Genomic DNA, 212,868 nt, shown 5'->3' with positions numbered 1-212,868 from the left:
CGAACAACCACGACGATCCGACGAACGAACCTGGATTCTACATCCGCAAAGGACACGTCCACTAACCAAAAATGGAAGTCTAAAACACCACGTTTAGTTCCTATAGCCCCACGTTTAGTTCCTATAGCCCAGGAACGACGACCTGACACGAACCGGCAACTACCCCAGCGTAACCAGTTCGCGAGAGGAACGATCCGACGCGGCGACGCGCTGTCGCTGCGCGGGCACGAGCCGGGAAGAAAAACGAAACCCCGGGCGAACCCGGGGTTGATGGGGTGGATAACGCGGCTCGAACGCGCGACCTTCTGAACCACAATCAGATGCTCTACCGGCTGAGCTATATCCACCATGTGGTGTCGAACCGAGGTGAACCTCGTTTCGCACAACAGTCAAAGACTATACACGATGTTCAGGACGTACGCTTCCCGGCGCGTCGTTTTTCCTGCAATCACAGAAATACACGACACAGACCCTGGGAACTTCCGGCGTGCCGCAGCCGCCTGGGCACTCCGCGCTGCAAAGTCCTGGCGTGCGATGCCCATTCACAACACCTTCGACGAAAACACCCGTCCAAACGACACTGCAACGCAACGCACCACACCGCCCTGCCGTCTCGAGTCCTAACGCGCCGCACCCCTTCCACCGCCATCGATGACACGACCACGACGCGCCAACACCACCACACGCCACCGCAACGCACCAACACACCTCGCACCACCATGAACCACCCCGCAGAAGTGGAACGACCGTGGCCGAACAGCACCGCATGCGCGATGCCACTCGACCACGGTCGCGAATGACACCCCAAGCCGGGCAAGAGGAGTGCAGTGTATTGGACCCGGCTTAGGGCAGGCTTGATTGGGGTTACTCGGCGGTCACATCGTGCGCCATCTCGGCGAAGGCGTTGATGTAGGCGTCGCACGCGGCGTCGTCGTGAGCCACAGACAACGTCCATTCCTCCTCACGTCCCGGAGTCATGAACACGCCGCGGTTGGCCGCATACAGCCAGCAAAGCTGGTTCAAGTCGGTGCGCTGGCCCTGCTTGAAGGTCACATAGTCCACGATCTTGTGCGGAGAGAAGGTGACACAGCCCTTGGCACCGAAACCGATGGAGTATCCCGGGAAGTCATACTTCTTGATGACTTCGGTGCAGCCTTCCATCAGGCGGTTGTTCAGATGATCGAACAGCTTGTAGGCTTCCGGAGTGAGCACCTTCTCGAGATTGGCACGGGCTGCCGCCACACACAGCGGGTTGCCGGAGTAGGTGCCGACCTGGTAGACTTCGCCGGATTCGACAACGCTCATCACCTCGTCGGTGCCGCCGATGGCGCCCATCGGCAGGCCACCGGAAATCGCCTTGGCCATGGTGACCATGTCCGGGGTCACGCCGAACAGCTTGGTGGCACCGCCAGGTCCAATGGTCAGTCCGGTCTTTACCTCATCGAAAATCAGCACGATGCCGTGACGCTTGGTGATTTCGCGCACCTTCTCGAGGTAGCCCGGCTCCGGAGGCACGATGGACATATTCATCAGGCAGGCTTCCATGATGAGACAGGCAGGAGCCTCGTCATCGGTTTCCATCTCCCGGATGCGGGCCTCAAGCGCGTCAGCGTCGTTGAACGGAACCGGCACAGTCAGCGGAATCAGGGACTTCGGGATGCCGGCGCCGTATGGAATCTTCTTCAAGTGGTTCTTATCGCCGATGTTCTCGTAATCGCCGACGATAGAGATCATCACCGCGTCATGGTGACCGTGGTAGGAACCGAAGATCTTCATGATATGGTCGCGGTGCGTGTAGGCGCGAGCGATGCGGATTGCGTCCATTGTGGCCTCGGAACCGGAGTTGGTGAAACGCCACTTCGGCAGGCCGAACCGCTGGGTCAGTTCGTCAGCGACAACAAAATCATCTTCATCAGGAAGCGCGAAATGCGTGCCCTTCGGGAAACGCTCAGCGATGGCCTTGCCGATTTCCGGGTTGCCGTGGCCCTGCACCATGGCGCCGTAGCCGTTGTGGAAATCGTAGTATTCGTTGCCGTCCACATCCCACAGCTTGGAACCGCTGCCGTGATCGACGTAGATCGGCCACGGATCGCGCAGCTGGTAGGAGGAGGCGACGCCGTTGCACAGATGCTTGCGGGCTTCGTTATACATCTCGCGGGATTTGCCGAGTTTGGCGTTGAGTTTCTCACCCTCCTTGGCGGTGAGTTCCTTGATCCTGGCTTCACTGATGCTTGCCGTCATGTCGAATCCTTTCCTTCGGTAGTCTTGTGATGCGATTTTCGTTGCGTTCTATCGACTTGACTACGAATTTCGTACATTCATAGGTAAAACCCGCATTATTTCGTTGGGATTTCTGATTCCGGAACTGTTTTTCCGCTCGTAACAATTCGTCAACATGGATGTTCGCTTTCGAGGGGCGATTCGCAGCCGCGGTGAGCATCGTGTCGGGCTCGTCCAGATTGCGACCGATGGGAGATTTGGGGATTGCCGGGAATACCAAGGATTTATGAGCCCCGATGCCGCGATCGACAATCAGCACCGGCGGTGTGAGCGAATCCTCACACGGACCGGCGGACAGACCATCCACGAAGCGATCGGGGGCGGGAAAGTGTCCGTCATGTGAGCGAATCCTCACATAACCACCCTCAAACCGTCCCCCCCCCACACACAACATCCGACCCAACCAACAAGTCACCGTGCGAGCCAATCCTCACACATCGACGGATATGCAACCTCCGGGACTGCAACCCGGACACATCAACCGCCTCCATGTGAGTCAATCCTCACACGATGACAGGCATGACGCCGGGTGGCGCGGAAGGCGGCACCACTGTCATCACACGCCAACCCGCCATTGCGCAATCGACACACCCCGCATCACGAACGAGCCCAAAGCCCAGTCAAGCACGCTCAGTCCAGTACTCCCCAAACACAACTATGGGTCATCCGGAGGTTTCCCCGGATGGCCCGATTGCCCCGCAACCGCGCAAGACGCACAGCCGCACCCGACGCGCGGCAGGGGCGTTATGTTTGGGAGCGCACCCGTGCCCCCGCCGCACAGCCGCACGCGCATCACTGCTTGAAGTTCTCGAACAGCTGCGTGTAGTTGTCGTTGATGGCGTTCGAGCATGCCTTCTCAGTCACCGCATGCTTGAGCTCATCCGCGCTCGGCACGATCGTGTTGGACGACCGCATCTCGCTCGGCAGCAACGCATCGCCGCCCTTGAGCACAGACCCTGCGCCCGCGGATTCATCAATCGCTTCCTTGTTTTTCGGATCCAGCATGTAGTTGATGAAGGTCTTGGCTTGGTCGATGTTCTGCGCCCCCGCAGCGATTGCCATATTGTCCACGAACTGGGTGGTGCCGTCGGACGGGTAGACGAATTCGAGATCCTTATTCGACTGCTGCGCCTGGTAGGCGTCGTAACTCCAGATCATACCGATGACCTGCTCACCGGAAGCCAGACGATCCGCCACACCTTCCGAGCTGACGACGCCAACCTTTGACCGGTAGGACTGCAGCAGATCGTTCGCGTTCTGATAGGCGCGCGCATCGGTGGTGCACTGCTCGGAACCGACAGCGCGCAATGCCGCGTTGGTCACCTCGATGGAATCGTTGAGCAGCTGCGACTTGCCGTACTTCGATGGCAGCGCGAAGAACTCCTTCCAACTGGTCGGCGCCGCGGACTTGGGGATTTTCTTGGTGTTGACCATGAATCCGGTGTAGCCCACCACATACGGTGCCGAATATTCGAGCTTGGGATCGTAGTACGGCGAGGAGAACTCCTTGGAGACATTCTTGCCGTTGGGCAGCTTGGACACATCGAATTTCACGAGCATATGCTCCTTGATGAGCTGGTAGACCATGTAGTCACTCGGTATCACGATGTCATAGCCGGACCCGCCTGTGGACTGCAACTTGGCTTCCAGCGCCTCGTTGCTTTCGAAAGTGTCCACGGTAAGCTTGATGCCGGTTTCCTTCTCGAATTTCTTGATGACATCATCCGGCATGTACCCTGCCCACGTGTAGATATGCAACTCGCCGCCGTGCGCCTCGTGGTACGCCCCGTTGGCGACGACATCAGTTGTGCGCGCGGAATCCGAGATACCGCCTGAGCATGCGGCAGACGACAGCAGGCCTGCGACAGCGAGCGCCATGCACGCCATGCGACGGAACGTCCTGCCCACGTGGCCACGACCGTGCCTGCTGCCACAGCCGCGCCCGCTCTCACGGTAGTCGGAATATGAATGATTGGAAGGGATAACAGCTGATGAGGTGCGCATATCGGCTCCTTTCTTCGATATGACGGCTGCATTCTGGCGTACGCCGTCGTTCAGTCGTCCTTGCGGTTGGTCAGGACCGAGGAGATGACGGTCACGATGACAGCGAGCAGGAGCAGAAGCGTGGCGACGACGTTGATGCTCGGGTTCACGCCCTTGCGGATAAGCGAGAAGATGTAGATCGGCAGTGTCGTCGTGCCTGCGGATGTCAGGAAGTTCGAGATCATGAAGTCATCCATCGAAATCACGAATGCCATAAGCGCGCCGGAGACGATGGCCGGGGCCAGCAGCGGCAGGGTGACGCGGCGGACCGTGGTGATTGGCGACGCGCCGAGATCCACTGCGGCTTCGAAACACGAGGTGTCGATGGTCTGCAACCGCGCGCGCAACGGCATCACCACGAACGGGATGCAGAAGGTGGTGTGCGCGAGAATCAGTGGCAGCAATCCCGGCTTCAGACCGATCATACGGATGAAGCCCATGGTGGCGACGCCGAGCACGACCTCTGGGATAATCAACGACGCGTTGATCAGCCAGCCGGCGAGCGCCGAACCCGCCTGTGACATCTGGTCTGCGGCGAGGATGAACAGCACACCGATGACCGTGGACAGAACCATCGCGATGACGGCGACTTCGAGCGAGGTCAGGGTTGCCGAGATGATTGCCGGATCGTGGAACACCGTACCGTACCAGGAGAAGGAGAACCCTTTCCACAGCAGCGCTTGACGACCGCCGTTGAAGGAGAACATCACAACCATGAGCATCGGCAGATACAGGAACAGAATGACAAGCACGCTGATGAACGCGACGCCGGGGAAGGTTTTCAGCCGGTTTCGCCCGGAACGCCGAGTGCTCAGCGCCCGGTCGGGCTGCTTGTCTTCGAGCCATTGCGGCATCTGGGCGGACGCGTGTTCGCCACGTTCGTCGATGGTCCGTTCGACGATGGCGCCGAATTCCGCCGCGGTGCCGTAATCCATGTGGACGACCGGAGCGGTTTCGCCGTCGTGTGCCCCGGCGGCCGTGCGGATATCCGCTGCTTGCCCGGTATGCTTGATTTCCTTGTTGCTGCTAGTCATTGCACTCACCTCGTTCTGTTCATACCGCCATGCCGGCGTCACGCGCCGCTTTGCCGCCGCCGATGCTTGCCGCGACACCGCACAGCAACGTGATCAGCAGGATCACCGTGGACAATGCCGCGCCGAACGGCCAGTTGCGCGCTTCGGAGAACTGGGATGCGATCAGGTTGCCGAGCATGAGGACACGCCCGCCGCCAAGCAGCACGGGCTGCACGTAGGACCCGAAGGCCGGGATGAAGCACAACGCAATGGCTGAGGTGACGCCTGGTTTCGCGGCGCGCAGGATGATCCGCCGCATTACGGTGAGTTTGCGAGCGCCCAGGTCGTATGCGGCTTCGACCAGACAGAAGTCGAACCCGGACAGCGCCGAATACATCGGCATGATCGCGAACGGCAGGAAGGTGAATATCAAGCCGATTAGCGAGGCCCCCGACGTGTACAGCAGCTGTTTACTGCCTACGCCGATGAATTTCAAGAAGCCGTTGATCGGGCCGTTTTCGTTGAGGATGAGCATCCACGCGTAGGTACGGACGATGAGGTTCGTCCAGAACGGGATGTTGATCAGCAGCACCAGCAGGCGCTGGGTTGACGGCTTGCGTAACGACATCCACAGGGCGATAAAGAAGGACAGCACGATGCATATGAACGTGGTGATGAGCGCCTGCCACAACGAGGTGCCGAACACCTTGAGATACCGCGGGTCGAAGGAGGTGCGGCCCAGGAAATCGGTGGTGAACAGCAGCTTCTTGTAAGCGTTCGTGGAGAACTTGTAGACCACGCCGCCACCGACATCCGGCTGGCTCATGAAGGAGAACGCGACGATGACGCATATCGGGCCGAGTGTGAACAGCAGTCCGACGATAACGGCGGGAATCGAATACCAGTGCGAGAGCATGCCGGGCTTGATGCTGCCCGAGGCGGCGAACAGGGTGCGGCGGCGACGGGAAGTCGTCGCCCCACCGTTTTGCGAAGGCGCAGAAATCGGCGGCTTGCTGCCGTCCAAAGCGGAAGAGGTTTCGCTCATCGTTCCACCACCCTCATATGGTCGGGGCTGACCGTCACACCGACCTTTGCACCGATTGTGAGCAGTTCGGAGTCAAATGGCGGGTTGACGCGGATCTGCACGGGCGTGCCGTCGGCGAGACGGACATGGCAGCGGATGTCGGAGCCCATATAGGTCACGGTTTCCACGCTCGCCTGCAGACCGCCGTCCTTCGCCGCGCCAAGCGTAATGCGCTCGGGGCGGACGGCAGCGCTCACGGCCGCTCCCCTGCCATACTCGCTCAAGTCTTGTGTCACGGGGAAGATCTTGCCTTCGACCTCAACCGAGCCGGCATCATGCACAGTGGCGTCGAGGAAGTTGATATCGCCGATGAAGTCGGCGACGAACCGGTTGGCCGGCTTGTCGTAGATTTCCTCCGGGGTGCCAACCTGCTCGGGCTTGCCCTTGGAGAACACGGCGATATGGTCGGCCATCGACAGGGCTTCCTCCTGGTCGTGCGTGACGAAAATGAAGATGATGCCGGTCTCTCGCTGCAGACGCTTCAATTCGACTTGCATCTGACGACGCAACTTGAAATCAAGCGCGGACAGGGATTCATCAAGCAGCAGCACCTTCGGGCTTTTCGCGAGCGACCGGGCGAGCGCGACACGCTGCTGCTGGCCGCCGGACAGCTGGCTGGGCAGACGCTTGCCGATTTCGCTCAGATGTACCAGATCGAGCATCTCCTGCGTCTTGCGCTTGATGTAGTCCTTCGGCTTCTTTTCCATTTCCAAGCCGAAAGCGATGTTCTGTTCCACCGTCATATTGGGGAACAATGCGTAACTTTGGAATACGGTGTTGACCGGACGCTCGTATGGCGGCATCTCGTCGATGCGTTGGTCGCCCAAGTAGATTTCGCCGGCATCCAGGGTTTCCAGACCGCCGATGGACCGCAGCAGTGTCGTCTTGCCGCAACCGGAGGGGCCGAGCAGCACGAAGAATTCGCCGGCTTCGATGTTCAGGCTCACGTCGTCGATGGCGTGGACCAATTTGCCTTCCGCCGACCGGAAGGTCTTGCGGGCGCGGTTGATGGTCAGGCCGCTTTCTCTCAGTTCCACGTCCTTGTCGCGGCCGATGCGGACGCCGGTATCATCCGGCTGATGCGATTGGGCCGCAGATGATGACAGGACCGCATCCTGGACAGGTGATTGTGTCGTGGTCATCGCTCCTCCTTGGTAATTCGTCCGGTCATCCTGCGGCGCCTGTCCGCGGGACGCGTCACGTTCGTGTGTGGCTTGCGAGAACTTCGAGTTCGATAGCGTGCGTGGCTTGGTCTCTGCTGTTTTCGTTGTGATTCATCAAAGGTTGCGATGATTTCCGTTGCGTAAACGCAATATTGCGACTAAAAAAGCGGCGTAACGCGAAATTTTCCCCAAGGTCTCGCATCGTGAACAATGACCTGCTGTGATGGTCGTATGAGAGTTCAACATGACATGCGCGAGCCGTTCACGGCGGAGACACACGAGACACCGGACAATGAGAGCAGCGCCGAGCAGCGCCGATCGCCGTCGCTACTTGACGAGACCAACAAGGCCATCATCCGCGAATTGCAGAAAAACGGACGCAAACCTTACGGGGCGATCGGCAAGGTCGTCGGCCTGTCCGAAGCCGCCGTGCGCGGGCGTGTGCAGCGGTTAGTCGAGACGGGAATCATCCAAATCGTCGCCGTCACGGACCCGGTCCAGCTCGGCTACCGCAGGCAGGCCATGATCGGAGTGAACACGAGCGGGGATTTGGACGCGCTCGCCGACCAGTTACGCGCAACCGACGGCATCGACTACATTGTCGCAGCGGCGGGGCGTTTTGACATGCTACTGGAGGTCTTCACCGCTGACGATGACGACCTGCTCGACCTGGTGATGCGCATCCGCAGGATCCCAGGCGTCGACCACACAGAAGTATTCACGTATTTGCGGCTTATCGAGCAACGGTACGATTACGGCGTGCGGTAATTGCGACGGCCAGACAGTGCGGGTGCGCAAAACGCGCTGAACGCGGATGAGATATCGGATGCACGGACGTACGGATGTACAGGACGGGCTGGACGCGCAAGACAGCAATCGTGTGATATCAGCCTTTCTCGGGGTTCCTGTATTCGGGCCATTGCAGGATACGCCAGAACAATCCGCGCAACTTGGCGACGTTGACAGCGTTTCGGCCGAGTATTGCACACCCAAGACCCGGCGACCCCGAGTTATCCTTGCATCTGGCTGAGGGCGGAATCAACCACACCACTCAGCGTCCAGCATGTGAGACATGTAACCACATTGTGGAATTTCTGGGCCGATTCCAGTGCGACAAAGGCGACGTAAACCGGATTCTAATCGGCGAAACGGAATTATCGGGGTATCTTGCGTTTGCCGATACCCTTGGGCGGCAACAACATCAGCAGCACATGCAACAGACGGCTCTGGACGTACCAGAAATAGTGATGGCCGGTCGCCCAGAATGTGGCGACCGGCCATCATGCCGATACCGGGCCGATACCAGACGAACCGCCCTTGATTCAGCGCGCGGCTTCGGTGACGAGCTTGTAGTTCGCGAACTCGCGGATGCCGAGCGGGCCCATTTCGCGGCCGAATCCGGAGTTCTTCACACCGCCGAACGGCAATTCCGCCGAATCGGCGCCGGATTCGTTGATATAGGTCATGCCGGATTCCAGACGGTCCGCGAAGCGCAACCCCTGCTCGCTGTCGGTGGTGAACACGTAGGAGCCGAGACCGTACGGCGAATCGTTGGCGACCGCAATGGCCTCATCCTCGCCGGACACCCGGTAGAACTGGGCGACCGGCCCGAAGAACTCCGTGCGTCGTGCGGCGGACCCTTCGGGAATATCGGTCAGAATAGTCGCCGGATAGTAGGCGCCATCATGTTCGGTGCCGCCTAGCACCACCTTCGCCCCGTCATCGATCGCGGCCTGCACCTGGGCGGCGAGACCGTCGGCGGCGGACACAGAGCACAGAGGCGCGAGCTTGCGTTCCTTGGACACCTTGATAAACCGCTTCAAGAATTCGTCGTACAGCGAGTCGATGATGATGAACCGCTTGGCGCCGTTGCAGATCTGGCCGCTATTCTCGTACCGGGCGTTCGCGCCGGCCTCGACCGCGGCATCCAAATCGTCGGTGCTCATGACGATGAACGCGTCATTGCCGCCCAGTTCGCACACGACCTTCTTCAAGGCGGCGCCGGCCTCCTGGGCGATCGCCTTGCCAGCACGCTCGGAACCGGTCAGGGATACGCCACGGACGCGCGGGTCGGCGATGACCTTGGCGATCTGCTCGTTGGTGGCGTACACGTTGATGAACGCGCCCTTCGGGAAGCCCGCCTCCAGGAAGATCCGCTCCATCGCGGCCGACGACTTGGGGCACAGGGAGGCGTGCTTGAGAATGATGGTGTTGCCGAGCATGAGGTTCGGACCAGCGAACCGGGCCACCTGATAGTACGGGTAATTCCACGGCATCACGCCGACCAGCGGGCCGATTGGCAGGTGTCGGATGAACGCCGTGCCAGCCGCAGCGCGCTTGATTGGCTCGTCGGCAAGGAATTCAGCGGCGTGATCGGCATAATATTCAAGGATTTCCGCCGAGAATTCCACCTCGACAAGCGCCTCGCCCATGGTCTTGCCCATCTCGTGGTTGATGATCGTGGCAAGCTCCTGCTGCTGGTCGCGATAGGCGGCCACCGCCTTGCGCATCAGCGCCGCGCGCTGTTCGATGGTCGTGGTCCTACCCCACGTGCGATAGGCGTCATCGGCTGCGTCCACCGCCGCGGCGACTTGCTCGTCGGTGAAGGTTTCAAAGCTTTCCTCGACCTGTCCGGTCGCGGGATTGGTCACTGCATATCTGCTCATCGTGTCGCCTTTCGTTGTCGCAACTTACGCCATGCGCAGCCGATTGATGACATCCGTGCGATATACGTTGAATATCAACGGTTCAGCTGCGTTTTTCTTTACGTTTGGCGGCATGGTATGCGATTTTCGTATCATCGGCGTTACCGCAACATTGCGAAATGCAATCAGCGGACTGAATGACACGATTCCGAGCATGATGTCATACCCGCGCTCCCGTAGCGCGTCTGACAGAAGCGGTCAGGGTGTGGCGGGCGCAACGCTCCCACGCCCCGACCGCATGAAACCGTCCGAACCGGCAATGCGCCGGCTACGGCGGATTCATCGTTCACAACCTGCCATCGAAGTCGGCGATCGCTTCGCGTTCCATCGCGACGAACTTACGCACGCATGATGCAATCGAATACTCCTCACGCGTGTGCTCGGCATAGACGGCACCCCAACGGCTCAACTCATCAGGATGGTCGATCCACCAGTCGATACGTTGGGCGAGCATGGCCGAGTCTTGGGCTTCGAACAGCGAATGGTCATTGAGCGCGAACTGTCCGGCGGCGCTCTGCGTGGACCGCGCAATCACCGGAACCAAGCCGGAGGCCATCCCTTCAAGCACGCTTAACGATTCAATATCCACGATAGAGGGGTGAACCAGCAGATCACATGAACGCAGCAGTTCCGGCATCTGTGCGTTGTCATGGAATCCGATCGACCAACGGCCCGGCAGCAACTTCCCTGCCATCCGCCGCAGCTCATGTTGCAACGGCCCGGTGCCGCAGATCGTCAATTCGATATCCTCGGCATGCCGGCTCAACGCGACCGCCCGAATCAGCGTCACATGGTCCTTCTCGCTGGCCAGACGCCCCGAAGCGACGATTCTGAACGGTCTTGGCGACGGCGAACCGGGTTCACGCTGCTGTTTGGCGGTGAATCTGGGCGAATAGCCGTTGGAGATCACATGCAGTCGCTGCCGGTAGCCATGCGCCCGCAACTGCGCGGCGATCATATGCGAGGGCGTGTGGATATGCCAGATATGCCGGTACAGCATGCGGTTGAACAGCCAGTAGATGAACGCCGAAGCGCCGGGGATATACCGCAGCGGCCCCGCCGAATACAGGACGTTCTCCGGCTGCAAGTGGAATCCGGCAGTTGCGGGGATGCCCATCTCATGTGCGGTCCGCACCGCCATGCGGCCGTATTTGAACGGCAGGTACACGTGGACCACATCCGCGCCCTCAAACGCCTTGCGGAACATCGCCCGGTCAGGCTGTGCGAATTGCATCTGCTGTTTCGCCGCGATCCAAGAGACCAACGGGATGTGACGCACGCGAATCGGATACTCAGGCGAACCAATACCGACCAGACGGACCGTATGGCCTTGCCGGCGAAGCTCCTTGGCATACTGCAACGCCGAATTCGACGTGCCGTTGCCCTCATTGCCCGCGGTGTCGACGACCAGCGCGATGACCAGCGGGCGGCCGGCATCCTCGGTGCTGCCAGCCGCCACAGAAAACTCCTGATTCTTCATGCTCATACCGGTATCGTAAGCCTCAAGCCCCACGAAGCCGGAATGCCACGCCGATTACCGTACCGTGACAGTCAGCGCATCGGCGACGCGTCCGGCCTTGGCGCGGGCGTCATCGGCGCTGTCCCCGATGGCGAGTGCCACGGCCATGCGACGATGCCCGTGGACTTCCGGTTTGTTGAAAATCCGCAGGTTGGTGTCCGGCTCGGCGAGCGCCTGTGGCACATTCGAGAAAATCGCTCGGCCGTCGCCTTCGACGACGATGGCATGGCTCGCGCCAACCTGCCCGTCGCCGAGCGCCAAATCGACATGCTCCTGGCTGACCGGAATACCGAGAACCGCCCGCGCGTGGAGCGCGAATTCGCTCAGCCGTTGGGAAATCATGGTCACCATGCCGGTGTCGTGCGGACGCGGGGAGACCTCATTGAACAGCACCGAACCGTCGGTGAGGACGAACAGTTCGACACCGAACACGCCCCAGCCGCGCTCGCCATGCTCGTGCGCGTCGGCGACCAGCCCTTCGACACAACGGCGTGCCAGGTCTTTCGCGATTCTCAAGGTGTCCGGGTTGACAGCCGCCGGCTGCCAGGATTCGCGGTAATCGCCGCTTTCCTGACGCTGCCCGATCGGAGTGCAGGTGACGACACCCGCGGACGAGCTGACGGTCAGCACGGTCAGCTCATAATCAAGTGGTGCGAGCGCTTCGACGATAACGCGGGAAATGCCGCCTTCGCCCGCCGCACGACGACCGACCTGCGCCTCATGCCAGGCGGCGTCGATGGCATCCGGGGTGCGTACAACAGACTGGCCGTGACCGGAAGAGCTCATAATCGGCTTGACGACGCACGGGTAACCTATGGTTTGCGCGCCAGCACGCAGTTCCTCGAGCGACCCGGCGAAACGATAGGGTGTGGTCGGCAGCCCAAGTTTCTCGTGGGCGAGCACGCGCAGGCGCTCGCGGTCCATGCAGATGGCGGCGATGCCGGCGCTCGGCACGACTTGCACGCCTTTTGCGGCGACGGCATCCAGTTCGGACGTGGCGATCGCTTCGACTTCAGGGATGACGATATCCGGCTTGATTTCGGCGAACAGGGCGTCCAGCTGCTCAGGATTGGCCATATCGAGGACACGGTATTCGTGGGCGACCTGCTGTGCCGGGGCGCCTTCGTAGCTGTCGGCGGCGCACACCCACGCGCCCAGGCGCATGAGTTCGATGGCGATTTCGCGGCCAAGCTCACCGGAGCCAAGCAGCAGAACCTTGGTGCGCGCGGCGTCGGCAGATCGGTCGAGCGGGGTACCAAGCCGCGGATCGGCTGGCGTCGCGACGGAGGCTGATTGTGATGCACTGGACTGGCTTGCGTTGACTGTGGCTTCGGCGTAATCACTCATACCCGTCATCTTGCCATCGGGGGTTGTCAGAACTGTTGCCGACGGTGTTGCCCGGCTCCGAATCGAACCCGTTTGCCGCCGCGCCGATACCGGATAGGCAACCAGGCGATTCGGGCGATACCGCCCCCACGCCGTGCCGCCCGATGTAGCCGGCGCTTGGTATCCTGTCCACCGTATATACCCCCAATCCATCTCGTGCTTACGAGGAAGGCGAGTCATGCAGAAACTGGAAAAGCTCTATGAGGGCAAGGCCAAAAAAATGTATGCGACCGACGATCCCGACGTTCTGTGGGTCGAATACATGAACCAGGCGACGGCCGGCAACGGCGCGAAGAAGGCGCAGATCGCCGGTAAGGGCAACCTGAACAACCACATCACCTCCGTGATTTTCGAACTGCTCAAGGCTCGCGGCATCGACAGCCACTTCATCAAGCGCCTGTCCGACACCGAACAGCTGGTGCGCAAGATGACCATGTACCCGCTGGAAATCATCATGCGCAACACCGCCGCCGGCTCCTTCGCCAAGCGGTACGGCGTCAAGGAAGGCACGCCGCTGAAGAAGCCGATCCTCGAATTCTGTCTGAAGTCCGATGAACTGGGCGACCCGTTCATCAACGATGACGGCATCGTCGCCCTCGGCTTGGCTTCCGAGGAAGAGCTCGCCGAGATCTCCCGTCAGGCGCGCGCCGTCAACGAAGCGCTCAAGGACATCTTCTCCAAGATCGACGTGCAGCTCGTCGATTTCAAGATCGAGGAAGGCAAAACCTCCGACGGCACGATTCTGCTGGCCGACGAGATCACACCCGACACCTGCCGTCTGTGGGATTTGAAGGATCACAGCGGCAAGATCGAGCATCTTGACAAGGATCTGTTCCGCCGCGATCTGGGCAACATCATCCCCGCATACGAGGAGATTTACAGCCGTCTCAAGCAGCTCGCCGATTCCGAAGGCGTCAAGGACGCCGAGTGAGCCCGGGCCCGCACCGGTTTTCCGATGCGGGCCACATTTTTCGGATGCGCCGCGCAAGGCGAACACACCCACGCGACCACCTGCATCACCCAGACAACCGCCATACCAACAACAGAAGGAATACCGTGGTTTTTCGCGTTTATGTCGAGAAGAAGCCGGGCTTTGACGTCGAGGCCAGGCAACTGGAAAACGAGCTGAAGACGATTCTCGGGATTAAGGGGCTTACCGGTCTGCGTATCGTCAACCGGTACGACGTCGAAGGCATCAGCCGTGAGCTGTTCGATCAGGCCACCACAACCGTGTTCAGCGAACCGCAGGTGGATAACGCCAGCGAGGAGATGCCCGATTTTGGCGACAGCGCGGTGTTCGCCGTCGAGTTCCTGCCCGGGCAGTTCGATCAGCGTGCCGATTCGGCCAGCGAATGCATCCAGCTGATCAGCCAAGGCGAGCGCCCGACTGTGCGCAGCGCCAAGGTCTACGCGTTGGAGGGCAATCTGGACGAGCAGGCCGTCGAGCAGATCAAACAGTACGTAATCAACCCGGTCGAAGCCCGCGAAGCCTCCCTCGAACCGAAGAGCACCCTCAAGGTGCAGGTCGCCAAGCCAGCGAAGGTCGAGGTGGTCGCCGGATTCGACAAGCTGGATGACGAAGGCCTCCAGCGGTTCATCGACGAGCGCGGTCTCGCGATGGATCTGGCGGATGCGAAGGTGTGCCAGGAGCATTTCCGCGGCGAACACCGCGAACCGACCATCACCGAGATCAAGGTAATCGACACTTACTGGTCCGACCACTGCCGCCACACCACCTTCGGCACACAGCTTGACGAGGTGGATATCGATGACAATGTGGTCAAGGCCGCATTCGACAAGTACATGGCCATGCGCCATGAGCTCGGGCGCGACGGCAAGCCGGTGTGCCTCATGGATATGGGCACGATCGGCGCCAAGTGGCTCAAGAAGAACGGTATCCTCAAGAACCTCGACGAATCTGAGGAAATCAACGCCTGCACCGTCAAGGTGAAGGTCGATGTGAACGGCGAGGACCAGGACTGGCTGTTCCTGTTCAAGAACGAAACCCATAACCACCCGACCGAAATCGAGCCGTTCGGCGGCGCTGCCACCTGCATCGGCGGATGCATCCGCGACCCGCTGTCGGGCCGTTCCTACGTATATCAGGCGATGCGCGTGACCGGCGCCGGCGACCCGCGTGTCCCAGTTTCTGAAACGCTCAAGGGCAAGCTCCCCCAGCGCAAGATCGTCACCACCGCGGCCGCCGGATACTCCTCGTACGGCAATCAGATCGGTCTGGCGACCGGTCAGGTCGACGAGATTTACCATCCGGGCTATGTGGCCAAGCGCATGGAAGTCGGCGCAGTTGTGGGTGCGACCCCGGCCGACCATGTCCGCCGTGAAACCCCGACCCCCGGAGACAAGATCATCCTGCTGGGCGGGCGTACCGGCCGTGACGGCATCGGCGGCGCAACCGGCGCCTCGAAGGCGCACGATGAGGAAAGCCTTGAAAAAGATGGCGCAGAAGTGCAGAAGGGCAACGCCCCCGTCGAACGCAAGCTCCAGCGTCTGTTCCGCCGCAAGGACGCCTGCCGTCTGATCAAGCGCTGCAACGATTTCGGTGCGGGCGGTGTGTCCGTGGCAACCGGCGAGATCGCCGACGGCCTGACCATCAACCTTGATCTGGTGCCCAAGAAGTACGAAGGCCTGGACGGCACCGAACTGGCGATTTCCGAATCCCAGGAACGCATGGCCGTCGACGTGGCCGCCGATGACGTGGACGAGTTCCTCGGCTATGCGCGCGAGGAAAACCTCGAAGCCACCGTTATCGCCACTGTCACCGAAGAGAAGGTCATGCGCATGACCTGGCAGGGTGACACCATCGTGAACCTGAGCCGCGCCTTCCTCGCCTCCAACGGCGCGCCGAAGCATCAGACCGTGCACGTCGAGCAGGGCGGCTCCTACACCACCCCGTGGCGTGAGGGCTCGCTCAAGGACCGGATGCACGCGCTGGTCACCGATATCAACGTGGCCTCCAACAAAGGCTTGTCTGAACGCTTTGACTCCACAATCGGCGCCGCCACTGTGCTCATGCCGTTCGGCGGCAAGCGCCAGCTGACCCCGACCATGGCCATGGTCGCCAAGCTCCCGGTGTTCGGCGAAACCACCACCGCGTCCGCGATGGCATGGGGCTTCAACCCGTACATCATGGAGAAGAATCAGTTCACCGGCGCCTACCTGTCGGTGGTCGAGTCCCTTGCCAAGCTCGTGTCCGCCGGCTTCCGCCGCGAAGACGCCTACTTGAGCTTCCAAGAGTATTTCGGCAAGCTGCGTGACGTGCCGGAACGCTGGGGCAAGCCCGCCGCGGCGGTGCTGGGCGCCCTGATGGCGCAGGTCGATCTCGGTGTCGGCGCTATCGGCGGCAAGGATTCGATGAGCGGCAGCTTCGAGGATCTCGACGTGCCGCCGACGCTTATCTCCTTCGCTGTGGCCGTCGGCAACATGCATCGCGCGACCTCCCCCGAGTTCAAGAAGGCCGGTCACCGCATTGTGCGCATCGCCCCGCGGTATGCGGTCGACGGGCTCACCCCCGACAAGGACGGCCTGCTTGAGGCAATGGACGTGGTCGAATCGCTCACCGAATTCCATGATGCGCTCGCCGTGTCCACCCCGGGCTATGGCGCCAGCGCCGAAGCGCTGTTCAAGATGACGCTCGGCAATCGCATCGGCGTCAAGCTCGCCGACACCATCGCCGTGGACGACCTGTTCACCCCGGCCTATGGCTCGTTCCTCGTTGAACTTGATGACAATGCGAAGCTGCCAGCGGTGTCCAACCGCGTCGAAATCGGCGTAATCGGCGAGACGACCGACGCGTACGAATTCGTCGCCGGCGGCGAGCGCCTCGATCTCGACCAGGTGCAGGAAGACTGGGAATCCGCAATGGAAGGCGTCTTCCCGTACCGCTCCAAAGGCGAGGAACGCGGCAGCGTCACGGAAACCGAGGAATTCCACGCCCCGAAGAAGACCGTATACATGGGCTCTCCCGTCGCCAAGCCGCATGTGGTGATTCCGGTGTTCCCGGGCAACAACTGCGAGTACGATTCCGCGGCGGCATTCGTGCGCGCAGGCGCCGATGTGAGCACGCTCATCGTGAACAACCTCACTCCGCAGGCGGTCGCCGAATCCACGCAGGCGCTGGTCGACGAGATCCGCCGCAGCCAGATCGTCATGATCCCTGGCGGTTTCTCTGGCGGCGACGAGCCTGACGGGTCGGCGAAGTTCATCACCGCGTTCTTCCGCGCCCCAGCCGTCACCGACGCCGTGCGCGACCTGCTCAAGAACCGCGACGGTTTGATGCTTGGCATCTGCAACGGCTTCCAGGCGCTCATCAAGCTTGGCCTCGTGCCGTACGGCGACATCGTGCCGATGACCGACGCCTGCCCGACGCTGACCTTCAACACAATCGGCCGACATCAGAGCCGTCTGGCGCGTACGCGTGTGGCTTCCGACCTGTCCCCGTGGCTGGCGGAAAGCGCGGTCGGCGACGTGCACACCATCGCGATTTCGCACGGCGAGGGCCGGTTCGTGGCTTCCGACGAGGTGCTCGCCAAGCTCAAGGCCAACGGCCAAATCGCCACGCAGTATGTGGACGCCGACGGCGTGCCCGGCATGGATCTGGACGTCAATCCGAACGGCTCGATGCTCGCCATCGAAGGCATCACCAGCCCGGACGGCCGCGTGTTCGGCAAGATGGGTCATTCCGAACGGTACACGGACGGCACCTTCGTCAATGTGCCCGGCGACAAGCTCCAGCCGCTGTTCACCAGCGGTGTGAAGTATTTCACCGCGTGAGTCGCGACCCATAATAGGGAAGGCCCCGGCTGTTTACCGCAGCCGGGGCCTTCCCTATATCGGCCCTTCTCTTGGATGATCACGCGCGTCTGTGCGATACCGCCATACGCCACTTCGCTTTCCATCCCTCGTTCTTCTGGACCGAGCAGGTCAGATCCAACGCCACGCCGGCATGCAGCAGATCGTGCGCAGTGGCATACCACGAGCCAGCGTCGCTGGACGACGGAATCGCGGCATGACAGGCAGCGAACTGACCTTGGGAAATGCGCAACACCACACCGGCGCCGGTGACCGGATCATAGCCTTTCACCTCATAGTCACGCGACGAGAACAAGCCGTGCTGTCCACTGGTCAGCCGGGTGGGCACGAACTGCACCTCATGCCGGGCGAGCAGCGGCGGGACATCGCGTGAAGCAAGTCCCACGGCCACGAGTGCGATCACCAGCACCACCATCGCACGGGTCATGGCCGAAGCCGCCGCACTGTGATACCGCGAATCCTTGTGCTGCCTGACCAACGTCACTACCGCCAGCATCGCCGCCGGAATGCCGATGCCGTCGACGAATACCAGCCATCCCAGATAGTGCACGAGCATATTGTCAGCGAACTGTGCCGCAACGGCCACCCCCAGCAGCAGCGGCGTACAGCACGCCAGCGCGATGACCGCCGGCTAGATCGCACGGCGTTCCGGCGTGCGGGCGTGCGTATGGGCATCATCACCGGAAAGCGCAGATACCACGTGGTCCGGTACGGTACCGACACCGGACATTGACAAATCGTCGACATCGGGACGACCTGCTGGCGGAGCGCCGGAAGCCCCCGGAATTTCAGCAGCGGCGGGCATCGGGGACGACGATTGCAGCATACACAGCAGCGTTGTAGCAGCGGCCACGGCTCGCCCTCCTTGACCAGGGGTACCGTATTGTCACCTTGACACCATGGGCAGATCCACGTCACCGACCGGTCGGTGGACTCGCATCAAGACGCGGCTACCGCGTAGCGGAGCACCTTCCTGCCGCGTTCCGCACGGCGCTCATCACGCAAATGCGCCCAGTCGATGAGTATCGCGAACCCGTTGGCATGCAACAGCGATCGTGCCAGACCGCTCTGGCTTATCGCTCCTTCGGCAAACGCAACGACTGCTGTGACCGCTACAACCATGTCAAGCACATACAGGAACGCAATGCACCAGCGTTGGACGGCGAGCCTCCTTGCATGCCGTTCGTTGCGACGACGAATCTCACGCTGCCGGGGGTCTTCCATGCCATCGTCTCGCCCGTGCGGGGACGCATCCTGCTGCCACGGTCCCATACCATGCTCCATCCAGCTCTTGCAGCCCTGCGGCATACAATTCCATCGACGCTCGACTTCGAGCCTTTCCCTCCATGGAAACGCATTGAGCATCAGCCATCCGACAGGGCGATTATCATGAACAACGATAACGGGTCGCCGCGCCCTGAACACGCGGACGCGACGAAATCCGCCCGCACATGTCTCATTACAAGGAGCGTCGCATGTCCACCAACCAGCCGAACCCCGGCCTGCCACCATACCCGAACCAGTCGGCCTATCAAGGCCAGTCCGCGTACGCGAGCCAGCCGGCACCCGATATGCCGCCGCTGCCCGGCCAGACAGCCAACGCAAGCCAAGGCCAGTACACGAATCAGGCCCCATACACCACGCAAACTCCCTGCCCGGCCCCGCAACCGTACGCGCCGGCATACCAGGGACACCCGCAGTACCAGCCGGCACCCGTACAGTCGAGCGGCACTACCGATCTCGGCGGGTGGATTGTGACGCTGATCCTGTCTGCCATCCCCATCGTCGGGTTCATCCTGCTGATCTGCTGGGCTGCCGGCATGGGCGGCGAGCAGCACCAGGACCGTCGCAACTGGGCGCTCGCGCAAATCATCATCGGTGTCGCGGCCGCCATCATCACAATCATCATCATCGCGGCCACCGGTTTCTCGTTCAGCCAGATACTGAACGAAAGCTGACCCATAAGGTATGCCGGAGATGCCGGCAATCACGGCAGCTGCCAGCCACAACAACGATGAGGGGCGCCACGCATATGCAGCGTGGCGCCCCTCATCGTCTTGCGCGTCATCTCACATGGTAACCATGGCAACGCGGCCACACGGTATCAGCGACCGTGCGATACCGGCCTCCGCATTACTTGCGGTCGCCGTAGCCTTCCGGATGGCTCGAATGCCAAGCCCATGCGGAGGCGATGATCTTATCGATGTTGTCGAACTGCGGCTTCCAGCCGAGCACGTTGCGGGCCTTGTCGGAGGCAGCGATCAGCGTGTCCGGGTCGCCGGGGCGACGCGGGGCCATCTCGGCGGGGATTTCCTTGCCGGTCACCCTGCGGGCGGCCTCAAGAATCTGCAGGTTCGAGAAGCCGGTGGACGAACCGAGGTTGAACGCCGTGGATTCGTTGCCTTCACGCAGGTACTTGACCGCGAGGATGTGCGCGTCCGCAAGATCGTACGGATGCACGTAATCACGCACGTTAGTGCCGTCAGGCGTGTTGTAATCATTGCCGAAGATCTTGAGCACGTCGCGCTTGCCCTGAGCCACCTGCAGCACAATCGGCAGCAGATGCGTCTCCGGGTTGTGGTCTTCGCCGATCGAGCCGTCGGGCTTGGCGCCGGCGACGTTGAAGTAACGCAGCGCAACGAACTTGATGCCATAGGCGAGGTCGGACCAGTGCATGATCTTCTCCATCATGAGTTTGCTCTCGCCATACGGGTTGATCGGCTTCTGCGGATCGGTCTCGCGAATCGGCATCTTCTCAGGGATGCCATAGGTGGCTGCGGTCGAGGAGAAGACGATGTTCTTGACGCCCACTTCGTTCATTACCTCAAGCAGCTTGACCATGCCTGCGGTGTTGTTGTCGAAATACTTGAGTGGCTTCTTCATCGACTCCGCGACCAGAGAGTACGCGGCGAAATGGATGACCGCGTCGACATCCGGATTTTCCTTGAACACGGTACGCATGAAATCCTGATCGGCGATGTCGCCCTGATAGAACTTCGCCGCCGGATTGACGGCTGCACGATGGCCAGTGACCAGGCTGTCAACGACCACGACCTTCTCATCCGTGGTGTTGATCAGACGGTCGACCATATGAGAGCCGATATAGCCGGCTCCGCCGAGGACCAATACTGCCATAGTTGCTCCTTGTACATCATTTACGCAACCCGCGTATGCGGGCAACCAACCACCAGTGTACGCCGTAAGCCCTACTCCGGGGCGGCGCACACGGCCGATGTTGCAATCCGGGCGGTATCGCACACGGGCGATGTCAACATCCCGGCGCTGTGCGACACGCGAGTCGCACAGCGGGCCGATAGGTAGCGGCGACGGCGGTGTCATGGGCACATCGCCACCATCGTGCGACTGTTCCGTCGCATGGCAGGCAGATACCAGCCATCTCCCGCAGCGAGCCGCCCCAACCCCGCCGCTGAATACGCGACGACCCTGACGCCGCGATGTAGCCGGCGGTTGATATGTTGGTTACTAGCGAATCCCCCGTTTCCACGGTTTTGGAAGGAGCTTTGGCTTGTCAGCTGAACTCGAAGACATCCACGAAGAGTGCGGTATTTTCGGTGTCTGGGGTCACCCGGACGCCGCCCGCCTCACCTATTTCGGTCTGCACGCGTTGCAACACCGCGGCCAGGAAGGCGCCGGCATCGTCTCGAACGACGACGGCCATCTGATCGGGCATCGCGGGCTCGGCCTGCTCACCCAGGTGTTCTCCGACGAGCACGAAATCGAACGACTCAAAGGAGACAAGGCCATCGGCCACGTGCGTTACGCGACATCCGGCTCCGGATCGGTGGACAACATCCAGCCGTTCCTGTTCCGCTTCCATGATGGCGACGTCGCGCTCGGCCACAACGGCAACCTCACCAATTGCGTGAGCCTGCGCCGCAAACTGGAGGACGAAGGCGCAATCTTCCACTCCAATTCCGACACCGAGGTGCTGATGCACCTCATCCGCCGTTCGAACGCCCCCACGTTCATGGACAAGCTCAAGGAAGCGCTCAACAAGGTGCACGGCGGTTTCGCCTACCTGCTCATGACCGAGCATGCGATGATCGGCGCGCTCGACCCGAACGGCTTCCGTCCGCTGTCACTGGGACGCATGAAGAACGGCGCGTATGTGCTGGCGTCCGAAACCTGCGCGCTGGATATTGTCGGTGCGGAGTTCGTGCGCGACATCGGCCCGGGTGAAATCATCGTTGTGGACGATGATGGCTATCACATGGACCGCTACACGACCAATACGCAGCTGGCCATCTGCTCCATGGAGTACATCTACTTCGCGCGCCCGGATTCCAACATTTACGGCGTCAATGTACATTCTGCCCGCAAGCGTATGGGCGCGATCCTCGCCAAGGAATCCCCCGCCCCCGCCGACATGGTCATCGCCGTGCCGAACTCCTCGCTGTCCGCGGCATCTGGCTTCTCCGAGACCAGCGGCCTGCCCAACGAGATGGGGCTGATCAAGAACCAGTACGTGGCGCGAACCTTCATTCAGCCTACGCAGGAACTGCGCGAACAGGGCGTTCGCATGAAGCTGTCCGCCGTACGCGGCGTCGTCAAGGGCAAGAGCGTCGCGGTGATCGACGATTCCATCGTCCGCGGCACCACGTCACGTCGCATCGTGCAGCTGCTGCGCGAAGCCGGTGCCCGCGAAGTGCATATGCGCATCTCCTCACCACCGCTGAAATACCCGTGCTTCTACGGCATCGACATCCAGACGACCAAGGAGCTGATTGCCGCGAAGAAATCCGTCGAGGAAATCCGAGAGTATATCGGCGCCGATTCGTTGGCATTCCTGTCGTTGGATGGTCTGGTTGAGGCCATTGGCCTGCACGCAGACGCCCCGTATGGCGGGTTGTGTGTCGCCTACTTCAACGGCGACTATCCGACCGCGCTCGACGATTACGAGGAGCCGTTCCTCAAGTCGCTGACCCCCGAGGACCGCGTGAGAATCGCCAAGTTCGCGCACGACAAGAGCCACTATCAGGGCAACGAGTTCAGCGCGGATATCGACACGCTCCAAGCGCAAGTGGCGAAAGCCTGACATGATGCCGCTGCAATCTTTCGCAGATGCAGCGGCATACTCATGCCCGCGCCGACTGCACCACCCGCCCACACGCGGCGTGCAGTCCCAACCTAACAGCCTATAAAACCCATAAAGTCAATAAAGCCAATACCTCACAAAACAATCGATACGAATACAAGCAAATCCAAGAAAGGTAAGTCATGCCAGAAGCGTATGAGAAGGCAGGAGTCAGTGTCGAAGCCGGCTACGAGGTAGTCAAGCGCATCAAATCGCACGTGGCCCGCACGAACCGTCCCGGCGTGGTCGGCGGCATCGGAGGCTTCGGTGGCCTGTTTGATCTCGCCTCCCTCGGCTACCGCGAACCGGTGCTGATTTCCGGCACCGACGGCGTGGGCACCAAGCTCATGGTCGCCAAGATGGCGAACAAGCACGATAAGATCGGCATCGACTGCGTGGCCATGTGTGTCAACGACATTGCAGCCCAAGGCGCCGAACCGCTGTTCTTCCTCGACTACATCGCGTGCGGCAAGAACGACCCGGCGCTGCTCGAACAGGTCGTCTCCGGCGTGGCCGACGGTTGCGTACAGTCCGAATGCGCCCTCATCGGCGGCGAAACCGCCGAAATGCCCGGCATGTATGACCCGGACGAGTATGATCTTGCCGGTTTCGCCGTCGGTGTCGCAGAAAAGTCCGATATCGTCGACGGGTCGACCATCACCGAAGGCGACACGCTGATTGGTTTGCCGTCCACCGGCGTGCACTCCAACGGGTTCTCGCTCGTGCGCAAGGCTCTGTTCGAGCAGGCCGGCTACACGGTGGGCACCACGCTCGACGAGCTCGGCGGCAAAACCGTGGGCGAAGTGCTGCTCACCCCGACCAAGATCTATGTCAAGGCGCTCAAGCCGCTGTTCGCCGAGCATCTCATCAAGGGCGTCGCCCACATCACCGGCGGCGGGTTCATCGAGAACATTCCGCGCATGATCCCCGACGGCCTCGCGGCGAGCATCAATCTGGATTCCTTCCCCGTCCCGCCGATCTTCGACGTCATCGAACGTGCGGGCGACGTGGATCATATGGAGATGTTCAACATCTTCAACATGGGCATCGGCATGGTGCTCGCCGTGGACTCCTCCAAGGCGCAGGTCACGCTCGACCTGCTCAAGGCCAATGGTGAGACGGCGTATGAGATCGGCTCCATCGTCGCCAAGACCGGCAACGACGTCGAACTTCACTGAAAACCAGCGTCAGAACGAAAGGAACGCGCAAGATGGGAATGAAGGTTCTGGTCATCGGTTCAGGCGCACGCGAACATGCAATCGCGCACGCGCTGCTCAGCGGTCCAAGCGTGAGCGAAGTGACGGTCGCCCCGGGAAATCCGGGCATGCGGCTCGACGGCATCAATACCACGCAGCTTGACCCGTCCAATCACGCCGCCCTCATCGACTTCGTCAAGGACAATCAGGTCGATTGGGTGTTCGTCGGTCCGGAAGTGCCGCTGATCCAAGGCATTGTCGACGATTTCGAGGCGAACGGTATCAAGGCGTTCGGTCCAAACAAGGCGGCCGCCCAAATCGAAGGATCCAAGGATTTCGCCAAGCAGCTCATGGAGCGTCATGGCATCCCGACCGCGAAATACCGCACCTTTGACGAGCTCGCCACGGCCGAAGCGTATGTGCGCGACCACGGCGCCCCGATCGTGGTCAAGGCCGACGGGCTCGCCGCAGGCAAGGGCGTGACGGTCGCCATGGATCTGGACACCGCCCTCAAAGCGCTGGAGGATATCTTCGTAGATCACCGTTTCGGCGCTGCAGGGGCGAAGGTGGTTATCGAGGATTACCTCGAAGGCCAGGAATTCTCACTGATGAGCTTCGTGAACGGCACCGAGTTCTGGCCAATGCCGATTTCGCAGGACCACAAGCGCGCCTTCGACGGCGACAAGGGGCCGAACACGGGCGGCATGGGCGCGTACAGCCCTGTACCTCAAATCAGCCAGGACGTGGTCGACACGGCGATCGAGACGATTGTTCGCCCGACGGTTCAAGCGATGGCCGATGAGGGTACGCCATTCACCGGTATTCTGTACGCCGGACTGATCGCTACCGCGGACGGCCCGAAAGTCATCGAATTCAACGCGCGATTCGGCGACCCGGAAACCGAAGTGGTGCTCCCCCGCCTGACCTCCGACTTCGGCGAAGGCATCAACGCGATTCTCAACAACAAGACCCCGACCTTCACTTGGGAGGATGACAACAAGACGACGCTCGGTGTGGTGCTCGCCTCGAACGGCTACCCGACCAACGTGATCAAGGGCGCGGCAATCCCCGAAATCCCGGTCGATGAATCCAGCCACGTGTATTACGCGGGTGTCGCCACGGACGCCGACGGCAAGCTGGTCGCCAACTCCGGGCGCGTCCTGCTGCTGGAGACCACGGCAGACGATATCCGTGCCGCGCAGGACAAGATCTACGGTGTGCTCGACACGCTTGACACCACCGGCATGTTCTACCGCCACGATATCGGAGCCAAGGCCCTGAACGCCTGAACAGCTGAACGCGCAACCTGTCACGCGGACCACGATGAAGGCCCTCGCACCGGAATGTTCCGGTGCGAGGGCCTTCATCGTGGTCTACGGATTACCTGCTGATCATCCGAGGGTCATGAAGCCGAGGGGCTTGAGATATCCCTTGCCGGCGGTGATATCGTACTGGATCAGCTTGTAGTCCTCCAACAGCTGCTTGGTCTCGCTGCTGAAATCGGATTCGGCCATCGGGTTACCCTTCGAATCCAAGTAGATATCCTGGCCTTCGGGGATGCGGTCCCAGCCTTGGATCTTGTTGGCCACCGGCGGTTCCATCGCCGCGATCTTCTCATGCATGAGCGTCAGGAACGCGATATACGGCGACACCTTCGCATCCATGTGTTCTGCGGTCTGCGCAATGAAGAAGTTCGGCGAGGAATACTCACTGTTGCTCACCTTGGTTCCTTGCGTGCCCGAGGCCTTGTTCGACCAGATGAAATAGTCGGTCTCGTGCAACGCGATGGAATTATCGGAATCCTTGCTCGCAGTCGAATAGATACCGGGCAGGTGATCGCCGTAGAAGACCACGGTGACCGGCTTGTCCAGCTTGTTCAGCTTGTCGAGGAACTCCTTGGTCGCCTTGTCGGTCAGGCTCACGCCCTTGGCGTAGGTTTCGATGGATTCGGTCTCCGTCTTGCCGAGCCGGCTATCGGGATCGGTCGATTTCACCTTGTACTGGTTGTTGGAATACCAGTTCTTGTACGGCATGTGGTTCTGCATGGTGATGATCTGCACGAACTGGTTGCTGTCCGTCGCGGAAATCGCCTCATACGCACTCTTGTAGGTCGATTTGTCGCTCACATACGGCGATTTGCCGATCTTGTTCTGGTATTTGATGATGTCGGAGCCTTCAAGCGCATAGAAATGCGAGAAGCCGAACTTCTTGTAGTTCGTCGCACGCGAATACATGGACGGCTCATAGGGGTGGAAGGCGATGGAGTTCGCCGACGACCCCCACAGCTGGTTGATGGTCGGCGTCCACTTTTCACTGGGCACCAGCTGTTGGTACGGGCTGGTCAGCGAGGAACTGAAGTTCGCCATGCTCAAACCGGTGAGTCCCATGTATTCAAGGTTCGCCGTACCGCCGCCATAGCCGCTGGACAGCATCTGTCCGCTGGTGGTGTGTCGTTTGATTGAACGAATGTTCGGCATGGTGTCCTCGTTGAGTTTGATGCCGGGGACGCGCGAAGGGTCGGAGAAGGATTCCGACAGGATGTACACGACTGTGCTGTCGGTGAGATTGTTGGAACGGCTTACGTTGATGGTTTTCGCCTCGGCGGCGTATTTCGCCGCGATCTTCTTCATCGTCGCTTCGTTGTAGTTCTTTGGCTCTTCCATGACGTCCGGGTTCATCTGGCGCAGGAACGAGGTTACGACGCCATTACGCTGCGCATCATAGACCGAATCCCACATGGATGGGGTGTCACCGAGCCATGAAGAGAAGTTGCGAGCCCACGAGCCCACGGTGCCGGCCTGGGCGGTGTACAGCCCCAAGAACATCACCGGCAGCACGATGAGCAGGATGCGGGTAATCGCCCCGAGGGAGGCTTCACGCGCCGAGCCGCCGCCTCGGATCATGCTGCCGTGGCGCCCGTCGATATGGCTGAGGAACACGAACAGCGCAATGAACACGACGATGCCGATGACGACGCCGGCAATCAGGCCTGTCGATCCGGTGGGAATGAAGCTGACGATATCGCCTGTATTCGACTGCAGGAAGTTCATGTCAGACGGCAGAATCGCTTCATACCGTGATTCGACCTTGAAATGGTCCGCCACGGCGATGACCGAGGCGAGCGCGAGCACGATCGGCGATGCGACCCAGATCCGGTTGGTGAGCATGAGCAGCGCAAGGTAGAACAGGCCGACCAGGATGAGATTGAGTACGAAGACGAAGTTCAGGTTCGTGAACATCTTGCCGACGATGCTCCACGCGCCTAAGAGCGGGCTGGAGAGCTTTACGCGTGTGCTGTTTTCCGTGACGCCCGTCTGCATGATGAGCACCGCGGCCATATCGACCACGATGAACACCACGGCGTATAGCCAGTTCGCGAAGGCCTTGCGCGTTTTTCCGTTCTTGTCGCGTGGGCCGCCATTGAGCAGGTTGTCGTGGCTGGTGGTCGCGATCTTGAGTTCTTCGATCGGTGGCGTATCCGGTGTTGCCGCGGTGTTGTCCGTGTCACCGCCCGTCATACCGGTCGTATCGTGTGGTGTTGTGCTTGTGGCGAAATCATGGTCATCGTTGGTACGAGTCATGTGGCCTTTCCTTATCTCGCCCCGGATGCGTCGTGCGCGTCGGGGTGCCGTCTGGATGCAAACGACGGTCCCGTTGGACCAACTTAGGACATTGTCCACGGTAGAAGCGACAAAACGCGCGCCCTACCAGCTTTTGTACAGGCTTCAACGAGCCGTCCCGGGGGTCATCCTCACGAATGATTGCACTTTGCAGGAAGCGTTATTATCGTAGCGGTGTTCCAGCCAAACCAACCCCGGAAAGGAAGCAGTTGCGGTGAAATCACTCATCAATATTCATCTGCTCAACGGCTGGTTTCCTTCTACCCTCTTCGCATTGACGGCGCTAAGCGCCCTGTTGGTCGTCATCCTGCCTCCAGCGCACCATGGAACGTCACGACGACGGCTGCCGGCACGGCTGTGTGAACTCATTGCCGGCTTGGCAGGATTCTGTGTCAGCGGACTGGTCGTCTGGCTGTTGTCCGATGTCTTTCTTGTTTTTGGCGTGAGCCTTGGATGGATGGTGATGCTCATCATCGACATCGGTATCGGCGCGGCCACATTCGCCGTATGTGCGGCTGTGGGCTCCCGTGGATTGAGACGCGCGACTGCCTGCGTGATGGCGGTGCTGTCCCTCATCAGTTGCGCTGTGCGCGTAGACATGGTGTACGGCGAGTACACCACGCTCGGTTCGCTGTTCGGCGTGGCCGCGTTCAAGGAGGTGTCGTCCTCCCATATCAGTGGCAAGGCGTCGATGAGCGTCAAGGAATGGCAGCGGCTCGCCAAGCGAGGCACGTTGCCGTCGATGCCTGAGGCGGGCGAAATCAGGACCGTCGATATTCCGGCGACCGCCTCGCATTTCAAGGCGCGCAACGCGGACGTCTACCTGCCGCCAGCCGCGCTGAGCCGCAAACCGCCGGCACTGCCTGTGATGGTGATGCTCGCCGGTCAGCCGGGAAGCCCCGACCGCTTCTTCAATGCAAGCGGCATCGCGACGACGCTCAACGACTACGCGGCGAAGCATCATGGACTGGCGCCGATCGTCGTCTCCCCCGATCAGAACGGCGCCGCAACACAGAACTCCCTGTGTGCGGACACTCCAGTCTACGGCAAGGCCGAAACCTACCTGACCGTGGATGTGACCAAGTGGATCCGCAGGACCTTGCCGGTTTCGACATCCCCGAACGACTGGCTGATCGGTGGGTTCTCGCAGGGCGGAACGTGCAGCACCCAGCTCGGGCCGGCGCATCCAGAACTCTACGGGCATATCTACGCAGCGGACGGCGAGCTCGCCCCGACCTACCACGACCGCGAGGCCACCATCACGCGGTATTTCAACGGTGACGCGAAGCTGTACCAGAGGCATGTGCCGACCGAAATCATCAAACGCAATGCCCCGTCGATGCAAACCCTATTCAGCATCGCCGGCGAATGGGACACGAAATCGCAGCGCAATGCGGCGATTATCGCCAAAGCGGCGAAACGCGCCGGCATGACCGTCCATCTGGCTACGGCGAAAGGGTCGGGGCATGACTGGCATACGGTGAATACCGGGCTTGCCGCGGTCATCGACCGGTTCTGCGCACAAAGCGGCATCGGTACAGACCGACGCGAGCTGAGCACCTACCCGAATCTTCAGATGCTCACGGTGGATGGCTGAGCGCGGCGGCGGACGCCGCGAACAAACCCACGAACCATCGGCAGCTGATACCAATCAGCATGGAACAACCCAATCGGAAATAATCCAAGAACTAACAACCCAAGAACTAACAACCCAAGACAAGCGACCACTATGACCCAAGCACAGCAACACACACCACAAACCAAGCCGGCACCGCATCAAACCGGCTGGAACGCACTCAACATCGACGCCCGCGACTGGTGGGCGAGCCATTGGGCTGGACCGGTCGCGGCCATCGCGCTCGTCGTGCTCAATATTTCGGTATGGGTCTGGCAGTTCGCTCACCATGCCATCCGCCGTCCGCAAGACATGACCATGCTGCGCATGTTCGGCAACCATCTGCACCAGGGGCAACACGATACCACCGGGCAATTCCTCAACCTGTTGTCGTCCATGGTGCTTGTGCGGGGACCGTTCGCACTCGTGCTCTATACGTTCGCGGTTCTGCTGATCGTCTCGGCGGCGCAAGCAGCGCTCGGTGTCGCCCGAACGCTGGCCACATCGCTGCTGGGGGCAATCGCCGGATCGGCGTTGGGACTCGGATTATGCGTCATCATCACGAACCTGTGGGATGCCGAATCATGGTATGCCGTGCAACGTCTGCCGTTCTCGCTGTCCCCGCTGACCCTGTTCATTGGCGCTCTCATGGCTGCCAGCGCGTTCGAATCACTGCTGTGGAAGCGACGCATCCGCCTGATCGGCTACGCCTTCGTGCTTGCAGGACTGCTGTTCAGCGGCAATCCGGGCGATTACTGTACGCTTGCCGCCGCACTGGTCGGGCAGGCCGCAGGAGCGCTTATGGCCCGCCGTCGGGGCCACGCCCAGCCTTCGGCACGCGAGCAATGGTGGCATGGCACTGATTATGAGGTACGCCGGCTGATCGCCGCCATCCAGCTGATTTTCGCGTTCGGTCCGATCCTCGCCCTCGTGTCCAGCTCGCATGACGGTCCGCTGTCCACCTTCGGATTCTTCCTGTCCGGGCTCGTCGGCGACGAGGATCTTGCCGGCGTATGCGCCGACAATATGCGTGCGAGCAGCTGCGTGGCGATGGCGAAGCATTACCATTTCGCAATGACCGGCATATGGACTCGTACCATCCTGTTGGTGGTCGCCTTGTCCATCCTCGCGTGGGGCCTGTATCGCGGCCGCCGGCTCGCCGCGCACGTGAGCATCGTGCTCAACGGTCTGACCGTAGCCCTCTCGCTCATCTATTGCGTGGTGTTCCCGCTGCTCGACAGCACCATGATGCCGATTGACGCCGAGCTGTGGATCGCCCTGCTGCAACTGTTGGTCGCCACCGCGCTGCCGTCGCTGGTGTTGCTCGTGGCGATTGTCGTGAATATGGATCATTTCTCGGTGTTGACCGCGCGTTCACGCATCCGTCGGGGTGTGGGAACCATCGGCATGACGCTTGTGGTCACCGCTGGCGGATTCCTGACCTTTGGCATGCTCGACCGCGATGCGTACACTCCGCATGCCACTTTCGGCATGCTGCTGCGTGACCTGCCGCACCGGTATCTGCCGATGGGCTTGATTGGGGCGAGCCGGTTGCACATGCATTCGACCACGATGATATCGATGGTGATCAATCAGCTGCCCGGACTGGTGTTCTGGATTGTGGTGCTCGTGGTGTTCCTGCTATGGTTCCGCGACTCCGTGGCGTTGAACGCTGCAGACCGCGAGCGCGCCAGCACACTGGTGGAACGCGGCGGCGAATCGATGAGTTTCATGACCACATGGGAGGACAATCATTATTGGTTCTCCCCGAGCGGCCGTTCGGCGATCGCCTACCGTGTAAGCCATGGTGTGGCGCTGACCGTGACCGGCCCGTTCGGCGACCCTGGTGAATTCGATACATCGCTGCGCGAGTTCATGCGCTTCTGCGAGCGTAACTCGTGGTCCCCGGCCTTCTACGCGGTGCATGACAACGCTCGCGAAACCTTGGAATCGTTGGGCTGCTCGTCCATCCAGGTGGGTACGGAGATGCTGGTCATCCCCAGCACCTGGCAGACACGCGGCAAGAAGTGGCAGGATATACGCACGGCCATCAACAAGGCGCGTCGCAGCGGCTTGACTGACGTACTCACCACGTTCAACGAGGCGCCGTGGGAGGTGCGCGAGCAGATTATCGGCATTTCCGAGCAGTGGGCTGAACTCAAGTCGCTGCCGGAAATGAAGTTCACGCTCGGCGGTATCGAGGAGCTGCGCGATCCGCGGGTCATGCTGCTGTATGCGATCGACGCCGACGGCGTGGTGCAGGGCGCGACCAGCTGGCTGCCGACCTACCGCGACGGCAAAGTCATCGGTTGGACGCTTGATTTCATGCGGCACCGCACGGACAGCCCGAACGGGATTATGGAGTTTCTCATCGCCCGTATGGCCGAGCGCTTGCATGAGCAGTGCGTCGAGGAGCCTGATCAGGCGCCGCAGTTCATGAGCCTGTCGGCCGCTCCGCTTGCCGGTATCGGCGACAATACTGCCGATCCTGAGGATATCGCGGTAATCGAGCATGTGCTGCAGATTGTGGCCGATACGCTTGAACCTGCGTACGGGTTCAAGTCCTTGTATTTCTTCAAGCGCAAGTTCCAGCCGACGCCTTCGCCGATCTACGTGTGCTATCCGGATGCGGCCGCGCTGCCGCGCATCGGGCTTGCCGTACTATCCGCGTATTTGCCGGGACTCAAGCCCTCGCAGATCCCGGATATGCTCAAGTCGCTGCGTCCCGCGCCGAAAGCCAAGGGACATGGGCACCAGTGAGATTTGGAATTTCCGCTTCTGCCGACGCTGAGGTCCCCGTCAGCGTCGGCAGAAGATATCGTTCTGTTTCTGCCGACACTGAATGGCTTGTCAGCATCGGTAGAATCTTCTGCCGATGTTGGGGCGCTTGTGAGCGTCGTCACAACCTTCTGCCGACACTCAGTGGCTTGTCAGCGTCGGTAGAAGGTTTGAGATCTGCTTCCACCGAAGCCGGAAGAGCGGTCGACGGACTAACGCCGGCGGTATCTGGCTGTCGTGCGATTGATTAATCACACTCAATGGAGATTCGCGAGGTTTGGCTGTCCCCGCACGACGCTATCTGCATGATGTGCGACTGCCCAATCGCATGCCGCACAGATACGAGGGGATTGGATAGTCCCAGTCACCGCCATCCCGCCGCCGTGCGACTCACCAATCACACCACGGCGAGATACCGCCGACTCCCCCGCAATCGGCACGGCTATCCCGTCGGCATGCGACAGCCCAATCGCACCCACAGCAAGATGGACAACATTGATTTGGCATCACATGATACGAGTGTTGATGCATCCGATTTGCAACGTGCAAGTACGACATCTGTCGAAAGCATTACCGATTTGAATCGGTTCAGATTCCGGATTCCTTGACATGCCGGAAGTTGACATCGACTCTCCAGAGACACGCCGTTCCATGAAATTCCTCTACAAGTACATTTGCATTTACTTTGTGTTCACATGACACTCACATACCGATTTCTCAGGTTTCCCTCAGCGTGTTATCCTGTGAATGTAGCTACACCGATGCACATACAGTCACAGGGGTTCAGTGACTGTCATGGTGATTCCCGCTTCCGCGGCATCATCCCCTCGAACAACAACAATCTAATGTTTTCGGAGGTATTCATCATGAAAGCAACAATTATCAAGACAATCTCAACATCAGCCACTCTTGCTATTGCTTCGACAAGACCGATGCCGCAGACCACGCAACTTGCTTTGGCTGATACGGATTCCGACAATTACGCATCATGAAGTGCAGCGCTCAAGCTGCTCGAGCGCTGCACTTCAACGTATGATACAAGGAGACATGATGAGAAGGGTTGTACGTAGCGTTGTGGCAGTAGCCGCAGTATTGGCAATGATGAGCTGCGCCGGGTGCGGATCGAAGAAAGAATCCCAGGACGCCGATGTCCCTGAGAATGTCTCCGAAGCGACAGTGAGTGTCGTGATCCCCCACCCCGAGCCCTACACCGCATCAGACATTCTTTCCGTGCAATGCATGCGCGAACGGGGGTTCAACATGCCCACAAATCTGTCGTATACCAGCAGTGCAGCAACGACATCCTATGCCGACGTCGGCGGAGTGTTCACCTCACTCGACCAGGCGACAGCGACCGGGTACCCGCAGGTAACAGTCAAAACCAACAGTACGAACACTATCAACGGATACCAGGCCTCGCTCTCGAAATCAGAGCAGGAGCGATTCGAACAGGAATACAACGGTTCAATAGACGACACCGATGCCCAGAAGGAAATCAGCACCGCATGCTCCGTCCAGGCTTTGCGGTGGGTCTACGGATCGTGGAAAAACTACGCAAACCTCGCCGATATCGGCAATGAGTGGAGTTCCAAACGCAGCGAGTCAACACTGCAACAGAAGGAAGTCCAAGACGCTATCGACACATACACCCAGTGCATGGCCAAAGCGGGATACAAGGTCGACGGGCTACGCGCCTATAAAATCGCTGGAAAAGAATTCGGAAGATACCGGTCTATTGGCAGCAAACCCAATGCGAAGGAACAAGCGCTTGCGACACAGGACTTCCGATGCCAGGATGAAGCCGGAATCATCCCTGCAGTACGCAAGGCCATGAATCATGTCTCCGGCCGCTGGATGGTGGAAAACGAAGCGCGCATCCTTGAGCTCAACGATGTCCTGCAGGAAACGATGGAACGCGCCAACAGCGTCATCAACGGCGACAAAGACTATGCGACCGTGAAAGCGGAAACCAATGGCACATTCCGCGTGACCGGCAAATAGCCGACCAACAATACCGGAAACACCACAAGCAATCAGACAATCCGAACGGCACCACAGCCCAGACCACGCGAGCGCGACCATCATGACCACATCGAGTGACATACCACAAGACCAGATCGCAACCACCACTCACAAGCGCAAGAACAAAGCACTACCGGGATTTGCCACGATACTCCTGGCGGTGCTGCTCGTCGCGGCGCTGATTGCCGGAACGTCAGTACTCACGCTCGGCGTGTACACCATGCGTCAACAGCAGCAGACATCGCCGGAAATCGTCGCAACGACAACGATTTCCGGCGCGCCCGTAACCAATACGGTATCCGCTACACTCACCGCGGTCGCATCTCACACGCAGACGGTGACGGCGCAAGGAACCGTCACTCGCGACGGAGTCAAAGCCGATGGACAGGACCTGCCAGAAGGCACCGTGCTCGCCGTAATCGACGAGCACCCAATCGTCGCACTGCAAGGCAATGTCCCGGCATGGCGGAGCATCGCCCCAGGTTCTTCCGGCGCCGATGTCTCGCAATTGCAGGATGCGCTGCGCAGGCTGGGATACTCCATCTGGGATACGGCGGGAACATACGGGCAAAGCACCGCAGCCGCTTGGTATCATTTTCTTTCCGCCCATGGGTACCAGCCGACGGACGCCGAAGGCAACACCGTAGCGGGCGACGCCATCGCCAATACCGGTGTACCGAAGAACACCGTGGTCTTTGCACCGCTGTTTCCGCTTCGCGCGGCGAACCAATGCGGGAGCGCCGGGCAAACCGCCACCGGCACCATCTGCACAATCACTTCAAGCGAACGAACGTGGCAGCTTTCCATCGCCGCAGGCATACTGGAATCACCAAAAGACCCGATCGGCAAGCATGCCTTCAATCAGGATTCCTCGATTACGGGAACCGTCGGCGAGCAGATTGGCGATACCGCCAACATGAATGCCACTTCGACCACCGGTGACGGAACCGCAAGCGATGACGCGAATCAAAGCGGCGACACCAGTCAACAAAGCCCCACGCAAGACGATGCAGGCGACCAGGCATCGCAGACGCTGACGTACGGCTTCACCCTCGATGACGGCAAGAGCATTCCCGTAACAGCGACCAGCGCCGATATAACGGTCACCATCGCCACCAGCGCCAAGGATACGCTCAGCGTCGATGCCGTCGCCATCCGGGGAAGCGGCAAGAAGCTGTGGTTGGAAGCGAAAAACGGCACACACATCTCCATCACCACAGATTACTGCTACGCGGGCAGATGCTCGTTCACATCGAACGCGTCGAAAGCCAAAGCCGGGACGGTCGTAACGCTGCCGAAGCAGGATGGCGCAGCATGAACGCAGACAACGGCATCATGAATATCGGCGCAGACACCGGTGCAGGAGACAATATTGGCAGCGACACGAGCACGCCCCGGCAAGCCGCACCACTCATCGCCATGACCGGCATCAACCAATGGTTCCCACCCAACACCCAGGCGTTGGACAATGTCACGTTGAGCATCAGCGCAGGCCAATCCGTGGCGATCACCGGGCCGTCAGGCTCGGGAAAGTCGACATTGCTCGCCATCATGGGACTTCTCGCGACCCCGGAATCGGGATCCTACCTTTTCGACGGCGTTGAAACGACCACGGCAAGCAAGCGGCAGCTGGCCGCATTGCGGCGAAACAGCATCGGCTACGTCTTCCAGTCCTTCCACCTGATCGAATACCTGACGGTTCGGGAGAATATCCTCAATGCGTTGGCAATCAAGTCGGTTCGCGGCAGACAGGCCGCAAGCCGGGCACGGGAATTGCTTGACCAGGTCGGGCTCGGCCATAGGATCGACGATTACCCCACCACGCTGTCGGGCGGCGAATGTCAGCGCGCCGCCATCGCCAGGGCAATCGCTGTGCATCCCAAGCTGTTGCTGTGCGACGAGCCGACCGGCAATCTTGATTCGAAGAACTCAGCGGGGATCGTCACACTGCTGACACAACTGCTGACACCGCAATCAGCGCTTGTCATCGTCACCCATGATCCGCATATCGCGCAACAATGCCACCGGCAGATCACCATCATCGACGGACATGCCAAGGAAGGCGGATATTACGACAATGACGGCAGGAACGACAACGTTGTCGCCGACGCCGATATCAACCCCGATACCGATGACATTGCCAGCTTCGATTCCGACTTCCACGCCCGAGACAAGGAGAAGCCATGACACCGACAAACGTCATCACCCGTGCGCTCCTCGCCCTGGGCAGGCGTCGCGAACGCTCCATTGCCACCATTCTGGCGATTGTCGTCTGTTCTGCCACCCTCGTCGCATTGCTCGGCATTTCGGAAAGCTCCGCAGCGCAAACCGCGCGACGCTTCGAAAAGCTCCAAGGATCCAGCATCACCGCAACCATCAACAGCGCCAATGCTTGGGAATACAGCGAACAGGACATGCTCCACCGGCTCAAGCCAGCAACGGCGATCACCAGCGCGGGCACACTCATCAACGATGCCGCAAGCCAGCTGACCGTAAAATCACCGCAATGGCATACCACTGTCACCACTTCGGCCGTGATAGGCACGCCGCAAGGTGTGGAAGCAATCGGCGGGAAAAGTATCGCCGGACGTTTGCCTACGGATATCGACGCCGATGTCTTCACCGCCGCGCTCGGCAAAAGGGTCGCCAAAGAGCTGGGTATCAGCATGGAACAACGCACACCGACCATCACCATCAACGGCGTATCCGTAGGCGTGACTGGCATCGTCGCCGACAAGTCGAACGGGGCGAGCCTGTCCGCATCCATATTCCTGTCGCCACGCACGGCAAAACAGCTGGGACTACGCCCACAGAACCGGACCATCATCTGCAACGCCGCTTCCGCGGATATCACCGCGGTCGCTGCAGTGCTCCCCCGGATGCTCAACCCGTCCAATCCGCAAAGCGTAACGGTCAAAGCCCCCGGCAACCCTGCCACTTTGCGGGCTAGCTTACTAGCCGACGCGCACAACACCAGCACCATCATCGCCGCGGTACTGGCGGTGGTTACCGCGTTCGGCATCGTCAACACCATGCAAATGGCAATCACCGAAAGACGACGGGAAATCGGCATCAATCTGGCGCTCGGTATGCCGGCGTGGAAAGAATCGATGCAGTTCCTGTGTGAGGCAATCATCCTTGGCGGAATCGGCGCGTCCGGCGGCATGCTGATCGGAGCGGTGATTGCAGCAGTGACAGCCGCCGCGCGGTCGTGGGTGTTTCTGCTGCCTTCAACCGTTCTGCTTGTCGCCCCGCTCGGCATAGTGACCGGGGCGATCGCCGGGATCATTCCCGCGTGGAGGGCAGCGAGAATCGACCCGGCGATGCTGCTGCGGTCGTCGTGAACGGGTGCGAAGGGCGTGGCCTCGTGAACGAAGCCGGGAAATCGCCTGTTTTGGGTGTCTGATGCCGGCTCAGGCCTTCCCGGCTGTTGCGAACGATGCGACCAGCGCGGTCATCCAATCGGTCAGCGTGCTGTATTGCTTGGGCATCTGCTCGGTGAGCTTGACTTGGTGTACTCCGTCGTGCTGTGCAGATGCAATCAGCTGCTTGGTTGTGGCGTTGGATTCCTGGGTATTGACCACCAGCAACGCCACCGAACCTGTCTGGAGTAGCTTGCTGAATGCAGTGACATCTCCGGAGGCGGGTTCGCTTTCATTGGCGACCGCCTGCGCGTATCCGGCCGGGGTGGCATCCACCAAACCCAAATCTTGAGCCAGATAAGCCGCCACGGACTCGGTGGCTGCGTACTTCTTGCCGTTGAGCCGGCGCTTGGCTTTGGCGATGGCGGATTCCAACGTGTTCTCCTTGTTTTGCCACGCGTCAAGCCGCTTGCTGTACTCCTTGGCGTGGGCGGCGTCACGCTGCTCGTAGGCCGCGGCGATCGCTTTGGCCGTCGCGGTGCGAACGGCTGCGGAGAACCATACGTGCGGGTTGTCGCCGTCGTGTTTGCCGCCGCTTTCGGCCGCGTTCACGACCTGCGCTTTCGTGGATGCTGCGGCTTTTGTTGCCCAGCTGTCGTATCCTGCGCCGTTGACGATGATGACGTCGGCCTTGGAGAAGGCTGCGATGTCGGCGCTGGTCGGCTCGTAATCGTGTGCTTCGACCGCGGTGCTGTTGATGATGTTGGTCACGTTGACGCGGGAACCGCCGATCTGACTGGCGACTGAACCCCACTGGTTGATGCTGGCGACCACGTGAAGCGAACCTGACGTATTGGACGCGGTCGTGTTCGCTGACCCACACGCCCCCATCGCGACAATCAATCCCGCCGCTGCGATACATACCGTCGCCTGTGCAATACGTCGATACTTCCTGATTCCCGTCATATCTGCTCCTGATGCTCTCTTGGTGATGCGATGCGACGGATTGCCGCATCATCTGACGACACCAGATTATCGTTAATGATAATTATTATCAATTACAGCGTGTCGAGACCCTGTCTGCCTACGCTGACAACCCCCGCAGCGTACGCACAACCTTCCACCGACACTGACACGGCGGTGAGCGTCGGCAGAAACAGAACCCCAACCCTCTACCGACACTGACCGACACCTCAACGTCGGCAGAAACAGACCGCCGACACTGACAACATGCTCAGCGTCGGCGGAAATGGAGGACGGGGCCTACCGGCGTTCGGCGGCGGAGTCGCTGACCGACTGTGTGGCACGCTTATGCTGGCAATCAGAGCACAGGCCGAAAATCTCCAAAGTATGCGAATTGATTTTGAAGCCATGGGAACGGGCGATCTGGCGCATCCACTCCATATCCGGCGGCTCGATTTCGATGGTTTTCCCACAACCGCTGCAAATCAAATGATGATGATGCGAATCATCGTCGCAGATACGGAACATCTGCTGCCCATCCAGTCGCACAGTGTCCACCGCACCGGATTCGGCAAGCGAATTGAGCTGCCGATACACCGTGGCAAGCCCGACGGACGCCCCGGAATCAGTGAGCCTGCGATGCAGTTCCTGCGCCGAGACAAAACCCTCGCACCCTCGCAACTGCTGCAATAACGCGTCCTTCTGCCGCGTATGCCGCGCAACACCATGCTCACTCATATTCACGCCCTCTCATAACCGGACATCACAACCATCACGAACGAACTGCACCGCGATAGTACAACCAACCCGCACCCGGGGCAAGCCCGGTACGCCGACGGCCGGCATATCGTCTCCAGTATGCCGGCCATCGAACAGTGCTTGATACACAATCACGCGCAATCAGCGTACATCAGCCCGATTCAGCGCAAATCGTCCCAGCATCCCGTCGCTTCGAGCGCCTCGACAGCTGCCCGGGTGTCATCGCACAGCACGGTGATATGCCCCATCTTGCGGTTCTCACGCACTTCGGCCTTGCCGTAATCATGCAAATGCCATTCAGGATGTTCGGGGATGAGCGCGCGTGTCGGCGCGACATGCTGGCCGAGCACATTGACCATGACAGCCGGGCTGAGCAGTCGCGGCTTGGGCAGCGGCCAGCCGGCAATCCCGCGGATATGCTCGTTGAACTGGCTCTCCGAGCACGCCTCGATGGTGTAATGCCCGGAATTATGCGGGCGCGGCGCCAACTCATTGACGATCACATGGTCGTCCCTCGTGACGAACAACTCAATCGCGAGAATGCCGGAGAGTTCAAAGCCCTTGGCCAGCCTGACAGCCAACTCATGTGCCTCGCGCTCCACTTCCGGCGAGACGGCCGCCGGGGCGATCGTCATATGCAGGATGTTGTTGCGATGCTCGTTGCGCACCATCGGGAACGTCACGTAGTCTTGCCCGTTGCCGGCCACCAGAATCGAGGCTTCGAACGCGAAATCGACGAAACCTTCCAAGATCGACGGCGGGAACATGCCCTCACGCTGCGCACGCTCTCGCACCGCAGCGAAATCGTCCGGCCCGTGCAGCACGGTCTGACCGTGGCCGTCATAGCCGCCGGTACGGGTTTTGAGCACCGACGGATAACCGATCTCATCAAGGGCCGAGCCGAGCTGCTCGATGCTGTCGACCTGCCGCCACGGGGCCGTCGCCGTACCATGCTCGTTGATGAAGGTCTTCTCATGGACGCGGTCCTGGGTCACGCGCAACAGATCAGTACCCTGCGGGATGGCCACCAGGTCGCGCACATCATCCAGCGCATCCGCATCAACGTTCTCGAACTCGTAGGTGAGCACATCACTGCGTTCGGCCAGCTCACGAATCGCGGCGACATCGTCATATGCGGCGGTCACCTGGAAATCGGCCACCTGGGCGGTCGGACAGTTCGGCGTCGGATCGAGCACGCCGATACGGAAACCCATCTGGCGTGCGGACAGGGCCATCATGCGGCCCAGCTGACCGCCACCGACGATGCCGATTGTCGAACCCGGTTCCAGATACTTGATACGGCCGTTGGTTTCCTCAGACAAGCTCGGCATTGGACTGTGCCACCTTCTCCTTGAGGCTTTCGCGATATGCCTTGAGTTCGTCGGCCAGACGCCCATCGGTGATGCTCAGGATGCTCACCGCAAGCAGGCCGGCGTTCGTAGCACCGGAATTGCCGACCGCCGTGGTGGCGACCGGGATGCCACCGGGCATCTGCACGATGGACAGCAGGGAATCCCAGCCAGACAGTGCATGCGAGCGCACCGGCACGCCGATGACCGGCAACGTGGTCTGCGCGGCGACCATACCAGGCAGATGGGCTGCCCCGCCGGCGCCGGCGATGATAACCTTGATACCCTTGTCACGCGCGGAATGCGCGAAATCAGCCATGAGCTCAGGCGTACGGTGGGCGGAAATCACCTGCTTCATGTACGGCACCTTGAACTGGTCAAGCATTTCACAGGCGTGCTTCATGGTCTCCCAATCGCTCGCCGAACCCATAATCACAGCAACTTGCGGCGTTTCTTCAGCCATTCCTACCTCCAGATCGGACAGAGTGGACGCATGGAACCACTCTACGCAACGGCTTCGAAAAACAGCTGTGCACAACCTGAATATACGGCAGAGATATGCGGCACGGATGCGCAGTACGGATATGCCGCGAAATCATCGTGCACGCGATTTACGAAGAAACTGGGGGTATTTTCCCCGCACTCAATCATCACGCCACGCGTAGTCTACAATCTCACATTTGGGACAAACGGAAGGAGCAAGCGTATGGTTGGCGGTTTTCTGGAGCATATTTCGAGCCCCGCCGACGTGAAAGCGCTTGATTCCAAGGATCTGCCGGCCCTGTGCCAGGAAATCCGCACGACGCTGGTGCGGTACGGCAAACTGCACGGTGGGCATATCGGCTCGAACCTCGGCATGGTGGAGGCGACTGTGGCCTTGCACCGCGTGTTCGATTCGCCGCTCGACAAAATCGTCTTCGACGTCTCCCACCAAAGCTACGTGCACAAGATGCTCACCGGGCGTGCGCCGGCCTATATGGACGAACGGCTGTTCGGCACGGTGACCGGGTTCACGAACCCCGAGGAAAGCAAGCATGACATGTTCGTGCTCGGTCACACCGGAACTTCGATTTCGCTGGCGTGCGGGCTCGCGAAAACCCGCGATCTCATGGGCGGGCTTGACGGCACAAGCGGCACGCGCAATGTGATTGCCGTCATCGGCGACGGGTCGCTGAGCAGCGCCATCGCGTTCGAAGGGCTCAACAACGCGGCCGAGCAGGGCACGAATATGATCATCGTCGTCAACGACAACGAGATGTCCATCGCCGAGGATTTCGGCGGCATGTACGGGCAGCTCGCCCGGCTGCGCGCATCCGGCGGCACCTCGCAGCCCAATATTTTCAACGCTTTCGGCCTTGATTACCGGTATGTCGAGGACGGCAACGATGTGGCCGCGCTCGTGGAGGCGTTCAGCCAGGTCAAGGATATCGACCACCCGATCGTCATCCACATCCATACCGCCAAAGGGCTGGGGCTTGACGCCGAGGATGCTGCCGCCGGCGTAAAGGAAGGCCGCTGTGAGGCCAACCACTGGCAGGACCCGCTCGCAGCCCAAGGCAATCCTCTCGGTGCACGCAAGCACTACGGGCAGCTGGCGATGGCACGGCTGGAACAGCGGTTCGCCAGCGAGCCGGGGCTCGTGGTCATCTCCCCTGCCACCCCGGGGTCGAACGGCATCACACGTGAGTTCCGCGAGCGGGCGGGCAGCCATTACGTGGATACCGGCATCACCGAGGAGCATGCGGTCGCGTTCGCCTCGGGTATCGCGAAAGCCGGCGGCACACCGGTGCTCGCAACCAGCGCGACCTTCTTCCAGCGCACCTTCGACCAGTTGCAACAGGAATTGTCGCTCAACGGGACACCGGTGACGCTTCTGGTGTTCGGCGCAGGCATTTCCGGCGCCGACAACACGCATTCCGGAGCCTTCGACATCCCGATGTTCGCGAATATCCCCGACCTGACATATCTGACGCCGACAAGCGGGGACGCATTCCTGTCGATGCTTGACTGGTCGACCACATCGCGCGAGCATGGGGCGGTCGCAATCCGCGTGCCAGGCGAGCCGATTCTTGCCGCCGAACGGGACGCTGAGGGCGACGGCGTTGCGTATCCGCGATATCGCGGTGCCGTAACGGCAGCGAATGCGGGCAGCAAGGATGCCAACGCCGACACGCCGTTCGCCCGGTACCGGGTGACCCGACAGGGCGCGGATGTCGCGATCCTCGGTTTGGGCAACATGTATCCGCTCGCCGAACGTATCGCAGCGGATTTGGCAGAATCTCGCGATGGCGGAGTGGCGACAATCGACGCGACCGTCATCGACCCGCAGCAGTGCACCAGCCTTGACACCGCGTGCCTTGAGGCGTTGCGCAAGCGTCATTCGCTGGTCGTCACGCTCGAGGATGCACAGCTGTCCGGCGGTTGGGGCGAGCAAGTGACCGCGTATTACGCGAACCAGGATGCCCTGAACTCTGCGGATGGTAACAAGTGTATGCGCGTGCTGAACTTCGGGGCCGCCAAGGAATTCACCGACCGCGTGCCCGCGCAGGACCTATACAAGCGGTACAGCCTGACCGCACCGCAGGTTGAACAGGCCATCCGCTCCGCGTTGCGGCAGCATCTTTGCGAGTAGCGTCTTTTCGGATTGCCATGACAACCCGGATTGTACCGGCCTACTGATTCGATTTGATGGCGTCGAGAGCGGGCACGCGCACCGCCTTGTTCGCCGGTCCGAACCCGGAAATCAGGCTGATAAGCGTGGCGAAGGCGATGGCGAACACGTACAGCCACCATGGGATCACCGAGACCCGCGCCGCTTCGTCGGCGGTCCCGTTGCCAAGAATCGCCCACTGCAGGTGTTCCGCGCTGACGCCTCCATAGCGGATAAGGTTGATGGCCAAGGAAATCAGCGCACTCACCAGACAGCCGATCACCCCGCCGATGACGCCGATCGCGCCGGCTTCCACGAGGAACATCGCACGGATGTCATGGACCGTGCAGCCGAGCGCTTTCATAATACCGATTTCACGCACCCGTTCGGTGACGGACATGACCATGGTGTTGGCGATGCCGATGGCGGCGACCACCAGCGCGACCGCACCGATACCGCCCAAAATCAGCTGAATCGAGCGGGTCTGCTCCTTGAGCGAGTCGAGCATGTCCCGGCTCGAGGATGTGGTGAACCCCATCGTCCTGATCTGGGATTCGACGTCCGCGACATGGTCGATGTCCTGCACGCGCACGAGCGCCGAATCAAACGCCAGCGAGCTCGTCGTCGCACCTGACTGGATTTTCGCGACAAGGTCCTTCAACGTGGCGATGTCCATGAGCAGACCGGATGATGTGGCTTGCCCCTTGCCATAATCTTCCTTGAGCAGTCCGGAAACCTGGATTTGTGTGCCGGAACCGGAAGCCGATGCCGTTTCCGTCGTGGTGGCGGTGGACGATGACGACGTGCTTCCGGAATCGTCGGAGGGTGCGGCAGCCACGGTGATTTTGGTCGTAAGGATATTGAAGAACGGGTCCTGTACGTCCGACTTGTCCCGGCAGCCGTTGGTGCGCTCCTCAGCGGTGCAGGATTCGGCGACATTCATCGGGGCCACCCGGTAGTTGTCGCCTTCAGGGCGCAAACTATCTGCGAAATCGTATGCCGTGTACTGTCCGGCAAGCACCTCGCCTTGTCGCTCCGGTTTGTGCCCGGAGACCAGCTTGTACCCCATGGCGTCGAACTGGGCCATGTCGATGGCCTCGATCGATCCGGCATCACTGGTGTACCGGTTGGCGGGGCCTGCGGTCAGTCTCGCCGACGGGTAGGTGATATGGCCGGTGGCTGCGGCGACGTACTGCAACGAGCGGAAATCCTTGACGGCCTTGTCGTCGAGCCGCGCAGTCGTCGTTCCGGAGCTGTCAGCCATCCCCATAGGACCGGCAGCCTGCATGCCGCCGGTGCTGTTCGTACCGGTGACGGTGATGATGGTCAAATCGCCCATCGAGGTGAGCATCTGCTTGTTCTGTTCGTCGATGCCGCTGCCGAGCGAGACCATGGTGACGATGGAGCAGCAGCCTACCACCACACCGAGCACGGTGAGTATGGTGCGTGATTTGCGGCGGAACAGGTTCTGCCGACACAGGTGCACAAGGTCGGAGAATCTCATGAGCGCTCCCCCGGCTGCGGGGCGATCACCTCAGTGGGAGCCTGTCGGTCGGTATCATCCGCGGCAGGGGTATCGGAGGCGTGCCCCTGCGCTTCCGGCGTGTCGCCGCCGTTCTGGTCATCCTGCCAGTCATCCCACTGTTCGTCCATCGCTGAACGCTTCTTCTTGCGGTGACGCTTCACGAGCACCACAATCACGACAATCGCTACAATCGCAACGGCCGCGACCGTGGGCAGCAGCCAGACAGGTGTGCCCGGCTGTTCGTCCTGTACGTCCGCCGCAGTGTCGTCCATGGCGGGAGTGGGTTCGGCGACCGTGAGTTTGACCGGGAATTCCTTGGTTTTCTGCTGACCGTCGGAATCTTCATACGTAACAGTGATTTTCGCGTCCAAATCCCCGCTGTCCGTGGGTGTGAACGCATAGGCGATGGTTCCACTGCCGCCGGAGGCGACGTTGCCAAGATACTGTGTCTTTGACACGGTATCGAAGCCCTTGCCGTCCATGGTGGCTTCGACGTTCGAGATATCGCCTTTGCCTTTGTTCACATAGGCGAGGGTAATGGTGCTTTCCTGGCCGTTCTGCGCGTCATCCGGAATGACGGGGTCGTTGATTTGGAAGCGGTCGGGCTGGCTGACCGGCACGGAGATCTTCTCGTCCACGCTGTTGGAGCTGCGCTGGCCGGCATCCACGTATTCGTAACGGAAGCTGACGACCACTGCCTGTGCACCGCTTTTCGCGTCGATCAGGGCCTGCATTGGCACGGTCTGGCTTTGTGTGGCGCCCGCGGCCAACTGGGGCACGTAGAAGGTGTTCGTGCCGCCGGCGATGGTCAGCCCGTCACCGCCGTCCACGCTGATAACCATATTCTGGACGGCCACCGACCCCTTGTTCTGGAAGGAGAATCCGAGGTCGAACTTGCCACCTGCCGAAACGGAACCGTCACCGTAGGTGAAATTCGTGATGATGACATTCGGCACCGGACCAGCGATGGGGGCTGCGCTCTGCCCGGAATCACCGGCGGACTGGTCGGTGTCGTCAACGGGTGTGGCATGCCGGGTGCCGGCATCCCCGGCGACGATAGTATCGGCTGCCGCCGCGGCGGCTTGTCCGGACGCCATCGCGCAGACGGGTGCAGACACGCAGGCCACAATCAGGGCGGCGATCGCGATGAGCGTGATAATCGGCTTGACGGCGATAGTTCGGGGACGGTTCATGGTGGTCTTTCTCTCTGGTTTTCGAAAAGCTTGCTGTTGAGGAATGTTGCTGCGCAATTGACGTGGGACCGCCCGGTTGCGTGAGTTATCAGGCTATCTGTCCTGCTCGGTGTCATGGACGATACACCCGTCCAACAAGGTGACGATGCGATCCGCATAGGCGGCCATATGGTCGTCATGCGTGACCAGCACGATGGTCTGGCCATTCTCGCGGGCGAAATCGCGAATCATATCCATAATGTCGACTTTCGTCTTCGAATCAAGATTGCCAGTCGGCTCGTCGGCAAACACGACCTGCGGGCGGGTGACGAACGCGCGGGCGATACCAACACGCTGCTGCTGGCCGCCGGACATCTGCGAGGGGTAATGGTTCAGACGTTTGCCGAGCCCGACGCGTCTGAGCATCGCCCGCGCCCGGGCTTCGCGCTCCTCGCGTGGCACCCCGCGGAACATGAGCGGCATCGCGACGTTTTCGACGGCGTTGAGTCCAGGGAGCAGATTGTAGGACTGGAAAACGAAACCGATGTGCTTCTGCCTGAATTCGGCGAGTTCGCGCTCGTCGAGCCGCGAGACAACGATGCCACCGATCCGCACTCCTCCGCGCGTCGGGTGTTCCATACCGGCGAGCTGGTTGAGCAGCGTGGATTTGCCTGAACCGGATTCACCGTAGATGCAGCAGATCTGGCCGCGCGCGATATCGAGGTTGATCCGGTCGAGGGCGATGACGCGCTCGGTGCCCATGACGTATTCCTTGCGCAGGTTGCGTACTTCGATCATCGGGCGTTCTGAGGCGGGATGCGTGCCGTTGTGCCGCTTGGGCTGAAGAGCCGGGGGCGCTAGCGCGACTGATGTATCCGGCACTGCCGGTGCAGCCGATGCAGTCGGCGCATCCGAAGCATCCGTTTTGGCCGTAGGTGGCGACGCGAGCCAAGCCATAGGCGTCCCTTCTCATCTCTCGGCACCTCAACACAGCGGTACCGCATTCATGAATTCGAGTATTCATCAGAGTATATGCCGAAAAATCGCCATACGCCACCTTTGACATGCCGGTGATACGCCGCACGATGCCAGTGAACACGCACCCCCTACATTATTCGTCAGGCGAGGAGGGTTGTTGCAGTCGCACAGTGGTCGGCAGGCGCACGTCCCTATGGCTGCTATAATGGCACACGTTGTCTTACGGCCCCGTAGCTCAGTTGGATAGAGCAGGAAACTTCTAATTTCAAGGTCGTCGGTTCGAATCCGACCGGGGTCACTTTTCCATCAAGGTCGTCACGGCCGTTTCGTTGCACCAACCGTCATCGCGGTCTCACACGCAACCACCCCACGCAACGCAGCTATCCCACGTATTCACTTCCCAAACTGTCTACGCTCAGACGGCTGTGAGCGTAGACAGTTTGGGAAGGGTGCGCGCAGGTCAGTCGACGATCCACGACAGGCCGACCAGCACCACAAGGAACAGCACGTTGACCGCGCTGTACACGGCAAGGTAGCGGCCTTTTCTGTCCGGGTAGCACCGGGTCACGTTCTTGTACGAGACCAAGGACGCCATCGAGGCGATCAGCGTGCCCATGCCGCCCAGGTTCGTGCCGATGATCAGATGCGTCCAATCATCGCAGAAGCCCGACAGCAGAATCGTCGTCGGCACATTGCTCATGATCTGGCTGGAAACGACCGCCACTTCAAGCGGATGACCGCCCACCAAGGACGCCGCCAGCGAGTAGAACGCCGGCACGCGCTTCATATTGCCGATGAAAATGAAGAACATGATGAAGGTCAGCGGCAGCCCCCAATCGACCTTCCGGAACGCCTTGCGATCGGCGAACAGGAACACGCCGAACACCACGACGCACATCACCCAGATCGGCACCAGGTCGCTCACCACCAGCAGGCACAGCAGGAACAATGCCGCATACACCCACACGCGCCAGCCGCCATGGCCGGCACCATAGCCGGTCAAGCGGATTTCGTCAGGCTGCGGCTGGTCTGGCTGCGGAGCAAGCACCCCGCGTTCGATATCCTCCCCGTCAAGATCGGCGAACCGGCTTACTTTCTTGCCGCCGAACGCCACCGAAATCACCAAAATCAGCAATACCGCAGCAACAAACGAATACGGGGCCATGATGCCGAGGAACTTTCCGGTCGGCATGCCTGACAACGCTTTGAGATACAGGTTATGCGCATTACCCACCGGGGTGAGCATGCTGCCGACATTCGCCCCCACGGTCATCAGCGTCGCCACCAGCACGGCCGACGCCTCCATACCCGCCATCGTGAGCACGGAAATCGCGAACGGGATGAAGGTGACCAGCGCGACATCATTGGTGATGAGCATCGAGGAAAAATACGTCAGCGACACCAGTACCAGCACCACACCGCGCTGGGTGCGCACCATGCGCAGCAGACGCGAGCCGACCATGCGGAACACGCCGATGCGCTGGAATCCGCACACCACCAGCATCAGACACACCAGCTGGGCGATCGTCTTGGTATGCACATAGCTGCGATACTCGGCATCCGGGGGCACCACGAAACAGGATATGATTGCAAGGACCGTAGCGACGATGAGAATCGTCTCACTCTTGACCACTTCAAGCAACCAACGTCGCATCCAGTCCTCCGTGAATTTGAGTTGAACCCTAGGTGAATTCAACATGCCGCACCCGCGACATGCCCAATCTTAGCGGGGAAATCCGGCAGGCTGAAGCCAAAGACGGCGTGTTCGCGCGGATTGCTCCGACCATCGTCGAAAATGTCGGCGGCAAATACGCCAGTATTGCCGAAATGCCGCCAATCGCGCGCCCGAACGAAGCCGACCGGTCGGTAGAGAACGACGCGGAGGACGGCACGCGTCACGCGCGTGTCACAACGTCACCGTCACCATCGTGACCGAATACGCTGGCAACCCCAACGCGAACCTTACCGGCGGCCCGGCCATCGCGAATGTATCCTCACGACGTTCCGCCACCCTATGGGATACGCCCTCGTCCCCAAGCACATTGCGCGCCTCAGGAGCCGCGCACAGACGCACCACATGCAACCGGCACGAATCGCGGCGCGGACGGGCGCCCAACGATCGCAAGCCGAAGGAGATATCGAGCGTGACATCAATGCGATCGCCACCCGTATTGACCAGCTTGATGAATCTGGTCGATTCGTCGCCGGTGGCGCTTACGAACAGCCGGCTCCCTACCGCTTTACCGGCACGGGTATGCCCGGCATCCCCCAGTTCGCATTGGTAGGCCATCGGGCCGATATGCGTGGCGAACAGCTGCTCCACTTCGGCGTTGAGCGTGGGCATCACCGTGCGCGCGTCGAATTCGATGAGGTTCTGCATCCACCCCTTGCCCGGCACGCGTGCGAGCAGCGGCGCATACGACGTCATGCGCACCACGTCGCTGTTGCGCTCGCACCCCGTGAGGAACGCCGCCTCACCGAGCGCGGATGCCCATGTGTTGGCATGCGCGTTGTCCTGCTTGCGCCCTGCGAGATAGCCGTTCGCCGAATACTCACCGACCATGACGCCGACGGAATCACGTGGATAGCCGTCATAGCGGCGGGCTTGCGAGGCGAACCATTCGGGCGTGTGGTACGAATGCTCGTCCACGATGATTCTGCTGCCGGCAAGCGGCGGATCACACGCCAACAGCATCTCGCCACGCCCTGCAGCGATATCACGCGCATGATTCCACGCCCGGCGCATGGACAGACGGTACGGGAAGAGCCCGGCGCTCATCACGCACAATATCGACGGATAGCGTTCGTGAATCGCCTTGGCGATGGCATCGAAGCGTTCCATATACCCTTGGCCGTAATTCTCATTGCCGATGCCGATCATATCGAGGCCGAACGGTGCCGGATGGCCCATATCGCGACGAACCCGCGCCCACTGGCTGGCATCTGGATCGCCGTTGGCGAATTCGATGAGATCGAGATAATCCTGAACAACCACGTCACGGAAATACTCGCTGTCCACAGGAATGGACTGCGGGTCTCGGTACGGCGACTGGCAGGTCATGCCCGCGAACAAAGTCGGCAGCGGCTTGGCGCCCAAATCCTCGCACAGGCAGAAATACTCGTAGAAGCCGATCTGGTAGCTTTGCGAATAGCTTGAGCCGTCCGGCATGCGGAAGGCCCACATATTGTATTGCTGACGACGCGCATACAAGGCGCCGACTGTGTCTTTCCAACGGTACTCGTTGCCCGGCGTGACGCCTTCGGTGATGCAGCCGCCGGGGAACCGCAGGAACGCGGGTTTGAGCGCCGCGATGGCTTCGACCAGGTCGCGGCGGAACCTGCCATACCGCCATTTGGGGTCGCCCGCGCCCCACGTGTCCGAGTCCATCAGGACGACACAGTCGAGATCGATGACGGTGTCCGACACGGGGATTGCAATATCGCCTGATCCAGTGGTTGACGAGACGGCTTGCGCATTGGTCGGCGCGGCGCTGGATCGAACCGCTGGCGCAGGTCTCGGTGCAACACCCGATTGACCATCCGCAGTGTCCGGAACCATGCCGGAGAGTCCGGCGGAGTACCCGTGTGCGCGATACCCGCGCGTATCGCCGGCATTCCCCTCACCGGGATTTCCCCCATCGCCGGCGGACGCGCAGTCCCCCGCGCGATCTTCCCCCGCAATCAAGCCGATATGCAGCTTGCCCAAGCCCGAAGCCAAGCCCGACAGCGTACAGGTCAGATGAACCCATCCGTTGATGCAATCGGCATCATCCGGGTCGCATGACCCTGCAGCGGCGGCGCTGGACAAGTCATTGCCCGGGGCGCTGCACGACAATGTCACGCAGTCGGTCAGTGCCACCCCGGAAGCGTTGACAACACTCACCGCAAGCGTCATAACCCCGGCGACCGAACGCGCGTAGACGCTGAAATCGTAGCGATGCCCCTGGCTGATGGCAATCGCGCACTCCCCGGCATGCTTTCCGTCGCCGTTGTACCCGAGGTTTTCAATATCCGCGCCACGCCGCCCCGCAGGCAGGGTCACACGCACGTATCTGCTGTTGGGGTGCAGCGGAGGCGCCGGGCAGGATGTTTCAATACGTTGCCCGTGCTCGCCGCGCGTCTGGGTGCCGTAACTCGTCGCCGAAACCCCATGGAACTGCCAGAAACGCAACGGATCGGCCTGAGTGCGCCACCGGTCCGTTCCGCGGGCGCGCATGCTGTGGTGTTTGAGATAGACGCCATCGAAGCTGTAATTATTGACCACGTTCGCATTCAGGCCGCCATCGACCGACATGTTGATGTCCTCAAGAAACGCGCCATACAGCCGGTCGCTGACCGGATGCGAAGCTGAACCCACCATTACCGTGACCATGATTCCTATCGTAGGCGAAACGAGACGATTTTCCCGGTAGCGCAGGGCGGATGTTGCATGTGCGTGTCGCATGCGGCACCACGCTGTTCGAGGAGCAATGCGCAGCGGCAGACAGGATGGATTATGACGCTCTTGCCGGTTTCCTGTGCCCGAGCAGATACATACGTGCAGGAATCCGGAGATGCGCGAGTACTGAGCCATCGCCCCACGCCGAGCCACGCCGATCTGGTCGGCCCATCCCCCGTACGGCTCGACGGAGTTGAACCGACAACACTGTGCGGGAATCTCAATATCTCGCTGATTTGGCCATCGAACGCGAGATATTCAGAACCCGTTCTCAATATCTCGCGAAATGGATTCATCATAATCACGCGCATTCAAAATCGCCGTGCCCAACGTCTCGACATCGACCAGACCATGCGGTATCCTCACACTCCCCGCGGGGATACACGCCATCGGCACATCCGTACCCCCGGTTCCAGGACGCAGTTGAACACCACGAAATCGCCACGCAGACCACCCCGGCCGAGCTCGCGGCAGCCCGCTCCCAGGCGCGCGCCGCGTACGACGCGCTCGACACCCCCATGCAACAGGAACAGGAGTAGGATACCAGCCAACAGGGGCAGCGACGACAACGCCACGGCAACACAAAAAGGCGGCCCCTTCATACACCAACCCAAGGGACATCATCCGCCCGCCTGTCCACACCAGCATACCCGCACAACAACCGCCGCAGATGGCTTCTGCACAAGGTGTCGCACACGCCGTACCGGAACGTCACCGCCTCCAGCAGCAGATCATCATCATGGATTGTGCAACCGTTTGCAGCCGAAACCCCGCATCTGCTGCAACAAGCGCCCTCAACGCCGTCCGCAGGCGATGTCGGACATCATGCGGATCTGGCGGTAGTAGCGCTCCTCGCTCAGGCCGTCGACCGTCGGGGTGTTGCGCATCGTGACCCCGTCGAGCCCGCCGGCGTGTGCAACATCCGCCAGCACGGACCGATGCCATGCGACATCGAGCAGCGGCGCCGCCCGACGACAGCCCATCGCGTACATCGCACATACCAGCGCGTGACCGCCCCAGTTTGACGTGCCGGAGACAATCAGCTCGTCCGCGGGAACCATGCAGGCGATACGCTCGCCATGCTCGACGACATCCTCTATGACGATGGAATCAAGCCTGCCCATGCCGATCTCATTGCCGCCGTCGCCGATACCGATCACATGCAATCCCAGCCTGGTGAGTCGGCTGAGCGGGGCGGTCCACCGGTCGATGTCAAGCCCCCGCATATTGCGCGGGTTTCCGTCACGCGCCGGCCCGACGCGCTCAATGTAGATGATGGTGTCGATGCCATGATGATCGACAAGTCCGCGCATCGCGTCAATCCACTGGTCGAAGTGTTGCGCATCCGTAGGCGCGATGGCCACATGGTCTTCGGGCAGTCGCGACGAGGCCCCTGCGCGGATGACCGGCTCGCACGGCTCATCGCTGACCAACCAGGCATCCGAACCGATGGCCCGTAGCGCCTCACACAGCTCGACCGCCCCGGCGGGACCATCCGATTCGGCGGCCGGCCGCTCGGCCTGCGGAATGTAGAACCCGGTGACGACCATGGCCTTGTGGCCGCCGGATTTAAGCCACCGGGCGGCATGGAACAGGTCGCCACGCGCGAAGGTCATCATGGTTTCGCTGCCCCGGCCCGCATCCGCCGCAGCGGCATTCTGGATGTGCGCGACGCGCGGTTTCCACCGCCAGCTTGCGATGCGGGCGGCAGGGCCAATCCCGCCATGGTGCGCCGCACTGCCACGGCCGGTATGGAACGTATCCGATTGCCGATTGGCATGTCCTGCTTGGTTGTATTGCATCGTTTCCGTCATATCCACTCCTCTCCTATCGGCGCCCGGCCGGTCAAATCGGCCGAACGCCGTATGTCACGCCTGTCTCGCCTGTCTCGCTTATCTGTCTCATGTCTTGTCTCACGATTCGATATGTCCCAGCACGCTTCCGGATCTCACGCTGTCGCCCGGCTGCGCGGCGATATGGACCACACCACCGATCGTGGCTGCAACCTGGATTTCCATCTTCATGGCTTCCAGCACGACGACCGGCGTGCCCGCGCCGACTTCAGCGCCGTCATCGACCAGCCAGCGCGCCACCGTGCCGGTGATCGAGGCGAGGATATCCCCGGCGTCATGCGCGGCCGTCTCCCCCACGCCGCCATCGTGCGATGTTCCATCACCGGCCGCCCCCGCCGCCCCGAGCGACGAGACCAGACCGGCCGGCAAGCCGACTTCCACACGGCGGCCATCCCATTCAATCCATGTACGATGCAACCCGGTATCTGCGTCATCGAAACGTGCCGACATCCCATCAGGCTTGAGCTGTTCGGGGTCAAGCCGCTTGAGCAGCACCTCCTCAATCCACCGCGTGTAGATGCGGAACCCGTGTTCCGCCGTGAAATCAGGGTCGGCGAGCACCGCCCGGTCGAAGGGTACGACCGTGGGCACACCGTCGATGCGCAGTTCGGCGAGCGCCCGCCGCGCCCGTTGTATACATTCCTCGCGCGTGGTGGCGTGCACGATGAGTTTGGCGAGCATGGAATCGAAATGGTCAGAGACAATCGAACCGGTTTGCACGCCGGTATCGAAGCGTATGCCCGGCCCGCTGGGCGCCCTCAGCGCAGTGATACGCCCGGGGAATGGCGCGAATCCGAGCGACGGGTCTTCCGCATTGAGACGAAATTCCATCGCATGCCCGTCATGCGCCGGTTTGAGTCCGGCGATCGACGCGCCCGCGGCGATACGCAGCTGCCAGGCCACCAGGTCGATGCCGCTGGTCATTTCGGTGACCGGGTGTTCGACTTGGATACGCGTGTTGACTTCCATGAACGAGAGCGTGCCGTCCGGGGCCACGAGGAATTCCACGGTTCCAGCACCCACGTACCCGACTTCGGAGCAGATCGCCACGGCCGCATCTTCAAGCCGTTGCATGATGCTGCTAGGCAGGAAGGGCGCCGGAGCCTCCTCGATAAGCTTCTGGTTGCGCCGCTGGAGCGAGCAGTCCCTGGTACCGACAGCGATGACCCCGCCATACGTGTCGCCGAGCACCTGAATTTCGACGTGACGCGGGTGGTCGAGGAACCGTTCGATGAAACACTCCCCGTTGCCGAACGCGACTTCGGCCTCGTGGACGGCGGATTCAAAGGCGGGTTCGACATCGGCGAGGTCGCGCACGACTTTCATGCCGCGACCTCCCCCGCCGTGCACCGCTTTGATGACAATCGGCAGACCGTGTTGGCGCGCGAATGCGGCGGCTTCCTGCGCGTCCTTGACCGGTTGCGTGGTGCCCGGGGCCATGGGTGCGCCGACTTTCGCGGCGACGGCACGCGCTTCGACTTTGTCTCCGAGCATGCGGATGGTCTGCGGTGATGGGCCGATCCATGTCAACCCGGCATCCTGGACCGCCTGCGCGAAATCAGCGTTCTCTGATAGGAATCCGTACCCCGGATGAACAGCATCCGCACGTCCGCTTGCCGCCACCTTGAGCAATGCCGGGATGTTCAAGTAGGTTTCCGCCGGCGTCACCCCATGCAGGGGGATGGCCTCATCGGCAAGCTGGACGAACAGCGCGTCGGCGTCATCGTCCGCGTAGACGGCGACCGCCTCCAGACCCAGATCATGGCAGGCGTGGATGATCCGTACGGCGATTTCCCCGCGATTGGCGACCAGAATGCGCTTCATCGGGACTCCTTTCCATCGTGTTCATCGGGATGGGATATGTCTTGGCCTCCCGATGCCGCCATTGCGCTCTCCCCGGCTTTGCGAAACCGGATGAACGCGCCCGGCGGCAGTTGCGCCGCCAACGCGAGCGCATCAAGCGTGAGTACGGCGATCACCGGGTAGCCGCCGGTGACCGGCTGGTCGCGCAGGAACAGCACGGGCTGCCCGCTTCCGGGCACTTCAAGCGAGCCGGGGACCATGCCTTCGCTGGGCAGTTCCCGCGTATCTTCGCGTTCCAGGGGCTGCGGGCCGTTGAGCCTCAGCCCGGTCCGGTTGGATTGTGCGGTGACCTGCCACGTGGTGCCGAAGAGCGTGCCGATGGCGGCAGGCGTGAACCAGTCGTCATGCGGGCCAAGCATGACATCGAGCCAGACTGGATGATCGGCGCCGCCGATCGCCTCCGGACCGGCATGGTGCATGATGCCGGTTGGCAGGCGCCCGTTCCATTCACACGGCCGCCCTACGCTTCGTGACGGATCGGGGGTTCCGGCGATGAGCGTGTCGCCTGCGGCCAAAGGAGCCGGTCCGATGCCGGACATGGTGTCCCGCGAAGCGCTGCCGAGCGTCATCGGGGCTTTGAACCCGCCTCGAATGGCGAGATAATCCCGCAAGCCGGCGCGCGGCACGCCAATGGTCAGGGTTTCACCGTCGTGGAGGATAATGGCTTCCTGCCGGTGCAGGCTTTGCCAGATAGTCATGCGACCCGGATCAGCACCAGACGCGGCCTTTCCGGCGATACACAAATCGACCGGGGCTCCCGTAACGGCGACCACCACATTCCCTATCGCGGTGAACGCGGCATCGCCGGCGGTCAGTTCGATGGCGAGCGCACCGGGCGGATTGCCGACAAGCATATTGGCCAGGCGGTAGGCGGGCATATCGCACGCCCCCGACCCGGCGACGCCCATAGCCGAGGCGTGCCGGCCTTCATCTTCGAACAGGGCAAGCAGGCCGGAGCGGTCCGCACGTAAGCCGTGGACGTGTGTCGTTGAATCTGAACCGCTACCGGAGTTCCCGGCATGCGCCCGGATATCGCGGTCCGTCGGCGTCCGGCGTTGGCGCGCAATATCAGTCATGATTGCCTGATCGCGCTCGGCGTGGAACGTCACACGGTCGCCGGGCATGATGGCGGCAGGCGGGTCGGCGTGCACATCCCACATCGGCATGGCCGTGTGCCCAATCAGCTGCCATCCGCCCGAGCTTTCGCGCGGGTAGACACCGCTGAACCGCCCGGCGAGTCCGACCGCGCCTGAGGGCACGACCAACCGTGGTGTCGTGCGGCGCGGTACGTCGAAAATCGGGTCCCCGTCCACCAAATATGTGAATCCGGGGGCGAATCCGCCAAATGCGGCCGTCCACGGGGTGCCGGCATGCCGGGCGACCACCTCGTCGGCGCTGATACCAAGCAGCTGCGCCACGGCCTCAAGATCCTCGCCGTCGTAGATGACGGGCACGGTCACCGTCCGATGCTCTTGAGCCTCATCGGGCGTATCAGACAGCGTCATAATCGCTTCGGCGAGCGAAGCTGGACGAATCTTGCGCGGATCGAATCGCACCAGCACGGTCTGTGCGGCTGGAACCAATTCCGTAACCGCCGCGAGCGGTCGTGTCGGCGCGGGCGAAGCGACGGATTCCCCTGCCGACGCGTTTGCCGAAACGGCATCCTCCATCGCCGCGTTCAGTGCATGATACAAACCGAGCGCATGGCGCAAATCACCGGTTTCCACGAGCAGCGCGTCCTGCCCCGCCGGCAATATCCGTCTCATGATTTCGCGGCTTTCGTGGACACTGATGACGACGAGCCGTCACCTGCCGCAAACGACCGTACTTCAATCCCGGCATGTTCCAACGCTTTGCGCACCACTGTCGCCATGGCAACCGCCCCCGGCGAATCGCCGTGCACGCACACCGAATCCGCATGCAGTCGGACAATGCTGCCGTCAATCGCCGTCGCCGTACCGTCCTCGACCATGCGCAGCACCCGTGCGGCCACCCGTTCCGGGTCGGTGATGACCGCGCCCGGCTCGCGCCGCGAGACCAGATGACCGTCCGGGGTGTAGGCGCGGTCGGCAAACGCCTCACGGAACACGCGCAGCCCCGCCCCCTCGGCAAGCCGGCCGACCACCGAACCGGGCAGGGTGAGCAGAGACAGCGACGAGTCCACGGCTTTCATTGCCTCGACCACAGCCTTGGCATGCCGCTCGTCAACCGCGATCCGGTTGTAGAGCGCTCCATGTGGCTTCACATATCGCACCCGCGCACCCGACGCAGCGGCTATTCCTTCCAATGCGCCAATCTGGTAGATGACATCGGCGGTCAAATCCGCTGGCGTTTCATCGACATACCGCCGGCCGAACCCGGCAAGATCGCGGTATGCCACATGCGCACCAATCGTCACGCCGTGCGCCGCCGCGTAGCCGACCGTGCGCAGCATTCCAGCCGGGTCGCCCGCATGGAAGCCGCACGCCACATTCGCGCTCGACACCACGCCGAGCAGCGCCGTATCGTCGCCGAGCGCCCACCGGCCGAAGCTCTCGCCCATATCGCTGTTGAGGTCTATTCCCGTCATTGTCGTTCCCCACTCCCGCTGTTTTCTGCTTTTCGATATCTCATATCTTCCGCATCGCACTCCATCGGTATTGATGCATTTGCGCCGACGCAAGTCACACCATGAAACTGCGGTCGGGAATATCCGTGAGGAACATGTGCCCAGGCGCGTGCGTGATCGCGAACGACGGTTTCGACGCCATCACCGCCGCCTGCGGGGTCACGCCACACGCCCAGAACACGGGGATGTCACCGTCCTCCATAGTCGGCGGGTCCCCATAATCGGGGTGCTGCAAATCCGTAATCCCTATGCCTTCGGGCTCGCCCACCCACACGGGCGCCCCGTGAACGCTCGGATAGTAGCCAAAGATCCGCACGGCGTCCGCGATCCGGTCCGGTTGGATGCCGCGCATCGACACCACCATCGTCGAACTGAACCGTCCCGCAGGTTTGCAGGCGATTGACGTGTCATACATCGGCACGTTACGTCCCGCCTCGATATGATGCACCGGAATACCCGCCTCCATGAGCGGGAATTCGAAAGTGAAACTGCATCCAATCAGGAAGGTGACCAGATCATCATGCCGCGCCCAGATATCGGTGATGTCACTGCATGTGTCCACCAGCTCGCCGTGCTCCCAGACGCGGTACAGCGGGATATCCGTACGGATGTCGCTTCCGTCGGCAATCGAGGGCTTGGGATTGCCGGGATCAAGGACTTCAAGAATCGGGCAGGGCTTGGGGTTGCGTTGGGTGAACAGCAGAAAATCGAACGCGTATTCACGCGGCAACGCGATCATATTCGCCTGGGCGAAACCGCGGGCGATGCCGCAGGTCGGGCGCACCACGCCGCGTCGGAACGCCTCACGCGCCTCTTGTGGCGCCGTATTCGCACCCAACGCGGGCGCAATACCTTGCGTATTGTGTTCAACCGGCGCAACGCCGGACATCAACGAACCCATAGGAACCTCCCTTTCGTCCACACGCTAAGTTCGGCGCGTTAAACCCTGATTTCACACAACAACGAGGAAGATCACCAACCTGTGACCGGCGGATTACGGGCATGCCCCGCCCGTGCGATCCGTGAAATACGCGCGGAATAACGTGAGGCTCGTTCAACGACGCGGTGGCTCAGCCACGACGCGTCCGGCCGCGGGGTACACCGGCGGCAGGGCCGCGAGACCGCCAAGGCCATCACGGCAAGCAAACACGAGAGGAGTCATTCCATGAGCGCAGTCGTACTCGGGGTAGGAAACGCATCGGTATTGTTCAAGGGGCTGGATATCAGCGGCGGAGACGCGGTCACCATCATTGACGCGCATGATGATTGCGCTTCGGCCTTTGATTTGAGCGTATTGCGCGGCGACGGGATCTTCGAGGCGACCACGGTCTACGACGGATTCCCCGTATCCTTGGAAAACCATCTCAAACGGCTCGCCCATTCCGCCGCACTGGTGGATATGCCTGAACCTGATGTCGACGCGTTCACCGACGCCTGCCAAGGGGTGATCGACGCCTACGACGGGGCCGAAGAAGCGCCGATGCTCCGCATTCTCGTCTCGCGCGGGCTTGACCCGACCACCGGTATCGGGGTAGAGGCGAAACGTTCAGGCAACGGGCCGTTGCCGCCGAGCGTGTGGATATTCCTTGACGGAGAAGGCGACGGGCACAGCATCGAGCCGATCACCATGGCGACGCTCACCCGCGGATACCCGTCGGATATCACGGCGAAAGCGCCGTGGCTGCTCAATGGCGCCAAAACCCTGAGTTATGCGGTCAATCAGGCGATGCACCGGGAATGCGACCGGCGCGGGGTCGGCGACGCGGTCACCACCACAACCGACGGGTATACGTTGGAATGTCCCAACAGCAGCATCGTCGCACGATACGGGGATACGTACGTCACACCAGACCCACGCATCGGCATCCTGAACGGCACGTCGCAACGCGAACTGTTCGCGTGGGCGCTTGAGGAAGGCAAGCGGACCGCCTACCGCAAACTGCCGGTCGAAGAGCTGCGGGATGCGGATGCGTTGTATATGACGCACGGCGGCTGGGTGGTTCCGGTCAAGGAGCTGGACGGCAAGACGTATGCGGTGGACATGGACGAGATACGTGCGATGAACGAGGCCATCCACGGCGGGCGCACGCATGACGACGCGCTGACAATCGGGCCAAGCGGGGAATACGACGCGTAAGGAGGGTCGTTCTGCCCCGGGGCTTACCCGACCGTGTTGTTGTACACCTGCGCTTGCAAATCCTTGCGCGCGGTTTCAAGCGTGGTGATGCTGCCGAGCAGCGCGATCTTCTCCTCGCCGTCCGGCAGCTGGGCCATACGGCGTCTGGCCGCGCCGATTCTGCGCATGTAACCGATATCAAGCAAACGGGCCAACAGTTCGGACGCGTACTGGCGCTCCCCTTGGGTCGGCTCCCGCAGCTGGACGTCGGCGACGCCGGGCGCTCCGGCGGCACCGACGCCTTGTCCGTCACCCGCGCCAGGTGCCGACTGTTGGTTCGGCGGGGTCGGCAACGGCAACGGCATCACGGCAAGCTCGTCAATCACCGATTGGAGCATCGGACCGCCTGCCTTGGTCAGATTGTGCATCCACAAACCTTGCGGGGTGTCATCCGTCGGTAATCCGCCGGCAGCCGCAATCGCCTGGAACAGCGTGCGGAACACCGGGGTCATGAAATTCGCCAGAGTCAACTGGGCAAACCATTCGCGGTCGATCGCACGCGGAATCTGGATGAGCGTCGCCATGAACTGTTGCTCGCAGATGAACACCGCGTCGTCGATGTGGAAATACGTCTGGTTGGCGGCATCACGATGCTCAAGCTCCCGCCTGCGAGCCGGATTCGCGTACGGGTCATCGCGGTCAGCACGCTCCTCGATACGCACCTGCTGGCGTCGGCGGGGCGCGTAGGCGTCCTCGTCGCGCACGTTGTACTGCCGTCTGGCCTGTCTGACCTCGCGCTGCATGATATCAAGGTCGATGCCGATGCGCCGGGTCGCTTTGCGCGTGTACAAGTCAAGCAGCGAGCGGTCGCGGATCTGCGCAATCAGTGGTGCGGCTGCCTTGACCGCCCCCATCTGCCCGGTGACATACTGGGTGTCGAAGCGGTCGATTGCCGTGTCGATGACGAAATCGTAGAGCGGACGGGCGCTGTCGATCAGTGCACGCACCGCCTCGTTGCCGCGCTGGATTCGCAGATCACACGGATCGAGATTGTCGTCGGCCACGGCGACGAAGGTCTGCGACAGGAATGAAGAATCCAACCCGAACGCGTGCAGCGCTGCCTTTTGTCCTGCCGCGTCGCCGTCGAACGTAAAGACGACACGCGAACTGAGCGACTGCCCTTCGACCTTAAGCGGCCCGACCAGCTGGACGGCGCCCAGCGAATCGTCCGCAATCAGACGACGGATGATTTTCGCGTGTTCCGCGCCGAACGCGGTGCCGCATGTGGCGACCGCCGTGTCGATACCCGCCAAATGGCAGGCCATGACATCCGTGTACCCCTCGACAATCACCGCCTGGCGGTGCTTCACAATCGATGATTTCGCCAGGTCAATGCCGTAAAGCACCTGCGTTTTGCGGTACAGCTGCGTATCCGGCGTATTGATGTACTTCGCCGCGATAGTGTCGTCATCATACAGTTTGCGCGCGCCGAAGCCGAGCGTACGCCCAGTCGAATCGCGGATCGGCCATGTGGCCCGGCCTCGAAAATAGTCGTAGATGCCATGCTGGCCGCGACGGGCGAGTCCGGCATCCAGCATCTCCTGCTGCGTGAAGCCTTTGTCTGCCAAATGCCGCACGAGATTGTCCCAGCCTTGCGGGGCGTAGCCGCAGCCGAAGCGCTCGCAATCGGCCTGGCTGAAATTGCGTCCGCCGAGCAGTTTGCGTGCGGCGAGCGCCTCCTTGCTCATGATCTGCGAGGTGAAGAAGCGTTGGGCTTCCTCGTTCGCTTCAAGCAGACGCGCGCGTTTCGACCCGGCGTGCTCGCCTTGGCGTGAGCCTTGGTCGTAATGCAGTTCGATGTGGTATTTGTCGGCGAGCAGTTCGACCGCCTCGCGGAAGTCGATGTTCTCCTGATGCTCCACGAAGCCGAAAACGTCGCCGCCCAGACCGCAGCCAAAGCAGTGCCAGACGCCTAGGGACGGTCGGACGTTGAAACTCGGGGTTTTCTCGTCATGGAAGGGGCACAGGCCGACATAGGTGCCGGTGCCCGAAGGCTTGAGCGTGACGGACGCGGATACGATATCGTACAGGTCCGCGGCGGCGCGCACCTTCTCAACGTCTTCTTTCTTAATCATCCCGGGCATAGGTTCCATGCTAGCCTGAGGGCTGTTCAGTGGCGTGCGCCGCCAGAGAACAGCGTGCCATGCGACCGCGATGTCGCACCGCAGACAGATACCGCCGGCGCCGGCAGGCCGCCGCGACACCGCGTGTCCGAGTCGGCGCTCAGCACAGAATCGAATGCAAGGTCGCCGCCGACCCGTCCGTCAGGCTGGCCACCTGGTCAATTGCCACGCGCAACCGTTCGTCATCATTCGACGCCTGCCGCCAGTCATCGAGGAACACCGTCTCCAGAGCGTCGCTCGGCCTCGGCGAGTCAGCCATAAGCACATCCACCAAATCGGTGACAATTCGCTGCTCTTGCTCATGGAACGGCTCACGTTCGCGGGGAGCCATGACGAAATACACAGACATCCCCTTAAGCGCCAGAATCTCATAGCGTGTCCGGTCAGGCACCACCACATGCGCCGCATACCGGGTCAACGGCCCGGTACCATATCGCTGCCGTGTGGCCGATTCCACCGATCCGGCGAAACGACCGATCAACGCGCTGGTCATGTTCTTCAACTGCGCCAACGCCTGCCGGGAACCATCGAAACGACCCGGCAGAAGTTGTCCGTCACGCAGCCGGAGCACCGCCGCCAGCAGAAGGTCCGGGTCCCACTGCCGCCCATACCATGCGCGCGCCGATTCGACCACCCGGTCGACAATCCGGTTGTCCTCGAGCGCCACCGGATTCAGTGTGCCGGTCGCAATCGCATCCTCAATATCATGCACGCTATAGGCGATGTCGTCGGATAGGTCCATCACCTGGCATTCCATCGGCGTACTGGCCTCGGGCGCCCCCTGCTTGAGCCAATGGAACACCGGCTCATCGTCTGGGTAGACGCCGAATTTCACGCTACGCTCCCCTTTGGGGTGAGCAGCCGCCTCGCGAAGCGTCCACGGGTATTTCACCGCGGCGTCCAATGCAGCGCGCGTCAGATTGACCCCGGCGGACCGCCCGTCGGGAAGGAATATCTTCGGCTCCAGTCGCGTCAGCAATCGCAAGGTCTGCGCGTTACCTTCGAATCCACCGATGTCCTTGGCGATTGCCGCCAACGCGCGTTCACCGTTGTGTCCGAATGGTGGATGCCCTAGGTCGTGTGCGAGGCACGCGCAATCGACAACGTCGGGATCGCAGCCGAGCAGAGCGCCGACTTGCCGGCCGATTTGCGCGACTTCGAGCGTATGTGTCAATCGCGTGCGCGCAAAATCGTCGGTTCCTGCGACCAGAATCTGGCTTTTACCGCCCAGCCTGCGCAGCGCGGACGAATGAATCAGTCTCGCCCGGTCGCGCTGGAACGCCGTGCGCGACGGGGATTTCGGCGGTTCAGGCGCCCAACGCTCTTCGTCCGCCGCGCAATACCCTTCAGTGGTGAGTACACGTTCGCTGTCGGCTGTAGTCGTCATATCTGCCCTTTCCCGTCTCCCCGTCGCGCATCCCAGCGCTAACATTCCAGACGCATACCGCCGATTACGGTTCGGCAATCCGCCGCAGGCAGCGCGCCGACCAGCGGTCAATAGCCGCGGCAGCCGCCGACGCAACCGACGACAACCCGCCGCCGAAGCACTCAAACAGTCAAGCAATCAAGTACTCAAGCGGTCGAGCGGGGCGGCCCGACAGGCGTCGCACGCCACGCCACCCGAAACCGCCTCGCTTCCCGCTTTGGTCTCGATTACAGGATGCTCGCCGGATCGAGTTTCGCCAAATCCTCAGGGGGCAGCACCTCGGGCGCGTGCAGATACAGGCGCGGGATGCGGTTGCGCAGGCAAGTGAAGATCTCGTAGCTGATGGTGTCCGCCGCGCGTGCCCAGTCGTCCGCGGTCGGTTCAGCGTAGTCCTCTCCCCTGCCCGGGCCGAACAGTTCAACGGTATCGCCCTCATGGACGCCCATTTCCGCCGCGCTGCCGTGCAGGTCGAGGATGAACTGGTCCATGCACACACGCCCGGAGACGCGCAACAGCTTCGGTCCCTGTTCGGTCATGACCCGCACCGGGCCGCCGAGCTTGGTGATGTGTTTGGCGCCTTGCATGTCGAATCCGGATGCGGAACGGTGAATGCCGTCAGCGTATCCGACCGGCACGATCGCGGTGCTCGTGGCCTGCGGCGTCAGATAAGTGCGGCCGTAGGAGATGCCGTGGCCTGATTCCACGTCCTTGACCGTGCCAAGCTGCGCCTGCAAAGTCATGGCTGGCTTCAAACGGTAGGTCTGCGGCGTGCCCATCGCCGGATCGGGCTCATAGCCGTACAGGCCGACGCCCGGCCGGGTGAGTTCGAAATGGATCTGCGGGCGGTCGAGCGTGGCCGCGGTATTGGCCAGATGTCTGATTTTCGGCGCGATTCCAGCTGCTCGCATCCGCTGAGTGAACTCGTTGAAGGTGGCGACCTGCTGGTCGGTCGCGTCGACGAATTCCGGAACATCCGGCGAATCGGCGACCGCCAGATGGCTCCACTGGCCGATGATATCGAGCACGCCTGCCTTGGCAAGCGGCACCAGCTTATCGAGCGCCGCGCCGAAGCCCTGCGGAGTGAAACCGTTGCGGCCGAACCCGGAATCGACCTTCACATGGACGCGCGCAGGACGCCCCACCTTGCGTGCGGCCGCGGCGAGCGCGTCGATGCCAGCGAGAGAGCCGACAGAGATGTCGATATCGTTGACGATCAGCTCATCGAACGGGACCTGCGTGCCGTTGTACACCCAGGTGAGAATGTGGCAACGGTCCGGGCCGATTCCGGCCTTGCGCAGCAGCAGCGCCTCATGCGATTGCGCGGTGCCGAGCCATGTGGCGCCTCCTGCGAGCGCGGCGAGGGCGGACGGAATCAACCCGTGCCCGTACGCGTCCGCCTTGACAACGCCCATCACCGCGGTGCCGGACTGGGGGCCGCCGACCACGGACACCAAATGCCGCATATTGTCGCGCATCGCCGCGAGGTCGACGATCGCCTGCGCCGGATATTGACGCAACGCGGCCTGATAATTCGCCTCGCCCTGCGCTGAGGAAAACTGCCATGCTGGTACTGCACTCAAAGTCATGCTCCCATTGTTGCGCAGGGAGGTAACATTCGCCGCACGCGTTTCCTCCCCGGCGGTTCCTTGTCCACATCGTGGAACCCTTCGCGTCATCGCCCCGGCGCGTCGGGCGCGACGGTTATAAAAGAGAAGGCAATGCGAATCATGGGGAATTCTGTTTCCCCGCCCCGATTCCGGATCATTCGTCGCGGCGCCTGTCCCGTCGCGTTATCGGAAGAGAATTCATGAACCTGCTACGTAAGAAATCCGTCGAAAGCATGGTCGCGCAGGCCACGCCACTCAAACGGACGTTGAAAACCTTCGATTTGACGATGCTCGGCATCGGCGCGATTATCGGCACCGGTATCTTCGTGCTCACCGGCAAGGGAGCGCTGACCGCCGGCCCGGCATTGTGTGTGTCCTTCCTGCTGGCCGCGGTATGCTGCGGGTTCGCCGGCCTGTGCTACGCAGAATTCGCATCGATGGTGCCAGTCAGCGGTTCCGCCTACTCGTACGCGTATGTGGCGTTCGGCGAAATCATCGCCTTCATGATCGGTTGGGATCTGATTCTTGAATACGCACTCCAGGCGGCGACCGTCTCCGCCGGATGGAGCGGGTATTTCAACAAGCTCTTGGAAGGCTTCGGCATCCACCTGCCGGTCGAACTGACCGCGGCATACGGCACCACGCCGGGGGTCACAACCTATTTCAACCTGCCCGGATTCATTGTCGTGCTGCTGATCACGTGGGTGCTGTCCATCGGTATCAACCAGACGAAGCGAACGAACGACATCATGGTGATGATCAAACTCGCAATCATCGTGCTGTTCATCGTATGCACGGTGTGGTATGTCAACCCGGCGAACTGGAAACCGTTCTCCCCGTACGGCTGGTACACCTTCCAGCCGGGTTCGACCAAGCCGATGGGCATCATTCCGGCGGCTTCGATTGTGTTCTTCAGTTTCATCGGCTTTGACGCAGTGTCCTCGTCCGCGGAGGAAACGGTCGAACCGAACAAGACCCTGCCGCGCGGCATCCTGTATTCGCTGATCATCTCGACCGTGCTGTACGTCATCATGACGCTTATCATGACGGGCATCGTCAAATACCCTGAATTCGCGAAGTTTGTGGATGCCCCGGTCGCCGGTGTGATTCTCGCCACCGGGCTCAACTGGCTCGCCTTCGTTGTCAATCTGGGCGCGCTGATCGGCATGACCACGGTGATGCTCGTCCAGCTGTACGGTCAGTCGCGCATCTGCTATGCGATGAGCCGCGACGGCCTGTTCCCTAAGTTCTTCGGCGAGGTCAACAAGAAGTTCCACACGCCGTTCAAGGGCACATGGTTCTTCGGCATTCTCACGGCGATCGCCGGCGGATTCATCAATATCAACATCCTGTTCGAACTGGTGAATATCGGCACGCTGTCCGCATTCATCATCGTGTCGGCGGGCGTGCTGTGGATGCGCAAGACCCAGCCGGACGCCCATCGCGGCTTCCGCGCCCCTGGTGTTCCGGTCACGCCGATCCTGGCGATTGTGTTCTGCTGCGTCCTGATCGCCGGCCTCAATTGGGAGACTTGGGTGCGGTTCGTGGTCTGGTTCGCACTCGGTTTGATCGTGTATTTCGCGTACGGCCGCAAGCACTCGAAGCTCGGTGTGGCGGAAGGCGGCGTTTCGGCGGCGCAGTCCGGTATTGCCGGTGGCAATCAGGCTGGCGACAACGCCGATGCCCCCGACAGCTTGGTGTCCTTCGAATCCTAAGACCCTGCGGTATTGCAAATTGCGCTGAATTCAGCGCCACCCCAGATACCGTTATGCCGCCGGTTGCTTCTCCGCAATCGGCGGCATTGTATTATCGCCTACCGGCCAGCATTCAGCCGTTCACCATTCGTGGCGCTGGTAGGCGATCCGCGTGGTGTCGGTCGGCCGGTCGATGAGCTGGATCAGCCCACACCGCGTGAACCCACAGGTTTCAAGAACGTGCTGCATGGCTTTGTTGTTCGGATGGGTGTCCGCCCGGACGTTGCCGTACTGTTTGAGCGCCCATTCCAGGCATTCCCGCGCCGCATGGCGGATCAGACCGGACGAAGCGATGCGGTGGATGGTCACGTAGGCGTCATCGTCAAGCCACTGCCCGTCGATGGTCTGATAGGTCGGGTCTTCGCCCGTACAAGCCGCAAATTGCGCGAGAATCCGCTCATTGGCGCCGCTTCCGTCAACCAACAGGATGCTGCGATGACGCATGATATCATCCTGCACGACTTCCGGTTTCGGGAAGGTATGCCCCCATTGGGTGGGGTTCCCGTTGCGGGCCATCAGCTCACGGGCGCGCTCGTAGTTCTGCTCCATCACCGGAAAATCGCGCATGGTGGCGTGCCGGAATCGCCGTGCAACCATATTGTCTGTCTCCTAGCCGTAGATAAAACCTGCTCAACCCTACCACGGCATATAACACGGCATCTGTGACGTGGCGCACGCAACGCACAGCAAACGAATCCAACATCCCCAGCCGAGATCGCAACGGCGGGATGTGTCACCGCTTGATGACACATCCCGCCGTTATCTCACGCGAATGCCGATAAGCATACCGGCACGCAACACCTCCGCTCAGACCACCTTGCGTTCGAACGGATCAGAGCTGATGCCCTTCGCCAGGATGTCCTTGCACCATTCCTTGGCAGTGAACAGGCTGTGGTCGCGGTAGTTGCCGCAGCTTTCGATTGTGGTCGCCGGCACATCGTCCCAAGTTGCCTTGTAAGCGATGAATTCCAAGGATTCCTTGAGCGCACGCGCAACATCCTCCGTGCTGTGCGTGCCCCAGGTCAGCAGATGGAATCCGGTACGGCAGCCGAACGGCGAGCAGTCGATATACCCCGGGATGCGTTCGCGCAGCAGCACCGCGATGGTGTGCTCGATGGTGTGCAGGCCGGCGGTCGGAATGGCGTTCTCGTTGGGCTGGACCAGCCGTAGGTCGTAATTCGAGATCACATCGCCGTTCGGGCCGGTTTCGGTGTCGATGTAGCGCACGTACGGCGCCTTCACCTTCGTGTGGTCAAGCTGGAAGCTTTCGACAACCGGCTTGTCGTCCTGCGTGGGCTTGGATTCATCGCTCATAGTACCTCCTCGATGCCGGGGTGGCCCGCGTTGCACACGCGGACCACCCGCTTTCGATGCCTAGTCTAGCCCGCCCGGATGTATGCCGCCGCGGGCGAGAGCGTATAGGGCATAGGAAAAAGCTATGCCCGGCTAGCGTGGCGCGGGCGCATGCGCTTCGGCGGCGGATTTTGCTGGCAGCAGCCGGCTCGACGAAAGGCGCTGCGCTGCTCAAACCGGTCAGAAGATGTCCACGTGCAGTGATGGGGCCTTCCAACGACGGCCTTTCAGCTCGGTGTCCAGCGCTTCGAGCGTCCCGTCGGCGACAGCCTTGTCGTACCGCTCGATCATCGAGGTCGCGTTCTCCTCTTCCTCGACCTGCTCTTTGACGAACCAGTCGAGGAACTTCGCGCTGTCTGTGTCCCCGGCCGCCTCTGCGGCATCGTGGAGCGTATGAATCAGCCCGGTGACATACTGTTCATGAGCGAGCGCGAAGTGCAGCGGATCGTCATCGTCTGTAATGGTTTTGTCGGGTTTGGCGATCGGCAGCAGCTCAATGGTTTCGCCGCACTTGAGCATCCATGCGCGCATAAGCATCGCATGGTCGCGTTCCTCCTGCACCTGCACGTCGTACCAGTTGCCGAAGCCGTGCAGGCCACGATTGTGATAATAATCCGCGAAATCCATATACAGATAGGCGGAATAGAGCTCCTTATTGAACTGGTCGTTGAGCAGTTCCCTGAGATGACGGTCCATCATGTCAGCCTCCTTGCTTTTCGGGCGTGCGTTGGGCCCCGGTCGTGCGTACGTGCAGGCGGAATGGCGCAATGGCGCAATGGCCATATTCCGCGGCACCCGCCGGTACCGGTGTCGTCTTCGCCGTCGCTATCGTCTTCAATGACGACACGGTCCATGCTATCGCCGCCGAGCCGCAGGGTGTGGGAGGCTCGCCGGCGTGTCACGGCCGATTTTGCGCGATCGCCTCCATGAACTTCGCACCATACTGGCGCAGCTTGCTCTTCCCCACCCCGCTGACTTCAAGGAATTCCTGATCATTGGAAGGTTTGAGCCGAACCATGTCACGCAACGAACGGTCGGAGAACACGATATACGGCGGCTTGCCGATTTCCTGCGCGATGCTGCGGCGCAAGGCGCGCAACCGTTGGAACAGCTGTTCGTCCGCCTCGGTGAATTCCGCGGCATCCTGCGCTTGCATGGCCGTAGCGCCCTGGCCGAGCGCGCCGCCAGTCGCACCCGCAGCACGCGAACGCCCACTCGTTTGCCGTTGGATACGCTTGATTTCGTAATGAAAATCAGGGGCGACTGTCTGCGCTGCGAGCGGCCCGAATTGGACGATGGGCAACCGGCCTTCGGTGATCGCGAGGAAACCGTCAACGCTCATCTGGTTGAGCACATCGCGGATCCGCGCTTCGGGGACACTGCCCAGCACGCCGTAGCTCGGCACCTTATCGAGGCCGCGATTGAGCAAATCCTGGGCCTTGGAACCACGCAGGACCGCCACGATCTTGCCCATGCCGTAGCTCTGCCCCAAATCGTGGACGCACCGGCTGATCGCCCGCGCGGTGTCCGTAACGTCGAGCGTCTCGAAATTGCCTTCGCAGTTCGAGCAGTTCCCGCATTTTGCGGTCGGGCCCTCCGGCTGAGCCGGACCGTTGGACGCAATCAAGTTTGCCGGCCCCTGCTCGGTTTCGGGGTCGGCGAAATACCTGACCATATAGTCATGCAGGCAGTGCGTGGTGCGGCAGTAGCCAATCATCCCATCCAACAGACGACGTTTCGAGGCACGGACGATTTGCTGCTCCTCAGGGTCGAGGCGCTCGTTGTCACCGTTCAAGTCAAGCAGACGCCGGCGGGTGACGATATCGCTGTCATTCCACAGGAGCGTGCACCGACTGGGTTCGCCGTCACGCCCGGCGCGACCGGCCTCTTGATAGTATGCTTCGATGCTTTCGGGCATATTGTGGTGAATCACATAACGCACGTCGGATTTGTCGATGCCCATACCGAACGCGTTCGTGGCAACAACAACCGGCACGCGGTCGGTGACGAAATCCCGCTGAGTGCGCGACCGGTCTTCCGGCGCCATGCCCCCATGGTAGGCGGCGGCAATCGGGCCGTCCGGCAAGCCTGCTGGGGCCTCCGCGTCGCCATGTGTTCCGGATGCCGCCATGAGGCTTGGAACCGCATGGTTGAGCGCGGCTGCCACCGCTTCGGTCTCCTTGCGAGTGGCACAGTACACGATGCCGGATTCTCCGGGGTGCGTCGCCACGTATTGCGCAATCCATGCGGTTTTGCGTTTGGTTTCCATCCGGATGACGTCGAAATAGAGGTTTGGACGGTCGAATCCAGTGACGGTAATCAGCGGGTTGCGCAGGTGAATCAGCGAAACGATGTCGCGACGCACTTTGCCTGTTGCGGTCGCGGTGAACGCGGCGACAATCGGCCTAACCGGAAGCGCGTCAATGAACTCGCCGATACCCAGATATGAGGAGCGGAAATCCTGCCCCCACTGCGAAACGCAATGTGCCTCGTCCACCGTGACCAGCGAGATGCGCGTGTGTACGGCAAAATCGCGGAATCGCCCGGTTTCCAAACGTTCCGGGGCAACATACAGCATGCGAATCTTGCCTTGGGCAGCTTGGGTGAGCACGGCGTCCTGCTCGTCAGGGCTTTGCGTGGTGTTGACGTACGCCGCGAGAATGCCCGCGTCTTGGAGCGCATCCACTTGGTCGCGCATCAGGGATATCAGCGGGGAGATGACAATGGTCAGACCCGGCAGCAAGGTGGCGGGGATCTGGTAGCAGATGGATTTGCCCGCGCCGGTGGGCATGACGCCGAGTACGTCACGGCCTTGAAGGATTGCGGTGACGAGTCCGGTTTGACCGGGACGGAACGAATCGTAGCCAAAATACTGTTTCAGCGCGGTGAGCGCCGGCGCCGGTGCAGGCGTTTCGATTCCCGTGTCCCCGCGAGAGTTGTCCATCATTCTCGACACGCCTGTCGAAGCTGCCATACCCGTCGCGCGCGTGATGCCCATCGCCGAATTCCCTGCCGTCATATCCCCCGAGTCTATCCTGCGCGGCGGAACTGGCGACTTTTCTGCCCGTCGTGCGCCACGCAGCCGCACCGCGGGCAGATAGCCGGCTTCAAGCCACCGACCGACAACCACCGGCGTCCCCCCCCCCCCACGACGGCAACAAAGAACGACCGGCAAGCAACAACGATGGGCGTCCGGAGCGCCATCATCGCTCCGGACGCCCATCATCACGTCCCCTGACGGATGCCGGCGCCCAAGTATCCGGCATCCATCCAGCTTCTTCTTATCTTCTCTTCCGGTCAGGCCTGCTCAAGCGCCTGATCGAGGTCGGCAATCAAATCATCCGCATCCTCAATGCCCACAGACAGACGCACCAAGTTCGCCGGAACCTCAAGCGTCGTCCCGGACACCGAGGCGTGGGTCATGGCCGCCGGCAGCTCGATCAGGGATTCCACGCCGCCGAGCGATTCGGCGAGCGTGAAGATCTTCGTGGCCGCGGCGAACCGCTTGGCCGCCTCGAGCCCGCCCTTGAACTGGACGGAAACCATGCCGCCGAAGCCGCCGTGCATCTGGCGTGCGGCGATTTCATGGCCCGGATGCGATTCGAGGCCCGGGTACCACACGCGCTCGATCTGCGGCTTGTCTTCGAACCATTCGGCGATTTTGAGCGCGTTGCGGCTATGCTGCTTGACACGCAGATCCAAGGTCTTCAAGCCCCGGATGTCCAGCCAGGAGTCGAACGGCGAAGGCACAGCGCCCGCGGAATTCTGCAGGAATGCGACCTTGTCGCGGATCTCCTCGTCGTTGAGCACGACCGCGCCGCCGACCACGTCGGAATGGCCGCCGATGTACTTGGTCGTCGAGTAGACCACCACGTCGGCGCCATCATCGAGCGGATGCTGCAGCACCGGGGATGCGAAGGTGTTGTCCACCGCGACCTTCGTGCCGTGCGCGTGCGCGACCGCGGCGGTCGCCGCAATATCGGTGATGTTGAGCAGCGGGTTGCTCGGCGTCTCCACCCAGATCCACTCGTAATGCTTGGATTCGAGGGCCGCGCTCACCGCCGCGGTGTCGGTGATGTCGACCACGTCAAGGTTCACGCCCCACGGCACGAACACCTTGGACAGCAGGCGGTAAGTGCCGCCGTACACGTCGTTGCCGAGCAAGACGCTGTCGCCGGGCTTCAAGGTGGAGCGTAGCAGCACGTCAATCGCGGCGAGGCCGGATGAGAAGGCGAGCGCATACTTGGCGCCTTCGATGGCGGCCAGCTGTGCGTCGAAGGAATCACGTGTCGGGTTGATCGAGCGGCTGTAATCGTAGCCGTTGCGCAGACCGCCGACACCGTCCTGCTTGAAGGTCGAGGTCATGTAGATTGGCGTGACGACGGCGCCGGTGATCGGGTCAGGCTCCTGGCCGGCGTGGATGGCGCGCGTGGCGAGCTTGGTGGCGGCGAAATCCTTGGCGGACTGTTCGAATGATGCGACGGACATGATTGTTGTTCCTTTCGGTTGTGGTTATGAGCCTAGATGGTTGTGCGGGGTTTGTCCCGCGTGTCGGTATCGGTTTTGGTGATGACGGGTTGATATCGGATGTAGGGTTGATTGTCGGACCGCTGATGTGCGGGCGAAATCAAGCTGAATCAATCGTGTGGAATCACGCGAGCGGAATCACAGGTATTGCTCGGCGATGGACGGGCTGCTGGTACGGTCGACAACGTCGCCGTAGCCGTTGGCTCGCATCCAGTCGTCGTTGAAAATCTTCTCCAAATAGCTGCGTCCGGAATCCGGCAGCAGCACGACGACCAGCTGATGTTCGTCCAGATTGTTCTCACGCGCGTATTTGAGTGCTCCGGCGACCGCCATGCCGGAGGAACCGCCGACCAGCAGGCCTTCCTCCTTGGCCAGGCGGCGGGTCATCTCGAAGGCCTCGGCGTCGGTGACCTGCTTGATGTCGTCGGTGATGTTGCGATCGAAGGCCTCTGGGTAGAAGTCCTCGCCAACACCCTCGATATTGTACTGGTGGACGTCATTCGGGTTGGAGTAGATGGAGCCTTCCGGATCGGCACCAATGACCTTGACGGCCCCGTGGGAGACTTCCTTGAGGTAGCGGCCGGTGCCGGAAATCGTACCTCCCGTGCCGATGCCGGCGACAAAATGCGTGACCTTGTGGTCAGTCGCTTCCCAGATTTCCGGGCCGGTGGTCTCATAGTGACTGCGCGGGCCATTCGGGTTGCTGTACTGATTCGGCTTGAACGCGCCGGGGATGGCGGCGGCGAGTCGGTCGGACACGTTGTAGTAAGAACGCGGGTCGTCCGGCTCGACGTTGGTGGGGGTGACGACGACTTCGGCGCCATACGCCCGCAACACTGCGCGCTTGGACTCGGACACCTTGTCCGGCACGACGAAAATCGTGCGATAGCCGCGCTGCTGGGCGACCAAGGCGAGGCCGACACCCGTGTTGCCGCTGGTCGGTTCCACGATCACACCACCCGGCTTGAGTTGACCGGATTCCTCCGCAGCGGTGATGATGCGCTCGGCAATGCGGTCCTTGGATGAGCCGCCCGGGTTGAAATACTCGACTTTGACGACGATGTCCGCTTTCACGCCATCAGTGACGTGGTGCAGACGGACAAGAGGGGTGTTGCCGATGAGGTCGGTGAGTGAATCGTGGATGGTCATGATGTCTCGTTTCTGTGCTTGGGCTTTGTGTCTTGCTTTGTGATGGGCTGACCGATGGATGGGTCGGCGGTGTGGTGCCTGGCCATCGGTTGAGTGCACAAGAAACGATTCCGGCAAGACGTGATATCGGTTGTTCCGACCACATCGATTCGGGTAACTGCCCGGCAAATCGCCGGTTCATCGTGATTGCGTCACAATCCAGCGTAGACGATGTTCATGATGGTTATTCATCTTGCTGTAATCGTGTGCAGATCCGCATGCCCTTCCATGTGGTCTGCCGGAATCCTATCTCAAGTTGTGCGTTGTCAACCGCTCGCCAAGGGGCGTCGGTTAGCGACAACAACAACATGAGAAATACGTCATGGCTCTTACCGTAGCACGCCCCCTGACAACGGCGTATCACAGCATCTCATATCGTGAGACGGCTTTTCGATTGCCCGGAACTTGCAACGAGACGCTTTTGCCTTGTCTCGAGGTTCATCCACCCTCGGCCGGCGTGGGCCCCGACCCGCTTCGGCAACCGCTTTACCGCCGCGATTTTCGTCAACCCCGCGTGTCCCTGAGATACAGTGGAGTCATGCACAGCACCGCCACCGATCGCACGGGCGCCCCGACGTTCGCAAGCGACACCGCCGCAACAACAACCATCAAGCGCGCCAGGTCGCACACCCGGCACCGCATTCTCCGCATTCTTCGCCCGGATTGGCTGCCATTCGCGATTGTGTGGGCCCTCGCCTCGGTCATCATCGTGCTGCTCACCATATCGACCCACCCTGTTGACGCCACATACCAGTTGCATTACGCCGACGGAACCTTCCTCGTGGATCGGGCGCAGTATCAGCGGCTCGCTGACGCGTTCCTCCACGGCAGAACATGGCTTGACGTCCATGTGCCCGACTGGCTCGCGGCCATGGACAATCCATACGACGCGCAGGTCAGAGGTGCGGAGGGCACGGCGAGCGGCGACCCATCGCTGTGGGATTGGGCGTTCTATCACGGCCGCTATTACTGCTATTTCGGGCCACTCCCGGCAATCGTGCTGTTCGCCCCATACAAAGCACTGACCGGAATGGATCTGTCGACCGCCGCCGCGTGCGCAATCCTGGCAATCGCCGCTTGCGCATCACTGATCTTCCTGGTGCAGACCTTGTGGAAACGGTTCTGGAAGGGGACGCCACGCTGGTTCGTCGTGCTGGCGTGCACCGCAATCATTGCGGCATCGGGACTGTCCTATCTCGTCCTCGTCCCGTGGTTCTACTCGATTCCGATCCTCGCCTCGCTGGCTCTCGCACCCACGGGAATCGCGCTGTGGGCACGGTCCGCTGACGATATCGGCTCGGTTCCCCGAACCGGGATGGTCGCTGCGGGATCGCTACTCGTCGCACTCACCATGATGTGCAGACCGACATTTATTCTGACAGCGGTCTTCGGTCTTATCTTGCTATGGCCGCAAATCAGGTCGCGCGAAATGCTTGCCGTTCGGTCACGACACGCGATTCAAGCCAGTCTTGCGGCAATCGTGCCGTTCCTTCTCGTCGGTGGCGTCATGATGTGGTACAACGCCGCCCGATTTGGCAATCCGCTTGATTTCGGAGCCGTATACAATCTGACCGGCTTCGATATGACGCAACGCCACATCAGTCTGAAAGCCCGGCTGTTCGGTGCGGCTCTGCTGCTGTTCGCCCCGATCAGATTTACCCGCGAGTTCCCGTTCACCGCGGATGTTTTCGCCGCTGATGCCGCGAATCCTTGGGCGTTTCTGATCCATAACAGAGACGTCATCGCGGAGCCGACGGTGGGAGGTATCGTCGCGTTGTCGCCGATCTGCTTGCTCGCACTGCCAGCGGTCATATGGTTCATCGTCTCACGCTTTTCACGCGGCATGGATGACTCGAGTGGCATGGTCAGCTCGCACAAGCGGACGGAAGAAGTCGGAACGACGGAGGTGTCGTCAGGGACGCAATCAAGAATGCCGTCGGCAGTATCGCTGGAAAAGTCGCACGAAATGACGCGAGGAATGTCAAGGTCATGCGCAATTGGCATCACGTGCCTGTTGCTTGTCGGTGTCATCGTGTGTATCGATGTTTCTATCGGCGTCAACGCGCGATATATGTGCGATATGGCGTGGCTGGCGGTCATCGGCACCGTGTGTCTGCTGATGCCAGCGGAAGCGGCAAGTCGAATGAAGGGGCACCGCTGGCTGACCGTCACGATTGTAGTCTTCCTTGCGCTTGGGCTCGCGCTGCAAGCGCTTTGGCTGATGACAACCGGGCGGTTCGAAGCTTGGAATGTCTCGAATCCGGCGCTATACGCGTGGCTGCAGGGAGTGTTCACGCACTGATCGCGTCTGCCGCCGCGGGTGTTACTCCGATCTGCACGCGAACCGGCCCATAGGAATCCGACAAGCTGGTAGCGCTCCACAGTCGCTTACTGCAATCTGTTCGCGGCCAGTCTCCATTGGAATGGCTGCGAACGAGATTCGGCGCCTATTTCCTCATCCATCAGACGATAGGCGTTAGGCGATAGGCAACAGGCGTTAAGCACAGTCAACCAATAATGGACAGCATCATCAGCCCGCATCCTCTGTCTCATCTCTTTGATTGTGAGCCGCCACTCACAATCAAAGAGCTTCCACTCAACAGCCACACCTGCAACGACCAACCCTCACGCTGATTGTGAGCGACCACTCACAACGAACAACTCGGTCAGACCATCCAGACCGCGCATGCCCAGACCCATCTTCCAATTGTGAGTCGCCACTCACAACCAAAGAACTTTCACGCACCACCGCGCCCACGATGGACAATCGCTCATGCTGATTGTGAGCGACCACTCACAACGACGCATCAACGTCTGCGGATTCGCATCGGAACGCCGCACTCTCTCTCGTTGGCTATGTGAGTCGCCACTCACAACTAGTTCGAGCGCAGAGCGACCGACGCATGCTTCCACACGAACAGCGCGTTGATTGTGAGCCACCACTCACAACGAAGAACTCCAGTCGCGACAATCATACCGACCTCGCCTAAACCACCAACCAATTGTGAGCCGTCACTCACAACCAGTGGTTGAACGGCGGAAACCCCGAACTCCGCCACACGAGTTGTCTGCCGATTGTGAGCACCGACTCACAATCAATGCGCGCAGCCACGCTGTATCCGCCCCAGCCGCATTGCCAACTCATCGATTGTGAGCAGCCACTCACAACCAACGGAGGTTGACTTACCAGTTGCACCCGCAATGACCAGCCCTCACGTTGGTTGTGAGTCGCCACTCACAACGAAACAAGAGAATCCGCGAATCGGCCTCAAATCGTAAACACTTGACCGCTGATTGTGAGTCATCACTCACAATCAATAGGTAATATCGCACGGCAACCAACAACAGCGCAGGGCGGTCGACACACATTGCCGCACGAACGACTCATTGATTGTGAGTCATCACTCACAACGAAGTGGCATTTACCCACCAGATGTATCTGCTCCAACCGATCGCCGTAGTTGGTTGTGAGTCGCCACTCACAATCAACTACAGTGCGGGGCGGCCGTTGCACATCACCGCCCGAACGACTCATTGATTGTGAGCGACCACTCACAATCAAGTACGGGGCGAGGGATGTCGCTACACCGCCAACACCAACACCAACACCAGAACCAGAACCAACGCATCGAAATGCTCTCGCAACACTGCCGGCACGCGTGCGTCTAAGGTGGAAGCATGAGCGAAACATCAACATCAGCCGCAGCCGACATCCAGCCAATCATCGAAACACAGCCCGAACGCACCGATCTGCCGCTGGCCGTCATGCCGGTGGTCGTTGCCTCCATGATCCCGTATTTCAAGGAGAACATCAGCCTGTTGCACGACGTGATCCGTCTGCGCATGTACGGCGATTTCACACTCGACGAAAACACCATCGTCAGCCGCTGCCAAGACGCCGACGCCGTGATGATCATCGGATTCCATGTCACCGATTCGATCTTCAACCGGCTGACCGAAAGCGCCCACGTACGTTGCTTCGCATTCGGCGGCACAGGTGTCGCGAGCTACATCAACCTACAGGCTGCCCGAGAGCGCGGCGTGCGTGTGTGCAACGTCGTGCGCTACGGCGATCATGCGGTCGCCGAGCACGCGTTCGCACTGCTGATGGAGCTCGCCCGGCACGTCGGCGATCTCAACCGCCAAGTGCATGCCGGCAGCTGGGAAGGCGCCGACGGTTACGCTTTGCATGGCAAGACGGTCGGATTGGTGGGATTCGGCGGCATCGGCCAGGTGTTCGCCCGCATGCTCCAAGGGTTCGGCATGAACGTACTCGTGTGGAATTCACATCTTGATCAGGACGCGGTCGCGCGACTCGGAGTCACACCGGTCGACGATATGGGCGATATGTTCGAGCGCTCCGACATCATCTCCCTGCACATGCCGCTGCTCGCCGCCACCAAAGGCATCGTCACCGCGCAATCGCTGGAGCACATCAAGCCCGGGACGCTGTTCATCAACACCGCACGCGCCGAGGTCATCGAACAAGGTGCGCTTGCCAAGCGTCTCGCCCGCGGGGATGTGAAGGCCGCGTTGGATGTGTTCGAGCATGAGCCGCTTCCCCAAGACGACCCGCTGCGCCAGGTGCCGGGCATCATTATGACCCCGCATGTCGCTTGGCGCAACGAGGAAGCGTATCGCAACTTGACTCGTCAGGTCTTCCAATCGGTCGCCGCGTTCGCGACCGGAAGCGATTTCAACGCCGTCGTCAAATAGTCCACATCGTCATTCCGCGATCGGCTCGCGACTACCGTGCTCCCTTTCTGCTTCTGCCGACGCTGAGAAACCGGTCAGTGTCTGAAGAAGGTTGGACATCTGCTTCTACCGACACTCACCCGCGCCTCAACGTCGGTAGAAGGTCACGCTCCAGTTTCTGCCGACGCTCACGGCCCGCTCAGCGTCGGTAGAAGCAGAAATGACGGGAAACGACTTGCTGGATATGGGTTGTCGGGCGGTACCACCACGATGACAGCCACCATACGGCGGCAGCCACTACACATCTCCACTCGACGATGACTATGCGCGGGCGACACCATCCAGCGACGACCACAACTGACGCCGATCACCATGCTGCGGCGTCGATGAGCTGCTTCGTGTAGGCGGATTGCGGATGCGTGAGCAGGTCGCTGGTGGCGGCGGTCTCCTCGATTCGCCCGTCATGCAGCACGACAATCCGGTCGGCAATATGCTGCACAACTCCCAGGTCGTGGGACACGATGACCATCGCGGTCCGAGGCCGTTTCCTCCGGATTTCCGCCAATGCGTCCAGAATCTGGACACGCCCTGAGACGTCGACCGCGCTCATCGGCTCGTCAGCAAGCACGATTCGCGGTTCGGCGACTATCGCCCGCGCGATGGCGACCCGCTGCGCCTGCCCGCCTGACATATCGACCGGATACCGTCCGATGAACTCATCTGGATCAAGCCCGACCATCCCCAACGCCCGGCGTACCGCACCGGCGATATCGTCCGATGCCGCTCGCCTCCCAGCGTCGCCCGCTCTATGCCCGGCTTGTCTTGCAATCAGTCCTTCCGCAATCGATTCCCCGGCCGTCCAGCGCGGGTCGAGTGACGTGAACGGATTTTGGAACACCAGCCCCGATTCGTTTCTCAGCCGTAGCATGCCCAGCGAACGCACTCCGCTCAAGGCAACGCCTCGATACGTAACCGTGCCCGAATCGGCCTGCTCCAAGCCGAATGCAATGCGGGTCAGCGTGGTTTTTCCGGACCCCGACCCGCCGATCACCGCCAGACACTCCCCTTCGGCGACATCCATATCCACGTTGAACAGCACCTGGGTCCGTCGCGAACGGGAGCCGAAGGACTTGTCGACCCCCCGCACGGACAGCAGCGGTTCCTTCTTGTCTGACGCGACATCGCGCCCGTCGGGAACGATGACTTCTGCCGGTACGGTGTTCCTGCTTTTCTCACCCATGTTGACGCTCCCGATTCGTATCCATACGCGCAGTGCCGTCCATATCCACGCCTGCACCCACACCCGTGTCCAGTGTCAGCAGCTTCGCGGCACGCACCAACGCGCGTGTCGCCGGTTCCCCAGGATTACGCAGCAGATCTTCAGTTCCCCCCGTCTCGACCACACGCCCGCCGTCGATGACGACGCATCGCGTAGTCGCCCGTGACAGCACCGCGAAATCATGGGTGATGAACAGCATCGATGCACCGGCCGATTCGACCAACGAAACGAGCAGATCGATGATGGAACGCTGCACAATCGCGTCAAGCGCAGTGGTCGGCTCATCAGCGATAATCAGCCGCGGCGAGGTAATCAACGCCGTGGCGATGCCGACACGCTGCTGTTGGCCGCCGGAGAGCTCATGCGGGTAGGCGCCCGCGAGTCTTTGCGGCAGGCCGACCCGTTCCAGCATGGTCATCGCTCGGTCGTGCCGCTCATCTGCGTCCAAATCATAATGCAGGCGCAGCGGCAGACAGACCTGTTGCTCAACGGTCAGCACCGGATTGAGCGCCGCTCCGGGGTTCTGGAACACAAGCCCAACGTATCGACCGCGCAAATCGGCAAGTTCCGCATCATCCATGGTGTCGACCCGCTTGCCGCCAATGTTCAAGCTGCCGTCCACGCGCGCGGTTCGAGGCAACAAGCCGGTCACCGCTTTGACCAGCATGGATTTGCCTGACCCGGATGCCCCAATCAGCCCAACGCGTTCACCGGCGTCGACATGCAAAGACACCCGCTTCAATACAGCATGCCCGCCGATGGTCACATTCAGATCGCGGACATCAAGGATTGTGGGGCGCGCGCTACCGGCGGCGTTCGTCGCACGGCTCACGTCGGCATGACCAACACCGGCATGACCCGCATCGGCAGCACCGCCCGCACCGGTGCCATCGACCCCGGCAGCATTCGCCGTCATGCCGCCCATATTCGGCTCACTCGCATCCAGATTGTTCATGATTCCGCCTCCTCGCCTCGATCTGCCGGCCCTGAACGTCCGACCTCCACCCGACGCAGCTCAGGATTGGCCAACGGGTCCGCGCAATCGCGAATCGCATCCCCCAGCAGATACAGCGCGGTCACCACGAGTGTGACTACCAAGCCCGGCCACAGCACCGTCAGCGGATACACGCTGATCAGCCGCACCGACGTGGTCAGCGAATGCCCCCAACTCGGCACGCCCGACGGCACACCGACACCCAGATAGGTCAACCCCGCCTCGGCCAGAATCGAAGTCCCCGCGCTCATCGACAGCTGCACGGCAAGCACCGGGAAGGTCGAGGGCACGATATGCCGCACGAACACACGCCACGGGCCGACACCGCTCGCCCTGGCCGCCTCCACGTATGCGCTCCGGGCTGCCAAAGCCGCCGTCGGCCTCAGTATTCGCGCCATATTCAGCCCGTACGTGATACCGCACGCCGCGACGACCACCGCAATTGACGTGCCGAAGGGAACGGCGAACAGCAGGGCGAGCAGCACCGTCGGAATCGCGATCAGCGCGTCCACGACCACTACGCTTGCCGAGGCGAGCATCCGGCGGGTCGATACCATCGCGGCGGTGAGCGCGAGTCCAATCGCCGCGGACACCAGTACGGTCAGCACGGCAACCGCCAAATCCGTGCGTGAGCCGGCCATCAGCCAGCTGAGCACATCCGCGCCCACGCCATCCGTACCGAGCAGATGGGCAGCGGACGGCGACGCCCACGCATCGTCGCCATCGGTATGCAGCAGCGGGTAGGGCGTCCACACAAGCGACACCGCGGACACGACCAGCCACAACGCCATGACAATCAGCGCAAACCGCCCACCCGTCCGGCCCCACATGCCGCGCAGGATAATCCCTTGTCTGACATGCAACGGTAATCTGCCGTAGAAGCCGCCGCGGGACGGGTGTCTCACAGGCCCGACATGCCGCGAACCCGCGGTATTGGCAGGATGTCCGACATCGGCGGGAAGCCTAGTTGCACCCGGATGCTCTGCATCGCCCGAAAGCTCAGAAAGCCTTGTATCAGCCGAGTGAACGATTGTCTCGGATTGCCCCGACGATGTCGGACGCCCAGTTTCCTGCGAGCGCCCACGACGATTACGTGATGAAGCCATATCTTCCCTCACCCCCGTTCCTCGGATTGCCCGCCCAACCGCGGGTCAAGCGCATGATGAAGCATATCGACCAGCACGCCGAGCAGCAGGAAGAATGCGGCGAGCAGGAACAGTTCGCTTTGCACGGCGACCAGATCACGATTGCCGACATCGCCGATCAGCATGGCGCCCAATCCGGGAAGATTGAACAGACTTTCAACAACCATGACGCCGGTGACCATCTGTGCGAAAGTCAACCCCGCCACCGACACCAGCTGCGCGGCAGACAACCGCAATCCCACGCCGAGCATCGCCTGTCGACGCGTCATCCCACACGCCATGGCCATCGCCACGGCGTCGCTGTCCTCCATCGATATCAGACAGGCGCGCGTATAGCGCATGATTGCGGCCCCCGCCACCAATCCGGTCGCGATGGCGGGCAGAATCAACGATGCGAGAGCCGCTACCGGGTTGCGCCAGCCGGCATCGGGGAATCCCTGCGACGGCAGGATGCCGACAAGTCCGACCCCGCGGCCGAACAGCATGATGAGCAGCAGCCCGCCCCACAACGCCGGCACCGCACCACCGACGATGGCGAGGATATGCAACACGCCACGCACCCGCGAATTCGCGGCAAGCACCGCCTGGCAGCCAAGTGGAACGCCTACGCCAAGGGCGACGATCAGGCTCAATACAATCAGTGGCATGGTGATGGCCGCATGTGACCCGACCTGTGAGGAGACCGAGCGTCCGCTGATTGCAGACACCCCCATATTCCCGCGCATCAGACCCGACAACCAATCCGCATATTGCTGCGGGTACGAACGGTCCAGCCCCATCTGCGAGCGCAACGCAGCCACGCGCGCAGGCGTGGCGTTCGTGCCCGCCATGACGGACGCCACGTCACCCGGCAGAATCCGCAACGTGACAAACACCAGCAGCGACAGACCGAGCAGGGCGGCTACGAACAGCACCAGCCGACGAATCAGATATCTCATTGCCTTGATGCTCCTTGTCTGTGACTCTTGCCGCGTATCACCGCGTCCTGCCAGATGTTGCCGCGTTGTCTTGCCGTATATCGTGCCGCGTATCGCCGCCTGCTGCCAGTCAGCAGTCTGCTGCCAAACCGTATCGCAGCCGTTGCGCCGCTACGCTCTACGCTGTGCCGGCGTGTACGTGACCTTCCACAACGGCAGCACACTCTGGGTCAGCCGGGAAGGGAACCCGGTGACCCCTTTGGCCTGTGCGACGCTCACCCGGTAGGCGAACAGCCAGTCGGCGGGTGCATCCTCGCTGACAATCCTCGCCGCCTGCTTGAGATAGCTTGCGCTGTCCTCGTCGTCCGTTGCAGCGAGCGCCTTGGCGTACAGCGCCTGCACCTGCGGATTGTCGTAATGGTAGTAGTAGTCGGGCTGCGTCCACTTGTAGAAGTCGTGGCTTTCCGCATGGTCGACGAGCGAGAGGTCGTAATCGCCGTTGGTGTGCACGTCCTGGAGCCATGTGGAGAATTCCACGCTGTTGATGCTCAAATCGATGCCGATGCGGCTCAATTGGCTGCGCAGCTGCTCACCAAGCTCGGAACCGTAGATACTCGTCGCGTAGGTGAGCGTCAGCTTGAGCGGGTGACTGGTGGAATACCCTGCCTGTTGCAAGAGGCTCTTGGCTTTGGTGGGATCGTATGGATACAGGCCGGTCAAGTCCTCGTAGCCGGGGTCAACGGACGGGATCGGCCCGCCGAGCGCCGCATCCACTCCCCCGCGCGAGGCGATGATCTCCTTGTGGTTAATCGCATAGCGGATCGCCTGCCGTATGCGTTTGTCGGAGGTTTTCACACCCGTGCAGTTGAACGCGAGCACGAATTTGTCGCTGCCGTCGTTCGCCTTGATGGTGTATTTCCCACTGCTCTTGAGCTTGCCGGTCATATTCGCGTTGACCGGGGACAGGACTTGCACGTCCCCGCTGGTCAGCGCGTTGAGCGCCGCGTTGTCGTCCGGCAGGAAGCGCACGGTGACGGTGGTTGTGCGGGCCTTGTGCGCACTGCCCCAATACTTCGGGTTCGCTTGCAGGACAAGCTTGCTGCTGGAATCAAACGACTTAACCATGTACGGCCCGGAGCCGACCGCCGTGGTTTTCGCGTCATACCGCGCGTCTTTGTCGAAGACCAGGCCGGGCCGGCCGGAGAGGTACCACAGCATATTCGCGTCGGGACGGCTCAGCGTGAGTTTCACGGTGGTTGCGTCCGGGGCACTGGCTTGCTTGAGGTTCTCGACCTGGTCGCTGTTGTAGTAGTGCTTGGATTTGAGCTGGTTGATGGACCATGCGACATCGGTGGCGTCGAGTGTGTCGCCGTTGGAGAAGTTCATATGCTCGTTGAGCTTGAAGGTGTAGGTCAGCCCGTCGTTGCTGATGGTCCAGCTTTTCGCGAGACCGGGTTCGACTTCGTTGTTCGAGTTGCGTGAGACGAGCGCTTCGTAAACGTTGCCGATGAGCAGCTGTTCGAGTGCGGAACCGGATTGGTTGCGGATGTCGAGGCTCACGGGCGCGAGTTTGATGCCGATGGCGATGCTGTCTGATTGTGCCGGCGCTGCTGCCTTGCGCGAGTGTGAGTTCACGATGGCGATGCATGCGACAAGCGCGACAATCACCAAGGCGGCGACCACCCAGATGATTGGGCGATGCCCGTCATGCCTCTTCTTGCGTTGCTTCGCATGCGCGTTCAGACTAGCGTCGGTGCTCGCGTTGGTATCAGCGTTCGCGCCAGTATTGGCGCGGGTGTCTTCCGTCGCATGCGGCGGCTGGGTTGTGGTGTCTGGTTCGGTTGCGTCGGATGTACCGTACGCACCATTGGACTTGGCCATGGTTGCTCCTCTGTTCGGCCGTTGGGCCTGCTTATGTTGAGTCGGTTGGCCACCCATGCGGGTCGACCACCTCGCATCATGATACGCGTGCAGGCGGATTGTCTGGCGTCACCCCCGGCCCGATTGCCGCTCCAGCCCTCCGCCTGCGCGCACATCAAAGCCAAACCGGCGAATTCAGCGGGTGTTGCGCGCGTAAATCGATGCCAGTCCTTTGAAAATCAAATCGGGGTCATATACGTCGATCAGATCGGTATCGTCCTTGAACATGCGTCCGAGCCCGCCGGTGGCGATGACGCGAAACTCCCCGTCAATCTCCTGCTGGAACTGTCGGATGGTGCGTTCGATGCCACCGAGGAAGTTGTAGTAGAGCCCCGCCTGCATCGCGTCCTTCGTGTTCTTCGCGAGAATCGACTTGGGCCGTGTAATCTCGACTTCCGGCAACTGGGCGGTTTCGTTCCACAGGGCCGCCGCCGCGGTGCGGATGCCGGTGGTGATCAGCCCGCTGCGGATGCTGCCCTTACTATCCACGTAGTTGAAGGTCGTGGCCGTCCCGAAATCCGCGACAAGCGCCGGCCCGCCGTAGGTGAAATACGCGCCCACGCAGTCGGCGAGGCAATCGGCGCCCATGGTTTTGGGATTGTCCATGACCACGTTGATGCCCGTTTTGATGCCCGGACCGACAATCATCGGGTCGATGCCGAGGAATTTCACGATGCTCGCACGGAAGGAATACATGACTTTCGGCACGACAGACACGATAATCACGTCCTGCACATCGCTCGGGCTGTACCCACTCATCGCGAGGAATTCGGTGATCATGAGCCCGTATTCGTCCGACGTGTGGTTGGCTTTTGTGGTGATCCGGTAGGTGCCCCTCATCTGCTCCTTGCGGTCCCCATCGAGGAAGCCGAGCACGATATTCGTATTGCCGATGTCTACTGCCAACAGCATGGGTGTCCTTTCATCCGCGTTTTCGTAATTGCCCTCATGATCCGGATTCTTTACAAACCTCCGGCTGTCGATTCGCTCTAATCCGTCAGACGTTCCTGCCGCATCCGGGCAAGCCTGCCAAGAATGACAGCCGCAAGGTCGCGCTTGTCCATCAGTGGCTGCGGTTCTGCGTGGATTTTCGACCCGTCCTCGCCCTTAGTGGCATTCTTGTCAGTATCCGGCGTGAGGATCACCACCCGGTTCGTATCGTGCGCGAAACCGGCCCCCGGTTCGTTGAGGTCGTTGGCGACGAGCATGTCGCAATGCTTGCGTTCCAGCTTGGATTGCGCGTTGGCGAGCAGGTCCTGCGTCTCCATCGCGAACCCGCAGACGAGCTGCGAGCCGTCCGGGCGTTTGTGCTCGCCCGCCCAAGCGAGGATGTCCGGGTTCTGTACCAGCGTGATCGGCGGCATGACTTCCCCGGTTTTCTTGATTTTCTGCTCGCTGCGATGCTCCGGGCGGAAATCGCCGACCGCGGCGGCCATGATGGTGATATCCGCCTGCGCGAAGTGGCCATGCACCGCGTCAAACATCTCCTGCGCGGTCTGTACATGGACAGTGTGCACGCCGTCCGGCTCGTCAAGCGAAACCGGCCCGGATACGAGCGTGACCTCGGCTCCCATGGCCTGCGCCGCCTGGGCGAGCGCATACCCCATTTTCCCAGTCGAATGGTTGGTCAGGTACCGTACCGGGTCGAGCGGCTCCTGGGTGGGGCCGGCAGTGACCAGCACGTGTAATCCAGCCAATTCGTCGTTCGCAGGCTGGTCGGTCTCCGTCTTCGTGCCGCATCTGCTGGCGGCCGCACTCTCGGCGGCCTGTTCAACGGCATCCTCGATGTCCTCCAAATCGGCGAGCTTGCCTTTGCCGGTGTCCTGGCAGGCGAGCCGTCCGGTTGCCGGTTCGACGATCGTCCACCCGAATTCACGGCATGCGGCGATATTGCGCTGGGTGACGGGATTGTTGTACATGCGCGTGTTCATCGCCGGGCACAGGATTTTGGGACCCTCATATGCCAACACCATCGAAGTGAGATAATCGTCGGCGATGCCGTGCGCGATTTTGGCGATGATATCGGCGGTCGCGGGCGCAATCACCAGCACGTCCGCCCATTTCGCGTCATCGATATGGCTGATGCCAAGCCGCTGCGCATCCAATGCATCCTGGGAATCCGCGGTATCGGGGAACATTGCCGTGCGTACCGGCGTGTGAGCGAGGGACGCGAACGAAAGCGGGGTGACGAACCGTTGCGCGGCCGCGGTCATGGCGACCCGCGTCTCATACCCGCATTTGCCCCAATCACTGACCAGTTGGCATGCTTTGAACGCCGCGATGCTGCCGGTGACACCGAGCATGATATGGGTTGAAGCCATACGACCTCCCAAACGCCGCGCTGTTGCGGCGGTCTGTACTGTCGCTGCGGCTGTCGCCGTCAGCGCTGCCGCCAGTATAGGCCGCGCAGCCGACGTGCCGCAGCGAATACCGGTTTCTACATCATCTGCATCACTGGATGGTGAAGCCCTGATTGACCCCGTACTCCTGAATGTCGTTCTGCCAACTGGCGAGCGCCCCTGCGAGCGAAACCTTCGGCCCCGGATCGTCCGGCACAGTCACGGGATTGCCGTCGTCGTCGGTCATGCCCGCCTCGAAACGCTTTTTGGCGACGATCCGCCGCTGGTTGGCGGACTCCCACTTGTAGGCCTTGCCCATGGTCGCGCGGAAATCGCTGCGCGCATACACTTCGAACGGCAGATACTGGTATCCGGAGGACACGTTCTCCGCCGCCTGCGCGAGCACCTTATTGAACTGTTGGCCGCCGAAATACGGGATCTGGATGCCGCGCGAGTCGCGGATGGTCGTCTTTTCAAGGAAAGTCTTGGATTCCAATGTGGAAGTATCTGCGGGGAACGCTCCTCCGTCAACGCGTGTGGCAATACCTTCGGCATCATGGCACACATATTCGATGAAGCGGTATGCGGCTTCGGGTTTGCGCGTCGTGTTGAGCATCGTCAACGCGGACCCGCCAATTTCAGCGTTGGCTGTGCTACCGTGAACGGTCGGGATAGTGCCGACCCGCCATTGTCCTGCAGCTCCGGGCACATCGGACAACAGCATGGAGGGCATCCACGCGCCCGACAGCACCGAGGCGACGGTTCCGTTGCCCAGTGCGTTCTTCCACCCTGTGGACCATGTGGTCAGACGGGTATTGATCAGCCCTTCATCCATCATTTTCTGCCAGTATTCGATGAAGGTTTTCGTGCCCGTGTCATCTTTGAGGTTCACCGTGACGGTTTTGCCGTCGGAGGAGGTCCGGTACGGTCTGCCGCCGGCAAGCCAGATCATCGCGTTGAAGAAGCTTGCGTCCCCGGCGTCCGCGGCGATATACACCCCGATTTTCTTGAGTTTCTTGGCCGCCCGGTAATAATCCTTCCACGTGTGGATGGTTGTCGGGTCAACCCCGGCCTGTCTGAACACGCTATCGTTGTAGAAGAACGCCATCGGGCCCGAATCCATGGGCAGGCCATAGATACGGCCGCCAAGCTGCACCGAGGACCATGTGCCGGTCGTGTAGAAGTTCGCGTAGCCTTGCGCGCGGTCGGTCAAATCACGCAATTGGCCACTGACCGCATACTGTGGCAGCGCAAAATATTCAATCTGCGCGACATCCGGCAGCCCGTACCCGTCCTGGATCGCCGTATTGAGGTTCTCGTAGCCGCTCGTGTTCTTCACGATGACATGAACGTCAGGGTTCGCGGCCTCGAAGGACTGGGCGAGCTTGTCCATGCTCGGCTCCCATGACCATACGGTGATGACGGTGCGCGTGTCCTGCACCGCGCATGCGGCGACCGTGAGCAGCATGCATACGGACATGACGGCGGACAACGCCTTCGCGATAAGGTGCCGTCCGTGGGATGGTCGTGTCATGCTGCTCCTTGATTTTCCGTATATGTTCGCTGGTGCCCGCCGTCAACCCATGCTGACGATGACGCCGTTCGGGGCGATGGTCGCCGTTCCGTCGCCATGGTCTTCGGCGAGAGATGCGACGATGGTACGCCCTTCGATATCCACTGCGACCGGATGGTGCGTACGGTTGAACTGGAACGTGAACCGCGGCGCCTCATGTTCGCCGTCGCCGCGCCCCTCACGCACCACGCGCAGAATGTCGCCGGAACCTTGCCATGCCGGTACGCTCACGTCCATGGCCTCGAACATGGACGGCAGGCTTGCGGCAAGCCCGTCAGCGCCCAATCGGCAACCGACGTAGGCGGCACGCCCCTCACCATATGTGTTGACCGTGATGGCGGGGACACCGTTCATACCGGTCCACGAATCGGCTTGGTAGGTGGCAAGTATACGCGCGGAATCCGCGGTCGAGGTGATGACTTCCGCGATGTCGTGTGCCACGGTGCCATTGCTCAGGTCGAGGTGATCAAGCACGCCATCGTCATCACCCATCGGGGCGAATTCCTCGGAACGCACGCCGACAACATCGCGGATGGCCCCCGGATAGCCGCCAAGCCACACGTGGTCGCGTTCGTCGCTGATACCAGTGTAGTAGGTGGCGAACAGCTTGCCGCCTGCCGCGACATAATCACGCACGCGCCGCGCATCATTTTCGCCCAGCAGGTACACGCTCGGCAGAACGACCATCTCGTAGCGATCCCAATCGCCCGCCAGCGGCACCACATCGGCGGTCAGCCCCTGATCAGCCAACGCGGTGAACCAGTCGAGCGGTTCCGTCCAATGCCGTACCTGCTGGGTGGGTGTCGCCGTATGCTCGGTGGCCCATTCACTCGCGTAATCGTAGACGACGGCAATCCGTGCCTGGCTCAGTGTGGTGCCGGGCAATCCCGCCTGCGAGAGCGTGTCCAGGTCATTGCCGAGCGCGCAGACGTCACGATAGACCTGGCTGTTCCGTCCCGCGTGAGGCACCATGCCGCTGTGGAATTTCTCAGCTCCCGCTTGGGATTGACGCCACTGGAAGAAGCAGATGGCGTCCGCGCCCATGGCCAGATGCGCCATCGCGTCACGTTCCAACTGCCCGGGTTCCTTGCGGTAATTGATGCCACGCCAGTTGACGGCGCTGGTGGAATGTTCCATGAGGAACCAAGGCTGTTTGCGGCTGATGCCGTCAACCAGCGAGGACGAGTAGGCCAGCTCGTCAAGATGCCGGCTTCCGGCGGTGAAATAGTGGTCGTTGGACACGAAATCGACTTCATGGCCCCAATCGTCATAATCGAGTGCGTTGCCGGGCGCGCTGACCATGAAGTTTGTGGTCAAGGGGATATTCGGGGTAATTTCGGCGAGCGCGTCACGCTCCGCCTTGAAGAACTCCTTGAGCGCATCGGAGCAGAACCGCTTGAAATCAAGCAGTTTGCCCGGGTTCATGAAATTGCCTTCCCCGATGTACCGCGGCGGGATGATCTGGGAGAAATCGGTCATGCGCTGAGACCAGAAGTAGGTGCCCCACGCGTCGTTGACCGCTTCGATATCCCCATAGCGCTCCTTGCACCAGCGCTGGAAGGCGCGCATGGCGTCATCCGAATAGTCGAAACGGTTGTGGCACCCGTATTCATTGCTCACATGCCAAGCCACGACGGCCGGGTTGTCCCGGTAATGCTGTGCCATGGCACGGCACAGCCGCAAGGCGTACTCGCGGAAAATCGGGCTGGTGGGACGCCAATGCTGTCTGGCTCCCGGCCAGCAGGCGTCGCCGCGCTCGTCCTTCCACAGCACTTCCGGGTGCTTCTGCGTCAGCCACAGCGGCGGGCTGGCGGTCGCGGATGCAAGGTCGACGGCGATGCCGGCATGGTACAGCTTGTCGATGATCCGGTCGAGCCACCCGAAATCGTAGACGTCTTCCTCGGGTTCTATCGCACTCCATGCGAAAATACCAAGGGACACGATATTGACCCCGGCCTGGTTCATGAGTTCGATATCCTCATCCCAGACGGATTCCGGCCATTGTTCGGGATTGTAGTCTCCGCCGTACCAGATACGCCGGGCCGCATTGTCCAGCGGTCTTGGCCAACGGTGTGTTCTACGTGCTGTCATGGCGCTCCAACTGTATATGTTCGGTTACCGATGTTTACCATACCATCGACGGTTGTGTTTTTCCTGACGGCGCTTCCCCGGCGCCGTCCGGATGCGCTCGACACCGGCACAGGCACAGTTCAGCGGGCGTATCGCACCACCGACCCGCGTTCAATCAGCTCGCCGGGAATCACGGTTTTCACGTTCACTGGCACGTTCTCACCTTCGCACTGCTTGCGGATCATGGTGAACGCCTCATGCCCGATGGTGTCGAAGCGCATGCGCATGGTCGTCAGGTCGAGTTGGGGGACGATACCTCTGAGCGAATCATCCACACCGACGATGCTGACATCCTCGGGCACGCGACGGCCGCCATCCTTCAAACCCAGGATCGCGCCATACGCCATCTGGTCGTTCGCCGCGTACACGGCTGTGCATTCGGGGTCATGGGCCAGCTCGAATCCGGCACGATACCCGCTGTCCGCCCCCCAGTCACCAATCAGGGCTTGCGGTACGGCGATGCCATGGCGATTAAGTTGGTCGCTCCACCCTTGCAGTCTGCTGCGCGCCGCACGCGACTGCATCGGCCCGGCGATATGATGCACGGTGCTGTGCCCTTGTTCCAACAGATAATCGACAATGCTCGTGGAGCACCCGTACTGGTCGGCGTCAACGGTCGGGCAATGTGCGGCAGCCCCTTCGCATACGAGGACGACCGGCATCTCCTTCGGCGGGACGAACGTGTCGAAATCCGGCACGTCCTGCTGCAACACGATGATGATCCCGTCAACCGGCAGTTGTGCCATACGCTCGACAGCCGCTTGGAGCGAGCGTTCCCGGCCGGCACCCATCGTGCGCACCGTGACGGCGTAGCCTTCGTCCACCGCAGCCGCGACGATGCCGTCAAGAATGCGGGAATCGCCGTAATCATACAGGCTGAACACCACGACGCCGATATCGTTGAACCGGCCGTATTTGAGCGCACGTGCGGCATAGTTGGGACGATAGCCGAGCTTGTCCATCGCTTCCTCGACGCGCACTCGGGTTTCGTCACGCACACTCTTGCTCCCGTTGGTGACGCGGGAGACCGTTTGGGGCGAAACGCCGGCTTCCCTTGCAACATCCTGCATAGAGACAGTCAGGTTCCGGTTCATTGTTCGCCCCTTGATAGCTGTTGATACGGTGCCAAGTATAGGCGATGCCCGTACGTCGGATACCCACTGCGTCTCACCTATGCCGAGGCGGTCAAGCGCCTGGAAAACCGGCCTTTCTTGCGGTGCTTGAACTTAACTGCTTCAGTTGCGATTAGCCGATTCGCGGCCGTACACCATCCGCCGGTGTGATATCTACAACATTCCAAGACCATTCGGCCGTATTCATCACCGTTGCAACGGAACCGACGACACGAACGCCATATCCCGTCCGCTGACCGGATCAGTGAACTCGAGCCGTCGCGCGACCAGCTGCAAGGGCGTACTGAAATCATCCGGCCCATAAGGTTTGAGCGTCGGATAGAACGGGTCGCCCATGATCGGCAGGCCGATTGAGCTCATGTGGACGCGCAGCTGGTGGGTTTTGCCGGTCACGGGGTGTAAAACGTACCGGCGGGTGCCGGCGGGCAGCGCCGTGGCGTCTGGAGTGTCGTCGGTCATGCCGCATGCGTCGGGCAGGTCTATGATCGTCCGCGCGTTCGGCTCCCCCGGTACCTCGAAGGCTTGCAGACGACCGCGGTCCTTGACGATATGCGAGCATCGCTTGAGGGGAAACACAGCCGGGGCTTGCAACCGTGTGACCGTACCGGTCCGCGGACGCGCGATCGGCGCCGCCGGGGCCAGGCATTCGTAGGTCTTGCGCACCTCATGGTTCTGGAACAACATCTGGTAGGCGCCACGACAGGCCGGGTCACGCACGAAGACCACGATGCCGGCGGTCAGCCGGTCCAGCCGGTGCGCCGGCGTGATCTGCGGTTCTCCGTAGTGCTCGCGCAGTCTGATGAGCGCGGACTGTCGATACCACATGCCGCGCGGCGTGGTCGGCACGAAATGCGGCTTGTCGATGACGATGATCCGCTCATCCTCGTACAGTACGCGGCACCGGAACGGGATTTCAGGCTCATTGGTCACCCAGCGGTGACGCCTGGCTTGCGGCGTATACCGTCTGTCTTCACCGGAGTCGGATTGCGCGTCGGAACGCCCATCAGGCAGTGAAGCCATGCTGGACGCCCCGGCGCTGCGAGTCGCCGCGGGTATGTGCGACATCACTCGACGGTCACGGATTTCGCGAGATTACGCGGCTTGTCAACGTCATAGCCCTTGAGCTGCGCCATATCCATCGCGAATAGCTGCAATGGCACCACGTCCACGAGCGGGCTGAGCAGCGTGGGACATACCGGCCGCCAGAAGACGACATCCGCGTACTGTTCGACATCCGGGTCACCCAGTTCTGCAACAGCGATGGTGTACGCGCCACGCGCCTTGACTTCCTCGATGCCGGAAATCACCTTGTTGTGCAGAATGTTGCGCCCGCGTGCCGACGGTACGATCACGACGACCGGCTCGCCCGCGTCCACCAGCGCGATCGGGCCGTGTTTGAGCTCGCCCGCGGCGAAGCCCTCGGTGAAGGTGTAGGCGATTTCCTTGAGTTTCAGCGCGCCTTCCAGCGCGACCGGGTAGCCCACATGACGGCCGAGGAACAGGAAGGAATGCGCGTTAACCATCTGCTTGGCGGCCTGCTCGACATTGCCCGCCTGGTTGTCCAGCACCCACTGGATTTTTTCGGGCATGCCCTTGAGCTGTTCCAGGATGTGCCTGATCTCGTCGCGGTACATCGTGCCCTTCACCTGCGCCAGATACAAGCCCAGCAGATAGGCGGCGACGATCTGCGCGACGAAGGCCTTGGTGGAGGCGACCGCAATCTCCGGGCCCGCGTGCGTGTAGAGCACGGCGTCGGATTCGCGTGGGATGCTCGCGCCTTGCGTGTTGCAAATCGCCAGCACGCGCGACCCCTGTTCACGGGCGTGGCGCAAGGCCATCAGCGTGTCCATGGTCTCGCCGGACTGCGAAATCGCGACGACCAGCGTGCGCGGGGTCAGAATCGGGTCGCGGTAACGGAATTCATGCGCGAGCTCGACTTCGACCGGAATGCGCACCCAATGCTCGATCGCGTACTTGGCGACCATGCCCGCGTAGCTTGCCGTGCCGCATGCCACGACGATGATTTTGTCAATCTGGCGGAACACGTCCAGCCCGATATGCACTTCGTCGAGCACGATATCGCCCTGCTCGTCGAAGCGGCCGAGCAGCGTATTGGCCACCGCTTCGGGATCCTCATGGATCTCCTTGTCCATGAAGGACGGCCAGCCGCCTTTTTCCGCCGCGGACGCGTCCCAATCCACGGTGAATCGCTTGGTGTCGTCCACCGGATTGCCATTGAAGTCGGTGACGGTCACGCTCGTACCGCTGATGCATACCGCCTGGTCCTGCCCGATTTCCATGGCGTTCTTCGTGTAGGCGACGAATGCGGCGACGTCGGATCCGAGGAAGTTCTCGCCCTCGCCGAGCCCGACGACCAGCGGAGAATCATGGCGCGCGCCGACGACGATATCCGGCTGACGGCAGTCGACGGCAAGGATGGTGAACGCACCCGTCAGCATACGCGCGACGCGACGGAGCGCTTTGAACAGGTCCGGCTTGCCGGTTTCCTTGATGATGATGTTGGCGACCTTGCCGAGCAGCTTCGCGGCGACTTCGGTATCGGTGCCGGAGGAGAACACGTAGCCTTCGGATTGCAGGTCCATTTTCAGCTGTGATGCGTTTTCGATGATGCCATTGTGGATGATGGCGATTTTCCCGTCCGCGCTCACATGCGGATGCGCGTTGGTGTCGCTGGGCTCGCCGTTCGTGGCCCACCGCGTATGTCCGATGCCGACCGTTGCGTCCGGAAGAGGCGAACGCTTGAGGTCGGCTTTGAGATTGTCCAGGCGACCTGCCTTCTTGCGAACGGCTACGAGATTCATGCCAGGTGCGGCAAGTGCGACGCCCGCGGAATCATATCCACGGTATTCCAGCCTGCCCAGGCCTTGCATGCATACTTCCAATGGTTTGCCACATGCGGTCATGCCGCCTGCATATCCTACGATTCCGCACATAGCACACCAGTGTATCGGACGATTGTGTCAAGCGCCGAAGGCGAAAGTCACTTTCACATAACCGGCCAATCGGCGCTCAGGCAACTTCATCACGAATTGGTTTGGCATTGATCGTACAGTTTCGCTTTCGCGGCATCATACCCTGGGGCGGATTCGTCGAAGTATTTGCCGAATACGTCCTTGTCCTTGGTTTCGTCACTGACGATCGCCTTGTAATCCTCCACGGTCATGGATTGTTCGGCGAGCCCGTTCTTCTTCAGGCATTGCAGCAACGGGACCGCAGGATCCTCGTTCTTGGGGTTGCTTTTCATGCTGTCGTGCAGAATGCTCATATTCGTGAAGTCATTGTCCTCGTCGCATTGCGCGACTACGGCATCGCCGTCGGACTGGCTCATTCCAGCGGGATACGTGGTCTGCATGCCGCCTTGCGAGTCGAAAGTGACATCAACGCCTTGCTGTTTCGCGCAATCGCTGAAATGCTCGCTGAGTTCGTTGAACTCTTCGTCGGTGATTTTGCTGTCCTTCAGTATCTTCTTGGTCAGGGACTGGTATGCATCATCGTAGGTGCGTCTGATTTGTTGCGCGTAGTATCCGGTGAAGACGGTGCCGTCCTTCGCTGTGGCACTGCTCGATGCACTTGTCGCTGTGCCAGCGGACGGAGCGGTGGTACGTTTTCCTCCCCCACAGCCCGAAAGCAGTGTCAGACAGCAAGCCATGGCGCACACCATGGCCGTCACTGCGGCGTGACGGTTCCCCCTAGTGTTGGTCTTTTTCATGATTTTCATTTCTCGAAGTGGTGATTCTTTCGTTTCGCAGAGTCGGAAGGCGGGCTTGTGCCGTGAGCCCCGCGACACAAGCCCGCCTTCGCGGTTATACATTATTTGGATTGATTGTTGTTATCGGGATGCTCATGGGTGTATACGTAGCGAGACAGATCGTTGATCTTGTACCCGTCGTAACGTTCCATGCATTGCTTCGCAATCTTGTTCATCCTCTTCGCATTCTCACCATGGTAAGGATGCGGCATCCTTGTGCTTTCCGTCCAATCGATGTCGACGAAATCGTTTTCGCTTTGAGCTTGGGCATTGACACAATCCATTACCTTGTCTTGAATCGCATCAAGATCCTTCTCACTGATTTTGCCATCCTCGATGAGTCTCCGGGCGAAACCAGTCTGAAGGCTGTTGTACGTGTCTGCGAATTTTCGAGCGTATGGACCTTTGAACACATGTCCATTCTCGGCCTTCGCAGTGCTTTGCGATGGGTCTGGGGTCGCATTCTGATGTCCCGAGCCGCAGGCGATGCACAAGAGGCATGCCACGATGACGCCGAAAATCAAAAACACATTTCGAATACGAGCAACGGTATGAGTCAACATCCCGGACCAATCACTAATACGCATACCAATGCCCTTGCATCATTGTCATCATTCTCATCGTTGAAACCCCTTTTCTACCTTGTGCCTCGTAGGCGACGCCTCGTTGACATCACGATTGCATTGTTTCTCGCTTCACCACACGATGCAAATCCTTGTCATTGAAATTGCTACAAACCCCTGCTCACGGTCATCGATTCTTAAAATATCTGAACAGGTCACGTTCGCGAGTGACCAGCATCGCAAGCGTGACACCGGCCAACACACCCGCAAGGGCCGCCGCTGGAACTCTGGAAAGAATACCAACAAGCGTCGGTGAGGCAATGATGATCCCCGTATCCATATGGGTAATCGCCCAGATCGTCAATGGCAGTGTCACCAGTATCGCCGAACAGCACCAGACCAACGCCTCGAGCAGCATCTGCAGCCAGAGCGCGGTCTTGGGTTCGCCACAATGCATAGCGGATGCAAGTTCGAGCCGCCTGACACGGACAACGGCGAATCCGATGAAGAACGCAATGACCAGCATCACGAGTGGAGCCAGTGCAGTCTGCCTCTCCCGGAACGCCTTGACGGCATCCAGCTGTGAGCCTTGCGTCGCATTCAATTGGCTGATCGTTGGCTGCTGCGAAGCATCCGAAGGCCATGAGGAGACCGTGGATTGCAACAACGCCTGCAGGGCATCCGGAACCGGCCAGGTCTTCACCACGCACTGGTCGAAATCGTTTGCATCAACCGGAACCTGGCTGAGCGCCACGTATTCGTAATTCGTTGACCTGCCATCATCTGGATACTGGAATACACCGGCGATTCGAACGCTACCGCCGGCATGCAATGCCAGCTGACTTCCGGCGGCAGCGTTCACAGACTGTGCCGCTTGCGAGGAGAGCCAAATGCCATCGTAATCCCGAGTACTCAACCCTACAGTGCCGGAACGGGTCGAAGAAGCAAAGACACCAAGCGCCCCGGTCGTGGCATCAAGCGAAGGAATGCCCGCTGAAGGCAGAATGGCGGAAATGACCTTATCGTTCTTCGAGCGAAGTGCACCCGAGGCAAGCACCCCGTCCACACTGGACAACCGTTCGCATGCTTCACCGCTAATCCTGCCTTTGAACTCGATGACGTACGTCGACGCGCCCGATGCGATATACCGGTCAACCTGCTGCGCTATTGACCGAATGCTGAACAGGTCGGCAGCAGACAACCCGCCGACCAACGCGGCGAGAATCAACATAAGCATGAACGCATGCGAGGTTCCGGACACGATATCCCGCCATGCTTCGTCCACGACACCACGCAGACGCATACGCCCTGTCGCAGCCGTATCCCGGTCAATGGCAGGCGCAACGGTATCTTGTTCCCGGCTCACTGGTAGTCCCTCAAATCGATGATGTCCGTGCACGCGTCGCGGGTGCGCGGATCATGTGTGGCGACCACGACAATCGCCCCTGATATCGACAACCCGTGCAAGGTTCGGTTCACGCTCGCCGCAGTCGCCAAATCAAGTTGTGCTGTCGGCTCATCCACAAGAAGCAGTCCCGCGTGGGAGGCGACCGCGCGCGCAAGCATCAGCCGCTGAGCCTCGCCACCGGACAGGTCACGGAACTGTTTGGCGGCAAGATGGTCAAGCCCGAACACGCGTAACAGTGCCAAAGCGTGCTCTTCGGCTTCGTTCCTGCGTTCCCCGCGAGAAATATAGGGCAGTGCCACATGGTCGATGACCTTCCTACGCGCTACTCCATGAGGATTCTGCAATACCCAGCACACCCGACCGCATGAGACGCGTATGACCTTGCCCTGCGCTGGCTGCTGCCAGCCTGCGACAATGGACAATAGCGTGGATTTGCCCGAGCCGGAAGGACCGACCAGCGCATAAACGCGCCGGGGATACAGCGTCATGGTGATATGCCTGAACAGCCAGTCGTCCCCGTCGAAGCTGTGCCCGACATCGTCGAGCTTGACATGGGCAGACTGCTCATCACCGGAATTGTCCTGAACTGTACTGGTTCCCGCCAATCCTGCAACCGCGGGTCGTATGGACTCGAGCCGGTCTTGCCCGCTCATCGGCACGCCTTGCCTGTGCTGGCGGGAACATCGACGGAAGTCAGGGATGCGCCGGATTGCACGCCGACCATCGATTTGCCAAGCTGGGAGGCGACCACATGGACGGCGACCGGCTTGCCGCGCGAAACCACGCATGCCGAATCCGCAGAGACATCGTACATCGCCGCCGGCGGCACCGAGACCACGTTCAGCGCTTTGGCGAGCTTCCAGCGATATGTAACGTTGATGGTGTTCGGAGCGGTGTCTTGTCCCGTGTCGCTTTGGGCCCCTCCGGTATCGGAAGCCTGCCCGGAGGCTGTCGGCTGTTGGGCGGCACGGTATTCGTTGCTCGCACCGATGGCTGAGAGCAGGGAGGCGTCAGTGCTGTCTGCTGTCTGATCGGTGATGGTGAACGTCGCACCGTTGACTTCCATGACCCGATCACCTTGCACCATCGAGGAATCATTGCGTCGGAACGTCGCACGGACCGGTTGGCTGGTAGTCGTCAGCACATCGGCTCCCTGCTCGACCTGCCCGCCATATCGGGCTTGGCACTCCTTGACAGTCACCTGCTGTTGGGGCAACCATGCGAACAACGACGTATCGATGCTCCACTGGCGCTCTTGCGTGGTTCCCTGCGTCCCGGCGGTTGTGGCAAGCGCATTGAAAGCTTTCACCGTATCCCACGTCATCACGTCCGAATCCGGAGCCGCATATCCGAGCCGTCTGAGCTCCGCATTGAGCGCCGCGATATCACCGCCCTTCATGCCACTGGTCATCGTCCGATACGGTGGTGTTCTCAGATACAGGGCGAATTGGAGTTGTCCGTCAATGGCAATGAACGCGGAGCCTGATTCGATGTTGCTTCCGGCCGCGCACTGTCTCAACTCCGTAACCACTCCCCCAACCGGAGCGGCTACGGAACCGGATTCACTGCGTTCCACCGTGACGGTGACGGAACGCTCGTCATCATATGGTTCCGATTGCACGGCAAGTGTGCCCGCGCGCGTAGTCGACTCGAACGCGGCGGGTTCGGGTTCACGGGTGAGCAGGAACCCGCCGCACACGCCGGCCGCCAGCATGACGAGCGCAAGCAGGACAGTCACGGAGACGGACACAGTGTTGCGGCCAGCGTTCCGGTTTCCACCGGTTTTCTGGTGATGCAGCCGCATTCTGTGCTCCTTCGTGCAGAATCGAAACGTTGTCATTATCGGCGCGGAGGAATCCGCAGGCAAATCCTTGTCGTGCAAATACCTACACGGTCGCGATACTGGCACTCGCGCCAAACATGGCTTTGCGGCACGATTACCCGTTTTTCGTTGACTTTCCGCCGATACAGCGCCTCATCTCCCAAGCAAATCATGATTGCGCGTCTCACATATTGGCGCTGTTTTTGGAATATCCTGCGGAACGGTTTCCGTGAAACCCATTGTTGACGCCAATCCGGCGGCACCGACACAGAGCTATGCTGGTGTATGAATACCGTATTCGAACAAGCACGGAGCCAGGCACCACCATGAGCCAACAGCAGACACCATCCGCGACCGGCAGCGACCAGACGACGGGCACCGTGCAGGTCGTGCTCGTCGACAACGACATCCTGGCGCTGAAGATGCTGCGCGAGATCATGTCCGCGTGGCCGCGCGTCGCCATCACCTGGACCGAATATAACGGCTCGGACGCCTTCGACCACTACCGACAATGCGAATCCGGCATCCGCGATCTGCCGGACCTGTTCATCACCGACATCTCGATGCGCGGCCTGTCGGGCGTCGATATGAGCCGAGCCATCCGCTACACCAACGGCACGATGCCGATACTCGGCATCACTTCATACGAGCCGACCCAGTTCTACCATGATGCCGCCGACGCCGGCATGCAGGCGGTTATCGGCAAGAACGAGCTGTCGGCCCTCAAAAGCATCATCATGGAGGTCGCGGACACCGGCGCTCTCGCCGTCCGACCGCCCTTCGAGGCACCGGGGCGGGCGCATCTGCGCATCCGGCAGGAAGGCCTGCCGTACATCCTCTCGCTGAGTCAGCAGGAAAAGCAGGTGCTCACCATGTGTTCGCACGGATATAGCAACGCCGATATCGCGCAGGTGCTCGACGTTAGCCCGTCGACCATCAACACCTACATCACACGCGCGTCGCGCAAGATGGGCGTGGCCAGCAAACGGGAGGCGGTGGCGTTATGGACGAAAACCATCGGACTGTAATCAGCAACACCATCACAACCGTCATTCCGCAACGATTGCGCCACCATAAACTGCACGTCGCCCTTTGCTTGGTGACCACGATACTCATGATTGCAGTGCTGGCGTTCTTCCCTGCGAAGACCCCGGTGCAATGGGTGGCTTGTATCATCGCCTGCTGCTGCCCGCTGGGCATCGCCTTCGCACCGGTACCGATGTCCATCGTCTCATTCGCCGTGGTACTACTGCTGATGTTCACTCCCGGAATATCACTCTCGGATGCCGGTTCGATCATTCATATGCTTACGCCGCTGGCCATAGGTACGCTCGCGTATTCGACACCCACCCGATGGTCAATCTGGAGTCTTGTCGCTTCGATCGTCACCTTGCTGCTGGCTTTCGACCCCCGCGAAGCGCTCTCGCAGGGGGACGCGCTCTCCTTCTTCGTGCTGCTCGCCTTGTACATCGTCACGTATGTGATGTGCGCGTCCATCCGCACCATCGCCATCGACGATCGGCAACGGCACCGCGACGCCGAGCTGGAGCTGTTGCAAACACAGCAGGCACATCAGCGGGAAGTCACCAGATTCGCGCAAATGACCCATGACGCGGTCACGGCAAGCCTGTCGAGTATATTCCTGCTCGCGCAACAGCATATTGACACGTTGGACACGGCCGGCAAGACGGCGGATGCGTCAGACGAGGATTGGCGGACCGTCCGGCAGCTCAGCGAGAGCGCCCTTGCCAGTATCCGCTCGGTCATCAGGACCATGAACGCCTCGGACGAACGCCCTGAGGATCATCTGGATGGCGCTTTACACAACCTTCCGCTACCGCAGCGCATCGGCATCGCGATCGAGCAGGGGCAGCATCTGCTGGCCCCGCACCATATGCATGTCGATGTGCATACGTCAGGGCAGATATCATCTCCCGCCTGCACACGGTCAGGCGACGAGGCGGTGACCCTCATCGGGGAGATCTTCACGAATCTGCTGCGGCACGCGTCCCCTGACAGCGCGCCCATGCTCACCATCAGCTACGATGACGACAACATGTCACTCATGCAGACGAACGCGCTGACACCAAAGTGCACACGTGGTAGCGGCACAGACCAGCAGTCGCCAAAAGTTGCCCAGGCTTCGGCCAGCCATGACGGCGCTCTGCCACAATCCCAAAGTGGATTGGTGCTCCACCGCGGCATCATCGAATCGCTGGGCGGCGAGCTGCGATTCAACAGCGAGGACGAGACGTGGACGCTCTACGCGCGCATCCCGTTGCACCCGCAAGACCACGGTTACGTGAATGCTCAATCGCCGCTGCAACACGCCAACTGAGTACTCACGTTTCGTTCCATGAACCCGTTTTGTTCAGCAAGTTTCCGAGCATACGACGCTCAGCGCCCGCAGCCCCGCCCCTTGTGCTAGCTGACTTGCGTCAGACCATGCACCATGGAAACCACTTGGGGCATTCGCCCAACAAGACGCCAACGCTCACGGAAACCGACGACAAAAACGCATCATCGCACCGGCTATCAGTGATTCTTGTAGACAGACCGCAAACGCCAACGATAATCGCAAGGTACATCGCCAATGCGGCACAACCACCATGACGCCATGCATCATTGCAATAAATCATTCGCATACCGTTTTCCTTCGCGACAACCCGTGTCACAGCACGTGCTGCAGGAAATCCTTGAAACGCGGCTCGCTCGGATGGTCGATGATCTCGGGACCGCCATGCTCAACCACCACACCGCCATCCATGAACACCACCTGGTCGGCGACCTCACGGGCGAACCCGATCTCATGAGTGACCACGATCATGGTCATGCCCTCGTCGGCAAGCTGACGCATGACGCTCAGCACCTCGCCTACCAATTCGGGGTCAAGCGCGGATGTCGGCTCGTCGAACAGCATGATCTCGGGCTTCATCGCGAGCGCTCGTGCGATGGCGACACGCTGCTGCTGGCCGCCGGACAACTGAGACGGGTAATAGTCAAGCCGCTGCCCAAGCCCCACACGCTGCAATTCGGCAACCGCTAGCTCACGCGCTTCACTCTTGCCCATATGCTTCACATGGACGGGCGCTTCCATGACATTCTCCAGCGCCGTCATATGCGGGAACAGGTTGAACCGCTGGAAGACCATACCCAGTTTGGATCGCTGTGCCGCAATCTCCTTATCGTTCAGGGTCTGGAGCACTTCCTGGCCCTTATGTTCGACTTTCTTGAAGCCAATCATCTCGCCGTCCACGCGGATTTCGCCGCCGGTCAAGGTCTCCAGCTGGTTAATCAGCCGCAGGAAGGTCGACTTGCCCGAGCCGGACGGACCGAGAATCACCGTCACAGTGCCCGGCATGACGGTCATGTCGATGCCTTTGAGCACGTGGAGGTGTCCAAAAGCCTTGTGCACACCGATCGCCTCGACCGCCGGCGTGGTGTGTTGCGTCGCCGACTCGTCGTGTTGCTGCGAAGAGGTCTGCTGCGGAAACGCGGTATCGGTTGCTGTCTGGTCACTCATGTCTGTTTCCTCCCTCACGCTCACGCGTTGAGCCCGATCATCTTCACATTGTTGCCGCGGGCGATGCGGTCTTTCTTCGTCTCACTGACGGCGACCGGGCCGTCCAGCTGCTGATCGCCATTATCTTCGGCCACGATGGATCGGGCTTCGAAGCCCTTGCCGAAATGCTTTTCGAGACGGGACTGGATGACCATGAGGATGGAAGTAATCAGCAGGTACCAGATGCAGGCGACCAGAAGCAACGGAATCGGCTTGTAGATGCGGTTCGCAATGGCGTTGGTGGCGAACTGGAGTTCCAGCGTGAACGGCACGGCGAGTACCAACGACGTGGTCTTGAGCATGCCGATGGTCTCATTGCCGGTCGGCGGGATGATGATGCGCATAGCTTGCGGCAGGATGATGCGCCGCATAATCAACGAGCGTTTCATGCCGAGCGCCTTCGCCGCTTCGGTTTGCCCCGGGTCCACGGCTTCAAGACCGGCACGTACGATTTCGGACAAGTAGGCCGCCTCGTTGAGCGCGAGTCCAATCCACGCCGCGTTGAACGCGGTGATGATCGTGGACGAGTCGATGCTCCAGAAGGTCACCGACGTGAACGGGATGCCGAGCGACAGCTTGGGCACCAGCACGGAGAACAGGCCCCAGAACACGAGCTGCGTGTACACAGGTGTGCCGCGGAAGAACCAGATGAAGAACCAGCTGACCCCGCGCAGCACCGGGTTGATGGACTTGCGCATAATCGCCAGAATCACCGACAGGATGATTGCGACGACCATGGAAATCACCGTGAGCAGCAGGGTATAACCGATGCCTTCGAGCACGTTCTCGTTGAACAAATACTTCCAGACGATATTCCACTCGAACCGCGGGTTGGTGACCAGCCCCTGCACGAGCATCGCCGCAAGCAGCGCCACAATCACAGCGGCGACCACTGGGCCGGTACGCTTCACGGGCAACGCGTGGATGCGGTCGGGTATGTCCAGACCTTCGCCGTCGACTTGTTTCTTCGCCATGGTTTGCGCCATCTCCTGTTGTCAGTTCGTTGCCCAGTTCACACCATCAGCGTGAACACCTTGTGAACTTTATTGTCGCCACGCCCTGCGACACAGTCAAGATAATGTCCGTATCCCAATATCACAAATCAGTGCCGCGCGCCACATGGTCAGGCTGTTGCATCAGTCACGATTGATTCCCCAACGATGATTCCCCAACGAGTGTGCCCGTCGGCTATGCGGCTTACGTCGCATGACCGACGGGCGTATCAGCATGTCTCTTCCGCCGATGTCAACTGACACCAACTGACGCCCACTGATACCAGCTGGTCAGCTCAGATCGGTCGGGTTGATCTCCGCCTTGTCCAAAGCGCCGGACTGCACGCCCCAGTGCTTCAAGATCTTCATGTATGTGCCGTCGTCCATAAGCTTCTGCACGGCCTTCTGCACGGCCTTGGTGGTCTGGTCGTCGTTCTTCGCGATGGCGATGCCCTGCTTGACCGAGCCCTCGTCCTTGCCGAGCGCCTGAAGCTGGCCGTCGGTCTGGGAAATCGCATAACCCGCGACCGGGGAATCCGCATAGAAGACATCAGCCTTGCCGGTCACCACATTGGTTGCCGCATCGGTCTGCAGCTTGCTGGAGAGCACTTCGAGGGGCTTCTTGCCGTCGGTCTTGCACTGCTTGGCCGCCTTGTTGGCGTCCTCCTCCTCGACTGTACCGGTCTGCACGGCGATCTTCTTGCTGCACAGGTCAGAGGTATCAACCTTCTGCGGGTTGCCCTTCTTGACCACCCATGTGGCGCCAGCCTTGTAGTAGCTGACGAAGTTGACCGCGTCCATACGCTCCTTGGTGATGGTCAGCGAGGTGATGCCAAGATCGTACTTGCTACCCACCGACGGAACGATCGAATCGAAGGAGGCGGAGACAATCTGAGTGTCCAGGCCGAACACCTTGCCCAGCGCGTTGGACAGGTCGACGTCGTAGCCGACCGGAGTCTTGCCGTCTTCCTTAAGGAATTCAGCCGGAGCATACGTGAGCTCCATGCCGACGGTGAGCTTGCCGTCCTTGGTCACCGAATCAGGCAGCATGGCGGCGATGGATGCGTCCTTCTTGATGCCGGAGACATCGTAACCGGCCGTGGACGAACTCGACGAAGAACCGGAGCCGGACGTCGCTTCATCCTTCGTGCCGCATGCGGCGGCACCGAGCAACATGGCGGCGCTCAGCGTGCAGGCGAGCGCGGTCTTGAAAGCCTTGAATGACATATGTTCCTCTCTTCATGCATGCGGTCAGGCTGTCTGCCATTCCAACATGCATATCTATGCATTGATTCGCATAATATACTATGCCGCAGACTGCGGCACGAAAAAGACACGCCGGTCGTGTCGGGACGCAACAGGCGTCATCCGCGACACGACCGGCATACCATGGATACTCTGCGGGCGCGTAGGCAACACGCACGGACGAGACGCGCAGCTCAGTCCTCGACCTTGGGGTTGATCTCCGCCTTGGTCACGGCACCGCCCTCGGCACCCCAATGCTTGAGGATCTTCCTGTACGTGCCGTCATCCATGAGCTTCTGCAGGGCCTTCTGCACCGCCTCGTCGGTGGCGGAATCACCCTTCTTGATGGCTGCGCCCTCCGGGGCGACACCCTCATCTTCACCGAGCGTGGCAAGCTGGTCGCCGGTCTGCGAGATCGCATAGCCGGCAACCGGGGTATCCGCATAGAACGCGACCGCCTTGCCGGTCACCACATTCGTCGTCACATCGGTCTGCAACTTGCTCGAAAGCACGTCCACCGGCTGCTTGCCATTCGCCTTGCACTGCTTGGAAATCTCGGCGACCGACTCCTCCTGCGTGGTACCGGTCTGCACGGCAATCTTCTTGCCGCACAGGTCCGAAGTATCCACCTTCTCAGGGTTACCCTTCTTGGTCACCCACGTGGAACCCGCCTTGTAGAACGTTACGAAATCAACGGAATCAAGACGCTCATTCGTCACCGTGAACGACGACACGCCGATATCGTACTTGCTGCCGACCGACGGAATGATCGAATCGAAATTCGCGGTCACCGGGTCCGCCTTCAAACCGAAGATATTCGCTATCGCTTTGACGATGTCAACGTCATATCCGACCGGAGTCTTGCCGTCCTCCGCGAGGAACTCGGCCGGCGCGTATGACGTATCCATGCCGACGGTGAGCTTGCCGTCCTTGGTCACCGAATCAGGCAGCAACGCCGCAATCGAGGCATCCTTCTTCACACCGGAGACATCGTAACCGGCCGTGGACGAACTCGACGAAGAACCGGAACCGGACTTCGTATCCGACGCATCGCTCGTACCGCATGCAGCAGCGCCGGCGAGCATGGCAACACAGCAGGCGGCGGCAGCGAAACGTTTCAGCATGCTTGCGGTTTGGCTTCCAGCGTGGCGAAAATAAGACATGGTTGACATGACTGACATGGCTGAACCCTCTCTCTGTTCCGGACGCGAGAGCCTAGCGGCCGCGCCCGTCGGCGTGGGCACCCGGGCGGATGCCCCGTCCTCGCCGATAGCCGCAGAATAAGCCCGCCATGCTACGGCGACGTTACACTTCACCGTAACCGTGCAGTGTGGGCTTGTAACGAGGAGTCTCGATATGCGGGCACGATTGTGGACGACGGTGTCACGATTCCGCAGCAAGACAGCCAACATTGAATGCCCACGCCATCAACCATCTTCTCAGACCAGCGAAACAATAACGCTCAGATCACCTGCTTGTTCTTGTAGCGCATGATGCGCAACGCCTCGCGCTTGTCCTGCTCCTCACGCAAAGCCTGACGCTTGTCGTACTCCTTCTTGCCTCGTGCGAGCGCGATTTCCGCTTTGACCCTGCCGTCCTTGAAATACAGGCTCAGCGGAATGATCGTATAGCCTTTTGCCTGGGTCTGACGCTGCAGCTTCTCAATCTGCGCAGCATGCAGCAGCAATTTACGCTTGCGCTTCGGGGCGTGATTGTTCCACGTGCCGTTGAGATATTCCGGGATATTTGCGGCCTCAAGCCACATCTCGCCGCGCCTGTCAATACTGACGAATGCTTCAGCGAGCGACGCGCGCCCCTCGCGCAGAGACTTGACCTCGGTACCCGTGAGCACCAGTCCAGCCTCGTACGTGTCCTCGATGCTATAGTCGTGCCGCGCCTTGCGGTTCTGCGCAATCATCACAGTCCCCTGTTCTTTCGCCATTCCGTCCTCGTTCCTCATGTCCCTGGGGCACGCTCTCGTCTTGGATGCCCCGATGATGTGCGGGATCGTCGCGTCGTCCATCACCCTACGATGAGCGAGAACGTATGCGGTGCCCGCCACGCTGCCTGTCGAACCAACCATTGTACACGAAGTCGCACACGCCCGTATAGAGTCCGGCATCTGTGTCCGTCCCGCCGCTCAGCGCACCTCTTTCCATGCACCACCTTTCTCTGCTGCTTCTCCCCTGCACCATCTTCCGATCCTCTTCTCCAACCGAAACAGTCGATTGATTGTGAGTCACCACTACCCACCGGCGGCGACCCCTTATCGTCGCATACCCTTTGCGCCCATCATCCAACCGATTGTGAGTCCCCACCCACAACCAGCAACTATCCGAACCGCCCAACAGTAACCGGGCTATCCCCAAACCGCTGATTGTGAGTCGCCACTCACAATCAGCTACATACTCCTGATCCCGCAAACCCCTCACCCACCATCAACCCACCGATTGTGAGCCGCCACTCACAATCAGCAGCGGTTCCATGCCACATATTCGTTACCGACAATTTCCTGCTGAGACCTAGTGAGTCCCCACTCACAATCAACGACAATAGGACTGCAGATCTCTCTCACAAGACAGTTCCGGCATTGACTGTGTGTCCCACTCACAACCAGCAATGGCGGGATACACGCATCTCTTCGTAATTGCCGCACTACATCACAGATTGTGAGCCGCCGCTCACAATCAATGGCAAAACAACCGCCGACATCCACCACCCGACATCTGATCAACAATCGTTGTGAGCCGCCAGTCACAACCAGCCGCCAGCATCGCATCAGTCTCTTATGCCACCGCAGAAAAAACGTCGATTGCGAGTCGCCACTCACAACGGGTGATTTTCTGCGTCAATCACATGTCTATCTCTCGATTTCACAAATCAAGCTCAGAGTCACCACTCACAATCGTGAGCCATGGCTCCATCAACTTCCACCACGATTACCATCATCAATCGATTCAACAACAAGATTGTGAGTCATCACTCACAATCAAACGGCCGTGACCGCGTCGGCGTCCCTATTCACGCACTCCACTATTTTGATTGTGAGTCGCCGCTCACAAACAATGATGCAACGAGTGCGGATGACAGTAGATACAACGCGCAATCGTCCAAGGTTGTGAACGGCGACTCACAATCAGCCGAACAATGGCAGGAAATCTTCTCCGGGACAGTTTCATTCGCCTTGTTTGTGAGCAGTCACTCACAAACATCAGTAACCGGAGATGATCTTGTCAAGAACAACCGCCCAGGTCTGCTCAGGTTGTGAGCAGTCACTCACAATCAACGCGAAGAGGACAACAATCGTGGGACGTTTCACGATTCCACAGTTTGATTGCGAGTCGCCACTCACAATCAACGCGAACGATTTCTCTTCTTCTCTTCTCTTCCGTCCTTCCCTCCTACCTCGCCGGAAACCGCACACAGCCGCGCCATCGACTCCGCGTATAGGAATGGCGGGAGTGCGTCGCATCAAGCAACACGCTCCCGCCATTTTGAGAGGGCGAAAGACCCAGCCCGTCAGCCAAAGGACGGCTCAGCAGTCCAGTGGTTCAGCCCAGCGGTTCGGATCAGTAATGAATGTACTGATAGCTCCCGGCGTTCGAAATCGTCTCATACGCGGGGAATGTCGCGAACCCGGTGCCGCCTTCGGAAACCAGCACCGAACCATCAGAGTTCACGCGCTCGACTACGGCGACATGGCCGTACGCCGCATTCGCATACCAACGTGTCACACGCTGCCCGCGAGCGAATACCATCACCGCTCCGACATGTGGCGTGTTGTTCACCAAATATCCCAGCGAACGCGCGGTACCCGCCCAGTCGGCACCGTTGCCCATATACGAACCCACCGGCAGGCTCAACTGCGAACGGCGAATATACGCCCACAGGGTGCAGTTCCGCGCCGGATAAGTGTTGCCGTTGCCGATGTTGCCTGTGCGATGCCCGTAGCAGAATGAAGAGCCGGCAGGGCAACTTCCCGGCACGCCATAATTCATACCGGAGGCGCCGGAACCGCCCGAACTACCTGAATTATTTGAATTATGCGAAGTATTCGACGAATTCGAATTGCTCGGAGCACTCGGTCTTGACGCAGTCGAGCCGCTTGGTCCCTTGGAACTGGAACCCGACGAAGGCTTCTTGCCGGTATACTGCGCACCGCCGTTGGAAGGTGATGCCTGCTGATTTGAATAGTTGCTGGACCAGGAAGTGATCTCCGACTCCATCGCGACGATCTCGGCGGCCTCCTTCGCCGACTGCGAAGTCAGCTGGCTCTTCTGGCTTTCCAACGAGGCACGCTCGGCATTGCCCTGAGCCAACAAATCATTCAGCTCGGACTGCTTGGCCTGAGCAGTTTCCACGGCTTTCTGAGCCGCGGCAGATTGCGCATCGGCCTTCTGCTTGAGCGTGGTGATTTCATCCTCGATTGCCGCAAGCCGCTGCTCGCGGTTCTTCGCGGTGCTCAGCTGCGTCGCGGCGTCGCTTGCAGCATTGCTTTCGGTGCGGGTGACTGTGGCGTCGGCCTGCATCTTGTTGACGAAATCCTCGGTCGTGGTGGAATTGGTCACCACATTCATCACTTCCGAGGCGGTGGTGCCATGGAAGCTTTCACGCGCCATCTGGGCGACCGCTTCCTTCGCATCGTCATAGTTCGCGCCGGTCTGCTTGATTTGTTCCTGCAAGCTGGCCTTGTCTTGTTGCGCGGCCTCGAGTCGCTCCTGTGCGGCCTGCGCCTGGGATTGCGCCTGTTCCGCGCTGTTCTGCGCGTCTTCCAACGCCTGCTGCGCGGCGGGGATCTGGTTCTGGTTCAAATCGTTGAGTTGGAGGATCTGATTCGCCAACTGCGCGCTGACACCCGCCAGTTTGGCTTTGAGATCACTCTGGCTTTGGAGCTTTGCCTTGTACTGCTGCATCGTAACCGCCTGCGCCGGCTGCGGCGGCGCGATCATGTTCGCAGTGCCTGCGACGATAAAAGTGAGCGATGCGATCAGTGCGCCCACAATGGCGTCGATCTTTTTCGTGCGCTTCATATCACAGCCTTTCTTGTGGTGTATCGCACATTGTACATAACGATGCTCAATGGTCAATGGGAATACCCCCGTCGCGTATCTGCCATCGACGTGTATACCTGGAGCATCTCAATACCAAAATTCAAGACGAGCTTGAACGACGCTGCGGCGGCAAGAATGGCGCTGACCGCCGACCGAGACGAGTTCTCTCGGCATTCGGACATGCCTGCACATCCCATAGGCACCGCGCACTTTCCTTACACTTTGAGGTAGCGTCGCAACGACACAGCGGACGAAAGCGCGGACAACACCATCGCGCCGATGACGAGTGCCGGCGCCGCAAGCCATACGGTTTTCTGCGTGATGAACGGCATCCACTGAACGGTTTGCGCGATTCCATCGGTGATGAAAATCTGTACAATTCCACTCAATGCGCCGACCGCCAGCAGTGAGCCGATCATGGATGCTGTCATACCCTCAAGAATGAACGGCAGACGAATCGTCCAGTTCGACGCGCCAACCAGCCGCATGATCTCGGTCTCGTTCTTTCTCGATGCGGCGCTCATCCGGATCGTTGTACCAGTAAGCAGCACCGCGACCACAATCATGACACCTGCGAGGACCACCGTCACCACCGTCGCCTTGTTCAGCACATTGAACACCGGATCGAAGATCTGCCGCTGATCCTGGACTTCCTCGACCCCACTCACCCCCGAGAGCACTTCCGAAACCTGCTGGTATTTGGTCGGGTCGGTGAGTTTGAGCCGCAACGAAGCCTGCATATCCGCCGCAGTCAGCGTCCTGCCTTGATATATGCCGTTCGGATACTGCTTGAGGAAGGTGTTCTTATAGAACTCTTCACGGCTGACATACGTGACTTTGGACACGACGGAACCAAGTTCGTCTTGAATTTTGTTCTCGATATCAACAATTTCATTGTCGGTCGGCGCTTTCCCGCTCGAGCAGTTCGCTGACTGGCTCGTGCCATCAGGGCAAAGCCAGACCACGACCTCTACTTTGTCGTACCAGTCGCCTTTGGCCTTAGTGATCTGCGCCTGCATCAGCACGGAGGCGCCGATGAACAGGAAGGAGATGAACGTGACCAGCATGACGGAAAGAATCATCGGCACATTACGCCGCAAGCTTGTCCATGTCTCAGAAAGAATGAACCGTAACCTCATGACTGTTGACTTTCCTTCCCGTCCGTATCGCTCGTGTCCGGTGTGTCGCTCGTGTCTTGCACTTCTGGTGTCTCTTGCACCCGTTGCGCAGCCGCTTCGCCATCAACGGCGGGCGGCATCGGCGGGGCAGGAGGCGACGGCGGAGCGGGAGGCGCCACCCTGCTGTCGTCTGCACCACCCTGTTGCGGTTGTGCAGCCCGCTCATCCGAAGGCTGGCCTTCGTGACTGTGCAGCTCGGATGTCTCAACATTGGTGCCGTGCCGCTTGGCATACGCTTCCTCATGCTCGCGCTTCGCGGCGATATCCTCTGCACTCAGACCCTTGCCCCAGGTCATCGTGGTTTCCACAGACTGGAAGACCTCGCCATACCGACCGGTGCGCCCGGAATGAACCGAATGGGCGAGTCGGGCGATACCCTCATCGCCGTTCTCCGAAGCCATCAGTGATTGGGCGACACCAAGCGTCGCCGAAACCTGCTGTGTCGCGGAACGCTGAGGACGGAACTTCGCATCAGGATCGTCGGCGCCGGCTCCGACTGCTTTGGCGTCAGGGGTTCCATCCTGCCGTCCGGACACCCCGTCCTGGGCCTCAGACGTCCGCACCGCGTTCGCGTTTGAAGCTTTCGATTCGACATCACGGTCAGGGAAATACAAGGCTGAATCATATGAACCATGCTGCTCGTCGCGCACAATCTTGCCGTTGTGCAACTCGACGACTCGTTTGCGCATCGAATTGACGATTTCCTCGTTATGCGTGGCCATCACGATGGTCGTGCCGGTGCGGTTGATCGCATCAAGGACTTCCATGATGCCGAGTGACGTCGTCGGATCCAAGTTGCCGGTAGGCTCGTCGGCAAGCAGGATCTGCGGATGATTCACATACGCACGCGCGATAGCCACGCGCTGCTGCTCGCCGCCGGACAGCTCATGCGGATAGTTCCTCTCCTTGCCGGAAAGCCCGACCGTCTGAAGCACCTTGGGCACCAACGTCCTGATGGTTGAGCGGCTCGTGCCAATCACCTCAAGCGCGAACGCGACATTCTGCCAGACCGTCTTGTTGTTCAACAGCTTGTAATCCTGGAACACGAAGCCGATGGAACGGCGGTACTGCGGGACCTGCCGATTCGTCAAACGACGCAGGTCATTGCCCGCGACGCGAATCTCCCCGTCGGTCGCCTCCTCCTCACGCAACAGCAGGCTCAGCAACGTCGTTTTGCCGGAACCTGACGCGCCCACAAGAAACACGAAATCGCCACGGTCGATATGCAGCGTGATGTCATCCAGTGCCGGCCGTGTGCCTTTCGGATAAATCTTTGTAACATCATCAAGCGTTATCAGCGACATGATTCCCGTCTTCCGTGTCGATTACCGGACGTGTGCCCCGAATCCTTGCCCCGAGGCGGATACGAGGCAGCACGTTCTCAAGTGTTACCAAGTGTTGAATTCAGTTGTTGTCTCAAGGCTTGTGCCGACTTAGGCTTGGGCAGCTTCCTCGGCGGCCTGCTTGCGCTGGTCATGACGCCAACGGATGCCTGCCTCGATGAAGCCATCAATATCACCATCGAACACTGCCTGAGTCTGCGAAGTCTCATAGCCGGTACGCAAATCCTTGACCATCTGGTACGGATGCAGCACGTAGGAACGCATCTGGTCTCCCCAGCTGGCCTTGATATCGCCGGCGAGCTCCTTCTTCTTCTTGGCTTCCTCTTCGTGGCGCAGCACCAGCAGGCGGGATTGGAGCACCGCCATGGCGGCCGCACGATTCTGAATCTGGCTGCGTTCATCCTGCATAGAAACCACGAGGCCGGTGGGCAAGTGGGTGATGCGCACCGCGGAATACGTGGTGTTCACGCCTTGGCCGCCAGGACCCGACGCCTGGAAGGTGTCGACACGGATATCGGAGTCCGGAATATCGATGTGATCGGTGGATTCCACGAGCGGAATCACCTCGACCGCGGCGAAGGATGTCTGACGACGGCCCTGATTGTCAAACGGCGAAATGCGCACCAGACGATGTGTGCCGCCCTCGACCGAAAGCCGGCCATACGCGTACGGGGCATCGACTTGGAATGTGGCGGATTTGATGCCGGCTTCCTCGGCGTAGGACGTGTCCATCATCTTCGTCTTGAAATTATGCCGTTCCGCCCAACGCAGGTACATGCGCAGCAGCATCTGGGCGAAATCAGCGGCATCGACGCCACCGGCACCAGAACGAATGGTGACCACGGCGGAACGTGCATCGTACTCGCCGTCCATGAGGGTCTGGACTTCCATGTCGACGAGGTCCTGATCGAGCTGTTTGAGATTGTTGACGGCTTCGTCCATGGAATCCTTGTCGTCTTCCTCGGAACCGAGCTCGTACAGGGTCTCGACGTCGTCAATGCGCCGTTGGGCGTCCTTGAGGCGCTTCAGCTGGGATTGCGCTGCCGAGAGCTTGCTGGTAACTTGCTGAGCGTGTTCTTGGTCATCCCACAGGCCGGGCGCGCTCGCCTCTACCTCGAGATCCTTGATTGACGAGGCAAGGGCGTCCATATCGATGGCCTTGGCGATCATGTCAAATTTCGCCTTGGTCTCGTTCAAATCTTGCGTAAAGTCATAGTCTGCCACGTTTATCCACCTTACAGGCACAGGCGGAAATCGTCCGCCGACCCGCCCGAACGTTCACACCCTTTGCTGATTGTGAGCCGGCGCTCACAACTCAACTCCGAAATCACGTACCGCATCCGATACGCGTGGCTCCCCTGCCCTGATTGCGAGTCAGCACTCACAATTTTCTGTGATCCCACTCCCATTGGGCCACGAGCTGGTCTTCCTCCGATCTGATTGTGAGTCAGCACTCACAAATATCTGGGCGTCAAGCGCAACCTCCCCCGCTATCATGCGGCAAGCGCGATCTTTCCCCATCTGATTGTGAGTCGACAAACACAACCGAAGCTCCAGGCTCCCCTACGGTCGCCAATCATCACGGCCCCTGCGCCTGATTGTGAGCCAGCGCTCGCAACCCGCCAAGCTATGTCAACGATGCCAGCTCTCACCAGTCACCGTCAGTCGTCAGCAGCCAGCAGTTAGCAGCGACTAGCCACCTATCGACAATCACCAGTTACCAGTCATCGGTCGGTTTCAGCTACCAGTTGGGACATACAAACGAACAGTTGCGAGTGACAACTCACAATCAGACGGGAGAGACCATATCAGTCGCCGGCAATTGCTCATTCGCGTGCGCAAGGCGAGTCAGCGCTCACAATCATCGTCAGAGCAAACAGCGATACCTTCATCACCCAAGATCATTGTGGGTGATTGTGAGCGGACATTCACAATCAAGTGGGATGCACGGACTGGTGACGACGTATTCGGACTTGTTGCCGCATGATTGAGAGCCACCACTCACAATCAAGGGAGCAGAGTCAAGAAGCCGGTCAAGCCAGTCAAGTCACACAACCAGTCAAGCCGCATTGCCAGTCGAACGAAACCACCGGTCAGGCCAAACCGCCGGTCAGGCCAAACCACCGGTCAGGCCAAACCACCGGTCAGTTATGTCCTAGAAGTTGGTGTATGAAGCCCTGTTCCTTGCGGGCGTTGAAAGGAATCACCGCCTAGTATCGCCATTGATGGATAAGTGAAATTGATGGCGGGAAAGACCAGCCGATGACCGTAAAGCATACGTTAGCATCATTGGACGATGAACAGGCGCGAGACTTGCTGTTGCAAGTCGCGCGCGGGCAGGAGGAGTGCGTTACCGGCTCTCGCGGATGCTGGAGCCGATGCTGGACACGTTTATGGGCGCGGAGGCCGACGAGGCGTGCGGCGCAGCGTACATGACGCGCGGCGAGGTCGGCGGAAACCGGCGCAACACGGATGGCTACGAAACTACAGCGACGTCGAATCGCAAGAATCCCAGGAACAGATCTCTGACACAGTCACGGTTTGCGTCACGCTCGTAACCACGCCGGGAAAATCGCGACAACCTCGGCAACGGCACACCGCCCCGGAGGACATGATTCCGTCCGGGCACAATCGGATTCCAAAACGTTACACGCAACGACGACACCTACGGCGCAACCGAGAAGCAAAGGGACATCATCGATTTTCGACCGCAACACAGCAAAAACGCCCACGCGATTATTGCGAAGCCGCGCCCCATTGCGCGCTTCCTACCGGACCGACGTCAATCCAGCCACAAATTTGGCACACATTGTGCAATCATCAGACGTGTCAAATATCGCCATGACATCAGTGACCTTCCCCACCACCGGTCCATGAATCCAACGCGCGTCTTGCGTGCGACACCGAGTGCGGAATCGAAGTCAATGTCGCTGACAACCGCCGGCAACCGTCACTAAACCGTCAGTTTTCCCCCAACGATCAGGCATCAGCACTGCCATCGCCCAACCACAACCAAATTGTCCACACTACACAATTAACACACCATCAACCGTGCGCATCAGCCTTCTCGGTCATAGAATCATCAGCCTCTTTATCTATCCGCAGCAAACGAGAAGCCAATCGTCGCAATGGAATCGGCCCTGTCACGGCATGTTTCCTCCCCGACCGGCGTTCCAGGCGCGAGGCCACACTTACAGCGAGCGCGCGCCGTTCAACATCACTGCGCATATCATTCCAGGTGACATTCACGCACATCCAGCCAGCATCCTCGAGCAACGTACGACGGCGAACATCCTCCTCCCAATTGCTCGCATGCTGTTTACCGTCGTATTCCACAGCGACTTTGCACTCCGAATATGCAAGGTCGAGGAAGAATCGCCGTCGTCCGCCCACGTTCGCCTGCCCGGTGTCGTTCCTGATATCGACGTGCGGATTGACTTGCGGCATCGGCAAGCCATAGGACAGCAACATCAACCGCAATTCACTTTCTCGGACAGAATCAGTGTTCTCCCTCATCAGCACCATGGCTCTGCGAGAATTCACAGTGCCCGCCGGCATTCTTCGCTTGGCTTTTCGAATCTGCTCATGCGTCGCATGGCACAAATCGCGAAAATCACGCAACGTCATCCACCGTTGATCGCTATCCCTGCGCATGAACGCATCGCCCAGCAACACCAACGATTCCAGCCTCGAACGACGCGCGTACATCAGCCACGTCGTATCCGGCGCGACGCACGTAATACCCTCAAGATGCACCAGCCGCGTGGGATAGCTCCAATACACGCAGCGGACGCCCGCGATCCGTCTGCGAGTTTTCTGCGAATCCGCGACCACGACCAACTCGTCATGATTCAATTCATTCGGCACATCGATGCACAGCAATTTCAATGCGGTGCTCAGCGCAAAAATCAGCGGGGAAGCGGCGCGCGCCTGAAGTTCACGACAACGGATCAGCGTCTCAGCTTGGATACGTAACAGACGGACCTGAGTCGTTTCGGTGCGACGGCCATTCGCCTGCGTCATCAGCCCCGATCTTCGATGTTCAACGGTGTTCATGTTCATACGGTCGACGCTAGCTTGTCGCGCTTTCCGTCGGAAGCTGGAACGGACAATGTGGTCAGAAGATGAAGTTATCCACAGTAAGGTCGTTTCCTGATCCTCGCAGGCGGGCGGCGGCAGCGGCAGCGGGCAGTGTGGCATCCATCGGTATCCATTCCCGATATCCGCCTCGCAAGGGTCTGATATCTGTCTCAGGTATGCGCCCAGCATCCATCGAGTTTTCGCTAATGGTCTGCCAGGGATCCGACGGTCTCCGGCATGCGTCCGTTGTGAGCCGGGACTCACAACAAAACAGGTTGACGATGGCTGTCCCCGCACTGACGCATAAGAACACAACTGATTGTGAGCGCCCACTCACAACCAACGACAAGAGCGGCAATAACCAACCACCGAGCGACAGGCTAGTATCGTTGATTGCGAGTCACCACTCGCAACCAACGATCACGGCGACAACAATCGACAGCCTGATAGATTCCACATCGTTGGTTGCGAACTGCCACTCACAACCAACGATATTGACACACAGAACAGCCGCAGAACGGGTCCGCTGTGTCCATATTGTGAGTCCCCACTCACAACCAACGATAAGGACACCAACAACCAACGGACAGCACTCCACACCATCGATTGCGAACCACCACTCACAACCGACAGCATGAACGAGCAGAACCGCAGCAGAACGGGACCCAACACACCCACATTGTGAGCGGCCACTCACAACCAACAACAGGGCGCCCCAAACGACTACAGATGCAACCGCTCCACTTACTGATTGTGAGCCACCACTCACAACCAACAATCAGGACGGCACCATCAACCGCCAAACACCACCACGACAAACACCGCTCGGCCAGATGCCGCCCAGCCCACGCCACTGCCGCAACGCAACTCGCGCACCGGAATCCGCCTGTCGATAACCCGCGAACCGTAATATACTCGCCAGTAAGCGCACCATGGATAACGCGCACCTTCAGGACATCGCAAACCTCTAGGACATTGGCGCCCCAAAGCGTCAGAAAGCAGGAGAATATCATGGCAGACCAACGCACCGCATGGGGATGGGGACTGGCAAGCATCGACGCCGCCGGCACCACGCTCGACGTGTGGTATCCGAAACTTACCCTCGGCCCCGCTCCATCACCAGCCGACCGCCCGGCACACGGGTTCGACGCTCTCGTCCGCGAACAAGCCGACGCACGCGGGGTACGACGCATCCCGATCTTCACCGTAAGCGATTTGGACGCAGCCCCCACGGATGCTGCCGATGCCTATCTGCGTCTACACCTGTTGAGTATGCGCCTGGCAAAGCCGAACACCATCAATCTTGACGGCATCTTCGGAGTGCTCACGAACGTCGTCTGGACAAACTACGGCCCATTCGCCATCGAAGATTTCGCTCTGCGCAAGATGGATGTGCAGGCCGCCGCAGCACACGCCGCCAACGGCGCCCCCAGTGCCAACGTCGAAGTCATGCTCGTCGACAAGATGCCGCGTATGGTCGACTATGTGGTCCCGACCGGCGTGCGCATCGGCAACGCCGACCGTGTGCGCCTCGGCGCCTACCTGTCGGAGGGCACGACAGTCATGCACGAGGGCTTCGTAAACTTCAACGCTGGCACGCTCGGCGTTTCCATGGTTGAAGGCCGCATTTCGCAGGGCGTAGTCGTGGGCAACGGCTCGGATATCGGCGGCGGCGCATCGATTATGGGAACGCTGTCAGGCGGCGGCAAGTTGCGCAATTCCATCGGCGAGCATTCGCTGCTCGGAGCCAACGCCGGCATCGGCATCTCCCTGGGCGATAACTGCGTGGTCGAAGCGGGACTGTACGTGACCGCCGGCACCAAGGTGACCGTCTACGACAAGGCGAAAGTCGCGGCCGGCGAACCGCTCGACGTTGTCAAGGGTTCGGACTTGAGCGGCAAGAACAACATCCTGTTCATCCGCAATTCGGTCAGCGGCCGCATCGAGGCGCGTTACCGCAAGGTCGGCATCGCGCTCAACGAGAAGCTGCACAAGAACTGACGAATATCTCGAAAAATGCGGGGCAGATGAATGGTATAATCTGTATTACCTTTCGTTTGCCCCGTTTTCTGATGCGACCGTCGGCGAACGTCAAGCCATCTGCAGTGATGCGGATGCCGAGCGTTATCAACGGTCGGTCTCACACGCAATCGTGAGAAACATGAGAAAGAAGTAGTGTCATGCACATTGTCAGCATGGTCCTCGTGACCTTGGTATCTCTTGAATTCATGTACATCTTCTATTTGGAGACCATCGCGACTACATCGTCCTCAACGGAGCGCGTGTTCGGCATGACGCACGAGGAACTGTCGCGCAGTTCTGTGACAACGCTGTTCCGCAACCAAGGGGTGTATAACCTGCTGATTGGTGTCCTGTTGCTGATCGCGCTGTTCGCATACCACTCGCAGGCAGCGGTCGCATGGCTCTTGGGATACATCATCGCCGTCGCCGCATATGGCAGTTATACCAGCAGTCCGTGGATTATTCTGAAGCAGGGCGGACTCGCGATCGTCGCTTTGGTATTCACGCTCGTTTTTGGAGTATGAGAGGCGGATTCCGCGTATTGTCTCTGATGATGCGCTATTGATTCCAACGGGCTCGGGCAGGTTGGGACTCAGATTGGGTGAAACCGCGCGTCTTGGGTTCTAGTCGACTGGAGTCCGAACCGGCAGAGCCCAAGGCAGGGTTAGACTCGCACGGCTAGGTCTCGGATAATCGAGATCTTGATGAATCGGAACATTCACCGACCGGGGATTAATCAACCGCAAGCTTGGCGAATTCAAACCCATCAAGGTCATTTGCCCTTCTCCCATGTTGGTTGTGAGTGGTGGCTCACAACACACGCTGGCAAACGCCACGCATTTGAGAGGCACTGACCGCACCTCTATTCTGGTTGTGAGTCGTCACTCACAATCGACAACACGAATAGAAAAGCGGCTACTGAAGGACGCTGTCTAACCCCTTGGTTGTGAGTCCTCGCTCACAACCAAGAATCAGGACATCAGCAATCTACCGTCTGACGGGATTCCATATCGTTGGTTGTGAGCCACGACTCACAACCAACGATATGGACACCAAGAACCCCTGCCGAAGAACATGCCTCCACTGGCAGTTGTGAGCCACGACTCACAACCAATGTGAGGATGAGCGCATAGGGCGGCACTGCACAGATGCGGGCGACCACACGACACGGGTGATCATGACAGGGCAATCGCGACGTACGAGGGCTGGGCGAAGTGCAATCCAACCCGGTCAAACACTAACGGACGCTGCGATACAGGTTGTGCGGTGCCCGTCATCGGCACGGTCAACGGGAATCTACCCCGCCATAGGAAGACTGCGCCCGTCAGTGTTTCTACGTTGCTGACACGATTGCGCCAGGACGAAGATACCAGAGACAAGCAATCCCACTTCCCCAGACCATCGGTATTCTCAGCCCTTCGACACCATCTGTGAGACCATCGGCACCCTCGGCACCAGAAACGCCGTCATCGGACTTACCATCGGCCAACCACCGGCACCAGCAACGTCATCGACCAACGTGATCGGTCAACGTCGTCAGCTAACGAACCGGCACCATCAACGCGCCGTCAGCCAAAGTCGTCGGCCAACGCACCAGCATCAGCAACGCCGTCAGCCATCACATCATCAGCGCCATCAGCGTCAAAGACCATCGATGCCACTGGTACGCTCAAGCCTTCGGCACTATCCGATCCGAAACGCCGCCAACGGAGCCAACCAAGTCAACGCCATCGACACAAGTCAGCGCTGATCCATCGGAACGTAATCGCGCTTCGCCTCACCCGTATACACCTGGCGCGGCCGGCCAATCTTGGTCATCGGGTCGTCCAGCATTTCGCGGTACTGCGCAATCCAGCCAGGGATGCGGCCGAGCGCGAACAGCGTCGTGAACATGGCCGGGTCGAAACCAATCGCGCGGTAAATTAACCCGGTGTAGAAGTCGACGTTCGGGTACAGATGTCGAGAGACGAAATACTCGTCGTTCAACGCGATCTGCTCAAGTTCCGTAGCCACGTCGAACAGCGCGCGCTCATCCTTCGGAAGCTTCAACGTCGCTTCATGCTCCACGATTTTCGTCAGATACGACTTTGCGATGGCCGCGCGCGGGTCGTACGACTTGTACACGCGATGGCCGAGCCCGGCGATGCGCTTGCCGTTGTCCTTGGACCATTCGATGAATTCCTTGACGGTCTTGCCCGAATCGCGGATGGCTTTGAGCTGACGCAGCACCGCCTCGTTCGCACCGCCATGCAACGGACCGGACAGCGCGTTGACACCCGCGGCGACCGCGGAATACAGGTTCGCATGCGCGCTGCCCGCAATTCGCACCACGGAGGTCGAGCAATTCTGTTCATGGTCGGCATGGATGATGAGCAGACGGCCGAGCGCGTGCACATACAGCTGGTCGGATTCGAACGGCTCGTATGGCACGGCAAAGCACATGCGCAGGAAATCGTCGACATAGCCGCGAGAGACGTCCGGATAGAGCATGGGCTCATCGCGACGGCGACGGAAGATGTAGCTGACGATGGTCCGCGCCTTCGCCATGATGATTTCGGCCGCTTCGTCAAGCTGATCGGAATCGTTGACATCCGTGGTGTCAGGGTAGAATGCGGCGAGCGCGTTGATGGCGGAGGCGAGCACGCTCATCGGGTGCGAAGTGCGCGGGAACGACCCCATGAAGGTGCGGAAATCCTCGCCGACCATGGTGCGATGGTTGATGTCGGAGCAGAACTTTTCGTATTGCCGGCGGGTGGGCAGTTCGCCGTGACGCAGCAGCCAGGCGACTTCAAGGAAATCAGACTTTTCGCACAGCTGCTCAATCGGGTAGCCTCGGTAGCGCAGAATCGAGTTGTTGCCGTCGATGAACGTGATTTTTGATTCACATTGCGCGGTCGTCAGGAAACCGGGGTCAAGCGTGACCCACCCGTCGTTGCGCAAATTGGACACAACGATGCCGTCCGGACCCGAGGTCGCTTTGACCAGCGGCAGATCGTACTGTTCGGAATCGATCTTCAACTCGGCTGTCGCCATCAGCTCCCCTTTCTGTTGGATACGTGCGCACCCGCCAATCGGCATCGTTCAAGCTGTCTTGAATGGTTCGGACGCCTCGAACGTCTCAAACGCCGACAACACAATGCTACCGATAACGCAACGGCGGTCACATAAGCGCGCGCTGGAGTGTGTTCATCATAACAGACCACGCCAAGACCATGCTCGCGCTGTCTTGTACAACGGTCACTTTCTCATCGCAATCGCCGCGGGGTTTCAGCAAAACGCGCTGATTTCACGGTTTGCTCCGACCATGAGAATTTCACAGATTCTGTGGATTGGGGCGTAAGGCGAGGGCGGTGAATAACCGAATTACCCTTGAGAATTCCGCAAATCCGGCGAATTGCAATATTGCGATGGACACCATGCAGCGATGAAACACCGCAGGGGCGGGACGTCGCGAACGGCCCACCCCTGTCAGTCAATCAGCGATGCGCAGACATGCGTAGCGTAGCCTAGCGTTGCGTTGACACCGTTTCGGCTTTGCGTCGGCCTTGCACAGACCCTACGCCAACCTTACGCAGACGACCTTGCGCCGCATCGCTGCAACCTTGTATCACTCGTCACGAGCGGTGAGAATCACCGGACCGTTCTCGGTGATGGCGATGGTGTGCTCGGTGTGCGCGCCGCGCGAACCATCGGCGGAACGCAGCGTCCAGCCGTCCTTCGGATCCTGGTAGATCTCGTCGGTGGTCTTCATGAACCACGGTTCGATCGCGATGACCAGCCCCGGGCGCAGCTTGTAGCCGTGATGCGCTTTGCCATCGTTGGCGACGTGCGGATCGCCGTGCATGATATGACCCACGCCGTGGCCGCCGAACTCGAGGTTCACGGTGTAGCCCTGCTCGTGCGCAACATCGCCGATGGCTGCAGAGATATCACCGAGACGGTTGCCCGGCTGAGCTTGCGCGATGCCGGCGGCGAGCGCATCCTCAGTGCATTTGATCAGGCGCAAGTCCTCGGGATCCTTGTTCTTGCCGACCACAAAGCTGATGGCGGAGTCACCGACCCACCCGTCGACGCTTATCGCCAGGTCGAGGCTGACCAGATCGCCGTCTTTCAGGTCATAATCATAAGGGACGCCATGCAGCACGGCATCGTTGACAGAAATGCAGATGTAATGCTTGAACGGGCCAGTGCCGAAGTCCGGGGCGTAATCCACGTAGCAGGATTCTGCACCCTTACGGCTTTCGATGCGGCGGCGGACGTAATCGTCGATGTCAAGCAGATTGGTTCCCACGCCGGTCTGGGCGCGCAGTTCCTTGAGAATGCTGCCGACAAAATGGCCGGCAGGCTTCATTGCTTCGATTTCCTGAGGTGTTTTCAGTTCGATCATAATTGCAACCCTACTTCGTACGGCTTACAAAGCAAACCGTTGCCTTGACGCCAGACGGCGAACCGTTGGCAGGAATGCAACGGGCCGCCTGTCAGTTGCGACAGGCGGCCCGCTCGTTCCGATGACTGTTCTTCAGCTACGTTCAGCGCTTGCTGGGTTTGCCGAAGGTGAACGCACGCACGATTGCACTGACACCGAGCACAATGAGCGTGATGCCGCCGAAAATCATCAGCGTCAACGCCGACGGCCCCGGCCAGAACAGGATTGCGATGCCCGCGATAATCGAAATGATCGCGTAGAAGATCGCCCATCCCTGCTTCGGCAGCATCCAGGACTCGGTCAGTGCCATAATGCCTTCAATGATCCAGCAGATGCCAACGGTCAAGGTGATGACGATAAGCAGGGTCTGCGCGGACAACGCCGTGTACTTGAACATGATGACGCCGCCAATGGTCAGCAGCAGGCCGACGATGATATCAAGCACACGCCATCCGGCGGGCAGACCGAGTTCGACAATGGCGCTGACGATACGCACCACGCCGGCGACAACGAAGAATACGCCCAGCGCGATGGCCGCGACGACCAGGGTCTTGCCCGGCCATACCAGCAACGCGACACCGAGGATGACGGCGACGATGCCAATCAGCCCATAGGCTCCGCGGATGGTGTTCTTCGCACGCTGCGGCAGCATCTCCTCGACCAGACGGAACGGGTTGAACGAATACTGGTTCCCGTCGTCGGATTCAGGATTCTGGCCCGCATTCGGGTTGGGGTTGTTGGCATACGGTCCATAAGGATTCTGATTCATATTCTGATCAGTCATGACTACTCCTTTCCTTACAGGCACCGGATTTTGCCTACATTTCGTATTGTATTCGTGCACGATGGTCTTGTGGGGCAACGACATGCGCAGTATTGTCCGGTTTCTTGCGCTCGTGCCCGCGCTCTGGGTGCCAGCTGCTCCACCCGCCCAGTACCGCCGACGGAACAATGCCGGATTGTCACCGAATCTGGCTAGGGTGAAGCTATGAGCAACGCTTTGGTTTCCGGCCTTGACCCGGCCTCTTTCTCCTCCGTTATCAAGCCCGCCGACGACCTGTTCCGTTACGTGAACGGGCCTTGGATCGACACCTATCGTCTTCCCGATGACCGTTCCCGCTATGGCTCCTTCGACAAGCTCGCAGAGAACGCCGAAAGCCAGATTCGCGACATCCTTGAGGATGACGATTGCCCCGCGACGAAGTCCCGTGCCCTCTACCACGCGTTCTGCGACACCGATGCCGTGGACGCCGCTGGCATTGAGCCGATTCGCCCCGATCTTGATGCCATCGACCATGCCGCGGATAAGACCGCGCTCACCCGCGTGCTCGGCTCATTGAACCCGACCGGGGGACCGGACCTGTTCGCGATGGCGATATATGGCGACCCGGGAGACCCCGAGCATAACATCGTACACATCGAACAGGCGGGCATCGGCTTGCCGGATGAGGCGTACTACCGCGAGGATCATTACGCCCCGGTTCGCGAACAGTATGTGGCGATGGTCGCCAAGCAACTGCGCCAGGCCGGGTACGGCGACGAGCTGGAATCCGAAGAACAGGCAAAGCGCTTCCTTGAGGTTGAGACCGCCATCGCTTCGCACCATTGGGACAACGTGGCCACAAGAGATTCGCAGAAAACCTACAATCCCACTGACTACGCGGCATTGAGCGAGTCGCTGGAGCATTTCGGCCTATCCGATTGGGTGGACGCATGGCAGACGGCATACGACGCGACGACGGCAGGCAAGGCACAACCGCTTGATTTCAAGACGATTGTGCAACATACGATCGTACATGAACCGAGCTTCCTGTCCGGGCTTGACGTATTCTGGGCGGCAAGCGACTTGGATGACCTCAAGCTGTGGGCACGCGTCCACACCATCATCGGATGGGCGGGCATGCTCAGCCAGGAGTTCGACGAGACGAATTTCGCGTTCTATGGCAAGGTGCTCTCCGGAGCCAAACAGCAGCGTGACCGGTGGAAGCGTGGCGTTTCGCTGGTCAACGGCGTGTGCGGTGAGGACGTCGGGCGCGAATACGTCAAACGTCACTTCCCCGAAAGCTCCAAGCAGCGCATGGAACAGCTCGTCGGGAATCTGATTGACGCCTACCGCGTGTCCATCAGTACCAGCGACTGGCTGAGCGAAGCGACCAAGGGCAAGGCGCTGGAAAAGCTCTCAAAGTTCACCGCGAAAATCGGGTATACCAGTCATTGGCGTGACTACGCCGCCCTTGACGTACGCGATGACGCCGGACTTGTGGACAATATGCGTGCCGCGTCCCTGTACGAGAACGGGTATCAACTGTCCAAGGCCGGCAAGCCTGTGGACCGTGATGAGTGGCTGATGAATCCGCAGACGGTCAACGCCTATTATGAGCCGTCACTGAATGTCATCGTGTTCCCGGCAGCAATTCTGCAGCCTCCTTTCTTCAATCCCGAAGCCGATGACGCAGCGAACTACGGTGGTATCGGTGCCGTCATCGGCCATGAAATCGGCCATGGCTTCGATGACCAGGGCAGCCAGTACGACGGCGACGGCAAACTCAACAACTGGTGGACCGACGAGGACCGTGAGCACTTCGAGCAGCGGACCAAGGCGCTCATCGAGCAGTACAACAGTTTCGTGCCGAGCCAGCTCGTCGAGAAGTACGCCGACGAGCCGGACAAAGCCCCACACGTCAACGGCGCGCTGACCATTGGTGAGAACATCGGCGACCTGGGCGGCGTGAATATCGCGCTCAAGGCATACGCCTTCGCCCTCGACGCCGCTGCCGGCAAACCGGAGGACGGCTCCACCGACGCCATCAAGGCAGCACTCGATACCGCGCCCGTCATCGACGGTTTCACAGGGCTTCAGCGTTTCTTCCTGAGCTACGCCTCGATTTGGCGGACCAAGCAGCGCGACGAACTCGCTGAGCAGTACCTGCAGATCGACCCCCACTCCCCCGCAGAATTCCGCACCAATGGCATCGTGCGCAATGTCGATTTGTTCTACACGGCGTTCAACGTGCAGCCCGAGGACGCGATGTGGCTCGACCCCGACAAGCGGGTACGCATCTGGTGATGCCACCTGTGTGCCGATAGGGCGCACGATTGCAGCCGCCGGACCATGCACCGCCGCCATATTCCGTCGTGTCGCGGATATGACCAGCCGGCAGTATTCCTCCCCACCACGTGGCCACGAAGACTCCTACATGTCTTCGTGGCCATTCTTGTTTGCCTGATTTCAAGCCGTCCCTGGTCAAAATACCTCCTCAGGAGGGTTCTCATCATCTTCGGGCGTGGGATATGTTTCATCCTCAGCCGCTTGGGACTGTTGCGGCTCAGCGAATGGATCGCGCGGAAGACCCCCTTGGTTTTGCCCGGCGGAGGCTTCCGGAGGCACGGCTCCCTGATTAGGCGCACCTGACATGGAAGCCTGCTGCATTTGCGGTTGTCCCTGCGGCTGCTGCTGTTCCTGCGGTTGCGTCGACGTCCCAGGCGCCGGTACCCCGGACGCAAATCCTGATTTCTGCTTGGTGAACTGCGATACCCCAAGTCCAAGATCATGGCCGATGGAAGCCGCTTCGATGACCGTTCTGGAATGGGTTTCGCCATCACGCTCCCACTGCTCGTTCGCCAACGTGCCCGACACAATAATCGGATCGCCTTTATGCACGCTCGTCAGCACATTGCGCGCCAACGCGCGGAACGCCTTGACCGTAATCCATATGGTCGGGCGGTCCCTCCATTCCTTTGCGGAGTTGTCAAAATAGCGGCGAGTACACCCGATCCTGAACGAACAGGCGGGCACATCCTTGCCGAAATTGACCGGGTCGGAACCGGCGTATCCATTGATGGTTATCAGACCTTGCTGCACCATTGCTTTCCCCCTCATGATTGCGAATCCATGACTGCGATATGTGGACTGCAGCCGCGACGGGGACACGTCCTACCACACAACTGGAGATTGGAGCGAGGAGAGAAGCCTGTCGTATTGCAGGATGTCACCGTCGCGTCTGCGGTACTATTCATTCTTCCGGATGGCATGGGTACTGCGCCAGCCAATCGGAAAATGTGGTCAAAAGATGTGTTCAACTAGCGAAATCCGCAGAATATCAAGGAAAAGTGAGAAACGGCGGAATGTGGATAACTCACGATACCGGTGTTGCTTCGCGTCCGTCGATGTGTTACGAGTCATAAGGACAGCCGGTTTGAACGAGAACGTCGACTGGGAATGCCTTCGGCGTCGCTGCTCGCAACCAGGTTGAGATACCACACACCCCCAGCAACATTGGCAAGGTCCCACCGTTCCACCGTAACCGGTTTAGGTAGTGGCGCCAGCAGCCTAACGCGCACATGTCGTCGGCGTAATGAGGTTTTCAGGAAAGTCGCTCGGCTGGAAGCCGCCGAGAACAGTCGTTCAGGCGAGGACGCCGATTTGACAAACCCAGCGAATCCAATGAATTTCACAAATCCCGTACGAATCCCGCAGCTCCCGCAAATCGCACGAATCCTGCGAATCCGGTAAATCCCCGGCGCCCACACGCAGTGGCGGGCGCACCTTACTCAGATGACGCCCGCCACAGGTTGAATCATGTCTGCGCGCACACGCACGGAACACGAATCACATCATGCCGTACTCTTGCCGTACGTTGTCTGTGCGATACCCGGCCTCTACTTGCCAAGCAATGCGGCAAGACGATCGGCGATGGTCTGCGCAGCCGCATCGACGGCGACAGCCTCGGAGTTCGAACCGTCACGGTCGCGGACCTCGATTGTGCCGTTGTTGACCGTGTCACGGCCGACGACAGCGACCAGCGGCACACCAATCAGCTCGGCATCCTTGAACTTGACGCCCGGGGAGACCTTCTTGCGGTCGTCGTACAGCACCTCGATACCGCGCGCTTCAAGTTCGGCGACCAGCTTTTCGGCGGCGTCGAAGGCCTCGGCGTTCTTGCCGGTGGCGAGGACATGCACCTGGGCCGGGGCGATGACCGCAGGCCAGGCCAGACCCTTGTCGTCATGATGGGTTTCGGCGACGCACGCGAGCACACGGCTGACGCCGATACCGTAGCAGCCCATCCACACCGGGACGGCTTTGCCGTTCTGATCGAGGACCTTCAGGCCAAGCGCGTTGGAATACTTGAGACCAAGTTGGAAGACCTGACCGATTTCCACGCCGCGTTCGAAGCTCAGCGGGCCGGAACCATCCGGGCTCATATCGCCATGGCGGACCTCGACGGCCTCGACAGTGCCGTCGGCGGTGAAATCACGGCCGTACACGAGGTTGTAGTAGTCGACTTCATGTTCGTCGGCGCCGGTGAACCACGCGGAACCGTGGGCGATATGCGCGTCGACGAAATAGCGGATCGGGTGCTCGACACCGCGCGCCGCAGCCTGCGGGCCAAGGGCCATCGGGCCGATATAGCCGCGGACCAGCTCCGGATGTGCCTTCAAGTCATCCTCGGTCGCTTCCTCAATCTCGGCGGGGGTGAACTGGGCTTCCAGACGCTTCATATCGACAACGCGATCGCCGGGCACACCGACAACCACGAGTTCGCGCCACGGCTTATCATGGTCGGCATCCTCAGGGTGTTTGACGGCGATGACCACATTCTTTAGGATGTCACTCGCCTGCCACTGACGGCCGTCGCTGCGCGGATGGTCCTCATTGGCGCGCGCGACCATATTGTCAATGCTCATCGCATCAGGGGTTGGGACCTTTTCGGCGGCAGGAGTGTCGGAATAATCCTCGACCGGCGGTTCCGGCGTAGTCAGCGCTTCGACGTTCCAAGCCTTGCCGGACGGGGCAAGTGCGAAGGTGTCCTCGCCAATCGGCATCGGGGCAAGGAACTCCTCGGACGCAGATCCGCCCATTGGGCCGGACATGGCGAACACCGGGACATACTTCAAATCAAGACGGGTGAAGATGCGCTCGTAGGCGCCGCGCTCGTCCATATAGGCCTTGCGCATGCCTTCCTCGTCGACCGTGAAGGAGTAGGCGTCCTTCATGATGAACTCGCGGCCGCGAATCAGACCGGCGCGCGGGCGGAACTCGTCACGGTACTTGGTCTGGATCTGGTACAGCGTCACCGGCAGGTCTTTGTATGAGGAGTACATGTCCTTGACCAGCAGGGTGAACATCTCTTCGTGCGTCGGAGCCAGCAGGTAATCCGCACCATGACGGTCCTTCAGACGGAAGATGTTCTCGCCGTACTCTTCCCAGCGATGGGTCGCCTCATAGGGCTCGCGAGGCAGCAGAGCCGGGAAATGCACTTCCTGGGCGCCGATGCCGTTGATTTCCTCACGGATGATTCCTTCGATCTTGTCGAGAACGCGCAAACCGAGCGGCAGCCACGTCCAGATGCCGGGAGCGGCTTTGCGGATGTACCCGGCGCGTTGCAGCAGTTTTGCGGAATCGACGTCCGCATCGGCGGGATCCTCGCGCAGCGTGCGCAGGAACAGCGTAGACATACGAAGTGCTTTGGAACTCATGAATCCCAAGGTATTCGCGTTATGGGACATTATGGTCGGCAAGGCTTCGGCAGATACGAAGCGATCCGAGACGGTGCAGTGGCTGATAACGTCATGGGCGCCACTGCCGGGCGTCACCGTATTCCATGACCGCCGAGGGAATGCCCCAGGACGATGCCCCAGCCTGAGCACGATGCCCCCAAGCGCCGGTGTCTATGGCCTCGCGCTTGAGACATGCCCGATGCAGCCTGCGCACAGCAACCGTCGCCGATACAGGGATGCCGCGTACCCGCGGCATCAGGGACGGGTTCGTGTTCATCCGCGGTGTTCTGCGGCGATCTGCGGTACGACAGCCATGCGCCCACCGCGAGAGATACCACAATCCGGAATCGGGAATCTGGTTCGGGAATCCAGTCAAGCGGCCTGTACGCCGTTCGGCCCGCTTGCTGATTGACCGTCTGCCGGCGCCCCCGCCGACGACGAGGCGCATGAGCGCCGTATCCGAACCGCCGTCTTCCCGTTAACCTCCGATCGATCGAATTCGGTGAATCAACCGACATCAACCAATTGGTTGGTATATCAACGATGATTACGTTCGCATTAAAAAACGACACGCGTAAAACGTTTCACGCTTGCCGTTAAACGTTTAATGTCCTATCGTGAGATACGCAAACGGAAAACGACACAGACGTCAGCAGCAAGCAATACGAACAACACATTCCATACCAGCCTGCGCCGCTGCACCCCAGCCGATTTCCGTAGCACCACAAACAACAAGTAAAGTCGAAGGACAGAGAAATGGCACGAAGAAGTGTACGGATGGCCATCGCGGCCATCGCAACGGCATCCATGCTCATCCCGCTCGCCGCATGCGGCGGAAGCGGCAAGGCGACCACCGATGCCAACGGCAAACCGATCGTCACCATCCAAGTCAGGCGCAACGTCACCGACAACCCGATGAAGAAGACCCAATTCTCCAAGGATCTTGAAGCCGCCTGCGATTGCACGATCAACTGGCAGGAAATCAGCGATAACGCATGGGGCCAGCAGAAGTCCGCCAAGATGGCTGCCGGCGACTTCCCTGACATCGGCCTGGCGTTGTACGACTCCACCGACGTCACCAAGTATTCCTCGCAGTTCGAGGACATGTCCAAGGACCTGTCCAAGCTGCCGAACGTCAAGAAGTTCTTCAAGGCGCAGCCCGATGCCAAGAAGTTCGCAGAAGACAACGGCCACCTGTATCTGCTCCCCTCCGACCGTGGCAAGGGCTACCGCGTCTCCGCCACGCATATGTTCATCAACAAGACCTGGCTTGACAAGCTCGGCCTGCCAGTCCCGACCACTTGGGGCGAGCTGAAGACCACGCTTGAGGCCTTCAAGACCAAGGATCCGAACGGCAACGGCAAGGCCGATGAGGTCCCGATGAACATCCGCGGCTTGGGCTTCGGTCTGTGGAGCCCGCTGACGCTGATGAACTCCACCGGCCTGACCACGAGCTTCATGGGCGCCTCCGCATCCAGCCAAGGCTACTATGTCAAGAACGGCAAGGTCGCCAGCTACCTGACCTCCAATGAGCTCAAGGACACCATCAGCTACCTGCACTCACTGATGGCCGAAGGACTTATCCCGAAGGACGCGCTGACCCGCGACGCCTCCAAGTACAACTCGCAGACCATCAGCGACGGCAAGACCGCCATCAGCGGTGTCACCTTCGGCTGGTCCAATTACTCGGAGTTCGGTGACAAGCTCGCCGATCAGTACATCACCCTCCCTCCGCTTAAGCAGAAGGCCTCCGACCCGGACTCCCAGGTCAAGTGGGATTACTCGCAGCCGGCAGCTGAATACGCCTACGTGCTCAGCCTCAACCCGAAGACCGCGAACAAGGATGCAGCGCTCAAGCTCATCAACGCGATGTACAGCGAAAAGCTCTCCGTCTCCGGCTTCTACGGCTCCATCCCGGATATCGTGACCGACAACGGCAACCACACCTACACCATCGACAAGGCCAAGGCCTACGCCGAGTACCCGGACACCCGCGCCGTCGCACTCCAGGATCGCTTCGCCGGCTGGATTCCCGATAACGTGACGATCGTCAACGACACCAACGCCGAGCAGGTCACCGCCAGCGACCAGGCCGTGCGTGAAACCATCAAGAAGAACGTCGACCCGGTCAAGGACGTCATCCCGATCTGGGTGCACCCGGACAGCGAAGACATGGACACCCTGTCGAACAACAACACCGCGATCTTCAACTACACCGACAACCAGCTGGCCAAGTGGGTGCAGAAGGGCGGCATCGACAGCGAGTGGAGCGACTACCTCAAGAAAGTCAAGGAACCGACACTCGGCCTCGACACCAACATCAAGATCTGGCAGAAGTACTACGACAAGCAGGCCTGACGCCACATCCTGACAATCACGAATAACTGAACCGGCAACGCGCCTTGGGTGTACCGCACAACGCGCTAACACCCAAGGCGGAGACCACGACACCACTTACCCTTGAATCCTTGAACAGTGGAGGGGTCGCTCCCCTCCACCCCTCCTCTTTTTCCCATGCCGATGATCGCATACCAGGCTCCAGACAGTAGCCAACGCACTTCACCGGCCCGGTGAACACATAGAACAACCAACCATTGGAGCTAACATGGCTACGCAATCTCTCAGCGCAACGCCTGCCGCGCCTGCACAGGACAGCCGGCGGCCATCCAGCGTTGCATCAGGCACCACAAAGAAGCCCAATATTTTCAAACGAATCGCTCAGCATTTCCGTCGCTATTGGGAACTGTGGCTGCTCAGCGCCCCCGCACTCATCTTCGTGGCGATCTTCGCCTACGTGCCGATGTGGGGCATTCAGCTCGCCTTCCGCAAGTTCGACCCGGACAAAGGCCTGACCGGCGGCGATTGGGTTGGATTCTACTACTTCAACCAGTTCTTCCACTCCCCGCTGTTCGGCGAAATCATGACCAACACCATCCGCATCAGCCTGTGGACCCTGGTCATGGGCTTCATCTTCCCAATCATCCTCGCACTGCTCATCAACCAGATTCACTCCACCAAGGTCAAGGGCTTCGTCCAGACCGTCACCTACATGCCGCACTTCATCTCCGTCGTGGTCATCGTCTCGATGCTCAACATCTTCCTGACCCCCGGCAGCGGCATCATCGGCCGTTTCCTCGGCCCTGAAAGCGTCATGGGCAACCCGAAGGCGATCACTTCCGTCTACTGGATTTCTGAAGTCTGGCAGCATTGCGGATGGAACTCCATCATCTATCTCGCCGCACTCGCCGGCGTGGACACGTCCCTGTATGAAGCGGCCAAAATCGATGGCGCAGGACGCTGGCAGCTGATCCGCACCGTTGATATCCCCGCGATCATGCCGACCGCAGGCATCCTGCTCATCCTGAGCATGGGCAGCGTCTTGAACGTCGGCTTCGACAAGATCTTCCTGATGCAGAACTCGCTGAACCTGCCCGCCACCGAGGTCATCTCGACCTACACCTACAAAATCGGTATTCTCAACAGCCAGTTCTCGTATTCCACCGCAATCGGCCTGTTCAATACGGTCGTCAACTTCGTCTTCTTGATCACGGCGAACGCGATCTCCAAGAAGATCTCTGAAACCAGCATTTTCTAGGAGTCAACCATGTCGACAACAACAGTTACGCCAGCCCCGAAAACCTCGGGCGATGAAATCCCTTGGAACAAACACCAGCACCAGCATCTGACCCCAGGCGACTGGGTGACCTCGATCATCATCTACGGGCTCATCGCTCTGGCGGTGATCGCGGTCCTGTACCCGCTCTGGTTCGTGGTCATCGCGTCCTTCTCCAACCCGAACAAGGTCGCCGCCGGCGACGTGTTCCTCCTGCCGAAAGGCGTCACCTTCGTCGGCTACGCCAAAGTGTTCGCGAACGCCCGCATCTGGCACGGCTACCTCAACACCATCATCTACTCGGTGGTCGGCACCGCGGTGAACCTCGCGGTCACCATCCCCTGCGCGTTCGCCCTGTCCCGCAAGGAATTCAAGCCGCGTCGCGTCATCCTGTTCCTGTTCACCGTCACGATGTTCATCGCCGGTGGCCTGATCCCGAACTACTTGCTGTACAAGCAGCTCGGCCTGCTCAACTCCATGTGGGTCTTCATCCTCCCGGGCGCGGTCAGCGTGTACAACGTCATCGTGGCGCGTTCCTTCTTCGAAACCTCAATTCCTGAAGAGCTGTTCGAAGCTGCCCAGCTGGATGGCGAAAGCTACCTCGGCTACTTCTTCAGGATCGTGATCCCGCTGAGCTCCGCGATTCTAGCCGTCATCGGCCTGTACTACTTCGTCGGCCACTGGAACGACTTCATGACAGGCTTGATCTTCATCACCGATGATGAGAAGCAACCGTTGCAAGTCGTGCTTCAGCAGCTGCTGCTCGTTGCGCAAGGCACCGCGACCAACGTCGATGCCGCAGCCCAGCAACAGGCCGCCGACCAGATCAAGTTCGGCATCATCATCGTTTCGACGCTGCCGCTCATGGTCATCTACCCGTTCCTGCAGAAGTACTTCAACAAGGGCGTCATGCTCGGAGCGGTCAAGGGCTGAGCCCACAACGCACTTGCCGGGATGTCGTTATCCCCTTTGCGGCATCCCGGCGATTTCTCGAACCGCGGGCGCAACGGTCTCACCGTCACCCGCACACGACTTGACTTGAAGGAGAATCATGTTACGTTCATTCGCCGTAGGATACGAACGCTTCTGCCGCGTCGTGCTCATGATCGCGGTCACCCACGTGGCGTTCCTCGTGCATACGCTGATGGGCGTGGTCGTCATCGGCCTGTTTCCTTCGATTTCAGCGACCTACACGACATACCGCACCTGGTGGCTTGACGAAGACCACAGCTGGAGCATCCGCCAAACCTGGACCGTCTTCCACCGCGCGTGGAAGGACGAGCTCGCCGGCGCGAACCGGTTCGGCTGGCCTCAAGCGCTGTTGTGGCTGCTGCTGATGTTCGACTACCGGGTGGTGAACTTCCATGACGCTGGAACACTCGGATACGCCAGTGCAGGCGTCTTGCTGATTGGCATGGTGTTCTACGGCCTGTTCTGCAGCCTGTCATGGGCGATGAGAGCCAACTTCAATGAATCCGGTTGGTGGATTGTCCGCATGACCCTCCAGATGGTCATCGCACGTCCACTGTGCAGCCTGTGCCTGACCGTCCTGGTCATCCTCACAGTATGCGCATGGATGACATGGCCAGGACTCGTCCCCGCATTCGGAGTAGCATTGCCAGTGTTCTTCGTCATGATGATTGTCGGCAAATTCGGCAAAATACCGGGCATGGTCAGACCGACCGAAGACGACAAGCCACGTCTGCGCTTGCAGACGACCGGCACCGCAGACAAGTAAGGAGCACGCATGGTATCTCTCAAAGATATCGCCAAACAGGCAGGTGTCTCCGTCTGCGCCGTATCCCTCGTCCTCAATGGCAAGTACAAGAATCGCGTGAGCGACACCACCGCGCAGCATATCCGTGAAACCGCGGCATCGCTCCACTATGAGCCGAATATGCTCGCGCGGACGCTGAAAACCAACAAATCGCACACCTTGGGCTTCGTCACCGACGAGATCATCACCACGCCTTCCGCAGTGCGCATCATGCTTGGAGCGCAGGAAGCCGCCCGCAAACTGGGCTACATCCTCATCTCCATGAACACGAACAATGACAAGTCGCTGGAACGGCAGGAAATCGCGACACTCAAGCGTTACCACGCCGATGGCTTCCTATACGCGTTCATGTACCATCGCGTCGTGGACGTTCCTTCGGCCCTGCGTTCCATGCCGACCGTTGTGGTCGACGCCGAGGACGCGAACCATGATCTGCCGTCGATCTACCCTGATGAATTCGGCATCGGCTATGACGCGACCAACCGGCTCATCAAGGCGGGCTGCCGAAGGATCGCGTATTTCGGCTCAGAATCAGGAATCATCGCTCAATCGCAGCGCCTGGCAGGGTATCGCAAGGCACTGCACGATGCCGGTATGAACGATGATCCGCAACTGATTGTGAGAGCGACGGAACACCAGAACGCCGATGAACGGGCCGTCGACCTGTTGAAAGTCGCCGCGCCTGACGGTGTGTTCTGCTTCAATGACGTCCGAGCTTCGTCCATCTACGCCGCGGCGAATGAATTGGGCATGCGCATCGGCAAAGACATCTCCATCGTCAGCGTCGACAATCTGCCGAATATCACCGACGCGTTACGCCCAGGACTGACCACCATCGAATTGCCACATTATGAGATGGGCTTCGAAGCGGTCTGCCAGCTCGTGGCGATGATCGAACAGCGAGACAAGCCGGACATCAAGCCCGACCAGATGTTTCGCTCATCCTTCGACACCAAAGATACATTCACGACAGTGCATGGTTCAATCATCGAGCGAGACTCCGTCCAACACGCAGCTCACGGGAACGAGTGACGGCAGACCAAAACGCTGACCGGCACCAGCCCAGGCAAACCGGACGAACTGTATAAGCCCATCGTCGCGGCTACCGCCACACGTCGTGGCATCCGCCCATAACCGGCCATGCCCGCCCCCCCCCCCCAATTTTCAATCAACAACCACCATTGCAAAGGAGCACCATGCTTCCCACTACCAACGCCACCAGCGCGCGTATCGCCACCGGCGACTACGCCCATCTCGACCTGTTCGTCGAACGCACGGACGAGCTGGCATCAATCAACTTGTCCCGTCCCAGCGATGGAGCCACCATCGCATACGCGGTCATGCCGAAGAACGAAAACCGTCACCACTTCCAGTTCGACGTGCCCGCCGGCACTGACCTCGACATCAGTATCAATCAAGCGGTCTGCCGTTTCGGCTATCTGAGCGAAAGCGACGATGATCTCGACAAGGGCATTCAGTACGTCAATCTCGATCCGGATTTCGCACAATGGGATACGCTGCCCACCACGGAGGCCATCTACCGTCAGCCGGAGCGCACTGGATCGCACTTCGAACCGATTGCGCACTGGATGAACGACCCGAACGGTCTGTGTGAATTCAGGGGACGCTACCACCTGTTCTTCCAGTTCAATCCTTACGGATGGGGCTGGGACTGCATGCACTGGGGACACGCGGTGAGCCGGGACCTGGTGCATTGGACGCATCTGCCGATCGTACTGGAACCGCAGCCTGAGTTCGCCGCAGACCATACACTCACCGGCGGCGCGTTCTCCGGCTCAGCCATCACCGTGAACAACGACGGCTACCCGTGCAAGGGGGAAGACGCCGACGCCATCCGTTTCGTGCTCACCCGCCACACCGAAACCCGTGGCGATGAACATTCCGTCGAAGAACACCAGACGACCTGCCTGAGTCATGACGGCATTCACTTCGAGGTGGAAACGCCATGGATCACCCGGCCGACGCCGACGACCGGCTTGGACTTCCGCGATCCGAAAATCGAAACCAACCTGCCGCTGAACAAAACGCATAACGGACGCGCGTGGATTGTGACCGCCACCAACCAGCCGGTCGACGAATTCGATCAGAATGCCGACGCTGGCATCAGCCACGCATCGACCGCCGGCTGGTTCGCCACCTATCCGATGGGCAAGCCGGCCGAAGCGCAGGAGAACAAGGCGACCGTGCCCGTCATGGCCCTGTTCTCTACCGCCCTGCCGCTGCACCGCAACTCTGTATGGCAGTATGAGGGACCGGTCCTCGCTGATTTCGGGCATCAGGTCTCCCGTACCTACGAGTGCCCGGACCTGTTCGCGCTGGACAACCGCACGGTCGCCTGCGGGGCGCTGATGCACTACCGCACTGCAGAAGGCGGTTTCCAGCCGGTTCGTTGGTATGTGGGTGATCTCAACGATGATGGGACAGCACCGCGCCTGACCGTAACGTCCAGCGATTGGATCGACTTCGGTCTCGGATACTATGCGACGCAGAGCTTCCGCGATGACCGCGACCGCCGTATCGTCATCGCTTGGATCGTCGACCATGCCGGCGTGCGTCGAGAAGGCCCGTGCCGTGCCAACGGCATCATGTCGCTGCCGCGCGAACTCCACGTCGTCAACGACCGTCTGGTCGGCAAGCCAATCAAGGAAGTGTACGATCAACTGGTCGGCGCCCCGATCCAGATCGACACCGCCAACAGCACCACTTCGAGCGTCAAGCAGTGGTCTGCGACATGCCCGAACGACTCGTATTACGCGGATATCACGCTGGACGACGACGCCGATTTCACACTGACGATCGCCGAGAACCGCAACACCAACGGCGGCACGCCGGAAAGCCTGCGCTTGGTGCGTCGGGACGGGGTGACCCGCCTGGCGACAAGCGGGCAGGGTGATTTCGACAAGAACACCTATGACAGCGGCATTCGCGATGTCCGTCATATCGAGGTGTTCTTCGACCACCAGGTCGCCGAAGTGTTCCTCAATGACGGCGAAGCTGCGGGAACCATGCTGTTCCAGGCCGGCGAGCCTCAGGTGCGGATGGAGCTCGACACCCAAGGCAGCGTCACCGCGTGCAAGGTGAACACGCTCAACACCATCTGGTGACACCTCCCCCACGCATTCAACAGGCCCTCTGCCGATGCTGAGCACCATGCCCAGTTTCGGCAGAGGGTCAGGTGTTATTGATGTTTCTTGCCGCCCGCAGGGGTGCTTGTCGTTTCATCGACCTCCTCCTCGACGGTCTCTTCAAGTTCCGCACGCTCCAGCCCGGACATCGGGTACAGGAAAATCGGCAGCATCATCAGGCATCCGACCAGATAGAACACGTCAGGCAGCGAGAACAGATGGAAGAAGGTCAGGCTGTTCGGCATGAGGATGCCGACACAGACCACGGCCATGCCGATTGGCGGCAAGGTCGACCACACCACGGGGTTCGGGGCATTGTCGGCGCGCTTGCGTTTCACAGAATCAAGATATACCGGGATGATGAACATGAGACCGCCGACCAAGGTGAGGACATCCGTGAGTTTCACAGTGCCGAACAGCACGAGCGGCCGTGTCTGGAACAGGACGAATGCGACGAACATGGACAACAGACCGATGACAGATACTACGGTTGATTTCTTCATGGCTAACCTCCTTGCGATGGCGTCCGCCTCTCCTGTGAGCCGGACGCATCCGATACTTCCAGTGTAGCCTGCTCATCGCCGTGACGCGTGAATCCACACGCGGGAAGCCCCCACGCGGGAAGCCCCCACACGGGAAGCCCAAAAGATTGATTGTCCGTCTGCAACCCCGTCTAGAACAATCCGCCCTGCATGAATTCGTCTTCTAGAGGCTCCTCGTCCTTGTCATGGAAGGCATCCTCGCCATGCTCGGCAAGCTCACGCTCAGCCATCTGCGAACGGTTGCGCAGAATGCCATCAAGCCCCACCGCCTGGGGGGACACCAGAAACGCGCGATCATTGATGCCATCCAAGTACAGGCCGTTCATCGATTCGACGCGGGAGAGAGCCACATACCCCATGCCGGACGCGAAAGTCCGACGCAAATCCATCCGTGCGCGGTCGAGAGTCATGCCCTGCGATTTGTGGATGGTGATCGCCCATGCACAGCGCAGCGGCACCTGCTTGACCGAGGCGAGTACCGTTTCACCGTCCATCATCTCCCATGCGGCGGGTTGCATGACGACGATATGCCCGTTGTCGAAGCGGACCATCGGGTACTCGTCACCGTCACGATTGGCGACGAAATCAACCACGGTGCCGAGCGAACCGTTAACATACTGCTGATTGGTGTCGTTGCGCAAGGCCATCACCGCCGCCCCGACCTTGAGTGTCAAGAGTTCCGGTGCGAGCATGGTGCTTTTCAGCCGTTTGATGAGGTGTACCGGGCCGGAGGCCTGGGCTTCGTAGACGTGCTCGCGGCTGTCGATTTGCGCGAGTTTACGGTCGTTGAGCTCATCGGTCTGCCGGTTGTTGGGGAACAGATAGACGGCGACATCGTCTTCGGCCGGCTCGACGCCAATGCGGGCCTCCAACGCCGCGCGATCGGCATCGCTGACCGCCCCGTGCCTGATGTCGGTGAGCACGTCAAGCAGCTGGCCGGAATCCTGACGATGCTGTTCGGTCAGATAACACACAACAGGGTTGAGTTCCGGCCATACCAACGATTCCGTGACAAAACCCTCCGGATTGCGCCCTGCCCGCTCATACCGCTCACGCATGGCGACCATTTCCGGCGGCGGAACAACAAGTTCGCGGTCCCGCTTGGCATGGGCGACCGGGGGCAGCTGGAACAGGTCGCCGGACATGACGACCTGTAGCCCTCCGAACGGCTCCGGATTGCGCCTGACCGCGCGGCATGCCTGATCGACCATGTCGAACAGCCAGGCGTGCATCATGGAGATTTCGTCGATGACGAGGATATCGGTCGCGCGGATACGCTTGCCACGACGCGTCTTGATCTGTTTGAGCAGGCTGTCAGTCATCGCCTCGGCGACGCCGACACCGCTCCACGAGTGGATGGTCTGCCCGTTCAGATGCGTCGCCGCAATGCCGGTGGATGCCGTAACCGCCACGGACGCCCCGCGCGCCCTGGCCTGTTTGACAAATTCGTTGAGCACATAGGTTTTACCGGCCCCCGGGGCGCCGGTGAGGAACACGCTGGCGCCGGCATCCAGAATCCTCAATGCGTCAGTTTGCAGCATCGGCGTGTCTCCTTCGGCTTTCCCGCTGCCGGAGCATGGCGTCGATGATGCGCAGTACGCCATACTCGGTGTTTGCCGGGGCGATATACCGCGCCTCGCGCAGCAAATCCGGGTAGGCGTTGGCCATCGCGAAGGACCACTCCCCCGCACCCAGCATCTGCAAATCGTTGAGATAATCGCCGAACACCATGGTTTGCGCGGGCGTGATGCCCAGCTGTTCTTGCAAGGCCACGACTCCGCGGCGCTTGTCGGTGCGCGCGTCCATGATGTCCACCCAATGCGCTCCGGAAACGACCACCTGATAGCAGTCGCGCAGCGGGGCAAACAGGGTGTCAGCGGGCACACGCACATCGCCGAAATCGAATACCGCCACCTTGAGAATCCGGTCGGCGTGCGGCCCCATCACCGCTTCATGCAGGTCGTCGAGGAAGGCGAGACGGTGGTAGTACTTGCGGCATTCGTCCACGAACGGCGTGTCTTTGCGGTTGGTATACGCGCTGTGCTCGCCGCACACCACCATGCCGACATCATGGCCTTGAGGCAAGTCAGCGCCCGCCAACAGGCCGATCATTTGTGCCACCGCGTGGGCAGGCAGCGCGGTCACACCGGTGGTGCGGCCCCGGGCGACCACAAGATTGCCGTTCTCGGCGATGAACGAGCCGGTCGGCATGGCGTCGCCGAACATGTCACGCAGCGTGAAAATCTGTCGCCCGCTCGCCGGTACGAATTCAATGCCAGCGCGTTGCAAGCGTGCGAGCAGCGGCCAGAATCCCTCAGGAATCCGGCTGTCGCCGTCCAGTAATGTGCCGTCCATATCGGCGACGACCATCGCGATATCACTGGAAAGCGGCGTGGATTGAGTCCATGGTGTCGCGTTCATGCCTGGATCCTTTCAGCATTCTGATTCACGAATAGCGGGGCGGCAGCGTATCGGTTCAGTGCCAGCAACGTACCGGTTTCATACCGGTATGGTCGCCGGCAACAAGCCGGTTCCGTGCCGGCTTCGTGCGGTGCGGCAATCGGCCGAGCTGTAGCGGGCAAAAGCGGCCGTCAGCAGTCAAATGACGGCCTCCCTGACGTTACTCGAGGGCGTTGCCGTTCTTCTCGTACGTGCGCAGCAGACTGGTCGCCTCGATGTGGCGAGCGCCAGCCTTAGCCGCCTCGGCATCCGGGCCTGGGGCCGGGACGAAGAGCAGATCGCGGTAGTAGCGCAGCTCGTCAATGGATTCGATGATATCGGCGAGCGCACGGTGGCCGCCGTTCTTCGCCGGACGGTTGCGGTAGACGTCCGGATACCAGCGGCGGGCGAGCTCCTTGATGGTGCTCACGTCGATGACCCGGTAGTGCAGGTGCTCCATGAGGCCGGGCATGTAGCGGTCGAGGAATTTCTTGTCGGAGCCAACGGAATTGCCGGCAAGCAACGGCTTGACCCCGTCTGGGGTGAACCGCGCGACATACTCGGTCACCTTGCGTTCGGCTTCCTCAAGGCTCAGCCCGTGCTCCCATTCGTTGATCAGGCCTGAACGGGTGTGCATGGCGCGCACGAAATCATTCATATGGGCGACAGCCGCGTCGGACGGCTTGACGACATAATCCACGCCCTCGTCGAGCACGTTGAGGTCGAAATCGGTGGGAACGACGGACACTTCGCACAGCTCGTCGTGGAAGATATCCAGTCCGGTCATCTCGCAATCAATCCAGATCATGCGCGAATCTTGCGCGGTATAGGTCTCTGCGTCATGTGCGTCTACCATGGTGCCTCTTTCCTCATGTATCAACGGTCATGTCCGACTTCGGCGGCATGCGAACCCCCACGGACCGGACCTCTCAGGTTACCGCGGGGGTGGGAGAAGCATCGCGTCTCAGATTTGCGAACGTTCCTCGGCGGCTTGGATCTCGGCTGCGACCAGATCGTCATCGACCTTGCGGTCGGCGGGATCGTCGAGATAGTGGTCGAATTCGTACAGCACCGAATCTTCGGGCGCCGGTGTGAGCAGCGAGACGACGACGATGAGCAGCAGCGAGATGATGAACGCGGGCAGCAGCTCGTAGATGGCGAAGACACCGCCGAGCGGTTTGATGAGATTATGCCAGATGAGCACCGTGACCGTGCCGCCGAGCATGCCGGCGATGGCACCGTACTTGTTCGTGCGACGCCAGTACAGGGACAGGAGCATCAGCGGGCCGAAGGACGCGCCGAGCCCCGCCCACGCGTAGGAAACGACCTGGAAAATCGAGGAATTTTGGTCGAAGGCCACGAAAATGCCAAACAGGAACATGACCAGCAGCGTGGTGCGCGCCACCATCATCACCTGCTTGTCGGTGGCCTTGCGGTTGATGACACCGCGGTAGATGTTCTCCCCCACCGCACTCGCACCGATAATCAGGTATGACGAGGAGGAGCTCATGGATGCGGCGAAAATGCCGGACACCACAATGCCGCACAGGAAACTCGGCAGCAGCGCTTGGGCAATCACGATGAAAATGTTCTCTGCGGCGGCCTGCGTGCCGAACTGGGTGGGCATCATCGCGCGTCCCGCGAGACCGATGCACACGCCGCATGCCAGTGAAATCACGCACCAGGTGGTGGCGATGATCCTAGATTTGCGGATCTCCTCGGAGCTGCGAATCGACAGGAAGCGCACCAGCACCTGCGGCATGCCGAAGTAGCCCAGCCCCCAAGCGAGCATGGAGATGATAGTGATGATGCCGTAATCCGTGGGCGCGCCGAAGACCGCCTTGCCGTCGCGCACGATTTGTTCGCCCATGGAGTTGAGCACCGGGGTGGCCAGATGCGTGCCGTCGAGGAAGCCCGGGATGCCACGCAGGAAGGTCACGGTGTTATCCACGCCACCGACCGAGACGATCGAGCCGATGAACACGACGGCGAGCGCGAAGAACATGAGCATGCCCTGGATGAAGTCGGTGACGACCACAGACAGGTAGCCGCCGATCAGTGTATAGGCGAAGACGACGGCCGCGCCGATCACCATCGTCAGGTGATAATCCCAGCCGAACAGCGTGGAGAACAGTTTCCCGACCGTTACGAAGCAGCTACCCACGTACACGCAGAAGAAGATCAGGATGATGAGCGCGGCGATGGTGGAGATGACATTCTTCGTGTCATGGAAGCGTTTGGAGAAGAAATCCGGCACGGTGATGGCATCCCCCGCGACGACCGAATATCGCCGCAGACGCCGGGCCACCAGCCGCCAGTTGAGATAGGTTCCGATCGCCAAGCCGATTGCCGTCCACATGGCGTCTGCGGCGCCGGTGAAGTAGGCCAGACCGGGCAGACCCATGAGCAGCCAGCCGCTCATGTCGGAGGCTTCGGCGCTCAGGGCCGTCAACCACGGGCCGACACCGCGACCGCCGGCGAAATACTGTTTCGCTGAGGAGTTCGAACGTTTCGAATAGGCGAATCCGATGGACAGCATGGCGATGAAATACAACACCATGGCGAGCAGTACCCAGAAGTCTTTGGTGACCATACCCTTCTTCTCTCAATCATGACGATGCCGTGTGCAGCCTATCCGTGTGGCGGGCAGACATCTTTCGCTGGTCTCTTTCGTCGGTAGTACCAAAAAGGCGGCCGCTCTGATGCGCTGGCAACAGGGCGGCCGCCTTGCAATCCGGCAGCAATCCGCGGAATCACGCCCGCGGGGCTGTCAGGACATCAGTTGTTGTGGAAGCCGGAGTAGTTCGGCGCTTCCGCGGTCATAACGATGTCGTGCGGATGGGATTCACGCAAGCCAGCGTCGGTGATGCGGATGAAGCGGCCACGCTCCTGCAGTTCCTTGATGTTGTGCGCGCCGACATAGAACATCGACTGGTGCAGGCCGCCGATAAGCTGGTAGAGCACGGCGTTGAGCGGGCCACGGTACGGGACTTCGCCTTCGACGCCTTCCGGCACGACCTTGTCGTTGCTGGTGACATCGGCCTGGAAGTAGCGGTCCTTGGAGTAGGACTTCTTGCCGCGCGGGGCCATTGCGCCCAGCGAGCCCATGCCGCGATACAGCTTGTACTGTTTACCATGCAGCAGGACCTTCTCGCCCGGGGCTTCCTCGCAGCCTGCGAGCACGCCGCCAAGCATGACGGTGCTCGCTCCGGCGACCAGCGCCTTGGCGATATCGCCGGAATAGTGGATGCCACCGTCGGCGATGCACGGGACACCCGCGGCCTTGCACGCCTGGGCGGCCTCATAGACAGCCGTCAGCTGCGGGACGCCGACACCGGCGACCACGCGGGTGGTGCAGATGGAGCCCGGGCCGACACCGACCTTGACCGCGTCCGCGCCGGCGTCAATCATGGCCTGGGCGCCTTCGCGGGTGGCGATGTTGCCGCCGATGATCTGCACGCCGTTGAACGCCTTGTCGGCCTTGAGGCGACGAATCATGTCGAGTGCCAGACGGGCTTCGCCGTTGGCGGTGTCCACGACGAGCGCATCAACGCCGGCCTCCATAAGGGCGGAGGCACGCTGCCAGGCGTCACCGAAGAAACCGATGCCTGCAGCCACGCGCAGACGGCCCTGGTCGTCCTTGGTGGCGTCCGGGTACTGCTCGGTCTTCACGAAGTCCTTAACGGTAATCAGACCGGTCAGATGGCCCTCGTTGTCCACGAGCGGCAGCTTCTCGACCTTGTACTTGGCGAGCAGGCGATGCGCGTCTTCCTTGGAGATGTTGGACGGACCGGTGATCAGGTGGTCCTTGGTCATGACGTCCTTGACCTCGAGACGGTCGTAATCCTCGGAGGGAATGAACCGCATATCGCGGTTGGTGATGATGCCGACGAGCTTGTTGTCCTTGTCCACGACCGGCAGACCGGAGATGTGGAACTTGCCGCACAGCTTGTCAAGGTCGGCGAGCGAGACTTCCGGGTTCACGGTCAGCGGGTCGGTGATCATGCCGGATTCGCTGCGCTTGACGATATCGACCTGAGCGGCCTGATCGTCGATGGACAGGTTGCGGTGGAGCACGCCGATGCCGCCGTTGCGGGCCATGGCGATAGCCATGTCGGATTCGGTGACGGTATCCATGGCCGCGGAAATCGCCGGAGTCTTCATGGTGATTTCGCGGGTGAGGTGGGTGGTGGTGTCAACTTCAGACGGAATCACATCCGTCTCGTTCGGAAGCAGCAGCACATCGTCATACGCGAGGCCGAGCTTGGCGAAAATCGGAGGGACTGGAGCATATGCTTGTGCTTGCGTGTCAAAATTTGAAGCCATAACCACACTATAAGGTCGTGACCTGACTTGCGACACGCGAACGGCCGAAATGGGCGTCATTACGAGCTTTTCGAGCGCAGCGGCACAAGACATGGACCGTGGGCATCGCGCCGCAATCCCGCATCCGCCTGCTGGTAGACAGGCCCGATCACGCTTGCGACGGACGATCCGTGTCCCTTTCCGTGTCCTTTCCCGCATCCCGCGATTCATTCCCAGCCTCGGAAGTCGGCCGATCGGCGCCCCGCCCCGACTGCGGACACACATGCTGAGCGGCATGGTGCTTCGAATACGCGGCGTCTTCCTCCATAATCTCCGGAATCCTCCTGCGCAGATACGGCAACATGGTGAGCACGGTCAGCACCGCCGCAGCGACAAGGAAGCCAATCACCACATATCTGACCGGGAAGAACAGGATGGTGACCGACCCGAAGGAAATCAGCGCGGCCCAACCCCACAGGATCAGCACCGCCCCTTGGACGGAATGGCCGATTCTAAGCATCCGGTGATGCAAATGCATACGATCGGGATGCATCGGCGACTGGCCTTTGCTCAAACGCCGCACAATGGCCAAGCACATGTCCAGCACCGGCAGGAACAGCACAAGAATCGGCAGCAAAATCGGCATGAATACCGGGACATACACGCTCGTGTGCAACGAAGCCGGATCCAAATGTCCGGTCATCACAATCGACGCGCAGGTGATCAGATAGCCGAGCAGCATCGAGCCGGAATCGCCCATGAACAGTTTCGCAGGATGCCAGTTGTGCAGCAGGAAGCCGATACAGACCCCGACCAACGCGACATCGATGAGCGTAGCCATCGATGCGTAACTGGGTGACGAGCGCGCGAGAATATACGAATACAAGCCGAACGCGATACCGCCGATGGCGACAATGCCGGCGGCAAGCCCATCCAGGCCGTCCACGAAATTCACCGCGTTGATGGACGCGACAATCAGGAATGCGGTGATGGCCATCGACAGCGTTGGGGACGCGGTGACCAAGGACCCGAGTGGCAGCGAGATAATCTGCAGGCCACCCCACGCCACGAACACGGAGATGAGCAGCTGACCGGCGAGTTTGAGCATCCAGTCCAAATCCCACAGGTCGTCGGCCATGCCGAGCAGGCAAATCATGATCGCGCCCGCCATAACCACCCAAGCCTGATGATTCGCTGTAAACAAGCCGGAAATGAACGGGATGCGGCTGGCGAACAGCATGGCGACCACGAATCCGATCAACATGCCCAAACCACCCATGCGTGGGGTCGGGATGGTGTGCACGTCACGTGCGCGAACCCTGCCAACCGCGCCGATATGAATGGCGATATGACGAATCAACGGGGTGATCAGCCATGTGGCTCCCCCGGCGACCGCGGCGATGAACAGGTAGACCCTCATGCGCCCAATCCCCCGCCGTTGATGTGCAGGGCTTCGCGAATCGCCGCCTGATCGATGACGCCTTCGCGCAAGACGTTGATGCCGTCGCGTTCCGTCGGGTCGGCCGCGACCACCGTACTGGCAATATGGCCTTGGGTTGGGCCGCCATCAAGATACAGATCGACCTGGTCGCCGAACGCGGCGACGGCCTCGTTAACGGTCTGGGCGCTTTCATCGCCGGACCGGTTCGCGCTGGAGGCCGCCACCGGGCCGGTCGCACGCAGGATACGCAAGGACAGCGCGGAATTCGGCACGCGGATCGCCTGTGTCGCATGTCCATCGGATTCATGGCGAATCGTCTTCAACCGGCAATCCTGTTCGGCAACGGCAATCGGCGAAAACGCCCCCGGAAGGAAGGCCGCGGCGAGACGGTTCAACGGGGCCGGAAGGTACAGGCCCAAATCCTCCACATTGTCGGCATCGGCCATGATCACTTGCAACGCCTTGTACCTTGGACGCCGCTTGAGTTCGTAAATCCGGTCGATGGCCTTGCTGTTGAACGGATCGCAGGCGATACCGTACACGGTGTCCGTGGGGATGACGATAACCCCGCCATCCTTGATAATCTGCGCCGCCCGCGCAATGGACCCGTCATCGATTGTGCATACCTCGCCCATAAAACCTCCGATTGTTTCACCACTATTGCACCATCGCGTCCCGACGTGCCGGCCGGCGTGCGCTCGGGCCGCAAGACGCGACGTGCCGGGCGGCATCACTTGATTGCGAACAGATACCGCGGCCGTGACGTGTAATCCAAGCCGGTGCGCGCCTGCGAAAAGCCGTTCGACAGCGCATAGGTGAGCATCCGGTCGGCCTGGGTAATGTCATGCTCAAGCACCAGCGCGCCGCCTTTGCGTAACAGGGCCGCGGACCGGCGGACGATCCGTTCCGGAATCAGCGTGCCGTCAGCCGAACCGCCGTACAACGCCGCCTGCGGATCGTAATCACGCACCTCGGGTTGTTGCGGCGGCTGGGATATCGGCACGTATGGCGGATTGGTGACCACAAGATCGACCGAACCGTCCAGCGCGGCCAGTGTGGTCGTATCCGTGGCGTCCCCGGCCTGGAGGTGATAGTTGTAGCCAGCCGCGGGATCGTTGCCTGCGACCAGTTTGGCGTTGCGTTTCGTCCAAGCGAGCGTCTCCGGGTACTTCTCCACAGCCCACACTTCGGCGCCGCGCACTTCGGTGACGATGGACAGGCCGATCGCACCGCTGCCCGCACACAAATCCACGACTTTCGGGGCGTACAGGCCTTCGCGGGTCAGCCAATCGATGCCTGCCTGCACTACGACTTCGGTTTCCTGACGGGGGATGAACACGCCCGGTCCGACCTGCAAATCGAGGTAGCGGAACGGGACATGGCCGACAATATATTGCAACGGTTCACGCGAAGTGCGACGGTCCATCATCGAGCGGAAATCGGCGAGCTGACGGTCGCTGGCTTCGAATCCGTCGCCCATGAGCAGGGCTTTGTCAATGTCACGCGGGCTGGTGCCGCAAGCTTCGGCGAACAACAATCGGGCGTCGTACCGGGCGGTTTCGATGCCCGCATCCTTGAGCCTGTCGGTCGCTTCGGCCAGCATTTGCCTGAGTGTTTCGATGCCCATGCGCGATAGAACTCCCTTCGATTGGACCATACCCGGCGATTGGCGGTCATGACGGCGATGCTGGTCATGCAGGTCATGCCGCATGGCCGTCTGGTCGTCATGTCGCCAAACCGTCATGTCGTCATACCGCCATACGAGTGTACAGGTCAGGCCGCGTTCGCGCCTTGATGCTTCTGCTGTTCGAGACGCGCAGCCTCGTCGGCCTGAATGTCGCTGTCAATCACCGCTTGCAGATCGCCGTCCAGCACCTGGTCGAGGTTATACGCCTTGTAATTCGTGCGATGATCGACGATGCGGTTCTCCGGGAAGTTGTAGGTGCGGATGCGCTCGGAACGGTCCAGCGAACGGACCTGGGAGTGGCGCATATCGGCAGCTTCGGCGGCTTCCTGCTCGTGCTTCATGGCCAGCAGGCGGGATTTCAGGACACGTAGCGCGGCCTGGCGGTTCTGGATCTGCGACTTCTCGTCCTGCATACTCACGACGATGCCGGTGGGGATATGGGTCATGCGCACCGCGGAATACGTGGTGTTCACCGATTGGCCGCCGGGGCCGGAGCTCATGAAGATGTCAATCTTCAAGTCTTTCGGATCGATTTCGATCTCGTCGTCATCATCGTCGGCTTCGGGGAACACGATGACACCGGCAGCGGATGTCTGGATGCGCCCCTGCGATTCGGTGACGGGGATGCGCTGCACGCGATGCACGCCGCCCTCGTATTTCAGGCTCGCCCAGACGCCGTCCTCCGGCGCAGGGGTGCCTTTCGCGCGGATGGCGAGCTGGACGTCCTTGACGCCGCCGAGTTCCGTGGTGTTCTCGCTTTGGATGGTGGTGGTCCAGCCGCGCTTTTCGGCATACCTGAGGTACATGCGCAGCAGATCGCCGGCGAAGAGGGCGGCCTCCTCACCACCGGTGCCGGCTTTGATCTCCATGATCACGTCGCGGGCGTCATCCGGGTCACGGGGAATCAGCGCAGTGCGCAACGCTTCCTCGGCCTTCGGCAGTTCTGATTCCAGACGCTTGGCTTCAGCGGCGAAATCCTCGTCCTCGGATGCCATTTCCTTGGCCGCTTCAAGATCGTCAACCATTTGACGGTATGTGTTGTATGCGGTGACGATGGTGCCGAGTTCAGCATGACGGCGGCCCAGCTTGCGGATTTTGTCGGGGTCGGACGCGACTTCGGGCTGCGCCATCTGCCGTTCGATATCGTGATACTCCTCCACTGCGGTCTGCGCTGCAGGGAATTGATCCTGTGGATCCTGTGCCATATACCATTCCTCGTTACCGTTGCACGTGTTCGCGCGTCTGTATATCCGATTTGCCGCATTCCCGGCAGTCCCCGGCGCCGGCTGTGTGCCATAGGCGCCGCGGCGACGACCAGGCGTATGTCAGCGATTGCGCTTCATCTTGCTCAACTTCACCATCATATAGGCATGCTTGGCCAAGGTGCGTATTCGCACGCGACTCGGGTGCGAGACGGGCGGCGGACGTGTGAAGAGCGAGTGCGGGCGACGGACGGCGGGCGACGACACAGATGGCAAGTGCGGGAGACGACGTGCGGAATGCCGATGCGGGAGACGATGGGCAAAGCCGGGACGACGGATGACAGCTGGTGTGGGCACTGGTTGCTGGCCGCCAATCGAGGCGGCATGCGGCCCAACCATCGCACCACACGGCGATACCGCCCTAGGACTGGTCTAGAGCTGCCGATACCTCAGAGCAGTGCAATCCAACCGTCACACTGCGGCGAGATAACTGGAGGCATATGGATGCCGGGCAAGCCGCATTGCCGTGAACGCGCCAGAAAAACAACAACGCCAGTCCGAAGACTGGCGTTGATAGAAGCCTTACTTGCTGCGCTTGCCGTAACGCTTCTCGAAGCGAGCCACGCGGCCGCCGGTATCCAGAATCTTCTGCTTGCCGGTGTAGAACGGGTGGCAGTTCGAGCACACGTCAACCGTCATATGATCGCCAGCGGCGGTGGAACGGGTGACAAACGTGTTGCCGCACGAGCAGGTGACCTGCACGGCGTGATAATCGGGATGAATACCCTGCTTCATGGTGTGTCTCCTATGGAATTCGGGGGACCCGGGTCGCCAGCCCCTATGGCGGGCGTGAACCGGAACCGTCAGTATTGTACGCGCCATTACGGACGACACGCGAATGAGCCCAAGGCGTAGCAGCAACGCAGCCGACACCAGCCAATCAAACCGCGAGCCGAAACGACGCCGATAACAACACCGAAAAGGTAGTGGGGCCTCACGGGCTTGAACCGTGGACCGGCGGATTATGAGTCCGATGCTCTAACCGACTGAGCTAAGGCCCCACGTTGGAGAAAACCAACTTTTCCAATATAGCAAATCCCCTAACCGCACGCGCCCGTATCCGGAGTTCCGAGAAACGGATACTGACGACACGCGGGATTCCGCCTATGCATTCAACGACAAGAATCAAAGGATTCGGCCATTACCGAATCAGCCGGCCAGCCCAACAACAGGCACCGACAACGGCACCGGTCACATACGTCGACGGAATACTCCGACAACGTATGCGGGTCAGTCTGCCAGACCGCGGACCGCACGACCGGAAGCGAACCGGTCAAGCGCACCCGTCCGGGCAATGGCAAGATACAGGAACCAGCTCATGATGCCGGCGAACACCACGCCGCCGACGATCTCGCTGATCATATGCGTGATGCCACGAGGGCTAATCAGCGCGACGCCCTGATACCTGAAGAACAGCAGATAGAACCCGTATTCAATCGCCACGCACAACCCCGAGACGATGCTCATCGGCAGATTGTACTTGCGGTAGCGAGCCAGCGCGAACGGAATCTCTGCGAACACGCCTTGCAGCGCTGCGGAAATGAAGACGAAGGAAAACGCGAAATTATTGCCGAACACCATCTCGGCGACCGCGCCGACAAGATTCACATACACGGCGGCACCGGGCTTGCGGATGATCAGCAATGCAAGAGGGCCGGAAAAATACCAGAACGCATGCAGCACGCTCGCGATGCCTGGCAACAGCGCGCCCAACACCGGCGAAATCGCCTGATACGCGAAGTTAAATCCCCAGAAGACTAGCCCGCATGCGACACCGAGCGCGGCGCCGACGGCGATATCGGCGGTGGTCCAGCGCAACGTGATCGGACGTGCGGATGGCACAGCGCCGTTGCCTTGGAAAGATGGATATGTTGATTCGGTCGAATCGACCTGATTGCGAGCAAAGTTGCCCATGGGATTCTCCTGTCCCTCATGGCCGCACACAGTATTGTCTCGGAACTCGGGCGTTCCTTGACCTGTGCGGCTCGGGCGGGAACGCCACAAGCCATGGTAGCGGGCATGCACACAAACGGGAACCCGATGCGGCGTGTTCCCGGCGCGTTCTCGGCAGTTCCCGAGATGTCCTCGGCATGTTCTCGATTTCTCCCGGGGAGCCCGGTTACTGCTGCTCGTTGATGAACATCTTCATCGCGTTATCCGCGATGACCTTGGTGGCCGCCAAATCAAACCCACCGCCGATAATACCGCCGACGGGTTTGTCCAAGGTCACGCATCCTCAGACATACGTAATGCGCCGAATCCGAAATCACGACAGCCGATGGACTTCCGTCATGTTGAGCATGCCCAAACATACGCAACCCGTCACATCAACAATGAAGCCCCGCCTGCTTTGTACACAGACGGGGCCAAAACGAAAGGCAGCGGCTCAATCAGTCGCTGCAGCAACGGGAGCGGCGGTTGCGGCAGCAGGCTGCTTGGTCGGCTTGCCGTCGAGGGAATCACGCGGAATACCGTACTTGTCATCATGGCGGCGCCACCAGGCGGAGAGCACCGAACCGGAGATGTTGTGCCACACGCTGAAGAACGTGGACGGGATCGCGGTGATCGGCGTCGATGCAAACGATGTCAACGCGAGCGTGGCGCCAAGGCCGGAATCCTGCATACCGACTTCGAAGGTGATGGCCTTCTGCTGCGCATAGCGGAAGCCCTTCGGATACACCTTGTACATGAGCTTCGAGAAGCCAAAACCAAGCGCATAGCCGCACAGGTTATGCAGAATCACCACGGGAATCGCCAGCAGCGTTTCGGAGCTGAACAGCTTGGCGGCGTTCGCGGACACGACCACGCCGATGATCAACAGAATCGCGACCTGCGAGACAATCGGCAGCACAGGCGTGACCTTTTCAATCTTCTCCTTGAAGATCATATGGCACGTGACACCGAGCGCAACCGGCACCAGCACAATGGTCAACGCGCTAAGGAACAGCGACTGCCACGGAATCGCCACATAGCGGGAGGCGAGCAGCTGCATCAGCAGCGGAATCATGAACGGGGCGAGCAACGTGGACAGCAGACCAATCGACACGTCGAGCGCGACATCGCCACGCGACAGGAAGCTCATCACGTTGGACGACGTACCGGACGGGCAGCAGCCCACCAAAATCACGCCGACAGCGATCGCCCCATCAAGGTGGAAGATCCAGCACAGCAAGACAGCAACCAACGGCATGATCACGTAGTGGGCGACAGTACCGACAATGACCATCAACGGCTGTTTGATAATCCGAGCAAAATCATCAACCGACAGCGTCAGGCCCATACCGAACAGGACAATACCGAGCAGATAGCCCGTATATCCTTTCGCCCATACGCTAATCGCAGGCACGAAATAGTTGATGGCAGCCCACACGATAACAATCAGTGTGAACCATTTGGTCAGCCAGGAGGCGGCTTGCTTTACTTTCTCCATGTGGATTTACCCCTTTTCCGCCGAATAACAGGCGTACTGGGCATCTTAAACGGGAACGAGGCAATTGGACGATGATGGTCAGGATGTGGAATTTCGTCTGGCGGGTACGTCGAATGACAACAACCGGCACCACAAGAGTAGCGCCGAACAAGGGAAACAAACGTGCCCGGAACGCGATTCGAACGCGCGACACCCGCTTTAGGAGAGCGGTGCTCTATCCACTGAGCTACCCGGGCAACAGATGATATTGTACACACAACCGCCCACCAGCTGTGTGCACCCGTTGTCACCGTGTTTGTGCGGCCCGGATCAATGCACCTGCGAACGCTTACAGAGAGCGCCTGCGCAGAGCTCGCCGAAGCCCTCCTATAGTGGGAGTCATGATCGACCATATGACCTTGCATGTCAGCGATGCCAACCGTTCCATTGAGTTTTACACGAAAGCGCTGGCACCACTCGGGTACCTTCCCAAAGCCCATCACGAGCCAACTATCGGTTTCGGGGTGGATGATGGCACGCCGCACAGCGATTTCTACGTCTCCCCCGCGCAGCCCGGGACGACTCCAGCACCGACCCATATCGCGTTCCGCGCGGATAGCGAGCAGACCGTCAAGGCGTTTTATGATGCGGCGCTGGCAGCCGGTGGCCGCGACAACGGAGCCCCGGGACCGCGCGCGTACCATCCGGGGTATTACGCGGCGTTTGTGCTCGACCCGGACGGCAACAATATTGAGGCGGTTGTCGATTGGTCGCATCCACAAGCCGACAGGCAGGCGTAACGGACCGTCAGCGTATCGCAGCGTTCAAATCGCGTCCGCTACACTGCGGCGTCTTGGCAGAGCACGGCGTAAGATACGCAACTACACGACCGGCTACGGGCATGGCACACATTGCGTGCGCGAACCCATGCACGCGGCCGGCCAAAGTGTCGCATGCAGGAAACACAGCAATAGCGGTAAGGAAGTTGGTATGAAAACCACAGTATTGGTGTTCCACCCGAATCTTGAGACCTCACGGGTCAACAAGGAACTCGCGCAAGCCGTGCTCAACGACCCCAATCATGACGTGACCGTGCGCGACGAATACGCCACATATCCCGACGGTCGCATCGACGTCGCCGCCGAACAGCGTCTCGTCGAGGACTCGGACCGGATCGTCCTGCAGTTCCCCTTCTACTGGTACAGCTCCCCCTCGCTGCTCAAGCTATGGGAGGACAAGGTGCTCGAATACGGCTGGGCGTACGGCTCGACCGGGCACGCGTTCGAAGGCAAGGAAATCATGCTCGCCGTTTCCGCCGGCAGTGGCGAAGCGGACTATCAGCATGATGGCTCGCACCATGCGACTATGGAGGAGCTGCTCAAACCGTTCGCAACCATGGCTGACTACGTGGGTGCGCGCTATCTGCCGCCGTTCGTGGTGTACGGAGTCGGCGCGGGCATTGACGACGACACGCTTGCCGCCACCGCACGACGCTACGCGCAGGTCATCAACGAGCCGGCCAAGTAAGTCACATTCGCGTCCGCCGATGAGTATCCGCATCGAGAGCCTTTCCGGACCAAGTGAAGCCGAGCGGCAATGCGTTCGACGCATTCTGCAACGCTATAATCTCGCCCATTTTGAGACGCCCGATGAGCAGGAGTTCACGATTGTCGCGCGCGATGACGAATTGACGGCGTGCGGCCCGCTACCGCTCGAGCCGGAAACCGTGGCTGACGCGTCTGCCGCCTCGGCCGAAGATGCAACTTTGTCCGAAGGCTCTACCGCACCCGGAGACATCATCTCGGCCAAATCTACGACCTCACCCGGCGGCAATGACGAAGCACCGAATCCGGGCGCTGAATCCGGGCAGATCATTGGCGGCATCTACGGAACGATGTTCGGGCAATGGCTGGAAATCGACGTACTCGCCATCGATCCGGCACATCGCCGTCAGCATCTAGGCGAGCTCCTCCTGAGACAAGCCGAGAACACCGCCCGAGCCCATGGGTGCCATCACTGTCTGCTCTGCACATTCGGCTTCCAAGGCAAGGATTACTATCCGCGCTTCGGATACCGCGAGATATTCCACATCGAGGGGTATCCGAAGACGGGGACCGAACACTGGTTCGTCAAAGACCTGTGACCTGCACTCAGCATCGTGGACGTTTCAAGCCAGTGGCCAGTCAACTAGCGCGACGGCACCCCGGAAGATGTCCTGGAACGCCCACACCAACATATTTCAACTGATATCAGCTGATCCAATCCGCGCTATGACACTTCCCGCCGTATTACGGTACGTCATGACGCGTCATAGCGTGTTTTGCTCATCTGACCGCGTCCGGCCGTCGTGTTTCACAACGTCTTGAGGAACTGGCCGACGCGTGCGATGCCTTCGCCGATCGCCTCGCTCGAGGCAGCATACGACAAGCGCACATGGGTGTGCGCCGTCGCCGGACCGAAATCAGCGCCCGGAGTCAACGCGACATGCGCCTCACGCAACGCGCGCTCACAGAAGGTCCACGCATCCAGTCCCGTGGACGACACGTTGAAATACGCGTAGAACGCGCCATTCGGCTCGACCTCGACAGGCAGGCCGATGCTGGCAAGCCCATCAAGCGCCAAACCTCGGCGCACCAGCAATTCTTGACGGCGGCGTTCGCATTCCTCGAGCGTCTGCGGCGTGAAACAGGCAAGCGCTGCATGCTGGGTCGGGGTGTGCGCACACAGGAAATAATTCGTGGCGAGATTGTCTGCCTCGTGCAGAATCGCTTCCGGCAACACGGCCCAGCCGAGACGCCAGCCGGTCATGCCCCAGTATTTCGAGAAACTGCTGACCACGATGGCGTCCGGGTCGGCGGACAGGACGCTGCGCACATCGCTACCGTCTGGTTCCGCATCGGCCAGGTCAAGGTAGGTTTCGTCTACGATTCGCCAGGCGTTGTGTGCGCGGGCGGTGTCGCATACTCCTTTGAGCGCGTCGAAGGCGATGCTCGTGCCAGCGGGATTCGACGGCGAGGTGACCATGACCGCGCGGGTGCGTGGTGTCCAATGTGCGTTGAGCAGGTCGGCGTTGAGATGGAATCGGGTGGCGGCGCTGGTCGGCACGTCGATGATATTGCCGCCGAATGTGCGCACCAGTTCGCGGTTGCATGGGTAGGACGGGTCGGCGCAAATCACGTCGTCACCTTCATTGACGGTCAGGGCCAGAGCGAGCAGGAGGGCCGCGGAACCGCCTTCGGTGATGACCACGCGCTTGGGGTTGAGCTGAACGTGATGGCGTTGCTCATAGAATCGTGCGATTGCCTCGCGCAGTTCGGGGATACCGAGCGCGGCGGTGTACGGCAGCGGGCGGCCGTCGCACTGCTCGCGCATGGCATCGCGGACGGCTTGCGGGGCGCCGAAATCCGGTTCGCCAAGGCTGAGCTTGACGACATCGACACCTTGGGCGATCATCCGGTCAGCTTCCTCGCCGATGGCCATAGCCCTGAACGGGTTGGATTCCAGGGCACGCTTGGACAAGGACGGTAGGGCGGGCGCCGGATGGGTTGCGGCGATGGGCTGTGCTGAGTTTTCCTGCATGATTCGGTTCTATCGGCGCAATACGACAAATGCGGGGTGCGCCGGGGGTTATTGGCGATAATTGCGCGGCGGTGCGGCGACGACCTAGTGACGATGGAGCGACACAGCCCCGGACCGAAGCGTCATCATGTGCGCGAATCCTCACATAACGACACCAGACTCAACCACACGGACGGCCCAGAACCACCCCAACCGTCAATATGCGAGCGAATCCTCACACAATGACCGCCCCAGCCCGCCAAACGCCCGAAACCAATCAACCCAGCCGGCACTGTGTGAGCCAATCCTCACACGATGGCACCAGGCTCACCCTTGCTGCCGGCGGGAATCGTGTCGTCGATGATGCCGGGCTGCCCGTCCGTCGTCGCGGTGATTTGGTCGTACAACCTGGCGAGACGCGCCTCTCGCACCGGTTTCGCCAGTTCGCATTCCCATACCACGATCACACGCCACCCGTCGGCGACGAGCTGGGCATGTTGTAGTCGGTCGCGTTCGCCGTTGCGCATGAGTTTCACCGACCAGAATTCGACATTGGATTTGGGACGGGAAAAGGCTTTGCAATTGGCGTGAGCATGCCAGAAGCAACCGTTGACGAACACGATCGTGCGCCACTTGGGTAGCACCACATCCGGGTGTCCCGGATAGCGCCGGTCGTTCTTGCGGAAGCGCAGCCCGCGCCTGAACAGATAACTGCGGACGAGCACTTCGATGCTTGTGTCCTTGCCGCGAATGTGCGACATCGTATAGCTTCTGGTGCCGCGTTCGTAACGTTCTGGGCGAGATTGGCCTTTTGACGCAGATCGACGTCGGCGCCTCGCCCGGCGGCTGGGGTTGCGTTTGCCTCGCGTTGTCGACGCCGAGTGCACTGCGGATGCCGACGATTGCGCTGACTTCGGCGATTTCGCTGATGCTGCGGTGTTTTCGGACGCCACAGACACAGCACTCGTAGGTTGCGTCGCCGGCACCGCCCGCACAGCCACCGCGTCGGCACACTGATGGCGACCAGCCTTGTCCGTTGATTCCCGCATATCCTCACCCGCCTGCCAGTCTGCATGATTCGCGTTGCATCGCCCATTATGCCCTGGCCCATGTTCGATCGGCCCGAAACAGCCGACAACGACTTATGGTCATGATGACTTATTGTCATCGCACATACCCCGGAACGGCGGCACCATGCAAACGCCACACCCCCTTATAGTCATGTTGACCATAAGTCGTATGGTGATGGCAACCAAGGAAACCGGCGACCAACCAGGGAAAGGAGCAGCGATGCGCATGTCAGCGAATGTCAGCGAACGCGCCAAAGAACCACCGAATATCGGCGTATCCGTCGTCATTCTCGCGCTCGGCCCCTCCGATTTGGACGGCCGCACAAACGACCCCTCGACAACCGGCACCACATCCGCCGTCACCGATTCCCTCTCTGCCGCCAGCACCGCCGAAACCGGCAATGGCGTTGGCCGCACCACAAGCCGAATCCCCAACGGCGACACCGTCCCGACGCTCCGCATCCCGTTGGTCCGCCGCATCCGTCAGCCTTTCCTCGGCGATTGGGCGCTACCCGGCGGCGACCTGCAAGGCGGGCGATCCCTTGAATACGCAGCCGAAAAAGCCTTGCGATCCACCACCAGCCTGCACCCGCAGTATCTCGAGCAGCTGTACACTTTCGGCAATCCAAGCCGCTCGCACGGCGGACTGCCGATGGTATCCATCGTGTACTGGGCGCTGATTGGCGAAACCGAGGCGAAGGATTTCCGCGAAGCCCAGAACGTGCGCTGGTTCCCCGTGAACCAGTTGCCGCCATTGGCCTTCGATCACAAGGACATCATCGAATACGCGCTGACCCGTGTGCGCAACAAAATCGAATATTCGGATATCGCGACTCGCCTGGTCGGCAGCGAATTCACGCTCAGCCAGCTGCGCAACGTGTATGAGGCGATTTACGGCAGGAAGCTTGACGCGCCGAATTTCCGCCGGCGGATGCTCTCGACCGGCATGGTTGAGCCGACCGGTGAAAAACTCGCCCGAGGCGCGCACCGACCGGCATGCCTGTACCGGTACGTCGCCCACGCGGGAACCGGAAAATCCGCAACATCCGCAAAACCTGCGAAATCCGGGCAGCCGGGACATACCGGCGATACCGGCACAGCGCACGGCACAACAGCGACCCCACGGTAACCTGCCCACCACGCCAGACTTCACAGCACTCCAACCAACCTGTTTCGCCGCGAATGGCAGAACAACCACCGCCCGCGGCACCATCGAAAGGAACATCATGACATCCGTAGACGCAATTATCGAACGGCTCGGCGCGACCCGCACCTGTGACGCCGGCCTGACCAAAGACCCGTGGGCCTTCGACACCACCAAACCGTCCTACGGCCCAGGAGCCAGCGCGCTCGACCTGATTCCCCGCAACGCTCCGCGCCAGCAGCCGCTCGGTAAAGAGTACACGGAAGCAAGCGACGAGGAGCTCCAGGAACGCATCATCGATGCGAAACACAAACTGGGCAGCAAGCTGCTGATCCTCGGCCACTTCTACCAGCGTGACGAGATCATCGTGCACGCCGACTATGTGGGCGACTCGTTCCAGCTGTCCAAGAACGCCGCAACCCGACCGGAAGCCGACAACATCGTCTTCTGCGGCGTCCACTTCATGGCCGAAACCGCTGATATCCTCTCCACCCCACGCCAGAACGTGATCCTGCCGAATATGTCCGCAGGCTGCTCGATGGCCGACATGGCCAACATCGACCAGGTGACCGACTGCTGGGAACAGCTGACCGACATCTGCGGAAACACCCCGGACGCCGACGGCAAGCAGCAGATCATCCCCGTCACGTACATGAACTCCTCAGCCGCACTCAAAGCGTTCTGCGGTCGAAACGGCGGCATCGTGTGCACCAGCTCGAACGCGCGCGCGGTGCTTGAATGGGCATTCGAACGCGGCAAGCGCGTCCTGTTCTTCCCCGACCAGCACCTAGGCCGCAACACGGCGCTCGCCATGGGTATGAGCCTCGACCAGATGCCGCTGTGGGACCCGTTCAAGGCGAACGGCGGGGCCACGCCCGAGCAGTATGCGAATGCGAAGATGATTCTGTGGAAGGGCTTCTGCTCCGTCCACCAGCGTTTCACCGTCGAGCAGATCGAGCGCGCACGCAAAGCCTACCCCGGCGTGAAAGTCATCGTCCACCCCGAATGCTCAATGGACGTGGTCAACGCCGCCGACGGCACCGGCTCAACCGCCTACATCGTCAAGGAAATCGAGAACGCGCCCGCCGGCAGCGCCATCGCCGTGGGCACCGAAATCAACCTCGTCAACCGGCTCGCCGCCCAGCACCCGGACAAAACCGTGTTCTGCCTCGACCCGGTCGTCTGCCCGTGCTCCACGATGTACCGCATCCACCCCGCGTATCTTGCATGGGCGCTGGAGAATCTCGTGGACGGCAAGGTCGTCAACAAGATCGTCGTGGACCCGCAGACCGCGAGCGAAGCGAAAATCGCACTCGACCGCATGCTACGCGTCCACCCATGATCCTGCGGCGGCACAGCTGATTTCATTTTCCGGCTCGGCCAACAGGCGGCGGGATCGCACGTATTGCACGTATGCGGCCCCATATACCCTGCCAGCTGGGCCGATGACGCCCGAAATTCAACGGGAATACACGAATCGTAGGCAATCATGACCTCATTGACCCAAGACAACACCAAAACCACGCCTTTCGGGGAGACGCCAGACACGCCCAACACATCCAGCACACCGGGCACCCCGACCATCGCCGTCATCGGCGCGGGTATCGCCGGGCTGAGTGCCGCGCTCGCCGTCGCGAACGGCGACCCGGATTCCGATCTGCCAGGTCAGGACGTGACACTCATCACGAAAACCGATTTGGTTGAATCGAACACATACCATGCGCAGGGCGGCATCGCCGCAGCCATCTTCCCTGACGACGACCCGAAACTGCATGCGAAGGACACGCTCGCCGCGGGTGCTGGCCTATGCGAACCGAAAGCCGTGGATATTCTCACCCGTGAAGGCGCCGAACAGGTGCGCCGGCTCATCGCCGCCGGCGTGCGCTTCGACAAGCATCCGGACGGCACGTTGCTGCGCGGATTGGAGGCCGCGCACAGCCGCAGCCGCGTCGTACACGCGGGCGGGGATGCGACCGGCAAGATCGTCGAGCTTGATGTCAGTGCCATCGCACGCAACACGCCGCATATCCACATCATTGAGCATGCCTTCGTCGTGGATTTGGTCACTGAACCGATTGACGCGCACTCCCCTGCCGCATCCGAAGCACAGGCAGCAGGCGTTACCCGCGTGATTCGCGGTATCCGCCTGTTCGATACCACCACCGGAGAACTACACACCTTGGCGGCAGACCGCGTGATTCTCGCAACCGGCGGGGCCGGCCGGCTTTACCCGTACACCACGAATCCGCAGGTCGCCACCGGCGACGGGCTGGCCGCTGCCTGGCGCGCTGGGGCCCAAGTCGCCGACCTCGAGTTCTACCAATTCCACCCCACCGCACTCGGCGTGGGCGAGCACTTCCTGATTTCCGAAGCGGTACGCGGCGAGGGCGCGATCCTGCTCAACGAACGCGGCAAACGGTATATGACCGCAATCGATCCGCGTGCAGAACTCGCCCCGCGTGACGTGGTCGCCCGCGAGAATTTCCGCCAGATGATGGCCCAAGGCGGGCGTCCGGTACTGCTGGATGCGACGGCCATCGGGCGGAAGATGGGCTTGGACCAGGCCGGACTCGCCGCATTCCTCGCCCACCGCTTCCCCACCATCGACGCCTACACCCGTTCGATGGGCTTTGATTGGAGCCGCGAACCGATTCCCGTCACCCCGGCGGCACACTACTGGATGGGCGGCATCCGCACCGATTTGTGGGCGCGCACCAGCATCCGCGGCCTGTATGCGGCAGGCGAATGCGCGAGAACAGGCGTGCAGGGCGCGAACCGACTGGCCTCGAACTCGCTGCTTGAGGGACTGGCGTATGGCCGTCGTGCCGGTCTTGCCGCGTTGCGCGACAGCGAGGACACCGTCTGGAACCCCCAGCCGCTGCTGGGCAGCGCAGCGAACGCACAAACCCGCGAAATCACCGAACCACAGACGCTTGCCATGCCAAGCCCCGACACCCAAGCCGAACCCAGCGCCAAACCCACCGATGTACGCGACACCATCGAGCAGACCATGTGGCACGGCGTCGGCGTACTTCGTGATGCCGACGGCCTGAGCCCCGCCCAAAGCCGTCTGACCGGCCTTGTCGAGCAGACGCGGGCACTGGCACAAGCGGCGCTGTCCAAGGTGGCCAAGACGCCAAGGACCGATGCGACCGCCACCGCAACCGACGACACCACCGCAGCCACGACCACGCCCGCAACCGCATCGGCGCCCGCACCCGGCGATATTGCGGACACCGTGACCGCATTGGAAAACCGCAATCTCGCCGCTATCGGCCTGGTCGCCGCCACTGCGGCTCTGGCCCGCACTGAATCGCGCGGCGCCCATGCCCGCACCGATTTTCCGGATACCGACAGCGTCCAGGCCTGCTCGCGGCCGTTCATCCGCGGCTGATATCCGGCACAACCCTGATATCGGCCTGATTCCTGCACAGCCACGCTCGGACACCATGAGTGAAAGTGATTGCCTCATTGCAACCGCTTTCACTCATGGTGTCCCAACAGGCAACCACCCTCGCCACACAGTTGCACTCGTATGCAAGATTGGAGAACCAGCTATGCTCACCCGTCTGGTCATTGAAGACGCGGTCCGCCGCGCGCTGATGGAGGACGCGCCGACCGGGGACATCACCGCCGCGACGACCATCCCCGCCGATGAAACGGCGACCGCCACGCTGAGCGCCCGTGAAAACGGCGTATTCAGCGGTGCGGAGGTATTCACCGCCGCCTTCCACGAGGTAGACCCCGGCATCCAAGTCACCATGCGCATCAAAGACGGCGAACGCTTCACCGCCGGCGACACGCTCGCCACCATCCACGGCAACGCACGCGGCATGCTGACCGCCGAACGCGTCGCTCTGAACTTCACCCAGCGCATGAGCGGCATCGCCACGATGACCCGAGCATTCGTTGACGCCGTGGATGCGGCACCCGGCTCGCACGCCCGTATCGCGGACACGCGCAAAACCGTGCCTGGGCTGAGGCCCTTCGACAAGTACGCGGTTGTCTGCGGCGGCGGGCGCAACCACCGCTACGGCCTGTCCGACGCGGTGATGGTCAAGGACAATCACATCGCCGCCATGCAGGCCGCAGGACTCGACCTCACAGCCGGCATCAAGCATATTCGTGACCAAGTAGGCCACACCACGCATATTGAGGTGGAAGTCGACCGGCTTGACCAAATTCCGGCAGTGCTCGAAGGCGGTGCGGACACCATCATGCTGGACAATTTCTCGCTCGAGGACACGCGCAAAGGCGTCACCATGATCGCGGGCCGGGCGATTGTTGAGGCCTCCGGCACCATGACTTTGGAGCGCGTCCCGCAAGTCGCCTCGACCGGCGTGGACGTGATTTCCGTCGGTGCGCTCACCCATTCCGTGCGCGCGATCGATCTTGGATTGGATTGGGCATGACCGGGCAGCACGCAACCAGCCAAGACACGCAAACCCAGGAGTCGCAAGCCGCCCAGCCGGACAGCCCGGAACGTGAACTGTACCTTGACGCCGCCGCATCAGACGCCGTGCCCGCCAGCGTGATCGAGGCGATGACCCACTTCCTGACCGAAGGATACGGTAATCCGTCCAGCGTCCATGCGAGCGGCAAAACGGCGGCGCGCGCCCTTGATGCGGCACGCGCATCCTTCGCCGCCGATCTGGGCGCGCACGCCGGCGACGTGATTTTCACTTCGGGCGGTACCGAGGCGGATAATCTCGCCGTCAAGGGCATCGCGCTCGCCCAGATCAGGCGCGAACGGGAGACGAGAGCAGCAGCGGCATCGGCATCAATGCCGGCACGGGCGTTCACATCCGCATCCGCATCCCTGCACTCCCCACACTCCCCCGCCCACCGCATCCTCATCTCGGCGGTGGAGCACCCGGCCGTCGCACAATCAGCGCAATGGCTACATGATTTCTTCGATTTCGAAGTGGTGCGCATTCCGGTCGACGCTCAGGCCCATATCGACCTTAACGTACTCTCCCGCGAGGCCCAGAAGGGTGCGACCCTGGCATGCATCATGATGGCGAACAATGAGGTGGGCACGATTGAGCCGGTGAGCCGCGCGGTGCGCATCTGCCATGATGCCGCAGTGCCCGTTCATGTGGACGCCGTGCAGGCGGCCGGCACAATTCCCGTGGATTTCCGCGGTCTTGATGCCGACACGCTCGCGGTGTCCGGACACAAATTCGGCGCGCCGAAAGGCTTGGGCGCACTGCTCACCCGTAGCCGCGTGGCCATCGAGCCGATTGTCAGCGGCGGCGGGCAGGAACGTGGTCTGCGCTCGGGCACACCGAATGTTGCAGGAGCGATCGCACTGGCGGTCGCGCTCCATGAGGCATGCGCGGGAATGGAGGAACGCAACGCCCCTCTGGCCGCGTCGCGTGACGCCCTGATCAAGGCTATCTGCGCGGCGGTACCGGGTGCCTCGCTCACCGGCGACCCGGTCAATCGCTTGCCCGGCCATGCGTCATTCACCTTCCCGAATGTCAACGGCGAGGCGCTGCTCGTCGATTTGGACGCGCGTGGCATTGAAGTGTCTTCGGGTTCGGCATGCGCCATTGGACGCCACGAAGCCCCCGGCACGCTGCTGGCCATGGGGTTGAGCGAAACGGAAGCGAAATCCGCGTTGCGATTCTCGTTCCGGAAGCCGCTGCACCACACGGATATCCGTCGCATCGCGCAGGCGCTGCGCGCATCCATGACCGCTCTGCACGCGATGTGACAATCGCGATCTGACCGGGCGTCGCCTGACTTGCGGCACGGGGAGCAGCCGCCTCAAGCGTGGTGAGCGCATGACGCGCGTCGCCGCCGCTGCTGAGAACAATCAGCTTGCGCGCTTCCGAATCCAAGGTGACCGAGCCGCCAAGACCGTCCGGCGAGGCGACCGCCCTGTCCACGATCCTGTTGAGGCCGTCAACACCGAGTTGATGCAAATGCACGATGATGCAACGGCTGAGCAACGCCGGAGCAAGCGTGCTGGACGGTGCTTCCGTGGTGGCGGCGACGAAGGTGACGAGACGCTTTTCCACCGCAGGCAGCAGAATGTCCTGTTCTTCGCGCGAATACCGGTGGATTTCGTCGATGAACAGCACGGTTTCCTCACCGCGGCGCTTCAACCGTTCGGCGGCAGACAGCGAGTTACGCAGCTCTTCGACACGCACATTGACGGCGGACAGCTCAATGAAACGCCGATGCGACTCCTCTGCGATTAGATGCGCAATCGTGGTCTTGCCCGTTCCCGGAGGACCATACAGCAGGGCGGCGCCGGGGACGACCACGGATTGCGAGGTTGTCGGGGAAGCCATCAGACGCAACGGTGCGCCCGGAGCGAGAACCTGGTCCTGGCCGATGACATCGTCAAGCCGCTTGGGGGCGCATACGGTCGGTCAACGGGCGCAGCATCACATTGTCGCTTGCAGGGTAGGAATCCACGCTCCGGGCTGGTTGCAATCGTGTACACCCGCCCTTGCGCCACTGCGGTTGACCCCTCGTACTGCGGGTAATACGGGCCGACCAGCGCCACAAGATCGCCGGCGTTGACGAGGGTTTGGATGACGGCGCTGATGCCGACGGACGCACCCGCAGTCGCCAGCAGCTGAGTGGCCGGGTCGAGGGTCACGCCGAATTCACGCTGGTACCAGCCGGCCGCCGCCTTGAGGAAGGCCGGTTTGCCGTTGAATGACGGGTATTTGAAATCGGCGGGATCCCGGGCGGCCTGGGCGACCGCATCAATCATGAACTGCGGCGGCTGACCGTCCGGATTGCCTTGGCTCAGGTCGATGATGTCATGGCCGGCGGTCCGATATTTGGCGACCCGCGCGTTGGCCGCGGCAAACGGATTTGCCGGGATGCCACGCACCCGATCGGCGATGTTCGTGGTGATACCCGATGCCGTCACGGCTGTTGCCTGTGTCATGGTTCCCACTCCTCTCATGCGGCTGTCCCGGGTGACGCCCGGCCTGTGCCGCTTGCCGTCCTACTGTCTGGTATGCAATCACGATTGCCGCGCGGAAACGCCACGCGGGCTATCGCCGTTATCTATGCCGCACTATCAGATGCCGCGACCGAGGCGGGCGGCGGAGACTCGCAGAACGCACGGCCGGTTGCCGATGCGACTTACGCCCGTACCGGCAACCGGCCGTCGTGTGAGCGGATTGTCGCACCATGACCGCCGGCTGGCGTATCGCGCCCCATATGCAGTGTTGCTCCGGCCGGGAACGCTGCAGCGCCGTATGCCGGCGCATATGCAAGTGGTACATCACACGGGACGTCACCTCCCGGGCCGGCATCCGCCTGCGCGCGTATGCCAGGACATGCGCAACACCCCATACCACTCTTTCTGCCGCCGGCAATCAGTCGCGACAACCTGTCCGCGTATGTCTCGGCATACGTAATTCGTCAACCATCCGCACCACCCCGAGCCATCCTGCCAATCGCGCGGCATCATCGTTCGTTCAGGTGGTGCTCGTAGTGTTAGGAGACGACCAGATCAGAGGAGTACCTATGGCAGAGAGCACCACCACACCAGCACCCGCCGCATCGAGCACGGCCGGCACGGCAACAGCACCATACGCGCCGCCGGAGCGTCCGATCAACGTGGCGATCCTTGGCGCCGGGCGAATCGCGCAGAAAATGGCGACCACCCTCACCCTGATGGCGCAAGACCCGACGTACCGCGCGTATGCCAAACCATACGCCGTCGCCTCCCGCGACCAGGCGCGCGCAGACGAATTCGCCGCGCAGTACGGCATTCCGGTGGCATACGGGTCATACGCGCAGATGCTGGACGACCCAGAAGTCGACCTCGTGTACATCGCGACCCCGCATTCGCTGCACGCCGGGCAGGCGATTGCGTGTATGGAAGCGGGCAAGCATGTGCTGGTGGAGAAAGCGTTCACGGTCAACGCCGAGCAGGCGCAACATGTGATTGACGTGTCCCGGAAGACCGGACTGTTGTGCGCTGAGGCGATTTGGACGCGGTACATGCCGTCGCGCGCGATGATTCGCGGGCTGGTCGAGGACGGCACAATCGGTGACGTGTGCGCCATCAGCGCGAACCTGAGCTACCCGACCACGCACAAGCAGCGAATCATCGATCCGGGGCTCGCGGGCGGAGCGTTGCTTGATGTCGGCGTATATCCGTTGAATTTCATTGACATGGCGATTGGCGGTGACGGCGGCGGACGCAGCATCGCCCGCATGGAGACCGCGATGATCCCGTACAAAACAGGCGTGGACGCGCAGAGCACGACGACATTGTTCTACGATGACGGCGTGATGGCGGTGAGCACCTGCTCGCTGCTTGCCGTTTCCGACCGCGATGGGGCGATTTGGGGCACGGACGGGTACCTCATGTGCCGCAACGTGAACAATGTGGAGCGCATCGACGTGTACGGCAAGGATCACGCGCTGACTCGCAGCATCCCCGTACCCGCGCAGCTGACCGGCTACGAGTATGAGGTCGCCGCCTGTGCCAGCGCCATCGCCGCCAAATCGACCGAATGCCCGGACATGCCGCACGCCGACACCCTGCGGATGATGCGGCTGCTCGATCAGATCCGCGAGCGCTGGGGGCTGCGGTACCCGTGTGAGTGAGGCGGGGTAGCTGCGCTGACCGACATCGGTGCACGTGTCGCACACAACCCTGCATATGCCGCGACACGCGCACCGCTTGATCGATCGCCGTTGTATCCTGGGCCCTGACTGTGATCATCATGGGAGGGAGCGCAGCGTGCACACCAATGAACCGTCACAGCGACAGATGCCGCAGCCAACACCGCAGGAGCCTCAGCAACGACTGATCCGGGTCGTCGGCGCAGCTATCATGCGCGATGGCACCGTGTTGTGCGCGCAACGCGGTAGCACCAAATCGCTCGCCGGGTACTGGGAATTCCCCGGGGGCAAGATCGAAGTACACGAAACCCCACAGCAGGCGCTCCAGCGCGAGATCGAAGAGGAGCTGCGCTGCGAGATCACAGTCGGTCATGAGCTGTGCACTACAAGATACGCATACGATTTCGGCACCATCGAGCTGACGACCTTCCTGTGTCATCTCACAGAAGGCGAACCGCATCTGACCGAACATCAGGAAGTCCGCTGGCTCATGCCAGCGAGTCTCAGTGAACTTGACTGGGCGCCTGCCGACAGGGAAGCCGTCAGATTGTTGGAGAGCATGCCTTCTACCGTCTGTGCAGTCTCCGATTTCCCGGAGGCCATGCAATCATGACTACCACGCCAATGTCGAATATGCCCAGCCGTTTCTCCACTGAGTCCACAGATTCCAGCATTATCGCCGATATCACGCAAGGGCTTATCGCCGGATCACTACGCTCGGGATTCATCACCGCAGACACCCGCGCAGACGAACGATATGTTCCCCAGCTGATCGCCAACCAAGGCGGCAGAACTATGGAGGATGCGCTGATCCACGAGCTGGACAACAGCAACGGCTTCTCCATGTCAGTCGCTTTCGTCACACAATCGGTGATCCAGATGCTCAAACAGCATTTTCTGAATTTCCACGATCACAATCATGCCCACGCCGGCAGCATCATCACTTCGACCTACAACTATTTCAATTCGCCGCAAGCATTCCGCGAGCTCAACGAACTACAGCAGACGGCAGGTATCGACGTACGTGTTTGGGAACGTCCCGATACTGGCGGGCGACCCAACCCCGATCCGTCTCGTAACAATTACCATCCTAAAGGCTATGTGTTCCGTCATACCGTAAACGGCAAAGACGCGTACACCGTGTATATCGGCAGCTCGAACCTGACCGAGAATGCCTTGAGAAACAACCGCGAGTGGAATCTTCGTGTCCCTTCCTTACAGGATGGCCGGTTCGCGCAAGAGCTCAGCCAGGAAATCGAACTGCAGCGGGAACAATCCGTGCCGCTTGACGACGCGTGGATCGAAGCGTACGAGAAGGAATTCGAGCACAACGCCCCGCCGCTTGCACCCTCACGCAGATCACCAGAGCCGGATCCAACAGGCAAGTTGGTCGAACCGAACGCAATGCAACGCGAAGCGCTGGCCAGCCTCCGCCATCTGCGAGCGCAGGGCGAAACCCGTGCCATTGTGATCTCCGCGACCGGTACCGGCAAGACCTACCTGTCAGCGTTTGATGTGAAACAATGTCATCCCAAGCGGATGCTGTACTTGGTACACCGTCAGGAAATCCTCACCAAAGCGATGGAATCATACCAGCGCGTGCTAGGTTGTCCGGATAACCAGCTCGGCCTGTATACCGGCACCGACAAAGACGGCGCTGATCGAAAGTACGTATTCTCCACCGTGCAGACCATGGCGCAGCAGTCCGTCCTCGGCAACTTCCCTGCGGATGCGTTCGACTATATTCTCATCGATGAGGCGCATCATGCCGCGGCCGACACATATAAGCGAATCATCGACCATTTCACACCGAAATTCCTGCTCGGCATGACCGCAACCCCGGAACGCAACGACAGCGGGAATATCTTCGATCTGTTCGGCAACAACATCGCCTATGAGATCCGTCTCCAGCGGGCGCTTGAAGAGGACATGCTCTGCCCATTCCACTACTACGGGGTCAGCGAGTTCATCACTGAGACCGTGGAAGGACTGCCCGACACCGGTGTGAGCATGGAACACACGAACGACAAGGATCGAGCGGCACTACGCAGGTGGGTCAACGAACTGACCGCCGATAACCGCGTCAGCTACATCATCGACAAGCTGCGTATCTATGGTCAGGCAGGCGAACCGGTCAAAGGCATCGTATTCTGTAGCCGGGTCGAGGAAGCCGAGATTCTCGCAGAGAAATTCACCCACATCATCAACGAACAGGCGGAACGCCCATACCGGACCGCATGTCTAACAGGAGCCAGCAAGCTGAAAGAGCGCGAGCAGGTGGAACAAGCGCTGCAAGACGGCGAGCTTGATTACATTTTCACCGTCGACCTGTTCAATGAAGGCATCGACATCCCCGCAACCAACCAAATCGTGATGCTACGACAGACACAATCCAGCATCATATTCACCCAGCAGCTCGGCCGAGGCCTACGCAAATACCCAGGCAAATCATCAGTCGTCGTCGTGGATTTCATCGGCAATTACGCCAACAACTATCTCATCCCGATCGCCCTGTACGGCAACAGCGGCGACCGTGACCGCGTACGCAAGAACCTCAACAACCAAGCGCCGGGCTTATGCTCGATCAGCTTCGATCCCATCGCCCGCAAGCGCGTGCTTGATGCGATCGATCATGCCGACCTGTCCGACATGAGAAAACTCAGCGAACAATACCGGGAACTACGTCGCGAATTGAACCGGATCCCCATGCTCATGGATATCACGGCACGTGACACATCGCTTGTGTACACGATAGCCTGCAAATCGAAGAACTATCTGGCCTTCGTCCGTTCACGCGAACGTAGTCTCAGCACCAAGAACGGTGATCCAGATACGCGATTCCGGCTCGAAACAACAACCTCGGTCGAAGACGGAATGCTGACCATGCTGACCGATACGCAGCTGCGCGGCTTGCGGCCACACGAGCTGGTGGCGTTGACGGCGCTTGCCGGGATTGAAATGCCGTATGCCGTACGGGATATGGTTGGCGACCATGCCGACGTACTCTCGCAGGCCGGTAGCGTGGATGTCTTGGATGCCCCAACTTTGCAGCACTTGGTCACCAGTCTGTTCCCTGATTGCAGCGGCGATATCGCACAATGCGAATCGGCGTTGCGGGTACTCGACTATTCGTATTTCACCAGTGCAAACCGGGAGCGTTTCGGCGGCGTGCCGATGGTTGAACTGTCCGGGGATGGTGGAGCACGTCTGTCGTCCCGGCTGCGAGCCTCCTTGCAAGAAAACGCGACATTCCGCCAGTTCTTTGCGGACACCGTGCAGGCAGGACTGGCACAATGCGTCGGACGGTATGAAGAAACCCGCGTCACCGCAAGCAAACAGGGCCTGTCGCTGTCTGCCGTGTTCGACCACGGGTTCATTGTCGGGGAAAAGTATTCACTGTTTGATGTGATGCGGATGTGCGGCTGGAGCAACGAGCAGGTCCCACAGAATGTGGGCGGCTACCGTTACGACGCGAGTACGGGGACCATGCCGATTTTCATCAAATACGAGTCAAGCCAGTATCAGGACCGGTTCATTGACGACCAAGACATCGAGTGGTTCAGCAAGAACAATCGTTCTGCGCAATCGCCCGAATTCCAGTGGATCCGCGAGACCAACGACAAACCCTGGCAGGAGTCGCATTTCGTGCCGGTGTTCATCCGCAGGAAAGTCGAAACGAAGGAAACAACGTACTACTATGTTGGCCGTGCGGCGGCGATTGAGGATTCGCACGAGGAAACCAATCGAGGCGTAAACAAGGACGGCGAAGAAATCCAGCAGCGCGTAGTGGTTTCCAACCTGCACCTGATCCACCCCGTGCCGCCGGATCTGCTGCGACACCTCACCGACGAGCAAGTTGGGTAACGGCGATGTCTCGGGTTTGAAGCCAAGCTCAAGTTGAAGCTCGTACCCGTATCCGGGTTATCTGTAGTACATGCCAGAAGTCATCTCACTTACGCGGGTTCATCGTTATCTGATATCAGAGTTAGGTCAGTTTACAAGGAACTACACGCAGACCGTGAAACGGGCTGCTGACAACAAACGGCGCTATGCTCCCGGCTGGGTGCATAGCACCTGTTTGTTGCGGGGGTTTCCAAAGGGGGCAGCGCCCCATTTGGCACACGACTTTGCGGAGCAAAGTGTAGTGTGTTATACGCTCTGTCGGCGTTGCCCTGAAAATACCGTTGCCGCCGGGGAGGGCAAGGGCATTTGACGCGGCAGGAAAGCAGGGCTTTGTTTGGGGCTGGTAAGCCGGAAACAAAGGGCTGATTTCAGCAGCAGACAGGGCGTATTATGAAAGCCCCCGTCCCTCGTCCTCCGCCCCCGGCCTATGGGACAAAAAGTCCCAAAGCTCTGGACACCGTGACCAGATGTGTGGCCACACTCCGGGAAAAGTAGCAGGACGGCAGGAAACCGTCAAGGCTGAAATGAATGGGCTGACGCCCGGCCTTGACCGTTCCCCGCCGCCCCGCTGGATGGGTGGACAAGGTGGCCAATCCCTAAAAGTGTTTGGCCGCACTCGTTCATTTTGGGGCCTTTCTTCTCCCAAAATTGAAATGGGCGGGAAAGCCCTAAAATGGCTTTCCCGCCTTGATTACCCATTAGCAAAGACGGGCGAGACTGTCAACGGCGGCGCTGAAAGCGCCGTTCATCTTGACCGTTGACTGGCTCGCCTGGCTTTGCTACTGCCCGTAAGAGATGGAAAAACAAGATGGAAAACAAGGTTAAAAATGGTTGACAAGTCTATCGGATGTGTGTTATACTGTGCGACAGTTTGAGATTGGAAGGAGGCTTACGTGTGTTAATTTGTGTACGCTAATAAGCAATAAAAAGTAGAAGTACCTTTCCACATGATGGTGGGCTTTTTTTGCGTGCGTATGCAAAGGAACACGTAGGTTTGACACGAGCAGTCTTTGAACTGTATCGTGGTGTTTTTTCGTGCTTTGTTGTTATGCAGGCGTCTGCCCTCTCTGTGGGACAACGCCTGCTTTTTATTGCAGAAACAAAGGAACAATGCAATAAAAAAGGAGGTTCGCATTATGACCCAAAACAACAATTCATGGAGAAAAACTTATTTTACACTTCTTGCCGGACAAGCAATATCCTTTATTAGCAGCGGTATTTTGCAAATGGCCATTATCTTTTATTTGGTTGCGAAAACTAATTCTGCAATCATATTGACGGCGGCAACACTGATTGGATTTTTGCCGCAAGCCTGTTTAGGCCCGTTTGCAGGTGCTTTTGTTGACCGGCACAGCCGTAAAAGCGTAATGATTGGTGCGGATTTGATAATTGCCGCCGCTGGCGGTATTCTGGCGCTGGTGGCGTTTTACATGGAATTGCCCGTATGGTCTATTATGGTTGTCCTGTTAATCCGAAGTGCGGGAACTGCTTTTCATTCTCCAGCATTCAGCGCAGCAACACCTATGATTGTGCCAAAAGAGGAACTTACAAAATGCGCTGGTTACACGCAGACCATGCAAGCAGTAAGTGCGATTATCAGTCCAGCTGCCGCAGCGTTTTTATATGCTGTTTGGCCTCTTAATGCAATTATATTGTTAGATATTGTGGGTGCAATCCTTGCCTGTGTGACTGTTGCGATTTCGTCCATACCAACGCCTGAACTATGTCCAGAAACGAAAAGACAACAGTTTTTACAGGATATGAAAGAGGGGTATGTGGTATTAAAGCAAAACAGGGGCCTCTTTGCTCTGCTCTGGATTGGTGTAATTTATATGTTCTTTTATATGCCAATCAGTACGCTTTTTCCTCTCATCTGTATGTCATACTTCAAAGGAACACCGGCCCATGCCTCTGCCGCTGAAATTGCTTTTGCGGTTGGTATGCTGCTTGGCGGAGTCATTCTGAGCATTTGGGGCGGTTTTAAGAAACGGCGGTACACCATCGGTCTTTCCGTTCTCCTGATGGGCGTTAGCAATATGCTCTCCGGGCTTTTGCCGCCAGACGCATTTCTTGTCTTTGTTGTGTGCTGTACTGTTATGGGAATTTCCGCTCCATTTTACGGTGTGCAAAATGCGATTTTTCAAGAAACGGTCAAACCAGAATATCTGGGGAGAGTTTTTTCTCTACTGACAAGCGCCGCTTCCCTCGCCATGCCGTTTGGCCTTGTCATTTCCGGGCCTCTGGCGGAGCGGCTGGGAGTTGAGAAATGGTTTGTCATTTGCGGAATTGGCATTATCATCGTTGCGCTTGCCGTATTTTTACTACCCGGTTTGAGAGAGATTGACAATACGCAATAATCAACTGCACCTTTTTCTATTACTAAACAAAATGCCTGGATGGTGGTTCTGAAAAACCAGAACCGCCGTTCAGGCATTTTTTATCTTCGTCCTCTCTGCGGTTTTGGATTCTTCAGCAAGTCGGATTTTTCCGCAATCTTTTTCAGCCACTTCCGTTCTTCTACTGACAGCTTCCTAAAATTCAGCTTGAGCCGTTTGCAGATAAACGCCAAGTACGCTTGTTCCGTGTCGCTGTCCTGGCTGACGATTTCACCAGCAGTTTCCAGCATTTCTTTTAGCGGGTTATCCTCTGGGACGCTGAAAAAATCGTCCTTGTGTGTTTCCCGCAGAGCAAGGGCAATCCCGTTTATGTCCCGTTGTATCACATAGCGGCAAAACTCGTCCTCATCAATATGGGCGGTGATAAGCTGTCTTAACTGCGTATCACTCATGCCAGGATTATGCTTTTTTATAACAGTTGCGCTCATCGTGTCCACTATGGCGTTTGCACCCTGCGCCTGTTTCAGTGCCGTTCCGTTCACATAGATTTCAAGGTCAGCCATCAGCCGGGGGAAATCCGGGTGCGCCGCCAGCTCACACAGCAGGGTATTGTCTATCCTCCCGCTTTTCAGCAGGTCAATCATTTCATCACTCAAACGCAGGTCTGCAAGATCGGCGTTTGGGTGATTTTTCATTTCAGACAGCCCCAGCAGATAATCAGCGGTCACACCGTAAAACTTCGCCAGCCGGATAAGGGCATAGTGGCTGATGTCCTTGAAGTCTTCCGTTTCGTAACTGCCCAGCGCAGACTTGGAAAGCCCGGTCTGCTCCGCAAGCTGCCCCAGCGTCAAGCCACGCTCCACACGTAGGTCTTTTAATCGCTCTTGTATGGATAAAGACATATTCACCCTCCTTGCTAGCTCAACGAAAGAGAAGCCGTTATGCTATGTACTATGCTCATAGCATAACGGCATAGGCATTTACAGTTTTATTTTGGAACTGTTGGAATTCCACAGTCCATACTTACGATTCAGGCAACGATGAACCCTCATAATGAAGATATGTCCCGGCAGGTACTACAGATAGCCGAGATGCACGTTTGCGATACCTCAGATACACAAGATACCGGCCTTGGAACAGCGTTGTCAGATGGTACGCCCAGTTGTTCGCTATCTCGCAAGTCCCGAAACACTCAACATGCGTCTCCACACGGCAAGCGAAACGTCACTCCCCCACCCCATACGCATACGAATCCTCGAAGAACGCGCGTTCGAGTCGGGCGACCTCGGGGAATACGGCGGCTTCCGGGCCGTCGACGCTCGCGTACCGGTTCACAAGCTCGATGAGATTGCCCACCCAGCAGCGGAACAGCTCACCCTCGTGCAATTCCACCCAACCGCGATGCGCCGGCACCTGCTGTACAACGCCCGCATCCACCGTGCGCTTGGCCCACGCCAGATACAGCCATTCCATCGCACACATCAGGCACAAGAGCTGGGCGAAACTGCCGGTCGCGGCAATCCGGTCAAGATACGCGCAATACTCACGGTTCGCCGGGGTTTGCGGCACGCTCGCCTGCTGGCGCTCATCCACCCCATACTCTTCCAAGAACCGCAGGAAATATGGTTTCTCCTGATTTGCGAAGAACTCGGCCTGCCGGTTGAGCATGTCGCGGATTTCCTGCGTCGGCGCCTGCGCGGTCAGTCGTTCCAGCGTCGGCTGCGTGAAGAACGTGAAATCCTGAATCAGATAGCTGATCAGCACGCTGTCAGGCAGCGTATCGTCAAGCAGTTCATTGACGAAACGCGAATTGATCGCCGCATTCCAGTCTTCGGCCGCAGCCAGATAGAACCGGTCCGCCACACTGCCGGGGGTCGCCCCGAGAAACGCGTAATCACCGCTGTTGCTCGCCGGAGCGAGCGGAACGTGCTTGGCTGCCGGTTCCCTTGTTTCAGTGGATTCCGCAGATGCGCCGGACTTGCCGGATTGACTGGTTTGAGCAATGTTCGGCATGATTGCCGTTCGAGAACCATGATTCGATTGAGCAGATGACGCCGCCATGACCATTCCTTTCCTTCGCCGGTATTGCCCGGACAGGTTCACAGGGTCTGCGCCTTGCGCACTCTCAGCCGCGGACCCGCCGCAGCTCCCCTAGGTTGCCCAGCCACCCTACCTCAGGCACCGGGACATACACGCACGAGTTCCGCCCCTATCATCGAGTTGAGCCGCCCCTGCGTTCCGGAATTCGCCCGTCATGCACCATCGTGCGCCCCTGCGGCATATCCCGGTCAGCATCACTATGCCCGTCTGTCAGCACGATTGCCGTCATCCCGCGCAATGTTCACTATTCCGCCGGATTCCGTCGGACGCCGCACCATCCGATACCAGCGCATCGAGAACCATTGAAAACGAGAACCAGCCTCATGCTCTGCGGCGTTCAATCATTGCGGCATATCACGTCGCGAGGTGCCCTACGTTCTATACTGCACTGTAACAACCGCCTGGATGCGCGTCCCGTACCGAATGCCGCTCGTATGCCACCGCATCACCATACTGTGAGGATTCCATGACCGATTCCGCTCTTCAACCGCAACAACACACGCCAACACCGCAGGATGCCGCGCCCGCCCCACTCAAGACGCCATTACCGCCATCTGGCTCTTTGCGCCGCGCGCCACATGTGCACGCCTCGACGACCCCCGGAGTGCATCGTCCGATGCGCCGAGCCGATCGCGAAGTACGCTCCCCACAGCAAATCAAGGATATTCTCGACGCGTGCGAAGTCGTGCGCGTCGCCTACCAGGACGCCGAAGGCCTGACCATCGTACCGATGAACTTCGGATACCGATTCACTCTCGAGCGATTCGCACACCCCGAAAACGACCTTCCGGTCAGCCTGTCGGAGGACGGGATACCGCTGCCGCCGGATTTCGGCGAGCTGCGGATTTTCCTGCATTCAGCGCACGAGGGACGAAAAATCGACGCCATCAGTGCAGCCGGCAACGCGCTTCCAGTCGCCTTTGAACTTGACTGCGACCATCAGGTGCATGAAGGCCGCACACCTTGCAACTGGTCGGCATCCTTCCGCTCGATCGTCGGCACGGGCACCGCGACGGTGATCACTGATCTGGATGAGAAAATCGCCGCCATGCAAGCCCTGATGAGCAAGCAGGCCGGTATGGATCACGTGCCGTTCACCGCACAGCAGATGGCAAGCGTCACGGTCTGGCAGGTTGTATCCACCAACTTCACCGGCAAAATCCACACCGTTCCGCGCCCGCACGGCGGTAAGTAATCGCCCTTGCGGCGTTTCCCGTCACTGCGTCCCCAACCTGCAATTTGGTATATCACAAACTAGTATATCGTAAGCTAATATATCGTGTGCTACTAATTTGATTCGTTGGGGCGCAAGGCGGAGTTGGGGCAGCTGCCGGCCAACCAGTCAAGACATCAGACTGCCAGTGTCCGCCCAACCGCGCCCAGCTGACCGGCGCCCGTTCAGACAATCCCTGGGCAACGCCCCACCAGAGCAATGCGCACCTGGGCGATTTCGCGGTAACACCCATTCGACCAGCGCTCGCCCGGGCAGCAAGGCAACAATCCCCGGCAACTCACCCGAGCAGCGCGAGCAGGTCGTCCTTGGTAAGCCGGCTGATGGCGCTGCCACCGGTCGTCGAGGCGTCATCAACGAACTTCGCCGCAAGATCGGATTTCGTACGCTGCAGGTTGATGATGCGCTCCTCGATTGTGTCCTTCGCCACAATCTGGTACACGTTCACATCCTGCGTCTGCCCGATGCGATGCGCACGGTCAGTCGCCTGGTTCTGCGCTGCGGCATTCCACCACGGGTCGGCATGCACAACCACGCAGGCACCGGTCAGGTTGAGACCCGTATTGCCGGCCTTGAGCGAAATGAGGAACACCGGGGTGTCGTCCTTGTTGAACTGGTTGACCAGCTCAAGCCGCTTCTTCTTCGGGGTTCCGCCGGTGATCACGTCATAGTCGATGCCGTTCTTGTGCAACCGCTTGCCGATCAAATGCAGATAACTGGTGAACTGCGAGAAAATCAGCATCTTCCGGCCCGCATCACGGCAGGATTCCACCAGCTCCTCGATGGCGTCAAGCTTGGCGGATTTCTTCCCGGCGTTCTCGTATACCAACCGCGGATCGCAGCAAATCTGCCGCAACCTGGTCAACTGGGCGAGCACCTTGATTTTCTCGGCGCCGGAATCGAAGTTCGTATCCCTGTTGATGGAAGCGCGCAACCGCTGCTCGAGCGCCGCATACAGTTTGCGCTGCTCGCCCTCCAGCTGGACGGTGATGACGTTCTCAATCTTGTCGGGCAGGTCGCCGAGTACGTCCTTCTTGAGACGGCGCAGAATGAACGGGCCGACAAACACCTGCAATCTGCGCTGCGCGATGGCGTCACCGCTGAGAATCGGCATTTCGAACCGACCGCGGAAATGCTTATAGCTGCCGAGCATCCCGGGCATGAGGAAATCGAAAATGCTCCACAATTCGGACAGTCGGTTCTCAATCGGCGTGCCGGTGAGCGCGAACCGATGCTTGGCCTGGATCGAACGCACCGCCTGCGAGGATTTCGTCGCGTGGTTCTTCACATATTGTGCCTCATCCAACGCCATGCACGTGAAGTTGATATCACGATAATCATCGATATCGCGCCGCAACAGATCATATGAAGTGACGAGCAGGTCATAATCGCGTGCACTGGCAAGAATCGCCCGACGTTCGTCCTTGCTTCCCGCGAGCGCAGCGACGTGCAGTTCCGGCGTGAATTTCTCCGCCTCAGCGACCCAGTTATAGACCAGAGAGGCCGGGCAGACAATCAGGTTCGGTCCGTTCTTGCGCGATTCGTCCAGCCGACTGAGCAGCATGGCGAGCATCTGCACGGTTTTGCCCAGACCCATTTCATCCGCAAGAATACCGCCGAAGCCCTTGTCGCACACCGCGTTGAGCCACCTGAAGCCCTCCGCCTGATAGGGACGAAGCACGGATTTCAGGCTTTCCGGCACCTCGTAGCGGTTCGGGTCGATGACCTTGAGGTTCTCGACATACTGGCAGAACCGCTGGTCCTTGTCCTCATCATCGGTTTGTCCGTCAAGATAGAAGGCTTGGAATGCCGGCACGTCCACGGCTCCATCGGCGAACTCGTCTCGGTCGATGCCCAGATCGTCGGCGACGGTGTCAAGCTTGCTGGTGTCCATACTGGCCAAGTTGACAAACCGTCCGTCGCGCAGGCGATGGAACCGTTTGCGCTGGCGGTAGCTGTTGAGCAGCTGCGGCACTTCGTCAGGGTCGACTTCGTCGGCGATCGGCGAGATTTCCACCAAATCGGATCGCATGGACAGCCCGATTTTGATGATCGGGGACGGCATGGATGTCACCCCGTCGAACGCCGGTGTTGAGTACACGGTCCCCAGTCCGCGCAATACCGGCAGTCCTTCGGTCAGCAGACGGTAGATTCCCTCGTCGTCATCTTCGGATAGCCGCGCAACCGGGCCATCGGGGCGCGGGAAGTAATGCAGCAGCGCTTCGACCACAAGCCGTTCGGTGGTCGTGTCGCGCACCACGCCGTCATGTGCGCCGTTGCCGTTGAAGATATGGAATCGCCGGTCACCGTACCGGGCTTGGGCATCGCACGTGATACCGTCGCGGTCGCGGTCGAAATACAGTTCGATATTGCACGGCTGTTGGATGGTGGCGAGCAGTTTCGCCGGGATATCGGCGATCAGGCCATGCAATGACTCTGGCCGATCATGCTGCGGGTCGCTGTTCGGGTTGGTGTCGCCCGGCGTGCCGTATGCGGCAGGTCCAGTCGGCTCGTCAGATACCGGCGTCTCATGTGTTGTCTCGGTATGCGGATTGCCAGCGGAACCGTCGGTATCGGTGGCATCTGCGAGGCCCGCGGGACCGGCGATATCGTCGTCATCATCCGTTTCCTGCTGCACCGGCACGCCGTCAATCGCGCCGACCGTCAGCTGCGGGAGCACTGTGCGGCTGAATGCGTTCAAATCACGGGAGCTGACATACTGCTCGGTCTCGCAATCCTCCCCGCACAGCGCCATCGCAAGCTGTGCGCGCCGCGCCAACTGCGGTGAACACCGGAAAATCATCGGCAGGCCGTCGGTGCTCGACGAGTACCATTCGCGGTTCGCCCCGATCGCGGAGCCGACGATCACATATGAGGAGGGATGCCCGTCAATCATCGCAATCACGCAGGCGGTATGCGTAATCGTGTATCCGCCATCGGGCTCGGGAGTGATGCGCAACCCGAAATCAGGGTCGGCGCCGACGACACGCATGGATCGCGCGTTGGCGAAAGTCGTGTTGAGCCCCACCACACCCACGGCTTCCCCGGTATCGACGAACAAGCCGAGCAGCTCCGCCAATTCGTCGTCGGCCACCGCGTATCCGTCGCCCGACGCACTATGCGGGAACGAATAGAACATCGCGTTGCTCAGGCTTTCCCTGACCTGCACGGCACGATCGAGAATGTCAAGCATCTTGCGGGACTGCTCGTCGAAGGTGTCGCGGGTATGGACGAACGCGAGCTTCTGCCCGTACTGGAAGTACCCCTGGTTGCGCACCGAATCAAGCAACTGGGGGATGCTGTTGACGACATAGCTGAGTCTGAGCGACGGGACGTTGAGTTTAAGCCGGATCGAAGCCCCGGATACCCGCGCGGATTTCGCAAACGCAAGTTCCAGATGCACGCTGCCGATCGGCAGATGGCGGCTGCTTTGCACAGATGTCGGCACCCCGCCGTTCTTCTCCGCGGCGTTGACCTGCTTAAGCAATTCAAGCTGCCGGTTTTTCGCGTCATCGGCTTGGCGGCGCTCCTCGCTGAACATGAAGCGCTCCAGCAGCGGGGATGTAGTGCGATGCTGGCGTCCGCCACGGGAAGAGGCGTCCCCCTTGACGGTGAATGACGAGGAATCCTCGTTGTATGCGATGATCAACGCCAGCACATGCTTGCAAATGCCGCCGAATCTGCTGAACGCCGGGCAGGTGCATGACGAATCGGTGAAATCCGAGCGATCCTCGTCAATATGCGTGCTCACATCGTAATCGCTCAGGAAGTTCTCAGTGCTGTGGACCGTCGCATGAAGCGTTTCACCGTCATCCGTGTAAGTGCAGGTAAAATCACGCATCCGATTGCCGGAAAGGACGTCAAACGCACGATAATACGCGGATCCCCCTCGCCGCTTCAGCTTGGATTCAGGAACGACCTCATCGCGCGCGCCATACGAGGAACCGGGTTCTGCGCCGAAATCACGAGGCGCGTCATACCCGCTGCCGCCTCGTCCCCCATATACCGCTGCATGCCAGTCCATGACCACCATCCTTCATCAAGCACTCATTCCATCGTAACGCAAGACGGGCGGGAACACACATCAGCATTCCCGCCCGTCTCACCGCTCAGCGATGCTTCTTGCCACCGGCATGTTTCTTCCCGGAATGATACTTCCCCGCCGGCTTTGATTTCTTCGAAGCCTTGGTTTTTTTGCCATGCTTCGCGCTGACGAACCTCACATCATCGCGGTGCTTCTTGCCGGCATGACGCCAACCAACGGAACGCTGGCCGAACTCGCGTTCGCGACGCTGCTTGCGATTGTGCGGGCCCTCATCATACGACGAGATACGACGGCCGGAATGGCGTTGCGGCATCTCGCCGTCGCGGAACGACCGGTCGAAATCACGCATATCATCATCGCGACGCCCGGCACCGCGATCGAAACGGTCCTTGCTGTGCTTGTGATGCCCGGCGTCCTTGGCGCCCTTATGGCCATGATGCTTGGTGTTGCGGTAATCCTCGGACATGGCGAAATCGACGGATGCCGGCTGTCCGAACCCATCGAACGATTCGCGGGCGTCGTCGGCATGATGCCCGTGCGAGGCATAGCCCTTACCCTTGGCACCGCCCTTGTCGTGGCGGTCCTTGTGGTCGCGGCGATCTTTGTCATCGCGGTCATGACGGCCCTTGCGTTTGCCGCCGTCCTTCTTCTTGCCGTTCTTACCGCTCTTGCCGTGTTTGTTGCCGAAATCGACCTGACCCAGATCCCAGCCCTCGACAACAGGTGCGACCTCGCCTACCAGCTCTAGCAGTTCAGGAGACTCAGGGGTGACCGCGACCGGCTTCGCGTCAATACCCGCGTTGTGGAACAGACGATGCGAAGACCGGCGCTGGTTCGGCAGCACGAGTGTGACCACGTCACCATGCTCGCCGGCGCGCGCGGTACGGCCGGAACGATGGAGGAAGGACTTCGGGTCGGCCGGCGGTTCGGTCTGGATCACCAGCGCGACATCGCTGACGTCGATGCCTCGCGCGGCGACATCCGTGGCAACCAGGACACGCACAAATCCACGCTCGAACGCGGCGAGATGATGGTCGCGCTGCTTTTGCGACAGATTGCCCTGCAAATCGACCGCAGGAATGCCGTGCTTGACGAGCTTCTCGGCGAGTTCCTTGGCCTGATACTTGGTACGGGTGAAGATAATGCGCTTATCTTTGCCGCTGGCGAGCGCACGAATCACCTCAGGCTTGTCGTCCTTGGTGACCTTGAACACATGCTGGGTGAGCGTGTCGACCTGGGCGTCGGCGGCATCGACCGCGTGGACCTTCGGCTCATGCAGGAATTCGTCCACGAGCTTGTCGACACCATGGTCAAGGGTCGCGGAGAACAGCATGCGCTGGCCGTCAGGGGCGACCTGAGCGAGCAGTTTCTCAACCGAAGGAAGGAAGCCCATATCGGCCATTTCATCGGCTTCGTCAAGCACCGCGACGCGCACGGATTCAAGGCTGAGCAGCTTCTGGTTGAGCAAATCCTCGAGACGCCCAGGGCAGGCAACCACAATCTGGGCGCCGCGACGCAGCCCGTCAACCTGACGGCCTTGGCGCACACCGCCGTAGATGGTGACGGTACGCATGCCGTACACCTCGGCGAGAGGCCTGATGACTTCGTCAATCTGGTTGACCAGCTCTCTGGTCGGTGCGAGCACGAGTGCGCGCGGGTGGGGCAGCATGGCTTTCTTGCGCGCGTCCTTGTCGCCGCTGTTCTTTATGGCGTTGAAATCGCGAATCGCGTCATCGGCGTCACTGGACTGCGCGAGACGGGCGATCAGCGGGATGGAGAACGCGAGGGTCTTGCCGGAACCGGTCTGGCCTCGGCCGAGAATATCGCGTCCGGCAAGGGAATCCGGCAGGGTGTCCGCCTGGATGGGGAACGCCGTGGTTTTGCCGTCGCGTTCGAGCGCATCGACCAGTTCGCGCGGAACCCCCAGTTCGGCGAAGGTGCGAGGCGGCTCGTCGCGGTGTGCGGCGGAATCGGCCGCAGCTGCCTCTGCAGCCGCGACGTATTTGCTCTCGTGAAGTTCTTCTTCGATGTTCTGGTTCTTGAAGGAGGAGTTCTTGCCGTCACGGCGGTCGAAGCGCTTACCGCCCTTGCGCCCGCCCTTGCCGTGATGTTTGAAGGAATCGCCATGCCGCTTGTTGTCGTGCTTATGGGCATGCTGAGAGGATTTGGAATCAGTCACTATGTTCTTTCGATCGTAAGTCGGTCGCTCACGCGACCCAGCCGCACTCCCGCGGCGTTATTCAGACAATTCAGTCTATCGCGAGGTGTCGAATTCGACGCGCGGCATTTGGCGGCACCGTTGGTGACACGGTTGGTGACACAGTTGGTTGGCGGCACGGTTGGCAATGCAGTTGGTGACATGGCTGGTGACACAGTTGGAAACGCAGTCGGCAATGCCGAACATGGGGTGAACGAGGCGGTTGCCCCTCGTGTTGGTACATGGCGGTGCCGGACTGTGGCGCATTCGATGCAGTCGCAGAGGCCTGCACCCGGCTGATATCGGCGTCCGCTAACCCGCACAGCCCAGTTTGTGAGTCAATCCTCACACAACCCGACACAGATTGACCAAAATCGTCAACCTCGGCACTGCAACCACCCAGTTTGCGAACCAATCCTCACACAACCAGTCACAACCCGGCCAAAACCGACGACACCCACTGCTCAACCACTCAGATTGTGAGCTAATCCTCACACAACCCAACACAACCCGGCCAAAATCGTCAATCTCAGCACTGCAACCACCCAGTTTGCGAACCAATCCTCACACAACCCAACACAACCGCAGATGCCCCTTCGCGTCGGCAGGGCGTGACGCGCAAGGCTGTGCCGGATGGCATGGGGCGGCAGGCATGGCACGCAAGCCAACGCTGACAGAATCAGCAAGCCCAAAGAATCAGCAAGCCCGTGTCAGTAGGTCAGTAAGTCTTGATGGCCAGGTCGATGGTCAGGGCAATGCCGGCGATCACCGCGGCGATGCGCATGATGCGAGCAGGGATTTTCCGGGTGATCGGCGGGGCGATGTAGCTGCCGGCGAAGCAGCCGAGGCACATCCACGATGGCCAACGGCCAATCGACGACACCTCGCACGATAAACACCACGGATGCGCTCATATTCGCGCCCCACCCGATCAGGGTTTTCAGCGCGTTGACCTGATGGAACGGTCCGATGCCGGCGGCGTCAAGCACCGCAAGGACCAACGTGCCCGCGCCGGCTCCGAAATAGCCGCTGTAGATTGCACAGCATGACACGCCAAGCCAGACCCACCACGGGTCTTCGGAGAGCGGCTCGGTTTGTGTACGGACGAGCGGGCGGGAACGCCGCTTCCCTGTATTGCCGTCCGGCGATGCCTCATTCAGTCCCAGCTGGACAGCTTGCGCCTGTGCTGCCGCGGCGGCCTGTCTGGCTTCGGCGCGCCCGCGCGGATTGAGGGCGATTGCGGCGCTGCTCAGGGCGATCAGCGGCGGGACAACGAATTCGAAGACCTTCGGGTCGAGTTCAAGCAGCAGCAACGCCCCCAGGATGCCGCCGACCACGCCAATCGACACGTAAATCGCGGCCCTGAGATGCAATCCATGCAACTCCTTGCGCGCACCGAGCGCACCGCCGAATCCCGTGCCCAGCACGCCGACCGTGTTCGACGCGTTGGCGAGGACGGGCGGCACTCCCAGCGCCAACAGTGCAGGGTAGGAAATCAGCGATGATGCGCCCACGGCGTACCCCACGAAGCCAGCGCCGACACCGGCAAGCGCCACCAACAGCAGGGTGAGTACCGAGTATCCAGCAATCATGATGTACCTCACCTCCGCGGGCGCAACGGCAATGTGAATGCCGGTGTTGCCGTATTTCCGAGTGTTTGCAACTGACAGACGCGAATCCGGAATCGTCGAGCCCAGTCGATTGATCGTCCCGCCAATCGCAAGTCCTGTTCATCCAAGTCCTGTCAATCGATAGTCTCGTCTATAGCAAGTCCCGACGAAGGATAATCCCGTCAATCGCATGTCCCGCCGATTGATAGTACGAGGAAGGCGAGGAGGCGTCCACTTTCCCGTCCAAGATACGAACAGCAACGACGGGCCGGGGGCGACCGCAATGTCGTGCCACAGGCAGATACCGGCCCATCAGACTCTCCGAACCACCTAAATCTGTCCGCCATGCAACCCACCAATCGCACAACTCGCCGAAACCCGACGCCCCACCCGCGCGCCCCGTCATCGACCCACCCGCTGTAGACCGTATACGCCATAATGGAAGGGTTATTGTGACCGATTACATTCCATATGCGCCTCCCCGGCGCACATCAGGAGAACGGAACAACTTTGGCTGAGTTTATTTATCAAATGATCAAGGCGCGCAAGGCCTACGGCGACCGGGTCATCCTCGACGACGTGACCTTGAGCTTCCTGCCAGGCGCGAAGATCGGCGTGGTGGGCCCCAACGGCATGGGCAAGTCCACGCTGCTGCGCATCATGGCCGGTCTCGACACCGTCTCAAACGGCGAAGCGACCCTCACCCCGGGCTACACGGTCGGCATCCTCCAGCAGGATCCGCCGCTCGACGAAGACAAGACCGTCGGCGAGAACATCAAGATGGCGTTCGGTCCGATTGCCGAGAAGGTTGAGCGCTTCAACCGAATCGGCGAGGAAATGGCGAATCCCGACGCCGATTACGACGCCCTCATGGAGGAAATGGGCAAGCTGCAGACCGAAATCGACGCCGCCAACGGCTGGGATCTCGACTCCCAACTTGAGCAGGCGATGGACGCGTTGCAGTGCCCCGACCCCGACACCCCGGTCAGCGTGTGCTCCGGTGGCGAGCGCCGTCGTGTCGCCCTGTGCCGTCTGCTGCTTGAAGCCCCCGACCTGCTGCTGCTCGACGAGCCCACCAACCATCTGGACGCCGAATCGATCCTGTGGCTCGAACAGTTCCTGCACCAGTACAAGGGCGCCGTCATCGCTGTCACCCACGACCGCTACTTCATGGACAACGTGGCCGAGTGGATTTGCGAAGTCGATCGCGGCCACCTGTACCCGTACAAGGGCAACTACTCCACGTATCTGGAGACGAAGGCCAAGCGTATGGAAATCCAGGGCGCCAAGGACGCCAAGCTCGCCAAGCGCCTAAAGAACGAGCTCGACTGGGTGCGTTCCTCGCCGAAGGCCCGTCAGGCCAAGAACAAGGCGCGTCTCGAGCGCTACGACCAGATGGAGGAGCAGGCACGCAACTCCAAGAAGCTTGACTTCTCCGAAATCCAGATCCCGCCGGGGCCGCGTCTGGGCTCGCAGGTGCTGGAAGCCGAACATATTCACAAGGCGTTCGGCGACCGCGTGCTCATCGACGATCTGAGCTTCACGCTGCCGCGTAACGGCATCGTCGGCGTGATCGGCCCGAACGGCGTGGGCAAGTCCACCCTGTTCAAGACAATCGTCGGTCTGGAGCCGCTCACTTCAGGCAAGCTCACTATCGGCGACACCGTCAAGATCTCCTACGTCGACCAGAACCGTGCAGGCCTCGATCCGAACAAGAACCTGTGGGAGGCCGTCTCCGGTGGGCTTGACTTCATCGAGGTCGGCGGCGTGGAAGTGCCCACCCGCGCCTATGTGGCAAGCTTCGGTTTCAAAGGCTCCGACCAGCAGAAGCTCGTGAGCATGCTCTCGGGCGGCGAGCGCAACCGCCTGAATCTGGCGCTGACGCTCAAGCAGGGCGGCAATCTGCTGCTGCTCGACGAGCCGACCAACGACCTTGATGTCGAAACGCTGGAAAGCCTGGAAAATGCGTTGCTCGAATTCCCCGGCTGCGCTGTGGTCATCTCCCACGACCGCTGGTTCCTCGACCGCATCGCCACGCATATCCTCGCGTGGGAGGGCACGGACGAGAATCCGGCGCACTGGTACTGGTTCGAAGGCAACTTCCAAGCGTATGAGGAAAACAAGGTCGCGCGCCTCGGCGAGGACGCGGCACGGCCTCATCGTCTGCATCGCAAGCTGACGCGTTAGTAGCATGCGGATGCGTTCGCCGGTGCTCTACATCGTGCGATAGGCGAACGGCAATCAATCATGGAACCTCCCAGTCGGGCAACCGACCGGGAGGTTCTTGAGTTTTGGGCCTGGGCCTTGGGTTCTGGTCTTGGGTTTGGTTCTTGGATTTCTTGGTATGCTCTTTCGTCGAGTCCAACCGGAATCAAGCATGGGGCGGCGCCCGGTTCACCTTGCAGTCGCCGGATGTTCACCCGATGCCATCGTGCGTTTACATACATAAGGACAAGTCGAATCGCAACGGAAATACACACCTGCTGTACTGTGTCATAACACACGGCGCATGCGCAGGATGCGGATTTCGTTGACGAAAACGGATTTCATCGCGAAATCCGAAGATATTCCGCCAAACGGATTAGACTACACCATGCGGCGCATGACGCCGACCGAATACGCGCTCACCGCACCGGCCGGCGGGCATGCAGAAAAGAGCGATTATGACGCAGAACGAACCGATGACACCGTTGAAGCATCTGGTGAAGGTGTTGCAGCTTGGCACCCCTTCCCCGCATCGGGACCATACCTACATCAATGGGGAAAGCCTGTATTTCCCCACGGGGCGCGTCTATGGCGGCCAGGTGATCGCGCAGTCCGTCATCGCCGCGGCGAAAACCGTGCCGAACGGCCGGCTCCCCCACTCCATTCACGGGTATTTCATCGCCGCCGGCGATATTCACCAGGATGTGCTTTTCGATGTGGAAACCTTGCGTGACGGGCATTCCTTCTCGTCTAGGCGCGTCAATGTCACGCAGGCGCAGGGGCCGATTCTCACCGCCATCGCGAGCTTCCAGGAAACCGGCCAACGGGGTGTCGAATTCGCCGATCCGATGCCGGTCGATGTGCCGGGTCCAGAAGGACTGACCAGCGCCAAACAACTGATGGAACCCTACGCGGAAAAGTCTCCGTTCGCTGATTTCTACGCCAGCAAATCCCCATTCGACATCCGTCATGTGACGCCGACTATCATGTTGGGCGCCGACCACAAGTCCGCGGACCGGGACAGCGGCCGTCAGATGGTGTGGATGAAGGCGGATGGGACCGCAGACGTGCCGCAGGTGATGCATCGGGCGATGCTGGCGCTCGGCTGCGACCAGATCATGATGGAGCCGGTGCTGCGGCGCGCGGGGCTGAGCATTTCGACACCGGGGATTTCCTATGCGTCCATCGACCATTCGATGTGGTGGTATCGGGATATCGACATCAACCAGTGGCATTTGTATGTGCAGGATACGCCGACCGCCGCTCATGGGCGTGGGCTGGCGCTCGCGAAGGTGTATTCGCGCGACGGCGAACTGGTCGCGGTGATGGCACAGGAAGCCATGATCCGCGTCCCAGACAAGACCCTCGAAACCTTGCAATCGGGCAGCGAAACCAGCAACACCCCGGCGTAGCCGGTTCGTTTTCCCAAACTGGCTACGCAAAACCCACTCTCAGCGTCACAAGTTTGGGGATACTCACAAACTGCTGACGGAAAACCGAGCACCAGCGTAACCAGTTTGGGAAACACCTAGTTTGGGGAGAACCACCAACCTTCTGTCGACGCTGACGACGCACTCACCGTCGGCAGAAGCGGCACGCACACTAGCTGCGTTTGGCGACGCCGCCACGGGCGAGCTGACGCTGTTGACGCTGGCGCTCCTTGATTTTTGGGTTCTCCGGCCCCTCATCGGGCGGCAACTGACAGAACCACTCGCTGATGATGCCGATGATCATGTCAATCAGGCTGACCGCCGCCGCGATAGCGCATTCGCGAATCGCCCCCGCATAATACGGCGCATCGCCGTGAGGCAACGCGATGATCAACTGCACCCCGTACCAGCCAAGCAAAAACGCCGCAGCAAGCCCCAGCGCCTTCGACAGGATCAACGTGTTGACCGCACGCTCGGGATCAAGCCTGCGCGTACGTTTCTTCGGATCAGTCCGCGCGTAGATACGCACCTGGATCGCCAACCCCAGCACCACCAGTCCCATGACCAGCATGACCACCGACACCACAATCGGCGCACCAAGCATGTCAAACTGGATGTTTTCCGCGACTTTCGTCACACCCACACTGAGCAGACAGCCTGCCAGCACCGCAATCGCGTACTGCCACCACGGGGTTCTTCGCATGATCATCAATCTCCTTGCGTATCGGGATTCCCTAGGTTGTCCGCTTGTGCAACCATCCAATCGTCACAGACGACCTCCACACTGTGCGCGTCTGGGGTATTGCGCGCAAGTTCGGCGACCTTGCCGCCATGCGGGCCGGCGAGCCGCGCGTCGCAATCGACCTGGGCCCACGGCACAAGCACAAAAGCACGCTGCCACGCCCGTGGATGCGGCAACGTCAACGTCGGGTCGTCGCACACCATGCCGTCAACATCGATGATATCAATGTCAAGCGGCCGTGATGCCCAATGCTGGCCGTGGTCGCGGCCGGCGCTTTGCTCAATATCGTGGATCGTCTGCAGCAGCTCCCGCGGTCTGCGCGTGGTGGATGCCAGCACGATGGCGTTGAGGAAATCCGGCGTATTCTGCGGCATTCCCCACGCCTTGGTGCGATACAGCGACGACACGCCGGTGATCTGCGTGCCCTCGATCGCATCAAGCTGCCGGACGGCGTCACGCAACACCCCGGTGATGGCAGCGGCATTTCCGCCCTGGTTCGCACCGAGAGACAACACGATGTGGTGGATGCTCCGGGCGCTGCCCTCGTGCTGATCGCCGCAATCCTCACAATCGCCGACCGCGACATCATCGTCCGCTGGCGCAGTTAGACAATCCTCGGCATCCCTGGTGATGGTCACGCTCACATCAGTGAAGGGCACGGTGATCGGCGCATGCGGCTTATGAACGGTGACCGTGACCCGCCTGACCCGCTCAAATGAGAGCAACGCATTGGCGATACACTGGGCGAGCCGTTCGATCAGGTCGACATGCTCCCCTTCGATGATCCCGACGATCGCCTTCGCCGCCCGGCCATAATCCACCGTGTCATCGAGCGCGTCAGACCGGCCGGCAGCGTTGAGATCAAGCTCGATTGTCGCATCGACGATGAACGGCTGAGGCCGCATATGCTCATGCTCCAGCACGCCATGCGTGCCTTGCGCACGGATTCCTGTGAGCGTGATGGTGTCCATGTGCGCAGCTCCTTTCCAAATAACGAATGCCGCATTCAGCCCAAGTTCAGCACGCAATCAGCCCGCATCACGCGTTGGCGTAGGTCCGCCACATGGTGCCCATCGTGACGGCGGCCAGCGATTTGGCGACATCATGGACACGCACAGCCCACGCGCCATGTTCGGCGCACATGGCGGACAATGCGGCGGTCGCATCATCCCGCGCCGCCATATTGCCGGGGTCAATCCCAGCATCAGCGAGGAAACGCTTGCGAGACGCGCCGATCAGTACCGGATACCCGCTCGCGCGCAAGGTATCCAAGCCGACAAGCAGGGGGAAATTATGCGCCGCGCTCGGCTTGGAGAACCCCAGCCCCGGATCGATGATGATCTGTTCTGGCCTGACTCCGGCGGCCAGCACATCGTCGACCTGTCTGAGCAGCTCCTCACGGACATCGTGCATGACACCGCCCGTGTACACGGAGGTATCGGCATCCGGGGTCGCGCCCTGCGAGCCAGAAAGCCAGCCGCGCCAATGCTGGACGATATACAGACAGTCGTGTTCGGCGACCACCTGCGGAACCTGTGGATCCAAACGGCCGCCTGACACATCGTTGATAATCGACGCGCCCGCTTCCAAAGCCGCTTCTGCCACACTGGCGCGGGTGGTGTCGATGGACAGCGGCACGCCGGCGTCTGCAAGCGCATGAACCGCACCGAGCACGCGATTGAGCTCGTCCTGTTCGCTGACACGTTTGGCGCCGGGACGGGTGGATTCTGCGCCGATATCGATGATCTGCGCCCCCGCCTTAGCCAATGCATGGCCGTGCTCGGCGGCGGCCTGGGGATCAAGCCACTTGCCTCCGTCCGAGAATGAATCTTCGGTGATATTGAGCACCCCCATCACCATGGTGTTGGGGGCATCGTGCAACGCCTGCAATGCTTGGTCCATGTGTTGTCTTCTTTCCGTGTTCACCGCTGCGAGAAGATCAGGCTCATCGCTTCGGCTCTGGTCGTCGGGTTCTTCATGATTCCGCGAACCGCCGATGTCGTGGTGCGGGCTTGGGATTTTTTCACGCCCCGCATGGACATGCACAAGTGCTCGCACTCCGTGACCACGATGACACCTCGCGCATCCGCATACTCCATAAGCGCGTCCGCAATCTGCTGGGTGAGCCGTTCCTGGACTTGCGGGCGGCGCGCGTACACGTCCACCAGCCGCGCGAGTTTGCTCAGCCCGACAACGGCCCCGTGCGAGGGGATATAGCCGACGTGCGCGACGCCATGGAACGGGAGCAGATGATGTTCGCACACCGAATACAGTTCGATATCGCGTACCAGAACCATTTCATCGGTGTCCACCGGGAATCGCTTCTCCAGGACCTGCTGCGGATTGCTGTGCAGACCCGCGAACAGCTCATGCGAAGCGCGGGCGATCCGATCGGGGGTGTCGAGCAGGCCATCGCGATCCGGGTCTTCGCCGATTGCTTTGAGATACATCCTCACGGCGGTACGGATCGCCGCATCGTCAATGCCATCATCGGGTGTGTCTTGCTGATGAGCCGCGCATGGAGCACCGGCCGCGCCGGTCGTAGCGGCAGTAGCAATCTGACCGGCTTGAGCGGCTTGACGGTTCGTTTCGTCCGTGCTGTTCATTGCATTCCTCCTAGAATCCAGCTGTCCGACAACATCCCCACTTGCGTCGCGTCCGGAGCGAGCGCCAACAGGTAGGACAGCGGGTCGCCGTCAAAGCTGGCATCCGGCTCAATATCCATCCACGGAGCGAGGATCGACGCCTTGGTTTTCGCTTCCTGCCAGCCGACCTGTTCATGCCGGCCGTTCTCGGCATCAGAGCGCATGGTCACCGCGTGCAATGCAAGCGTGTCGCGATGCTTGTCGTTGATGGAAGCCAGCAGGTGGCTGAGTGCGGCAAGGTCCAGCCGCGTATCGACAAGCACCACCGCTGACATCGAATCCGGGCCGTCGATGGCGCTGACGTGGTACAGCGGCGAGATTCCGGTCACTTGGTTGCCGGGTACGCTGTCCAAGGCGACGACCGCGGCGCGCATCAGGTGTTCCCCGTCCCCGCTACCACCACGCATAGCGATTACGGCGTGGGAAGGTTGCTGCACCTGCGATTGTGCGGGATTGGCATGCCCGCTTGGGACGCCTGATTTGCTGGCGCTGTGTCGTCCGCCGTCTGACGGGTTGCCGGCGTGCGCATCGCCGCCGTTCTCACCGCTGTCTTGTCTCGGCACTAATCCGCTCGTCTGCGCCGCCGGTGTAGCGCCGACACGGCTGTCATCGTCCGCCATACGATGAACGTTCACAACGATTTCGTCGATGTCCGCCCCGTGCGGGTGCCCGGCATGAAGCACGACATCGACCGAGTGGACCCTGTGGGACAGCAGCACCGCCTGCGCGATGCGTCCTGCAATCGTTTCTACCAGCGCACACTCGTATGCGCCGGCCGCCATGACCTGCCGCACCCGATCGGTCAGCTGGGCGTAATCCACGGTTTGTGTGATGTCATCGCCGGCGATGGCTTCCCGCAGATCAAGCGTGACCGTGACATCGGCACGCAGATCACGCCACCGCGGCGCGTCGTCATGGCCAGAACAAGCGGACGGGGATCCGCCCTGCCCTGCGGCGGCGCGAATCCCCGTCAATCGTATGGAATCCATATGGTCACTCGCCCGGCTTCATTCCAACACCGCGTTTGAGTGAGTCCGGAATCTCGACCGGAGGCTTGTCGGAATCCGGCCTACGTTCGTCGGACAGCCATACCTCACGCTTCGGAGACTTCTTCACATTCGCGAAGATCTCGGCGAGTTCCTTCTCGTTAAGGGTCTCCTTGACCAGCAGCTGGCGGACCAGTTCGTCGAGGATGTCACGGTTGTCGTTAATCGCGTTCCACGCTTCGGTATGCGCGTTCTCAATCAACTTGTCAACTTCCTCATCGATGATTTCCGCGGTGCGCTCCGAGTACGGGCGGGGCTTCAACCCGTCGTAATCGTCCTGGGCGTCTGCATTGTCCCACTTGATTGCGCCGAGCTTCGAAGAGAAACCGTATTCGAGCACCATCTTGCGGGCGATCTTCGTCGCCTTCTCGATATCGTTCGACGCGCCTGTGGTCGGGTCGTGGAATACAATCTCCTCAGCGGTACGCCCACCCATCGCGTATGCCATTTGGTCGAGCAGCTGGTTGCGCGACTCGGAATAGCGATCCGAGGTCGGCATGACGGCCGTGTAGCCCAAGGCGCGGCCTCGCGGCAGGATCGTCACCTTGGTGACCGGGTCCGTGTCGTGCATGCACGCGGCGACCAGGGCGTGGCCGCCCTCATGGTAGGCGGTGTTGCGCAACTCGTTGAGCGCCATGCCCTTCGACTGGCGCTTCGGGCCGGCCTGCACACGGTCGATGGCCTCATCGATGGCACGGTTGTCAATCAGCTGGGCACCGGCACGGGCGCACAGCAGCGCGGCCTCGTTGAGCACGTTCGCCAAATCGGCGCCCGTGAAACCGGGCGTACGCACGGCGACCATATGCAGGTCGACGTCCGGCACGAACGGCTTGCCCTTGGCATGGACCTTCAAAATCGCCTCGCGGCCTTCCAAATCCGGGGCTTCGACGGCAACCTGACGGTCAAAACGCCCTGGACGCAGCAACGCCGGGTCAAGCACATCTGGGCGGTTCGTCGCGGCGATAATAATCAGGTTCGTATCGTTGTCAAAGCCGTCCATCTCGACGAGCAGCTGATTGAGGGTCTGCTCGCGTTCGTCGTGCCCGCCGCTCATGCCGGAGCCACGCTTGCGGCCGACAGCGTCGATTTCGTCGATAAAGATGATGGCCGGGGCGTTCTTCTTCGCCTCGTCGAACAGTTCGCGCACACGGGAGGCGCCAAGGCCGACGAACATCTCGACGAAGTCCGAGCCGGAAGTCGCGTAGAACGGCACGCCCGCCTCGCCTGCGATGGCGCGCGCGAGCAGCGTCTTACCGGTTCCAGGAGGGCCGTAGAGCAGCACACCGCGAGGAATGCGGGCACCCAGGGCCTTGTACTTGGAAGGATCCTTGAGGAAGTCCTTGATTTCCTCGACCTCCTGCAGTGCGGCATCCTCGCCCTTGACATCGGCGAACCGGGTGCTCGGGGTCTGGCCTTCAAGCAGCTTTCCGCTGTTCTTGCGACCACCCATGCCGAGCATGCCGTTGCTCATGCGGCTCATCATGAACCACAGGAGCCCCAGGAAAATGACCAACGGCAGGATGGACGTGATGAGATAGGACATCGCACTCGTCTGCTGCATGTTGGATGTCCAGCCGTCACTCGGATCGTCCTTCTGCACGGCCTTGATGATATCCGCGCCTTGGGCGAAGGTGTAGTAGAACTGGACGTTCTTGCCGTAATTATGCGTCTTGCCCTGTGCGTCGGTCTTCGTGTAGTCGTTCTTAAGCTCAAGCTTGACCAGCTGCCGGTTGTCGATCACTTCGGCGTAGGTGGCCTGCCCGTCCTCAAGCAGTTTCAGACCGTCCTGCGTGTTAATGGTCTGTGTGCCGCTGGAGGCGAAGAGTTGGAACGCGCCGATGGTCAGCAGCACCAGCACCACGACCCACAACCAAGGGGACTGCCACCACGGGTGATTACCGTTGTCTCCCTTCGGCGAGTTATCGGAATCGCCACGGCGGAATGGATTGCCGTTGTTTCCGCCCATAGGCGGCCGCTGCTGCGGGCCTTGCGGATAGCTCATGCCTGTTCTCCTTGGTATACTTCCGGCTTCAGCACCGCGATCGAATCGAGATTGCGGAAGCGTTCGTCATAATCGAGACCGAATCCGACGACGAACTCGTCAGGGACCTCGTACCCCTTGTACTTTACCTGCACGTCGACTTCACGACGGGACGGCTTCTCCAACAGCGCGAAGACCTCCACGGATTGTGCACCTCGGCGCTTGAGTTCCTCGACCAACCATGCGAGCGTACGCCCGGAATCCACGATGTCTTCAACGATGAGCACATTGCGGCCGCGTACATCCGTGGACAGATCCTGACGAACCGTAATCGTGCCGCTGCTTGACGTTCCCGACCCGTAGCTGGACAGGCTCATGAAATCCATCTGCACCGGGATGCTCATCGCCTGCGAGAAGGCGACCATGGTGTTGACCGCCCCTTTGAGCACGGCGACGAGCAGAGGGTCCTTGCCGCGGTAGTCCTCACTCGCCTGCGCGGCAACCTCATTGATTTTCTTGTGGATATCTGCCTTGCTGATCAACTCGTGGTCGATCTGGTCCTGAACATCAGCGATTTTCATGCCCACTATCTTGGCACACGCGAATGACGTGTTTCTTGCGGAAAGCTTGGTAACCACTGGGAAGCGACACCACACCCTGGCCATGCCAGTCAACGATGAGACGCTCAATCGATTCGATGTGCTGTATTGACGCGGCAATGCCGAGATTCGTGCACACCATCGCAATAACTCGTATTCTGATTGCAGCAGGCAGGGAGAACATCGCCTTCGCGTCCAGCGAACACCCGAGGCTTCCCCCGGTTTCCTCCGGCGTGACGACGGAATCGTAGGCAACCAGTGCTTTGGATTCGAGATAATCCCGGTCTCTGGCGGCGATATCGGTGTATTGGGCGAGATGACCGGCCATGTCGCCGCCCGCGATGTCGTCAAGCAACGGCATGAGATCGTGCCGAATCCGGGAACGCAGCGGGTAGTCACGCGGCAACCGCTCCCCCTGAGGGATGTGGTCGCCGTTGGTCGGGTCGTCCCACCAGCTGATTCCCAAATCGCGACATATCGCAGTCGTCTGCTCCCGTGTGATACCAAGGAACGGACGCAACAGCATCACATCGTCATACCGGTTGTTGCATTCGCGCATGCCGTCCAGCACGTCGACACCGCCTGAACGCATCAGCCCCATGATGATGGTCTCCGCCTGGTCGTCCCTCGTGTGGGCGAGCAGAATGGCCTGCGCTCCACACGCGCGTGCCTCGTCGAACATCGCCTCGTATCTGGCGTCCCGAGCCGCCGCCTCCGGGCCGTTGCCGTCTTGATTGACGTGCACAATGCGCACGATCACCGGGTCAAGCCCCAAATCCACACACGTGCTCGCCGCTTGCACAGCCACGCCGGCGGACCCTTCCTGCATGCGGTGGTCGATAATCATGGCTCCGCAGCGCAATCCCAAGGTTCCACACACGATGTGGGCGAGTGCGGCGAGCGCCAAGGAATCACGGCCGCCCGAGCATGCGACCAACACGAGGGGCGCATCGCCCGCAGGAGTGTGCGTGCCGTGCTGCGCGAATCGTTCGTCCTGCCGTCCGAGGCCGGCCCGTTCCAAGCATCCGCGCAGCTTGCCGATGGCGGATTTCAAGGTTGCCGTGTATGCCATGCCGACTCCTCACAGCTTCTGATTCTTACAGCCCAATGCAATCTTTACAGCCCCTTACAGCCCGGCTAACGAGCTCATGAACGTGTTGATGGCGATTCGCGCCGAATACAGATTCGTTGGATTGTTGACGATTACGGCGAAGGACAGCAACCCGCCTTTGGTTCGGGACACATTGCCCGCCATGGAGGTGACCTGCGCAAGGCTGCCGGTTTTCACGCGCAACTGGCCTGCCACCGACTGGTCGGTCAGGCGGGTCTTCGCGGTGCCGACGAGCCCGGGGATGGACAGACCTTCCGCCTGTGCCACCGCGGCGCCGATCTTGACATTGCGTTCCTGGACCTCCACCAGCGTGGTGGCGGTGAGCCTTGAACCGTCGGACAGACCGGAGCAGTCGGCCATCACGAGCCCGTTGGTGGACACGCCCAATTTGTCGAGTTCCTGTTTGACGGCCGTGGTCGCCCCGGTGGGACTGTTCTCGTTGCCGGTCGCGTTGGCGAGCAAACGCCCGAATTCCTCGGCGAGCGTGTTGTCGGAGTGTCGCAATGTGAACGCCATGATTTCGGCAAGCGTCGCGGACTGGACGGTCGCAATCGGAGACAGCCCCTGGGGCACACGCTGCGCGGATGGGCTGCCGTTCACCGTGATGCCGTATTGCGTAAGGCGTTGCGCGAATGTCGATGCCGCATCCGCCGCCGGAGTCATAGAGAGCAACGGATAACTGGTGAACAAGTCGGGGTCGTGCTTGTCGTCGGCAGTCCATTGGCGCCCACCGTCAACCGCCATCGAGGACACCGCCGTGTAATACATGTTGCCCGGGTTGTTCTTCGCAATAGTCGCGGGATACCTCGGATCGGCGAACACCGTGTCATCATATTTCAATGTGACCGATGTGATTCCACGTTGGTTGAGCGCAGCAGCGGTGTCACTCGCAAGCGTTCCCAGGCCTGCGCGACCGCTGACATGATTGGGGTCGCTCTGCCCCGACCCCAGCAGCATGTCCCCGCTGCCTTTGAGATACACAGTGACGGATTGCCCGCTGCCTTCGAGGTAGGCTCCTGTCTCCAGCGTTGAGCCCATGTCCAAAACCGATGAGGCGGCGAGCGCCGTCAGCGTTTTCATCGTCGAAGCGGGTTCGCGCTGAGCTTGTGGCTCATGGCTTGCCACGACAGTGCCTTTCGCATCCGCGATGACGATGGAGAAATCGGTTCCGACGCTGGGATCCGCGGCGAATGCGTCAATCAGCTGTTGTGCAGCGGCGGCGTCGATGGCGCGTGTTCTGTCGGCTTTGCCGGTGAGGACCGATGCCGCGCGTGCGGATTGTGGGCTTGCATAGGAGGGATTGGCGACGTCGGACAAGGTGAGCACTCCGGGCAGGACGTCAGTCATATCACCGATGGCATAGCCAATGACCAGCAGCATGGTCACGGCGGATGATATGGCGATACGCAACAGCCGGCTCGTTTGCGTCCGCTGTTGCCTGCGCAGCTCCACCCGTGCTCCCACCACGCACTCCTTCCGTCGGACAGTCTTTCACCTTGGTCATCCCGCGTGATTCGCAGGCGGGCCAGTGCAGACCCAGCTTAGCGCCCACGCTGAACGTGTCGCACCGGTTCGCCGCAAGCCGCAGCAAGCCTGCGAAACATCGGCCGGCACCCCGGATCCGGCGCTTACAGCCGGCGTGCGATCACTTGCCTCGATGCACAATCGGCTTCCACTCGGCTTTCGAGAACACCGCTTGGAAGGAAATCGGCACATAGCTGAGCATATAGATCGGGAAGCTGAGTACGTAAGCGAACAGCTCCTTGTTGGTGGCACCGATCTGCCCGCGTTCGGCGACACAGGTCAATGCGGCAAGACCCATCATCGCCAGCACGCCGAGCACAATGCCGTACGTCCATCCACCGATTGAGTCCAGCTGGCTTTGCCACGTGACGAACCCGCATGCCGCGAATAGGCAACCCAGCAGGAACCGTGCGATGCCGAGCACCATGAACGGGCAGAGCACCAGGGTGAAATCGATACAGGAGAAGTCACGTTCACGCACCGCACGTTTGATGAGCGCCGGACCATAATATCGGAACACTTGCAGGAATCCCTTGCTCCAGCGCAGGCGCTGACGCCAGCTCTGCCCGAAAGTGACCGGCTGCTCATCGTAGAGGATTGCGGTGCCGCAGTACCCGATCCGGTCGCCGTGAAGCACAGAGTCCATACTGAATTCAAGGTCTTCGGTAAGCAGATGGAACTTCCATCCACGGTTGCGACGCATGATTTCCTGGGAGAACATGAACCCTGTGCCGCCCACATGACAGCTCGAGCCGAACAGCATACGCGAGTTGTTGAGGAATCGCGATTCGCGGATGAACCATAGCGCGGAACCGGAAGACACCCAGTTGTCGGCAAGGTTGACGGAGTTGCGGTAGCTGGTGAGGATTTTGAATCCGGCATGGAACGCCTTGTTCATTTCCTCGATGTAATGCTTGTCGAGACGGTTGTCCGCGTCAAATACGAAGAACGCGTCATAGCGGTCGGCCACGCCTTCGCTGATCATATGGTCCAGCAGATAGCTCAACGCGTAGCCTTTGCCCACCTGCTCCTTGTTAAAGCGTTCGACGACATGGCATCCCATGTCACGCACCAGCCCTGCGGTGTTGTCGGTGCAGTTGTCCGCCACCAGCCAGATGTCCACCAGCTGTGATGTATAGGTCTGCGAACGGATTGAATTGATGAGATTGCCGATGACGGCTTCCTCGTTGCGGGCGGAAATCAGCACCGCATACCGCGTGTCCATGGGCGCGTCGGGGAAGGTGATCTGCTTGGCGAACAGCGAGGCGACCACACAAATCGCCTGGTACACCAGTCCGGCGCCGCCGAGGATCATCAGGAGAATATCAAGGACGGACAGCAGAACCATCAGTGCCACTTCTTTCTGGGATTGTCATCGGCTTGGGCGCGTTCCTGCGCACGGTGCGGGGACTCAGGATTGTCGGGGGTCTTGGCAGACTTGGGAGCCCCGGCGGTTTCACGCATCTCGGGAGTTTCGGACGCCTGGGAAACTTCGGGTGCTGCGAGAGCTTCTGGAGCCGCATCAACATCGCGGTTCGGTTCACCGTGGACTCCATGCTGATGGTCTTCGGTTTCGTCAGTGCCCTTAAGCGGTTTGGCGTCGGGGCTGATCACGCCTTTGGGAATCGCCACGGTCGGGATATCGTCACCTGGTGTGGCTTCCGAAGTATGCCGGTACATCTGTTCCTGCAATTCACGCAGTTCTTCGCCCACCGGAACATGCGAGCCGGAGCTTTGCGCAACGCGGGGCATTCGCTCGCTCATCGGTTTGATGACATGCTCGCTGAATGCCTCCGCACCTTCGACAACCTTGGATTTCTTCTTCGGCTCCGGATCGTTCATCAGTGGGGAATCAATCAGGTCATAGCGTTTCGTGCACGCGCGGAAAATGGCTTGCAGGCTGGCGGTGATCGGCAATGCGAGGAAAGCCCCAAGAGCGCCGAACAGCGAACCGAAAATCAGCACGCACAGGAAGGCGATTGCGGGGTTCAAATCCATGGTGCGCTGCGAAATCTTCGGAGACAAAATCAGGTTTTCGATCTGCTGGTACACGACGATGAACACCACCACAATCACCGCGTATGTCGGCCCGTGCGACGCCCACGCGAAAATCACCGGCAGGGCGCCGCCCAGATACGTGCCGATCGTGGGCACGAACTGCGAAGTCAGACCGCAGAACAGCGCGAGTGGTAGCCAGTACGGCACATGGATCACATCAAGGAAAATCGCGGTGCATGTGGCGTTGATGGCCGCGAGAATCGTGCGGGAGAACAGGAAGCCGGAAATCTGATCCTGCACGACGGTCCAGGCGAACAGGAAACGACGCTGGGTGGACGGGCCGAGCCACTGGCACAGGCTGCGGCGGACGCGGGGGCCTGCGGCTGAGACATAGTACGTGACCATGAGCACCGTAAGCAGGTTGAACAGGAAGCCGAACAGCCCGACCGTGGTGTTGTAGGCCTGGCCGGCAACGTCTGTGAGCCATGATGTCTTGAGGTTCTTCATCACTTCGTTGCCGAGATTCTCCATTTGCGGCAGCTGGAAGTCGAATTCCTTGGATACGAAGTCGGTGATCTGGTCATAATATGCGGGCACGCTCTGTACCATGGAGATGACCTGTTGGACGAACATGTTGCCGAACAGCACCATCAAGGCGACCACGATGACTCCGACACCGATCAGACTGACCGCGGAGGCCGCGCCGCGCTTCCAACCGTGGCGAATCAGCCTGATCACCAACGGTTCGATGGCGAGCGCGATAAACACCGACACCACAACATCAAGGACGATGGTGTCGATTTTTCCCCACGAATTCCACACAAATACGGCGAGGAACACAGCAATGACAGCATAGAAGAGGCCGCGCCCCCACCATTCTGGCGGGCGCCGGGGATCACCCTTTTGCGGGAAGACCGAGGCAAGATCGATTTGCGGTTCCTCTTGTTGGCTCATGGCTCCCCATTCTACATAGGCGACACGAAGCGTCGACAGTTGTCAGCAAGCGTAGCGTCGGGCGCAGGCGCGGCACTGTAGACGTCCTTGCTTATCCTAGAAAGCATGCTAACCGTATCGATTGTCATTCCCGCGTGGAACGAGGAGGAGCGCATCGCCGACTGTCTGACGAACGCGACCCGGCAGACCGTGATGCCCCATGAAGTGATTGTGGTGGATAACCGGTCCACCGATGCGACCGTCGACATTGTCAAGCAGTTCATGGAAGAACATCCTGACGCGCCGGTCCGTCTGCTGCATCAGGATGATGAGCAAGGGCTCATCCCGACGCGCAATTACGGACTGAACCACGCCACCGGCGACGTGTTGGGCCGCGTGGACGCCGACTGCATGCTCAAACCCGACTGGGTCGAAGTGGTCTCGGGCATTTTCACCGAGGATCCCGAGGCGATGGGCGCGACCGGGCCGGTCGTCTACTACGATATGCCTGCCAAACGCGTCGGTTTGCGCGGCGATGACAGCGTGCGCCGACACATGTACCGGGCAGATGGCGACCAGGTGCTGTTGTTCGGATCGAATATGGCATTGCGCGCGAGCGCATGGCGCCAGATTGCGAACGAAGTGTGCCGTGACCGTGAGGACGTGATGCATGAGGATATCGACGTTTCCCTGCATCTGCTTGGCCGCTCGATGAAAACCGTGTACTGCCAGCGCATGATCTGCGGCATTTCCGCGAGGCGTATGGACACGTCGTTCACGTCGTTCCGCAATTACATGAACCGTTTCCGCAACACGTTCGCCGCGCATCCGGACCATTGGCGCAAACGCAAGCCGGAGCATACGCTGTACGCGCTGTACCCGTGGATGCACACCCTGTACCCGATGTATCAGCGGTATCTCGATCGTATGGACATCAATCCGGCGGAGCGGCTGTGGTTGAAGGAGCAGTTCGACGTGGCCAGACGTGACGAGCAGGATGAAACCGACGCGGATGCGGACGGCCAGCCCGAATCCGAAGGCAGCACACTGACGCTGGCAGGCTCGGATCAATAGCGGCCTGGCGGGTGGTGGGCTGCTGCATACGGCGGTCCAGCACGATGGCGGTCGCCGGAACGCAACAGTAGGCGGTACGCAACGGAATCCGCGTCCGTCCCATTACACAAACTGGTTACGCTGAAAGGTGTCTCAGCGTAACCAGTTTGTGTATTTTGGGCCGGTGCCGGTCGCATGACGGGTTCTGTAATCAGAAATCCCGCGATGGCCTTGCCCCGTGCGTCGTGCCCCGTCATGGCACAGCCGCTACCATGGCTGCTGTCGTGATGACCGCTGTTGCCATGGACGGGCATGCCAGATGGCCGTTACATCAGCGACGTGTAAATCGCGAGGATGTCCTCCTCGGTCGCCTTGCGCGGGTTGCCCGGTGTGCACACGTCGTGGAACGCGTCGTGTGCGAGCGGCTTGAGGTCGGCTTCGGTGGCTCCGACTTGCGAGATCTTGGTCGGATTGCCGAGGTCGACGGTCAGCTGGTGCACCGCCTGGACCGCTTCCTCACGCACAGTTTCCAGATCGCCGGTCATCGCGTCCGCGACACCGAAGGCCTGCGCGATATCACGGTACTTTTCGCCGGTGAAGTCTTTGTTGTATTCCATAACCGGGGCGAGAAGAATACCGTTGGCCACGCCATGGGCAACGCCGAGCCGCCCGCCGAGCGGATGCGCCATGCCGTGAACCAGACCGAGCCCGACGTTGGAGTACGCCATGCCGGTGATGTAACTTGCGTATGCCATCTGCTCACCTGCTGCCTTGTCACCGTCGGCGCTCTTGGCAAGGTTCTGGGCGACCATGCGGATGGTCTGCATGGACAGGCAATCGGACAGCGACCACGCGCCGGGTGTGATGAAGCCTTCAATCGCGTGGGTCAGCGCATCCAGACCGGTGGCGACTTTCAGTCCACGAGGCATGGAGTCGGTTAAATCAGGGTCGACGAAGGCGACAACCGGGATGTCATGCGGGTCGACTGCCACGAACTTGCGCTTGTTGGCGGTATCCGTGATTACATAGTTGATGGTCGTTTCCGACGCTGTGCCTGCTGTGGTGGGCACGCCGAAAATCGGGACGGACGGGTTCTTGGTGTCCGCCACGCCTTCCAGAGACAGCACGTCGGCGAACTGTGGGTTCGCGGTGACGATGCCGATGCCCTTGCACGTGTCCTGTGGCGAGCCACCGCCGAGACCAATGAGGAAGTCGGCTCCAGCGGAAGCAAATTTCTTCACGCCGTCCTGGATGCATTCAACCGGCGGATTCGGCTTGACATTGTCGAAGATCTCATACGGCAGACCGGCTTCGTCTAGTACTGCGGTCACTTTCGCCACAGTGCCGGTTCCCAGTAGCACCGGGTCGGTGACGATGAATGCCTTCTTGAACCCGCGCGCTTTGGCGGCAACAGGTATCTCACGGATTGCGCCACGGCCAAAATATGCGGTCTGATTGAAGATCATACGGTATACCATGTGTGTTCTCCTTCGAACAGTTCCCATTGTGTAGGAACGCCATTGACGAAACTTATTGTAGTCACTCAGCGAGAAGACACGGTGAAGAGCGGAATTGAGAGATGCTCTGTCACCTGCTATGCCCCGCCAGCAGCATATGTCCGCCGGCTGTCTGCCACCAGCCTCATGTGTCGCAGTCCCGCGTGCCACCGCCAGTAGTCTGTAGTCGCCAACCACGCGCCGCCGCCAGCCCGCAAGACACAACCAAGCAACCTGACACCGCCGCCAGCCCCGCAAGACGCACCGCCAACAGTCAATCACTGCTTCCCTTCCACCGCCGCTCGTCTGCCACCACTCGCATACCGCCAATCGTCTGTCATCGCCAGCCGCGTATCAGATTGACCGTCATGTGCCGAGATGCTTTATGGCATACTGGAGTGGGGATCAACGAGGAGCAATTACATCACAGGAAGGGATACCATGACGACACCTGATGACACTATCCGAAGTGCTGACGACTGGCGGTCAGCGCTGGAAATCCGCGATACCCGCGCCGCAAACCCTTTAATGGACGTATTCGCGACACTGTGGAGGCACAGCAGCGACGACCACCCACTGACACCTGACGATATCATCGATCTGCTCGAGGCCGATAACCGACAGAACTCCTTCTACAAGGCGCCGTCCAAGGAAACCGTGGTCAACCAGCTGCAATACCTTGAATACACGCGCATTCTCGGCCGCGAGGTCCGCCGCGCGGACGACGGCGAGACATCCGCTGACGAAGAAAGCGACGACAGCCGTTGGTATATGGCACCGGTGCTCTCTCCTTCCGAAGTGCGTCTGCTCGAAGACAGCCTGATGCTCTCCCGGATCGATCCGGAGGAACTCCAAGGGGTTATCTCTGGCCTGTATCAGCTTGCCGGAGGCAGCGCCCCTTCCAAGAACCTGCCGGACATCTCCATCGACGGCTACGAGCACATCAACGGGGAGTTTCTCGCAACAATCGAGAAAATCACCGAGGCCATGAACAACCAGCTGGCCGTTGATTTCTCCTACTGCGACTATGACGAGCAAGGCAGGTTGGTCAAGCGGTTGGACCGCCGGACCGGCAAACCGAGATGCTATGTGTTCGATCCATACAACATGGTGTACAAGAAGGGCGGGTATTATCTGCTCGGGCACTTCCACAATTGTCCAGTTCCCCAGAACACCGACCAGAATGAGAATCACACCAACCTGTTCTGTTTCGCCGTCAATCGCATCCGCGATCTACGGATCACCAGTACGCGAATCGCCGTACCCGCCGATAGCTGGGACGAGAACGGGTTGCCGCGGAAGCTGACCGGCGCACCCCGGTTTGACGCGGTCGCATTCGCCAGACAACGCCCGCACATGACCATGGGCACACTGGTCGACGTGGTCATGAGCATCGGACCGAGCGTGCTCACCAATGTGTATGAATGGTTCGACAACCCCGAGGTTGAACGTGTCGACGGGCCTTTTGACCCTGATGACGACCACGAAGGGGTCCAGGCATTCCACTACCGGGTCAGCGTACGCAGTCCCAAGCTGGGCATTATCTGGTGGGCGTTGCAGTACGCACTCGCCGATGTACGGGTCGAATCCCCACAATCGGTGCGTGATGAACTCCTACGAGCCGGCTTGCAGCTGGCGCGGCGTTACGGTGACGAGTAATATCTTTCTCTCTTTCTCCATTCCAGCTGGTTTCCGGTGCTTCTTCAATCAGCAGGACGCACCAGAAACTGGCTTTATCGTTTGTTTTACCTCGTGTCAGCATGTCATCGAGGTATGCGACTCTTCCGCCCGTCAGGCCGCCAGTGGACCAAAATCGGAGATATGCATGAGCGTGACCACGCGATTATCCTCGCACGGCTCGTCATGTTCATACCCTTTGCATTCACGCAAATGATCCAGCCTAAGCGCAAGCGTCAAAGCGTAATGACGGTCGCAGTAATACTGGATGTGGTCCGACTCGCAATCCGGGTCGCCACATATGCAGTGCGTGTAATGTGTGGCCGTCTCATCGCAGATCGACTCATTCCAGTCGCATCCATGTCGGTCGCCGCTATCCCCGAAATCAGGGAAATCCGGTTCGACTGGCCGCGCCATCGGCTCGGTGCGAGCTTCCTGCTGTGCATCGAGGCGTGTCCGCTCCTGCATTCCCTGCATGTTGTGAATTGTCATGGTATTCCCTTTCCATGAACGCCGTCGATACCTTGTCAACGGCGAATCAGATTGATGGTTCTTGCGTAGTGTGTGATGTGTATGGCATATTGCAGTATTCCGTGGCATGTGATTGGTGCATCACAACGACAGTCACAAGCCACCGCAGCAGCGCGAACCCGCTAATCTGCGAGCGCGATTTTCGGGTTCGCGCCGGTGGCAATGAGCATATGCAGCTGCTGCTCATAGAGCTCGATGCTGCGCCGGATCAACGGTTCGTCCTTCTTGTCGTCGCGATAGAACATCGCGTACTTGCGATGCCGATGACGCCATTGCACCCCCGAAAAGATATCGATGCAGTTCCAACGACTGTTGGCAATCGAACGGAATCTGATGACGGCGTCATCGGTGATCGGAATAATGGCGTTCAACGGGGTGACCGCCAGACCGTATACTCCTTTCAATGGATCGTCAATGCCGGTGCGCAGCATTCTTCGTGTCGAAGCATCATCGCCAAACAGCACACCGTCGCCGAAACTCTCACGTTTGTCAAGCTCCATGCCGGGCTCACCTGTAGAATCATCAATCCGGAATCTTGCCACAAGGCGGATTTCGGCAAACTGCTCGAAGATGCGGGCGTCCCCGGGAGACCACACGTCCATGGGCTTCCACTGGTCGCCCTTGAACGAAAACACAATCTGCTGTTCGTTCTTTGGTGTGGACGCACGGAAATCACACACCTGCACCGGCAGATGGAAATCACCGAATCCGGCAAGCTCGGCCTCGATGGCCGCATGGATGTCATCAATGCTCATGCCCTTGCGCAAAGTGATGAAATCCTCGGCGTCCCATTTCGGTTCCAGATTGCCGCTGGTATTGCTGATGGAGTTGTCACTGATGTTGCCGTTGTCGTTTCTCATGTCATGTGCCTTTCTCGTTTGTTTCTTGCAGACGGCCGTTCCTTGTCGCCACGTCTGATATCCATTTCATCATCGCGACACGCCGAGGCGAACAAGATGAAAAATCTTCGTTGACGGCTGGAATTCCTGCTGGCACACATCGAGAACATGGCGTATTCCACGGATTCGGTGCCCATGACGCGCCACGAGCCACAGACAGATATCCCCGGTTTCCGTACAGGTGGGATTGCAGAACGGTATGCCGGCCGCACCGCGAACTGGTCGCCGACGACTCCTGCACTCGGGGGTTACGGATTGCGGTGGTATCTGTCTGCTGTGCAACTGCGCAATCGCAGTGCGGAGAGAAACATCGCCTGAGTCCAAGATACTGGCGTCTATCCCGCCGCCATGCAACCGCCCAACGACACAACGGCCCGGTATAACTAATCCAACCGAGAATCCCGACGGTATCTACCCGTCATGCGACAGCAAGATTGCACAACGAACAGATACGAATTCGCTCGAAATACTCCCCAAACTGGTGACGCTAACGACCCTCCCAGCGTAAACAGTTTGTAGAGGATAACAGCCGGCACGCACTTGCCAAACCACGGGACACACGTTGCCCATCCCCCAGGTTCCGTACGAGGGACGGCCAGACATCAAGCGGCCACCGACGCCGCAGAGAAATGAGAAAACCCCGGTTCCATACGGAATCGGGGTTCTTGTGGCTCCGAGCGGGATCGATCCGCTGACCTAGCGATTTTCAGTCGCTCGCTCTACCAACTGAGCTACAGAGCCGTGGACGGTTAAAAAAACCCGGATGAACCGGGTTTTACCATTCGCGACCTCGGCCGGACTTGAACCGGTGACCTCCGCCGTGACAGGGCGGCGCTCTAACCAACTGAGCTACGAGGCCGTAGCTTGCTCTTTGAAGCAGCCGAGTGTTTATATTACTCAGAATGACGATGAGCGCAAATCGAGCACCGTCTTCGGCGTGTCGTTTTTTGCGCTCCCGTCAATCAGCATCGCAAAACCTTGCGATTTAGCGGTTTTAAGCATCTTCAGTCGCGACGGCCGCACTGGCAGTGACGACACCGACACCAAGACCCGACACATGAACGGCCACAGGGTCGGTCACAGCGGCATCGCCACCGAGCAGACCACTGTAGTCATCCCAGTCTTCGCCGCCATCACCGAGAATCCCGCCATCGTCGGTGGAGCCACCATCAGCACCATCGGCATCACCGCCTGGCAGACTTCCACTCGCGCCCCCGCCATTCGACCCGATTCCTGGCAAGGACTGGCACTGGCCATCGATGCACATCATGGATCCATCCGATTGCCCATCGCCCGAGCCATAGTCGGACGCAATCTGAGATAACGCCGATGCAAACACACACACGGCGATAATCACCACAACAAGATTAATCGCGCCGATGATGATACCGGCAATCGCCAACCCCCGGCTCTTCTCGCCCGACTTGCGCACCATGACCAAAGCGATGATCGAGAAAATCAAGCCGACCAACGGATTGATGAACGCAAAGACGAAGCCGATGATCGTGAGCACATTCCACGGCTGGTTCGGCTGCACGTACCGATATGGATTCTGCGCAACCTCCGTATACCCCTGACCGAATCCGGAATACCCCTGTTGCGGCTGGCCATAGGGCGATTGGGCAAATGCACCGGGAGCATACGGCTGTTGCGGAGGAATCTGCCCCGATGACGCCTGCTGCGCCGCCGATTGACCATCCCCCATAGGCTGCTGTCCGTACGCGCCGGCAGCATACAGTCCGGCTGGCGCATTCGCCTCGGCGCCATAGCCGGATGCCCCGCCCGCCCATGCCGGCTGGGCATCCGCCACGGGGAGTGGAACCGTAGGCGCATCCTGCGGCTGCCCGAAGCCAGCAGACTCAGACGGCATCTGCTCTTCGGGAAGCCCGGACAGGAACGTCTGGGACTTGGGCATTTCCCGCGTCTCCTGGACCCCGTGCAACACCTGCGTCGCCTCGATAGGCAAGTCATCGTCTGATGGAGGAATGAAATTCTGCTGATAGTCCGCCGATGGCGGCATCGCCTGATTCTGATTGTCATTCATGCTTGCATTCTACCGACGGAATGCCGCTTTCCCATATTCGCCACACCATGCAAACGTCATCATCACCGTTGTATCATCGGCCCTAGTTCCCTTCGTGGCACATCATGAAATGCGCGACGCGACGAAGCGCATCACGCGCTCGACGCAAAGACAACGTTTGCAGGAAACGGAGACCGACATGACGACAGCATCACCTCGACCAACACAAGCGACGAGCACACAAGCCAACGACCCCCAGCCACCGCTTCCCCATCATGACGGCTCGACGCTGTATGTTTCCAACCCCTGCCCTAATCTGGGCGACACCATCCGCGTCCGCGTACGCATTCCGCGAACCGCACCGTACACCGCGGTTGTACTGCACTCACTCGCCGACGACGAGCTGCACCTAGAAAACGCCCGCCCGATTCTGAGCACCGATACCGAAACCTGGTACGAGGCGCCGTTGCCCATCCACAATCCCGATACCCGCTACCGCTTCGCCCTATTGCGCGACGGCGGATTCGACTGGCTCAACGCGCTCGGCGTGTTCGACCGCGAAGTCAGCGACGTCTTCGACTTCCGCATCACCACGTTCGCCCCATCGCCTGCATGGAACCGAGAAGGCGCGACATACCAGATCTTCCCCGACCGTTTCGCGCGTTCAGAGGAATCCTCCACCCGGCAGGCCCCCGATTGGGCGCATCCGACCGCATGGTCGGCCAAACCGCTCGCCTATGGCATGGAAACCGGCCGCCAATGGTACGGCGGCGACCTCAAGGGCATCGAGGAGCATCTCGACTACATCCACGACCTCGGCTTCACCACCGTCTACCTCACACCATGCTTCCCGGCGCGTTCCGTCCACCGCTATGACGCTTCGACCTTCGACCATATCGACCCGCTGCTGGGCGGCGACGAGGCGCTTCGTTCGCTCGCGCGCGCATGCCACGCCCGCGGTATGCGCATCATGGGCGATTTGACGCTCAATCACACCGGTTCCAGCCATGAATGGTTCCAGCGGGCGCTACACGACCCCGACAGCGAGGAACGCGACTACTACCTGTGGAACCGGTACCCAGACGATTACGTAGCATGGATGGGCATCAAGTCGCTGCCGAAACTCAATTGGACGTCACGTAAGCTGGTCGACCGCATGATCCGCGGGGCATCCAGCAGCGCAGGACAGTGGCTCGGCGGCGAAGACGGGCTAGATGGCTGGCGCATCGACGTAGCCAATCAGACGGGCCGTTGGGCGTCAATGGACGAGAACCACACTGTCGCTACGACCATCCGGGCCACGATTGACGATTTGACCGGCGGCAATGGCGCACTGATCGCCGAATACATGCCTGACGCCACACGCGATCTTGCGGGCGATGGCTGGCAAGGCGTCATGAATTACGCCGCGTTCGCCCATCCGCTGTGGATGTGGGTGGCCGACCCGAACAGCCATGTCAAGCGCTTCGGTTTCGATGAGACCTTTCCGCGGCGCAGCGGCAAAGCGATGGCAGACACCATGCGCGAACTGCTCGCCCAAATCCCGTGGAAAGTCGCCGAATCCCAATGGAATCTCATCGACAGCCATGACAGCGCACGCATACTGACCCTCACGCAAAGCCCGCAAGTGGCCCATGCGGCGCTCGGTATCATGATGACCTATCCCGGCGTGCCGATGGTATTCGCCGGCGATGAACGGGACTCCACCGGTATCACCGGAGAGGAAAGCCGTACCCCGATGGACTGGGATGCGCCTGAGAGCGCCCATAGCGCGACAATCGACCGCTATCGTGAACTGCTGAAGCTGCGCAAAACGTCCAGTGCACTCACCCACGGCGGCCTGCGCTGGGTCAGCGTGCAAGCGGACGCGGTCGCGTATCTACGCGAGGATGCGACGGACCGTCTGCTCGTTGTCGCCGCACGGCAGGGCGGACAGCAGGTGCATGTCACGCGTGAATTGTTGGGCAACGCCGATCCGCAGCTGGTCGCCGGCGAAGGAAGCGCTGCGGCCACAGACCATGGTGCCAGATTCGCGCTTCCAAACGCTGGCTACGGCGTCTGGCGTCTTGGCGACCTCGAAGTGCCCCGCTGGTAGCATCGGCGCGTGTCCGATACCGGCCGCTATAAAGGAACCATGCAAGAACACGAGGAACACCCCACACAGAACGCGCAGTCGGGCTCGCAGGACGCACAGCACGCGCAACCGGCGGACGGAACCCAGCCGATCCGGCATGAGCACAAGGTCCTGTCCTTCGTCCGCCGTTCAGGCCGACTGGACGCGCGTCTGCAACGCGCATGGGACACTTACGCCGGCACATATCTGCTGCCGTTAAATGCGGCGGAAGGGTCGCTGGACATCCGAGATGACTGGAGGCTCACACGCGAGTGGATCCACAACACGTGGGGCAACGCCCACCCGCTGGTCATCGAAATCGGCACCGGGCAGGGTGAGAACATTGTCGCGGCCGCCGCACGGCACCCGCAGACCAATTATCTGGCGCTTGAAGTCTATGATCCGGGCGTCGCCCACACCATGCTACGCGCCGGCAAACAACATCTGAATAACCTGCGCATCGCCCAGATCAACGCGCCGGAACTGTTCGCGAAAGCCGATGCGGCGACCGTGGACGAAGTGTGGACCTTCTTCCCTGATCCATGGCCCAAGATGAAGCATCACAAGCGGCGGATCGTCCAACCGGCTCTGGCCGAAGCCATTCACCGGGCGTTGGTCGCCGGTGGCCTGTGGCGTATCGCCACGGACATCGAGGATTATGCGCTGCACGTGCATGAGGTGATGGACGGACGTGACGACTTCGAGAACATAGGCGAAATCACCGTCAGTCTGCCGACCGGGCATGTGGGCAAGGGCAACGCCGATCTCGCGCTCGATATGCCGCACGCCGATTTCGCGGAATCTAGCCGTTTCGAGGGCCGCGTACTGACGAACTTCGAAAAGAAAGGGCTCGAGGCCGGACGGGTCATACACGATTTCACTTACCGCAGCCGCTGATACCGCGCGGATGGCCGCCGATATGCCTTCTCCACAAACCATGCCGCCAATGCACCATCCGCAAGCCGCGAAAAACGACACGCCGAAACAACGGATTTTGCATTCTGGCGGCTTTGTGTTTAACATAGCTAAGTTGTTTGACGCCCCCTTCGTCTAACGGTTAGGACACCAGACTTTCAATCTGACAACGAGAGTTCGACTCTCTCAGGGGGTACGAATACAGAACCCGCCACAAACGGCGGGTTCTTTGTTTTCTGCGATGATGCAGCTGCTACGACGCGCCAATCATGGACAGATACCGCATCCTGTCATCGTCTGCGGGCTATAGGAACTAAACGTGGTGTTTTAGACTTCCATTTTTGGTTAGTGGACGTGTCCTTTGCGGATGTAGAATCCAGGTTCGTTCGTCGGATCGTCGTGGTTGTTCGCC

General features: G+C 60.2%; 155 protein-coding genes, 7 tRNA genes, 1 pseudogene and 1 riboswitch. Of the genes and pseudogenes, 52 read left to right on the top strand and 111 right to left on the bottom strand.

The window, feature by feature from the left end:
- Window positions 1-271: 271 nt before the first annotated feature.
- The 7 genes from ACTQYB_RS03660 to ACTQYB_RS03630 all read right to left on the bottom strand — a co-directional run bounded on the left by ACTQYB_RS03660 (window position 272) and on the right by ACTQYB_RS03630 (window position 7,562).
- Window positions 272-347: transfer RNA gene (locus ACTQYB_RS03660), tRNA-His, on the bottom strand.
- Window positions 348-864: 517 nt separating this feature from the next.
- Window positions 865-2,241: an aspartate aminotransferase family protein gene (locus ACTQYB_RS03655; RefSeq protein ID WP_029576028.1), complete on the bottom strand. Its 1,377-nt coding sequence runs from the start codon at window positions 2,239-2,241 to the stop codon at window positions 865-867.
- Window positions 2,222-2,587, bottom strand: coding sequence for a hypothetical protein (locus tag ACTQYB_RS03650; protein ID WP_441481913.1), 366 nt, complete (start codon window positions 2,585-2,587; stop codon window positions 2,222-2,224). Before ACTQYB_RS03650 ends, ACTQYB_RS03655 begins: the two co-directional genes overlap by 20 nt.
- 485 nt (window positions 2,588-3,072) lie before the next feature.
- The gene (locus ACTQYB_RS03645; RefSeq protein WP_441481912.1) at window positions 3,073-4,284 is read right to left on the bottom strand and encodes an ABC transporter substrate-binding protein; all 1,212 of its coding nucleotides are present in this window, start codon (window positions 4,282-4,284) and stop codon (window positions 3,073-3,075) included.
- Window positions 4,285-4,334: 50 nt separating this feature from the next.
- The gene (locus tag ACTQYB_RS03640) at window positions 4,335-5,357 is read right to left on the bottom strand and encodes an ABC transporter permease (RefSeq protein WP_441481911.1); all 1,023 of its coding nucleotides are present in this window, start codon (window positions 5,355-5,357) and stop codon (window positions 4,335-4,337) included.
- A 19-nt stretch (window positions 5,358-5,376) separates the two neighbouring features.
- Window positions 5,377-6,381, bottom strand: coding sequence for an ABC transporter permease (locus ACTQYB_RS03635; RefSeq protein ID WP_441481910.1), 1,005 nt, complete (start codon window positions 6,379-6,381; stop codon window positions 5,377-5,379).
- Window positions 6,378-7,562, bottom strand: a complete 1,185-nt coding sequence (locus tag ACTQYB_RS03630; RefSeq protein ID WP_081966524.1) for an ABC transporter ATP-binding protein — start codon at window positions 7,560-7,562, stop codon at window positions 6,378-6,380. The genes ACTQYB_RS03635 and ACTQYB_RS03630 overlap by 4 nt, the downstream gene beginning before the upstream one ends.
- 252 nt (window positions 7,563-7,814) lie before the next feature.
- Here ACTQYB_RS03630 and ACTQYB_RS03625 point away from each other — a divergent pair, with 252 nt between their 5' ends.
- Window positions 7,815-8,351, top strand: a complete 537-nt coding sequence (locus ACTQYB_RS03625) for an Lrp/AsnC family transcriptional regulator (protein WP_441481909.1) — start codon at window positions 7,815-7,817, stop codon at window positions 8,349-8,351.
- Window positions 8,352-8,905: 554 nt separating this feature from the next.
- Here ACTQYB_RS03625 and ACTQYB_RS03620 read toward each other — a convergent pair.
- From ACTQYB_RS03620 to purT, 3 genes are all read right to left on the bottom strand, one after another.
- Window positions 8,906-10,249 carry an NAD-dependent succinate-semialdehyde dehydrogenase gene (locus ACTQYB_RS03620; RefSeq protein WP_441481908.1) on the bottom strand — a complete coding sequence of 448 codons (1,344 nt, stop codon included), beginning with the start codon at window positions 10,247-10,249 and terminating at the stop codon, window positions 8,906-8,908.
- A 325-nt stretch (window positions 10,250-10,574) separates the two neighbouring features.
- Entirely contained in the window at window positions 10,575-11,774 is a 1,200-nt protein-coding gene (locus ACTQYB_RS03615) for a glycosyltransferase (protein WP_441481907.1), read from the bottom strand.
- Between the two features lie 48 nt (window positions 11,775-11,822).
- A complete protein-coding gene (gene purT, locus ACTQYB_RS03610; RefSeq protein WP_412170619.1) occupies window positions 11,823-13,154 on the bottom strand; it encodes a formate-dependent phosphoribosylglycinamide formyltransferase in 1,332 nt (443 codons plus the stop codon).
- A gap of 217 nt (window positions 13,155-13,371) precedes the next feature.
- On the opposite strand from purT, the gene purC reads away from it, so the two are divergent.
- Together purC and ACTQYB_RS03600 are read left to right on the top strand one after the other, a co-directional pair.
- Complete coding sequence (gene purC, locus ACTQYB_RS03605; RefSeq protein ID WP_015450712.1) at window positions 13,372-14,124, top strand: phosphoribosylaminoimidazolesuccinocarboxamide synthase; 753 nt, start codon at window positions 13,372-13,374, stop codon at window positions 14,122-14,124.
- Between the two features lie 125 nt (window positions 14,125-14,249).
- Window positions 14,250-17,984, top strand: coding sequence for a phosphoribosylformylglycinamidine synthase (locus ACTQYB_RS03600; RefSeq protein ID WP_441481906.1), 3,735 nt, complete (start codon window positions 14,250-14,252; stop codon window positions 17,982-17,984).
- Window positions 17,985-18,063: 79 nt separating this feature from the next.
- Here the strand turns inward: ACTQYB_RS03600 and ACTQYB_RS03595 are convergent, their stop codons facing one another.
- The 3 genes from ACTQYB_RS03595 to ACTQYB_RS03585 all read right to left on the bottom strand — a co-directional run bounded on the left by ACTQYB_RS03595 (window position 18,064) and on the right by ACTQYB_RS03585 (window position 19,331).
- Window positions 18,064-18,609, bottom strand: coding sequence for a hypothetical protein (locus ACTQYB_RS03595; protein ID WP_441481905.1), 546 nt, complete (start codon window positions 18,607-18,609; stop codon window positions 18,064-18,066).
- Window positions 18,610-18,654: 45 nt separating this feature from the next.
- Window positions 18,655-18,876 carry a hypothetical protein gene (locus ACTQYB_RS03590; protein ID WP_441481904.1) on the bottom strand — a complete coding sequence of 74 codons (222 nt, stop codon included), beginning with the start codon at window positions 18,874-18,876 and terminating at the stop codon, window positions 18,655-18,657.
- 86 nt (window positions 18,877-18,962) lie between these two features.
- Window positions 18,963-19,331: a hypothetical protein gene (locus ACTQYB_RS03585; protein WP_441481903.1), complete on the bottom strand. Its 369-nt coding sequence runs from the start codon at window positions 19,329-19,331 to the stop codon at window positions 18,963-18,965.
- Between the two features lie 167 nt (window positions 19,332-19,498).
- Between ACTQYB_RS03585 and ACTQYB_RS03580 the strand changes: the two genes are divergently transcribed.
- Window positions 19,499-19,981 (top strand): hypothetical protein, encoded by a 483-nt coding sequence (locus tag ACTQYB_RS03580; RefSeq protein ID WP_441481902.1) that lies wholly within the window; start codon window positions 19,499-19,501, stop codon window positions 19,979-19,981.
- Between the two features lie 175 nt (window positions 19,982-20,156).
- Here ACTQYB_RS03580 and galE read toward each other — a convergent pair whose 3' ends face one another.
- Entirely contained in the window at window positions 20,157-21,158 is a 1,002-nt protein-coding gene (galE, locus tag ACTQYB_RS03575) for a UDP-glucose 4-epimerase GalE (protein WP_439730947.1), read from the bottom strand.
- A gap of 391 nt (window positions 21,159-21,549) precedes the next feature.
- Here galE and purF point away from each other — a divergent pair, with 391 nt between their 5' ends.
- From purF to purD, 3 genes are all read left to right on the top strand, one after another.
- Window positions 21,550-23,079 (top strand): amidophosphoribosyltransferase, encoded by a 1,530-nt coding sequence (gene purF / locus ACTQYB_RS03570; protein WP_441481901.1) that lies wholly within the window; start codon window positions 21,550-21,552, stop codon window positions 23,077-23,079.
- Window positions 23,080-23,261: 182 nt separating this feature from the next.
- Window positions 23,262-24,296, top strand: a complete 1,035-nt coding sequence (purM, locus tag ACTQYB_RS03565; protein WP_441481900.1) for a phosphoribosylformylglycinamidine cyclo-ligase — start codon at window positions 23,262-23,264, stop codon at window positions 24,294-24,296.
- Between the two features lie 32 nt (window positions 24,297-24,328).
- The gene (gene purD, locus ACTQYB_RS03560; protein WP_441481899.1) at window positions 24,329-25,603 is read left to right on the top strand and encodes a phosphoribosylamine--glycine ligase; all 1,275 of its coding nucleotides are present in this window, start codon (window positions 24,329-24,331) and stop codon (window positions 25,601-25,603) included.
- 102 nt (window positions 25,604-25,705) lie between these two features.
- On the opposite strand, the gene ACTQYB_RS03555 is transcribed toward purD, so the two are convergent.
- Complete coding sequence (locus tag ACTQYB_RS03555; RefSeq protein ID WP_441481922.1) at window positions 25,706-27,832, bottom strand: LTA synthase family protein; 2,127 nt, start codon at window positions 27,830-27,832, stop codon at window positions 25,706-25,708.
- A gap of 316 nt (window positions 27,833-28,148) precedes the next feature.
- Here ACTQYB_RS03555 and ACTQYB_RS03550 point away from each other — a divergent pair, with 316 nt between their 5' ends.
- From ACTQYB_RS03550 to ACTQYB_RS03525, 6 genes are all read left to right on the top strand, one after another.
- Entirely contained in the window at window positions 28,149-29,531 is a 1,383-nt protein-coding gene (locus tag ACTQYB_RS03550) for an alpha/beta hydrolase (RefSeq protein WP_441481898.1), read from the top strand.
- 132 nt (window positions 29,532-29,663) lie between these two features.
- A complete protein-coding gene (locus ACTQYB_RS03545) occupies window positions 29,664-32,309 on the top strand; it encodes a bifunctional lysylphosphatidylglycerol flippase/synthetase MprF (RefSeq protein ID WP_441481897.1) in 2,646 nt (881 codons plus the stop codon).
- Window positions 32,310-33,374: 1,065 nt separating this feature from the next.
- Window positions 33,375-34,328 (top strand): hypothetical protein, encoded by a 954-nt coding sequence (locus tag ACTQYB_RS03540; RefSeq protein WP_152570363.1) that lies wholly within the window; start codon window positions 33,375-33,377, stop codon window positions 34,326-34,328.
- An 82-nt stretch (window positions 34,329-34,410) separates the two neighbouring features.
- Window positions 34,411-35,667: a peptidoglycan-binding domain-containing protein gene (locus ACTQYB_RS03535; RefSeq protein ID WP_033491928.1), complete on the top strand. Its 1,257-nt coding sequence runs from the start codon at window positions 34,411-34,413 to the stop codon at window positions 35,665-35,667.
- Complete coding sequence (locus ACTQYB_RS03530) at window positions 35,664-36,536, top strand: ABC transporter ATP-binding protein (RefSeq protein ID WP_052364587.1); 873 nt, start codon at window positions 35,664-35,666, stop codon at window positions 36,534-36,536. The genes ACTQYB_RS03535 and ACTQYB_RS03530 overlap by 4 nt, the downstream gene beginning before the upstream one ends.
- Window positions 36,533-37,693: an ABC transporter permease gene (locus ACTQYB_RS03525; protein ID WP_441481896.1), complete on the top strand. Its 1,161-nt coding sequence runs from the start codon at window positions 36,533-36,535 to the stop codon at window positions 37,691-37,693. Before ACTQYB_RS03530 ends, ACTQYB_RS03525 begins: the two co-directional genes overlap by 4 nt.
- Window positions 37,694-37,762: 69 nt before the next feature.
- On the opposite strand, the gene ACTQYB_RS03520 is transcribed toward ACTQYB_RS03525, so the two are convergent.
- The 4 genes from ACTQYB_RS03520 to purE form a co-directional block, all read right to left on the bottom strand.
- The gene (locus ACTQYB_RS03520; RefSeq protein WP_441481895.1) at window positions 37,763-38,677 is read right to left on the bottom strand and encodes a metal ABC transporter solute-binding protein, Zn/Mn family; all 915 of its coding nucleotides are present in this window, start codon (window positions 38,675-38,677) and stop codon (window positions 37,763-37,765) included.
- Between the two features lie 297 nt (window positions 38,678-38,974).
- Window positions 38,975-39,412: a Fur family transcriptional regulator gene (locus ACTQYB_RS03515; RefSeq protein ID WP_441395141.1), complete on the bottom strand. Its 438-nt coding sequence runs from the start codon at window positions 39,410-39,412 to the stop codon at window positions 38,975-38,977.
- 182 nt (window positions 39,413-39,594) lie between these two features.
- Window positions 39,595-40,764 carry a 5-(carboxyamino)imidazole ribonucleotide synthase gene (gene purK, locus ACTQYB_RS03510; RefSeq protein ID WP_441481894.1) on the bottom strand — a complete coding sequence of 390 codons (1,170 nt, stop codon included), beginning with the start codon at window positions 40,762-40,764 and terminating at the stop codon, window positions 39,595-39,597.
- Window positions 40,748-41,245: a 5-(carboxyamino)imidazole ribonucleotide mutase gene (purE, locus tag ACTQYB_RS03505; protein WP_026502227.1), complete on the bottom strand. Its 498-nt coding sequence runs from the start codon at window positions 41,243-41,245 to the stop codon at window positions 40,748-40,750. Before purE ends, purK begins: the two co-directional genes overlap by 17 nt.
- 243 nt (window positions 41,246-41,488) lie before the next feature.
- On the opposite strand from purE, the gene ACTQYB_RS03500 reads away from it, so the two are divergent.
- Window positions 41,489-43,414 carry a 1-deoxy-D-xylulose-5-phosphate synthase gene (locus ACTQYB_RS03500; protein ID WP_441481893.1) on the top strand — a complete coding sequence of 642 codons (1,926 nt, stop codon included), beginning with the start codon at window positions 41,489-41,491 and terminating at the stop codon, window positions 43,412-43,414.
- Between the two features lie 40 nt (window positions 43,415-43,454).
- Here the strand turns inward: ACTQYB_RS03500 and ACTQYB_RS03495 are convergent, their stop codons facing one another.
- From ACTQYB_RS03495 to ACTQYB_RS03485, 3 genes are all read right to left on the bottom strand, one after another.
- Window positions 43,455-44,936 (bottom strand): ABC transporter permease, encoded by a 1,482-nt coding sequence (locus ACTQYB_RS03495; RefSeq protein ID WP_441481892.1) that lies wholly within the window; start codon window positions 44,934-44,936, stop codon window positions 43,455-43,457.
- Window positions 44,933-46,150, bottom strand: a complete 1,218-nt coding sequence (locus tag ACTQYB_RS03490) for a COG1361 S-layer family protein (protein ID WP_441481891.1) — start codon at window positions 46,148-46,150, stop codon at window positions 44,933-44,935. The genes ACTQYB_RS03495 and ACTQYB_RS03490 overlap by 4 nt, the downstream gene beginning before the upstream one ends.
- Before the next feature lie 93 nt (window positions 46,151-46,243).
- Complete coding sequence (locus tag ACTQYB_RS03485) at window positions 46,244-46,927, bottom strand: ABC transporter ATP-binding protein (protein WP_441481890.1); 684 nt, start codon at window positions 46,925-46,927, stop codon at window positions 46,244-46,246.
- Window positions 46,928-47,331: 404 nt separating this feature from the next.
- Here ACTQYB_RS03485 and ACTQYB_RS03480 point away from each other — a divergent pair.
- Window positions 47,332-47,405: transfer RNA gene (locus tag ACTQYB_RS03480), tRNA-Arg, on the top strand.
- A gap of 162 nt (window positions 47,406-47,567) precedes the next feature.
- On the opposite strand, the gene ACTQYB_RS03475 is transcribed toward ACTQYB_RS03480, so the two are convergent.
- Window positions 47,568-48,761 (bottom strand): SLC13 family permease, encoded by a 1,194-nt coding sequence (locus tag ACTQYB_RS03475; RefSeq protein WP_033506356.1) that lies wholly within the window; start codon window positions 48,759-48,761, stop codon window positions 47,568-47,570.
- 59 nt (window positions 48,762-48,820) lie between these two features.
- On the opposite strand from ACTQYB_RS03475, the gene ACTQYB_RS03470 reads away from it, so the two are divergent.
- Window positions 48,821-49,039: a hypothetical protein gene (locus ACTQYB_RS03470; RefSeq protein WP_321047038.1), complete on the top strand. Its 219-nt coding sequence runs from the start codon at window positions 48,821-48,823 to the stop codon at window positions 49,037-49,039.
- Here the strand turns inward: ACTQYB_RS03470 and ACTQYB_RS03465 are convergent.
- The 6 genes from ACTQYB_RS03465 to ACTQYB_RS03440 form a co-directional block, all read right to left on the bottom strand.
- Complete coding sequence (locus ACTQYB_RS03465; protein WP_441481889.1) at window positions 49,014-51,479, bottom strand: alpha-L-arabinofuranosidase C-terminal domain-containing protein; 2,466 nt, start codon at window positions 51,477-51,479, stop codon at window positions 49,014-49,016. The genes ACTQYB_RS03470 and ACTQYB_RS03465 overlap by 26 nt on opposite strands.
- Before the next feature lie 860 nt (window positions 51,480-52,339).
- On the bottom strand, window positions 52,340-53,359 hold the full coding sequence (locus ACTQYB_RS03460; RefSeq protein WP_441481888.1) for a glutamate cyclase domain-containing protein: 1,020 nt from the start codon (window positions 53,357-53,359) through the stop codon (window positions 52,340-52,342).
- 99 nt (window positions 53,360-53,458) lie between these two features.
- On the bottom strand, window positions 53,459-55,222 hold the full coding sequence (locus ACTQYB_RS03455) for an acetyl/propionyl/methylcrotonyl-CoA carboxylase subunit alpha (RefSeq protein ID WP_441481887.1): 1,764 nt from the start codon (window positions 55,220-55,222) through the stop codon (window positions 53,459-53,461).
- Window positions 55,219-57,027, bottom strand: a complete 1,809-nt coding sequence (locus ACTQYB_RS03450; protein WP_441481886.1) for a carboxyltransferase domain-containing protein — start codon at window positions 57,025-57,027, stop codon at window positions 55,219-55,221. The genes ACTQYB_RS03455 and ACTQYB_RS03450 overlap by 4 nt, the downstream gene beginning before the upstream one ends.
- Window positions 57,024-57,830, bottom strand: coding sequence for a LamB/YcsF family protein (locus ACTQYB_RS03445; protein ID WP_441481885.1), 807 nt, complete (start codon window positions 57,828-57,830; stop codon window positions 57,024-57,026). Before ACTQYB_RS03445 ends, ACTQYB_RS03450 begins: the two co-directional genes overlap by 4 nt.
- A gap of 94 nt (window positions 57,831-57,924) precedes the next feature.
- Window positions 57,925-58,758, bottom strand: coding sequence for a putative hydro-lyase (locus ACTQYB_RS03440; RefSeq protein WP_441481921.1), 834 nt, complete (start codon window positions 58,756-58,758; stop codon window positions 57,925-57,927).
- 276 nt (window positions 58,759-59,034) lie between these two features.
- Here ACTQYB_RS03440 and ACTQYB_RS03435 point away from each other — a divergent pair, with 276 nt between their 5' ends.
- Window positions 59,035-60,006 carry an aminodeoxychorismate lyase gene (locus tag ACTQYB_RS03435; protein WP_441481884.1) on the top strand — a complete coding sequence of 324 codons (972 nt, stop codon included), beginning with the start codon at window positions 59,035-59,037 and terminating at the stop codon, window positions 60,004-60,006.
- Window positions 60,007-60,029: 23 nt separating this feature from the next.
- Here the strand turns inward: ACTQYB_RS03435 and dnaG are convergent, their stop codons facing one another.
- From dnaG to alr, 3 genes are all read right to left on the bottom strand, one after another.
- A complete protein-coding gene (gene dnaG, locus ACTQYB_RS03430) occupies window positions 60,030-62,129 on the bottom strand; it encodes a DNA primase (RefSeq protein WP_441481883.1) in 2,100 nt (699 codons plus the stop codon).
- Window positions 62,130-62,268: 139 nt separating this feature from the next.
- Window positions 62,269-63,555, bottom strand: a complete 1,287-nt coding sequence (locus ACTQYB_RS03425; RefSeq protein ID WP_441481882.1) for a deoxyguanosinetriphosphate triphosphohydrolase — start codon at window positions 63,553-63,555, stop codon at window positions 62,269-62,271.
- 266 nt (window positions 63,556-63,821) lie between these two features.
- Entirely contained in the window at window positions 63,822-65,180 is a 1,359-nt protein-coding gene (gene alr / locus ACTQYB_RS03420) for an alanine racemase (RefSeq protein ID WP_441481881.1), read from the bottom strand.
- 221 nt (window positions 65,181-65,401) lie between these two features.
- On the opposite strand from alr, the gene ACTQYB_RS03415 reads away from it, so the two are divergent.
- Entirely contained in the window at window positions 65,402-66,916 is a 1,515-nt protein-coding gene (locus tag ACTQYB_RS03415) for an APC family permease (RefSeq protein ID WP_033506344.1), read from the top strand.
- A gap of 120 nt (window positions 66,917-67,036) precedes the next feature.
- Here ACTQYB_RS03415 and ACTQYB_RS03410 read toward each other — a convergent pair whose 3' ends face one another.
- The 6 genes from ACTQYB_RS03410 to ACTQYB_RS03385 form a co-directional block, all read right to left on the bottom strand.
- Window positions 67,037-67,552 carry a GNAT family N-acetyltransferase gene (locus tag ACTQYB_RS03410; protein ID WP_026650514.1) on the bottom strand — a complete coding sequence of 172 codons (516 nt, stop codon included), beginning with the start codon at window positions 67,550-67,552 and terminating at the stop codon, window positions 67,037-67,039.
- 210 nt (window positions 67,553-67,762) lie between these two features.
- Window positions 67,763-68,269: an S-ribosylhomocysteine lyase gene (locus tag ACTQYB_RS03405; protein ID WP_026502245.1), complete on the bottom strand. Its 507-nt coding sequence runs from the start codon at window positions 68,267-68,269 to the stop codon at window positions 67,763-67,765.
- A gap of 219 nt (window positions 68,270-68,488) precedes the next feature.
- Window positions 68,489-69,007, bottom strand: a complete 519-nt coding sequence (locus ACTQYB_RS03400; RefSeq protein WP_441481880.1) for a ferritin — start codon at window positions 69,005-69,007, stop codon at window positions 68,489-68,491.
- 199 nt (window positions 69,008-69,206) lie between these two features.
- A complete protein-coding gene (locus tag ACTQYB_RS03395) occupies window positions 69,207-71,252 on the bottom strand; it encodes a RecQ family ATP-dependent DNA helicase (protein WP_441481920.1) in 2,046 nt (681 codons plus the stop codon).
- A gap of 353 nt (window positions 71,253-71,605) precedes the next feature.
- Window positions 71,606-72,796, bottom strand: a complete 1,191-nt coding sequence (locus tag ACTQYB_RS03390) for a cystathionine gamma-synthase (RefSeq protein WP_441481879.1) — start codon at window positions 72,794-72,796, stop codon at window positions 71,606-71,608.
- A gap of 177 nt (window positions 72,797-72,973) precedes the next feature.
- Window positions 72,974-73,984: a pyridoxal-phosphate dependent enzyme gene (locus ACTQYB_RS03385; protein WP_441481878.1), complete on the bottom strand. Its 1,011-nt coding sequence runs from the start codon at window positions 73,982-73,984 to the stop codon at window positions 72,974-72,976.
- Between the two features lie 577 nt (window positions 73,985-74,561).
- Between ACTQYB_RS03385 and ACTQYB_RS03380 the strand changes: the two genes are divergently transcribed.
- The gene (locus ACTQYB_RS03380) at window positions 74,562-76,325 is read left to right on the top strand and encodes a hypothetical protein (RefSeq protein ID WP_441481877.1); all 1,764 of its coding nucleotides are present in this window, start codon (window positions 74,562-74,564) and stop codon (window positions 76,323-76,325) included.
- 1,376 nt (window positions 76,326-77,701) lie between these two features.
- Entirely contained in the window at window positions 77,702-78,739 is a 1,038-nt protein-coding gene (locus ACTQYB_RS03375) for a D-2-hydroxyacid dehydrogenase family protein (RefSeq protein WP_441481876.1), read from the top strand.
- 346 nt (window positions 78,740-79,085) lie between these two features.
- Here the strand turns inward: ACTQYB_RS03375 and ACTQYB_RS03370 are convergent, their stop codons facing one another.
- The 17 genes from ACTQYB_RS03370 to ACTQYB_RS03290 all read right to left on the bottom strand — a co-directional run bounded on the left by ACTQYB_RS03370 (window position 79,086) and on the right by ACTQYB_RS03290 (window position 99,692).
- Window positions 79,086-79,958 carry an ABC transporter ATP-binding protein gene (locus ACTQYB_RS03370; RefSeq protein ID WP_441481875.1) on the bottom strand — a complete coding sequence of 291 codons (873 nt, stop codon included), beginning with the start codon at window positions 79,956-79,958 and terminating at the stop codon, window positions 79,086-79,088.
- Window positions 79,951-80,952, bottom strand: a complete 1,002-nt coding sequence (locus ACTQYB_RS03365) for an ABC transporter ATP-binding protein (RefSeq protein WP_441481874.1) — start codon at window positions 80,950-80,952, stop codon at window positions 79,951-79,953. The genes ACTQYB_RS03370 and ACTQYB_RS03365 overlap by 8 nt, the downstream gene beginning before the upstream one ends.
- Complete coding sequence (locus tag ACTQYB_RS03360) at window positions 80,949-81,821, bottom strand: ABC transporter permease (RefSeq protein ID WP_441481919.1); 873 nt, start codon at window positions 81,819-81,821, stop codon at window positions 80,949-80,951. Before ACTQYB_RS03360 ends, ACTQYB_RS03365 begins: the two co-directional genes overlap by 4 nt.
- Before the next feature lie 284 nt (window positions 81,822-82,105).
- Window positions 82,106-83,074, bottom strand: a complete 969-nt coding sequence (locus tag ACTQYB_RS03355; protein WP_441481873.1) for an ABC transporter permease — start codon at window positions 83,072-83,074, stop codon at window positions 82,106-82,108.
- A 150-nt stretch (window positions 83,075-83,224) separates the two neighbouring features.
- Entirely contained in the window at window positions 83,225-84,934 is a 1,710-nt protein-coding gene (locus tag ACTQYB_RS03350) for an ABC transporter substrate-binding protein (protein ID WP_441481872.1), read from the bottom strand.
- Window positions 84,935-85,108: 174 nt separating this feature from the next.
- Window positions 85,109-85,885, bottom strand: coding sequence for a type III pantothenate kinase (locus ACTQYB_RS03345; RefSeq protein WP_321046087.1), 777 nt, complete (start codon window positions 85,883-85,885; stop codon window positions 85,109-85,111).
- 77 nt (window positions 85,886-85,962) lie between these two features.
- Window positions 85,963-87,294 (bottom strand): bifunctional phosphopantothenoylcysteine decarboxylase/phosphopantothenate--cysteine ligase CoaBC, encoded by a 1,332-nt coding sequence (coaBC, locus tag ACTQYB_RS03340; protein WP_412170591.1) that lies wholly within the window; start codon window positions 87,292-87,294, stop codon window positions 85,963-85,965.
- Between the two features lie 130 nt (window positions 87,295-87,424).
- Window positions 87,425-88,846: an ABC transporter substrate-binding protein gene (locus ACTQYB_RS03335; RefSeq protein ID WP_412170590.1), complete on the bottom strand. Its 1,422-nt coding sequence runs from the start codon at window positions 88,844-88,846 to the stop codon at window positions 87,425-87,427.
- 42 nt (window positions 88,847-88,888) lie between these two features.
- Window positions 88,889-90,976 carry a beta-galactosidase gene (locus ACTQYB_RS03330; protein ID WP_441481871.1) on the bottom strand — a complete coding sequence of 696 codons (2,088 nt, stop codon included), beginning with the start codon at window positions 90,974-90,976 and terminating at the stop codon, window positions 88,889-88,891.
- A 119-nt stretch (window positions 90,977-91,095) separates the two neighbouring features.
- Window positions 91,096-92,109: a LacI family DNA-binding transcriptional regulator gene (locus ACTQYB_RS03325; RefSeq protein ID WP_441481870.1), complete on the bottom strand. Its 1,014-nt coding sequence runs from the start codon at window positions 92,107-92,109 to the stop codon at window positions 91,096-91,098.
- Window positions 92,110-92,334: 225 nt separating this feature from the next.
- Window positions 92,335-93,078 carry a pseudouridine synthase gene (locus tag ACTQYB_RS03320; RefSeq protein WP_441481918.1) on the bottom strand — a complete coding sequence of 248 codons (744 nt, stop codon included), beginning with the start codon at window positions 93,076-93,078 and terminating at the stop codon, window positions 92,335-92,337.
- A 134-nt stretch (window positions 93,079-93,212) separates the two neighbouring features.
- Window positions 93,213-95,102, bottom strand: a complete 1,890-nt coding sequence (gene glmS / locus ACTQYB_RS03315; RefSeq protein WP_026502261.1) for a glutamine--fructose-6-phosphate transaminase (isomerizing) — start codon at window positions 95,100-95,102, stop codon at window positions 93,213-93,215.
- 89 nt (window positions 95,103-95,191) lie between these two features.
- Window positions 95,192-95,878 (bottom strand): hypothetical protein, encoded by a 687-nt coding sequence (locus tag ACTQYB_RS03310; protein ID WP_304325621.1) that lies wholly within the window; start codon window positions 95,876-95,878, stop codon window positions 95,192-95,194.
- A gap of 101 nt (window positions 95,879-95,979) precedes the next feature.
- Window positions 95,980-96,330 (bottom strand): hypothetical protein, encoded by a 351-nt coding sequence (locus ACTQYB_RS03305; protein WP_441481869.1) that lies wholly within the window; start codon window positions 96,328-96,330, stop codon window positions 95,980-95,982.
- 337 nt (window positions 96,331-96,667) lie between these two features.
- The gene (locus tag ACTQYB_RS03300; RefSeq protein ID WP_441481868.1) at window positions 96,668-97,846 is read right to left on the bottom strand and encodes a hypothetical protein; all 1,179 of its coding nucleotides are present in this window, start codon (window positions 97,844-97,846) and stop codon (window positions 96,668-96,670) included.
- On the bottom strand, window positions 97,843-98,541 hold the full coding sequence (locus ACTQYB_RS03295; protein WP_015450781.1) for an ATP-binding cassette domain-containing protein: 699 nt from the start codon (window positions 98,539-98,541) through the stop codon (window positions 97,843-97,845). Before ACTQYB_RS03295 ends, ACTQYB_RS03300 begins: the two co-directional genes overlap by 4 nt.
- Window positions 98,538-99,692, bottom strand: coding sequence for a hypothetical protein (locus ACTQYB_RS03290; RefSeq protein WP_441481867.1), 1,155 nt, complete (start codon window positions 99,690-99,692; stop codon window positions 98,538-98,540). The genes ACTQYB_RS03295 and ACTQYB_RS03290 overlap by 4 nt, the downstream gene beginning before the upstream one ends.
- 344 nt (window positions 99,693-100,036) lie before the next feature.
- On the opposite strand from ACTQYB_RS03290, the gene ACTQYB_RS03285 reads away from it, so the two are divergent.
- Window positions 100,037-100,738: a response regulator transcription factor gene (locus tag ACTQYB_RS03285; RefSeq protein WP_229089154.1), complete on the top strand. Its 702-nt coding sequence runs from the start codon at window positions 100,037-100,039 to the stop codon at window positions 100,736-100,738.
- Complete coding sequence (locus tag ACTQYB_RS03280) at window positions 100,714-102,048, top strand: sensor histidine kinase (RefSeq protein ID WP_101452373.1); 1,335 nt, start codon at window positions 100,714-100,716, stop codon at window positions 102,046-102,048. Before ACTQYB_RS03285 ends, ACTQYB_RS03280 begins: the two co-directional genes overlap by 25 nt.
- Before the next feature lie 333 nt (window positions 102,049-102,381).
- Here the strand turns inward: ACTQYB_RS03280 and ACTQYB_RS03275 are convergent, their stop codons facing one another.
- The 5 genes from ACTQYB_RS03275 to smpB all read right to left on the bottom strand — a co-directional run bounded on the left by ACTQYB_RS03275 (window position 102,382) and on the right by smpB (window position 107,451).
- Window positions 102,382-103,233 (bottom strand): amino acid ABC transporter ATP-binding protein, encoded by an 852-nt coding sequence (locus tag ACTQYB_RS03275; protein WP_441481866.1) that lies wholly within the window; start codon window positions 103,231-103,233, stop codon window positions 102,382-102,384.
- A 20-nt stretch (window positions 103,234-103,253) separates the two neighbouring features.
- A complete protein-coding gene (locus tag ACTQYB_RS03270) occupies window positions 103,254-104,246 on the bottom strand; it encodes an amino acid ABC transporter permease (RefSeq protein WP_015450786.1) in 993 nt (330 codons plus the stop codon).
- Window positions 104,247-104,555: 309 nt separating this feature from the next.
- Window positions 104,556-105,491 (bottom strand): ABC transporter substrate-binding protein, encoded by a 936-nt coding sequence (locus ACTQYB_RS03265; RefSeq protein WP_441481865.1) that lies wholly within the window; start codon window positions 105,489-105,491, stop codon window positions 104,556-104,558.
- A gap of 212 nt (window positions 105,492-105,703) precedes the next feature.
- The gene (locus ACTQYB_RS03260) at window positions 105,704-106,633 is read right to left on the bottom strand and encodes an ABC transporter substrate-binding protein (RefSeq protein ID WP_321046273.1); all 930 of its coding nucleotides are present in this window, start codon (window positions 106,631-106,633) and stop codon (window positions 105,704-105,706) included.
- Between the two features lie 338 nt (window positions 106,634-106,971).
- Complete coding sequence (gene smpB / locus ACTQYB_RS03255) at window positions 106,972-107,451, bottom strand: SsrA-binding protein SmpB (RefSeq protein WP_015450789.1); 480 nt, start codon at window positions 107,449-107,451, stop codon at window positions 106,972-106,974.
- Window positions 107,452-108,423: 972 nt separating this feature from the next.
- Here smpB and ACTQYB_RS03250 point away from each other — a divergent pair.
- Window positions 108,424-108,777 (top strand): hypothetical protein, encoded by a 354-nt coding sequence (locus ACTQYB_RS03250; RefSeq protein ID WP_441481864.1) that lies wholly within the window; start codon window positions 108,424-108,426, stop codon window positions 108,775-108,777.
- A 301-nt stretch (window positions 108,778-109,078) separates the two neighbouring features.
- Here the strand turns inward: ACTQYB_RS03250 and ACTQYB_RS03245 are convergent, their stop codons facing one another.
- The 5 genes from ACTQYB_RS03245 to ACTQYB_RS03225 all read right to left on the bottom strand — a co-directional run bounded on the left by ACTQYB_RS03245 (window position 109,079) and on the right by ACTQYB_RS03225 (window position 117,458).
- Window positions 109,079-110,539: a CHAP domain-containing protein gene (locus tag ACTQYB_RS03245; RefSeq protein WP_441481863.1), complete on the bottom strand. Its 1,461-nt coding sequence runs from the start codon at window positions 110,537-110,539 to the stop codon at window positions 109,079-109,081.
- 236 nt (window positions 110,540-110,775) lie between these two features.
- Entirely contained in the window at window positions 110,776-111,699 is a 924-nt protein-coding gene (gene ftsX / locus ACTQYB_RS03240) for a permease-like cell division protein FtsX (protein WP_033506303.1), read from the bottom strand.
- Window positions 111,696-113,042 (bottom strand): cell division ATP-binding protein FtsE, encoded by a 1,347-nt coding sequence (gene ftsE, locus ACTQYB_RS03235; RefSeq protein WP_441481862.1) that lies wholly within the window; start codon window positions 113,040-113,042, stop codon window positions 111,696-111,698. Before ftsE ends, ftsX begins: the two co-directional genes overlap by 4 nt.
- A gap of 129 nt (window positions 113,043-113,171) precedes the next feature.
- Complete coding sequence (prfB, locus tag ACTQYB_RS03230; protein WP_015450794.1) at window positions 113,172-114,305, bottom strand: peptide chain release factor 2; 1,134 nt, start codon at window positions 114,303-114,305, stop codon at window positions 113,172-113,174.
- A 1,821-nt stretch (window positions 114,306-116,126) separates the two neighbouring features.
- Window positions 116,127-117,458: a DUF559 domain-containing protein gene (locus tag ACTQYB_RS03225; RefSeq protein WP_441495905.1), complete on the bottom strand. Its 1,332-nt coding sequence runs from the start codon at window positions 117,456-117,458 to the stop codon at window positions 116,127-116,129.
- A 714-nt stretch (window positions 117,459-118,172) separates the two neighbouring features.
- On the opposite strand from ACTQYB_RS03225, the gene dapD reads away from it, so the two are divergent.
- Window positions 118,173-119,162 carry a 2,3,4,5-tetrahydropyridine-2,6-dicarboxylate N-succinyltransferase gene (gene dapD, locus ACTQYB_RS03220; protein WP_441481860.1) on the top strand — a complete coding sequence of 330 codons (990 nt, stop codon included), beginning with the start codon at window positions 118,173-118,175 and terminating at the stop codon, window positions 119,160-119,162.
- Window positions 119,163-119,341: 179 nt separating this feature from the next.
- Window positions 119,342-119,707: a DUF1304 domain-containing protein gene (locus ACTQYB_RS03215; protein WP_033506293.1), complete on the top strand. Its 366-nt coding sequence runs from the start codon at window positions 119,342-119,344 to the stop codon at window positions 119,705-119,707.
- A 1,216-nt stretch (window positions 119,708-120,923) separates the two neighbouring features.
- Here the strand turns inward: ACTQYB_RS03215 and ACTQYB_RS03210 are convergent.
- From ACTQYB_RS03210 to ACTQYB_RS03200, 3 genes are all read right to left on the bottom strand, one after another.
- On the bottom strand, window positions 120,924-122,216 hold the full coding sequence (locus tag ACTQYB_RS03210; protein ID WP_441481859.1) for a citrate synthase: 1,293 nt from the start codon (window positions 122,214-122,216) through the stop codon (window positions 120,924-120,926).
- A gap of 574 nt (window positions 122,217-122,790) precedes the next feature.
- Complete coding sequence (map, locus tag ACTQYB_RS03205) at window positions 122,791-123,570, bottom strand: type I methionyl aminopeptidase (RefSeq protein ID WP_015450800.1); 780 nt, start codon at window positions 123,568-123,570, stop codon at window positions 122,791-122,793.
- Window positions 123,571-123,712: 142 nt separating this feature from the next.
- On the bottom strand, window positions 123,713-124,393 hold the full coding sequence (locus tag ACTQYB_RS03200; protein ID WP_321047013.1) for an HdeD family acid-resistance protein: 681 nt from the start codon (window positions 124,391-124,393) through the stop codon (window positions 123,713-123,715).
- Between the two features lie 204 nt (window positions 124,394-124,597).
- On the opposite strand from ACTQYB_RS03200, the gene ACTQYB_RS03195 reads away from it, so the two are divergent.
- The gene (locus ACTQYB_RS03195; protein ID WP_441481858.1) at window positions 124,598-126,676 is read left to right on the top strand and encodes a M13 family metallopeptidase; all 2,079 of its coding nucleotides are present in this window, start codon (window positions 124,598-124,600) and stop codon (window positions 126,674-126,676) included.
- Between the two features lie 177 nt (window positions 126,677-126,853).
- On the opposite strand, the gene ACTQYB_RS03190 is transcribed toward ACTQYB_RS03195, so the two are convergent.
- Window positions 126,854-127,489 carry a single-stranded DNA-binding protein gene (locus tag ACTQYB_RS03190; RefSeq protein WP_441481857.1) on the bottom strand — a complete coding sequence of 212 codons (636 nt, stop codon included), beginning with the start codon at window positions 127,487-127,489 and terminating at the stop codon, window positions 126,854-126,856.
- A gap of 779 nt (window positions 127,490-128,268) precedes the next feature.
- Complete coding sequence (locus tag ACTQYB_RS03185; RefSeq protein WP_412170573.1) at window positions 128,269-130,089, bottom strand: proline--tRNA ligase; 1,821 nt, start codon at window positions 130,087-130,089, stop codon at window positions 128,269-128,271.
- Window positions 130,090-130,866: 777 nt separating this feature from the next.
- Here ACTQYB_RS03185 and ACTQYB_RS03180 point away from each other — a divergent pair.
- From ACTQYB_RS03180 to ACTQYB_RS03155, 6 genes are all read left to right on the top strand, one after another.
- Window positions 130,867-132,468 carry an extracellular solute-binding protein gene (locus ACTQYB_RS03180; protein WP_441481856.1) on the top strand — a complete coding sequence of 534 codons (1,602 nt, stop codon included), beginning with the start codon at window positions 130,867-130,869 and terminating at the stop codon, window positions 132,466-132,468.
- Window positions 132,469-132,715: 247 nt separating this feature from the next.
- Entirely contained in the window at window positions 132,716-133,705 is a 990-nt protein-coding gene (locus tag ACTQYB_RS03175) for an ABC transporter permease (RefSeq protein WP_321047008.1), read from the top strand.
- Window positions 133,706-133,714: 9 nt separating this feature from the next.
- A complete protein-coding gene (locus ACTQYB_RS03170; RefSeq protein ID WP_441481855.1) occupies window positions 133,715-134,656 on the top strand; it encodes a carbohydrate ABC transporter permease in 942 nt (313 codons plus the stop codon).
- Window positions 134,657-134,774: 118 nt separating this feature from the next.
- Window positions 134,775-135,461 (top strand): YesL family protein, encoded by a 687-nt coding sequence (locus ACTQYB_RS03165; protein WP_412170571.1) that lies wholly within the window; start codon window positions 134,775-134,777, stop codon window positions 135,459-135,461.
- A 9-nt stretch (window positions 135,462-135,470) separates the two neighbouring features.
- Complete coding sequence (locus ACTQYB_RS03160; protein ID WP_441481854.1) at window positions 135,471-136,532, top strand: LacI family DNA-binding transcriptional regulator; 1,062 nt, start codon at window positions 135,471-135,473, stop codon at window positions 136,530-136,532.
- A 164-nt stretch (window positions 136,533-136,696) separates the two neighbouring features.
- Window positions 136,697-138,625 (top strand): glycoside hydrolase family 32 protein, encoded by a 1,929-nt coding sequence (locus tag ACTQYB_RS03155; RefSeq protein WP_441481853.1) that lies wholly within the window; start codon window positions 136,697-136,699, stop codon window positions 138,623-138,625.
- 74 nt (window positions 138,626-138,699) lie between these two features.
- On the opposite strand, the gene ACTQYB_RS03150 is transcribed toward ACTQYB_RS03155, so the two are convergent.
- The 15 genes from ACTQYB_RS03150 to ACTQYB_RS03080 form a co-directional block, all read right to left on the bottom strand.
- Window positions 138,700-139,149 carry a permease gene (locus ACTQYB_RS03150; protein ID WP_441481852.1) on the bottom strand — a complete coding sequence of 150 codons (450 nt, stop codon included), beginning with the start codon at window positions 139,147-139,149 and terminating at the stop codon, window positions 138,700-138,702.
- A gap of 170 nt (window positions 139,150-139,319) precedes the next feature.
- A complete protein-coding gene (locus tag ACTQYB_RS03145) occupies window positions 139,320-140,729 on the bottom strand; it encodes a PIF1 family DEAD/DEAH box helicase (protein WP_441481851.1) in 1,410 nt (469 codons plus the stop codon).
- Window positions 140,716-141,609 carry a Cof-type HAD-IIB family hydrolase gene (locus ACTQYB_RS03140; protein ID WP_441481850.1) on the bottom strand — a complete coding sequence of 298 codons (894 nt, stop codon included), beginning with the start codon at window positions 141,607-141,609 and terminating at the stop codon, window positions 140,716-140,718. Before ACTQYB_RS03140 ends, ACTQYB_RS03145 begins: the two co-directional genes overlap by 14 nt.
- A 199-nt stretch (window positions 141,610-141,808) precedes the next feature.
- Complete coding sequence (gene orn / locus ACTQYB_RS03135) at window positions 141,809-142,483, bottom strand: oligoribonuclease (RefSeq protein WP_015450816.1); 675 nt, start codon at window positions 142,481-142,483, stop codon at window positions 141,809-141,811.
- A 108-nt stretch (window positions 142,484-142,591) separates the two neighbouring features.
- Window positions 142,592-144,220, bottom strand: coding sequence for a sodium/proline symporter (locus tag ACTQYB_RS03130; protein ID WP_441481849.1), 1,629 nt, complete (start codon window positions 144,218-144,220; stop codon window positions 142,592-142,594).
- Between the two features lie 185 nt (window positions 144,221-144,405).
- The gene (guaB, locus tag ACTQYB_RS03125) at window positions 144,406-145,953 is read right to left on the bottom strand and encodes an IMP dehydrogenase (RefSeq protein ID WP_015450818.1); all 1,548 of its coding nucleotides are present in this window, start codon (window positions 145,951-145,953) and stop codon (window positions 144,406-144,408) included.
- 148 nt (window positions 145,954-146,101) lie between these two features.
- Window positions 146,102-147,352 (bottom strand): MraY family glycosyltransferase, encoded by a 1,251-nt coding sequence (locus ACTQYB_RS03120; RefSeq protein ID WP_033506281.1) that lies wholly within the window; start codon window positions 147,350-147,352, stop codon window positions 146,102-146,104.
- Complete coding sequence (locus tag ACTQYB_RS03115; protein ID WP_321046283.1) at window positions 147,349-148,008, bottom strand: L-threonylcarbamoyladenylate synthase; 660 nt, start codon at window positions 148,006-148,008, stop codon at window positions 147,349-147,351. Before ACTQYB_RS03115 ends, ACTQYB_RS03120 begins: the two co-directional genes overlap by 4 nt.
- 95 nt (window positions 148,009-148,103) lie before the next feature.
- On the bottom strand, window positions 148,104-149,000 hold the full coding sequence (gene prmC / locus ACTQYB_RS03110; RefSeq protein ID WP_441481848.1) for a peptide chain release factor N(5)-glutamine methyltransferase: 897 nt from the start codon (window positions 148,998-149,000) through the stop codon (window positions 148,104-148,106).
- A gap of 146 nt (window positions 149,001-149,146) precedes the next feature.
- Entirely contained in the window at window positions 149,147-150,265 is a 1,119-nt protein-coding gene (gene prfA, locus ACTQYB_RS03105) for a peptide chain release factor 1 (RefSeq protein ID WP_033506277.1), read from the bottom strand.
- A 579-nt stretch (window positions 150,266-150,844) separates the two neighbouring features.
- Complete coding sequence (gene rpmE / locus ACTQYB_RS03100; protein WP_029575932.1) at window positions 150,845-151,057, bottom strand: 50S ribosomal protein L31; 213 nt, start codon at window positions 151,055-151,057, stop codon at window positions 150,845-150,847.
- Between the two features lie 192 nt (window positions 151,058-151,249).
- A tRNA-Ile gene (locus tag ACTQYB_RS03095) sits at window positions 151,250-151,323 on the bottom strand.
- 229 nt (window positions 151,324-151,552) lie between these two features.
- Window positions 151,553-152,236: an ECF transporter S component gene (locus ACTQYB_RS03090; RefSeq protein WP_441481847.1), complete on the bottom strand. Its 684-nt coding sequence runs from the start codon at window positions 152,234-152,236 to the stop codon at window positions 151,553-151,555.
- Window positions 152,237-152,708: 472 nt separating this feature from the next.
- A complete protein-coding gene (locus ACTQYB_RS03085) occupies window positions 152,709-153,752 on the bottom strand; it encodes a bile acid:sodium symporter family protein (RefSeq protein ID WP_441481846.1) in 1,044 nt (347 codons plus the stop codon).
- 163 nt (window positions 153,753-153,915) lie between these two features.
- Window positions 153,916-153,988: transfer RNA gene (locus ACTQYB_RS03080), tRNA-Arg, on the bottom strand.
- Window positions 153,989-154,132: 144 nt separating this feature from the next.
- Between ACTQYB_RS03080 and ACTQYB_RS03075 the strand changes: the two genes are divergently transcribed.
- The 3 genes from ACTQYB_RS03075 (at window position 154,133) to ACTQYB_RS03065 (ending at window position 155,874) form a co-directional block, all read left to right on the top strand.
- Entirely contained in the window at window positions 154,133-154,531 is a 399-nt protein-coding gene (locus ACTQYB_RS03075; protein WP_033506272.1) for a VOC family protein, read from the top strand.
- Window positions 154,532-154,721: 190 nt separating this feature from the next.
- A complete protein-coding gene (locus tag ACTQYB_RS03070; protein WP_033506269.1) occupies window positions 154,722-155,258 on the top strand; it encodes an NAD(P)H-dependent oxidoreductase in 537 nt (178 codons plus the stop codon).
- Between the two features lie 19 nt (window positions 155,259-155,277).
- On the top strand, window positions 155,278-155,874 hold the full coding sequence (locus ACTQYB_RS03065) for a GNAT family N-acetyltransferase (protein ID WP_441481845.1): 597 nt from the start codon (window positions 155,278-155,280) through the stop codon (window positions 155,872-155,874).
- Window positions 155,875-156,083: 209 nt separating this feature from the next.
- On the opposite strand, the gene ACTQYB_RS03060 is transcribed toward ACTQYB_RS03065, so the two are convergent.
- Window positions 156,084-157,310: an aminotransferase class I/II-fold pyridoxal phosphate-dependent enzyme gene (locus tag ACTQYB_RS03060; RefSeq protein ID WP_441481844.1), complete on the bottom strand. Its 1,227-nt coding sequence runs from the start codon at window positions 157,308-157,310 to the stop codon at window positions 156,084-156,086.
- Window positions 157,311-157,597: 287 nt separating this feature from the next.
- Window positions 157,598-158,176 carry a very short patch repair endonuclease gene (locus ACTQYB_RS03055; protein ID WP_441481917.1) on the bottom strand — a complete coding sequence of 193 codons (579 nt, stop codon included), beginning with the start codon at window positions 158,174-158,176 and terminating at the stop codon, window positions 157,598-157,600.
- A 358-nt stretch (window positions 158,177-158,534) separates the two neighbouring features.
- On the opposite strand from ACTQYB_RS03055, the gene ACTQYB_RS03050 reads away from it, so the two are divergent.
- The 5 genes from ACTQYB_RS03050 (at window position 158,535) to ACTQYB_RS03030 (ending at window position 165,222) form a co-directional block, all read left to right on the top strand.
- Window positions 158,535-159,488 carry an NUDIX hydrolase gene (locus tag ACTQYB_RS03050; RefSeq protein WP_239646903.1) on the top strand — a complete coding sequence of 318 codons (954 nt, stop codon included), beginning with the start codon at window positions 158,535-158,537 and terminating at the stop codon, window positions 159,486-159,488.
- 97 nt (window positions 159,489-159,585) lie between these two features.
- Window positions 159,586-160,845: a quinolinate synthase NadA gene (nadA, locus tag ACTQYB_RS03045; protein WP_205827927.1), complete on the top strand. Its 1,260-nt coding sequence runs from the start codon at window positions 159,586-159,588 to the stop codon at window positions 160,843-160,845.
- Window positions 160,846-160,992: 147 nt separating this feature from the next.
- Entirely contained in the window at window positions 160,993-162,897 is a 1,905-nt protein-coding gene (gene nadB / locus ACTQYB_RS03040; protein ID WP_441481843.1) for an L-aspartate oxidase, read from the top strand.
- Window positions 162,898-163,060: 163 nt separating this feature from the next.
- On the top strand, window positions 163,061-163,915 hold the full coding sequence (gene nadC, locus ACTQYB_RS03035; RefSeq protein ID WP_441481842.1) for a carboxylating nicotinate-nucleotide diphosphorylase: 855 nt from the start codon (window positions 163,061-163,063) through the stop codon (window positions 163,913-163,915).
- Window positions 163,912-165,222, top strand: coding sequence for a cysteine desulfurase family protein (locus ACTQYB_RS03030; protein WP_441481841.1), 1,311 nt, complete (start codon window positions 163,912-163,914; stop codon window positions 165,220-165,222). Before nadC ends, ACTQYB_RS03030 begins: the two co-directional genes overlap by 4 nt.
- Before the next feature lie 283 nt (window positions 165,223-165,505).
- Here the strand turns inward: ACTQYB_RS03030 and ACTQYB_RS03025 are convergent.
- Window positions 165,506-165,814 (bottom strand): annotated as a pseudogene (locus tag ACTQYB_RS03025) (AAA family ATPase); the annotation flags it as partial.
- The gene (locus ACTQYB_RS03020) at window positions 165,805-166,416 is read right to left on the bottom strand and encodes an aminotransferase class I/II-fold pyridoxal phosphate-dependent enzyme (protein WP_441481840.1); all 612 of its coding nucleotides are present in this window, start codon (window positions 166,414-166,416) and stop codon (window positions 165,805-165,807) included. The gene ACTQYB_RS03020 and the pseudogene ACTQYB_RS03025, both read right to left, overlap by 10 nt.
- 587 nt (window positions 166,417-167,003) lie before the next feature.
- Between ACTQYB_RS03020 and ACTQYB_RS03015 the strand changes: the two genes are divergently transcribed.
- The 4 genes from ACTQYB_RS03015 (at window position 167,004) to ACTQYB_RS03000 (ending at window position 174,373) form a co-directional block, all read left to right on the top strand.
- A complete protein-coding gene (locus tag ACTQYB_RS03015) occupies window positions 167,004-168,095 on the top strand; it encodes a Gfo/Idh/MocA family protein (protein WP_441481839.1) in 1,092 nt (363 codons plus the stop codon).
- A 166-nt stretch (window positions 168,096-168,261) separates the two neighbouring features.
- Window positions 168,262-168,726, top strand: a complete 465-nt coding sequence (locus tag ACTQYB_RS03010) for a (deoxy)nucleoside triphosphate pyrophosphohydrolase (protein ID WP_321046298.1) — start codon at window positions 168,262-168,264, stop codon at window positions 168,724-168,726.
- Complete coding sequence (locus tag ACTQYB_RS03005; RefSeq protein WP_441481838.1) at window positions 168,723-171,977, top strand: DEAD/DEAH box helicase; 3,255 nt, start codon at window positions 168,723-168,725, stop codon at window positions 171,975-171,977. Before ACTQYB_RS03010 ends, ACTQYB_RS03005 begins: the two co-directional genes overlap by 4 nt.
- A gap of 1,175 nt (window positions 171,978-173,152) precedes the next feature.
- Entirely contained in the window at window positions 173,153-174,373 is a 1,221-nt protein-coding gene (locus tag ACTQYB_RS03000) for an MFS transporter (RefSeq protein ID WP_002584949.1), read from the top strand.
- Window positions 174,374-174,453: 80 nt separating this feature from the next.
- On the opposite strand, the gene ACTQYB_RS02995 is transcribed toward ACTQYB_RS03000, so the two are convergent.
- Window positions 174,454-175,254 (bottom strand): helix-turn-helix domain-containing protein, encoded by an 801-nt coding sequence (locus tag ACTQYB_RS02995; protein ID WP_002575858.1) that lies wholly within the window; start codon window positions 175,252-175,254, stop codon window positions 174,454-174,456.
- A 322-nt stretch (window positions 175,255-175,576) separates the two neighbouring features.
- Entirely contained in the window at window positions 175,577-176,365 is a 789-nt protein-coding gene (locus ACTQYB_RS02990; RefSeq protein ID WP_441481837.1) for a TenA family protein, read from the bottom strand.
- Between the two features lie 41 nt (window positions 176,366-176,406).
- Window positions 176,407-176,515, bottom strand: a riboswitch (TPP riboswitch).
- 553 nt (window positions 176,516-177,068) lie between these two features.
- Here ACTQYB_RS02990 and ACTQYB_RS02985 point away from each other — a divergent pair.
- Window positions 177,069-177,647, top strand: coding sequence for a pyridoxamine 5'-phosphate oxidase family protein (locus ACTQYB_RS02985; RefSeq protein WP_441481916.1), 579 nt, complete (start codon window positions 177,069-177,071; stop codon window positions 177,645-177,647).
- A gap of 316 nt (window positions 177,648-177,963) precedes the next feature.
- Here ACTQYB_RS02985 and ACTQYB_RS02980 read toward each other — a convergent pair whose 3' ends face one another.
- The 3 genes from ACTQYB_RS02980 to ACTQYB_RS02970 all read right to left on the bottom strand — a co-directional run bounded on the left by ACTQYB_RS02980 (window position 177,964) and on the right by ACTQYB_RS02970 (window position 185,517).
- A complete protein-coding gene (locus tag ACTQYB_RS02980; RefSeq protein ID WP_441481836.1) occupies window positions 177,964-181,707 on the bottom strand; it encodes a DEAD/DEAH box helicase in 3,744 nt (1,247 codons plus the stop codon).
- Between the two features lie 85 nt (window positions 181,708-181,792).
- Entirely contained in the window at window positions 181,793-183,757 is a 1,965-nt protein-coding gene (locus ACTQYB_RS02975; RefSeq protein ID WP_441481915.1) for a DEAD/DEAH box helicase, read from the bottom strand.
- Window positions 183,758-184,635: 878 nt separating this feature from the next.
- Window positions 184,636-185,517: a sulfite exporter TauE/SafE family protein gene (locus ACTQYB_RS02970; protein WP_441481835.1), complete on the bottom strand. Its 882-nt coding sequence runs from the start codon at window positions 185,515-185,517 to the stop codon at window positions 184,636-184,638.
- Between the two features lie 528 nt (window positions 185,518-186,045).
- Here ACTQYB_RS02970 and ettA point away from each other — a divergent pair.
- Window positions 186,046-187,722 (top strand): energy-dependent translational throttle protein EttA, encoded by a 1,677-nt coding sequence (gene ettA / locus ACTQYB_RS02965; protein ID WP_441481834.1) that lies wholly within the window; start codon window positions 186,046-186,048, stop codon window positions 187,720-187,722.
- A 476-nt stretch (window positions 187,723-188,198) separates the two neighbouring features.
- A complete protein-coding gene (locus ACTQYB_RS02960; RefSeq protein ID WP_441495904.1) occupies window positions 188,199-189,152 on the top strand; it encodes an acyl-CoA thioesterase in 954 nt (317 codons plus the stop codon).
- Between the two features lie 190 nt (window positions 189,153-189,342).
- On the opposite strand, the gene ACTQYB_RS02955 is transcribed toward ACTQYB_RS02960, so the two are convergent.
- The 11 genes from ACTQYB_RS02955 to ACTQYB_RS02905 form a co-directional block, all read right to left on the bottom strand.
- Window positions 189,343-189,879, bottom strand: coding sequence for a DUF3180 domain-containing protein (locus tag ACTQYB_RS02955; protein ID WP_168973749.1), 537 nt, complete (start codon window positions 189,877-189,879; stop codon window positions 189,343-189,345).
- On the bottom strand, window positions 189,879-190,883 hold the full coding sequence (folB, locus tag ACTQYB_RS02950) for a dihydroneopterin aldolase (RefSeq protein ID WP_441481833.1): 1,005 nt from the start codon (window positions 190,881-190,883) through the stop codon (window positions 189,879-189,881). Before folB ends, ACTQYB_RS02955 begins: the two co-directional genes overlap by 1 nt.
- Window positions 190,884-190,950: 67 nt before the next feature.
- Window positions 190,951-191,814: a dihydropteroate synthase gene (gene folP / locus ACTQYB_RS02945; RefSeq protein ID WP_441481832.1), complete on the bottom strand. Its 864-nt coding sequence runs from the start codon at window positions 191,812-191,814 to the stop codon at window positions 190,951-190,953.
- 20 nt (window positions 191,815-191,834) lie between these two features.
- A complete protein-coding gene (gene folE / locus ACTQYB_RS02940; RefSeq protein WP_441481831.1) occupies window positions 191,835-192,518 on the bottom strand; it encodes a GTP cyclohydrolase I FolE in 684 nt (227 codons plus the stop codon).
- Entirely contained in the window at window positions 192,515-193,546 is a 1,032-nt protein-coding gene (locus ACTQYB_RS02935) for a dihydroneopterin aldolase (protein ID WP_441481830.1), read from the bottom strand. The genes folE and ACTQYB_RS02935 overlap by 4 nt, the downstream gene beginning before the upstream one ends.
- A gap of 4 nt (window positions 193,547-193,550) precedes the next feature.
- Window positions 193,551-195,605 carry an ATP-dependent zinc metalloprotease FtsH gene (gene ftsH, locus ACTQYB_RS02930; protein ID WP_033506237.1) on the bottom strand — a complete coding sequence of 685 codons (2,055 nt, stop codon included), beginning with the start codon at window positions 195,603-195,605 and terminating at the stop codon, window positions 193,551-193,553.
- Window positions 195,602-196,165 carry a hypoxanthine phosphoribosyltransferase gene (gene hpt, locus ACTQYB_RS02925; protein WP_029575896.1) on the bottom strand — a complete coding sequence of 188 codons (564 nt, stop codon included), beginning with the start codon at window positions 196,163-196,165 and terminating at the stop codon, window positions 195,602-195,604. The genes ftsH and hpt overlap by 4 nt, the downstream gene beginning before the upstream one ends.
- Window positions 196,152-197,255: a tRNA lysidine(34) synthetase TilS gene (tilS, locus tag ACTQYB_RS02920; RefSeq protein WP_441481829.1), complete on the bottom strand. Its 1,104-nt coding sequence runs from the start codon at window positions 197,253-197,255 to the stop codon at window positions 196,152-196,154. The genes hpt and tilS overlap by 14 nt, the downstream gene beginning before the upstream one ends.
- 54 nt (window positions 197,256-197,309) lie before the next feature.
- Complete coding sequence (gene dacB / locus ACTQYB_RS02915; protein WP_441481828.1) at window positions 197,310-198,758, bottom strand: D-alanyl-D-alanine carboxypeptidase/D-alanyl-D-alanine endopeptidase; 1,449 nt, start codon at window positions 198,756-198,758, stop codon at window positions 197,310-197,312.
- Between the two features lie 181 nt (window positions 198,759-198,939).
- Complete coding sequence (locus ACTQYB_RS02910; RefSeq protein WP_441481914.1) at window positions 198,940-200,166, bottom strand: glycosyltransferase family 2 protein; 1,227 nt, start codon at window positions 200,164-200,166, stop codon at window positions 198,940-198,942.
- Window positions 200,166-201,770, bottom strand: a complete 1,605-nt coding sequence (locus ACTQYB_RS02905; protein ID WP_441481827.1) for an AI-2E family transporter — start codon at window positions 201,768-201,770, stop codon at window positions 200,166-200,168. The genes ACTQYB_RS02910 and ACTQYB_RS02905 overlap by 1 nt, the downstream gene beginning before the upstream one ends.
- Before the next feature lie 105 nt (window positions 201,771-201,875).
- On the opposite strand from ACTQYB_RS02905, the gene ACTQYB_RS02900 reads away from it, so the two are divergent.
- Window positions 201,876-202,823 (top strand): glycosyltransferase, encoded by a 948-nt coding sequence (locus tag ACTQYB_RS02900; RefSeq protein ID WP_304326568.1) that lies wholly within the window; start codon window positions 201,876-201,878, stop codon window positions 202,821-202,823.
- A 305-nt stretch (window positions 202,824-203,128) separates the two neighbouring features.
- Here the strand turns inward: ACTQYB_RS02900 and fucO are convergent, their stop codons facing one another.
- A complete protein-coding gene (gene fucO, locus ACTQYB_RS02895; protein ID WP_441481826.1) occupies window positions 203,129-204,280 on the bottom strand; it encodes a lactaldehyde reductase in 1,152 nt (383 codons plus the stop codon).
- Between the two features lie 459 nt (window positions 204,281-204,739).
- Between fucO and ACTQYB_RS02890 the strand changes: the two genes are divergently transcribed.
- Entirely contained in the window at window positions 204,740-205,957 is a 1,218-nt protein-coding gene (locus ACTQYB_RS02890) for a helix-turn-helix transcriptional regulator (protein ID WP_441481825.1), read from the top strand.
- Window positions 205,958-206,089: 132 nt separating this feature from the next.
- Here the strand turns inward: ACTQYB_RS02890 and ACTQYB_RS02885 are convergent, their stop codons facing one another.
- The 5 genes from ACTQYB_RS02885 to ACTQYB_RS02865 form a co-directional block, all read right to left on the bottom strand.
- Complete coding sequence (locus ACTQYB_RS02885) at window positions 206,090-206,467, bottom strand: hypothetical protein (protein WP_321046249.1); 378 nt, start codon at window positions 206,465-206,467, stop codon at window positions 206,090-206,092.
- Window positions 206,468-206,628: 161 nt separating this feature from the next.
- Window positions 206,629-207,366, bottom strand: coding sequence for a hypothetical protein (locus ACTQYB_RS02880; RefSeq protein ID WP_441481824.1), 738 nt, complete (start codon window positions 207,364-207,366; stop codon window positions 206,629-206,631).
- 707 nt (window positions 207,367-208,073) lie between these two features.
- Window positions 208,074-208,146: transfer RNA gene (locus ACTQYB_RS02875), tRNA-Phe, on the bottom strand.
- Between the two features lie 44 nt (window positions 208,147-208,190).
- Window positions 208,191-208,264: transfer RNA gene (locus tag ACTQYB_RS02870), tRNA-Asp, on the bottom strand.
- 135 nt (window positions 208,265-208,399) lie between these two features.
- A complete protein-coding gene (locus ACTQYB_RS02865; RefSeq protein ID WP_441481823.1) occupies window positions 208,400-209,449 on the bottom strand; it encodes a DUF4190 domain-containing protein in 1,050 nt (349 codons plus the stop codon).
- A gap of 178 nt (window positions 209,450-209,627) precedes the next feature.
- Between ACTQYB_RS02865 and ACTQYB_RS02860 the strand changes: the two genes are divergently transcribed.
- The 3 genes from ACTQYB_RS02860 to ACTQYB_RS02850 all read left to right on the top strand — a co-directional run bounded on the left by ACTQYB_RS02860 (window position 209,628) and on the right by ACTQYB_RS02850 (window position 212,652).
- Complete coding sequence (locus tag ACTQYB_RS02860; RefSeq protein ID WP_441481822.1) at window positions 209,628-211,523, top strand: glycoside hydrolase family 13 protein; 1,896 nt, start codon at window positions 209,628-209,630, stop codon at window positions 211,521-211,523.
- Window positions 211,524-211,562: 39 nt separating this feature from the next.
- Window positions 211,563-212,438, top strand: a complete 876-nt coding sequence (trmB, locus tag ACTQYB_RS02855) for a tRNA (guanosine(46)-N7)-methyltransferase TrmB (protein WP_441481821.1) — start codon at window positions 211,563-211,565, stop codon at window positions 212,436-212,438.
- A 142-nt stretch (window positions 212,439-212,580) separates the two neighbouring features.
- Window positions 212,581-212,652, top strand: a tRNA-Glu gene (locus tag ACTQYB_RS02850).
- Window positions 212,653-212,868 lie beyond the last annotated feature (216 nt).

The sequence above is a fragment of the Bifidobacterium sp. LCP19S3_E9 genome, from assembly GCF_052121135.1.
Classification (GTDB): Bacteria; Actinomycetota; Actinomycetes; order Actinomycetales; family Bifidobacteriaceae; genus Bifidobacterium; species Bifidobacterium thermacidophilum.
The sequence above is the reverse complement of the archived record's forward strand: the minus strand, read 5'-3'. Positions and strand labels throughout refer to the sequence as shown.

What these genes read in the sequence shown, in the direction of transcription:
- ACTQYB_RS03655 (WP_029576028.1), bottom strand. Translation starts at nt 2,241, where the DNA reads ATGACGGCAAGCATCAGTGAAGCCAGGATCAAGGAACTCACCGCCAAG.
- ACTQYB_RS03645 (WP_441481912.1), bottom strand. Translation starts at nt 4,284, where the DNA reads ATGCGCACCTCATCAGCTGTTATCCCTTCCAATCATTCATATTCCGAC.
- ACTQYB_RS03640 (WP_441481911.1), bottom strand. Translation starts at nt 5,357, where the DNA reads ATGACTAGCAGCAACAAGGAAATCAAGCATACCGGGCAAGCAGCGGAT.
- ACTQYB_RS03635 (WP_441481910.1), bottom strand. Translation starts at nt 6,381, where the DNA reads ATGAGCGAAACCTCTTCCGCTTTGGACGGCAGCAAGCCGCCGATTTCT.
- ACTQYB_RS03630 (WP_081966524.1), bottom strand. Translation starts at nt 7,562, where the DNA reads ATGACCACGACACAATCACCTGTCCAGGATGCGGTCCTGTCATCATCT.
- ACTQYB_RS03625 (WP_441481909.1), top strand. Translation starts at nt 7,815, where the DNA reads ATGAGAGTTCAACATGACATGCGCGAGCCGTTCACGGCGGAGACACAC.
- ACTQYB_RS03620 (WP_441481908.1), bottom strand. Translation starts at nt 10,249, where the DNA reads ATGAGCAGATATGCAGTGACCAATCCCGCGACCGGACAGGTCGAGGAA.
- ACTQYB_RS03615 (WP_441481907.1), bottom strand. Translation starts at nt 11,774, where the DNA reads ATGAGCATGAAGAATCAGGAGTTTTCTGTGGCGGCTGGCAGCACCGAG.
- purT (WP_412170619.1), bottom strand. Translation starts at nt 13,154, where the DNA reads ATGAGTGATTACGCCGAAGCCACAGTCAACGCAAGCCAGTCCAGTGCA.
- purC (WP_015450712.1), top strand. Translation starts at nt 13,372, where the DNA reads ATGCAGAAACTGGAAAAGCTCTATGAGGGCAAGGCCAAAAAAATGTAT.
- ACTQYB_RS03585 (WP_441481903.1), bottom strand. Translation starts at nt 19,331, where the DNA reads ATGCCGCAGGGCTGCAAGAGCTGGATGGAGCATGGTATGGGACCGTGG.
- ACTQYB_RS03580 (WP_441481902.1), top strand. Translation starts at nt 19,499, where the DNA reads ATGTCCACCAACCAGCCGAACCCCGGCCTGCCACCATACCCGAACCAG.
- galE (WP_439730947.1), bottom strand. Translation starts at nt 21,158, where the DNA reads ATGGCAGTATTGGTCCTCGGCGGAGCCGGCTATATCGGCTCTCATATG.
- purM (WP_441481900.1), top strand. Translation starts at nt 23,262, where the DNA reads ATGCCAGAAGCGTATGAGAAGGCAGGAGTCAGTGTCGAAGCCGGCTAC.
- purD (WP_441481899.1), top strand. Translation starts at nt 24,329, where the DNA reads ATGGGAATGAAGGTTCTGGTCATCGGTTCAGGCGCACGCGAACATGCA.
- ACTQYB_RS03555 (WP_441481922.1), bottom strand. Translation starts at nt 27,832, where the DNA reads ATGACGGGCGGTGACACGGACAACACCGCGGCAACACCGGATACGCCA.
- ACTQYB_RS03545 (WP_441481897.1), top strand. Translation starts at nt 29,664, where the DNA reads ATGACCCAAGCACAGCAACACACACCACAAACCAAGCCGGCACCGCAT.
- ACTQYB_RS03540 (WP_152570363.1), top strand. Translation starts at nt 33,375, where the DNA reads ATGATGAGAAGGGTTGTACGTAGCGTTGTGGCAGTAGCCGCAGTATTG.
- ACTQYB_RS03535 (WP_033491928.1), top strand. Translation starts at nt 34,411, where the DNA reads ATGACCACATCGAGTGACATACCACAAGACCAGATCGCAACCACCACT.
- ACTQYB_RS03530 (WP_052364587.1), top strand. Translation starts at nt 35,664, where the DNA reads ATGAACGCAGACAACGGCATCATGAATATCGGCGCAGACACCGGTGCA.
- ACTQYB_RS03525 (WP_441481896.1), top strand. Translation starts at nt 36,533, where the DNA reads ATGACACCGACAAACGTCATCACCCGTGCGCTCCTCGCCCTGGGCAGG.
- ACTQYB_RS03520 (WP_441481895.1), bottom strand. Translation starts at nt 38,677, where the DNA reads ATGACGGGAATCAGGAAGTATCGACGTATTGCACAGGCGACGGTATGT.
- ACTQYB_RS03515 (WP_441395141.1), bottom strand. Translation starts at nt 39,412, where the DNA reads ATGAGTGAGCATGGTGTTGCGCGGCATACGCGGCAGAAGGACGCGTTA.
- purK (WP_441481894.1), bottom strand. Translation starts at nt 40,764, where the DNA reads ATGCCGAGCTTGTCTGAGGAAACCAACGGCCGTATCAAGTATCTGGAA.
- purE (WP_026502227.1), bottom strand. Translation starts at nt 41,245, where the DNA reads ATGGCTGAAGAAACGCCGCAAGTTGCTGTGATTATGGGTTCGGCGAGC.
- ACTQYB_RS03500 (WP_441481893.1), top strand. Translation starts at nt 41,489, where the DNA reads ATGGTTGGCGGTTTTCTGGAGCATATTTCGAGCCCCGCCGACGTGAAA.
- ACTQYB_RS03495 (WP_441481892.1), bottom strand. Translation starts at nt 44,936, where the DNA reads ATGAGATTCTCCGACCTTGTGCACCTGTGTCGGCAGAACCTGTTCCGC.
- ACTQYB_RS03490 (WP_441481891.1), bottom strand. Translation starts at nt 46,150, where the DNA reads ATGAACCGTCCCCGAACTATCGCCGTCAAGCCGATTATCACGCTCATC.
- ACTQYB_RS03485 (WP_441481890.1), bottom strand. Translation starts at nt 46,927, where the DNA reads ATGATCGAAGTACGCAACCTGCGCAAGGAATACGTCATGGGCACCGAG.
- ACTQYB_RS03475 (WP_033506356.1), bottom strand. Translation starts at nt 48,761, where the DNA reads ATGCGACGTTGGTTGCTTGAAGTGGTCAAGAGTGAGACGATTCTCATC.
- ACTQYB_RS03470 (WP_321047038.1), top strand. Translation starts at nt 48,821, where the DNA reads ATGCCCAATCTTAGCGGGGAAATCCGGCAGGCTGAAGCCAAAGACGGC.
- ACTQYB_RS03465 (WP_441481889.1), bottom strand. Translation starts at nt 51,479, where the DNA reads ATGGTCACGGTAATGGTGGGTTCAGCTTCGCATCCGGTCAGCGACCGG.
- ACTQYB_RS03460 (WP_441481888.1), bottom strand. Translation starts at nt 53,359, where the DNA reads ATGACGGAAACGATGCAATACAACCAAGCAGGACATGCCAATCGGCAA.
- ACTQYB_RS03455 (WP_441481887.1), bottom strand. Translation starts at nt 55,222, where the DNA reads ATGAAGCGCATTCTGGTCGCCAATCGCGGGGAAATCGCCGTACGGATC.
- ACTQYB_RS03450 (WP_441481886.1), bottom strand. Translation starts at nt 57,027, where the DNA reads ATGAGACGGATATTGCCGGCGGGGCAGGACGCGCTGCTCGTGGAAACC.
- ACTQYB_RS03445 (WP_441481885.1), bottom strand. Translation starts at nt 57,830, where the DNA reads ATGACGGGAATAGACCTCAACAGCGATATGGGCGAGAGCTTCGGCCGG.
- ACTQYB_RS03440 (WP_441481921.1), bottom strand. Translation starts at nt 58,758, where the DNA reads ATGTCCGGCGTTGCGCCGGTTGAACACAATACGCAAGGTATTGCGCCC.
- ACTQYB_RS03435 (WP_441481884.1), top strand. Translation starts at nt 59,035, where the DNA reads ATGAGCGCAGTCGTACTCGGGGTAGGAAACGCATCGGTATTGTTCAAG.
- dnaG (WP_441481883.1), bottom strand. Translation starts at nt 62,129, where the DNA reads ATGCCCGGGATGATTAAGAAAGAAGACGTTGAGAAGGTGCGCGCCGCC.
- ACTQYB_RS03425 (WP_441481882.1), bottom strand. Translation starts at nt 63,555, where the DNA reads ATGACGACTACAGCCGACAGCGAACGTGTACTCACCACTGAAGGGTAT.
- alr (WP_441481881.1), bottom strand. Translation starts at nt 65,180, where the DNA reads ATGACTTTGAGTGCAGTACCAGCATGGCAGTTTTCCTCAGCGCAGGGC.
- ACTQYB_RS03415 (WP_033506344.1), top strand. Translation starts at nt 65,402, where the DNA reads ATGAACCTGCTACGTAAGAAATCCGTCGAAAGCATGGTCGCGCAGGCC.
- ACTQYB_RS03410 (WP_026650514.1), bottom strand. Translation starts at nt 67,552, where the DNA reads ATGGTTGCACGGCGATTCCGGCACGCCACCATGCGCGATTTTCCGGTG.
- ACTQYB_RS03405 (WP_026502245.1), bottom strand. Translation starts at nt 68,269, where the DNA reads ATGAGCGATGAATCCAAGCCCACGCAGGACGACAAGCCGGTTGTCGAA.
- ACTQYB_RS03400 (WP_441481880.1), bottom strand. Translation starts at nt 69,007, where the DNA reads ATGATGGACCGTCATCTCAGGGAACTGCTCAACGACCAGTTCAATAAG.
- ACTQYB_RS03395 (WP_441481920.1), bottom strand. Translation starts at nt 71,252, where the DNA reads ATGGACAACTCTCGCGGGGACACGGGAATCGAAACGCCTGCACCGGCG.
- ACTQYB_RS03390 (WP_441481879.1), bottom strand. Translation starts at nt 72,796, where the DNA reads ATGTCCGTCGCATCATTCGAACAGTCCGCCAAGGATTTCGCCGCCACC.
- ACTQYB_RS03385 (WP_441481878.1), bottom strand. Translation starts at nt 73,984, where the DNA reads ATGACCATCCACGATTCACTCACCGACCTCATCGGCAACACCCCTCTT.
- ACTQYB_RS03380 (WP_441481877.1), top strand. Translation starts at nt 74,562, where the DNA reads ATGCACAGCACCGCCACCGATCGCACGGGCGCCCCGACGTTCGCAAGC.
- ACTQYB_RS03375 (WP_441481876.1), top strand. Translation starts at nt 77,702, where the DNA reads ATGAGCGAAACATCAACATCAGCCGCAGCCGACATCCAGCCAATCATC.
- ACTQYB_RS03370 (WP_441481875.1), bottom strand. Translation starts at nt 79,958, where the DNA reads ATGGGTGAGAAAAGCAGGAACACCGTACCGGCAGAAGTCATCGTTCCC.
- ACTQYB_RS03365 (WP_441481874.1), bottom strand. Translation starts at nt 80,952, where the DNA reads ATGAACAATCTGGATGCGAGTGAGCCGAATATGGGCGGCATGACGGCG.
- ACTQYB_RS03360 (WP_441481919.1), bottom strand. Translation starts at nt 81,821, where the DNA reads ATGTGGGGCCGGACGGGTGGGCGGTTTGCGCTGATTGTCATGGCGTTG.
- ACTQYB_RS03355 (WP_441481873.1), bottom strand. Translation starts at nt 83,074, where the DNA reads ATGAGATATCTGATTCGTCGGCTGGTGCTGTTCGTAGCCGCCCTGCTC.
- ACTQYB_RS03350 (WP_441481872.1), bottom strand. Translation starts at nt 84,934, where the DNA reads ATGGCCAAGTCCAATGGTGCGTACGGTACATCCGACGCAACCGAACCA.
- ACTQYB_RS03345 (WP_321046087.1), bottom strand. Translation starts at nt 85,885, where the DNA reads ATGCTGTTGGCAGTAGACATCGGCAATACGAATATCGTGCTCGGCTTC.
- coaBC (WP_412170591.1), bottom strand. Translation starts at nt 87,294, where the DNA reads ATGGCTTCAACCCATATCATGCTCGGTGTCACCGGCAGCATCGCGGCG.
- ACTQYB_RS03335 (WP_412170590.1), bottom strand. Translation starts at nt 88,846, where the DNA reads ATGACACGACCATCCCACGGACGGCACCTTATCGCGAAGGCGTTGTCC.
- ACTQYB_RS03330 (WP_441481871.1), bottom strand. Translation starts at nt 90,976, where the DNA reads ATGACAGCACGTAGAACACACCGTTGGCCAAGACCGCTGGACAATGCG.
- ACTQYB_RS03325 (WP_441481870.1), bottom strand. Translation starts at nt 92,109, where the DNA reads ATGAACCGGAACCTGACTGTCTCTATGCAGGATGTTGCAAGGGAAGCC.
- glmS (WP_026502261.1), bottom strand. Translation starts at nt 95,102, where the DNA reads ATGTGCGGAATCGTAGGATATGCAGGCGGCATGACCGCATGTGGCAAA.
- ACTQYB_RS03310 (WP_304325621.1), bottom strand. Translation starts at nt 95,878, where the DNA reads ATGAAAAAGACCAACACTAGGGGGAACCGTCACGCCGCAGTGACGGCC.
- ACTQYB_RS03295 (WP_015450781.1), bottom strand. Translation starts at nt 98,541, where the DNA reads ATGAGCGGGCAAGACCGGCTCGAGTCCATACGACCCGCGGTTGCAGGA.
- ACTQYB_RS03290 (WP_441481867.1), bottom strand. Translation starts at nt 99,692, where the DNA reads ATGCGGCTGCATCACCAGAAAACCGGTGGAAACCGGAACGCTGGCCGC.
- ACTQYB_RS03285 (WP_229089154.1), top strand. Translation starts at nt 100,037, where the DNA reads ATGAGCCAACAGCAGACACCATCCGCGACCGGCAGCGACCAGACGACG.
- ACTQYB_RS03280 (WP_101452373.1), top strand. Translation starts at nt 100,714, where the DNA reads ATGGACGAAAACCATCGGACTGTAATCAGCAACACCATCACAACCGTC.
- ACTQYB_RS03275 (WP_441481866.1), bottom strand. Translation starts at nt 103,233, where the DNA reads ATGAGTGACCAGACAGCAACCGATACCGCGTTTCCGCAGCAGACCTCT.
- ACTQYB_RS03270 (WP_015450786.1), bottom strand. Translation starts at nt 104,246, where the DNA reads ATGGCGAAGAAACAAGTCGACGGCGAAGGTCTGGACATACCCGACCGC.
- ACTQYB_RS03265 (WP_441481865.1), bottom strand. Translation starts at nt 105,491, where the DNA reads ATGTCATTCAAGGCTTTCAAGACCGCGCTCGCCTGCACGCTGAGCGCC.
- ACTQYB_RS03260 (WP_321046273.1), bottom strand. Translation starts at nt 106,633, where the DNA reads ATGCTGAAACGTTTCGCTGCCGCCGCCTGCTGTGTTGCCATGCTCGCC.
- smpB (WP_015450789.1), bottom strand. Translation starts at nt 107,451, where the DNA reads ATGGCGAAAGAACAGGGGACTGTGATGATTGCGCAGAACCGCAAGGCG.
- ACTQYB_RS03250 (WP_441481864.1), top strand. Translation starts at nt 108,424, where the DNA reads ATGGCTCCATCAACTTCCACCACGATTACCATCATCAATCGATTCAAC.
- ACTQYB_RS03245 (WP_441481863.1), bottom strand. Translation starts at nt 110,539, where the DNA reads ATGAAGCGCACGAAAAAGATCGACGCCATTGTGGGCGCACTGATCGCA.
- ftsX (WP_033506303.1), bottom strand. Translation starts at nt 111,699, where the DNA reads ATGAGGTTACGGTTCATTCTTTCTGAGACATGGACAAGCTTGCGGCGT.
- ftsE (WP_441481862.1), bottom strand. Translation starts at nt 113,042, where the DNA reads ATGTCGCTGATAACGCTTGATGATGTTACAAAGATTTATCCGAAAGGC.
- dapD (WP_441481860.1), top strand. Translation starts at nt 118,173, where the DNA reads ATGGCAGACCAACGCACCGCATGGGGATGGGGACTGGCAAGCATCGAC.
- ACTQYB_RS03215 (WP_033506293.1), top strand. Translation starts at nt 119,342, where the DNA reads ATGCACATTGTCAGCATGGTCCTCGTGACCTTGGTATCTCTTGAATTC.
- ACTQYB_RS03210 (WP_441481859.1), bottom strand. Translation starts at nt 122,216, where the DNA reads ATGGCGACAGCCGAGTTGAAGATCGATTCCGAACAGTACGATCTGCCG.
- map (WP_015450800.1), bottom strand. Translation starts at nt 123,570, where the DNA reads ATGATCGAACTGAAAACACCTCAGGAAATCGAAGCAATGAAGCCTGCC.
- ACTQYB_RS03200 (WP_321047013.1), bottom strand. Translation starts at nt 124,393, where the DNA reads ATGACTGATCAGAATATGAATCAGAATCCTTATGGACCGTATGCCAAC.
- ACTQYB_RS03195 (WP_441481858.1), top strand. Translation starts at nt 124,598, where the DNA reads ATGAGCAACGCTTTGGTTTCCGGCCTTGACCCGGCCTCTTTCTCCTCC.
- ACTQYB_RS03190 (WP_441481857.1), bottom strand. Translation starts at nt 127,489, where the DNA reads ATGAGGGGGAAAGCAATGGTGCAGCAAGGTCTGATAACCATCAATGGA.
- ACTQYB_RS03185 (WP_412170573.1), bottom strand. Translation starts at nt 130,089, where the DNA reads ATGAGTTCCAAAGCACTTCGTATGTCTACGCTGTTCCTGCGCACGCTG.
- ACTQYB_RS03180 (WP_441481856.1), top strand. Translation starts at nt 130,867, where the DNA reads ATGGCACGAAGAAGTGTACGGATGGCCATCGCGGCCATCGCAACGGCA.
- ACTQYB_RS03175 (WP_321047008.1), top strand. Translation starts at nt 132,716, where the DNA reads ATGGCTACGCAATCTCTCAGCGCAACGCCTGCCGCGCCTGCACAGGAC.
- ACTQYB_RS03170 (WP_441481855.1), top strand. Translation starts at nt 133,715, where the DNA reads ATGTCGACAACAACAGTTACGCCAGCCCCGAAAACCTCGGGCGATGAA.
- ACTQYB_RS03165 (WP_412170571.1), top strand. Translation starts at nt 134,775, where the DNA reads ATGTTACGTTCATTCGCCGTAGGATACGAACGCTTCTGCCGCGTCGTG.
- ACTQYB_RS03160 (WP_441481854.1), top strand. Translation starts at nt 135,471, where the DNA reads ATGGTATCTCTCAAAGATATCGCCAAACAGGCAGGTGTCTCCGTCTGC.
- ACTQYB_RS03155 (WP_441481853.1), top strand. Translation starts at nt 136,697, where the DNA reads ATGCTTCCCACTACCAACGCCACCAGCGCGCGTATCGCCACCGGCGAC.
- ACTQYB_RS03150 (WP_441481852.1), bottom strand. Translation starts at nt 139,149, where the DNA reads ATGAAGAAATCAACCGTAGTATCTGTCATCGGTCTGTTGTCCATGTTC.
- ACTQYB_RS03145 (WP_441481851.1), bottom strand. Translation starts at nt 140,729, where the DNA reads ATGCTGCAAACTGACGCATTGAGGATTCTGGATGCCGGCGCCAGCGTG.
- ACTQYB_RS03140 (WP_441481850.1), bottom strand. Translation starts at nt 141,609, where the DNA reads ATGAACGCGACACCATGGACTCAATCCACGCCGCTTTCCAGTGATATC.
- orn (WP_015450816.1), bottom strand. Translation starts at nt 142,483, where the DNA reads ATGGTAGACGCACATGACGCAGAGACCTATACCGCGCAAGATTCGCGC.
- ACTQYB_RS03130 (WP_441481849.1), bottom strand. Translation starts at nt 144,220, where the DNA reads ATGGTCACCAAAGACTTCTGGGTACTGCTCGCCATGGTGTTGTATTTC.
- guaB (WP_015450818.1), bottom strand. Translation starts at nt 145,953, where the DNA reads ATGGCTTCAAATTTTGACACGCAAGCACAAGCATATGCTCCAGTCCCT.
- ACTQYB_RS03120 (WP_033506281.1), bottom strand. Translation starts at nt 147,352, where the DNA reads ATGAGGGTCTACCTGTTCATCGCCGCGGTCGCCGGGGGAGCCACATGG.
- ACTQYB_RS03115 (WP_321046283.1), bottom strand. Translation starts at nt 148,008, where the DNA reads ATGGGCGAGGTATGCACAATCGATGACGGGTCCATTGCGCGGGCGGCG.
- prmC (WP_441481848.1), bottom strand. Translation starts at nt 149,000, where the DNA reads ATGGGCATCGAAACACTCAGGCAAATGCTGGCCGAAGCGACCGACAGG.
- prfA (WP_033506277.1), bottom strand. Translation starts at nt 150,265, where the DNA reads ATGGCACAGGATCCACAGGATCAATTCCCTGCAGCGCAGACCGCAGTG.
- rpmE (WP_029575932.1), bottom strand. Translation starts at nt 151,057, where the DNA reads ATGAAGCAGGGTATTCATCCCGATTATCACGCCGTGCAGGTCACCTGC.
- ACTQYB_RS03090 (WP_441481847.1), bottom strand. Translation starts at nt 152,236, where the DNA reads ATGGGCAACTTTGCTCGCAATCAGGTCGATTCGACCGAATCAACATAT.
- ACTQYB_RS03085 (WP_441481846.1), bottom strand. Translation starts at nt 153,752, where the DNA reads ATGGAGAAAGTAAAGCAAGCCGCCTCCTGGCTGACCAAATGGTTCACA.
- ACTQYB_RS03075 (WP_033506272.1), top strand. Translation starts at nt 154,133, where the DNA reads ATGATCGACCATATGACCTTGCATGTCAGCGATGCCAACCGTTCCATT.
- ACTQYB_RS03070 (WP_033506269.1), top strand. Translation starts at nt 154,722, where the DNA reads ATGAAAACCACAGTATTGGTGTTCCACCCGAATCTTGAGACCTCACGG.
- ACTQYB_RS03065 (WP_441481845.1), top strand. Translation starts at nt 155,278, where the DNA reads ATGAGTATCCGCATCGAGAGCCTTTCCGGACCAAGTGAAGCCGAGCGG.
- ACTQYB_RS03060 (WP_441481844.1), bottom strand. Translation starts at nt 157,310, where the DNA reads ATGCAGGAAAACTCAGCACAGCCCATCGCCGCAACCCATCCGGCGCCC.
- ACTQYB_RS03050 (WP_239646903.1), top strand. Translation starts at nt 158,535, where the DNA reads ATGGCAACCAAGGAAACCGGCGACCAACCAGGGAAAGGAGCAGCGATG.
- nadA (WP_205827927.1), top strand. Translation starts at nt 159,586, where the DNA reads ATGACATCCGTAGACGCAATTATCGAACGGCTCGGCGCGACCCGCACC.
- nadB (WP_441481843.1), top strand. Translation starts at nt 160,993, where the DNA reads ATGACCTCATTGACCCAAGACAACACCAAAACCACGCCTTTCGGGGAG.
- nadC (WP_441481842.1), top strand. Translation starts at nt 163,061, where the DNA reads ATGCTCACCCGTCTGGTCATTGAAGACGCGGTCCGCCGCGCGCTGATG.
- ACTQYB_RS03030 (WP_441481841.1), top strand. Translation starts at nt 163,912, where the DNA reads ATGACCGGGCAGCACGCAACCAGCCAAGACACGCAAACCCAGGAGTCG.
- ACTQYB_RS03020 (WP_441481840.1), bottom strand. Translation starts at nt 166,416, where the DNA reads ATGACACAGGCAACAGCCGTGACGGCATCGGGTATCACCACGAACATC.
- ACTQYB_RS03015 (WP_441481839.1), top strand. Translation starts at nt 167,004, where the DNA reads ATGGCAGAGAGCACCACCACACCAGCACCCGCCGCATCGAGCACGGCC.
- ACTQYB_RS03010 (WP_321046298.1), top strand. Translation starts at nt 168,262, where the DNA reads ATGCCGCAGCCAACACCGCAGGAGCCTCAGCAACGACTGATCCGGGTC.
- ACTQYB_RS03005 (WP_441481838.1), top strand. Translation starts at nt 168,723, where the DNA reads ATGACTACCACGCCAATGTCGAATATGCCCAGCCGTTTCTCCACTGAG.
- ACTQYB_RS03000 (WP_002584949.1), top strand. Translation starts at nt 173,153, where the DNA reads ATGACCCAAAACAACAATTCATGGAGAAAAACTTATTTTACACTTCTT.
- ACTQYB_RS02995 (WP_002575858.1), bottom strand. Translation starts at nt 175,254, where the DNA reads ATGTCTTTATCCATACAAGAGCGATTAAAAGACCTACGTGTGGAGCGT.
- ACTQYB_RS02990 (WP_441481837.1), bottom strand. Translation starts at nt 176,365, where the DNA reads ATGCCGAACATTGCTCAAACCAGTCAATCCGGCAAGTCCGGCGCATCT.
- ACTQYB_RS02985 (WP_441481916.1), top strand. Translation starts at nt 177,069, where the DNA reads ATGCGCCGAGCCGATCGCGAAGTACGCTCCCCACAGCAAATCAAGGAT.
- ACTQYB_RS02980 (WP_441481836.1), bottom strand. Translation starts at nt 181,707, where the DNA reads ATGGACTGGCATGCAGCGGTATATGGGGGACGAGGCGGCAGCGGGTAT.
- ACTQYB_RS02970 (WP_441481835.1), bottom strand. Translation starts at nt 185,517, where the DNA reads ATGATTGCTGGATACTCGGTACTCACCCTGCTGTTGGTGGCGCTTGCC.
- ACTQYB_RS02960 (WP_441495904.1), top strand. Translation starts at nt 188,199, where the DNA reads ATGACGCAGAACGAACCGATGACACCGTTGAAGCATCTGGTGAAGGTG.
- ACTQYB_RS02955 (WP_168973749.1), bottom strand. Translation starts at nt 189,879, where the DNA reads ATGATCATGCGAAGAACCCCGTGGTGGCAGTACGCGATTGCGGTGCTG.
- folB (WP_441481833.1), bottom strand. Translation starts at nt 190,883, where the DNA reads ATGGACACCATCACGCTCACAGGAATCCGTGCGCAAGGCACGCATGGC.
- folP (WP_441481832.1), bottom strand. Translation starts at nt 191,814, where the DNA reads ATGGACCAAGCATTGCAGGCGTTGCACGATGCCCCCAACACCATGGTG.
- folE (WP_441481831.1), bottom strand. Translation starts at nt 192,518, where the DNA reads ATGAACAGCACGGACGAAACGAACCGTCAAGCCGCTCAAGCCGGTCAG.
- ACTQYB_RS02935 (WP_441481830.1), bottom strand. Translation starts at nt 193,546, where the DNA reads ATGGATTCCATACGATTGACGGGGATTCGCGCCGCCGCAGGGCAGGGC.
- ftsH (WP_033506237.1), bottom strand. Translation starts at nt 195,605, where the DNA reads ATGAGCTATCCGCAAGGCCCGCAGCAGCGGCCGCCTATGGGCGGAAAC.
- hpt (WP_029575896.1), bottom strand. Translation starts at nt 196,165, where the DNA reads ATGAAAATCGCTGATGTTCAGGACCAGATCGACCACGAGTTGATCAGC.
- tilS (WP_441481829.1), bottom strand. Translation starts at nt 197,255, where the DNA reads ATGGCATACACGGCAACCTTGAAATCCGCCATCGGCAAGCTGCGCGGA.
- ACTQYB_RS02910 (WP_441481914.1), bottom strand. Translation starts at nt 200,166, where the DNA reads ATGGTTCTGCTGTCCGTCCTTGATATTCTCCTGATGATCCTCGGCGGC.
- ACTQYB_RS02905 (WP_441481827.1), bottom strand. Translation starts at nt 201,770, where the DNA reads ATGAGCCAACAAGAGGAACCGCAAATCGATCTTGCCTCGGTCTTCCCG.
- ACTQYB_RS02900 (WP_304326568.1), top strand. Translation starts at nt 201,876, where the DNA reads ATGCTAACCGTATCGATTGTCATTCCCGCGTGGAACGAGGAGGAGCGC.
- fucO (WP_441481826.1), bottom strand. Translation starts at nt 204,280, where the DNA reads ATGGTATACCGTATGATCTTCAATCAGACCGCATATTTTGGCCGTGGC.
- ACTQYB_RS02890 (WP_441481825.1), top strand. Translation starts at nt 204,740, where the DNA reads ATGACGACACCTGATGACACTATCCGAAGTGCTGACGACTGGCGGTCA.
- ACTQYB_RS02885 (WP_321046249.1), bottom strand. Translation starts at nt 206,467, where the DNA reads ATGACAATTCACAACATGCAGGGAATGCAGGAGCGGACACGCCTCGAT.
- ACTQYB_RS02880 (WP_441481824.1), bottom strand. Translation starts at nt 207,366, where the DNA reads ATGAGAAACGACAACGGCAACATCAGTGACAACTCCATCAGCAATACC.
- ACTQYB_RS02865 (WP_441481823.1), bottom strand. Translation starts at nt 209,449, where the DNA reads ATGAATGACAATCAGAATCAGGCGATGCCGCCATCGGCGGACTATCAG.
- ACTQYB_RS02860 (WP_441481822.1), top strand. Translation starts at nt 209,628, where the DNA reads ATGACGACAGCATCACCTCGACCAACACAAGCGACGAGCACACAAGCC.
- trmB (WP_441481821.1), top strand. Translation starts at nt 211,563, where the DNA reads ATGCAAGAACACGAGGAACACCCCACACAGAACGCGCAGTCGGGCTCG.